Annotated in this window: 183 protein-coding genes, 3 tRNA genes, 2 pseudogenes, 1 CRISPR repeat array and 5 riboswitches (2 of these 194 cut by a window edge); of the genes and pseudogenes, 109 read left to right on the top strand and 79 right to left on the bottom strand. The window is 43.2% G+C overall.

Features of this window, described 5'->3' with window-relative positions; translation table 11 throughout:
* A protein-coding gene (locus PSM36_RS09265) for a class II fructose-bisphosphate aldolase (RefSeq protein WP_076930673.1) crosses the window boundary here: on the bottom strand, nt 1-58 show its start. It extends 935 nt beyond the left edge of the window; 58 of the gene's 993 nt are visible here — the first part of the coding sequence; the start codon lies at nt 56-58; its stop codon lies beyond the left edge, outside the window.
* A 456-nt stretch (nt 59-514) separates the two neighbouring features.
* Between PSM36_RS09265 and ald the strand changes: the two genes are divergently transcribed.
* From ald to gcvP, 8 genes are all read left to right on the top strand, one after another.
* Entirely contained in the window at nt 515-1,624 is a 1,110-nt protein-coding gene (gene ald, locus PSM36_RS09260) for an alanine dehydrogenase (protein ID WP_076930672.1), read from the top strand.
* Nucleotides 1,625-1,899: 275 nt separating this feature from the next.
* The gene (locus PSM36_RS09255; RefSeq protein WP_076930671.1) at nt 1,900-2,208 is read left to right on the top strand and encodes a DUF3467 domain-containing protein; all 309 of its coding nucleotides are present in this window, start codon (nt 1,900-1,902) and stop codon (nt 2,206-2,208) included.
* Between the two features lie 160 nt (nt 2,209-2,368).
* The gene (locus PSM36_RS09250; RefSeq protein ID WP_076930670.1) at nt 2,369-3,931 is read left to right on the top strand and encodes a cytochrome ubiquinol oxidase subunit I; all 1,563 of its coding nucleotides are present in this window, start codon (nt 2,369-2,371) and stop codon (nt 3,929-3,931) included.
* A 38-nt stretch (nt 3,932-3,969) separates the two neighbouring features.
* Nucleotides 3,970-5,124, top strand: coding sequence for a cytochrome d ubiquinol oxidase subunit II (gene cydB / locus PSM36_RS09245; RefSeq protein WP_076930669.1), 1,155 nt, complete (start codon nt 3,970-3,972; stop codon nt 5,122-5,124).
* A 148-nt stretch (nt 5,125-5,272) separates the two neighbouring features.
* Entirely contained in the window at nt 5,273-6,181 is a 909-nt protein-coding gene (locus PSM36_RS09240) for an RsiV family protein (RefSeq protein ID WP_083710996.1), read from the top strand.
* On the top strand, nt 6,163-6,801 hold the full coding sequence (gene rsmG, locus PSM36_RS09235) for a 16S rRNA (guanine(527)-N(7))-methyltransferase RsmG (protein WP_394333055.1): 639 nt from the start codon (nt 6,163-6,165) through the stop codon (nt 6,799-6,801). Before PSM36_RS09240 ends, rsmG begins: the two co-directional genes overlap by 19 nt.
* Before the next feature lie 125 nt (nt 6,802-6,926).
* Nucleotides 6,927-7,574, top strand: coding sequence for an MBL fold metallo-hydrolase (locus PSM36_RS09230; RefSeq protein ID WP_076932157.1), 648 nt, complete (start codon nt 6,927-6,929; stop codon nt 7,572-7,574).
* A 116-nt stretch (nt 7,575-7,690) separates the two neighbouring features.
* Nucleotides 7,691-10,540: an aminomethyl-transferring glycine dehydrogenase gene (gene gcvP, locus PSM36_RS09225; RefSeq protein WP_161947592.1), complete on the top strand. Its 2,850-nt coding sequence runs from the start codon at nt 7,691-7,693 to the stop codon at nt 10,538-10,540.
* A gap of 228 nt (nt 10,541-10,768) precedes the next feature.
* Here gcvP and PSM36_RS09220 read toward each other — a convergent pair whose 3' ends face one another.
* Nucleotides 10,769-13,684 carry a M16 family metallopeptidase gene (locus PSM36_RS09220; protein ID WP_076930665.1) on the bottom strand — a complete coding sequence of 972 codons (2,916 nt, stop codon included), beginning with the start codon at nt 13,682-13,684 and terminating at the stop codon, nt 10,769-10,771.
* A gap of 110 nt (nt 13,685-13,794) precedes the next feature.
* Nucleotides 13,795-14,397, bottom strand: coding sequence for a hypothetical protein (locus tag PSM36_RS09215; RefSeq protein WP_076930664.1), 603 nt, complete (start codon nt 14,395-14,397; stop codon nt 13,795-13,797).
* Between the two features lie 249 nt (nt 14,398-14,646).
* Here PSM36_RS09215 and PSM36_RS09210 point away from each other — a divergent pair, with 249 nt between their 5' ends.
* From PSM36_RS09210 to panB, 6 genes are all read left to right on the top strand, one after another.
* Complete coding sequence (locus tag PSM36_RS09210) at nt 14,647-15,492, top strand: DUF4382 domain-containing protein (RefSeq protein ID WP_076930663.1); 846 nt, start codon at nt 14,647-14,649, stop codon at nt 15,490-15,492.
* Nucleotides 15,493-15,703: 211 nt separating this feature from the next.
* Nucleotides 15,704-16,216: an SPOR domain-containing protein gene (locus tag PSM36_RS09205; RefSeq protein WP_076930662.1), complete on the top strand. Its 513-nt coding sequence runs from the start codon at nt 15,704-15,706 to the stop codon at nt 16,214-16,216.
* A 108-nt stretch (nt 16,217-16,324) separates the two neighbouring features.
* Nucleotides 16,325-17,083 (top strand): MBL fold metallo-hydrolase, encoded by a 759-nt coding sequence (locus PSM36_RS09200; protein WP_076930661.1) that lies wholly within the window; start codon nt 16,325-16,327, stop codon nt 17,081-17,083.
* Between the two features lie 239 nt (nt 17,084-17,322).
* On the top strand, nt 17,323-18,687 hold the full coding sequence (locus PSM36_RS09195) for a hypothetical protein (RefSeq protein WP_076930660.1): 1,365 nt from the start codon (nt 17,323-17,325) through the stop codon (nt 18,685-18,687).
* Nucleotides 18,688-18,717: 30 nt separating this feature from the next.
* Nucleotides 18,718-20,310 carry an OmpP1/FadL family transporter gene (locus PSM36_RS09190; RefSeq protein ID WP_076930659.1) on the top strand — a complete coding sequence of 531 codons (1,593 nt, stop codon included), beginning with the start codon at nt 18,718-18,720 and terminating at the stop codon, nt 20,308-20,310.
* A gap of 131 nt (nt 20,311-20,441) precedes the next feature.
* Nucleotides 20,442-21,278, top strand: coding sequence for a 3-methyl-2-oxobutanoate hydroxymethyltransferase (panB, locus tag PSM36_RS09185; protein WP_076930658.1), 837 nt, complete (start codon nt 20,442-20,444; stop codon nt 21,276-21,278).
* Nucleotides 21,279-21,361: 83 nt separating this feature from the next.
* On the opposite strand, the gene PSM36_RS09180 is transcribed toward panB, so the two are convergent.
* Entirely contained in the window at nt 21,362-21,817 is a 456-nt protein-coding gene (locus PSM36_RS09180; RefSeq protein WP_076930657.1) for a type I restriction enzyme HsdR N-terminal domain-containing protein, read from the bottom strand.
* A 139-nt stretch (nt 21,818-21,956) separates the two neighbouring features.
* Here PSM36_RS09180 and PSM36_RS09175 point away from each other — a divergent pair, with 139 nt between their 5' ends.
* Both PSM36_RS09175 and holA read left to right on the top strand, forming a co-directional pair.
* Nucleotides 21,957-22,733, top strand: a complete 777-nt coding sequence (locus PSM36_RS09175; protein WP_076930656.1) for an AMP nucleosidase — start codon at nt 21,957-21,959, stop codon at nt 22,731-22,733.
* Nucleotides 22,734-22,796: 63 nt separating this feature from the next.
* Nucleotides 22,797-23,819 (top strand): DNA polymerase III subunit delta, encoded by a 1,023-nt coding sequence (holA, locus tag PSM36_RS09170; RefSeq protein ID WP_076930655.1) that lies wholly within the window; start codon nt 22,797-22,799, stop codon nt 23,817-23,819.
* Here the strand turns inward: holA and PSM36_RS09165 are convergent.
* A complete protein-coding gene (locus tag PSM36_RS09165; RefSeq protein WP_076932156.1) occupies nt 23,816-24,307 on the bottom strand; it encodes a glutathione peroxidase in 492 nt (163 codons plus the stop codon). The two genes, holA and PSM36_RS09165, sit on opposite strands and share 4 nt — an antisense overlap.
* Before the next feature lie 964 nt (nt 24,308-25,271).
* Here PSM36_RS09165 and PSM36_RS09160 point away from each other — a divergent pair.
* From PSM36_RS09160 to ung, 7 genes are all read left to right on the top strand, one after another.
* Complete coding sequence (locus PSM36_RS09160; RefSeq protein WP_076930654.1) at nt 25,272-25,727, top strand: helix-turn-helix domain-containing protein; 456 nt, start codon at nt 25,272-25,274, stop codon at nt 25,725-25,727.
* Between the two features lie 243 nt (nt 25,728-25,970).
* Nucleotides 25,971-27,320 (top strand): APC family permease, encoded by a 1,350-nt coding sequence (locus tag PSM36_RS09155; RefSeq protein ID WP_076930653.1) that lies wholly within the window; start codon nt 25,971-25,973, stop codon nt 27,318-27,320.
* 43 nt (nt 27,321-27,363) lie between these two features.
* Nucleotides 27,364-27,897 carry an SAM-dependent methyltransferase gene (locus tag PSM36_RS09150; protein ID WP_076930652.1) on the top strand — a complete coding sequence of 178 codons (534 nt, stop codon included), beginning with the start codon at nt 27,364-27,366 and terminating at the stop codon, nt 27,895-27,897.
* Nucleotides 27,898-28,049: 152 nt separating this feature from the next.
* Nucleotides 28,050-28,829, top strand: coding sequence for a dihydroorotate dehydrogenase electron transfer subunit (locus tag PSM36_RS09145; RefSeq protein ID WP_394333054.1), 780 nt, complete (start codon nt 28,050-28,052; stop codon nt 28,827-28,829).
* Nucleotides 28,817-29,731 carry a dihydroorotate dehydrogenase gene (locus PSM36_RS09140; protein WP_076930650.1) on the top strand — a complete coding sequence of 305 codons (915 nt, stop codon included), beginning with the start codon at nt 28,817-28,819 and terminating at the stop codon, nt 29,729-29,731. The genes PSM36_RS09145 and PSM36_RS09140 overlap by 13 nt, the downstream gene beginning before the upstream one ends.
* Nucleotides 29,732-29,864: 133 nt before the next feature.
* Entirely contained in the window at nt 29,865-30,902 is a 1,038-nt protein-coding gene (gene asnA, locus PSM36_RS09135) for an aspartate--ammonia ligase (RefSeq protein WP_076930649.1), read from the top strand.
* An 81-nt stretch (nt 30,903-30,983) separates the two neighbouring features.
* The gene (gene ung, locus PSM36_RS09130) at nt 30,984-31,646 is read left to right on the top strand and encodes a uracil-DNA glycosylase (RefSeq protein WP_076930648.1); all 663 of its coding nucleotides are present in this window, start codon (nt 30,984-30,986) and stop codon (nt 31,644-31,646) included.
* 14 nt (nt 31,647-31,660) lie between these two features.
* Here ung and sufB read toward each other — a convergent pair whose 3' ends face one another.
* The gene (gene sufB, locus PSM36_RS09125) at nt 31,661-33,112 is read right to left on the bottom strand and encodes a Fe-S cluster assembly protein SufB (protein ID WP_076930647.1); all 1,452 of its coding nucleotides are present in this window, start codon (nt 33,110-33,112) and stop codon (nt 31,661-31,663) included.
* A gap of 277 nt (nt 33,113-33,389) precedes the next feature.
* On the opposite strand from sufB, the gene PSM36_RS09120 reads away from it, so the two are divergent.
* Nucleotides 33,390-33,959 (top strand): YceI family protein, encoded by a 570-nt coding sequence (locus PSM36_RS09120; RefSeq protein WP_076930646.1) that lies wholly within the window; start codon nt 33,390-33,392, stop codon nt 33,957-33,959.
* A gap of 68 nt (nt 33,960-34,027) precedes the next feature.
* Here PSM36_RS09120 and PSM36_RS09115 read toward each other — a convergent pair whose 3' ends face one another.
* The 3 genes from PSM36_RS09115 to pheS all read right to left on the bottom strand — a co-directional run bounded on the left by PSM36_RS09115 (nt 34,028) and on the right by pheS (nt 37,178).
* Nucleotides 34,028-34,885 (bottom strand): DUF3298 and DUF4163 domain-containing protein, encoded by an 858-nt coding sequence (locus PSM36_RS09115; RefSeq protein ID WP_154670996.1) that lies wholly within the window; start codon nt 34,883-34,885, stop codon nt 34,028-34,030.
* Nucleotides 34,886-34,940: 55 nt separating this feature from the next.
* The gene (locus tag PSM36_RS09110) at nt 34,941-36,020 is read right to left on the bottom strand and encodes a DUF4831 family protein (protein ID WP_076930644.1); all 1,080 of its coding nucleotides are present in this window, start codon (nt 36,018-36,020) and stop codon (nt 34,941-34,943) included.
* 138 nt (nt 36,021-36,158) lie between these two features.
* Nucleotides 36,159-37,178 carry a phenylalanine--tRNA ligase subunit alpha gene (gene pheS, locus PSM36_RS09105; RefSeq protein ID WP_076930643.1) on the bottom strand — a complete coding sequence of 340 codons (1,020 nt, stop codon included), beginning with the start codon at nt 37,176-37,178 and terminating at the stop codon, nt 36,159-36,161.
* 145 nt (nt 37,179-37,323) lie between these two features.
* Between pheS and tilS the strand changes: the two genes are divergently transcribed.
* The 14 genes from tilS (at nt 37,324) to PSM36_RS09040 (ending at nt 57,644) form a co-directional block, all read left to right on the top strand.
* Nucleotides 37,324-38,646 carry a tRNA lysidine(34) synthetase TilS gene (gene tilS / locus PSM36_RS09100; RefSeq protein ID WP_076930642.1) on the top strand — a complete coding sequence of 441 codons (1,323 nt, stop codon included), beginning with the start codon at nt 37,324-37,326 and terminating at the stop codon, nt 38,644-38,646.
* Between the two features lie 171 nt (nt 38,647-38,817).
* Nucleotides 38,818-38,955 carry a hypothetical protein gene (locus PSM36_RS17365; RefSeq protein ID WP_154670995.1) on the top strand — a complete coding sequence of 46 codons (138 nt, stop codon included), beginning with the start codon at nt 38,818-38,820 and terminating at the stop codon, nt 38,953-38,955.
* 118 nt (nt 38,956-39,073) lie between these two features.
* Entirely contained in the window at nt 39,074-40,345 is a 1,272-nt protein-coding gene (gene serS / locus PSM36_RS09095) for a serine--tRNA ligase (protein WP_076930641.1), read from the top strand.
* A 263-nt stretch (nt 40,346-40,608) separates the two neighbouring features.
* Nucleotides 40,609-40,866, top strand: a complete 258-nt coding sequence (locus PSM36_RS09090; protein ID WP_019540833.1) for a type B 50S ribosomal protein L31 — start codon at nt 40,609-40,611, stop codon at nt 40,864-40,866.
* A gap of 246 nt (nt 40,867-41,112) precedes the next feature.
* Nucleotides 41,113-42,420: an Lnb N-terminal periplasmic domain-containing protein gene (locus PSM36_RS09085; RefSeq protein WP_083710995.1), complete on the top strand. Its 1,308-nt coding sequence runs from the start codon at nt 41,113-41,115 to the stop codon at nt 42,418-42,420.
* A 24-nt stretch (nt 42,421-42,444) separates the two neighbouring features.
* The gene (locus tag PSM36_RS09080) at nt 42,445-44,031 is read left to right on the top strand and encodes an alkaline phosphatase family protein (protein ID WP_076930640.1); all 1,587 of its coding nucleotides are present in this window, start codon (nt 42,445-42,447) and stop codon (nt 44,029-44,031) included.
* A gap of 160 nt (nt 44,032-44,191) precedes the next feature.
* Nucleotides 44,192-47,491 carry a preprotein translocase subunit SecA gene (gene secA, locus PSM36_RS09075; protein ID WP_076930639.1) on the top strand — a complete coding sequence of 1,100 codons (3,300 nt, stop codon included), beginning with the start codon at nt 44,192-44,194 and terminating at the stop codon, nt 47,489-47,491.
* A gap of 216 nt (nt 47,492-47,707) precedes the next feature.
* Nucleotides 47,708-48,658, top strand: a complete 951-nt coding sequence (locus PSM36_RS09070) for an IS30 family transposase (RefSeq protein ID WP_076931995.1) — start codon at nt 47,708-47,710, stop codon at nt 48,656-48,658.
* Nucleotides 48,659-48,828: 170 nt separating this feature from the next.
* A complete protein-coding gene (gene gyrA, locus PSM36_RS09065; RefSeq protein WP_076930638.1) occupies nt 48,829-51,372 on the top strand; it encodes a DNA gyrase subunit A in 2,544 nt (847 codons plus the stop codon).
* A gap of 167 nt (nt 51,373-51,539) precedes the next feature.
* Complete coding sequence (locus PSM36_RS09060) at nt 51,540-52,814, top strand: tetratricopeptide repeat protein (protein ID WP_076930637.1); 1,275 nt, start codon at nt 51,540-51,542, stop codon at nt 52,812-52,814.
* A 458-nt stretch (nt 52,815-53,272) separates the two neighbouring features.
* Nucleotides 53,273-54,448, top strand: a complete 1,176-nt coding sequence (locus tag PSM36_RS09055; protein WP_076930636.1) for an AIR synthase related protein — start codon at nt 53,273-53,275, stop codon at nt 54,446-54,448.
* 9 nt (nt 54,449-54,457) lie between these two features.
* Nucleotides 54,458-55,546, top strand: a complete 1,089-nt coding sequence (gene prfA / locus PSM36_RS09050) for a peptide chain release factor 1 (protein WP_076930635.1) — start codon at nt 54,458-54,460, stop codon at nt 55,544-55,546.
* A gap of 26 nt (nt 55,547-55,572) precedes the next feature.
* Nucleotides 55,573-56,415 carry an orotidine-5'-phosphate decarboxylase gene (gene pyrF / locus PSM36_RS09045; RefSeq protein WP_076930634.1) on the top strand — a complete coding sequence of 281 codons (843 nt, stop codon included), beginning with the start codon at nt 55,573-55,575 and terminating at the stop codon, nt 56,413-56,415.
* A gap of 5 nt (nt 56,416-56,420) precedes the next feature.
* Nucleotides 56,421-57,644, top strand: coding sequence for an HD domain-containing protein (locus PSM36_RS09040; protein ID WP_076930633.1), 1,224 nt, complete (start codon nt 56,421-56,423; stop codon nt 57,642-57,644).
* Between the two features lie 34 nt (nt 57,645-57,678).
* Here the strand turns inward: PSM36_RS09040 and PSM36_RS09035 are convergent, their stop codons facing one another.
* Complete coding sequence (locus tag PSM36_RS09035; protein ID WP_154670994.1) at nt 57,679-58,149, bottom strand: YbaN family protein; 471 nt, start codon at nt 58,147-58,149, stop codon at nt 57,679-57,681.
* A gap of 64 nt (nt 58,150-58,213) precedes the next feature.
* Nucleotides 58,214-58,414, bottom strand: coding sequence for a hypothetical protein (locus PSM36_RS17360; RefSeq protein WP_154670993.1), 201 nt, complete (start codon nt 58,412-58,414; stop codon nt 58,214-58,216).
* A gap of 169 nt (nt 58,415-58,583) precedes the next feature.
* Here PSM36_RS17360 and PSM36_RS09025 point away from each other — a divergent pair, with 169 nt between their 5' ends.
* Entirely contained in the window at nt 58,584-59,093 is a 510-nt protein-coding gene (locus PSM36_RS09025; RefSeq protein ID WP_076930631.1) for a low molecular weight protein-tyrosine-phosphatase, read from the top strand.
* A gap of 87 nt (nt 59,094-59,180) precedes the next feature.
* On the opposite strand, the gene PSM36_RS09020 is transcribed toward PSM36_RS09025, so the two are convergent.
* From PSM36_RS09020 to PSM36_RS08965, 12 genes are all read right to left on the bottom strand, one after another.
* Entirely contained in the window at nt 59,181-59,588 is a 408-nt protein-coding gene (locus PSM36_RS09020; RefSeq protein ID WP_076930630.1) for a DUF4332 domain-containing protein, read from the bottom strand.
* Nucleotides 59,589-59,713: 125 nt separating this feature from the next.
* The gene (locus PSM36_RS09015; RefSeq protein ID WP_076930629.1) at nt 59,714-60,649 is read right to left on the bottom strand and encodes a ribose-phosphate pyrophosphokinase; all 936 of its coding nucleotides are present in this window, start codon (nt 60,647-60,649) and stop codon (nt 59,714-59,716) included.
* Nucleotides 60,650-60,757: 108 nt separating this feature from the next.
* Nucleotides 60,758-62,452, bottom strand: a complete 1,695-nt coding sequence (locus tag PSM36_RS09010; RefSeq protein WP_076930628.1) for an alpha-amylase family protein — start codon at nt 62,450-62,452, stop codon at nt 60,758-60,760.
* Nucleotides 62,449-63,360: a patatin-like phospholipase family protein gene (locus PSM36_RS09005; protein WP_076930627.1), complete on the bottom strand. Its 912-nt coding sequence runs from the start codon at nt 63,358-63,360 to the stop codon at nt 62,449-62,451. The genes PSM36_RS09010 and PSM36_RS09005 overlap by 4 nt, the downstream gene beginning before the upstream one ends.
* A 105-nt stretch (nt 63,361-63,465) precedes the next feature.
* Nucleotides 63,466-63,948, bottom strand: coding sequence for a 2-amino-4-hydroxy-6-hydroxymethyldihydropteridine diphosphokinase (gene folK, locus PSM36_RS09000; protein ID WP_076930626.1), 483 nt, complete (start codon nt 63,946-63,948; stop codon nt 63,466-63,468).
* Nucleotides 63,949-63,963: 15 nt separating this feature from the next.
* The gene (gene queA, locus PSM36_RS08995) at nt 63,964-65,016 is read right to left on the bottom strand and encodes a tRNA preQ1(34) S-adenosylmethionine ribosyltransferase-isomerase QueA (RefSeq protein WP_076930625.1); all 1,053 of its coding nucleotides are present in this window, start codon (nt 65,014-65,016) and stop codon (nt 63,964-63,966) included.
* Nucleotides 65,017-65,046: 30 nt separating this feature from the next.
* Complete coding sequence (gene truB / locus PSM36_RS08990) at nt 65,047-65,757, bottom strand: tRNA pseudouridine(55) synthase TruB (RefSeq protein ID WP_076930624.1); 711 nt, start codon at nt 65,755-65,757, stop codon at nt 65,047-65,049.
* A gap of 5 nt (nt 65,758-65,762) precedes the next feature.
* Nucleotides 65,763-66,647, bottom strand: a complete 885-nt coding sequence (locus PSM36_RS08985) for an undecaprenyl-diphosphate phosphatase (RefSeq protein WP_076930623.1) — start codon at nt 66,645-66,647, stop codon at nt 65,763-65,765.
* A 33-nt stretch (nt 66,648-66,680) separates the two neighbouring features.
* Nucleotides 66,681-66,929 carry a DUF3098 domain-containing protein gene (locus PSM36_RS08980; protein ID WP_076930622.1) on the bottom strand — a complete coding sequence of 83 codons (249 nt, stop codon included), beginning with the start codon at nt 66,927-66,929 and terminating at the stop codon, nt 66,681-66,683.
* 15 nt (nt 66,930-66,944) lie between these two features.
* Nucleotides 66,945-67,823: a cell division protein FtsX gene (locus PSM36_RS08975; RefSeq protein WP_076932153.1), complete on the bottom strand. Its 879-nt coding sequence runs from the start codon at nt 67,821-67,823 to the stop codon at nt 66,945-66,947.
* Between the two features lie 189 nt (nt 67,824-68,012).
* Nucleotides 68,013-68,990, bottom strand: a complete 978-nt coding sequence (locus PSM36_RS08970) for a TerC family protein (RefSeq protein ID WP_076930621.1) — start codon at nt 68,988-68,990, stop codon at nt 68,013-68,015.
* A 120-nt stretch (nt 68,991-69,110) separates the two neighbouring features.
* The gene (locus PSM36_RS08965) at nt 69,111-70,544 is read right to left on the bottom strand and encodes a CCA tRNA nucleotidyltransferase (protein WP_076930620.1); all 1,434 of its coding nucleotides are present in this window, start codon (nt 70,542-70,544) and stop codon (nt 69,111-69,113) included.
* A 255-nt stretch (nt 70,545-70,799) separates the two neighbouring features.
* On the opposite strand from PSM36_RS08965, the gene PSM36_RS08960 reads away from it, so the two are divergent.
* From PSM36_RS08960 to nrdG, 20 genes are all read left to right on the top strand, one after another.
* Nucleotides 70,800-71,621 carry a hypothetical protein gene (locus tag PSM36_RS08960; protein ID WP_076930619.1) on the top strand — a complete coding sequence of 274 codons (822 nt, stop codon included), beginning with the start codon at nt 70,800-70,802 and terminating at the stop codon, nt 71,619-71,621.
* A gap of 185 nt (nt 71,622-71,806) precedes the next feature.
* A riboswitch (cobalamin riboswitch) is annotated at nt 71,807-72,011 on the top strand.
* A gap of 205 nt (nt 72,012-72,216) precedes the next feature.
* On the top strand, nt 72,217-72,456 hold the full coding sequence (locus PSM36_RS08955) for a thioredoxin family protein (RefSeq protein WP_076930618.1): 240 nt from the start codon (nt 72,217-72,219) through the stop codon (nt 72,454-72,456).
* On the top strand, nt 72,453-72,842 hold the full coding sequence (nrdI, locus tag PSM36_RS08950; RefSeq protein ID WP_076930617.1) for a class Ib ribonucleoside-diphosphate reductase assembly flavoprotein NrdI: 390 nt from the start codon (nt 72,453-72,455) through the stop codon (nt 72,840-72,842). Before PSM36_RS08955 ends, nrdI begins: the two co-directional genes overlap by 4 nt.
* Before the next feature lie 178 nt (nt 72,843-73,020).
* Nucleotides 73,021-75,111: a class 1b ribonucleoside-diphosphate reductase subunit alpha gene (nrdE, locus tag PSM36_RS08945; protein WP_076930616.1), complete on the top strand. Its 2,091-nt coding sequence runs from the start codon at nt 73,021-73,023 to the stop codon at nt 75,109-75,111.
* A gap of 340 nt (nt 75,112-75,451) precedes the next feature.
* The gene (gene nrdF / locus PSM36_RS08940) at nt 75,452-76,447 is read left to right on the top strand and encodes a class 1b ribonucleoside-diphosphate reductase subunit beta (protein WP_076930615.1); all 996 of its coding nucleotides are present in this window, start codon (nt 75,452-75,454) and stop codon (nt 76,445-76,447) included.
* 339 nt (nt 76,448-76,786) lie between these two features.
* A complete protein-coding gene (accC, locus tag PSM36_RS08935; protein ID WP_076930614.1) occupies nt 76,787-78,295 on the top strand; it encodes an acetyl-CoA carboxylase biotin carboxylase subunit in 1,509 nt (502 codons plus the stop codon).
* Between the two features lie 90 nt (nt 78,296-78,385).
* The gene (locus PSM36_RS08930; RefSeq protein ID WP_019540608.1) at nt 78,386-78,889 is read left to right on the top strand and encodes an acetyl-CoA carboxylase biotin carboxyl carrier protein subunit; all 504 of its coding nucleotides are present in this window, start codon (nt 78,386-78,388) and stop codon (nt 78,887-78,889) included.
* A gap of 21 nt (nt 78,890-78,910) precedes the next feature.
* The gene (locus PSM36_RS08925; protein WP_076930613.1) at nt 78,911-80,443 is read left to right on the top strand and encodes an acyl-CoA carboxylase subunit beta; all 1,533 of its coding nucleotides are present in this window, start codon (nt 78,911-78,913) and stop codon (nt 80,441-80,443) included.
* On the top strand, nt 80,424-80,555 hold the full coding sequence (locus PSM36_RS17800) for a hypothetical protein (protein WP_262503446.1): 132 nt from the start codon (nt 80,424-80,426) through the stop codon (nt 80,553-80,555). Before PSM36_RS08925 ends, PSM36_RS17800 begins: the two co-directional genes overlap by 20 nt.
* Before the next feature lie 56 nt (nt 80,556-80,611).
* Nucleotides 80,612-80,826: riboswitch (cobalamin riboswitch) on the top strand.
* Between the two features lie 150 nt (nt 80,827-80,976).
* The gene (locus PSM36_RS08920; RefSeq protein WP_076930612.1) at nt 80,977-83,016 is read left to right on the top strand and encodes a TonB-dependent receptor; all 2,040 of its coding nucleotides are present in this window, start codon (nt 80,977-80,979) and stop codon (nt 83,014-83,016) included.
* A 13-nt stretch (nt 83,017-83,029) separates the two neighbouring features.
* Nucleotides 83,030-84,214 carry a YncE family protein gene (locus tag PSM36_RS08915; RefSeq protein ID WP_076930611.1) on the top strand — a complete coding sequence of 395 codons (1,185 nt, stop codon included), beginning with the start codon at nt 83,030-83,032 and terminating at the stop codon, nt 84,212-84,214.
* Nucleotides 84,215-84,282: 68 nt separating this feature from the next.
* Complete coding sequence (locus tag PSM36_RS08910; protein ID WP_076930610.1) at nt 84,283-85,968, top strand: PKD-like domain-containing protein; 1,686 nt, start codon at nt 84,283-84,285, stop codon at nt 85,966-85,968.
* Between the two features lie 19 nt (nt 85,969-85,987).
* The gene (locus tag PSM36_RS08905) at nt 85,988-86,911 is read left to right on the top strand and encodes a hypothetical protein (protein ID WP_076930609.1); all 924 of its coding nucleotides are present in this window, start codon (nt 85,988-85,990) and stop codon (nt 86,909-86,911) included.
* Between the two features lie 92 nt (nt 86,912-87,003).
* On the top strand, nt 87,004-87,828 hold the full coding sequence (locus tag PSM36_RS08900) for an IS4 family transposase (protein WP_449421179.1): 825 nt from the start codon (nt 87,004-87,006) through the stop codon (nt 87,826-87,828).
* 8 nt (nt 87,829-87,836) lie between these two features.
* On the top strand, nt 87,837-88,172 hold the full coding sequence (locus PSM36_RS17945) for a transposase (protein ID WP_449421178.1): 336 nt from the start codon (nt 87,837-87,839) through the stop codon (nt 88,170-88,172).
* 20 nt (nt 88,173-88,192) lie between these two features.
* Nucleotides 88,193-89,428, top strand: a complete 1,236-nt coding sequence (locus PSM36_RS08895; protein WP_076930608.1) for a hypothetical protein — start codon at nt 88,193-88,195, stop codon at nt 89,426-89,428.
* A gap of 14 nt (nt 89,429-89,442) precedes the next feature.
* Nucleotides 89,443-91,452: a DUF5018 domain-containing protein gene (locus PSM36_RS08890; protein ID WP_076930607.1), complete on the top strand. Its 2,010-nt coding sequence runs from the start codon at nt 89,443-89,445 to the stop codon at nt 91,450-91,452.
* 105 nt (nt 91,453-91,557) lie between these two features.
* Complete coding sequence (locus tag PSM36_RS17885) at nt 91,558-91,671, top strand: hypothetical protein (protein WP_394333031.1); 114 nt, start codon at nt 91,558-91,560, stop codon at nt 91,669-91,671.
* Nucleotides 91,672-92,177: 506 nt separating this feature from the next.
* A riboswitch (cobalamin riboswitch) is annotated at nt 92,178-92,391 on the top strand.
* Between the two features lie 160 nt (nt 92,392-92,551).
* Complete coding sequence (gene nrdD / locus PSM36_RS08885; protein ID WP_076930606.1) at nt 92,552-94,669, top strand: anaerobic ribonucleoside-triphosphate reductase; 2,118 nt, start codon at nt 92,552-92,554, stop codon at nt 94,667-94,669.
* A gap of 81 nt (nt 94,670-94,750) precedes the next feature.
* Nucleotides 94,751-95,233, top strand: a complete 483-nt coding sequence (gene nrdG, locus PSM36_RS08880; protein ID WP_076930605.1) for an anaerobic ribonucleoside-triphosphate reductase activating protein — start codon at nt 94,751-94,753, stop codon at nt 95,231-95,233.
* Nucleotides 95,234-95,261: 28 nt separating this feature from the next.
* Here the strand turns inward: nrdG and lepA are convergent, their stop codons facing one another.
* The 4 genes from lepA to purB form a co-directional block, all read right to left on the bottom strand.
* Complete coding sequence (gene lepA, locus PSM36_RS08875; RefSeq protein WP_076930604.1) at nt 95,262-97,049, bottom strand: translation elongation factor 4; 1,788 nt, start codon at nt 97,047-97,049, stop codon at nt 95,262-95,264.
* A 140-nt stretch (nt 97,050-97,189) separates the two neighbouring features.
* Nucleotides 97,190-98,587 (bottom strand): asparagine--tRNA ligase, encoded by a 1,398-nt coding sequence (gene asnS, locus PSM36_RS08870; protein ID WP_076930603.1) that lies wholly within the window; start codon nt 98,585-98,587, stop codon nt 97,190-97,192.
* A 194-nt stretch (nt 98,588-98,781) separates the two neighbouring features.
* Nucleotides 98,782-99,981, bottom strand: coding sequence for a pseudouridine synthase (locus PSM36_RS08865; protein ID WP_019540596.1), 1,200 nt, complete (start codon nt 99,979-99,981; stop codon nt 98,782-98,784).
* Between the two features lie 305 nt (nt 99,982-100,286).
* Nucleotides 100,287-101,624, bottom strand: coding sequence for an adenylosuccinate lyase (gene purB / locus PSM36_RS08860; RefSeq protein ID WP_076930602.1), 1,338 nt, complete (start codon nt 101,622-101,624; stop codon nt 100,287-100,289).
* A 476-nt stretch (nt 101,625-102,100) separates the two neighbouring features.
* On the opposite strand from purB, the gene PSM36_RS08855 reads away from it, so the two are divergent.
* The 5 genes and pseudogenes from PSM36_RS08855 (at nt 102,101) to PSM36_RS08830 (ending at nt 105,310) form a co-directional block, all read left to right on the top strand.
* Nucleotides 102,101-102,175, top strand: a tRNA-Val gene (locus tag PSM36_RS08855).
* Nucleotides 102,176-102,210: 35 nt separating this feature from the next.
* Nucleotides 102,211-102,459: a GIY-YIG nuclease family protein gene (locus tag PSM36_RS17880; RefSeq protein ID WP_076930601.1), complete on the top strand. Its 249-nt coding sequence runs from the start codon at nt 102,211-102,213 to the stop codon at nt 102,457-102,459.
* A 242-nt stretch (nt 102,460-102,701) separates the two neighbouring features.
* Nucleotides 102,702-103,355: a carbonic anhydrase gene (locus tag PSM36_RS08845; RefSeq protein WP_076932152.1), complete on the top strand. Its 654-nt coding sequence runs from the start codon at nt 102,702-102,704 to the stop codon at nt 103,353-103,355.
* Nucleotides 103,356-103,521: 166 nt separating this feature from the next.
* Nucleotides 103,522-104,861: pseudogene (locus PSM36_RS08840) on the top strand (DEAD/DEAH box helicase).
* Nucleotides 104,862-104,983: 122 nt separating this feature from the next.
* Nucleotides 104,984-105,310 carry a helix-turn-helix domain-containing protein gene (locus PSM36_RS08830; protein ID WP_083710994.1) on the top strand — a complete coding sequence of 109 codons (327 nt, stop codon included), beginning with the start codon at nt 104,984-104,986 and terminating at the stop codon, nt 105,308-105,310.
* Between the two features lie 150 nt (nt 105,311-105,460).
* Here PSM36_RS08830 and PSM36_RS08825 read toward each other — a convergent pair whose 3' ends face one another.
* Nucleotides 105,461-105,925, bottom strand: a complete 465-nt coding sequence (locus PSM36_RS08825) for a TspO/MBR family protein (RefSeq protein ID WP_076930598.1) — start codon at nt 105,923-105,925, stop codon at nt 105,461-105,463.
* 335 nt (nt 105,926-106,260) lie between these two features.
* Here PSM36_RS08825 and PSM36_RS08820 point away from each other — a divergent pair, with 335 nt between their 5' ends.
* A complete protein-coding gene (locus tag PSM36_RS08820) occupies nt 106,261-107,214 on the top strand; it encodes an IS1595-like element ISPba1 family transposase (protein WP_076932151.1) in 954 nt (317 codons plus the stop codon).
* Nucleotides 107,215-107,467: 253 nt separating this feature from the next.
* Here the strand turns inward: PSM36_RS08820 and PSM36_RS08815 are convergent, their stop codons facing one another.
* On the bottom strand, nt 107,468-108,298 hold the full coding sequence (locus PSM36_RS08815) for a transposase (RefSeq protein WP_232001396.1): 831 nt from the start codon (nt 108,296-108,298) through the stop codon (nt 107,468-107,470).
* Nucleotides 108,299-108,372: 74 nt separating this feature from the next.
* Here PSM36_RS08815 and PSM36_RS08810 point away from each other — a divergent pair, with 74 nt between their 5' ends.
* From PSM36_RS08810 to PSM36_RS17355, 4 genes are all read left to right on the top strand, one after another.
* On the top strand, nt 108,373-110,346 hold the full coding sequence (locus PSM36_RS08810) for a DUF2075 domain-containing protein (protein ID WP_076930597.1): 1,974 nt from the start codon (nt 108,373-108,375) through the stop codon (nt 110,344-110,346).
* Between the two features lie 57 nt (nt 110,347-110,403).
* Nucleotides 110,404-111,288, top strand: coding sequence for a protein adenylyltransferase Fic (gene fic / locus PSM36_RS08805; RefSeq protein WP_076930596.1), 885 nt, complete (start codon nt 110,404-110,406; stop codon nt 111,286-111,288).
* A 136-nt stretch (nt 111,289-111,424) separates the two neighbouring features.
* On the top strand, nt 111,425-111,544 hold the full coding sequence (locus PSM36_RS17875; protein WP_197684895.1) for an HpaII family restriction endonuclease: 120 nt from the start codon (nt 111,425-111,427) through the stop codon (nt 111,542-111,544).
* 98 nt (nt 111,545-111,642) lie between these two features.
* Entirely contained in the window at nt 111,643-112,068 is a 426-nt protein-coding gene (locus PSM36_RS17355) for a 3'-5' exonuclease family protein (protein WP_076930595.1), read from the top strand.
* Nucleotides 112,069-112,075: 7 nt separating this feature from the next.
* On the opposite strand, the gene PSM36_RS08790 is transcribed toward PSM36_RS17355, so the two are convergent.
* The gene (locus tag PSM36_RS08790) at nt 112,076-112,438 is read right to left on the bottom strand and encodes a winged helix-turn-helix transcriptional regulator (RefSeq protein WP_076930594.1); all 363 of its coding nucleotides are present in this window, start codon (nt 112,436-112,438) and stop codon (nt 112,076-112,078) included.
* A 228-nt stretch (nt 112,439-112,666) separates the two neighbouring features.
* On the opposite strand from PSM36_RS08790, the gene PSM36_RS08785 reads away from it, so the two are divergent.
* On the top strand, nt 112,667-113,218 hold the full coding sequence (locus PSM36_RS08785; protein ID WP_076930593.1) for a DNA-3-methyladenine glycosylase I: 552 nt from the start codon (nt 112,667-112,669) through the stop codon (nt 113,216-113,218).
* 39 nt (nt 113,219-113,257) lie between these two features.
* Here PSM36_RS08785 and PSM36_RS08780 read toward each other — a convergent pair whose 3' ends face one another.
* Together PSM36_RS08780 and PSM36_RS08775 are read right to left on the bottom strand one after the other, a co-directional pair.
* Nucleotides 113,258-114,121 (bottom strand): VOC family protein, encoded by an 864-nt coding sequence (locus PSM36_RS08780; RefSeq protein ID WP_083710992.1) that lies wholly within the window; start codon nt 114,119-114,121, stop codon nt 113,258-113,260.
* 68 nt (nt 114,122-114,189) lie between these two features.
* Nucleotides 114,190-114,822, bottom strand: a complete 633-nt coding sequence (locus PSM36_RS08775; RefSeq protein WP_076932150.1) for an NAD(P)H-dependent oxidoreductase — start codon at nt 114,820-114,822, stop codon at nt 114,190-114,192.
* A 145-nt stretch (nt 114,823-114,967) separates the two neighbouring features.
* On the opposite strand from PSM36_RS08775, the gene PSM36_RS08770 reads away from it, so the two are divergent.
* From PSM36_RS08770 to PSM36_RS08755, 4 genes are all read left to right on the top strand, one after another.
* Nucleotides 114,968-115,333, top strand: a complete 366-nt coding sequence (locus PSM36_RS08770) for a winged helix-turn-helix transcriptional regulator (protein ID WP_076930591.1) — start codon at nt 114,968-114,970, stop codon at nt 115,331-115,333.
* Nucleotides 115,334-115,590: 257 nt separating this feature from the next.
* The gene (locus PSM36_RS08765) at nt 115,591-115,779 is read left to right on the top strand and encodes a hypothetical protein (protein WP_139233414.1); all 189 of its coding nucleotides are present in this window, start codon (nt 115,591-115,593) and stop codon (nt 115,777-115,779) included.
* 36 nt (nt 115,780-115,815) lie between these two features.
* Entirely contained in the window at nt 115,816-116,157 is a 342-nt protein-coding gene (locus PSM36_RS08760) for an antibiotic biosynthesis monooxygenase family protein (protein ID WP_076930589.1), read from the top strand.
* A gap of 162 nt (nt 116,158-116,319) precedes the next feature.
* Nucleotides 116,320-117,366 carry a DUF2891 domain-containing protein gene (locus PSM36_RS08755; protein WP_076930588.1) on the top strand — a complete coding sequence of 349 codons (1,047 nt, stop codon included), beginning with the start codon at nt 116,320-116,322 and terminating at the stop codon, nt 117,364-117,366.
* A gap of 99 nt (nt 117,367-117,465) precedes the next feature.
* Here PSM36_RS08755 and PSM36_RS08750 read toward each other — a convergent pair whose 3' ends face one another.
* Nucleotides 117,466-118,893: an outer membrane beta-barrel family protein gene (locus tag PSM36_RS08750; RefSeq protein WP_232001560.1), complete on the bottom strand. Its 1,428-nt coding sequence runs from the start codon at nt 118,891-118,893 to the stop codon at nt 117,466-117,468.
* Nucleotides 118,894-118,914: 21 nt separating this feature from the next.
* Here PSM36_RS08750 and PSM36_RS08745 point away from each other — a divergent pair.
* Nucleotides 118,915-119,559: pseudogene (locus PSM36_RS08745) on the top strand (LytR/AlgR family response regulator transcription factor); the annotation flags it as partial.
* Nucleotides 119,560-119,647: 88 nt separating this feature from the next.
* On the opposite strand, the gene PSM36_RS08740 reads toward PSM36_RS08745, so the two are convergent.
* Nucleotides 119,648-120,091 carry a cold-shock protein gene (locus PSM36_RS08740; protein WP_019540702.1) on the bottom strand — a complete coding sequence of 148 codons (444 nt, stop codon included), beginning with the start codon at nt 120,089-120,091 and terminating at the stop codon, nt 119,648-119,650.
* A 49-nt stretch (nt 120,092-120,140) separates the two neighbouring features.
* Nucleotides 120,141-121,256, bottom strand: a complete 1,116-nt coding sequence (locus PSM36_RS08735) for a DEAD/DEAH box helicase (RefSeq protein WP_019540701.1) — start codon at nt 121,254-121,256, stop codon at nt 120,141-120,143.
* A 319-nt stretch (nt 121,257-121,575) separates the two neighbouring features.
* A riboswitch (TPP riboswitch) is annotated at nt 121,576-121,672 on the top strand.
* Between the two features lie 162 nt (nt 121,673-121,834).
* Between PSM36_RS08735 and thiM the strand changes: the two genes are divergently transcribed.
* The 7 genes from thiM to PSM36_RS08700 all read left to right on the top strand — a co-directional run bounded on the left by thiM (nt 121,835) and on the right by PSM36_RS08700 (nt 125,944).
* Nucleotides 121,835-122,629 (top strand): hydroxyethylthiazole kinase, encoded by a 795-nt coding sequence (thiM, locus tag PSM36_RS08730; RefSeq protein WP_076930587.1) that lies wholly within the window; start codon nt 121,835-121,837, stop codon nt 122,627-122,629.
* Nucleotides 122,626-123,339 (top strand): thiamine phosphate synthase, encoded by a 714-nt coding sequence (thiE, locus tag PSM36_RS08725; RefSeq protein ID WP_232001395.1) that lies wholly within the window; start codon nt 122,626-122,628, stop codon nt 123,337-123,339. Before thiM ends, thiE begins: the two co-directional genes overlap by 4 nt.
* Before the next feature lie 129 nt (nt 123,340-123,468).
* Entirely contained in the window at nt 123,469-124,122 is a 654-nt protein-coding gene (gene tenA / locus PSM36_RS08720) for a thiaminase II (RefSeq protein WP_076930586.1), read from the top strand.
* 18 nt (nt 124,123-124,140) lie between these two features.
* On the top strand, nt 124,141-124,953 hold the full coding sequence (gene thiD / locus PSM36_RS08715) for a bifunctional hydroxymethylpyrimidine kinase/phosphomethylpyrimidine kinase (protein ID WP_076930585.1): 813 nt from the start codon (nt 124,141-124,143) through the stop codon (nt 124,951-124,953).
* Between the two features lie 52 nt (nt 124,954-125,005).
* A tRNA-Val gene (locus PSM36_RS08710) sits at nt 125,006-125,080 on the top strand.
* Between the two features lie 356 nt (nt 125,081-125,436).
* Nucleotides 125,437-125,673: a DUF2683 family protein gene (locus PSM36_RS17350; protein WP_076930584.1), complete on the top strand. Its 237-nt coding sequence runs from the start codon at nt 125,437-125,439 to the stop codon at nt 125,671-125,673.
* Nucleotides 125,648-125,944 (top strand): type II toxin-antitoxin system RelE/ParE family toxin, encoded by a 297-nt coding sequence (locus PSM36_RS08700; RefSeq protein WP_076930583.1) that lies wholly within the window; start codon nt 125,648-125,650, stop codon nt 125,942-125,944. Before PSM36_RS17350 ends, PSM36_RS08700 begins: the two co-directional genes overlap by 26 nt.
* A 56-nt stretch (nt 125,945-126,000) precedes the next feature.
* Here PSM36_RS08700 and PSM36_RS08695 read toward each other — a convergent pair whose 3' ends face one another.
* On the bottom strand, nt 126,001-126,696 hold the full coding sequence (locus tag PSM36_RS08695) for a Crp/Fnr family transcriptional regulator (protein ID WP_019540695.1): 696 nt from the start codon (nt 126,694-126,696) through the stop codon (nt 126,001-126,003).
* 224 nt (nt 126,697-126,920) lie between these two features.
* On the opposite strand from PSM36_RS08695, the gene PSM36_RS08690 reads away from it, so the two are divergent.
* The 4 genes from PSM36_RS08690 (at nt 126,921) to PSM36_RS08675 (ending at nt 130,915) form a co-directional block, all read left to right on the top strand.
* Nucleotides 126,921-127,268 (top strand): YbbN family protein, encoded by a 348-nt coding sequence (locus PSM36_RS08690; RefSeq protein WP_173823129.1) that lies wholly within the window; start codon nt 126,921-126,923, stop codon nt 127,266-127,268.
* A 9-nt stretch (nt 127,269-127,277) separates the two neighbouring features.
* Entirely contained in the window at nt 127,278-128,237 is a 960-nt protein-coding gene (gene trxB, locus PSM36_RS08685) for a thioredoxin-disulfide reductase (protein ID WP_083710990.1), read from the top strand.
* Between the two features lies 1 nt (nt 128,238).
* A complete protein-coding gene (gene trxA, locus PSM36_RS08680; protein ID WP_197684894.1) occupies nt 128,239-128,658 on the top strand; it encodes a thioredoxin in 420 nt (139 codons plus the stop codon).
* Between the two features lie 139 nt (nt 128,659-128,797).
* Entirely contained in the window at nt 128,798-130,915 is a 2,118-nt protein-coding gene (locus PSM36_RS08675) for a prolyl oligopeptidase family serine peptidase (protein ID WP_076930581.1), read from the top strand.
* Between the two features lie 269 nt (nt 130,916-131,184).
* Here PSM36_RS08675 and PSM36_RS08670 read toward each other — a convergent pair whose 3' ends face one another.
* Both PSM36_RS08670 and PSM36_RS08665 read right to left on the bottom strand, forming a co-directional pair.
* Complete coding sequence (locus tag PSM36_RS08670; RefSeq protein WP_232001393.1) at nt 131,185-131,472, bottom strand: DUF5615 family PIN-like protein; 288 nt, start codon at nt 131,470-131,472, stop codon at nt 131,185-131,187.
* A gap of 31 nt (nt 131,473-131,503) precedes the next feature.
* Nucleotides 131,504-131,755: a DUF433 domain-containing protein gene (locus PSM36_RS08665; RefSeq protein WP_173823126.1), complete on the bottom strand. Its 252-nt coding sequence runs from the start codon at nt 131,753-131,755 to the stop codon at nt 131,504-131,506.
* Nucleotides 131,756-132,184: 429 nt separating this feature from the next.
* On the opposite strand from PSM36_RS08665, the gene ahpC reads away from it, so the two are divergent.
* The 3 genes from ahpC to PSM36_RS08650 all read left to right on the top strand — a co-directional run bounded on the left by ahpC (nt 132,185) and on the right by PSM36_RS08650 (nt 134,850).
* On the top strand, nt 132,185-132,751 hold the full coding sequence (gene ahpC / locus PSM36_RS08660) for an alkyl hydroperoxide reductase subunit C (protein ID WP_026327521.1): 567 nt from the start codon (nt 132,185-132,187) through the stop codon (nt 132,749-132,751).
* A gap of 74 nt (nt 132,752-132,825) precedes the next feature.
* Nucleotides 132,826-134,379, top strand: a complete 1,554-nt coding sequence (ahpF, locus tag PSM36_RS08655; protein WP_019540689.1) for an alkyl hydroperoxide reductase subunit F — start codon at nt 132,826-132,828, stop codon at nt 134,377-134,379.
* Nucleotides 134,380-134,613: 234 nt separating this feature from the next.
* Nucleotides 134,614-134,850 (top strand): hypothetical protein, encoded by a 237-nt coding sequence (locus tag PSM36_RS08650; protein ID WP_026327520.1) that lies wholly within the window; start codon nt 134,614-134,616, stop codon nt 134,848-134,850.
* Nucleotides 134,851-134,940: 90 nt separating this feature from the next.
* Nucleotides 134,941-142,248: direct repeats of the CRISPR family, unit length 29 nt; unit sequence ATTTCAATTCTACCTAGTACGATTAATGG.
* A 212-nt stretch (nt 142,249-142,460) separates the two neighbouring features.
* Here the strand turns inward: PSM36_RS08650 and cas2 are convergent.
* From cas2 to PSM36_RS17870, 9 genes are all read right to left on the bottom strand, one after another.
* Nucleotides 142,461-142,727 carry a CRISPR-associated endonuclease Cas2 gene (gene cas2 / locus PSM36_RS08645; RefSeq protein WP_076930579.1) on the bottom strand — a complete coding sequence of 89 codons (267 nt, stop codon included), beginning with the start codon at nt 142,725-142,727 and terminating at the stop codon, nt 142,461-142,463.
* Entirely contained in the window at nt 142,728-143,747 is a 1,020-nt protein-coding gene (gene cas1b / locus PSM36_RS08640; RefSeq protein ID WP_076930578.1) for a type I-B CRISPR-associated endonuclease Cas1b, read from the bottom strand.
* A complete protein-coding gene (gene cas4 / locus PSM36_RS08635; RefSeq protein ID WP_076930577.1) occupies nt 143,744-144,256 on the bottom strand; it encodes a CRISPR-associated protein Cas4 in 513 nt (170 codons plus the stop codon). The genes cas1b and cas4 overlap by 4 nt, the downstream gene beginning before the upstream one ends.
* Before the next feature lie 2 nt (nt 144,257-144,258).
* Nucleotides 144,259-146,979, bottom strand: coding sequence for a CRISPR-associated helicase/endonuclease Cas3 (locus tag PSM36_RS08630; protein ID WP_083710989.1), 2,721 nt, complete (start codon nt 146,977-146,979; stop codon nt 144,259-144,261).
* A 6-nt stretch (nt 146,980-146,985) separates the two neighbouring features.
* On the bottom strand, nt 146,986-147,768 hold the full coding sequence (gene cas5b, locus PSM36_RS08625; RefSeq protein ID WP_076930575.1) for a type I-B CRISPR-associated protein Cas5b: 783 nt from the start codon (nt 147,766-147,768) through the stop codon (nt 146,986-146,988).
* 1 nt (nt 147,769) lies between these two features.
* Nucleotides 147,770-148,711: a type I CRISPR-associated protein Cas7 gene (locus PSM36_RS08620; protein ID WP_076930574.1), complete on the bottom strand. Its 942-nt coding sequence runs from the start codon at nt 148,709-148,711 to the stop codon at nt 147,770-147,772.
* 19 nt (nt 148,712-148,730) lie between these two features.
* Nucleotides 148,731-150,722 (bottom strand): hypothetical protein, encoded by a 1,992-nt coding sequence (locus PSM36_RS08615; RefSeq protein WP_076930573.1) that lies wholly within the window; start codon nt 150,720-150,722, stop codon nt 148,731-148,733.
* Between the two features lie 90 nt (nt 150,723-150,812).
* Nucleotides 150,813-151,592, bottom strand: a complete 780-nt coding sequence (cas6, locus tag PSM36_RS08610; RefSeq protein WP_076930572.1) for a CRISPR-associated endoribonuclease Cas6 — start codon at nt 151,590-151,592, stop codon at nt 150,813-150,815.
* Nucleotides 151,593-151,807: 215 nt separating this feature from the next.
* Nucleotides 151,808-152,200, bottom strand: coding sequence for a DUF6266 family protein (locus tag PSM36_RS17870; RefSeq protein ID WP_394333053.1), 393 nt, complete (start codon nt 152,198-152,200; stop codon nt 151,808-151,810).
* 73 nt (nt 152,201-152,273) lie between these two features.
* On the opposite strand from PSM36_RS17870, the gene PSM36_RS08605 reads away from it, so the two are divergent.
* A complete protein-coding gene (locus PSM36_RS08605; protein ID WP_076930571.1) occupies nt 152,274-152,624 on the top strand; it encodes an ABC transporter permease in 351 nt (116 codons plus the stop codon).
* A 178-nt stretch (nt 152,625-152,802) separates the two neighbouring features.
* Nucleotides 152,803-153,276: a Dps family protein gene (locus PSM36_RS08600; RefSeq protein WP_019540677.1), complete on the top strand. Its 474-nt coding sequence runs from the start codon at nt 152,803-152,805 to the stop codon at nt 153,274-153,276.
* Nucleotides 153,277-153,467: 191 nt separating this feature from the next.
* On the opposite strand, the gene PSM36_RS08595 is transcribed toward PSM36_RS08600, so the two are convergent.
* The 3 genes from PSM36_RS08595 to PSM36_RS08585 all read right to left on the bottom strand — a co-directional run bounded on the left by PSM36_RS08595 (nt 153,468) and on the right by PSM36_RS08585 (nt 158,237).
* Nucleotides 153,468-154,178 (bottom strand): LytR/AlgR family response regulator transcription factor, encoded by a 711-nt coding sequence (locus tag PSM36_RS08595; RefSeq protein ID WP_076930570.1) that lies wholly within the window; start codon nt 154,176-154,178, stop codon nt 153,468-153,470.
* Nucleotides 154,150-155,220 (bottom strand): sensor histidine kinase, encoded by a 1,071-nt coding sequence (locus tag PSM36_RS08590; protein ID WP_232001391.1) that lies wholly within the window; start codon nt 155,218-155,220, stop codon nt 154,150-154,152. The genes PSM36_RS08595 and PSM36_RS08590 overlap by 29 nt, the downstream gene beginning before the upstream one ends.
* 167 nt (nt 155,221-155,387) lie before the next feature.
* A complete protein-coding gene (locus PSM36_RS08585) occupies nt 155,388-158,237 on the bottom strand; it encodes a TonB-dependent receptor (RefSeq protein WP_076930568.1) in 2,850 nt (949 codons plus the stop codon).
* Nucleotides 158,238-158,551: 314 nt separating this feature from the next.
* Between PSM36_RS08585 and PSM36_RS08575 the strand changes: the two genes are divergently transcribed.
* Nucleotides 158,552-159,736: a YeiH family protein gene (locus tag PSM36_RS08575; RefSeq protein ID WP_076930566.1), complete on the top strand. Its 1,185-nt coding sequence runs from the start codon at nt 158,552-158,554 to the stop codon at nt 159,734-159,736.
* Here the strand turns inward: PSM36_RS08575 and PSM36_RS08570 are convergent, their stop codons facing one another.
* The gene (locus PSM36_RS08570; RefSeq protein ID WP_076930565.1) at nt 159,737-160,225 is read right to left on the bottom strand and encodes a SixA phosphatase family protein; all 489 of its coding nucleotides are present in this window, start codon (nt 160,223-160,225) and stop codon (nt 159,737-159,739) included.
* A 157-nt stretch (nt 160,226-160,382) separates the two neighbouring features.
* Between PSM36_RS08570 and PSM36_RS08565 the strand changes: the two genes are divergently transcribed.
* Complete coding sequence (locus PSM36_RS08565; protein ID WP_076930564.1) at nt 160,383-161,210, top strand: DUF4230 domain-containing protein; 828 nt, start codon at nt 160,383-160,385, stop codon at nt 161,208-161,210.
* 3 nt (nt 161,211-161,213) lie between these two features.
* Here the strand turns inward: PSM36_RS08565 and tdh are convergent, their stop codons facing one another.
* The 9 genes from tdh to PSM36_RS08520 all read right to left on the bottom strand — a co-directional run bounded on the left by tdh (nt 161,214) and on the right by PSM36_RS08520 (nt 175,543).
* Nucleotides 161,214-162,239, bottom strand: a complete 1,026-nt coding sequence (gene tdh / locus PSM36_RS08560) for an L-threonine 3-dehydrogenase (protein WP_076930563.1) — start codon at nt 162,237-162,239, stop codon at nt 161,214-161,216.
* A 44-nt stretch (nt 162,240-162,283) separates the two neighbouring features.
* On the bottom strand, nt 162,284-163,474 hold the full coding sequence (gene kbl / locus PSM36_RS08555; RefSeq protein WP_076930562.1) for a glycine C-acetyltransferase: 1,191 nt from the start codon (nt 163,472-163,474) through the stop codon (nt 162,284-162,286).
* 27 nt (nt 163,475-163,501) lie between these two features.
* On the bottom strand, nt 163,502-165,013 hold the full coding sequence (gene rmuC / locus PSM36_RS08550; protein ID WP_076930561.1) for a DNA recombination protein RmuC: 1,512 nt from the start codon (nt 165,011-165,013) through the stop codon (nt 163,502-163,504).
* Nucleotides 165,014-165,172: 159 nt separating this feature from the next.
* The gene (locus PSM36_RS08545; protein WP_019540667.1) at nt 165,173-166,393 is read right to left on the bottom strand and encodes a bifunctional 3,4-dihydroxy-2-butanone-4-phosphate synthase/GTP cyclohydrolase II; all 1,221 of its coding nucleotides are present in this window, start codon (nt 166,391-166,393) and stop codon (nt 165,173-165,175) included.
* Between the two features lie 17 nt (nt 166,394-166,410).
* On the bottom strand, nt 166,411-168,369 hold the full coding sequence (locus tag PSM36_RS08540) for an LptF/LptG family permease (RefSeq protein ID WP_083710987.1): 1,959 nt from the start codon (nt 168,367-168,369) through the stop codon (nt 166,411-166,413).
* A gap of 486 nt (nt 168,370-168,855) precedes the next feature.
* Complete coding sequence (locus tag PSM36_RS08535) at nt 168,856-169,245, bottom strand: START-like domain-containing protein (RefSeq protein ID WP_019540665.1); 390 nt, start codon at nt 169,243-169,245, stop codon at nt 168,856-168,858.
* A 293-nt stretch (nt 169,246-169,538) separates the two neighbouring features.
* The gene (locus PSM36_RS08530; RefSeq protein ID WP_076930560.1) at nt 169,539-171,524 is read right to left on the bottom strand and encodes a glucosamine-6-phosphate deaminase; all 1,986 of its coding nucleotides are present in this window, start codon (nt 171,522-171,524) and stop codon (nt 169,539-169,541) included.
* 102 nt (nt 171,525-171,626) lie between these two features.
* Nucleotides 171,627-173,018 (bottom strand): MFS transporter, encoded by a 1,392-nt coding sequence (locus PSM36_RS08525; RefSeq protein WP_076932145.1) that lies wholly within the window; start codon nt 173,016-173,018, stop codon nt 171,627-171,629.
* Nucleotides 173,019-173,116: 98 nt separating this feature from the next.
* The gene (locus PSM36_RS08520) at nt 173,117-175,543 is read right to left on the bottom strand and encodes an endonuclease MutS2 (protein ID WP_076930559.1); all 2,427 of its coding nucleotides are present in this window, start codon (nt 175,541-175,543) and stop codon (nt 173,117-173,119) included.
* 382 nt (nt 175,544-175,925) lie between these two features.
* On the opposite strand from PSM36_RS08520, the gene PSM36_RS08515 reads away from it, so the two are divergent.
* From PSM36_RS08515 to PSM36_RS08505, 3 genes are all read left to right on the top strand, one after another.
* Nucleotides 175,926-175,999, top strand: a tRNA-Met gene (locus PSM36_RS08515).
* A 202-nt stretch (nt 176,000-176,201) separates the two neighbouring features.
* Nucleotides 176,202-176,813, top strand: a complete 612-nt coding sequence (locus tag PSM36_RS08510) for a hypothetical protein (protein WP_076930558.1) — start codon at nt 176,202-176,204, stop codon at nt 176,811-176,813.
* A 69-nt stretch (nt 176,814-176,882) separates the two neighbouring features.
* Nucleotides 176,883-178,301: a DUF5723 family protein gene (locus PSM36_RS08505; RefSeq protein ID WP_076930557.1), complete on the top strand. Its 1,419-nt coding sequence runs from the start codon at nt 176,883-176,885 to the stop codon at nt 178,299-178,301.
* Nucleotides 178,302-178,460: 159 nt separating this feature from the next.
* Here PSM36_RS08505 and PSM36_RS08500 read toward each other — a convergent pair whose 3' ends face one another.
* From PSM36_RS08500 to PSM36_RS08480, 5 genes are all read right to left on the bottom strand, one after another.
* The gene (locus tag PSM36_RS08500) at nt 178,461-181,721 is read right to left on the bottom strand and encodes a Tc toxin subunit A-related protein (RefSeq protein WP_076932144.1); all 3,261 of its coding nucleotides are present in this window, start codon (nt 181,719-181,721) and stop codon (nt 178,461-178,463) included.
* A 67-nt stretch (nt 181,722-181,788) separates the two neighbouring features.
* On the bottom strand, nt 181,789-188,061 hold the full coding sequence (locus PSM36_RS08495; protein ID WP_076930556.1) for a neuraminidase-like domain-containing protein: 6,273 nt from the start codon (nt 188,059-188,061) through the stop codon (nt 181,789-181,791).
* 40 nt (nt 188,062-188,101) lie between these two features.
* Nucleotides 188,102-189,325 (bottom strand): hypothetical protein, encoded by a 1,224-nt coding sequence (locus PSM36_RS08490; protein ID WP_076930555.1) that lies wholly within the window; start codon nt 189,323-189,325, stop codon nt 188,102-188,104.
* A gap of 16 nt (nt 189,326-189,341) precedes the next feature.
* Complete coding sequence (locus PSM36_RS08485) at nt 189,342-191,324, bottom strand: zinc dependent phospholipase C family protein (protein WP_083710986.1); 1,983 nt, start codon at nt 191,322-191,324, stop codon at nt 189,342-189,344.
* Nucleotides 191,325-191,379: 55 nt separating this feature from the next.
* Nucleotides 191,380-199,110, bottom strand: coding sequence for a SpvB/TcaC N-terminal domain-containing protein (locus tag PSM36_RS08480; RefSeq protein WP_076930553.1), 7,731 nt, complete (start codon nt 199,108-199,110; stop codon nt 191,380-191,382).
* 292 nt (nt 199,111-199,402) lie between these two features.
* Between PSM36_RS08480 and PSM36_RS08475 the strand changes: the two genes are divergently transcribed.
* From PSM36_RS08475 to PSM36_RS08420, 13 genes are all read left to right on the top strand, one after another.
* A complete protein-coding gene (locus PSM36_RS08475) occupies nt 199,403-200,704 on the top strand; it encodes a cobyrinate a,c-diamide synthase (protein ID WP_076930552.1) in 1,302 nt (433 codons plus the stop codon).
* A 159-nt stretch (nt 200,705-200,863) separates the two neighbouring features.
* Nucleotides 200,864-201,070, top strand: a riboswitch (cobalamin riboswitch).
* A gap of 94 nt (nt 201,071-201,164) precedes the next feature.
* Nucleotides 201,165-201,323 (top strand): hypothetical protein, encoded by a 159-nt coding sequence (locus tag PSM36_RS17340; protein WP_154670991.1) that lies wholly within the window; start codon nt 201,165-201,167, stop codon nt 201,321-201,323.
* Between the two features lie 12 nt (nt 201,324-201,335).
* Complete coding sequence (locus PSM36_RS08470) at nt 201,336-202,262, top strand: sirohydrochlorin cobaltochelatase (protein ID WP_076930551.1); 927 nt, start codon at nt 201,336-201,338, stop codon at nt 202,260-202,262.
* Nucleotides 202,263-202,296: 34 nt separating this feature from the next.
* Nucleotides 202,297-203,709 (top strand): precorrin-3B C(17)-methyltransferase, encoded by a 1,413-nt coding sequence (gene cobJ / locus PSM36_RS08465; protein WP_076930550.1) that lies wholly within the window; start codon nt 202,297-202,299, stop codon nt 203,707-203,709.
* 11 nt (nt 203,710-203,720) lie between these two features.
* Nucleotides 203,721-204,905 (top strand): precorrin-6y C5,15-methyltransferase (decarboxylating) subunit CbiE, encoded by a 1,185-nt coding sequence (gene cbiE / locus PSM36_RS08460; RefSeq protein WP_076930549.1) that lies wholly within the window; start codon nt 203,721-203,723, stop codon nt 204,903-204,905.
* Between the two features lie 51 nt (nt 204,906-204,956).
* The gene (gene cobM / locus PSM36_RS08455) at nt 204,957-206,816 is read left to right on the top strand and encodes a precorrin-4 C(11)-methyltransferase (RefSeq protein ID WP_076932143.1); all 1,860 of its coding nucleotides are present in this window, start codon (nt 204,957-204,959) and stop codon (nt 206,814-206,816) included.
* A 61-nt stretch (nt 206,817-206,877) separates the two neighbouring features.
* Nucleotides 206,878-207,597 carry a precorrin-2 C(20)-methyltransferase gene (gene cobI, locus PSM36_RS08450; protein WP_076930548.1) on the top strand — a complete coding sequence of 240 codons (720 nt, stop codon included), beginning with the start codon at nt 206,878-206,880 and terminating at the stop codon, nt 207,595-207,597.
* A 64-nt stretch (nt 207,598-207,661) separates the two neighbouring features.
* Complete coding sequence (locus PSM36_RS08445) at nt 207,662-208,804, top strand: ABC transporter substrate-binding protein (protein WP_076932142.1); 1,143 nt, start codon at nt 207,662-207,664, stop codon at nt 208,802-208,804.
* Between the two features lie 53 nt (nt 208,805-208,857).
* A complete protein-coding gene (locus PSM36_RS08440; protein ID WP_076930547.1) occupies nt 208,858-209,892 on the top strand; it encodes an iron ABC transporter permease in 1,035 nt (344 codons plus the stop codon).
* A gap of 104 nt (nt 209,893-209,996) precedes the next feature.
* On the top strand, nt 209,997-210,998 hold the full coding sequence (locus tag PSM36_RS08435) for an ABC transporter ATP-binding protein (protein WP_154670990.1): 1,002 nt from the start codon (nt 209,997-209,999) through the stop codon (nt 210,996-210,998).
* 12 nt (nt 210,999-211,010) lie between these two features.
* Nucleotides 211,011-212,861, top strand: coding sequence for a cobalt-precorrin-5B (C(1))-methyltransferase CbiD (gene cbiD, locus PSM36_RS08430; RefSeq protein WP_076930545.1), 1,851 nt, complete (start codon nt 211,011-211,013; stop codon nt 212,859-212,861).
* A 110-nt stretch (nt 212,862-212,971) separates the two neighbouring features.
* The gene (locus tag PSM36_RS08425; protein ID WP_076930544.1) at nt 212,972-213,736 is read left to right on the top strand and encodes a creatininase family protein; all 765 of its coding nucleotides are present in this window, start codon (nt 212,972-212,974) and stop codon (nt 213,734-213,736) included.
* A 136-nt stretch (nt 213,737-213,872) separates the two neighbouring features.
* Nucleotides 213,873-215,093, top strand: a complete 1,221-nt coding sequence (locus tag PSM36_RS08420) for a uracil-xanthine permease family protein (protein WP_076930543.1) — start codon at nt 213,873-213,875, stop codon at nt 215,091-215,093.
* 348 nt (nt 215,094-215,441) lie between these two features.
* Here PSM36_RS08420 and PSM36_RS08410 read toward each other — a convergent pair whose 3' ends face one another.
* The 14 genes from PSM36_RS08410 to PSM36_RS08345 form a co-directional block, all read right to left on the bottom strand.
* Complete coding sequence (locus PSM36_RS08410; RefSeq protein WP_076930541.1) at nt 215,442-216,434, bottom strand: acyltransferase family protein; 993 nt, start codon at nt 216,432-216,434, stop codon at nt 215,442-215,444.
* Nucleotides 216,435-216,460: 26 nt separating this feature from the next.
* A complete protein-coding gene (locus tag PSM36_RS08405) occupies nt 216,461-217,726 on the bottom strand; it encodes a glycosyltransferase family 4 protein (RefSeq protein WP_076930540.1) in 1,266 nt (421 codons plus the stop codon).
* Between the two features lie 93 nt (nt 217,727-217,819).
* The gene (locus PSM36_RS08400; protein WP_076930539.1) at nt 217,820-219,133 is read right to left on the bottom strand and encodes a UDP-glucose dehydrogenase family protein; all 1,314 of its coding nucleotides are present in this window, start codon (nt 219,131-219,133) and stop codon (nt 217,820-217,822) included.
* 59 nt (nt 219,134-219,192) lie between these two features.
* Nucleotides 219,193-220,341 carry a glycosyltransferase gene (locus PSM36_RS08395; RefSeq protein ID WP_076930538.1) on the bottom strand — a complete coding sequence of 383 codons (1,149 nt, stop codon included), beginning with the start codon at nt 220,339-220,341 and terminating at the stop codon, nt 219,193-219,195.
* A gap of 72 nt (nt 220,342-220,413) precedes the next feature.
* Entirely contained in the window at nt 220,414-220,887 is a 474-nt protein-coding gene (locus PSM36_RS08390; RefSeq protein WP_076930537.1) for a GNAT family N-acetyltransferase, read from the bottom strand.
* Between the two features lie 30 nt (nt 220,888-220,917).
* Nucleotides 220,918-222,183, bottom strand: a complete 1,266-nt coding sequence (locus PSM36_RS08385; RefSeq protein WP_154670989.1) for a DUF418 domain-containing protein — start codon at nt 222,181-222,183, stop codon at nt 220,918-220,920.
* 76 nt (nt 222,184-222,259) lie between these two features.
* Complete coding sequence (locus PSM36_RS08380; protein ID WP_076930536.1) at nt 222,260-223,345, bottom strand: GDP-L-fucose synthase family protein; 1,086 nt, start codon at nt 223,343-223,345, stop codon at nt 222,260-222,262.
* Nucleotides 223,338-224,423 carry a GDP-mannose 4,6-dehydratase gene (gene gmd, locus PSM36_RS08375; RefSeq protein ID WP_076930535.1) on the bottom strand — a complete coding sequence of 362 codons (1,086 nt, stop codon included), beginning with the start codon at nt 224,421-224,423 and terminating at the stop codon, nt 223,338-223,340. Before gmd ends, PSM36_RS08380 begins: the two co-directional genes overlap by 8 nt.
* Before the next feature lie 66 nt (nt 224,424-224,489).
* Nucleotides 224,490-225,878, bottom strand: coding sequence for an exopolysaccharide biosynthesis polyprenyl glycosylphosphotransferase (locus tag PSM36_RS08370; RefSeq protein WP_076930534.1), 1,389 nt, complete (start codon nt 225,876-225,878; stop codon nt 224,490-224,492).
* Nucleotides 225,879-225,957: 79 nt separating this feature from the next.
* A complete protein-coding gene (locus tag PSM36_RS08365; protein WP_076930533.1) occupies nt 225,958-226,728 on the bottom strand; it encodes a WecB/TagA/CpsF family glycosyltransferase in 771 nt (256 codons plus the stop codon).
* Nucleotides 226,729-226,786: 58 nt separating this feature from the next.
* Nucleotides 226,787-227,710 carry a hypothetical protein gene (locus PSM36_RS08360; RefSeq protein WP_076930532.1) on the bottom strand — a complete coding sequence of 308 codons (924 nt, stop codon included), beginning with the start codon at nt 227,708-227,710 and terminating at the stop codon, nt 226,787-226,789.
* A gap of 5 nt (nt 227,711-227,715) precedes the next feature.
* Nucleotides 227,716-228,828, bottom strand: coding sequence for a glycosyltransferase family 4 protein (locus PSM36_RS08355; protein ID WP_076930531.1), 1,113 nt, complete (start codon nt 228,826-228,828; stop codon nt 227,716-227,718).
* 72 nt (nt 228,829-228,900) lie between these two features.
* The gene (locus PSM36_RS08350; protein WP_076930530.1) at nt 228,901-229,764 is read right to left on the bottom strand and encodes a glycosyltransferase family 2 protein; all 864 of its coding nucleotides are present in this window, start codon (nt 229,762-229,764) and stop codon (nt 228,901-228,903) included.
* Nucleotides 229,712-230,686, bottom strand: partial view of a hypothetical protein gene (locus tag PSM36_RS08345; RefSeq protein ID WP_076930529.1) — the 3' portion only. 384 nt of this gene lie beyond the right edge of the window; 975 of the gene's 1,359 nt are visible here — the last part of the coding sequence; the start codon falls outside the window, past its right edge — the gene reads right to left on this strand; it ends in the stop codon at nt 229,712-229,714. Before PSM36_RS08345 ends, PSM36_RS08350 begins: the two co-directional genes overlap by 53 nt.

Genomic DNA, 230,686 nt, shown 5'->3' with positions numbered 1-230,686 from the left:
CTGCTTTCTTAAACAGCTCTCTTGAGTTTACAAGACCCAATTCTTTATAACTTACCATTGTTCTAATTATTTATTTTATTTATTATAGATTGAAAAATCTGAAATATTGTCACAAAAATACGATATAATCCGTAATGAAAGAAATTTTTATGCGAAAGAGTCATTAAAAATGATTATTCAACCGTGAAAAAAGACAAATCGATCCATTCATAAATCCGTTTGAATAGATTGTAGATTTATTTTTTCTTTTTATTTTTGCATATGAAACGAGCATGAAAATGATTTCACCAAAGATCATGATTAAAAGCGAGTTGCCTACAGTTAAGATTTTTAATGGAAGTCGGCGATTTCGCTTCGCTCAATTGTCATATGACACCATTGAAAATAAATAATTTTAGTCATATGAAACTATCATATTATAACAGATCACTCAGAATTAATACCGTTGCAATTATTTATCACCTGATTCTAATATTATTTTACAACAACTTATAATTTTTATAATTTTATTATTATGATCGTAGGAATACCCAAAGAAATTAAAGTCAAAGAAGGAAGAATAGCCATGACGCCTGATGGTGTTTTGGAACTTACCGGTCGAGGACACAAAGTTTACGTGCAGAAAGGCGCCGGCATCAAAAGTAACCTGTCGGATGAGAGCTATGTAAAAGCCGGAGCTGTCATCCTTGACCGTATTGAAGATGTGTATGGGATTGCGGATGTGATCGTGAAAGTGAAAGAACCGATAGAAAGCGAATATCATCTGATAAAAAGGGATCAGGTGGTATTTACCTATTTTCACTTTGCATCCGACAAAAAACTCACTGAAGCCATGATTTCGAGCGGAGCTGTCTGCATTGCCTATGAAACGGTAATGAATGACAAAGACGGGTCACTGCCGTTGCTTACACCCATGAGCGAGGTGGCCGGCCGTTTATCTGTCCAGGAGGGTGCCAAATATCTGGAAAAGCCGCAGGGTGGCAAGGGTATTTTGCTAGGGGGCGTACCTGGCGTGAAACCGGCCGAAGTAGTGATCATCGGTGGTGGAGTGGTCGGACATAATGCCGCCCTGATGGCTGCCGGATTGGGAGCAAATATAAAACTACTCGATATTAACCTGAACCGTCTTCGGTATTTGTCGGAAATCCTTCCTCCAAACGTAGATACCCTTTACTCCACAGAGATGTCGATTGCGGAGTCGATCAAAACCGCCGACTTGGTGATCGGTGCTACCTTATTGGTGGGTGCCAGGGCTCCGCACCTGGTAAAGCGGGAAATGCTCAAAGAAATGGAGCCAGGCACGGTAATGGTAGATGTTTCCGTAGATCAGGGCGGATGTTTCGAAACTACACATCCTACCACACATGCCGATCCAGTTTTTGATGTGGATGGCATCGTTCACTATTGTGTTGCCAATATGCCCGGAGCCGTTCCCATTACATCTACACGCGCACTTACCAATGCCACGCTGCCTTATGTGATAAAGCTTGTTGAGATGGGATGGGAAGGAGCTTGCAGGCAATATCAGGATTTACGCTACGGATTGAATATAATAAAAGGGGATGTGGTGTTTAAAAATGTGGCCGACTCGCTGGATTTGCCTTACACGCCATTGGAATTATAAGGAATACAGAATATCTTCTGTCCTGAAAATAGGAAATTATTCCGATAATTCCTCAATATGGTATTTAGCTAATCTGTAGTTGATGAATAGATCTACAAAAGGAAAGAATTTTCTCCTTTTCTTTTGTAGATTGGAGAAAATTAAGTTTCTTTGTTTAAACTATTTTAATAGTTCAAAGAAAAGCACTGTTTGTTTGATAATCAGGCATACACTGCATTTCTACGTATCCAAACGGTCATATTATGTGCCAGAGTTATTAAATTCACAGTCAAATAATGGAAAATTTCAATAAGAACAACGAAATACAGATTGAATTAAGTGATGAAATTGCACAGGGGATTTACTCCAATCTGGCAATTATATCGCATTCCTCGTCGGAATTTGTTGTTGATTTTGTCCGTATTGTCCCGGGTGTGCCTAAAGCGAAAGTCAAATCGAGAATCATACTCACGCCTGAACATGCGAAGAGGTTACTGATGGCATTGAAAGATAATATCGATAAATTTGAGCAGCAGAACGGGTCGATCAGGATTCAGGGCGATCCTGGTTTCTTGCCGCCCATAGGTGGGATAGGGCAGGCTTAGGTTCACATATTGCCTGGCGGTCTTGGTATATCCCACCGCATGAAAAAAGGAAATAGGGGAAATTTATTTAAAAATCACAAAAGGCGTTGTAAATAATGCGTGGTAAACGCTATGGAAAGACGCTGTCAATGGAATAATTAAGATTAAATATTCAAAATTTATGGATCTATTAAGTGTGTCTACAGTCAATTGGTCGAGAGCTCAATTCGCTCTTACTGCCGGCTATCACTGGATATTTGTCCCGCTCACTATTGGGTTGGCACTTATTATGGCCCTCATGGAAACCATGTATGTGAGGACGGGAGATGAAAAATGGAAACAAGTTACCAAGTTCTGGCAAAAAATCTTCGGTATCAACTTTGCGATTGGAGTGGCTACAGGTATTATCCTGGAGTTCCAGTTCGGTACCAACTGGTCGAATTACAGTTGGTTCGTGGGGGATATCTTTGGAGCTCCCCTTGCCATTGAAGGGATCGTTGCTTTCTTTATGGAAGCCACATTTATCTCTGTCATGTTCTTTGGATGGAACAGGGTAAGCAAGAAAATGCATCTTGCCTCCACTTGGTTAGTGTTTGCCGGGGCTACGTTGTCGGCATTCTGGATTCTGGTGGCCAATGCCTGGATGCAATATCCTGTCGGAATGGAGTTTAATCCCGAGACAGTACGGAATGAAATGGTTGATTTCTGGGCTGTAGTCCTTTCGCCGGTAGCATATAATAAATTCCTGCATGCCATCTTCTCCGGATGGGCAATCGGAGCCGGTTTTGTGGCAGGCGTCTCTGCGTGGTACCTGTTGAAAAAACGGCATATAGATTTTGCCCTGAAAAGTGCAAAGGTAGGAGGCATAGTAGGGGTGGTCGCTTTTGTGATGCTGGCAGTTACCGGTGACGGCTCCGCCTATGAAGTGTCACAGAAGCAGCCGATGAAGCTGGCCGCCATGGAGGGTCTTTATGAAGGGAAAGAGGGTGCCGGTTTGGTGGCAATAGGAATGTTGAATCCAGCCAAACAATCGTATGACGATGGAGTGGATTCTTATATTTTTAAGTTGGAGATACCTAAACTGTTATCGTTCCTTGGATACAGGAACCTGAACGCTTTCGTACCCGGGATCAAAGATATTGTAGATGGAGGCTATACCCTTCAGGACGGAACTACCGCCCTCTCTTTTGAAGAGAGAAAAGCCCGGGGAGAAAAAGCTATCCAGGCACTGGCCGATTATCAGACCGCCATAGCGGAAGGACGTGATGCCGATGCAGCCAATCATGAGATTATTCTCAGGGAGAATTATGCGCATTTCGGTTACGGTTACCTCGAAACAGGGAAAGATCTGGTACCCGATGTACCTCTTACATTCTATACTTTCCACTTGATGGTGGTCATAGGACTTTATTCTATCCTGTTCTTCGCGATCCTTCTCTATTTTATCTACAAGAAAGATTTGCGTGACACAAAATGGTTGCTATATGTGGCATTGTGGAGTATACCTCTGCCCTTTATCGCCGGCCAGGCAGGATGGATAGTGGCAGAAGTGGGCCGCCAGCCATGGACTATCCAGGATATTCTTCCGGTACAACTGGCTGCGTCCGCAGTATCCCCGGGCAATATTATTACTACCTTTATCATTTTTACGGTATTGTTTACGGGAATGTTAATCGCAGAAGCGGCTATTATGGTAAAACAGATCAAAAAAGGCCCGGATCCCCTTCCCGGGGAAGAGGCCTGATCCCGTTACATGGTTAAACAGACTAAAAGATAAAAACAATGATAACATACGACTTTCTACAAAAATACTGGTGGTTTGTAATGTCGCTTCTTGGCGGATTACTGGTGTTCCTGATGTTTGTGCAGGGAGGCCAGTCCATGTTGAACTCCCTTTCGAAGAAAGAGGATGAGAAGAAGCTTCTGATCAACGCACTCGGACGCAAATGGGAATATACCTTTACCACGCTGGTCACTTTCGGGGGTGCCTTTTTTGCATCGTTTCCACTCTTCTATTCGACCAGCTTCGGAGGTGCCTATTGGGCATGGATGATTCTACTTTTCTGCTTCGTATTGCAGGCTATATCCTATGAATACCAGTCCAAGCCGGGGAATATCTTTGGCCCGAAGACCTATCGCGCATTCCTGTTCCTGAATGGTGTGTTGGGCACATTTTTGTTAGGTGTGGTGGTCTCCTCTTTCTTCACCGGGTCAGAGTTTACCGTGGGTAAAGGCAATATTGCCGGGCTGGGTGCCTCAGGCTTTACCATCAGCCAGTGGCAGAACCCGCTTCACGGGCTTGAGCTGTTGGCAGATGTAAGAAATCTGAGTCTCGGGTTGGCGGTACTCTTCCTTGCCCGTACCATGGCAAGCCTCTTTTTTGTAAACCGGCTCGACCATGAAGTACTCGAAGCGAGATCGCGCAAATTTACTTTGTATAATGGGGTACCTTTTGTGGTTTTCTTCCTTGTCTTTTTGATCTGGACGCTGGTCGCTGAAGGTTATGCTGTCAATCCAGAAACAAAAGTGATATATATGGAGAAGATGAAATACCTTCATAATTTCATCGAGATGCCGATCGTATTGGTACTCTTTGTGCTGGGAGTATTGTCTGTCCTGTATGGTATTTTCAATACGGTTTTCAATAAAGGGTTTAAGAAAGGAGTCTGGTTCGCCGGTGCAGGTGCTATCGTGACTGTGACTATGCTTCTGCTGGTGGCCGGTTATAACAATACTGCCTATTATCCCTCATCGGTTGATCTGCAGAGTTCACTTACCCTGCAAAACTCTTCTTCGAGCTATTTTACGCTTTCGGCTATGGCGGTAGTTTCACTTCTCGTGCCGTTCGTGATTGCCTATATATTCTATGCCTGGAGGGCGTTGGAGAAAAAGAAACTGAGCCTGGATGACCTGGAATCCGACGGACATGCTTACTGATAGTGAAATTTTCGATAGATAATTTTCGTTGTATAGATGAGGGTACGGGATCGCACGTATCCTCATTTATTTTAAAAAGTGGGGATCTACGCGGAGGATTCCCGATAAAATATGTATTTTTGTACCGATAATTGTAAAGTCTTTCGTTATGGGGATACATCATAGAATGTCGGTTGTCTTGCTGTTCATGCTAACGCTGTCGTTTTTCATTTCCTGCAACCAGCAGAGTGGACGTAGTATGTTCAGGGCGGAGAATAACGTTGAGTTCGATACGGTCAGTCTGGTTGCCCGGCACCATCTCGACGGGGATACGGCAAATCCTTATTGTAATATAGAAGTGGATTTTATTTATCCTGTCAGCAGTGGTAAAATGAACCTGGATATGTTACAACAGTTCTTTATCAGGAATACTTTTGGTGCACCGTATGATACTTTGTCCCCTCCGGACGCTGTGCAGGCGTATATAAGAAATTATATAGAGAACTATACCGCCGATGCAGGGACATATCGGGAGAGCGCAGATGAAATCCGTGAACTGAACAGCCTTATCTCCGGCATCGATGTTTCCGACAGCGAACATTACACCGAAGATTTCTTCTATTCCTATTATGAGAGCATTTCTGATTCTATTGTCTACAATTATCATGAAGTTCTTTCATTTCAGGTGAAACAATCCAATAACAAGGGTGGGGCGGCTTCTTACGACTCCTACCGTAATTATGTTTTAAATCTGAATACAGGCAGGCAGGTTACCGAGAATGATATTTTCAACGCCGGCTATGATACGGCCCTTCAGCGGCTGATTATCACGTCTTTATTGGAACAGGCTAATGCCGGGAGCGTGGAGGAACTGGAGGATCTTGGTTTTTTCGGTGTAAGGGAGATTGTGCCTAACCAGAATTTCCTGCTGGACGACAAAGGAATCATTTATACATATAACAAGGGTGAATATTCGGCATATCAATTGGATGCTCCCCAGGTATTTATCCCGTATGAAATGATATTCCCCCTGTTGAGGGAAAACAGCGTTGCAGCTAAATTAGCCGATTTAAAGTGAAAAGTCTCGAAACCTATTTTCCGTCGCTTACTGAGAAGCAGAAACAGCAGTTTGAAGCACTGCCTGATCTTTATTCCGACTGGAATGCCAAAATCAATGTAATTTCCCGCAAGGATATCCATAATCTCTATCCGCATCACGTACTGCACTCGTTGGCTATTGCCCGGTATATCCGTTTTACCCCGGGATCTACCATTATGGATGTAGGCACGGGTGGAGGCTTTCCCGGTATTCCGTTGGCTATTTTCTTTCCCGAAGTGCAGTTTGTACTGCTTGACAGTATCGGAAAGAAAGTGAAGGTTGCGAAAGAGATATCCGAAACAATAGGATTGAAGAACGTAGAAACAGTGCATGCCCGGGTCGAAGAGGAAAAAAGGAAATACCATTTTATTGTGAGCAGGGCGGTAATGCCTCTGCCCGAACTGGTCAGGATTTCCCGTAAAAATATCTCACGGGAACAGATCAACGCTTTACCCAATGGAATTATTTGCCTGAAGGGGGGGGATCTTTCGGCTGAGTTGCATCCTTACCGGAAGGCCGCTGAGCTGGTATCTCTTTCAGATTACTTCTCCGAACCTTTTTTTCAGACAAAAAAGCTGGTCTATCTGCCGTTAAGTTAAGGGTAATTTCGGGCAACTTTATAGGTCTGTAATTTTCTGTTAATCCAAAAGAAAGCGTTATTTTTGTGCTAAATGAAATTATCACGGGAAGGGGCGCTGACTTTCCCAGCAAAGAACATATAAGCATGAATATAAAAACATTTGAATTTAATCCGTTGGGAGTGAATACTTATGTATTATCCGACGAGACCAGGGAGTGTGTGGTAATCGATCCGGCTCCTTTTTATTCTGAAGAAAAGGAACTCTTACTCAGTTACCTTAGAAGTAATAATCTTAAAGTGAGGCATATACTGAACACGCACCTGCATTTTGACCATATCTTTGGGGTTAATCTGCTCGCCTCTCAATTCGATGTTAGGGTGCAATGCCATCCCGACGATCTCTTCCTGTTGGAAGATATAGCCGGCCAAATGCAAGTTTTCGGGCTGCCCGGTAGCAATGCAGATTTTAAGCCGGAGATCGGTAATTATCTGAATGAAGGGGATATAGTTGCTTTCGGAAATCAATCGCTTAGGGTATTTCATACCCCGGGACATTCGCCCGGCAGTGTGGCATTCTATCATGAAACAGAGGGTTGTGTATTCGGTGGGGATTTGCTCTTTTATTCCGGTGTAGGGAGGACAGACCTACCGAGGGGAAGCTATGAGGATTTGGTAAACAGCATAGAAACCAAGATGTTTACTCTCCCCAACAATACAGTGGTTTATTCTGGACACGGCCCTGCCACTACCATTGGATTTGAGAAAAAGAATAATCCCTTCGTCGGGCAATAAATTATAGCCGGTTCGTACGATGGATTCCCGGTTGAGTTTGTATGTGGAGTTTTTCCACATCTCCCGAAGAGAAAAAAAGATTAATAATAAGTAATTTACCCATAGCGCGTGTTATGATAAAAATGGAACAATTTAAAAACCGACATATCGGTATTGCCGAGGCCGATAAACAGAAAATGCTCGAAGCAATCGATCTTTCTTCCATGGATGAGCTGATCGACCAGACAATTCCGTCAGATATCCGTTTGAAGGAGCCTCTTTCTTTGCCGAAAGCATTGTCGGAGCAGGAATATGCCGAAGAGATAGCCCATATTGCATCTCTGAATGATATCTATACTTCCTATATCGGAATGGGGTGGTATGATACCGTTACTCCCGCAGTGATCTACCGTAATGTCTTTGAAAATCCGGTATGGTACACTTCTTATACCCCTTATCAGGCTGAGATTTCACAGGGACGTCTGGAGGCATTGCTAAACTTCCAAACGGTGGTGAGCGAACTTACCGCACTGCCGCTGGCCAACAGTTCCCTGTTGGACGAGGCTACCGCCGCTGCTGAGGCGGCCACCATGATGTATGGTCTTCGTAGCCGTGAACAAGTGAAAAACGGAGTTGAAACGCTGTTTGTGGATGAGAATACCTTTCCCCAAACATTGGCAGTGCTTAAGACGAGAATGTATTATGCAGGAATAGAGGTTGTTGTCGGTGATTATAAAACTGTTACTTTCGATAAGCCATTCTTTGGAGCAATCATCCAATATCCCAATGGTAACGGGAATGTGGAGGATTATACCGACTTCACTGAAAGGGCGCATAAGGCTGAATGCAAAGTGGCTGTGGCTACCGATCTGATGGCATTGGCAATACTCACCCCTCCGGGTGAATGGGGGGCCGACATTGCTTTCGGAAGCAGCCAGCGTTTCGGTATCCCTATGTTTTACGGAGGACCGTCCGCCGCATTCTTCGCTACTCGTGATGAGTACAAACGCTCCATGCCGGGACGTATCATAGGCATTTCCAAAGATGCGTATGGCAGGGAAGCGCTTCGTATGGCACTGCAGACACGCGAGCAGCATATCAAGCGTGAAAAAGCCACCTCCAATATTTGTACGGCGCAGGCTTTGCTGGCTACCATGTCTTCATTCTATGCGGTCTATCATGGCCCGGAAGGACTCAGGAATATTGCCCGCCGTATACATTCCATCGCCACCCATGTGAGTGAGGAATTAAAGGGGATGGGGTATAAGCAATTAAACAACAGCTATTTCGATACGCTTAAGATCAGTTTGCCGGAAGGTATATCTATGCAGGATATCCGTGATAATACGGAGATGCGCCATATCAACCTGCGTTACTTCGAAAGCGGTGAAGTGGGAATCAGCATCGACGAGACCACTAATGTGTACCGGGTACATGAATTGTTGGCCGCATTCGCCATGACTGCAGGCAGTTCGAAAGAGTATTTGCTCGAAGAGTTGCCCGTAAAGAGCGGTTTGAAGGAATCTCAACTCAGGAAATCCGGTTTCCTTGCTCATCCCACTTTCAACAGCTATCATACTGAGACAGAGCTGATGCGTTATATCAAGCGGCTCGAACGGAAAGATATCTCACTGGCACATTCCATGATCTCGCTTGGCTCATGTACCATGAAACTGAATGCGGCTTCTGAATTGCTACCGTTGGGACTTGCGGGATTTCAGCGTATTCATCCGTTTGCACCCTTAGAACAGGTGTCAGGATATACGCAAATGATCACTGAACTGGAAGAGATGTTGGCGGAGATCACAGGATTTGCCGCAACCAGCCTCCAACCCAATTCGGGGGCAGCAGGTGAATACGCGGGGCTGATCACTATTGCCAGTTACCTTGAGAGTAACGGTGAAGGGCATCGCAAGGTGGTGCTTATCCCGGCATCGGCGCATGGAACCAATCCCGCCAGTGCAGTACAGGCCGGATTCAAGCCGGTAACGGTTGCCAGCGATGCCAACGGGAATGTCGATATGGGTGATCTGCGGGTCAAGGTAGAGCAGTACAGGGAGAACCTGGCAGCCTATATGATCACCTATCCGTCGACGCACGGCATCTTCGAGACAGAAATCAGGGAGATGTGCCGCCTGATACACGAAGCGGGCGGACAGGTCTATATGGACGGCGCCAATATGAATGCGCAGGTGGGGTTGACCAATCCCGGTACTATCGGCGCTGATGTATGCCATCTCAACCTGCACAAAACGTTCGCCATCCCTCATGGAGGAGGAGGTCCCGGCGTAGGGCCTATCTGCGTGGCCGAACATCTTGTACCTTTCCTGCCCGGACATCCGGTGACTATGTCGACCGACAAAAATACTGTTTCGGGAGCGGCTTACGGTAGTGCGGGTGTGACAGAAATCACCTATGCCTATATCCGTATGATGGGAGCTGAAGGACTGAAAGAAGCTACTGAAGCCGCTATCCTTAGCGCGAATTATGTGGCGGAGAAACTGAAGGACTCTTATGGTATTGTATATCGTGGTGCCAGAGGCAGAGTAGGACATGAACTTATCCTTGAGTGCCGTAGCCTGAAAGAGGTATCCGGCATTACCGAGACCGATATAGCCAAGCGTCTGATCGATTACGGTTATCATGCCCCTACGCTCTCTTTCCCCGTACATGGGACACTGATGATAGAACCGACTGAAAGTGAGAGCCTGGCCGAGTTGGACCGTTTCGTGTCTGTGATGAACCAGATCCACGAAGAGATCATAGAGGTGTCGCGTGGTGAGTATACAGCGGAAGACAATGTGTTGGTGAATGCACCACATCCGCAGTATGAGGTTACGGCGGACGACTGGGATCATGCATATCCGCGTAGTAAAGCAGCCTATCCGCTACCGTTCGTAGCCGAGAACAAGTTCTGGGTGAATGTTGCGCGTGTGGACAATGCCTATGGCGACAGGAACCTGGTCTCCTGCCTCTGTCAGCAATAATTTTTCACTCTTTGTAGGATATGATTATAAACCAAAGGGTATATGCCGGAGAGTTTCTTTCTGGATAACAATTTCGATATAAAAACCGGATTTGGGGTGAATTTACAATAAGGGAACAGGCTGTGGCTAAGATAAGAAAAAATTATGTAAAGATTATGTTGATTATTTTTTAGGGAATCAGGGGTTGCCCGTCAGGACAGCCCCTGATTTTACCATTAAGGCAAATTGTCAATACCCGAAAATATCCTCCTGCGAAAGCCGTATGATAGGCCCATAGGTCTCGAGTTGTTGCAGGTCGAGGTCTTCTTCGTTGCCCAGAATACAGTAAGAATAGGTTCTGTCCTTCACCCATTTTTCCTGGAATGCTTTCACATCGGAAAGTGTCATGTCCTGTGCCTGTTTAAACAGTTCTTTGCGCCTGTCGGTATTTAATCCGAGATCCTGCGCGTTGATATATGCCCAGAGTATATTTTCCTTAATAATACGATCGGTACGCAGGCGGGTGATGAGTCCGTCCTTTGCCAGATTAAAGGCATTTTCCGATTCGGGCATATCGTTTAGTATCTGGTGAAATGCTTTCAGAGCATCGTCCATCTTATCGTTCTGCGTAGCAATAAAAGCCCGTAAGATATAGGGGCGGTTCAGTTTCGAGGGAGGCATCAGGTAAGCATAAGCCGAATAGGCAAGGCCACGCGACTCCCGCATTTCCTGAAATACAATGGAGTTCATGTTGCCGCTGAAGTATTCATTGTACATCTCCCGGGTAGGTTCGATCGTCGGATCATATACAACCCCGTCATTGGCCACCATTGCCATATATATCTGTTTGGCGTCGTATTTGGCAAGGTATACCTTGTTCTCCTTTACCGGTTCCTGTTTGAAGCGGTTATCTTCCGGTACGGGGGTCAGGGTAGCGGGAACGCGGTGCAATCTATTGAGTGTGGTAAGGAATTGGTCATCGCTGTCCGGCCCGTAATAGAGGATACGATGCTCAAAATGATTGAGTTGCCTGATCCTTGCCACCAGCTCTTCGGGATCCATGGTATTGAGCTCTGTCTCAGAAAGGATATTTTTGTCGGGTGAATCCGCTCCCCAGATGGCATATTGCAATAATTTGTTGAAGTTCTGCCCCTGATTCAGTTTTGCGTCGTTACGCTTTTTCAGGATATCTTCAGTCAGGTTGGCATAGGCTTCGGGATTCACCTGTGCATCGGCAAGCAATTCTTCAAAGAGTTCCAGTGCCTTGTCCATGTTCTCTGCTAATCCGCTAAGCATAACATATACCCGCTCGCTGCCCGGATATACCCCGAAAGAACATGCCAGGTTGTAAAATGCCGTTTTGATCTCTTCCGGCGACTTGGTCGAGGTGCCGAGATATCTCATGTATTCGAACGCAGTACCGATAGCTTTATCGGTATTGTTACCCATATCGAAGACGTAGATCAGGCTGAAAAGGCCGTTGTTCACATTTTGTTTATACAGTACGGGGATATCCGATTTGGCTTTCAGTTTCTTCAGGTCTTTTTCAAAATCGAGAAATACCGGTTCGATAGGTTCCACCTCTGCCTGTTGTATCCCGAGTAGAAACTCACTGCGGGCATCGCGGTTCATCACGATAGGGGTGATCTGCGGCTTGGCGATCTTCAGCTCGTTGGGGTCCTTGCCTTCACGTTTGTAGATCACAGCGTAATTCTCTTTAAAATAGGCATTGGCAAAATTAACCACATCTTGTTTCGTGATCCGTGCGAGACGGTCTAAACGGTCGACCTGGTCTTTCCAGTCCAGCCCGTTGATGAAAGTATTCACGAACCAGTTGGCACGCCCCGCATTACTCTCTATTCGCCGCATCTGGCTTAACTTCAGGTTGTTGACCGATGCAGAAATAAGTTCTTCAGAAAATTCTCCTTTCTTCAGCTTATCAATCTGTCCGAGAAGCAAGTCGCGGGCTTCCTCCAGCGTCTGTCCCTGTTTGGGATTGGCACCCATGACAAATGCGCAGTAATCGCTCATGCTGTAAAGCCCGGCATAGGCTGAGAGCACTTTCTGTTGTTGGATCAGGTTCAGGTCGACAAGGCCGGCTTGTCCGTTGTTCATGATCAGGCTGATGATGTCGAGCAGGTCTTTCTCCTGGCTTGACGATCCGGGGAAGCGCCAACCCAACGAAATGTTGGCGGCTTCCAGGCCGAGGACTTCCACCGATACGGGCTTTGTGAGCTCTTCCTGTTCAGTAACCGGTAGAGGAGGCAGATTATCATTCGGTTCCATATTTCCAAAATGGGCATCGATGACTCTTATCATCCCATCAGGATCGAAATCACCGGCAAGGCAGATAGCCATGTTATTGGGTACATAGTAGGTTTTGTAATACTCCTTGATATTGGTAATGGAAGGATTTTTCAAGTGTTCCTGCGATCCCAGCACTGTTTGTGTGCCATAAGGGTGGTGGGGGAAGAGCGTTGCCAGCATTTTTTCATAGACTTTACGACCGTCTTGCGTAAGCGACATGTTTTTCTCTTCATACACGGTTTCGAGTTCGGTATGGAATCCCCGGATCACATTATTCTGGAAACGTTCCGCCTGTATCTTCGCCCAGTTCTCCACCTGGTTCGATGGAATGTCGTCTGTGTAGACCGTCATATCGAAACCGGTGTAGGCATTGGTTCCCGTGGCCCCGATAGCCGACATCAGTTTATCATACTCGTTGGGAATAGCCAGTTTTGATGCTTCGTATGAAACACTGTCTATTTGCTGGTAAATAGCCGTACGTGCATCTTCATCCGTGGTATTGCGATATACTTCGAAGAGGCGTTCGATTTCGTCGAGCAACGGCTTTTCTTTCTCATAATTCAATGTACCGAACTTGTCAGTTCCTTTAAACATCAGATGTTCAAAATAATGAGCCAGGCCAGTTGTTTCGGCAGGATCATTTTTACCACCTACACGGACAGCAATAAAGGTTTGTATGCGAGGTGTTTCTTTGTTCACACTCATATACACTTTCAGTCCGTTGTCCAGCGTATAAATACGCGTGTTGATCGGGTCATTGGAAACATTTTCGTAAGTGTAAGACGCATCCTGTGCCAGAAGGGCTGTAGCGAAAAGAATAGCTACCATTGATGCGAAGAATCTAGTTGATTTTTTCATGACATAATATTTTTATTATACTAAGTTAGGTCATCAAATGAAAGATCTCAGAGCCGGGATACTTGGATCCAAGCATCGGTTTTGGCCTACCGTTAAAACATTGTTCTTTTCTACATTGATCCCGGTAATTCTCCCTGTTCGAATATCAGGAGGGGGGAATTTACTACATCTTTCCGGAAAAGCCGGGTAGTAGCATCGTCCACTTTTGTGAGAAGCACTTTTACGCGATTTTCCATCACATCGGGATAGGCACCGGCAAAACGATTCATCAACGGATGGTCTTCAGGAATAGCACTATTCATCAGGAACGCATCTATGCTGTCCATCACCCGCATCATCTGACGGTAGGAATATTGCACAGTCTCCATCTTAAAGTTATCTGTACCGAGTATCTCTGCCAGACGTTTTTTGTATTCCTCGCTGTTACCGGTTACCGCAACCACAAAGATGCCGTTGCTATTGATAAAAGCCCCGCCGTAATATTCAGGATAAAGAGTGGGGTCGGCTTCTCTTTCCATCCAATCGTCGCCGAAGGAAGCCAACAGGCGGTCGAATAACTCTTCAGGAGATGGATGCGGTGGAGTATTTGAATCTTCGATTGCAGATTGAGAAACGCTTTTCTCTTCATTCTTTTTATTCTGTTGATTACATGATATACCAAAAAAGATTATCAGAAAGGAGATAAAAATGAGGAATGTGTTAGTTTTCGTCATAAAATTATTTATGTTTGTTTATACTAGAATTGAGAACTAAGGACTAAGAAGCTTGAACTTAAAAGTGAACAAGTCCAGGAATTTCACTTTCCCACTTTCCCACCTTCCCACCTTCCCATATTAAATATAACAGATATAAAAACAATTTGTTTTTAAGGAATTCATGAAAATTAATTGTTTTTTGTGACGTATGCGATGCGGATTTATGTAATTTTGCGGTTGATGTATCATTAAACAGACGTTAATAATATGTATTACAGGATTTTTCGATATATAGTTCTCATTGCAGTGCTCTTATTTCTGGGGCAGGCATGTGAAGATGAGGATCCCAGTGTCAATTCTTCCCGTCTACGTCTCAAGTTGACAGATGCAGCCTCGGTGGCCATGAAGGAGTTTTACGTAGACATCAGTGAGATATCGGTTTTTCTGGTAGATACCGCTATGCATGAGGGAGAGTGGTATACTCTTGAATTTTCCGGAAAAACATATGACGTTTTGACGTTAAGGAACGGAAAAATGATACAACTGGTAGACCAATATGTTCCTGCAGGTAAGGAATTACAACAGATTAAACTGAAGTTCGGTAACGACAATCGTATGGTAGTTATAACCGATTCCATTAAGACCATACCGCTGAGTATACACCCTGATTTAGAGGATGGGCTGGTGATCGATGCCGTCAGTATGGAAATGCGGCTCAACACGATTTCCAATATGGTCATCGACCTGAATGCCTCCCTTTCCGTCCTGACCACGGAAGAGGGCGACTATTGGCTCTATCCTGTGGCGAGGGCTTTTCCGGAGGTCTATGGAGGAAAATTAAAAGGTTATGTAGCACCTCTTGATGCCAATCCGTATGTGAAAGTCATACAGGATACAGATACCTTTTTTACTTTTCCCGAGAGAGAGAAACTTGGAGACCAGATGCTTATGTTCCAGTTTATAGGTTTGAAAGAGGGGGAATGGGAAGTACACTTTGTTCCCGATCCGCAGACCAATTTCAGGGATACGGTAATTATTGCTGCTATTGAGGAGGGAAAGCCTTTTGACATCAGCCCCAAACCAGTCCGGTTAAAGCGTATCGCTGAAGAGTGATTTAATTTATTTTCACATACACAAAGGTACAATCATAGTCATCTTTATTATCTTTGCTGCAAGATTCCGTTATAATACAAACGAATGGCGGATTCAATTACATGAGTCGTTTTCTATGCTCGGCAAAACAAGTAAATTTGTGCTGCTCCTGCTTAACGAAAGCGTTGAGAGTTGATCAAAAGTAAACAATTTAATAAACAAGTGAACAGGCATGAAAAAATTCCATTACGCGTTGGTTTTAGTAACCCTGCTGCTTATCGGGGTATCCTGCAAACCCAAGCAAAGTGCTTATAAACAGGTGTATGAAGCAGCCAAAGAGAGAGAAATGCAACAAACTGCATCTCAGCCCACCACAGTGGTGAAAGATGCCAGCCCCCTTCCTCCCGTAGAAGTTTCCGTAAGAAAAGAGAAGGTGGAAGCGGTTTACCCGACCGATGCTGCGGGATTGAGAAAATATAGTGTGGTAATTGCCTCACTGAGCGTGAAATTGAATGCCGAATCATTAAAAGGCCGGATGGAGAACGAAGGGCATTCAGTGATCCTGGCGCAGAATGAGCAAGGAATGTATCGCGTGATCGTTGCCAGCTACGATGATAGAGCACAAGCAGCAGCCAAACGAGATGAAATTTATCGTACATATTCTGCCAAAGGTGATACCGAATACTTGAGAAGAACCTACGGAGTACCTTTCAATGATCTTTGGATTCTGGAAAGAGAGTATTGATCTATATCTTATTTATATTCACTTCTGCTTGTATTGAATTAATATAATATACAAATCGAAAGCTGCCCATTTCTGAGAATGTGGCGGCTTTTTTCTTAAAATTGTGATATGAAAGTGATATTTCTGGGTACGGGTACTTCTACCGGTGTCCCGCAACTCGGATGCGGATGTGAAGTCTGCAAGTCGACAGACCCAAGGGACAGGAGACTCCGGACATCGGTGAGGATTGAGATCGATGGGAAAGTGCTTATGATCGATTGTTCACCCGATTTCAGGCAACAGGTATTGGCTTTTCCGTTCGAAAAAATAGATGGCATCCTCCTTACCCATGAGCATTATGACCATGTGGGAGGAATTGATGACTTGCGGCCCTTTTCTGTTTTCGGTCCGGTAGATCTCTATATGGAGGAGAGGTTGGAGAATGCCCTCAGGGAAAGATTACCCTACTGTTTCTCAGGATATAAATACAGTGGAGTCCCTAATCTTGCTGTCAGGAGGATCAGTGCAGACGAGGATTTTCAGATAGGAACGGTAACAGTAACCCCTATCCGGGTAATGCACTACAGGCTGCCTATCCTGGGATTCCGGATACGGAATTTTGCATATCTGACTGATGTAAAGACGATGGAGGAAACCGAACTGAAAAAATTGGAGGGTATAGATACACTGGTCATCAGCGCACTCAGGAAGACAGAACATATTTCACACCAAACATTGGACCAGGCATTGAAAATAATAGACATGGTGAAGCCTACAACATCTTATCTGACCCATATGAGCCATGAAATAGGCATGCATGCGGATTTGGAAAGGGAACTTCCGGATCACGTCTTACTGGCATATGACGGCCTGCAAATATCAGTGTGACCAAAACGGTGGTTTTGTTTTTTTAACCAAACCGGATGCAGCGTTTTGTAACCCTATACATCTTTATTGTGTGATAATTGTTATATTTGTGTGCCAGTGTGCTTAGGAAGTGTGTTTAGGACAGGGAGGGGTAGACAAACTTTAGTCGTTCTTTATTTAAACTTTTCCGAAGTTTCTGAGTCATAAATGATGACAGATAAAATTATTTACAAACAAATATAAAGAAAGAGGGAGAGACTATGAAGACTATAAAAAACTTACTTACGGTTTTGCTGGTCGCTGTACCGTTGTTCGGTTTCGCCCAGGAATGGGATGATATCTATGCCGATCCTACCCAAAAAGAACCGGTAAAGGTTCAGAAGAAAGCCGAAGAGCCACAAAAGAAAAAAGTGGTGATCGTGCAGGGTGACGCATCGAACATGGAGGTGACTGCTAACGGCAGGGACGTCGACGAATATAATCGTCGCGGTAGCAGCAACGATTTAGCCGATGACACTGTCAGTGAACAGGAACAAAATAATTATGAGGATTATACTTATACCGACCGGATCGTGCGGTTTCATGACCCTGAATCGAGCATCAAGATCACCGGTGCGGATGAGGTGATTGTGTATGTGGACGATGACCTGTATGAGAATTATAACAACCGCGGAGGAAACACCAATATATACTTTGGTATGGGATGGGGTTCTTACTATTATCCCTGGTATGACTCCTGGTATAATCCGTGGTACTACGGTTATGGCAGCTGGTATGGCTGGGGCAGCCCCTGGTACTACAGCAGGTGGTACTCTCCCTGGTATTATGGTTGGCATAGCCCCTGGTACTACAGCGGATGGTACTCTCCTTGGTATTATGGCGGTTGGTACGACCCCTGGTATTATGGCGGTTATTGGGGCGGTAGTGGCTACTATCACGGTTTTTATGACGGATATTACAGCAGCCTGACCCATAACCGGACCGGAAGGAATGCAGGTACTTACAGGAGAAGCGCTGTCACTACCAACAGAGGAACGTCCTCTATGGCAAACGTTTCGGGCAGAAGGGCAAGCAGTGGCACCACCCGTAGCGCCATATCCGGAAGAAGTTCAACCGCTTCCTCAAGAAGTGCTGTTTCCGGAAGAAGCAGTTCTTCGATAAGCAGCAGGAGTGCTTCTACTGCTCCAAGAACCAGGATCATTGATAATTCGGGTAGGGTATATGACTCCAGGAATGGAAATGTGATTAACCGTTCGTCATCTGCCAGCTCGAGATCAAGTGCGATCAACCGGTCTACACAATCTACATCTACCCGGTCGACAGGTACGTATAACAGTGGAAGAAGTTCAACAAGGACTTACGAAAGAGATGCGGCGACTCCATCAAGAAGTAGTTCTACTTATCAGAGAAGTACATCCACGCCATCGCGTTCTTACCAGAGTACCACTCCCAGCAGGAGTAATAATAGCTATTCAACCCCATCGAGAAGTAGTTCGACGAGCAGGAGTTCTTCAACCTATTCCGCTCCCAGCAGAAGCAGCTCTTCCTCCGGTTCTATTGGCGGAGGCAGCAGTGGGAGTAGCTCCGGTGGAAGTAGCGGACGCTCGAGCAGTGGTCGCAGATAACAGGGTCAAATAATTAAATGATAAATCATTATGAAGAAGATCACTTATATCCTTTTTTCATTTTTCATGTTAACGGTGCCTCTCTTTTCGCAGAGTGAGATTGATGCTTTGCGCTTTTCCCGGGAAGATCTCTATGGCACTGCCCGGGCTATGTCGATGGGGGGAGCCTTTGGCGCCTTGGGAGGAGACCTGACCGGTGTCTCCATTAACCCTGCCGGCATAGCGGTGTACCGCAGTTCTGAAGTGGCGGGGACAATGAATTGGATGAAAGAGGGATCAGTTGTGGGAGATATAAAATCCAATAAAACCAGTTTTAATCTGGATAATATTGGATTTGTAGGTTATTTCCCGTTGAGAAACGACGTGATGCCGCTGATCAATTTTGGATTCACTTATAACCGGTCGAAATCGTTCGATAAAAATGTGTTGGGAGTGGGAGATTCTCAGGGTACCTTGGTCGATTATATTTACAATGACTATCAGGCCAATTTGTCGAGCGGGAATATCAAGAGTCCGGACGATTTGGTGTGGATTAAAGATAAGTATGACCCCTTCTTATCGCAACCATGGTTGCCGGTATTGGGACGTAACGCCTTCCTTCTTCACCCCGATCAAAGCGGTACAAATCTTGTTCCGCTGGATACCAGAGGAGATATACCGGTCGGTCAAATCGAAACGTATGAACGAGGTTATATAGATAATTATGATTTCACAGTGGGAACCACTCTCAATAATGTGTTGAATCTCGGTGTCTCACTTTCTGTCAAGAATGTATACTACAGTCTTGTCTCCCATTATTTGGAAGATTTCTATGATGGAGATGTCCATAATGGCGGGTATACGTTAAACAACGAGATGACAGTCAAAGGGGCGGGCGTAGGTGCCAAAATCGGGGCAATCTACCGGCCGGTGAACTCTCTGCGGATCGGACTGGCATGGCATACACCTACCTGGTATGCACTGTCGGAGACATACGGGGCGGAAATGGAAGAAGATATCAAATACTATCTACCCTCCCATGTGGATTATGAGGAGGGAGGCTTCGGCTCGGCTGTTTTCCAGAATGATTACGATCTGAAAACACCCGGGAAAATAGTTGCCAGTGTGGCAACCGTACTGGGTAGTAGTTTTATTGCCAGTCTGGATTACGAATTGGTGGATTACAGTAAGATGAAGTTAAGGCTTCCTTCCAACTCTTTAGATGATCCAACATGGTACGATGGTCATAATGATATTATTTCCCAGGATCACAAACTGGCGTCGACAGTGAAAGTGGGAATGGAATACCGTTTCACACCCCAGTTCTCCGGACGGTTGGGATATGCATGGATGCAAAATCCCTATCATGCAGACCTGGTTGAATTTGGTAATGCCGTTGTGGCAGGTTCAAGCACCATACACCGTATAGAGGGCGACACCCATTACTATACCGGAGGATTAGGATACCGTTTCAATAGAAATTTCTATCTCGATATGGCGATTGTCTATAAAACCCAAAAAGATGATCTTTATCCTTTCCCCAATTTTTATTCAAGTAATGGAACGCTGGAAGTAGATGCAGCTCCCTTTTCCCTAAAGAACAATTCTGTCAGAGGATTACTCACTTTAGGGTATAGGTTTTAAAATAAAAAATCTGTCAAGAGGCCGGGACAATTCAGTTCCGGCTTTTTTGTGTTTGGAGGTATCTGTAAAAGCACTACCTTTGCCGTCGAAAAGATGGAACTATTTTCAAGTAAAACATTAAAACTGTAAAGATGTCAGAAGATAAAAAAGGGTATCTTACCATTACCAACCGGAAGAAAGTAACTACACACCGTTTACGCGAGATGAAGCAACAGGGTGAAAAGATATCGATGCTCACGGCCTATGACTATTCCATGGCGTCTGTAATCGATCAGGCAGGTATTGATGTGATACTGGTAGGAGACTCGGCTTCTAATGTGATGGCCGGAAACACCACCACCTTGCCGATGACGGTAGAGCAGATGATATATCACGGGAAGTCGGTGATGAATGCGGTAAAGCGGGCCATGGTAGTGGTAGATATGCCTTTCGGCAGTTATCAGGGAAATCCTTATGAAGCCGTTGGCAATGCAGTAAAAATCATGAAGGAAACCCAGGCCGATTGCCTGAAATTGGAAGGAGGAAAAGAGGTGGCCGAATCAATCAGAGCTATCCTGAACGCCGGCATCCCTGTGATGGGGCACCTGGGGTTGATGCCGCAATCAATCAACAAATACGGTACTTATGCTGTACGCGCCACAGAAGACGAGGAAGCAACCAAGTTGCTGGAAGATGCCCGTTTATTGCAGAAAATAGGATGCTGTTCCATCGTGTTGGAAAAAATTCCCGCGGAACTGGCAGGCAAAGTGACGGCAGAACTGGATATTCCGACAATAGGGATTGGTGCCGGGGCCCAGGTGGATGGGCAGGTGTTGGTTATGCATGATATGCTGGGGTTGAACAAAGGTTTTTCTCCCCGTTTCTTGCGTCGCTACGCCAATTTGTACGACGAGATTACAACAGCAGTCCGGCAATATATAAACGACGTCAAATCGTCCGATTTTCCCTCGGAGGAAGAAAGCTACTGATTCAATAGTTGTCCGCTTCGCGTTATTCCGCTTCGCTGTTATTCATTCCGCTCACATTTAATGGTTGAATAACAATCGAATAACTACTGAGTAATTTCCTGGTAAGTTGGAATTTCAGTAAGGTAATGATAGGACTGCTGTTCATAATCCATTTGACAGCAATGGTGCACCAAACCGTTGGAAACAATGATATAGTGCACCTTTAATACACTATTATACCGGGTAATCTGGTTGAATACCTCCTGGGTTATGGTTACGTCCGGTCTTTTATACTCTACGATCATCACCGGTTCAAGCTGACGGTTGTACACCACCGTATCGCATCTTTTAGAAAGCGAGTTGAGTTTGATCCCGGCCTCATTGGCTATTAGTGAGGCCGGAAACTGTTTTTCTGAAATAAGATAATGGACAAAATGCTGGCGTACCCATTCTTCAGGAGTCAGTGTTACATATTTTTTACGTAGGGGATCGAAGATTTCCAGCCTGTCACCCTTTTTACGGATTTTTGTGTCGAAAGATGGCAAATTTAAATCGTACATTGTATCTTTGTTTGCAGAAAAACGGTTTAGCCGCCACAAAATTACCTTTTTTATGTGATAAAGCAAGTGGGAAAGTGGAAAAGTGCCTAAGTGCCCGGGTGGCTAAGAGTAAAAGAATAGAACAGAGGGAAAAAAGAGTATGAAAACAAAACAGGAAATAGTAGAGAATTGGCTCCCCAGATATACGAAGAGGTCACTTGATGAATTTACCAAATTTGTCTTGTTGACTAACTTTCAAAAGTATGTCGAAATCTTTGCTGATCATTTCAACGCTCCTATAGTCGGTCTAGACGCCAATATGCCTAATGCCTCTGCCAACGGCATCACCATCATCAATTTTGGAATGGGAAGCGCCAATGCAGCTACCATCATGGATTTGCTGAGCGCTGTATCACCCTCGGCAGTGCTTTTCCTGGGAAAATGCGGTGCATTGAAATCGAGGAGTGAGTTGGGAGATTACATTCTACCCATTGCCGCTATCCGTGGCGAAGGTACGTCGAATGATTATTTCCCGCCCGAAGTACCCTCCCTGCCGGCATTCAGCCTCCTAAGGGCGGTTTCGTCCAATGTGCGCGACTTTAGCCGGGATTACTGGACAGGTACTGTATATACTACCAATCGCCGTGTGTGGGAATACGACGATGATTTTAAGAATTATCTGAGGCAGATCCGTGCCATGGCAGTAGATATGGAAACGGCCACGCTTTTCACCTGCGGCTTTGCCAATCGCATTCCTACGGGGGCATTGCTGCTTGTGTCCGACCAACCGTTGATCTCTACCGGTGTGAAGACTGAAAAAAGTGATCAGCATATTACAGAAAATTTTGTGGAAGAGCATGTGAAAATAGGTATCAAGTCGCTGTCATCCATTATGAACAGAGGTTCTACCATCAAACATTTGCGCTTCGACTGGTGATAAATAAATTGCAAGTTACTGATTGGCACATTGGCATATTAATCACATCATCACATCAATTAAATGGCTGCATCCACACAATCATCTTTTAACTCTGTCCGCAACGATATTCTGCAACGTCGGTTCAAACCCATATATCTCTTTATGGGCGATGAGTCCTATTTTATAGATGTATTGACCGATTTGCTCTCCGACACAGTGTTGACTGAAACGGAGAAAGATTTCAATATGCTCACTTTCTACGGAGTAGATGCTGATGTCAACCTTATTATCTCATCTGCTCGCCGTTTCCCTATGATGGCGGAATACCAGCTTATTATTGTGAAAGAGGCTCAGAATCTCGACAAGTTCGAGTTGCTCGACTTATATGCCAAGAATCCGATGCCTTCCACTATTCTGGTAATCAATTACAAACATGGCACGGTAGATAAACGGAAGGCTGTAGTCAAAAGCATACTTAAAACAGGAGAGGTATTTGAATCGAAGAAATTGTACGAAAACCAGATACCGGCATTTATTCAATCCTGGCTGAAAGAGAGAGGAATAGGTATAGATGAGAAATCGGCACAGATGCTGACCGATTATATAGGAAACGATATCAGCAAACTGATCCCTCAACTTCAAAAATTGGAGGTCTCACTTCCCGAAGGAGAACAGCGTATTACATCCGCATTGATAGAGAGAAATGTGGGTATCAGTAAGGATTACAATAATTTTGAGCTACAGAAAGCTGTCATTTCCAAAAATGTAGTGGCTGCTAACCGGATCGTAGATTACTTTGATAAGAATCCGAAAGAAAATCCGATGATGGCCACGATCGCCGTGCTGTTCAACTATTTCAGTAACCTTCTGGAATGCTTCTGGTTACCACGAAAGGATGAACAAAGCATTATGAATGCATTGAATATGAAATCAGCTTATTTCGTACGTGATTATATGACAGGCCTGCGTAATTATAACGCCCAGAAAGTGATGGAAATCATCTCAGACCTGCGTACATTCGATGCCCGGTCAAAGGGGGTAGACAATGTGTCGGCTTCCCAGGGAGATCTGTTGAAGGAGCTCGTTTATAGGATTATGCATTAATTCCCGGTGATCCAGTTTATTATCTTGTCGCTCATAGGGCTTTCCTTCGGCATCACAGCATCAACCAAATGTCCCTCTTCATCGACCATGAACTTCTGAAAGTTCCAGGTTACCTTTTGATCCATGACCCCGTTCTCTGATTTTTTTGTAAGCCATTGATACAATGGAGCCTGATTCTTACCCTTCACACTGATCTTTTCCATCATGGGAAAGGTCACTCCATAATTGGCTGTACAGAATTCCTTGATTTCAAGATTGCTACCCGGCTCCTGTCCAAGAAAATTGTTAGCCGGAAAACCAATAACGAAGAAATTCAGATGCCGGTATTTCTCATAAAGTTCCTGCAGTTGCTCGTATTGAGGAGTCAGCCCGCACTTCGAAGCTACATTCACCACCAGCACTTTTTTTCCCTTCAGGGAAGCCAAGCTGAAATCATTCCCGTCTATATCCTTCACGGTGAAATCGTGCAAAGTCTTTCTTGATTCCATATTCTGATTATTTGCTGCGCTTACTGCTTTTTGCCCGCTTGTTTGGTCTTGTCTTCCTTGACCGTTACATTGTATAGCGATAAAAATGAATATTAAGACAGCCCAAAGTTTTATAGTTGATAATTGCATATTCATTCTGTTTAAAAAAATCACATTCGACATTTTACCTTCGATATCGATTGAACAAGTTTTCTTCTCTCTTCTCCATCAAAATAATGTCCCATTATTAAACAGTGATGGTAAGCAAACGGTTCATTCCTTTAAATATTTTTTTCCAGTGTAAAATAAAGACATGAAAAAATCGATTTAAATATCTATAATTCAGATATATATCTATGATTAAACTCTCTGTGGGTAGAGTTGTACCCCTCTTTTAGTAATTCTGTACGAATCTATGCAATTCTCACTGAAAATAGCCTTTGCTATTTGGTTGATAATAATTTTTAACGAATAAATGTATATTGTAAATAGGTTTGTGTATTTTACAAAAGTAAACAAAAGATGTTGACACATTTGTTTATTAAATATATTGTTTACAATAGAATGGTCTTTACAATTCTATATTTTAAGGTTTAACAGTTTAGCATCAGACTATATTCCTATGCTATATATCTATATAAAAGATGATTATATTTAATTTGTAAATCTAAAGAATAGATGCGGTTTTAATGAACGGGATTTGATCCCCGATAATGTTAAAAAACAGAGATTCTTATGTAATTATATAGTTATATATGATTTTATTATGTATAAATAATGAATAAATAGTTTAGTATACTTTATGATTGTTTACAGAATTACATCCGAATGTGGGCATAATTGTAATCCGATTGATAAACATTTGTAATTTACATTTATATCTAAAAATAATTTTCATTTGTGAATAACTTATTATACATTTGTGTCGTTACTTTTGTAATAAAATTGATTACTATTGTTCTGATAATGCCTAAAAAATGATTGTATGAAGGATCGCATCAAACTAATCATGGAAAAAGAGAATCTGACGCCGGCAAAATTTGCGGATAAGCTACAGATCAACCGGGCTATTATTTCTCATATATTGAATGGAAGAAATAACCCCAGCCTGGATGTGGTTACAAAGATCCTGAGTGAAATGGACTACATCAATAGCGAATGGCTGATCAATGGTACCGGTAATATGTATAAAGAAGGATATGGTGGTAATTCAGTTTTTCCAGAGCCCGATTTATTCAATCAGGATGCAACGAATAGGGCCAGGGCGGTGGAAGCCATTGAAAAATCGAAAGAAAAGGGCTTTAAACAACCCGATTATAATGCTCAATTGACAGAAAACAAGATGATTATCCCCTCAAAAAATAATGACCGGAAAATCACGCAAATAATTATTTATTATGATGACAATACTTTTGAGATATTCGGCCCTCACCTGAAATAACTGTATAGTCCTTGGCGTCTTCACCTTGTCCTTTCGAAATAGCTTCATAAAAAAGTTAAACATTTAAAAAGGATACATTTCTTTGCTGTGAATATTCATATCTTTGATTTTTCGGTATTTGTATACTCGGCACATTGCTGTCGATGAAGAAGGACGAATGGTGATCCTGTCTTTGCTGCAGGATATATGAAACCAAGTCTTTCGTTTATGTAACCACCGGACAAACTTAAAACGTGTTGCCCGATGAAAGAAAAAGTTCGACATACAGACCTGGCCGCACCGGCACCGGCATTGCGACTGATTGATGCTATTGTCCTTATTGTAGGAATTGTGATTGGTGCAGGAATTTTCCGGACCCCATCGGTCGTTGCGGCCAACTCCCCCGACCAATTTTGGTTTGCTGCTACATGGGTACTCGGAGGCATTATTTCTCTGACCGGCGCCCTTTGTTATTCAGAATTAAGCTCTGCTTTCCCCAATGCAGGTGGTGATTACCATTTTCTGAAAACTGCCTTTGGAAAAAGATTCTCATTCTTATTTGCCTGGTCACGTGTTACGGTCACACAGACGGGATCTATTGCTATACTGGCCTATATTGCAGGAGATTATCTGGCGGAACTTCTTCCTTTGGGAACCTATTCTTCTGCTTTTTATGCCGGAGCCATTGTGATCTCGCTCACATTGGTAAATATATTGGGTATCCGTTTTGGTACGGGCCTTCAAAAGCTGTTCATGGCACTGCAGATTATCGGGATTTTAATTATTGTCCTGGCCGGATTTTTAGTGGAACCCTCCACAACGGTGCAAATGTCGTCGCGGGCTGTGGATATCCCATCCAATACATCGATAGGTCTGGCGCTTATCTTTGTACTATTGACGTTTGGCGGTTGGAATGAAGCGGCATACATTTCTGCGGAATTGAAGACCGGAAGTCGGAAAATGGCATTGGTGCTGGTTACCAGTATTCTGATTATCACACTGGTTTATCTGCTGATGAATCTGGCTTTCCTGAATGTGCTGGGATTAAGCGGGATGGCGGCATCGGAAGCCGTAGGCGTGGATATGATGCGGGCTACACTGGGTGAAAAGGGGGTAATCCTGATCGGCCTGTTGGTTTCAATTTTTGCTCTTACCTCACTGAATACGACTATTTTTACAGGAGCCAGGGCTAATTATGCGTTGGGAAAGGATTTTTCTCCATTGGCATTTCTGGGAAAATGGGATAAAGAAAAATCATCACCTGTCAATTCATTGATATTGCAGGGAGTGATTGCAGTGGTATTGATCGTTTTTGGCGCATTTACCCGTAACGGTTTTGAAGCCATGGTCGATTTTACAGCACCGGTCTTCTGGTTTTTCTTTCTATGTACCGGACTGAGCCTGTTCGTATTGAGGAAGAAACAACCGGATGTCCCGCGCCCTTTCAAAGTGCCACTATATCCGGTTATACCCTTTCTCTTTGTCGCTTTCTGTGCTTACATGCTCTACTCCAGTCTTTCCGTCACCGGAACGGGAGCACTGGTGGGAGTAGCCTTGCTATTGACGGGATGGGGAGTCTCTTTCTTCCGGAAACCTATGGATGATATTCGGTAGTTGTTCAGTAATATATATTCCAAATTTAAAAAAGTCAAAACCTATGAAATCAATGAATTATCTTGTTACATTGCTATTTTTGTGCGGAGCATTGCAGCTGAATGCACAGCAAATTGAATTGGATGTGCCCTATGTGCCTACACCACAGAATGTAGTAGAGGGTATGCTAGACCTTGCCAACGTAGGTAAGGGGGATGTTGTATATGATCTGGGATGTGGGGATGGACGCATTGTGATCACTGCAGCAAAAAAATATGGTGCCACAGGTATAGGAGTAGACCTTAATCCCGAAAGGATCAAAGAGGCCAATGAGAATGCCCGGGAGGCGGGAGTGGAAGACAAGGTTACCTTCCACGAAGGCAATCTTTTTGATTTCGATTTCAGTAAAGCCTCGGTATTGACACTCTATCTTTTGCCGGATGTCAATTTAAAGTTGATGCCAAAGATTTTGTCAGAAATGAAACCCGGCAGCCGTGTAGTTTCCCATGCTTTTGATATGGGTGACTGGAAACCGGATGGACAAATTTCGGTAGACGGTAAGTCCGTTTTTCTCTGGATAATTCCGGAAAAGGAATAACCGGTCTGTATGGATAACCATGATGCCCCCCAAAAGCCGTATAAAGACTATTGGGAGGGCATTTCATTTTATTCACCTTTATTTTTCTATCGCCAAATTTTAAATGTGCGTTGCCGGAATAGAAATTTAGATGTATTTTTGTACTTTAAACAATTTACATGCAAGTACTCGATTTCACTGTTCGCTCCAACGAAACCCTGAATGATCAGAACCATCTGATAAAGGTTGCACCTGCCGGCAACGAAGTATTGCCTGAGATGCAACCCGGACAGTTTGTGCAGATATTGGTCGATAATTCACCCCATGTCTTTCTAAGAAGGCCCATATCCATCAATTTTGTCGATAAGGAAAAGAACGAGATATGGCTTCTGATCCAGAAAGTAGGTGAAGGTACGGAGAAGATTTGCGCTATTCCTGAGGGAGGGACCATGAACCTGATCTACCCACTGGGAAACTCTTTTACCCTTCCTGAAAGGAAGGGTAAATATCTGCTCGTAGGCGGAGGAGTAGGAACCGCCCCGATGCTTTTCCTCGGTAAGGAGATGAAAGAGAGGGGAATAGACCCTGAATTTCTGCTGGGTGGGCGTTCGTCGAAAGATATCCTGCAACGGTCGGATTTTGAACGGTACGGAACGCTCCATTGCACCACCGAAGACGGTTCGCTGGGTGAGAAAGGGTACGTGACCCATCATTCCGTGCTGAAAGAAAAGAAATATGACTATATTTATACCTGCGGCCCGAAACCGATGATGGTGGCAGTAGCGAAATATGCCCATGATCATGGCATTGAATGCGAGGCTTCACTCGAAAACCTGATGGCATGCGGTTTTGGCGCCTGCCTCTGCTGTGTGGAGAAAACAGTCAGAGGAAATATTTGCGCCTGTACTGAAGGGCCCGTTTTTAATATCAATCAACTCACATGGCTGGATTAGAAGTACATATAGGAGATTTAAAACTGAAGAACCCTGTGATGACCGCTTCCGGTACATTCGGATACGGAACCGAATATGCCGATTTTATCGATTTGGGACGCCTGGGAGGCATCTTCGTGAAAGGAACCACGCTTGCCCCCCGGCAAGGCAATGATTACCCCAGGATGGCCGAAACACCCTCAGGGATGCTTAATGCGGTCGGTCTTCAGAATAAAGGAGTGGATTATTTTGTAGAACACCTCTATCCCGTCATAAAGGATTACGACACCCATATGATCGTGAATGTATCGGGATCTACCGTGGAGGATTATGTCGCCTGTGCGGAGAAACTGGCGGATCTTGACAAGATGCCGGCTATTGAGCTGAATATCTCCTGCCCCAATGTCAAAGAAGGCGGTATGGCGTTCGGTACTTCCTGCCAATCGGCAGCCCAGGTTACCAGAGAGGTGCGTAAAGTATTTCCAAAGACGCTGATAGTGAAATTATCTCCCAACGTGACCGATGTTACTGAAATTGCCCGCGGCGTGGAGGATGAAGGTGCGGATGCCGTATCGCTTGTCAATACCTTCCTGGGGATGGCTATTGATGTGGAGAGCAGAAGACCGAAACTCTCCACTATTACGGGAGGACTTTCAGGTCCCTGTATCAAGCCGATCGCCATACGTATGGTATGGGAAGTATTCCATGCAGTGAAAATCCCGATCATCGGGATGGGAGGGATCTGTAACTGGCAGGATGCCATAGAGTTCATTCTGGCCGGTGCCACGGCGGTACAGATAGGTACCTATAATTTTATCGATCCCGCCGCTTCGGTAAAGATTATAGATGGTATCCACGATTATCTTGAACGGCATCAGATTGCTTCCGTGAATGATTTGGTGGGGAAAATGATTGTCCAATAGATGTTTTGTGTGATAATTGCTTGTATTTTAGCCTGAAATCTATCATAATGATGTTTTTAAGCGGTTTTTATTTGACAAAATGAATAAATGTCATACCTTTGTGGGTTCAAAATCGAAATTCACATTAAAAAATATGTCAAAACTACAAATTCCTGCCGGTTATGCGCCGCTTCTGAACCTGAAGCAGACGGAACTGGGAATTAAGAGTATTAAAGATTTTTTTCAGGCCAATCTCTCATCTGAGCTGCGCCTTCGTCGTGTCACCGCACCTCTTTTCGTGGAGAGCGGGACCGGTATCAATGATGACCTGAACGGTGTAGAGCGGCCGGTACAGTTTCCGATCAAGGATATGGATGACCGGAGCGCGGAGATAGTCCATTCGCTGGCAAAATGGAAGCGGTTGACACTGGCCGATTACGAGATAGAGGAGGGTTTCGGTATATATACCGATATGAACGCCATCCGTGCTGATGAAGAGTTGGACAATCTTCATTCATTATATGTGGACCAATGGGATTGGGAACTGGTTATCGGAGAGAAAGACAGGACAATAGAGTTCCTGAAGCAGGTAGTCAGACGGATTTATGCCGCCATGCTCCGTACCGAATATCTTGTCTATGAGTTATTCCCCGCTATAAAACCGCAACTTCCCCCCGAGATATCTTTCATCCATTCCGAAGAGTTGTTGCAGAAATACCCGGATCTTGATTCCAAGCAGAGGGAAGACGCCGTTACCCGTGAATATGGTGCTGTGTTTGTGTTAGGTATCGGTGCACCATTGTCCAATGGTGAACCGCATGACGGGCGTGCTCCTGACTATGACGACTGGAGCACATCCAACAGTGAGGGTTATCTGGGGTTAAATGGTGATTTGCTGGTCTGGAACCCGGTATTGGAGAAATCAGTAGAGTTATCCTCTATGGGGATTCGTGTAGATCCTGCCGCGTTGAAACGTCAACTGGAATTGCGCGGTAAAGAGGACCGGTTATCGCTCTATTTCCATCAACGGTTGATGAAGGGGGAGTTGCCTCTGTCCATTGGTGGAGGGATTGGGCAATCGAGACTCTGTATGTATTATCTTCGTAAGGCGCATATCGGGGAGATACAGGCGAGTCTATGGCCGCGTGAGATGAAAGAGGAAGCCAGAAAACAGGGGGTTTTTCTTATCTGACGGCTTTCAGCCGCTACCCTTATTTTATTCATAATTCATAATTCTTTTACTACCTTAGAGGCTTCATTAGACATATAACCTATGGATGTAAAAATAGAGGAAAGCTGGAAGGAGCACCTTCAACAGGAGTTTGAGAAACCTTATTTCAGGACATTGACCGACTTTGTGCGGAAAGAGTATGCTGCTAGAACCGTATATCCGCCGGCAAAGCTGATTTTCAATGCATTTGACAGTTGTCCCTTCAACAAGGTGAAAGTGGTGATAGTAGGGCAGGATCCTTATCATGAACCGGGCCAGGCGCATGGACTGTGCTTTTCTGTGAATGACGGAGTACAGATTCCCCCTTCGTTGGTGAATATCTATAAGGAGATAGAGGATGATCTGGGAATACCTGCACCCCGGTCGGGAGATCTGACGAGATGGGCGAAGCAGGGCGTACTCCTGCTGAATGCTACCCTGACAGTACAGGCACATCGTGCCGGATCACACCAAGGAAAAGGTTGGGAAGAATTTACCGATGTTGCTATCAAGCGACTGGCCGAAGAGAGAAATCACCTGGTTTTTATCCTGTGGGGCGCTTATGCCCAGCGAAAAGGCGCCAGTATTGATGCGAACAGGCATCTTATCTTAAAATCACCACACCCGTCACCGTTATCCGCACATAGGGGATTCTTTGGTAATAAACACTTTAGCAAGGCTAACGGCTACCTGTCGGCTCACAATATGGAGCCGATCAGATGGTAGTTCGGCCATTATCGTTATCCTACGCTTCCTTCAAGGCTGATCTGGAGTAATTTTTGAGCTTCTACCGCAAATTCCATGGGGAGTTTGTTTACCACTTCCTTCACATATCCGTTTACGATCAGTCCGATGGCTTCCTCTTCACCCAATCCACGCTGGTTGCAGTAGAAGATCTGGTCTTCGCTGATTTTGGAGGTGGTCGCCTCATGCTCAAGCACGGCCGTAGGATTCTGGATATCGGTATAGGGAAAAGTGTGCGCCCCACAGTGGTCGGTCAGCAGCAGGCTATCACATTGAGAGTGGTTACGCGCATTCTCCGCCTTTTGGGTCACCTTCACCAGTCCACGGTAGCTGTTCTGGCTGCTGCCTGCGGATATCCCTTTGGAGACGATACGGCTACGGGTATTTTTACCTATGTGGATCATCTTTGTGCCGGTATCTGCCTGCTGATAGTTGTTGGTAACTGCCACCGAATAGAATTCACCCACAGAATAGTCACCTGCCAAAATACAGGAAGGATATTTCCAGGTGATGGCCGATCCGGTCTCTACCTGTGTCCAGGAGATCTTGGAATGCACTCCTTTACATATCCCCCGTTTGGTCACGAAATTATAGACACCACCTTTCCCGTTCTTATCTCCGGGATACCAGTTCTGTACGGTAGAGTATTTCACCTCTGCATGATCGAGAGCTACGATCTCCACGATAGCTGCGTGCAGTTGGTTCTCGTCGCGCATGGGAGCAGTACACCCTTCGAGATAGCTCACGTAAGAGTTGTTGTCGCCCACAATAAGTGTCCGTTCGAACTGGCCGGTATTGGCCGTGTTGATACGGAAGTAGGTAGAAAGCTCCATCGGACAGCGTACTCCTTCCGGGATATAGACGAATGAACCGTCGCTGAACACCGCCGAGTTCAACGCTGCATAATAGTTGTCTTTATAGGGAACGACCGTTCCCAGGTATTTCCTTACCAGGTCGGGATGATGTCTTACCGCTTCACTGAAGGAGCAGAAGATAATTCCTTTTTCGGCAAGCACCTCTTTGAAGGTGGTTTTGATAGAGACACTGTCCATCACCGCATCTACAGCAACCCCTGTGAGCTGTTTCTGTTCTTCAAGGGGGATTCCCAGACGCTCGAAAGTTTTTAATAATTCCGGATCGACCTCGTCCAGACTTTTTGGGTTTTTCTTCTTCGTAGGATCGGCATAATAGATGATATCCTGATAATCGATTTCAGGAATCTTCAGGTGTGGCCAGTCCGGCATTTCCATCGTCAACCAGTGACGATATGCTTTCAACCGGAATTCAAGCAACCACTCGGGTTCCCCCTTTTTCGCCGAAATCAACCGGATGACATCCTCGTTCAACCCCTTTTCTATGACTTCGGTCTCCACGTCAGTGGTAAAACCGAATTTATAATCCTGGGTAGTTAACTCATTTAATATCTGATCTTGATCTAATTCTTGCATAATTCTTCTATTTCACAGCCGTAGCCGTCGATTGACATGATTCTGGCAGGAGACAAAGCCTCCGGCACTTTGTAACAACTAATCCGTCGTTTTTGTTGTACAAAGATAGTGCTTTTTCACCAATTCCACAGGACAAGGAGCGGAAACGGTAAATTATCAATGTTAAAACCGGTGAGGGAGAAGTATCGGGTGGTGCAATTGAACAATCATTGCTTTTGGAGTGTTAATTCAACATAAATAGTGAGGCAATATGCCTATAAATTAATTATATGAATATATGAAGAGAATAACATTTTTATTAATCATTTTTGTTGCCGGTTTTGGTGTAATGGCACAGTCCAATTACAAGGTGGATCCGGCACACGCTTCGGTGAACTTTAAGGTAAAACATAGTGGTATCACGTTTGTACAGGGACGATTCGATAAGTTTGACGGTGCCATTATTGGGAGTCCCGGTCAGTTGGAATCGGCAAGGGTATTTTTCAATGTAAGTGTGGAAAGTATCAATACCGGTATACCGATGCGTGACGACCATTTGCGGAGTGCCGATTTTTTTGAGGTGACACAGTTCCCGACCATGTCGTTTGAAAGTACGGGTATCGAGAAAGTGGAAGATGGCAAGTACAAGTTGCATGGTAAATTGCAGATCAAGGACGTAACGAAAGATACTACCTTTGATGTGGTGTACGGCGGTACGGTGAAAGGACAGGACGGATCGGAGGTGATTGGTTTTACTGCCAAAAACAAGATTAACCGTTTGGATTACAATGTAGCCTTTGATCCTGATGGAGCAGGTATTGGTAAAGATGTGCATATTACCCTTTTCCTTGAGTTCAAGAACAACTAATCTTGTATCAATGAGATAATAAAATCAGCCGGTATGCAGCCGGCTGATTTTATTTTGTAATCTGGTCTCTATTTTTTCAGGAAATATCTTGAAATAATACTTTCCGGCAATAGGATATCGGAGAGTTCGGAATAGGGTACCGACACATCAATGACGCCCATGGCATAAGGGGCGATCTCATATTGATTATAGGAATAATGAATATTTTTCCCGTCAAGCCAGAAGTTATTGTTGGGAACGATATCCTCAATGGTAAAGAACCCTTTCATAAGAAGGGAATCGGCAACAGGAACATCATATTTTTTCATTAACTGTACCACAATTTTCTCCGTAAGCGGCTTGAAATATCCCGGTACGAACAAGTCCTCTTCAGTAAGGGTGACCAGGTCATTCAGGTCTACATTAGTATAGGTGATCCGGTAGGAACCATGCGCCCCGCCTTCATAGTCACTGTATTCAACGGCATAGCTCAACAGTGAATCATTTTGGAACAGTATCTTATTGCTGTTATTCATAATATACCAGTACCATGAAGGCATCTTTCCTTCAATACGTGCTTTGTCTTCATAATAATAGTTCGACAGTGATTGATACCGGTCGGTATACTCCTTAAGATATTGATCCACTGCTTCCTGTGGAGTAAGCGCATCATAATTGCTGTCGCCGAAGAATGTTCCCTGGAAAATTTGTTGCAAGCGCGCCAGACTTTCACTGTCCCGAAATTTCACGGGGTAAGTAAAAGAAATGTCTACATCAGCATAGGGAAGGGTAGTATCGTTCTCCTGCAAAAGCGGGATATGCCGTGCCACTACAATACTGTCAAAATCTATCCTGGATGATTTTGCACCTCCTCTTCTTCCGTTGCACGAAATCAGAATGATTCCTGTTAAGAGGATAAAGATTGAAAATTTAGTTTTGATTTGCATACTGTTATCGATTATCAGGTTGATCTTTGTTACATTGGCACATGGCACATTGGTTCTATTGAATAATCTGCTTGATGGCACCCAATTCCGGATAAAAATAAACTTTGATAGGTTGCTTGGTATTGTCGAACATTCTCCTTACAAGGACATCTTGCGTGCCGTATTGTACTACGTCCACCTCTTTGTTTGCCAGCGTCCTGTTTCTGAATTCAATGTTCAACATGGCTTTTCCCGGGACATTATACACAATCCCGTCGCTAAGTTTATTTTCCAATCGTTTCAAATCCCGCTCTGATAGTTGCATCTCTACTTTGGGAGTTTTATTCACCAGCGAGAGGTAGATAGCTTCCCCGGCAAGGTTATCGGCATCCACAGGACCCAACTTTTCTGAGAAACGGGCAACCACCCTGCGGTCGATATCCCTCTCATCGGGAACAACAGTGTAGCTATGGGTAAAGTATTCGGCCTGTTCGCTTCCGGTAAAGAGTTCCGTCAGTGCTTTCTCCTGTCGGTTGATCTCATCCATTACCACCTTATAGGCATTTCCGTCCGGGGGCATATTCTCTGCTTCGCCGGTCAATATGTCTGTCCTGCTGCTTCGCAGGCCAAATATCTGTCTGGCGACCAGTTCTGCCTGTCTTGCCGTAGAACCGGCCATAAGTGTCTCCTGGGACAAGTAGTTCCTCGGATTGACAGATGGCGGCAAGCCCTGGGGGATTTTTAGTTCTTCAACTGTTTCAGATTCCGGATTTGCATTGATGGTGACAATTACTCCATCTTCCCGGAGATGGACGAATGGCTCCAATGATTTGGGCCGGAATGCCACCATGAAAGAGTTATTCTTGTCGGGTATACCCCTGTTTACAATGGAGATATCTTCCAGTGTATATACAATTTTATCTTCGGTGATAGGTTTTTCTATTCCCAGGTAGCGTTGTGCATAAGGATAGAATTCTCCTTTCCGGTAAGTTGTCTTCTTCACTAACAAGGTTATCTCGAACGATGTCTTGGGTAATGAATAAACCACACCATAGTCGTTGGCCTTGATAGCGTTTACCCGTGTCGTCTTCTGTGCGGATACGCCGAAGGCGACGGCAAGGAAAAGCGTTGGGATCAGATATTTTACTCTTATCATAATTTAATTGTTGTTCAGTAGTTGTTCGATTGTTATTCGATTGTTCAACAACATGAACAAAGCGAATAAATAATCCCGCAAGGCGGGAAATAACGGCTAAGCCGAAGAACGCGAAGCGAATAACGCGTGTAGTACGGATCAGTGAGCTGATTGGAATTGCTCCAGGAAGCGGACGTCGTTCTCGGAAAACAGCCTCAGGTCCTTCACCTGGTACTTGAGATTGGTAATACGTTCAATCCCCATTCCCAATGCATAACCGGAATAGACTTTACTATCTATGCCGCAGTTCTCCAATACATTGGGGTCTACCATGCCACATCCCAGTATTTCCACCCATCCGGTATGCTTGCAGAACGGACACCCTTTCCCTCCACAGATATTGCAGGAGATATCCATCTCTGCACTAGGCTCGGTAAAGGGGAAATAGGAAGGACGCAGCCGAATTTTTGTCTGTTCGCCAAACATTTCCCTGGCAAAAAAGAGTAACGCCTGTTTCAGGTCGGCAAATGACACATCCTTGTCGATATAGAGAGCTTCTACCTGGTGGAAAAAGCAGTGGGCGCGGTAAGAGATCGCTTCGTTCCTGTACACACGTCCCGGGCAAATGATCCGGATTGGAGGATCTGTCTTTTCCATCACTCGGGTCTGTACAGAAGAGGTATGCGTGCGCAATACGATCTGAGGATCGCTTTGAACGAAGAACGTATCCTGCATGTCGCGCGCAGGATGGTCATCCGCAAAATTCAAAGATGAAAACACATGCCAGTCGTCCTCTACCTCCGGTCCTTCGGCAATGGAGAAGCCGAGTCGTTTGAAAATATCACAAATCTCTTCTTTGACAATTGAAAGCGGATGGCGTGTTCCCAAAGGGATGGGATAAGCTGTACGCGACAGATCTATATCGCCGTGGGCAGCACCATTGTTTTCAAACTGCTTCTTCAATAATTCAATTTTTTCGATTGCTTTCTGTTTCAGTCCATTCAACCGCATACCCACTTCACGCTTCTGTTCAGCAGGAACAGAACGAAAGCCATCCATCAGGGAAGATATACTGCCTTTTTTACTCAGGTATTTTATTCGTGCCATTTCTACCTCTTCCGGGGCGGAGACCGTCAATTGCTCTATTTCAGACAGGAGAGCCTCTATCTTTTCTATCATCGTCATTGAATCTTATAAACCTATATACAGTACAAAAATAGACATTTTATTACTATTTATTCCGGTTTTTAGTGAAAGATTTGTTTGGCACCACAGCAGGGTAAAGGTTAAATTAGTACTTTTGTCGAATAAAGCATTTTCGAAAATGATCGATAGGGTACGCCGATTTATTGAAAAAGAGAAACTATTCGCACCAGGGGCTACAGTCATAGTGGGGTTGAGCGGAGGGATGGATTCTATGGTGTTGCTCGACCTGCTCACATTGTCGGGATACCAATGTGTGGCTGCTCATTGCAATTTTCATTTGCGTGGTGAGGAATCAAACCGTGATGCCGCCTTTGTAAAGAAATGGTGCAAAGGCATCGATATTCCCTTTACATCTATCGACTTCGATACTACCCAATATGCTGCCGACAAAAAGATCTCTATTGAGATGGCGGCCCGCGAGTTACGTTATGACTGGTTTGAGATTGTCCGACGCCAGTATGTTGCAGAAGCGGTTGCCGTAGCCCACCACAAGGATGATTCGGTGGAAACGGTGTTGCTGAACCTGATCCGGGGAACCGGTATCAAGGGTTTGTCAGGAATCATGCCGAAGAACAGGCATGTAGTACGCCCTCTCCTGTGTGTGACGCGTGCCGAGATTGAGGAGTATATTGCTGAACGGGATATGCCTTATGTGTTCGACAGCACAAACGATAATGATATTTTTCTACGGAATTCGCTCCGGTTGAATATCATTCCTCAGTTGGAGAAATTGAACCCGTCGGTGAGAGAAGCCATTTGGCGCACTTCACGGAACCTCTTCGAGGCGGAAAAGGTTTATAGTGAATCTCTTCGTGATATAATAAAGGATTTGTTTCGAGATGATAAAATCGACATTGCGAAGCTCCGTCAAACGGCATCACCCAGGTCAGTCCTGTTTGAGATTCTCTCCCCACTCGGTTTTGGAGCATCAGTGATCGAGGATGTTTATCTTGGTATGGAAAGCACTTCGGGAAAGGTCTTCCATTCGAAGTCATATCGTCTGATCAAAGACCGTGGCGTTTTTATCCTTGATCCCGTAACAGGAAATGAACGGGATGGAGAACTTATCCAAATCCATTTGGAGACGGAAGAGGTAACCGGATCTCTTCATTTACTGATCCGGAAAGAGGAAATGCCCCTCTCCATAGAGAAAAACAGCCGGATCCTGTATGCCGATCTCAGTAAATTGAAATTTCCCCTTACCGTGAGGAGATGGAATAAGGGAGATTGGTTTATCCCTTTTGGCATGAAAGGCAGGAAAAAAGTGAGTGATTATTTCACCGACCGGAAATATAGTTTGAAGGAGAAAGAAAATGCATGGATACTCCTTTCCGGTGATGATATAGTATGGATTGTGGGCGAGCGGCCCGACGACCGTTACAAAATAACGGAAGAAAGTAGCGACGTTTTTGTCGTGGAAATGGTAAATAATGCAATATAGCAAAGAAAAAGTGAAAATTTTCAGGAATCGATGCAACCTTTTTCTTTTTTTTGCATCTATATATAGAGTGGAAAAGTGTTTGGGTAAAATTCCGTAATCCGCTATCCCCAATTTTTCACTATTAATTTTTCACTATTAATTTTTAGTTCAAATTTCTCAATTATATCAATTATGAAGAATAATACATTTAAAGACTTACTGGTAGTGGGAGTATTTGTTGGTTTTGCTTATTATGTATCCCGTTATTACCAACAAAAAAAACAGAAAGAGAGGGAATTACGCGAAAGCCTCCATTTCCAGTTATTTTAAACCTTTCTTTATGACGTCATTTTTTTGACGTTCTCTATTGACACCCCGAATTAAATTTTGTTCCGGCAACTTCACCATGCCGGAATTTTTGTAACTTTGCGGGTCAATTAACAGTTTTATGCTTACACTCAGAAGAATCAACGAAAACCCGGAAGAGATTATACGGCAGCTATCAAAGAAACATTTCGATGGCCGGGAAGTTATCAGTCAGATCATCGATCTGGATAATACAAGACGCAAGACGCAAACCCATCTCGATGCTATCCTTGGCGAGATCAACACTATTTCCAAGTCCATCGGTCAATTGATGAAAGAGGGAAACAAGGAAGAAGCGGCTATTGCACGTGAGAAGGTGCGAGTGCTGAAAGAGACCTCCGGAGAGTTGGGTGAAACACTGAAAGATGCAGAACAGAAGATAGAGTCCCTGCTGGTCACTATTCCCAACCTGCCGCACGATTCTGTACCGGAAGGACGGACTGCCGAAGATAATCCGGTGGAACGGAGCGGAGGAGAAATTCCGTCGCTCGGTGATAATGCCCTTCCGCATTGGGAGCTGGCTAAGAAGTATGACCTGATCGATTTCGAGTTGGGGGTAAAGATTACCGGTGCCGGCTTTCCTGTGTATAAAGGGAGAGGAGCACGGCTTCAACGCGCCCTGATCAACTTTTTCCTGGACAATGCACGTGATGCGGGATTCACTGAAGTGCAACCTCCTTATCTGGTCAACAGCGATTCCGGTTTCGGAACAGGACAGTTGCCCGACAAAGAAGGACAAATGTACCATGTGGGATTGGATGACCTTTATCTTATTCCTACGGCTGAGGTACCGGTAACCAATATTTATCGGGATGTGATCCTCGAAGAAAAGGAACTCCCTGTCAAAAATACCGCCTATTCAGCTTGTTTCCGCCGTGAAGCCGGTTCCTATGGGAAAGATGTACGAGGGTTGAACCGCTTGCACCAGTTCGACAAGGTGGAAATCGTCTGTATCGACAAGCCGGAAAATTCTTATGAACGCCTCGATGAAATGGTCAGTTATGTGCAGACGCTGGTCGAAAAGCTGGAACTCCCATGGCGTATCCTGCGCCTTTGTGGAGGAGATATCAGTTTTACTTCGGCGTTGACATTCGACTTCGAAGTCTATTCTACCGCTCAAAAACGTTGGCTGGAAGTGAGCTCGGTATCCAATTTCGAGAGTTACCAGGCTAACCGCTTGAAATGCCGTTACCGGAATGCCGACCGCAAGACAGAACTTTGTCATACCCTAAACGGTAGCGCTCTGGCCCTGCCGCGTATCATGGCTGCGTTACTGGAAAATAATCAGACAGCGGAGGGTATACGGATTCCGGCTCCATTGGTACCATACTGTGGTTTTGACCTGATAGATTAGAAAATCGGGAAACAATGCATAGCGCCGTCACCGTTTTATGGGATGAGTGGCAAATGATAGGCATAAGGGTAGGGGATAATGCCCGGATGGAGAAAAAAGAGTGTTATTTATTTTTTTATTTTAAATGATTGTCATATCTTTGCACACCGAAAATTGAGAATATTCAAACAGCAGGATCAAAGGGGTTTGTCCAAGGTCGTCATTAAAAAGCGTTACAAGCTGATGACCGGCAGCTTCTGCGACCGGAAAAAATAAAAATCAGTATGAAGAAAGAGATCCATCCCAACAATTACCGTCCGGTAGTTTTTAAAGATATGTCGAATGAAGAGATTTTCATTTCGCGATCTACTATTAATGCAAAAGAAACTATCGAAATCGACGGTGTTACCTATCCGTTGGTAAAACTTGAGATTACCAGTTCTTCACATCCATTCTATACCGGAAAACAAAAACTGGTAGATACGGCAGGACGGGTTGACAAGTTTATGAGCCGTTACGGAAACCGTAACAAGAATAAATAAATCCGGTATCCACAGGATTAATGATGTAACAAATAGCGGCGGTCTGACAGGGATCGCCGCTATTTGTTATTTGAGTTATGTATTGATTTTACACAAAAATGTGTACTTTTGTCTTATCTGACAGGACGTATATGTGAAACGTATATGTAAAAACCATAACAGAGGTATTGCTTGCACCCGTTTACGCCTGCAGTTTTATGTCGGGGAAAAAATACCCGGGCTTACAGATAAACAAGTAAAAAGCCAATGAAACGAATAATCGAATCATCTTTAGTAAGTACGGAGTTTCAGACTTTTATTCGGCAAAAGAAGACTTTGATGCTTCTTTTTATCATACTGTTATCACTCCCTGCGCCGGGTCAGGTGCAACTGAATGATAATGCGAAAATAAGCCTGTTGACCGCATCGCCGTGGTATGGAGCTGTATATGCTTTTTTCGGCCATACTGCCATCCGTGTGCAGGATGATTCTACCGGCGTGGATCAGGTTTTCAATTACGGCTATTTTGATTCCTCACAACCCCATTTTATCTATAATTTTATACGTGGAAAAACGGATTATATCCTGGGTGGCCTTCCCTTTGAGGCATTTCTCAACGAATACGGATACCGGGGACAGCAGGTGGTGGAGCAGGAATTGAACCTCTCGCCGGCTGAAAAACAACAGTTGTACCATGCGCTTATGGTTAACGTATTGCCTGAAAACAGGGAGTATAGATACAACTATTTCTATGATAATTGTTCCACCCGACCCCGTGATATGGTCGAAGAATATACGGAAGGAATCATCCAATACCCTCCGACCGGCTCAGACCAATCCTATCGAGACCTGGTGCATGAATGTGTGGATGGTTATCCGTGGGTAAAGTTCGGTATCGACCTGCTGATAGGAAGTCCGGCCGACAGTACTATCAATGTGAGGGATAAAATGTTTATTCCGGACTATCTGATGGATTCTTTCGAGGGGGCAACCATTCAAAGAGGCGATACATTGAACGTGCCATTGGTGAAAAACACCGAAATGCTCTTACCTGTTGACAAAGAGATAAATAAAAAAAGCGAAGGGGTTGTATTTACACCGATTTTAACGGCATTCGCATTGTTGTTGCTTACCATAATCGTCTCCCTGATCCAGCTTATCAAACTCAATAAGACCCAACTTGCCAGGATTTATGACACAGTATTGTTTGTGATTGCCGGATTGGCCGGGATAATACTCCTGGTGTTGATGTATTTCTCGGAGCACCCTGCCACCAATCCCAACTGGAATTTTGTCTGGCTGAATCCGTTCGCTCTGATTGCTGCTTCTTTCTTCTGGATGAAATCAGCAAATAAGGCAGTTTATTTCTATCATTTTATTAACTTTGCACTCTTAACGCTTTTCCTCTTATTATGGTGGTTGATACCACAGCAATTACCGTTGGCAACAATCCCATTTTCAATGAGTTTGTGGTTCAGGTCGGGGATAAACATTTATATATTGAGGAAAAGGCGGTTAAAAAACAAACAGTTCACCACAAGTAAACACCTGAAAGCAGGTTGGGGTGGATTGTAGATTGGTAAATGACAGAATACGGGCATGGTTAGAATACTATCTTCACTGGTTGCTTTTTTTTCAATCACAACGCTTTTTGCGCAAACACCTTCGGGTGAAATACCGAAACTGGTGGTGGGAATCACCATCGACCAGTTCAGGGGTGATTATCTGGAGATGTTCAGACACAAATTCGGGAGCAAGGGATTCAACAGGTTGTTGAATAACGGCCTTGTGTACAGTAATGTATATTACGATTTCCCCAATCTGAATAAGGCATCTTCCATTACGACCATCTTTACCGGCGCCAACCCTTCCTATCATGGAATTATGGCTGAGAACAGGTATTTGGTAGATTCGAACCGTGAAATATCCTCTTTCTTCGACGATAATTATCTGGGAAATTTCACTACTGAAAAACTTTCCCCTCTTCCTGTCAAGGTTTCTACCATTGCCGACGAACTGAAAATCGCTTCAGGAGGACAGTCGGATATCTTCGCTTTTGCTCCCGATGCCTCCCAGGCACTGGCATCCGGAGGACATGCCGCGAGTGGTGCCTTCTGGATTGAAGAAGAGAACGGGAAATGGGCCACTACCACCTTTTACAAGAACAGGCAACCGGTCATTGATCAACATAACCGTAGCGGACAATCGCTCACCTATACTATTAACAGTCTTACATGGCGCCCGGCCATTGACGTGAACCAGTATGACGCTTTTCCGTATACCCGGAACAGGTATAATTTCCAGCACTACCTTGGCCCCGATAAAAAAGACCATTTCCGTCTGTTCAAACAATCGCCTTATGTGAATAAGGAAGTGAACGATATGGCGGTCAGGTTGCTTGAATCGGGATCGTTGGGGAAACGGATGAATCCCGACTTCCTGGCGCTCACTTTCTATGCGGGGAATTATGAAAAAGCACTGGATAAAAATTATTCCGTAGAAATACAGGATACCTATTACCGGCTCGATCAGGAGTTGGGACGGCTGCTCGATGCTATCGACGCATCCGTAGGACTTAAGAATACGCTGATCTTTGTCGTTTCGACAGGATACTTCGATGAGCAGGAGACTCTTCCCGACGGGATGGTTACTTCGGGTGGTGATTTCTATCCCGAACGGAGCCAGGCGCTGCTCAATATGTATCTGATGGCACTTTACGGGAGGGAGCAGTGGATCAAGAAATATTATGACAGGCAATTCTTCTTCGACAGGAAATTGCTGGAAGACAAAAAGATCGATTTAAGGGAGTTTCAACAGAGGGCTGCCGAGTTTCTGGTGCAATCGGCCGGCATTCAGGATGTGATCACTTCCTACCAGATGCTGCATGGCGCCTATAACCAGGATGTACAGTATTACAGAAACGGATTTTATAAAGGACAATCAGGTGATTTGTTTCTTCGGTTGCAACCCGGTTGGCGGATAGTAGACCCTCAGTCCGATCAGAATGTAAGAGTGCGTAACAATGCTGTTGTGGCACCCGTGATTTTCTTCGGGAGTGACATAAAACCCCAGAGAATTGAGCGTACGATTGAAGCGACCGAAATCGCGCCAAGTGTAGCATACCGGTTGCGTATCCGGGCTCCCAACGCCGCCGAAGGAGAAATCCTTCAAGAATTATTTCGATAAGCAATGAGTAGAGATCAAGTTTACTTGAACTATGCCATTGCGAGAACAATATTTATTTAATAATATATACAAAGAGGTGGAAATGTGGTAAAGTAGTCAGGAGGTTACATACCCGCAACGCGCTTCAACCTCGTAATAATTGTAATAAAATATACCTACTATGGGATGGAATGATTTTATATCAAAAATAATCGGCAACAAGGCACAACGCGACCTGAACGAAATTAATCCGGTCGTGAAAAAGGTGAAAGAGGCCTATGCCGAAATAGAGAAACTCTCTAATGATGAATTGCGTAACAGGACGAAAGAGCTTGAAAAACGCATTCAGGAATATGTTGCGGCAGAGAAGGCACAAATAGCGGAACTCAAGGCCGGTATTGATGCCATCGATCTGGATAAGCGTGAAACGGTCTGGAACCAGGTGGACAAGCTGGAGAAAGATGTGATTGAGAAGTATGGGAAGGCGCTTGATGAGGTGCTGCCCGAAGCGTTCTCCATCATGAAAGATACAGCCCGCCGTTTCACACAGAATCAGGAGATTGTGGTTACAGCTACTGATTTCGACCGGAATCTGGCTGCGAACCATGACTTTGTCCGTATTGAAGGCGATAAGGCCATCTATCAAAACCGCTGGATCGCCGGGGGGAACGAGATCACCTGGGACATGATCCATTATGATGTGCAGCTCTTCGGTGGTGTGGTACTACACCGTGGAAAAATTGCCGAGATGGCTACGGGAGAAGGTAAAACGCTGGTGGCGACACTTCCGGTTTTCCTGAACGCACTTACCCACGAAGGGGTGCACGTGGTGACTGTGAATGATTATCTGGCAAAACGTGACTCTGAATGGATGGGTCCCATGTATATGTTCCACGGTTTATCGGTAGATTGTATCGACAAACATGAACCCAACTCCGACGCCCGTCGCAAGGCTTATGAATCGGATATTACTTTCGGTACCAATAATGAATTTGGTTTTGATTACCTGCGTGATAATATGGCGATTTCGCCGAAGGACCTCGTACAACGTAAGCATAATTACGCCATTGTGGATGAGGTAGACTCGGTATTGATCGATGATGCCCGTACCCCGTTGATTATCTCCGGTCCGGTACCTAAAGGCGACGACCAATTGTACGACCAGTTCCGTCCGAGGGTGGAAATGATTGTAAAAGCGCAACGTGAGCTGACTACCCACCTGCTGGCTGAGGCAAAAGTAAAAATGGCTTCGTCCGATCCTAAGGAACAGGAAGAAGGCGCACTGTTGCTTTTCCGTTCCTATAAGGGGATGCCGAAATATAAACCTCTCATCAAGTTCCTCAGTGAACAGGGGGTGAGGGCGGCCATGCTGAAAACCGAAGCATTCTATATGCAGGAGCAGATGCGCAATATGCATGTTGTAACCGATCCGCTTTACTTCGTAATTGATGAAAAGCAGCACAGTATTGAACTGACGGATAAAGGTATCGACCTCCTGACCGGTAAGTCGGACGACCCGCATTTCTTTATCCTGCCTGATATTGCTTCCGAACTGGCGGAACTGGAGCAGTCTCCGCTTTCCGATGAAGAGAAGGCAGTTAAAAAAGACGAGTTACTACAGAACTACGCCGTGAAGTCGGAACGTGTACATACCGTCAACCAGTTGCTGAAAGCTTATACCCTGTTCGAAAAAGATGATGAATATGTGGTGATCGACAACAAGGTGAAGATTGTAGATGAGCAGACCGGCCGTGTGATGGAGGGACGCCGCTACTCCGACGGTCTGCACCAGGCGATCGAAGCGAAAGAGCGGGTAAAAGTGGAAGCAGCTACCCAGACGTTTGCCACCATCACGTTGCAGAACTTTTTCAGGATGTACAGCAAGTTGGCCGGTATGACCGGTACGGCTGAAACTGAAGCGGGTGAATTCTGGGATATCTATAAACTTGACGTAGTGGTGATCCCTACCAATAAACCTATTATCCGGGATGACCAGAACGACCGTATTTACAAGACCAAAAGGGAAAAATATACGGCGGTGATCGAAGAGACGGAAAGTCTTATCGCCAAAGGACGTCCTGTCCTTGTCGGTACCACTTCCGTAGAAATCTCGGAGTTACTGAGCCGTATGCTTACTCTCCGTAAGATCAGGCACAACGTATTGAATGCCAAGCTGCATCAGCGTGAAGCCGAGATCGTAGCCAATGCCGGACAAAAGGGAATGGTGACCATAGCCACCAACATGGCCGGTCGTGGTACCGACATCAAGCTCACCCCGGAGGTGCGGGAAGCGGGCGGTCTCGCTATCATCGGTACGGAGCGGCATGAGTCACGCCGTGTGGACCGGCAGTTGAGAGGACGTGCCGGACGCCAGGGAGATCCCGGATCAAGTGTGTTCTTTGTCTCACTGGAAGACGACCTGATGCGTCTCTTTGCTACGGAGAGGATTGCCGGCCTGATGGACCGGATGGGATTCAAAGAAGGCGACGTCCTTGAACACAATATGTTGAGCAAGTCGGTGGAACGTGCCCAAAAGAAGGTGGAAGAGAACAACTTCGGTATCCGTAAGCGTTTGCTGGAATATGACGATGTTATGAACTCCCAGCGTGAAGTGATCTATCGCCGTCGCCGTCACGCCCTGATGGGTGAACGTATCGATAACGATGTAGCCAACATGATTTCGGAGACCGCAAGGAATATTGTGGAGATCAACGAAGATAACTACGAAGGGATGAAACTCGATCTGCTTCGTGTGATGGCGCTGGATATCCCCTTCAAAGAGGAGGATATGAAGAGGATGAAACTGGACGACCAACTGCAGGCAGTGACTGCCCAGGCCTTTGAGACCTTTAAGCGTAAAACGGAGCGGCTCGCCGAAGTCGCCCAACCGGTCATCAAGCAGGTCTATGAAAATCAGGGGGCGATGTACGAAAATATCCTGATCCCGATTACCGATGGGAAAAGGGTATATAACATCTCATGCAACCTGAAGGAGGCGTATGAGACCGGATCGAAAGCATTGGTAAAAGCTTTTGAGAAATCGATCCTGCTGCATACCATAGATGAGGATTGGAAAGAGCATCTCCGGGAAATGGATGAATTGCGCCATTCGGTGCAGAATGCGAGCTACGAACAAAAAGATCCTCTGTTGATCTATAAGCTGGAGTCGTTCAACCTCTTCAAGACAATGGTAAATGACATCAACTCCAAAGCGGTATCCATTCTGATGCGGGGTCAGATACCGGTGCAGGATCCGGGAAGCGTAAGGCGTGCCACCCCTGAGCAAAAGACCGATTATAGCAAGTATCGTACTCAGAAAGAGGAGTCGGATAGTATGCCGGCAGGAGCTGGCAGGAATGGCGACCCCCAACAGAGACAGCCTCAGAAACTGGAGCCGATCCGCGTGGAGAAAAAGGTAGGGAGAAATGACCTCTGTCCTTGTGGAAGTGGGAAGAAATACAAAAACTGCCACGGCGCGTAAGCGTTTAATAAAAACTAAAAACAGGGAGCCTAAGTTCAACTTAGAAGTGCAACATCCACGTGTTGTTTTTTGAAATGATTCTTCACAACAATCATGAAAAACACCGCGGGGGTTTGCCTAACGGCCGGGGGCGCGCAAGCCCCCGAAGAGAGTCGGACAGCAACATAAAAGAAAAAGGAGACCGAAGTCTCCCTAAAATTAACTATTATGTTGCTTATGAAAAAATACAAACAGTTAACTTCAGAACAAAGGTACGCGATTTATTTAGGTTTAGAAAACGGTGACACCCAGCGGACGATCGCGAGCTTGATAGGTGTCAGTCCTTCAGCGGTGTCCAGGGAGTTGCAGCGCAACAAGGACAAGCGCGGGGGCTACTCGTGGCGACTGGCCCACGAGATGGCGATGGAGAGAAGGGAACGCCTGCCCGGCAACCGGGCCACCCCGGAATGGATCAAACAAAAGGTGATCCGGCTCGTGCGCAAGGACTGGTCGCCCGGGCAAATCAGCGGACACCTGAGAAAGAAGGAGAATATCCGGGTCTCCCACGAGACCATCTACAAGTGGATCCGGGAGGACAAGAAGGCCGGGGGCGACCTTTACAAGCATTGCCGTCACAGGCTCAAGCACCGCAAGAGACCGGTGGGCTCCGTTAGAGGCATCCCCAACCGCAGGAGCATCCGGGAAAGGCCCGTGGAGGCCGACGGGAAGCGCTTCGGCGACTTCGAGATGGACACGATGATAGGGGCCGACCAGTCGGAGGCGATACTGACGGTGACGGAAAGGAAGACGAACCTCGTGATGATCGGGGAACTGCCCCGCGGAAGGGACTCGAAAGGGTTGGCCAAGGTGCTGTGCCGCATGTTGCTACCCTACAAGGACGTGATAAGGACGATCACCACGGACAACGGCTTGGAGTTCGCGGCGCACGAACGGATCACGGAGATGCTGGAAGCCCCGGTGTACTTCACCGACCCCTATTCGGCATGGCAAAAAGGATCGATCGAAAACGCGAACAAGCTCATCCGGCAATACATCCCCAAGGGGGCGTCCTTCAAGGACTATCCACCCGACAGATTGAAGCGGATACAGCACAGGCTGAATGAAAGACCGAGGAAAAAATTGGACTTTAACACACCCAAAGTTGAGTTTTACAAACAATTAATGTAAATTGCACTTGCTGCTTGACTCTGCCGAGTAATAAACTTCCTGTTTTTTTTGTTAAATCGGGAAAAAAGTTGTACCTTAGTCTGTCCAAATTTTGGAAAATTTAAAGTAATTACTAATCTGTAAATAAACTACATAGAAATATTAGTTAAAGAGAAAAATCACTTTGTAATATGATTGATCAGCAAGACAGAATCATCAAGATCAATATCGAAGATGAAATGAAGTCGTCGTACATCGATTATTCGATGTCGGTTATTGTTTCTCGGGCGCTGCCTGACGTACGTGACGGCTTTAAGCCGGTGCATCGCCGTATCCTTTATGGTATGTCGGATTTGAATAACACGGCCGATAAACCCCACAAAAAATCCGCGAGAATTGTCGGCGAGGTACTGGGTAAATACCATCCTCATGGCGACTCCTCAGTATACAATGCCATGGTACGCCTTGCACAGCATTGGAGCATGCGTTATACGCTGGTGGACGGACAGGGTAACATGGGTAGTGTCGATGGTGACAGTCCCGCAGCCATGAGGTATACCGAAGCCCGGTTGAACAGGCTGGCGGAGGAAATGCTCAGGGATATCGATAAAGAGACGGTCGATTTTCAGTTGAACTTCGATGACACCCTACTGGAACCGTCGGTGCTTCCCACCCGGATCCCCAATCTGCTTATCAACGGTTCATCGGGGATTGCCGTGGGAATGGCTACCAATATAGCCCCTCATAATCTTACCGAATGTATCAATGGCATTATCGCCTATATCGATGACAGGGATATCGATACCCAAGGGTTGATGCACTATATCAAAGCGCCCGATTTTCCTACCGGAGGCTATATTTATGGTTATAAAGGCGTGGAAGAGGCGTTCGAGACGGGGAGGGGACGTATTGTAATGCGCGGGAAAGCGGAGATTGAGACGGGTAAGACCCACGATAAGATCATCATCTCCGAAATTCCTTACCTGGTCAATAAAGCCGATCTCATCAAGCATATTGCCGATCTGGTATCAGATAAGAGGATCGACGGCATTTCCAATGTCAACGACGAGTCGGACAGGGATGGTATGCGTATTGTGGTGGATATCAAACGTGATGGCAATGCCAATGTCGTATTGAATAAACTGTATAAGCTGACGGCATTGCAATCATCATTCAGCGTCAACAGTATCGCGCTGGTGAAGGGGCGTCCGGAATTATTGTCGCTCAAACGGATGATTGAACTCTTCGTCGAACACCGCATCGATGTAGTGATCCGGCGGACAAAATTTGAATTGCGCAAAGCCGAAGAGCGTGCTCATATCCTGCAGGGGCTGATCATCGCTTCAGACAACATCGACGAAGTAATTGCCATTATCCGTAGTTCTTCGACTCCGCAGGAAGCTATCCAGCGACTGATGGATCGGTTCAACCTCAGCGAGATACAGTCGCGAGCCATTGTAGAAATGCGATTGAGGCAACTGACCGGCCTGGAGCAGGATAAATTACGCGCAGAGTTCGAAGAGATACAGAAACTGATCGCTTATCTTAATGAAATACTGGTCAATGAAGAACTTCGAATGAAAGTGATCAAAGATGAGTTGATTGAGATCCGTGAGAAATATGGTGATGGACGCCGCTCGGAAATCATCTTCGCTTCGGAAGAGATGAATCCTGAAGACTTCTATGCCAATGAAGATATGGTTATCACCATCTCTCATATGGGTTATATCAAACGTACTCCTCTGGCTGACTTCCATACACAGAACCGAGGTGGAGTAGGGGTCAGGGGGACCGATACCCGCGAAGAGGATTTCGTGGAATATATCTATCCCGCCACTACCCATAATTATATGCTTTTCTTCACCCAGAAAGGAAAATGTTACTGGCTGCGTGTTTTTGAGATACCGGAAGGAACCAAAAATTCGAAAGGAAGGGCTATACAGAATCTGTTGAATATTGATTCGGATGATGCTGTCAATGCATTTGTCCGGGTAGAGACATTACAGGATAAGGAGTATATCAATTCCCACAACCTGCTTTTCTGTACCCAGCAGGGGATAGTAAAGAAAACGCCGCTTGAAGCTTATTCAAGGCCAAGGCAGAATGGGGTGAACGCAATTACCATCCGTGAAGATGACAGGGTAATATCGGTACGTCTGACCGACGGTAACCAGCATGTGATCCTGGCAAACCGCAACGGACGCGCCATACGATTTGCCGAAAAGGATGTCCGGCCCATGGGCCGGACCGCTACCGGAGTAAGAGGTATGACATTGGATGACGACGGCCAGGATTGCATAATAGGCATGATCTGTATGAAGCCGGACTCGGAAGATACTATCCTGGTGGTATCGGAACAGGGATTCGGTAAAAGGACAAAACTGAATGACGAGGACGGCGAACCGGTATACCGGATTACCCGCAGGGGCGGAAAAGGTGTGAAAACACTCAATGTGACTGAGAAAACCGGTAAGTTGGTCGCTATCAAAAGTGTAACGGATGACAATGATTTAATGATAATTAACAAGTCTGGCGTTACAATACGTGTGAAAATTTCCGACCTTCGTATTATGGGGCGTGCCACACAAGGTGTCCGTCTCATCAATTTGGAAAAAAGGAACGATCAGATCGCTTCTGTTTGTAAAGTAAATTCCGATGAAGAAGAGATTGAAGAAATAGGAGATATGGAAAATATATCTGGAGAAACGGAAGAAACAAACACTGATATCGAATAATTGCTGTAATTAGGATTTGCGCATCAACTAATAAAATTCATTATTTCATTAAACTTTTTGATATATTTTAGTCAATACATATCAAGAAACAATTTTAAATGGAGATAATACGAAACCGAAAGGTTCCATATCACATAAATAGTTTAATCACAAAAAAATATGACAAAATGAAAAGAATCCTATTCTTAACTATGATTGCCATTCTCTCCACGGGAAGTATTCTCGCGCAGAAATCGGCTGTTAGAGATGCCAAAAGGGCATTAGGGCGAGACGATCTGAAAGAAGCACGCACACTAATTCAACAGGCATCTACCAATCCGGAGACTGCTGCCGATCCCGAAACATGGAAAGTGATGGGCGATATAGGCAATAAAACCTTCGACAATGAGAGAACAAAAACAATGTTGAATCAGGATGCCAATGAGAAGGTGATGTACGACGGGCTCATGGAGTCTTACAAACCTTATCTGAAAGCTGATTCGCTCGGTGAACTTCCTGATGAGAAAGGAAGGGTGAGGAACAGGGTGCGTAAAGATATCAGTAATATCCTGCGTGCTAACCATCCATTTTATATTAACGGAGGGGTTTATTACAACGAACAGAGCAATTATGCAAAGGCTGCTGATTTTTTTGAGGTCTATTGGGATATACCCACATTGCCGATGTTTGCCGATCAGAAGGATGCATTTGTACTGGACAGTACTTATCAGACTATCAAGTATTACGCCATCATCTCTGCTATCTCTGCTGATCAGAATGAAAGGGCAATTGCCATGCTGGAACGTGCCGCAAAAGAGCCCTTCATAGAAAACAGCGCTTATAAGGAGAGCGATATATATGAGTTGCTGGCAAGTCAACATGAAAGAGTAGGTGATTCGGCTAAATTTATAGAAACCCTCAATCTTGGTGCACAAAAATTCCCTGATAGCAAATATTTCGTTCCCAATCTGATCAATGTATTTATCCGTAGCGGACAATCTGATAAGGCTATGGAGTATCTTGATCAGGCTATTGCCAACGATCCGGCCAATTCGTGCGACCTCAACAGTGTGAAGGGAGCCCTCTTCGCTGAAAAGGGAGACTATGCAGCTGCCGAAGCCGAATATAAGAAAGCACTTGCACAGGATCCCAATTGCGAAAGAGCGTTGGAAAACCTTGCTAGAAATTATATTATCCAGGCACAGGAATTAAAAGAAGTAACCGCTACTATGTCCAGCAGACAACAGCAGGTAGAAAACGATAAAAAAACAGTTGAATTGTATCAGCAAGCACTTCCTTTACTGGAAAAAATGGAGCAAGTCATAAAAGCAAGAAATGCTTCTCAACAAGAAATAAATGGAGTGCTTATGTTGCTCAGAAATGCATATTACAATTTAAGTGTATTGGGTGTTGATAAATCAGCTGAGTTGAAAGTGGTTGAAGACCAACTGAACCTTGAATAAATTCAAGTAAGAGCCCAATAAGTAAAATAAGGAGGAAGACCAATGGTTTTCTTCCTTTTTCGTTTTTTATAATTTTCGCATTCATACATTTTGCAAGTAAGGTCGCACATCATTGTGATGATCAAAACTATTAATCTGAAAAGAGAGATGATTTGAATAAGCTTTGAATAAGCAGGAGAGTATTGCGAATTATAATTAAACATAATAGTAATTATAGGAAAAATATTGAATTATTTTATTGGCATATTAGCATATTGACACATTGGCACATTTTTATTACTTTTGTACTCATATATCCGGGCAAGATTAAAAAAATAAATTTATGTACACGACCTATCACTTAGAATCAGCAGAAGAAATAGACTGTGGAGGAAGTTCAGGATTATGAACTTAATTAGATAATTGGAAGATGCGATTGAGTATTATTTTCCGAAAAAATTACCCAATATATAAAATTCATGACAGACAATCAACGATATATCCAGCGAGGAGTTTCGGCATCAAAAGAAGATGTGCATAACGCTATCAAGACGATCGATAAAGGGGTTTTTCCAAAGGCATTTTGTAAGATTGTCCCGGATTATCTGGGGAATGATCCGGAGTACTGCAACATCATGCATGCCGACGGTGCCGGGACCAAATCGTCGTTAGCCTATATCTACTGGCGTGAAACCGGAGATATTTCCGTATGGAAAGGTATTGCACAGGATGCATTGATAATGAATATAGATGACCTTCTTTGCGTAGGTGCTACCGATAATATCCTGCTCTCTTCCACCATCGGCAGAAATAAAAATCTGATCCCGGGAGAAGTGGTCTCTGCTATCATTAACGGTACCAATGAGTTATGCGAAGAACTCTCGGAACTCGGGGTAAATATCTATCCTACAGGTGGTGAGACAGCCGATGTAGGTGATCTTGTACGTACCATTATTGTAGACAGTACGGTCACCTGCCGTATGAAACGTTCCGATGTCATTGACAATGCCCGTATTCAGGCCGGCGATGTGATCGTCGGACTTTCCTCATCGGGACAGGCAACCTACGAGAAAGAATACAACGGAGGCATGGGCAGTAACGGGCTTACTTCAGCACGTCACGACGTGTTTGCCAACTATCTGGCACAAAAATATCCTGAAAGTTACGATGCTTCCATCCCTTCCGACCTGGTCTATTCAGGCCGGATGAAATTGACAGATATGATTGATAATCTGGATATTGATGCCGGAAAACTGGTACTCTCCCCTACCCGTACTTATTCCCCCGTTATCTATCTGATAATTAAAGAGCTAAGACAAAATATCCATGGAATGGTACATTGCTCCGGAGGAGCGCAGACCAAGATACTCCATTTCTTGGATGAAGGCCTTAAAGTTTTGAAAAACAATCTATTCCCTATCCCCCCACTCTTTGACCTGATCCAAAAGCAATCCGGCACAGCATGGGATGAGATGTATAAGGTATTCAATATGGGCCACCGGATGGAGATTTATCTCTCTCCTGAACATGCACAACAGGTGATCGATATCTCCCGTTCGTTCAATGTCGACGCCCGGATTGTGGGGTATGTCGAAAAATCAGATGTCCGCGAACTGGTGATTGAAAGTGAATTCGGACAATTCCGTTATGTCTAAACAGTCTATATGTCACAAAACTCGTTACTCGATAAATTAGAGCATTTGGTTACCCGCTTCAAAGAGGTGGGGACATTGATTACCGATCCGGAAGTGATTTCGGACATGAAACGCTACGTAAAGCTGAATAAGGAATACAGCGACCTTCAAAAGATTGTGGAGGTACGTAATGAGTACAAGGCTGCATTAGAGAGCGTGTCCGAGGCAAAGAACATTCTCACCAACGAATCGGATGCTGATCTGAGGCAACTTGCCAATGAAGAGCTAGCTTTCAACAGTGAAAAGATCCCTCTGCTGGAAGAGAAAATTAAACTGTTGCTCATACCTGCCGATCCCGAAGATGCCAAAAATGTGGTGATGGAGATCCGTGGTGGTACCGGAGGCGACGAAGCGGCTATTTTCGCAGGGGATTTATACAAGATGTACACCAAATATTGTGAAAGCAAGGGATGGGCTGCTGAACTGGTCAGCTTTACCGAGGGTACATCCGGCGGTTATAAAGAAATCATTTTCACGGTGAGCGGCACCGATGTCTATGGTACGTTGAAATATGAATCGGGCGTACACCGGGTACAACGGGTACCACAGACGGAGACTCAGGGGCGTGTGCATACTTCGGCCGCTACCGTGGCTGTATTACCTGAAGCAGAGGAATTTGATGTGGATCTCAATCCGGCCGATATCGACTTCCATACCGCCCGTTCGAGTGGTGCGGGAGGACAAAATGTGAACAAGGTGGAGACCAAGGTGCAGCTCACCCACAGGCCGACGGGTATTGTGGTCATTTGCCAGCAGGCACGGTCACAGCTCAAAAACAGGGAGATCGCCATGCAGATGTTGCGTACGAAGCTCTATGATATAGAACTCTCCAAACGGCAGGGAGATATTGCTTCGCGACGGAAGACGATGGTATCCACCGGCGACCGTTCTGCCAAGATCCGGACCTACAATTATCCCCAGGGACGTATCACTGATCACCGTATCAACTACACTATTTACAACCTGTCGGCATTTATGGAGGGTGATATCCAAGGGGTGATCGACCAATTGATGGTGACTGAAAATGCGGAAAGGATGAAAGAGGCGGAGATTTCATGAAACAGAAAATGCTCATTTAAAATTATATGACCAAACAACAACTATTTGAACAGATACTTAAAAAGCAATCCTTCCTGTGTGTGGGATTGGATACGGATATAAAAATGATTCCGGAGCATCTGCTGGATACGGAAGATCCGATCTATGAGTTCAATAAAGCCATTATCGACGCTACAACGCCTTATTGTGTTGCCTATAAACCCAATCTTGCTTTTTATGAGAGTGAGGGTGTAAATGGGTGGATGGCGTTTGAAAAGACCGTTGCTTATATCCGCCAGCGCTATCCAGATCAATTCATCATTGCCGATGCCAAACGTGGAGATATCGGTAATACCAGCGAAATGTATGCCCGTACCTTTTTTGATGAAGTAAAAGTAAATGCCGTGACGGTAGCTCCCTATATGGGTAAGGACAGCGTGAAGCCCTTCCTTATTTATCCCGAACGGTGGGTTATCCTGCTTGCACTCACCAGTAACAAGGGAGCTCTTGATTTCCAGTTGACGGAAGACCGCAACGGTGAGCGTCTCTTCGAGAAAGTATTGCGCGTATCGCAGCAATGGGCCACCGCTGAACAGATGATGTACGTGGTTGGTGCTACCCAGGGTAAACTATTTGAAGATGTGCGTAAGATTGTACCGGAACATTTTTTGCTGGTACCCGGTGTAGGAGCGCAGGGAGGGTCGCTGGAAGAGGTGTGCCGCTATGGGATGAACAAAAGCTGCGGACTGCTGGTTAATTCTTCACGTGGAATTATTTATGCGGACAGCACTGAAGATTTTGCCTATACTGCCGGACAGGAAGCAAGAAAATTACAGCAGGAGATGAAGGAGATGCTGGAGAAATTCGGCGTAAGCCAAATCTTGAATTAAAAAAGATGGAAAAGAAAAGGAAGATAATCAATGATCCGGTCTTTGGATTCATCAATATCCCGAATGATTTTATTTACAAGATCATTCAGCACCCTTTTCTGCAAAGGCTTAACCGTATCCGTCAACTCGGCCTGGCACCGTTTGTCTATCCCGGTGCGCAACACACCCGTTTTCATCATTCCATAGGTGCCATGTTTCTGATGGATGAAGCACTCAAGACATTGAAAGAAAAAGGGCACGATATATCAAAAGAAGAAACCGATGCAGCATTGGTTGCCATTCTGTTGCATGATATCGGACATGGCCCTTTCTCGCATGTATTGGAGCATGCCTTGGTTACCAATGTGCATCATGAAACCATTTCCCTGTTGCTTATGGAACAGATGAACAGGGAATGGCAAGGCCGCCTGCAAATGGCAATCGACATTTTTACAGACACTTATTCCAAACGATTTCTCCATCGGCTGGTGAGCGGGCAACTGGATGTGGATCGGCTCGACTATCTGCGTCGCGACAGTTTTTTCACCGGTGTGGTGGAGGGTAACATTGGTTCGGCTCGTATCATCAAGATGCTCGATGTGAAAGAAGATAAGCTGGTTGTGGAGTCCAAGGGAATCTATTCCATCGAAAATTTTCTGATGTCGAGGCGGCTGATGTACTGGCAGGTCTACCTGCATAAAACTGCGGTTGCAGCGGAGAAGATGATGATCAACACGCTTCGGCGTGCGAAGGAGTTATCCATGATGGGTGAAAAACTGTTCGCCTCCCCTGCCCTCTCCTATTTTTTATCACAGGAGAGTACCAGAGCCGATTTTGAAAATAACGGGGAAGCGTTGCGTCATTTCGTCAATCTTGACGACAATGATATCTGGTCAGCACTGAAAGTATGGACTTCCCATTCCGACACGGTACTGTCGGTGTTGAGCGATGGCATGGTCAACCGGAAATTATTCAAGATAGATATCAGGGAAGAAAAGGTCGATGAAGAAAAAGTCGCCGCACGCATAGCAGCATATACCAAGAGATTCAACATCACTGCCCGGGAAGCCGCTTATTTCCTTTCATCCGATATACTGACAACAGACATGTACAATGAGGAAGACGACAGTATCGATATAGTCTATAAAAGCGGTGAGGTGAAAGATATTTCCAAAGCCTCGGATATGCTCAATATAGAACTGCTGTCGAAGAAAGTCCAAAAATACTATTTTACTTATCTAAGGGACTAACTTCCCTATCCTCTTCACTCTTCACTTTTAGTTTCTAGTTCTCTTTGGCGTTGGGCACAAAGAATATCACCACAATACATCCGATAAGGCCAAGGGCAAGGATCACCCATCTGAGTGTACCGGGACCCACGATTATAAATGAAGAGAACAGCACCATGATCGACATGAAAGCAAGTACTCCCACCTTTCCTCTGCGGGTAATTCCCTTCCGCCGTTGGTAGTTTTTGATCCGTGGCCCGAGTATTTTATTGTTCAACAACCAATTGTACAGTCTTGGTGAACTTTTGGCATACAGGAAAGCCGACAACAGTGCCAGGGGAGTTACCGGAAGGCCCGGCACGATAATGCCAAGAATGGCAAGTACAAGAGAGGCAGTGCCCCCAATCACATAAAGTATACGCACAGTTCTGTTTTTTTTGATCTCCAGTTTGACTTCCTTTTCGGATACGCTAATGGAGATGTCTTGTACAGATGGACGATTATGCAGGTTTGAATTTTGATCCATAAATTGAATTCTTTTTTAGCTTGACTGATAAATTTATTCTACCGTAACCGGATACGACAGCTCTTTAACCAGGGAAGAAGAAGGAATAGCTTTTACCTATCCCTACCCCAAAAATATAGAGGATTGTAACAACGGACTGTAATTCCTTGAACAATCTGTTTTTGATACTGCTAATTAGCTGTTTATCCATATAAATCTGCTGTGATGGTTTATTCCCGTTTTGCTGTCCTTTGTCCCGGGGTTGGGGAGCAAAAGTACAAATCATTGTTCTATTTACAAAGCTTATAACTACAAAAAATATAAGAAATTGAGATGTCGTAGTTATGTTGAATAGGTGTAGTTGAATAATCAGAAGTATAATTTTTGTACTTTTCTGAATTTCCATTATCTTTGCGGATATTGTTAAGGTTATAAAAAATCTGTTTTAAATATAAATGATGGCTTCTACAGAGGGAAAGAAAAAAGAGATCCGCTTGCTTTTTGTTTGTCTTGGGAATATCTGCCGTTCACCGGCTGCCGAAGGCATTATGGCAACTGTTGTGGAGAAGAACGGCCTTCAGGATCTGGTTGAGGTGGATTCGGCCGGTACTTCCGGATGGCATCAAGGGGAACTACCCGATGAACGTATGCGGCTGCATGGTGAAAGAAGAGGGTATAATTTTGATAGCCGTGCCCGGAAATTCAAAAAGTCCGATTTCAATGATTTCGACTATATCCTGGTAATGGACCGGCAAAATTATGCCAATGTGAAAGCGTTGGCAACCAGTCAGGAACAAATTGATAAAATCCATATGATGACCGAATTTTCCCGTCAGTATACCCATCATGATCATATTCCCGATCCTTATTACGGCGGTGCATCTGGATTTGAACTGGTACTCGACCTGCTCGAAGATGCTTGTGAAGGATTGCTGCAGGCCATTAAAAGAAAATACGGCTTTTAGACTCATTATGCAGGTGGATCCTGCACTATAAATAGTAATAAAAAACGGCCGATTTCTCAGCCGTTTCCCTTATCCTTATTTTCCGGATTAATATGTCATTCTTGTTTCCATCTTTCCGGCATCTTCAATCATTTTCGTGAGCTGGCCTAAAGAAGGCAGGCGACGTACCAGTTTTTTGGCTTCGTTTACTTCCTGCATTTTGGCATATAAGTTCTCAGCGTTGCGGTTCCGGAACTCTTTTACCGTATCCACACCGGCTGCTTCCAGCAGTTCTGAAAATTCTGACCCGATACCCGGTACGCGGAAAAGATCGGCGTGGTTAGTCCATTTCAGGATTAACTTTTCATCAATACCTGTCTCTTTTGCCATTGCGGCACGACCGGATTTACCGGCACATTTCTCGAGTAATCCTTCTGTAGAGGTAACACCGGCAGCTCTCAGCTTTTCTCCGTAAACAGGGCCAATACCTTCAATTTCTTCAATTTTGTAAGCCATACGAGTAATTAATTTTTTTTAGGGTTTAAATTAGGCGATTTCTGTCCAAATATAGGCACATCTATGAAACTGTGCGCTCACCATACACAAGTTTCAGGGAATGTGTGGAAAAAATCCCTAACTTTTTAGACTACATACAACGAACTGATGGATTCGTTGTTGCAAACCCTCATAATGGAATTGGCAAACATCTCGGCTACAGAAAGAATTTTTACTTTTTCCGATTTTTGGGAATAAGGAATGCTGTCGGTAAATATGATTTCCGTCAGTTTCGACTGGTCGACCCGCAACGAAGCGGGATCAGACATCACGGCATGACTGGCAATGGCCCTTACTGAGTTGGCCCCGTTCTCCATGATCAGGTCGGCTGCTTTGGTAATGGTACCGGCAGTATCTACAATATCATCGACAAGCAGCACATCCATCCCTTTTACATCTCCGATAATCTGCATGTCCGATATTTCATTTGCTTTCTTCCTCAGCTTATAGCAGATCACCATCGGGCATTCCAGGAACTTGGAATATGCGCTGGCACGTTTGGTACCACCCACATCAGGAGTAGCGATAACCATATTGCTCAGGTTAAGCTGTTTGATATATTCTATAAAAACACCCGACGCATAGAGGTGATCGACCGGTGTATTGAAAAAGCCCTGGATCTGATCGGCATGTAGGTCCATTGTGATCAGGCGGTTGATCCCGGCTGCTGCCAGCATATCGGCGATCAGTTTCGCACCGATACTCACGCGCGGTTTATCTTTCCGGTCTTGCCTTGCCCAACCGAAATAAGGAATTACAGCGACGATGGATTTGGCCGAAGCACGTTTAGCCGCATCAATCATTAACAACAGTTCCATCAGGTTTTCGGAACTGGGGAAAGTCGATTGGATAAGGAATACCTGCTTCCCGCGAATTGATTCTTCATAGGAAACAGCAAACTCCCCGTCGGCAAAATGTTCAATGATCATGTTACCCAATGGGCAACCCAGACTGTTACATACCTTTTCTGCAAAGTAGCGTGACTTAGTGCCCGAAAAGATTTTAAATGGTTTCTCCTGCATTATTGATAGTTTTCTGAAAAATAAATATTTGGATCTTGATATAATTTGATAGAATCAAACTGAAAGCCGCAACAAAAGTACAAAAAAGTGGACTCAATTCAACATATATCATGAAAAAGAAATCTTGTAAATCTCTCCCGAATATGGATCAAGTGAAATATGGGGCGGGGAGTCGGGTGAGAATGCCAACTCTTTGCCTTCTGCGTGGAGCAGGGGCTTTAGCGTTCCCTTTCCAGTAGTGGCAATTTCAAAAAATGTGAAGGCATGATGCGGGATATCCACAGTACACTCATGTATCCTGTTATCGAAATTGACCGCTACCAATAGGAGTTCTTTTTTATTACTCCGCAGGAATGCAAAGAGATTGGCGGAATCGAACTCCCTGTTCTCATAATTGGCCGGCATCAGGTCATAAAAAAGACCGTTCGCAAGTGCCGCCTCTTCATTGCATAGGATGATCAGGCGCCGGTAGAATTGCTGTAACTCCTTCTCTTCCCCGGTGAGCTGTGCATCGTCCCACCGGCCGTTGTTATTCCATCGCCGCAGGGTATCTACAGACCAATAATCGAAGATAGTGGTACGTCCGTCCTTCCCGCTAAATCCCTCTTCGTCCATTCCTCTCTCTCCCAATTCCTGACCGGCATAGACCATCACCGGATTTGAATTGACGCAACAGGAGACGATCATGGCAGCCTTACCTTTACTTCCCTCTTTCAGGAAATAATCAGATGCCAACCGTTGTTCATCATGATTCTCCATAAAATTGAGCATACGGTGCTGTATATCTCCCACACTGTTTAGTGCAAAAGTGATGTCGGACGAGGGCCTGTAACCGCAGGAGACATCACGTAACACATCATATAACCCCACTTTATCGTAAAGATAGTCGAAGACGTTATGGGCCAGAAAATCGCGGTATGCCGAAGGGTTATATATCTCTGCCAGGAATATGACCTCCGGGAATTTATCCTTTACCCGGGGGATTGCCCACCTCCAGAATGCTAACGGTACCATCTCGGCCATATCGCACCGGAAGCCGTCGATATTTTTCTCCGCCCAATAGAGGAGTATATCCCCCATCTTTATCCATGTATCGGGAATTGGATCGAAATGTGCCTGTTTCCCGTGTAGGTAGTCTACTCCATAATTGAGTTTCACCGTCTCATACCAGTCGAAATGAGTGGGCCTATGCGAAAAACAGTCGTTACCGGTGGCCTTTGCCGGGATCTCGTTGTATGCCGGACCGGACGATTTTTGAAGTGAGAGTTGTATTTCTAACGCTTGCCCGGGGATATAGTAGAAATTGTTTTGCGGTGAAAATGCCATCGAGGTATCATCGTCCTCCCCGAAGTCTTTTACCCCTTCCGGCTTGTTGATGGAGCGGTAGTTCCTGGCTACATGGTTGGGTACATTGTCGATGATCACTTTCAGTCCGGCAGCATGTGTCCGTCGGACCAATGCTTCGAATTCCGCCATTCTCTCCGGGATGCTTGCAGCCAGGTCGGGATCCACATCATAATAGTCCCTCACCGCATATGGCGACCCCGCCTTGCCTTTGATGATTTCCGGATATTCATGCGGGAGCCCGTATGCCGTGTAATCGGTGGTGGAGGCATGAGCCAATACGCCGATATACCAGATGTGGGTATAACCGTTTGCTTTTATTTTTTGTAAAACGGTATCGGAAATATCATCGAATTTTCCTGTCCCGTTCTCTTCAATGGTGCCATTGAATTTGTTGGTGGAAGAACTGTTGCCGAATAGTCTGGGCAACAACTGGTAAACAAACAGTTTCTGGTTCATTGGATATTGGGGTTTTCGCTAATATCTGTTTCCGGATGTAATATTCCATTGCGTCTCCTGATCCGTTGGAGCTGCTCGCGTACTTTTTTGGTCAGGGCATAGTGCCTGTGGCATTTTCTTACGATCTCCCACGATTTCTCTTCACTCATTTTCACCACAGCATAATGATATCCTGCTTCCATGATCTTTAGCTGGTTCTGCAGGTCGAACATGGAATATTTTTCTATCCCTTTGGTCTCGATGAGTATATCACAATAAGCTTTATCGATGAGGGTGTTGGAGTTTGACATCAGGTTGAATGTGCGTTCCAGCATTCTTCGGATATTGTTTTTTTCCGGAGCCGGCAGGATCAGGGAGACATTCACCCCGATTACGTATTTACATTTTTTACGGATGACCGAGACGGGGAAATTTTTCAGCAATCCCCCATCCACATAGGGTACATCATGGATCATTTGGGGCTGGAATACAATGGGGACGGAACAGGAGGCGACTACCGCATCCACCAGGTCATCGCCATTGGAGAAGACGACGGTGGCAGCCCTCTCCCAGTCGGTGGTCACCACATGGAAAGGTATCTGGAGTTCCTCAAACCTTTTTGCCCTGAGGTTTTTCTTTAAAAATTTGTGTAATCCGGTGCTTTTGAAAAAACCGGCTGTGGGTAAGGTGAACTCTACGAACTCACGGAACTCTTTTTTGTGGAAGAGTTCCACAATCTCATCGGGATGGTAGCCGTCGGCATAAAAAACGCCGGCAAGCGATCCGGCACTGGTTCCCGCAATCACATCGGGTTTCAGTCCGCATTTTTCCAATACTTTCAACGCGCCAAGATGGGCGAACCCTTTGGCGCCTCCCCCACTCAGGGCGTACCCTAAGAAATGATCATAACTTTTACTGAAGATAGCCATGATATCTGTCTCCTTTCAGATGTTTTGTTACACAAATATGGGACTTTTTTTCGAGTTTTCAATTGCACAAATCAACTATTCCATATCGATCACCCAAGCACTTTCTCACCTGGGCACTTTCTCCCGTAACTCCCGTATGGATTTTCCCAGTAGCGGGTGAACGAGATCCGGGGCAATTTCGTATAAAGGGTCAAGCACGAAAGAGCGGGTATGAAAATGCGGGTGAGGAATGGTCAGATCCGGTGTATCGATTACGCAGTCGCCGGCTAAGATAAGGTCGATATCTATAGTCCTGTCGGTATACTGCCCGTTTTTACTTTTCCGAGATCTACCTATCTCTTTTTCAATATCCTGAGTGATTTCGAAGAGCCTGTAAATATTTATATCGGTTGCCACTTCGCATGCACAATTGACAAATATATTCTCTGATTGAAAGCCGACGGGGGCTGTCAAATAAAAAGCGGATAGGGAAATTATGCTCCCTATCCGCTCTTCTATTCTATCCAAAGCCTCTTCTATATTTTTCTGCTTGTCACCAAGGTTGGATCCCAATGCCAGATAAACGGTATATTCATTCGTTCCGTTCATGTTGTTAACGCTGGATCAGTCTACAATCAGCATTGCATCCCCGTATGCCCCGAAAGTATATTTCTCTTTGATTGCCTCTTCATAGACATTCATCACCTTTTCATATCCTCCGAAGGCGCAAGCCATCATCAGTAATGTGGAATAAGGCAGGTGGAAATTGGTGATCAGGCTGTTGGTAAGAGTGAAGTCATAGGGAGGAAAAATGAACTTATTGGTCCATCCATTCCGTGGTTTCAGGTGACCGTCAGTGCTGACAGTCGTCTCTATCGCACGAAGTACGGATGTGCCGACTGCACAGATATTTTTCTCTGCGTCTTTCGCCCTGTTCACCTTTTCACACAATTCCTCGGTAATAATCATCTGTTCCGACTCCATCTTATGTTTGGTCAGGTCTTCCACATCAATCATGCGATAAGCACCCAATCCATTATGGAGCGTGAGAAAACCAAAATCGATATCCCTTATCTCCATCCTCTTCATCAGCTCGCGGCTGAAGTGCAGGCCGGCAGCAGGAGCAACCACCGCTCCTTCATGCTGGGCGAAAATATTCTGGTATCTTTCCACATCTTCGGGTTCAGCACTCCGCTCCAGATATTCAGGAATAGGTGTTTCGCCGATCGAGAACAACTGGTTTTTGAATTCGTCGTATGGGCCGTCATAGAGAAAGCGCAATGTACGGCCACGCGAGGTGGTGTTGTCGATCACCTCTGCAACCAGCTCTTCATTTTCACCGAAATACAATTTGTTTCCGATACGTATCTTCCGTGCCGGGTTGACAAGCACATCCCACAAATGCTGTTCGGGATTCAATTCCCTCAATAAAAAGACCTCTATCTTGGCGCCGGTCTTCTCTTTGTTTCCGAATAACCGTGCAGGAAAGACCTTGGTGTTGTTGAAAATAAAGAAATCCCCTTTATTAAAATAATCCAGCACCTCTTTGAAGGTTTTGTGCTCAAGTTGGTCCGATTTCTTGTGGACCACCAGTAACCGGGACTCATCACGATGTGCCGCAGGGTATTTCGCAATAAGCTCTTCCGGCAAATTGAATTTAAATTGAGAAAGCTTCATAAGTTAAAAAAATCCTGTATCAATTATATTTTATCTGTTTTCTTGTGTTGCTTGAGGAATATTTTCATTAAAAAAATGATCAATATCATCCATATTAAGACAGTTATCCACTGTTATGTCCCCTACCCTTGTACGCCGTAAGCCAGTAAGATGCGCACCACTATCCAGCGCTATCCCGATATCCCTGGCCAACGCTCTTATGTAGGTGCCCTTACTGCATACCACACGGATGGTGATATCCGGCATGTTATAAGAAATCAATTCGATATCATCTATAACCAATAATTTGGGTTTTAGTTCAATATCTTTATTTTTTCTGGCTAACTCATATGCCCTTTTTCCATCGACCTTGACTGCGGAAAAAACAGGTGGAACCTGTTCTATGGTACCGGTGAAACGGTGAAGTACATCCTCCACCATTTTTCTGGTGATATGGGTTGTCGGATATTCGGCATCGACTTCCGTTTCAAGATCGAACGAGGGGGTAGTGGCTCCGAGGCGGACATGTGCGATATATTCTTTTGTTTCAGCCTGTAAAGCCTCTATAAGTTTTGTTTTCCTGCCGGTGCAGAGGATCATTACCCCTGTGGCGAGCGGATCAAGCGTACCTGCATGTCCTACCTTCAGTTTCTTTATTCCCAGCCTGCGGCATATCTTGGCACGGACAACCCGGACCACCCGGAAGGAAGTCCAGTGTAACGGTTTATCGATATATAAAATTTCACCTTCGATAAAATCCATATTTTTTATACCATGGTCAGGCTTACCCCTGAGAAAACTAATATAAGCAATATGGTGCCTACGATGATGCGGTACACACCAAATGCCTTAAACCCGTAACGGGTGAGAAAATCGATAAAAAAGCGGATAGCCAGGATTGCCACTATGAATGCTACTACATTACCGATAACAAGCATTAAGATATTATCTTTCAGCATCGCGGTGCTGACGGGATCTTTCAGCAGTTGGTACAACTTATACCCTGCCGCTGCCGCCATAGTGGGAACCGCCAGAAAGAATGAGAACTCTGCAGCATTCCTGCGGCTGAGTTTAGTGGTCATCCCCCCGACGATGGTAGCCATGGAACGCGATACACCGGGAATCATGGCGATACACTGGAAAAAACCTATCGTAAGTGCCCTTTTCCATCCTATTGACTGCCCCTGCGACGGGTTGTTGAACCATTTATCCACAAATAGCATGAAAATACCGCCCAACACGAGCATCACAGCTACCACAGTGACATTTTCAAGTAACGCATCGATCTGGTCACCAAGAAGCAAACCGATGATCCCGGCGGGAACCACGGCGATAAACAGTTTCCAGTAAAAATCGAATTTGTAAATGAATCGGGTGAGGTAAGTCCATCCCTTTTTCGCGGCAGACATGCCGTGCACAGCTTCTTTATCAAAAACCACGATCGGGTTCAGCCGAAAAAAACGTTTCCAGTAGAGAACTACGACCGAAAGGATCGCGCCAAACTGAATGATCACCGTAAATGCTTTCACAAAATCAGTACTCTCCATTCCCAGTAATGCCTGGGTGATGATCATATGCCCGGTGGATGATACAGGAAGAAACTCTGTGAGCCCCTCTACGATGGCAATAATAATTGCTTCTAATATGCTCATTTATAATATATTTTGCAGTATCCGGCAATAATTTTATTTTCCGGATGTGCTGCTTTTTTCTTTCGAAGGATACAGAATGCCCACCACCATCAATACAAAACCGGAAAGGCAAACGACAGGTGCCAGTTTTATACGCCTGGCGCTGAAAATATCGGGTTCAAATCCGCCTTCGAGTGTGGTGGCCGGTCCGGTCATCAGCAGGAAACCTGCAATGATAAGAAGGATGGCGATGCCACAGATGATCAGGTTTGTTTTACTTAATGCAATACTTTTTTGAGACATATTGTGTGATAGTTTTTATACGTAATATAACTGGTCTGATTTCATTTTCACATATCTGTTGACGGCAAAAGTCGTAGCTATTGTGGAGATAATTACTCCCAACAAGATCACGATAGAGAATATGATAATCAATTCCATAGAACTGATAATAGGTTGTATTTCGGCATACTCCCTGGTGAAATAGGTGATGATGCCAAAAATGATGAGGTCTGCGATGATGCCCGCAATGATACCTGTGAAAATATTATTTATCACGAACGGCCTTCTGATGAAGCGGCCTGTCGCTCCCACCAATTTCATTGTGTTAATGAGAAACCGTTTTGAGTACACACTCAGACGAATGGTATTGCGGATGAGCGTGAAAGAGATCAATAACAGCACGGCGGCAAGGATCAATAAGACAGTCATCACTTTCGAGAGGTTGTCGTTGATCAGGTCGACCGCCTCCTGCTGGTAGAGCAGGTCCGTCACATTGCTGTTCTGCCGGATCACTTTATTGATGACCATGATACTGTCGCTGTTGGCATATTCCGAATGGAGAAAAATCTCAATACAATCCTGTGCAGGATTATATCCCAGCAGTTCTTCAGGATCTTCTCCCAGGTCCTTGATAAGTTGCTCTTTGGCCTCTTCCTTGCTGATAAACCGTGATGATTTAACAAACGGCTGTGCATCCAGATTATTCCTGATCTTCGATATCTCGGCGTCTGACACCTCCGAAGAGAGCATCACGTTAAAACTCATGTTTTCTTTTACAAATCGTGACAATCCATTCCCCATGAAAAGGATCAGTATGGTGATTCCCAGCAACACCAAAACCAGTGATATACTGATTGTGGATGTGATCTTAGCATTTAAGAATCGGGCTGTAGATACCTTTTTTTTGCCTGTCATACGAGTTACAGATAGTGAGTGTGAAAACACAGAAAAAGCACTTTTTCCAAATAAACTGCAAAGTAATAAAAATTATCGCAGAAAAAGTAATGAATGTGAAAGATTAAGGTCTTTTCACTATGTGGATTTTCTGGCGGCACTCGGCACAGTGCAGGTAAACTGGCCTCTGCATCCGCACCCAAATAAAATTTATTGCCGTGTCTTTTCTAATTGTTTGCTTCTGATGATGGAAGCTGCAACCGATACCACAATCAATGTCATTATGATCAGCAATGAAGCAGTGGTAGGAATATGAAAATCCACTCCCTGTGTGTGGGCGTAATGATTGAACATCATCTTGGCCCCTATGAAAAGAAGGATGGCACTCAGCGCATACTTCAAATAGTAGAAATAATCCATCACACCTCTTAGTGCAAAATAGAGCGAGCGAAGTCCGAGGATCGCAAAGATGTTGGATGTATAGACGATGAACATATCGGTGGAAACAGCCAATACGGCAGGAATAGAGTCAATTGCGAATACCAGGTCGGTCACCTCTATCACCACCAACGCCAGGAAAAAAGGTGTGGCCACCACCCTGTTGTCTACCTTCCTGAAGAATTTCGGTACCGAGAGGTCATTCGTCATGGGAATGATTTTACGGGTGAGTTTTACATACCAGCTATTGTTCAGGTCTTTTTCTTCTTCTTTCTCTTCCTCTCTTTTTTTATGGATAAAGTCCACTACCATTTTTATTCCGGTAATCACCAGGAAGCCTCCGAACACATACATGATCCATGCAAAACGTTCCAACAGCGCAATTCCCGCAAAAATAAAGATAGCCCTGAAGACCAAAGCACCCAGAATGCCCCAGAAGAGTACATCATGCTGATATTTGGGGGCAATCTTGAATGAAGTGAAAATGAGTATGAAGACAAAAAGATTGTCCACACTCAATGATTTTTCAATCAGATAGGCCGTGAAAAATTCGAGTGCCGGTTCTTTACCGAAGACAAAATAAATCCCCGCATTAAAAATAAGTGCGAGGGAAATCCAAAAAAAACTCAGCCACAAAGCTTTCTTCACGTTGACCACTTCACCTTTTTTGTGAAAGGCAAACATGTCGAGCAATAATAATACGATAATGAGGATGATGAATCCTATCCAAAACGCGGAATTTACTTCCATTTGTGAGAATGTATAAAATTGATATAACCTAAGAAATTTACCCCACTACAACATTTTACGGGTCAAAAAGTTCATTCTTCACTCTTCACTCTTCATTCTTCACTCTTCACTCTTCATTCTTCATTCTTCACTTAGCCTTAACCCCATTTCCGCAGCCTTTTTTAGCATAAACTGAAAAGCGGCCTCCCTCTCGTTAGGTATTTCCCCTTCCAATATCGCTTCCTTGATGGCTGATTTAAGGAGCCCTATCTCCCGGCATTGCGGGAGACCGAAGATCTCCATGATTTCATTTCCATCCACCGGAGGCTGGAAATTGCGTACCCGGTCTTTCTCCTCTATCTCTTCCAGTTTTCTTCGCACAACCTTGAAGTTGTTGAGAAACCGGCGTACCTTTTCCGGATTCTTCGATGTGATATCGGCCTCGCAAAGTGTCATCAGGTCGTCGATATCATCCCCGGCATCAAACAACAGGCGCCGTACCGCAGAGTCTGTCACCTCCTCTTCCACCAGTTGCATGGGACGCATATGGAGTGAAACCATTTTCTGCACATACTTCATCTTTTCATTCTGGGGCAGCTTCATTCTCCGGAAGATCTTAGGCACCATCTTTTCACCTATATAATTATGGTTATGGAATGTCCATCCGAGCCGTGGATCCCACCTTTTTGTGACAGGCTTGGCGATGTCGTGGAGAAGGGCTGACCAACGCAGCCAAAGGTTATCTGTCTGCCGTGCGATATTGTCCAATACAGTAAGGGTATGGTAAAAATTGTCCTTGTGCCCTACCCCGTCTTTGGTTTCGGCTCCCTTCAACGCTGTCAGCTCAGGGAAGATGATATCGAGGAGGCCGGCTTTTTCCAATAGGATGAATCCCACGGAGGGCTTGGGCGAGAGAATGATTTTGTTGAGTTCATCAATCACCCGCTCCATCGAGAGGATAGATATACGTTCTTTATTGCGGCCGATAGCATCAAATGTGTCGGGATAGATATCGAACCCGAGTTGGCTGGCAAACCGGATGGCACGCATCATCCGCAAGGGATCGTCGCTGAAAGTGATGTCCGGATCGAGAGGTGTGCGTATAACCAAATCTTCCAGGTCCTGAATCCCGTTAAAAGGATCCAGCAGTTCTCCGTATCGGTTCCCGTTCAGGCAGAAAGCCATGGCATTGATGGTGAAATCACGCCTCCGCTGGTCATCTTCCAAAGTGCCGTCTTCCACGATAGGTTTACGCGAATCCAGACGGTAAGATTCTTTCCTGGCACCCACGAACTCAATTTCGTACTCTTTGTACTTTATCTGTGCTGTACCAAAGTTTTTGAAAACGGAAATCCGGCTTTTCTTGCCCAGTTTTTCAGATACTGCTTTTGCCAACTCGATCCCCTGGCCGACAGCCACCACGTCGATATCTTTCGACGGGCGGTATAGAAAGAAATCACGTACATAACCACCGATCAGATAACATGCCACTCCCATTTCATCGGCTGTTTCTGAAATCAATTTGAAAATCTTTTTGTTTAGGTGCGCCTGTATCTCTTCCTGCAATATCTCCATAAATAATTTTTTATATGTCTGGTTTTTCGTAACTTGCCGCCTGTCCCTGCCATTAAAGCAAAGGGTTCCCTTTACGGACTGTGGAATAGTTGTCCTGCCGAAGTAATTACATTACAGCGTATTATCTGTTACGAATTGCAAAATTACAATAATTGTGCTTTATAACAGCTTTTGATGAGGAATATATTTGTAATTTTGCAGAGGTAAACAAGGCCGGGGGGCGATCTTCCGTGCTCATAAAATGCTATTATTGAGATGCGTTTTTCTTTTCAGACCACTGTACTGTTCCTTTCTGTACTTCTCCTTTTTTCCTGTTCGGGGAAAAACAGGGGGGCGAAAGAATATCTTTCCCAGGCGGGAAAAGCATATCAGGAAGGCAATTATCCGCTGGCCAAGTTGAAGATTGACAGCATTAAAATTCTTTTTCCTAAATCTTTTGATGAAATCAACGCCGGGTTCACGCTTATGCAGGAGATACGCATGGCGGAAAACAGGCGGAATATTGTCTATTGCGACTCGATGCTGAATGAGAAATATTCCGAACTCAAAGAGAAGCTCAACCTTTTCGATTATGTACGGGATGAGCGGTACCAGGAGTTTGGAGAGTATTACCCCAAAGCATACCCCTATCACTCTTCCCTGAGTCGAAATGGACTCCGTTCGGGTGTGAGGGAAAAAGGAATACTCTTTATCGAAAGTATCCTTTCAGGAAGCCACATCAAGCATAACAAAATCAAAATAACTACCGACGACGGTAATTTTGTAGAGACCCTCCCCGTCACTTCCGACGGATTGAATTACCGTTTTAATACCCTGGACAGAGCTTATGAGATTGTCCGTTATAGTGGGGGCAGTGAAAACGGAGTCGCCGGATTCATCTATACCTTCCGCGATCAACCACTCACCGTTCAATTTATTGGTAACCGTACCATCACAGTCAAAATGACCGACGCCGCTAAAAAAGGTGTCAGCGACTCGTTCGAACTCTCCTCCTTGCTGCTGGATATAGAACAGCTGAAACTGGAAAAAGAGAAAAGCGAAGCATTGATCAGATATCTGGAAAGCAGGCAACAATAACTCAGAAAACGATCCGCAATTTTTACAAAACAGAAGACTTGGAAAAATAAAATCGCCCTGTAATTTTAAAAATGGAAAACTTTACTCCAATTTTAAATTGAAAAATTTTCCATTTTGATAAACTTTATCGATATTCCATAGAAAAATATATTCCGTTTTAAGTATCTATTCCGTTTTTTTATTCGATATTTGTTGGACATTTTGGTGTTCCGATTACGAGTCCTCGTGACCGGAATGAAAAGGGAATCAGGTGCAAATCCTGAACAGAACCCGCTGCTGTAAACTCATTCAAGCGTTTCTGCAATTCTTTTTGCCACTTTTATTATATGTAAAGGGAAGGCCGCCGGAAACAGAGTAAGTCAGAAGACCTGCCAAAACAAGAAATAAATTTTCTTTCGGGTTTATAAAGGAAATGTGCAATAAAGCTAAACTGTTTTTTATTAAGTTGTAGAATAAGAAAACTTATCTACTATTCATGTGACTTAAAAAAATAGTTCAGAAGTAAAAAATTCAATCCGATGTTTGTTTATCCCATGCATGACAGGATGTGTTGTGCATATATGGGCTGTTTAATAACCTGTAAAATTGCATCAAAATGAGAAAGATCGTCAAATTTGAAAAAGAAGATTGCAATCCGTGCCTGATGGTGTCGAGATTCCTTGAAGATAAGAACATTGCTTTTGAAGCTGTCAACCCGTTTAACAGTCCGGAACTGGCAATGAAATATAAAATACGTTCTGTTCCCACTACTATCCTGGTTGATGGGAGCGAGGAATTAGTACGCATTGTGGGTTATGATCCGGAGAAGTTGAATACAATGGTAGCACAACTATGACAATCTATTACGATAGCAGAACGGGCAATGTGGAACGTTTTGTGCGTAAGGTATCAGCAAGAACCGGATGGCAATGCCTGAAAATATCTGAAGATTTGATCGTTTCAAGCCCCGGTCACCTTATTACCTATACTACTAAGATAGGTCAGGTACCCTACTCTACTGGGCGTTTCATGCAGGCGAACTCCCCGTTTATCTTAACCGTCTCGTCGAGCGGGAATATGAACTGGGGTGCGAACTTTGCCGTGGCAGCCGACAAGATTGCGACGAGATACGGGATACCGCTCTTGCTGAAATTCGAACTGTCGGGATTGGAACGGGATGTAAACGCCTATATAGAGAAAGTTAATGCCTATAAGGCACAACTACAGGCACTGGTTATGTAAGCAGTGTGCCTGTAATAAAAATAGAAATTATACAAACGGGCATAAGGATCAATATATTGATGTGATAATGGGATGATTTGAAGGTTCATGATTTTATAATTAATTGGGAATTAATAAATTATAATTTATAACTCATAATTTCAATCAGTCTTGATTCCTGGCTCTAAATTTTAATTAAATGAAAGTAAAAAACTGGATATTGCTCAACAACCAGGTAATGGTGAAAAAGGACGATGAGTTTCAGTTCGAGAAGGACAAAGAGGCGGTACGCTCCTATTTTCTCGAATATGTCAATAAAAACACCGTATTTTTCTATACGTTGAAAGAAAAGATAGATTACCTGATCGAAAACAACTATTACGAGAATTTGCTGGAATGGTATTCCTTCGACGAGATCAAAGAGGTGTACAGCCTGATGTACGAGAAGAAATTCCGTTTTCCGTCCTATATCAGTGCGTTCAAATTCTTCCAGAATTATGCCCTGCGGGATGATAGCGGGGAGAAATTTCTGGAACGGTATGAGGACCGGTTGGCATGTGCTGCGCTTTATCTCGGCCGTGGCGATATAAATAAGGCAATGGAGTATGCCGAATTGTTTATCAATCAGGAATACCAACCCGCCACCCCCACCTTCCTGAATGCCGGCAAAAAACGCTCGGGAGAGTTGGTGTCGTGCTTCCTCGACGAGATCGGCGACAGCCTGAACGGGATCGGTTACGGGATTAATTCTTCCATGAAACTTTCGTCCATCGGCGGTGGTGTTTCGCTTAATCTCTCCAAGCTGCGCGGACGTTCGGAAGCGATAAAAGGAGTGGAAGGCCGTGCCAGCGGCGTATTGCCGGTGATGAAGCTTTTAGAGGATGTGTTCTCCTATGCCAACCAATTAGGGCAACGGCCGGGCGCCGGGGCGGTTTACCTCAATGTATTCCACTCCGATATCGAGGAATTCCTCGATTGTAAAAAGATCAACGTGGATGAGAAAGTGCGTATCAAATCCCTCTCCATCGGCGTAGTGGTTCCCGACAAGTTCATGGAGCTTGCCAAAAAGGATGAGCCGTTCTATGTGTTCTATCCGCATACCGTGTTTCAGGCATACGGGCAGTACCTCGACGATATGGATATCAATGTAATGTATACCGAACTGGTCGATAACCCCAAAGTAAGGAAGAAAAGGCTCAATGCCCGCCTGATGCTGGTAAAGATCGCCCAGACACAGAAAGAGAGCGGTTATCCTTATCTCTTCTTCAAGGACAATGCCAACCGCGGGCATGCGTTGAAAGATATCGGTGAAGTGAAATTCTCCAACCTGTGCACAGAGATAATGCAATTGTCGGAAGTATCGGAGATCAACGATTATTACGAGGAGGATGTGATCCGCCGCGGTATTTCCTGTAACCTGGGTTCGCTGAACATCGTGACCGTGATGGATAACAAACGGATCAGGGAAGCGGTGAAGACCGCCATCAGCTCCCTGACGGTTGTTTCGGATATCTCGGATATCGCAATTGTCCCCTCCATCAAAAAAGCCAACGAAGAGCTGCACAGCGTGGGACTGGGAGCAATGAACCTGCACGGGTTGTTTGCCAAGAATTTTATTTCGTACGAAAGTACCGAGGCGCTCGACTTCTGCAACGTGTTTTTCATGATGATGAATTTCTATTCGCTGGAGCGTTCCATGGAGATCGCCCGCGAAAAAGGAATCGTCTTTAAGGATTTTGACAAGTCGGAATACGCCAAAGGGACATACTTCGATAAATATACCGGGCAGGATTATCTGCCTAAAACCGACAAGGTAAAGGAGTTATTCGAAGGGATCGGTATTCCCGGGATCGAAGAGTGGAAGAACCTGAAAGAACAGGTAATGCAACACGGGCTGTATCATGCCTACCGGCTGGCGATAGCGCCCAACCAGTCGACTTCCTATATCATGAGTTCCACCGCTTCGGTAATGCCCGCGGTGGATACGATAGAGGTGCGCGAATATGGCGACAGCACTTCGTTCTATCCGATGCCTTACCTCACCAACGACAATTATTTCTTTTACAAATCGGCATATGATATGGATCAGATGAAAGTGATAAGGCTGATCTCGGTGATCCAACGGCATGTGGATCAGGGTATATCGACCATACTGCATACCAAAAGCAGCCATACGACCCGCGACCTGGCGCGGTACTATATCTACGCCCATAAGGCGGGATTGAAATCATTGTATTATACCCGGACAAGGAAAACGACAGTCGAAGACTGTATCTCCTGCTCGGTGTAATTGATTTTTGCAAAGAGGTATGACTACAACTAAATCATCGACTGACGATATTTTGTGACCCATTACAGCTCGTGCTACGCTAAAAGAGTAGAACTCGCTTCGCTCAAACAGCTACTCTTTTAACGCTACTCACGAGCAATGGGTCCCCACAAAATATCTAAAAGGTCTCCGCTTTAGTCTCAGTCATATTCCAAAGACACACGCGAAAATAAAAACAACAATATTATAAAAAACAAACATGAACCAACGGCCAGCATTAGCAAAACCCTTTTGCTTCCTATTACAGGACTGAATAGTCTTGTGTCTTGGCTCTTGATTCTTGGCTCTAATATTAATCATAATGAAACAATTTAAAGCCGTCAACTGGAATACTCCCGAGAACGACTACGTAGAGATGTTCTGGGAACAAAACCTGAAACAGTTCTGGATCGATACCGAATATATCCCTTCAAAAGATATCGATTCCTGGAAATCGCTTTCGCCCGAACTGCGCGAAGCATATAAAAAAGCATTGGGGGGATTGACCCTGCTCGATACCCTGCAGAGCCATACCGGTATGCCTAAGGTGATCGACAATATCGAGGGGTTGCAAAACAAATCGGTACTTTCCTATATGTGTATGATGGAAGCCATCCATGCCAAATCCTATTCCACTATTTTTACGACAGTGGCTTCCACCACCGAAATCGATGCCATTTTTGAATGGGCATCTACCAATGAACAACTCCAGTTCAAAGCCAAAACGATCGATAGCTATTACCGCAAGCTCGACAAAGAGCATGTATCGAAAGAAGAGGTATATATGGCGTTGGTGGCTTCCGTTATGCTTGAGACATTCCTGTTCTACAGCGGCTTCTTCCTTCCCTTATGGCTGGCTGGTCAAGGGCAGATGGTCGCCAGTTGTGATATTATCAAGAAGATCATCGCCGACGAATCCATCCACGGTGTGTTTGTCGGGCTGTTGGCACAGGAGATATTCGATACTTTCAACGAAAAGAAAAAGGAAAAACTCAAAGCTGATCTACTCGCCCTGATGGACATCCTTTATGAAAACGAGATGAAGTATACCGATCATGTCTACAGCGATATCGGCCTCGGAGCCGAGGTAAAGGAATATATCCGGTATAACGGCAACAAGGCGTTGATGAACCTCGGCTTCGAGCCGCGCTACGAAATCAATGAGGTAAACCCGATCGTACTGAACGGGCTGAATGTGGAAACGACACAACACGATTTCTTTTCCAAAAAATCGACCAATTACGAAAAAACCCTCGAAATAGTGTATCTTCACGACGGTGATTTCGACATGAAAAAAGAATTGGAGATGGAGATTTGATAATTTTGCTGTTTTATTTTCAATTGGAATTGTGCTCATTGAGAACAAATATTACAAAAGATTTGTTTGAATTATACTCCTTTTGAAATGAGTGTAAGAATCAAGAGTCGGGAATTTGATTGATGTGATGATTTACTGATTAACGATCCCGACAAGTCGGGATAACTTGTCCCGATCCTTCGGGAACTTGTCCCGATTTATCGGGAAGTAGTGATGATTGGAAATTCAATTAGCTCATTAGTTTAGTCTTGTGTCTTGATTCTTGGCTCTTGTGTCTAAATTTTTTAATCATATGAAAGATTGAAATAGGTATATAAAGTGTAATTCCATTTTTTAACGATGATACAAAAAATTCTAATTGCAAATCGGGGCGAAATTGCTGTGCGTGTGATGCGCACATGTAAAGAGATGGGTATCCGTACGGTGGCCGTCTATTCCGAGGCCGACCGTACCTCAAGGCACGTCTCTTATGCCGACGAAGCGGTATGTATCGGTCTGGCCTCTTCGCAGGAGAGCTATCTGAATGCCGATAAAATCATCAAAGCCGCAAAACAGTTCAAAGCAGACGCTATTCATCCGGGATACGGATTTCTGAGTGAAAATGCCGATTTTGCACGTCGTTGCAAGGAAGAGGGTATTATTTTCATTGGCCCGTCGGCAGAAAGTATCGAAGCCATGGGTGATAAGATATCGGCTCGCCGGCAGATGATAAAAGCCAAGGTACCTGTGGTGCCCGGTACATCGGAAGACCTGAAGCCGAGGGACCTGTTCCGTGTCTGCCGTAGGATAGGACTTCCTGTCATTATTAAAGCAACGGCCGGAGGCGGCGGTAAAGGTATGCGTCTGGTCTATGAAGAAAAACAATTGTACGAGGCCTACGAAGCCGCAAAGTCAGAAGCAAGGGCCTCATTCGGGAACGACTCGGTATATATCGAAAAATATATCGAATCGCCTCACCATATCGAAATACAGTTCTTGGGTGATGCCCACGGGAATGTGATACATCTGTTCGACCGTGAATGCTCGGTACAGCGCCGTCACCAGAAGATCGTGGAGGAAAGCCCCTCCCCTTTTATCGATGACAAGACCCGTCAGGCCATGGGCGCCATCGCCGTCAAGGCAGCCAGGTCTATCGGCTATGTCGGGGCCGGTACAATAGAATTTCTGGTGGATGGCGATATGAACTTCTATTTCCTGGAGATGAATACCCGCCTCCAGGTGGAACATCCTATTACTGAAGAGGTACTGGGCGTTGACCTGGTAAAAGAACAGATACATATTGCCAACGGAAAAAAACTACGTTTACGCCAGAAGCATTTACATCAGCGTGGTCATGCCATTGAATGCCGTATATGCGCTGAAGATCCTGAAAATAACTTCGCACCGTCGCCCGGTATTATCCGGCATATTCAAACACCCGAAGGCATAGGTGTGCGGGTGGACAGTTTTATTTACGATGGATACGAAATCCCGGTCTATTACGACTCGATGCTCGGTAAACTGATTGTGTGGGCAACCAGCCGCATTTATGCGCTGGAGCGGATGCGCCGTGTGCTATACGAATATAAAATCACGGGGGTAAAGACCAATATCGATTACCTTCGCCGCATTATGGACACACGTGATTTCGTAAAAGGAAATTATACCACGCATTTTATCGAAGACAATAGCAAGAAGCTGCAGGAAAGTGGCGGCAATGACAACGAGATAGAAGACATGGCCATCATCGCTGCCTATATAGACCATATAGTGAACAGCAATGATGCACCTTCATCATCGCCTGCCGATAATCTTCCCATAAGTCGCTGGCGCGCATTCGGTAAACAAAAGGGAGTTTTGAGGATATGAGATTCAAAATTCAAGATTTAAGATTCAAGATTTTTTGTCTTGGTTCTGAAATGTTCCATATGCATTGATGTAAGCAAATAAAATAATCGTATGAAGGCAAAGATAGGCAACAGGACATGTGAGGTGGAACTGATATCCAAAGATGGAAACAGAGTCGAAATCTCAGTGGACGGGAAAATATATGATATCGATGTGGTAATGTCGGAGAGCGGATTCTGTTCCATTCTTCACGAAGGACGTTCCTACAACGCTGAATCGGTACGCCATTCGGAAGGGAAATATACCATCACCACCAATTTTCGTTATTTCGACATCGAACTGTCAAATCCGCAGAAAAAATATATCAGAGGACGTCAATCCACCCCGGAAGAAGCACAGGAAACCATTACCTCCCCTATGCCGGGCAAGATCATAAAAATAATGGTTTCCGAAGGTATGGAAGTAAAACAGGGTGATCCGCTTATTGTGGTGGAAGCCATGAAGATGCAGAGCACTTATACGGCGGCCCAGAATGCTATCGTGGACAAAATCCACGTAGAGGAAGGCGATTCCGTAGCCCGCGATCAGTTACTCATATCTTTTAAAACCAATTAAAAGCAATTAAAAATCACAGCAATGACACTACAGGAAATATATCAGTCTTTTGAAGAAAAAAACAAAGCTGCCGAAGCCGGCGGTGGAGAGAAAGCGATCGAAAAACAAAAGCAATCCGGTAAACAGACAGCCCGTGAACGGATCGATATGTTATTGGACGATAATACATTTGTTGAAATCGACAAATTCATACTTCACGAATGTAACCACTATGGCATGCAGAACAGCCGTATCCCCGGCGACGGCGTAGTGGCCGGTTACGGAAAGATAGACGGACGATTGGTGTATGTCTATGCTTATGATTTCACGGTGTACGGCGGTTCACTGAGCCGCACGAATGCCAATAAAATTGTAAAGGTACAGAAGCTGGCGATGAAAAACGGGGCGCCGATCATTGCCCTGAACGATTCGGGGGGTGCACGCATTCAGGAAGGCGTGATGGCACTCAGTGGCTTTTCAGATATTTTTTATCAGAATATCAAAGCTTCGGGAGTCGTACCCCAGATTTCCGCTATCCTCGGCCCTTGTGCCGGCGGCGCCTGCTACTCTCCGGCACTTACCGACTTCATCTTTATGGTGAAAGAGAAAAGCTATATGTTTGTCACCGGTCCTGATGTGGTGAAAACAGTCACACACGAAGAACTGACCAAGGAAGAGCTGGGCGGGGCAACTACTCACGCATCCAAAAGCGGGGTGGCTCATTTCGTAGGCGAGGACGAGGAAGAAACGCTTATGATGATCCGTGAACTGCTGAGTTTTCTCCCTTCCAACAATATGGAAGATCCTCCGGTAGTGCCTACACACGACAGCATCTATCGACAATCTCCCAAATTGCAGACGCTGATCCCTGATGATCCGAATATTCCATATGATATGAAAAAACTGATTGAAGAGGTGGTGGACGAACATTACTTCTTCGAGATCATGTCGCAATTCGCACAAAATATCGTGATAGGATTCGCCCGCATGGGGGGCCGCACAGTAGGGATTGTGGCTAATCAACCGGCTTATCTGGCCGGCGTACTGGATATCGACGCATCGGACAAAGCAGCACGGTTCATCCGTTTCTGCGATTGTTTCGACATCCCTATCATTACTTTCGAAGATGTGCCGGGTTTTCTTCCCGGACGCGACCAGGAGCATAACGGTATTATCCGTCACGGAGCCAAGGTGGTGTTTGCCTATGTGGAAGCGACCGTCCCGAAGATCACACTTATAACGCGTAAGGCGTACGGAGGCGCGTATGTTGTCATGGCGTCCAAAGAGTCGGGAGCAGACGTGAACTTAGCTTATCCGAATGCCGAGATTGCGGTAATGGGTGCAGCAGGTGCGGTGAATATCCTGTATCGTTCATCCGACGAGACGGAGCGGCAAAAAGCGCTGAGCGAATACAAAGAGCTGTTTGCCAATCCTTACCGGGCTGCGGAAAAAGGATATATCGATGAGATTATCCTGCCGAAAGATACCCGCTACAAGTTGATCCAGGCACTGGAAATGACGGCTAACAAAACGGAGACTAATCCGCCAAAAAAACATGGCAATATTCCGTTATAAGGTGGAAGAGATGACTGATCTGGCATTTCGCATCGACTCCATGTACTCCGACGGCATTTACCCCCGATGTCTGAGAGAAATGATAGAGGATTTTCACAAGTCAGGGATTTAACAACATTCTTGTACCATTTTCACAAATTTATTGAATAAATCCCAAAAGAATAACCTATCTTTGCCTTGAATTTTGGTGTTATTCATTTCACACGGCTTCGAAATGAATGATGAAAAGGGAATCAGGTGCAAATCCTGAACAGACCCGCTGCTGTAAGCTCCGCTTACGTGCTGGACAAAAACCTCAATTGCCACTGTCCCGATAAACCGGGATGGGAAGGCGTTCAGACACGGGAGTAAGTCAGAAGACCTGCCAGAAATATATAGAGTTTTAAGCTTTCGGAGATTAGAGCTTACTACATCAGGAGGAACCATTCCTTATATATCCGTTCTCGATCATTTTTATATTCCGGAAGGAGATACCCTCTTCATGTGTGCATTTCTCGCGCAAAGCTGTTTATTAGCGAATAATAACCGGCGAAATGAGATTTTTCATTATTGTCAGAACCGGCTTTATTGCCGCTGTTCTTCTTGTGGTCAATTCCGTTGCTGCGCAGGATACCGACTCCATCACCACCTATTCGTTGGAGGAACTCGTGGTGTCGGCGCGAAGGATTCAAATGGATGTGATCCCGGTGCAGACACTGTCGGGTCAGCTCCTGGAAAACCTGAGTGCCCATTCGGTAGCCGATGCCCTGCGCTATTTCTCCGGCGTGCAACTTAAAGACTACGGAGGGATCGGTGGGCTTAAGACAGTGAATGTGAGAAGCATGGGGAGCCAGCATGTGGGAGTGTTTTATGACGGTATAGAGATTGACAACCCACAAAACGGTGTGGTCGATTTAGGTAGATATTCCCTGGATAATATAGAGGCCGTGTCGCTCTATAACGGCCAGAAAAGCGCCATATTCCAACCGGCCAAAGATTATGCCTCCGCCAGTTCCATCTATATGAATGCGAAAATCCCGGCGTTCGAAGGCGAAAAAAAACGTAATATAAAATTCACATTTAAAACAGGATCTTTTGACCTGATCAACCCATCGGTATATTGGGAACAAAAGTTCTCAGACAGATTATCTTCTTCCCTAAGCCTCGATTATACCAACTCTTCGGGAAAATATAAGTTCAGGTATAAAGTGGATAATAAGCTGGACGACCGGGGCGGGTATGATACAACCGCTGTTCGGCAGAACGGGGATATCCAATTGTTCAGGCTGGAACAGGCGCTGTTCGGCAAAATAAAGGACGGGGAATGGAAAACACGTCTCTATTTTTATGCCTCGGAACGAGGTTATCCGGGAGCGATCGTCAAAGAAGAACCGGGACGCTTTAAACACGAAGATCGCCAAAAAGACCGGAATATCTTCCTGCAGACATCCATAAGGAAACGGATTACAGACTCCTACTCGATCAGACTATCCGGAAAGTATGCCTACGATTACCTCTATTATGAGTCCGATACCCTGATACAGAAACTGCGTAACACATATATGCTGCACGATTTTTATATCTCGTCGGCCAATCTGTTCGGGATTCTCCCCTTTTGGACGGCCAATATCTCTGCGGATTTTCAATGGAATAAAATGAATTCCGATATAAAGGAATTTATCTATCCGCAACGCTGGTCTGGCTGGATTGCGGCGGCAACGTCGTTCGACCTGCAAAGGCTGAAAATACAGGCAAGTATCCTGGGAACTTTTGTGCATGAAACGACCCGGGAAGATAAAAAGGATATCCAGCGTGACTGGCAAAAAGTGACACCTACCGTGATGGCTTCATGGCAGCCGTTTCATGAAGAGCAGCTTTTTCTGAGGGCTTTTTATAAGGATATATTCCGCATGCCTACATTTGCCGAGATGCATCTGGCCTACATGGGAAGTCTCTCGTCCTACCTGAAGCCTGAATTTACGAAGCAACACAATATAGGTATCCTGTATTCAAAAAATGTCACCCCTTCATTGTATATGCAGGGACAGGTGGATGCCTACTATAATGAAGTGACCGATAAGCTTCTGGCAGTCCCCGGCGGAGTGAATTTCCGGTGGACGATGATGAATGTGGGCTTTGTAAAGATAAAGGGCATAGATATGTCACTCTCGGCTACGAACCGGTTCAGTAAAGAACTGACCATCGATGCGCAACTAAACTACACCTGGCAGAAAGCACAGGATTACAGCCCTATCACCGTAGAGAGCGATACCATCACTTACAAGGGACAGATCGCTTACATCCCGACCCATAGCGGATCGGCAATTCTGAGTGCTGCTTACCGCTCATGGACTCTGTCATACAGTTTTATTTATACCGGCGAACGGTTTACCGGAAGTGCCAATATTGCCCGTAACCGGCTGCAACCGTGGTACACAAGCGATCTGGCATTGGGGCGTTCGTTCCGGTGGAATAAGTCAGACTTGAAAGCAACGGTGGAAGTGAATAACCTGTTTAACCAGGCTTATGATGTGGTATTGAATTACCCGATGCCGGGTACAAATTATAAATTTATTCTCAACATTACATTATAACTACTTTTTGCAGATGCAGATAGATTTACATAAAATTTTGTGGCCCCTTTTAATCATTGGCCTCATTCTTTTCGACTCATGCAGGGGTGAAGAAGAGGAACTTATCCCGCCCGTGGTCACCCCCGTTGCGCCGGGAGAGTCGGGTCCTGTAAAAGGATTTTTCCTGCTGAACGAGGCCAATATGGGAAGTAACAAAGCCTCCATTGATTATTTCGACAGTGAGTCGGGATACTATTATCAGAATATTTATCCTCTCATTAATCCGACCATAGCGCATGAGCTGGGCGATGTAGGCAATGATATCCAGATCTATGGCGACAAGTTGTATGCCGTGATCAATGTGTCGGGATATATCGAGGTGATGGACGTGAAAACCGGGAAACATGTGAATTCCCTGACGATACCTAACTGTCGTTATATCGTTTTTGACAAAGGATATGCCTATGTGAGTTCCTATAACGGCCCGGTAAAGATTGAACCGGATGCACCGCTCGGATGCGTGGTCAAAATAGACACCGTAACCATGAGAGAAGTCGGGCGTGTTACTGTGGGGTATCAACCCGAAGAGATGGTGATCCGGGATAATAAACTATATGTCGCCAATTCGGGAGGCTACCGTGTGCCGGACTACGACAATACCGTGTCGGTGATAGACCTGGATAATTTCCGGGAAGTGAAAAAGATAACGGTCGGTATCAATCTGCACCGGTTGGAACTCGATAGCGATCACAATATCTATGTAAGTTCCCGGGGAGATTACAAGTACACCTCTTCCAATACTTATATCATCGGAAAGAACGATATGGTGACCAAATCACTCAATCTGCCCTGTTCTGAAATGACAGCAATAGGAGACTCTATCTATATGTACAGTGTTGAATGGAGCCATATCACCCAGAGAAACACCATCACCTACGCAATTGTCAACACAAAAACACAGACAGTGGTATCCCGTAATTTCATTACGGACAGGACGGACAAACAGATTGTAACGCCCTATGGTATCGCCGTCCACCCGGAAAACAGGGATATTTACGTAACCGATGCAAAGGATTATGTCAGTCCGGGTGTATTGTATTGTTTTGATAAGTATGGTAAACGCAAATGGGCTGTGGTGACGGGAGAAATTCCTGCGCATATCGTATTTACGAGGTATCGGTTGCAGGGGATTTCATCGCTGGTAGCTGGAAACAATTAATCATACGACTTGCGGGACCTGAATGAATTATCATATTACAAAAACTTTAAATATAAATAGTAGGAATTATGATCAAAACAACAGGAATGAAGCTGTTACTCCTTACACTTCTATCGGTTTTTATCATCTCTTGTTCAGAAGATGATCCCGTGATAGATCTCGGCGCCCCGGTCATTAAAATTGAGGCGGAAAACGGGGAGTATAAAGTAAAGAAAGGGAAATCGGTTCTCTTGTCCGCCACGGTGGAGAACGCTGTGAAACCCATCTATTCATGGAAATTGGATGGTAAAATCATCTCAACCGAGCAGGAGTTCGAATTCGGGGGTGAATATGCGGGCGAATATTTCGTTAATTTCCGTGTCGATGCAGAGAACGGATATGCCGAACAACAGGTGAAAGTGAGCGTACTCGACAAACTCCCTCCGGAGATCGATATGCCGTCCATGTTCATTGCTTATGCAGGGAAAGATAACGAACTTACAGCCGAGGTGCTGTATGCCGACGAAGCACACTATGTATGGAAGTTGAACGGTATGGTTGTATCGGAAGAAAAGACGTATGTGTTTAACGAAGTCTCACTGGGTTCCCAGACGCTTTCATTAAAAGTGGAGACCGAAGACGGCTCCGACCTGAAAGTATTCACCATCACAAACCTGCCTGTTCCCGAACCGGAATTGTTTTTTGATGACGGGCATTACCGGACGGTGACCAACAAAGATGAATTACGTAAGATGGCAGTCCCTGTCGGAAAAAGCCTCGTACTGGCCCCTGTTATTTGCAATATAGAAGATCCGGGAACATTCCAGTGGACGGTGGATGGGGTGACCCAATCCGAAACTTCGGAGTTTTTTACCTTTACTCCCTCAACCGAAAGGGTTTATCTTATTACGGTTACCGAGCAAAGCACACAGGCAAAAGCTGAGGTTGAAGTAACCTGTACAAAACCCGAAGGTACCTACTTCCGGGAAAAAACTGAAACCAGCAAAGCCACTGCGGCCCTGGCCTTCGATTATGTCCCTGCCCCCGGACAGTTTATTAACTACCAGATAGGATCAACAAAAACCCGTGCTTTAAATGATCTGCAAAATGCATTGAACAGAGGTGGCGCTCCTTATATCGGTGCTTACGGCGGTTATTGGATCGTCGGATTCGACCATAGTGTCAGGAATGTGGAAGAGAAAGCCGACCTGTTTATTGGTGGAAATGCTTTTGCCGGATGGAGTGAACCCGGAATTGTATGGGTGATGCAGGATGTAAACGGGAACGGGTTACCCGACGACACATGGTATGAACTGAAAGGCAGCGAGACAGGAAAATCTGAAACCCGTCAACGTTACGCGCTTACTTATTATAAGCCCAACAAGAAAAAAGCAGATGTATTGTGGACAGACAATTTCGGCGGTTCCAATTCGGTAGATTATAACGGGTACCATACGCAGGACTATTATTTCCCGATGTTTATCGAGGAGGATTATTATACGGTGGTGGGAACCTGTCTTGCTTCAAGTATTGATTCTTCCACAGGCATAGTCTATGCCAGGGATTTTCCCTGGGGATATGTGGATAACTACAATACCGATCCCAACCGCCCAAGCGGACATTTCTGGATCGAAGATGCAATCCAGGTCGACGGATCACCGGCAAACCTGACACACATCGACTTTGTGAAAGTACATACAGGCATGGCGGCCAAAGGCAATGCGGTTGGAGAGATATCTACCGAACCGGGATGTCCTACTAACTTGAATTTCTAACAATCAAACGCATAAAGCAATGAATGTAATATATAGTTATAAAAATATCTTTTTCATGCTGATGGTGAGCCTGTTGGTTTTGTTGGCCTGTACTAACGAAGATGATCCGTTTGCAGGTACCGACAGCTATATCACGTCTTTCAGTTTACAACAAGGCGAGACGGTTTTTAATGCCGAAATTACTGAGCGGCTCATCACCGTAAAGGTACCGGAAGGTATATCGCTGAAAGGCGCCACGGCGACGGTGAAATTGAGTGAAAATGCTTCGATATACCCCGATCCCGCGGACATTACCCAATGGGACGAGGAAATACTGTTTGCCGTAACCGCTTTTGACGGTACAACGCAGCTAAGCTATAAATACAGCGTCATCCGGAGCCATATCGATGCGAACGAAACGGTAATACTGGCTACACAAGCCGACGTGGATGCTTTCGGGGCAAGCGATATTACTGCCATCGGAGGAAGCCTGATCATCGGCAGCACCACCGGTACCGACTCTATCAGGGATCTGGGCCCATTGGCAAAACTGAAGGAGATCACTTACTCGTTGACGATCCATCCCAGTTTTGCAGCGGCAGAATTGGCCGGTTTCGACGCTTTGGAAAAAGTAGGCGGCGATATTTATTCAACCGCAGCCAATATCGAAAAAGTGAGCTTCCCTAAATTACAGTCGGCCGGATCGGTATTCTTTAAAAATTCGAAGCTTGGAGAGGTAATATTTAGCCGGCTGGAGAATGTAACAAAGGCCATCACACTGCAATGCCCGTTGGGCGGTATCAGTTTTCCCCACCTGAAACAGGTGCAAAGTATTCATTTGGAAGACAGGGATGCGATGATTACTTCAGTAGCATTTCCATCGTTGGAGAAAGCCGAAAGCATAGTGGTTTATTTCCTTCCGTCGTTCATTAGTGGGCACTTAAATAAAAAAATAGTTCTTTGAAATCTTTTGTAGATCGCAGTTTTGAGAAATTTTAGTTGTGTGACGATTTGAAATGCGATGATTATATTTTACTTTGCCCAAAAGTAAAAATCATGAATCAAGGCAAATATATTTTCGCGCAGCTTACAGATTTTCTACCACGCAGGGTATTTGACAATATCGTATCCAGACACGATGGAAACAAGAAAGTCCGAAGTTTCACCTGCTGGAACCAGATGCTATGCATGATCTTTGGACAATTGACAGCCCGTGACAGTATGCGGGACTTGATGCTGAGCCTGGAAGCCCATCAATCCAAATATTACCATTTGGGACTGGGGGCAAGCGTAACCCGGACAAATCTGGGTAAAGCCAATCGTAACCGTAGCTATAAAATCTTTGAGGATTTTGCCTATGTGATGATGGACAAGGCCCGTCAAAGTCATTACAGGGAGGACTTCGAAGTCAAGGTGGACGGGAACGTCTATGCCTTTGACTCCTCCACCATCGACCTGTGCCTGAGTGTCTTCTGGTGGGCGGAGTTCCGCAAGCACAAGGGAGGCATCAAGTTGCATACATTGTATGACCTGAAGACTTCCATTCCGACTTTCGTGTTGATCACCAGCGCAAAGGTCAATGATATGAACGCGATGGATTATCTTCATTATGAATCCGGGAGCTTTTATATCTTCGACCGCGGATACGTGGACTTTGACAGGTTGTACCGGGTGAATGAATCCGAAGCCTGGTTTGTCACGCGGGCCAAGAAGAACTTCAAGTTCCGCAGGATGTATTCCCGGGAAGTTGACAAGTCGACGGGCGTGCAATGCGACCAGATCGGGAAACTGGAGGGATTCTACCAGCAAAAGGACTATCCCGGCAAACTGCGCAGAATCAAGTATCACGACGTGGAACTGGGCAGGACTTCGTTTTTATAACCAATAACATGGACTTGACGGCCGTCGAGATAGCGCTACTGTATAAAAAACGCTGGATGGTTGAGCTGTTCTTCAAATGGATAAAACAACACCTGAAAGTAAAAAACTTCTGGGGAACGACCATCAACGCCGTTAAAATCCAGTTATATTGTGCTATCATCGCTTACTGTCTGGTAGCCTTGATTGGTTACGAATTGAAAGTTGAGCGTCCAATCTACGAAATTCTGCAAATACTCAGTATCTCCCTACTGGACAAAACTCCTATAAGAGAGATACTTACGAATTGCGATTACAAAAATGTCAAAGAGCTCGATTATAAACAATTAAAAATCAACTGGATCTAAGTGTCCAGTAGTGTCCGTCGTTGACAAAGATATTACTCCCCGAATTGAAAGAAGTAGGCGATATTAAATTAAACTGGCTTACTGTGCTTGCCTTTATCGATGCTCCTAAACTGGAAGTATCGACAGGTACTATCACTCTTCCTGATGTTTCAAAGTTGTCGGAATTGAGCTTCCCCGAAATGCGTCAGGCAAATACGGTCGAGGTCAAAGGAGCCGAATTGGGGCTGCTTCATTTTCCCAAACTTGCAGCTATTACAAATCTTAGCATCCAGAACACTACGCTTTCCGGTATTTCAACAGGATTTGACAAACTGGAAAAGATAGAAGGTGAACTCCGGCTTATGGAAATGTCTGAAATGAGAACCCTTTCAATTCCTTCCTCAATCAGGCGAATTGAAAAGTTAACCATCTACAATCAGAATGTGGATCGCAATTTCGCTGAAATCAATATAAAAGGGATGAACCTTGGAGAACTGTCGATTGAACGGGATGCGGTAAACGGTATCAAAATTATTGGTGACGACGTGTTTCACGGAATAGTAAGTTTTGATACCCAAAACGGTAGAACGTATGACTGGGTATCTCCTGTTTTTGAGGGTTTCCATGAAATAGACTCCATATCATACGGCAACTATATATCCAATCTCAGAAATCTGGAGATGAAAGGTATACGAAAAATAAACAAAGGATTTCATATTCCTAATAACAATCTGATTGGGCTCAGCCTGCCCGATCTGGAAGAAGTAGGCGGTAACTTCGTTATCAATCACCTTTCTTCTGTATCGGTAGAGGATTCAGTGTTCATTATTCCAAAACTGAAATCGGTGGGCGGCGACTTCAGGATTACCACCGCCTCAAGAGATATAATTGCGCTGGAACTCCCTGCCTTAACCTATGTTGCAGGTAATTTAATAATAGGAACGGGGTATGCGTCAACGTCTCAGTGGGACCCTTACGGTCGCGACATGAAGAGTTTATCTTTCCCCATGTTAAAAACCATAGGCGGAAAAATAACACTTAAACCTTATCTGGATGGAGGTGATAACTATATAAATGAACGGTTTACGGATCTCGATGGATTTTCAGCGCTTGAATCGGTAAAAGGTGTCGAAATTGTGAGGCATCAGGGATTAATCTCGTATGAAGGATTCAGTAAAGCCATATCATCGTTTCCGGCAAGCGCCTGGAGTGTTGAAAACAATGGCTATAATCCTGCCTATCAGGATCTGTTGGATAACAAATGGGTGAAACCGTAAAATAGAATAATCGTATGAACAATATCAATATAAAAACAATCATCATATCGCTGTTTGCCGGTCTCTTTATGATTGCATGTGACGATGACAATAGCGCGTTCTCGGGTAATGATAATAATATAGTATCGTTCCAATTAAAACAGGGTGAGCAGACTTTCTATGCGGCCATCTCAGAAGGAAATCTGGTGGTAACCGTTCCCGCGAATTTATCGCTCGAAGGAGCAACAGCCACCGTCACCATCAGCGAACTGGCGACCATCTCTCCCGATCCGTCATCCATTACCGATTGGGACAATGAACAGACATTTACCGTTACATCCTACAACGGCAATACACAGACCTATGTCTATCGAGTCGAACACAATGCGGTTTCGAAAGATGGCGATGTGGTATTGCTTACACAAGCCGATGTCGATGCTTTTGCAGCACTCGGGCTCAGTGAATTGAACGGAAGCCTTACCATTGGTGCCGTTACAGGACAGGATTCCATCTACTCGCTGGAGGGACTGGAGAAACTTAAAAAAGTGAAATACGACCTTACAATTAATCCTACTTATGCCGGCGACGACCTCACCGGACTGGAAAATCTGGAGTTGATCGGATCGCTGCAAATAGACCAGAACAAGAAGCTGAAAACCGTGACGTTCCCCAGACTACAGGCCGTCATGCTGGGATTAATTATCAAACAGAGTAGAGTGGAAACAATACAGTTCCCCGAATTGCTTAAGGTGGATGATGAAATATCATTTATAAACCTGGATTCGCTTTTGGTAATGGAGTTCCCCAAACTGAAAAGTGTGGTGAATAATGTGACATTCCAAGCCGGTTGGAATACCAATAAGCTAAAAGTAATTGACTTTCCGGCATTGGAGAAAATCGGCGGAAAACTGGATATCACTAACTGGAAAGAAGTAACCGAAACTGTTTTCCCGAAACTGTCAGGTGTACGTGAATTGAATATAGCATCGCTTAGTAAACTGGTAAAGATTGAATTCCCTTCTCTTGAAAAGATTGAAACCAGGCTGAATCTTTCAGTGACGAACGACAATATCACTACCATTGATTTTTCCTCTTTAATTGCCATAGGAGGTGATTTCACTATGCCCGGTTTTCCGAAAATCACCGCTGCTGACTGGATAAAGTCGCTGGCTATGGTGGGTGGTAAGTTACAGATATCCAATAACGAAGCGACAAGCTTAAGTGATATTTTACCTGCGTTGGCAGATGTCGGGGAACTCACCCTGAATAACCTGCCGAACATATCGGAATTGGATTTAACTAAATTGAAAGCAGGAAAACTGATTTTTCAGGGAACATCGAATCCTGTAAAGCTCATAGCGGGTGAAACCTGTGAAACGGAGATTGCTCTCTGGTATCTGACAATCAAAAAACTCCCTGATCTTTCGGGTATAAAACACCTGAAAGGTTTACATATATCGGGATGCAATAACATTACAACTGTTGAATTGAATGAAATAGAAAGCGTACAAAACGATCTGATCTTCGAGTATGGTTCCAATTGCATGAGTTATAAAATGCCTGCATTAAAAGAGGTAGGTGCAAGATTTATGTTCAATAACCAGTTCGGAATAGAATTCAATTTTCCGTTATTGGAAAAAGTCGGGTCTTTTTCATACTATTCCCAGGGTCAACCAACTCCTGTCGATTTGTCATTTCCTTCGTTGACCCGATCCGAAACTTATTTTGTAATACAGACAAGTGGCAACAGCTCGATCGTGGCCAATATTTCGTTTCCTCAATTGGCTTATGTGGGTGATTATTTCCAGCTTACTGCTTTCTCCAATCCGGAAAATAATTATATCAAAGATCTGGATACATTTTCGGCGCTTACCTATATCGGAGGCAATGTGACAATACAAGCACAAAAAGCTCTGACATCCTTTGAAGGGCTCAAAAACGCTCTTGGAAAAGTATTAGAAGGGGAATCCACATGGACGGTCAGAAATAATGCTTACAATCCGACAATCGATGATCTCAAAGCAGGAAAATGGAAACAGATATAACTTCGCACCCATAGGCGGCATGGCGTTATTCGTGCGGCATATTACAGCAGACGCCATTTAGTCGCTTGCTACGCAGCGGGAATACCCTTCTTCAAAAACACTATATTGGGCGATCTGGTGTATTCAACAGCGCTTTTTGGGTTGTTTGAAGCCTCAGTTTCCCTGTTCCCCTCTTTACGCAAAGATGTCCGTCGCCCACCTGCGATGACAGGCTCATAAGGAATAAAGTTCGGGAACACACACTTCTCTACTTTTTTATTTATTATTTTGACAGGAAAGGCATTCCAGACAGATTGGTTTGCCTTTCTTTTTGCTTTGGTAAGGTACTTCCGTTTTTGTTCTTCCGTTTTTTCCTGTTTCCCGAGAAAACATAATTCCCTTATTGTAAAAGAAAAAGTTTAGGATAAAAACAATAATGGAGTCGTCGCCACTCAATTCGTTAGATGTAAAATATCTAATGAAAATAATAAAAAAGAAAACTTAATCTTCTGTTTTTCCTATATAAATTGCCGGATCAAAAATATAATATATTAATAAACAAATAAATAATTGGTAATAAAAATATTGTTGATAACTTTTTTGGGAAACTTTGCACTTTATCATTGAAGATAAATTACCTTTGTTGTGCATTTGGTTTTTTATTTGCACAACCTATTCGGGGATCAACTCTACGTCTTCACGGGGTCAACCTACTCCCGATGGACCAGGCAGGATGATACCTCCAATGGAATAGGATTACGAATGCTGCGAATAAAATGAAAAGGGAATGCCGTGAAAGTCGGCAACAGTTCCCGCTGCTGTAAGCTCTGCATAAAACCTTTGCGCAATACTCACATCCACTGGCTTGAACTCTTTCCTGTGAGAGGGTTGATGAAAGGCCGGGAAGGAAGCGCAAAAGGAGGAGTAAGTCAGAAGACCTGCCAGATGTGTACACTTTTTGATCTCTTTCGGGTAAAAAGAGAGTCGAAAACAGAGGTTTATACACCTTTTTTAACTGCTCTATCTGTATAAGCTTACCGCCGCAATGGCAAATGTTTTCCCGTATCGAAAAGTGTAATGGTATTGACATCTCTGTTCACACACTAAAAAATAAATTCGTATGGGAAACCAAACAATTCAGATCCTGAAACGGGACGGTAAACATGTCCCCTTCTCTATTAAAAAGATAGAAAATGCCGTTGCAAAAGCATTTCTCTCGGTAGGCGCATTCGCCACCGAAGATGATTTCATCGCTATCCTCTCGCGCCTTCACATCTCCGACGGGATGACCGTGGAAGAGATCCAGAACCAGGTGGAAACGGCGCTGATGGCAGAAAAATATTTTGCCGTCGCGAAATCCTATATGCTTTACCGCCAAAAGCATACCGAAACGCGTGAGATCCGGGACAACCTGAACTTCCTGATGAATTATTGCGATGCGCAAAATGCTGCCACGGGAAGTAAATTCGACTCCAATGCCAATGTGGAGAAGAAAAACATCGCCACGCTTATCGGCGAACTACCCAAAAAGAGCTTTATCGACCTGAATCGGAAGATGATCACCGACCGGCTGAAGGAGATGTACGGGAAGGAACTGGCGGATAAATATATCGGCATGCTGAACGAGCATTTCATCTATAAAAACGATGAAACCAGTCTGGCCAACTATTGCGCCAGCATCACCATGTATCCCTGGCTACTGAACGGTACCCTTGCCATCGGCGGGAACTCTACACCGCCGACCAACCTGAAATCGTTTTGCGGCGGATTCATCAATATGGTATTCATGGTGTCGAGCATGCTGAGCGGCGCCTGCGCTACACCTGAGTTTCTGATGTACCTGGACTATTTCATCCGCAAAGAGTATGGCGACGACTATTTTACACGCCACAGGGATGTGGTCGACCTCTCTAAACGACAACGCTCCCTCGACAAGGTGATCACCGACTGCTTCGAGCAAATCGTCTACTCCATCAACCAGCCCACCGGGGCACGTAATTTCCAGGCTGTCTTCTGGAATATCTCCTACTACGACAAATACTACTTCGAAAACCTGTTCGGCGAATTTCAGTTTCCCGACGGCTCCCGTCCGGTATGGGATTCACTCAGTTGGCTGCAGAAACGCTTTATGCGGTGGTTCAACAAAGAGCGGACCAAGACCGTACTCACCTTTCCGGTAGAAACCATGGCGTTGCTCTCGAAAGAGGATGATGTGATGGATACCGAATATGCCGATTTTACGGCTGAAATGTATGCCAAAGGGCACTCGTTCTTCACCTACATGAGCGACAATGCCGACTCGCTGTCGAGTTGCTGTCGCCTGCGCAATGAAATTCAGGACAACGGGTTCAGCTACACATTGGGAGCCGGAGGAGTCTCCACCGGTTCGAAAAGCGTGCTTACCATCAACCTGAACCGCTGCATCCAGTTCGCGAAACGTACCGGACAATCCTACACGGCATTTCTCGAAGAGGTGGTCGATTTAACCCACAAAGTACAGACCGCTTATAATGAAAACCTGAAAATGTTCCAGCAGAAAGGGATGCTGCCCCTGTTCGATGCGGGATTTATCAATATCAGCCGACAGTACCTGACCATCGGCGTGAACGGGTTGGTAGAAGCTGCCGAATCACTGGGCATCGAGATCAACCATAATCCCCGTTACGTGGCATTTGTACAGGAAATATTGGGGATCATCGAAAGGTACAATAAAAAATACCGGTCGAAAGAACTGATGTTCAACTGCGAAATGATCCCTGCCGAAAATGTGGGTGTAAAGCATGCCAAATGGGACAGGGAGGATGGATATTCAGTACCCCGTGATTGCTATAACAGCTATTTCTACCGGGTGGAAGACTCATCCCTGAATGTGATCGATAAGTTCCGCCTGCATGGACGCGATTATATCGAGCACCTGACAGGCGGATCTGCGCTCCATATGAACCTGGAAGAACATCTCTCAAAAGCGCAATACCGCCAGCTGCTGCGGGTAGCAGCCGCAGAAGGGTGCAATTACTTCACCTTTAATATTCCGAATACGGTATGTAACGATTGCGGAAAGATCGATAAACGCTATCTGAAACAGTGCCCCGTATGCGCTTCCAGGAATCTGGATTATCTTACACGTATCATCGGTTATATGAAACGGGTAAGTAACTTCTCTGTTCCGCGTCAGGCAGAAGCATCCAAAAGGTTTTACGGGAAGCTGGAATCGGAGAAAGAGACGGTGGGATATTAAATAAACGTGATGTATTAAAATAAATGCGATATATTAAAAGAAACGGATCAGGATAAGGTTCGCTGAAAATAAGCTGTTTGTATGTTGAAATATGTCGATTATGATATTGTCTTTCAGGAAATCCCCGATGAAGTAACGTTGGCGGTCAACCTGTCGAATTGCCCCTACCGTTGTAGGGGATGCCACAGTCCACACCTGCAACAGGATATAGGGAAAGAGTTGAATGAATCTGCGCTTGCCGGACTGCTGCAGTCATACGAAAAGGCAATTACCTGTATATGTTTTATGGGAGGCGATGCCGATACCGGTGAATTATACCGGTTGGCGGATTTCGTCCGGAAAAGCCGGGGAGGAAGGATCAAAACGGCGTGGTATTCGGGAAGCGACAGGCTGCCGGAGAATTCAAAGGATCATTTTGATTTCGTAAAGACCGGCCCTTATATCGAAACGCTCGGAGGGTTAAATAAGAGGACTACCAACCAGCGGCTGTACCGGATCGAGGATGACAATATGATAGATATTACTCACCGGATGCATTCAGCCGCTCATGGTACAGCACAATAGCACCTGCATGGAATAAACATGCAGGTACTTAATCCAGCTTCAGCACTGCCAGGAACGCTTTCTGCGGAACCTCCACATTGCCGACCTGTTTCATTCGTTTCTTCCCTTCTTTCTGCTTTTCGAGCAGCTTGCGTTTACGTGAGATATCACCACCGTAACATTTTGCGGTCACATCCTTCCGGACAGCCTTCACCGTTTCGCGGGCGACGATTTTCGCTCCGATAGCCGCCTGAATAGCGATATCAAACTGCTGGCGCGGGATCAGCTCTTTCAGTTTCTCGCACATGCGCCGACCGAAACTCTGTGCATTGTCTATATGGGTAAGCGTCGAGAGTGCATCCACCTGTTCGCCGTTTAGCAGGATATCCAGCTTTACCAGCTTCGACGGGCGGTAATCATGAATATGGTAATCGAAAGAGGCATATCCTTTCGATATACTTTTCAGCTTGTCGTAGAAGTCGATCACAATCTCACCCAGCGGCAGATCGTAAATGATCTCTACCCTATCCCCCGAAACATACTCCTGTTTGATCAGGATGCCCCTCTTACCGAGGCAAAGGGTCATGATAGGGCCGATATAGGCGGTGTTGGTGATGACCGAAGCACGGATAAAAGGCTCCTCGATGCTTTCGATAAGCGTGACATCAGGCAGACCGCCGGGATTATGCACCTCTTTCATATTTCCCTTCTTGTCGTACACCTTGTAGGAAACGTTGGGTACCGTGGTAATTACATCCATATTGAATTCCCGTTCCAACCGCTCCTGGACGATTTCCATATGGAGCAATCCGAGAAAGCCGCACCGGAAGCCGAAGCCTAACGCCACGGACGATTCGGGCTGGAAAGTGAGCGACGCATCGTTGAGTTGCAGCTTTTCGAGGGATGAACGAAGGTTCTCAAAATCCTCGCTGTCAATGGGGTATACGCCGGCAAAAACCATCGGCTTCACCTCTTCAAACCCTTCGATGGCCTTGGAGGCAGGACGTTTCATATGGGTGATGGTATCTCCTACCTTCACCTCTTTTGAGGTTTTGATGCCGGAGATAATATAACCCACATCGCCACAGCCTACCTCTTCTTTCGGCACCATATTCAAGCGCAGGATACCCACCTCGTCGGCATCGTACTCTTTGCCGGTATTGATGAATTTCACCATATCGCCTTTCCGCAGGCTGCCATTCACAATCTTATAGTAAGCAATGATACCACGGAAGGGGTTAAACACCGAGTCGAAGATCAGTGCCTGCAATGGTGCATCCGGATCCCCCTGGGGGGCGGGCACCCGCTCAATGATGGCATGGAGTATCTCTTCGATGCCGATGCCTGTCTTTCCGCTTGCACGGATGATATCTGTACGGGGAACACCCAGCAGTTGCACGATCTGGTCTTCCACTTCATCAGGCATGGCGCTGTCGAGGTCGATCTTGTTAAGGATAGGGATGATCTCCAGATCATGCTCGATAGCCATATAGACGTTTGAGATGGTCTGTGCCTGGATACCCTGGGCAGCATCGACCACCAGCAGTGCGCCTTCGCAGGCGGCAATGGAACGCGACACCTCGTATGAGAAATCCACGTGCCCCGGCGTGTCGATCAGGTTGAAGGTATATTTCTCACCCTCATATTCATAATCCATCTGTATCGCGTGGCTTTTGATCGTGATGCCCCGTTCCCTTTCCAGGTCCATGCTGTCGAGCACCTGCGCCTGCAGGTCCTTTCCTTCTACGGTCTTGGTGAACTCCAGCAGACGGTCGGCCAGCGTACTCTTGCCGTGGTCTATATGTGCAATGATACAAAAATTGCGTATATTCTTCATTTAGCTTTTTTCTTGCTCTAATTCTCCCGTTTCCCGGGATTACTCTTCTTCCAAAACTTCCCGGTCACCCCATCTCCGAGTCCCCAGTCTCCCACTCTCCCCGGCCTCCCGGTCCCCTAATCACAAAGTCTCCCAGTCTTTTAAAAGTCAGCATTATTAGGAGTTCTCGGGAAAGGAATCACGTCACGGATATTAGCCATACCGGTAATGAACAGCATCAACCGTTCAAAGCCGAGGCCGAAACCTGAATGGGGTGCGGTGCCGAACTTACGGGTTTCGAGGTACCACCAGATCGGTTCGGTATGCATTCCGGTCTCCTCTACCCTGTTCATCAGCTTATCATAATCCGCTTCACGCTCCGATCCGCCGATGATCTCGCCGATCTTGGGGAAAAGTACGTCCATCGCGCGGACGGTCTTGCCATCGTCATTCTGCTTCATATAGAACGATTTGATCTCCCTCGGATAGTCGGTCAGGATAACCGGACGTTTGAAATGTTTTTCTACCAGGTAGCGTTCGTGCTCCGACTGCAGGTCGGTACCCCAGTGTACGGGGAACTCGAATTTTTGTCCCGACTCTTCCAGTATCTTTACTCCCTCAGTATAGGTCAGACGGACAAAATCATTCTCTACCACAAAATTCAGGCGGTCTGTCAGTTCTTCGTCGTACATCTTAGCCAGGAATTCGATATCCTCCCTGCAATGCTCTAAAGCGTAACGAATGAGATATTTCAGGAAATCTTCCGCCAGATCCATATTGTCGTGGATATCATAAAATGCCATTTCCGGTTCGATCATCCAGAACTCCGCCAGGTGACGGGGCGTATTGGAATTTTCTGCACGGAATGTAGGTCCGAAAGTATAGATGGCACCCAATGCCATAGCACCCAACTCTCCTTCAAGTTGTCCGGAGACGGTGAGGTTGGTCTGGCGTCCGAAGAAATCCTGTGAGAAATCCACCTTGCCTTCTTTGTTACGCGGCGGATTTTCTATATCGAGCGTGGATACTTCGAACATGGAGCCGGCACCTTCTGCGTCGGACGCGGTGATGATAGGCGTATGAAAATAATAAAATCCTCTGTCGTTGAAATATTTGTGAATAGCATACGACATATGATGCCGCATCCTGAAGATAGCACCGAAAGTATTGGTACGCGGCCGCAGATGGGCTATTTCGCGAAGGAACTCCAGTGAGTGCCCTTTTTTCTGTAACGGATAGGTGGCAGGATCAGCAGATCCGTAGACTTCGATCTCCGTTGCCCGTATCTCTACCGACTGGCCTTTGCCCTGCGACTCCACCAGTTCGCCGTTCACGCTGATGCAGGCTCCCGTGGTGACAGGACGAAGTAACTCTTCGCCAAAATTAGCTATATCAATAACAATTTGTATGTTATTGATAGTCGATCCGTCGTTCAAAGCGACAAATCCGACATTTTTGTTTCCTCTGCGGGTACGCACCCATCCTTTTACATTGACTTCCTCACCGAAATTTGTAAGTCGTAATGCTTCTGAAATTTTTGTTCGTTTTAGTTGTTTCATACACTATATACTTCAATATCGCAAGCAACTCACATTAATCACCCACTCTTGCATGAATGATTATGCTACTCTTCGATTAAATTACCCTATAAATATCCAGTCTGTTCCTGCACGAAACCGCACAGGAACAGGATTATCATTCAATTACATTAGTCGTTTTGAGACGAGATGACTCTCTATGGGAGTGTTGTTCATTAATCGAACGCACCCATCCGAAGCATGTTGACCTCTTGTTCTGTGAGGTAACGCCATTTTCCGCGTGAAAGTTTTTTCTTGGTCAGTCCCGCGAAATAGACCCTGTCGAGTTTCATCACCCTGTAGCCCAATTTCTCGAAGATACGGCGGATGATCCGGTTCCTGCCGGAGTGGATCTCAATACCCACCTGGGTAAGGTCTTCTTCCGTCACATAGCTGATCGCATCAGCATGGATCTCACCGTCTTCCAGTTCAATACCGTCGGCGATCATCTGCATATGCTCCATTGCTACCGGCTTGTCAAGCCATACCTGATAGATTTTCCGTTTTTCGTACTTCGGATGTGTTAATTTCGATGCCAGGTCGCCATCGTTGGTCAGCAGCAATACCCCTGTGGTAGCCCTGTCCAGTCGTCCCACCGGATATATCCTCTCGGAAGCGGCGCTTTTTACCAGTTCCATCACCGTCTTGCGGTTCTCTGGATCATCGGTCGTAGTCACAAATCCTTTCGGCTTGTTCAGCAGTACATACACCTTGCTTTCAAGTTGTACCGGCTGGTTGTGGAACATCACCTGATCGGCACGGGTGATCTTGGTACCCAGTTCCGTTACCACCTCTCCGTTTACTTTTACCACACCGGCCTGGATGAACTCATCAGCCTCACGACGGGAGCATACTCCGGCATTGGCCAGATATTTGTTCAGACGGATAGGAGCATTGGGATCCGCATTTTCTTTGTACTTGATCTGCTTGAACGGCTTTTTCTTTTTCAGCTTTTTCACCGGCTTGGCAGGCTTATTGGGTCTGCCCGGCCCGGTTGATGGTTGGTTGCCCCAGCCCCGGTTGTTATAACCGCCGCCACCGGTAACCCGCTGTGGCGACTGCGGACGTTCACCTACCCGGGGACGCCGTTTTCTCATGCCGCCTTCGCTGTTCCCACCATAGCTTTCCTGGCGGGAATCCCTGTAGTTCGGGTTGTAAGACGGTCTTTCCTGATGGTACGATCTATCCTGATTGTAGGAAGACCTCTCCGAATTGTACGACTGTCTGTCCTGATTATAGGACGGTCTATCCGAATAATAACCATCATGCTGTGTTCTCCGCTCATTGCCGTAATTTCTGTTCGAGGAAGCGTGTCTCTCATTGTTCGCGCTGTGATAACTCCGCCTTGGGCGCGATTCGTCATTGTTTGTTGTCATTGTTGCATTTACTTTTTGATTACTTAATGAAACCTCACGGTTTTTTCTTTTTTAAATCGCATTTTTTCAAATTTCTACCGCCCGGCTAACATGACCGGAACCGGATTTCTTTCAATTATTATTTACTGTTCAATTAAAATTAGTCATTCCTATCTTTATTGTACTGTTTCAAGTACTTTGGACTATTTCTTGTGTTTGGCAGATCAAATAAACTGTCTCTGCCCTTATTCAACGAAATAGTTCTCGTTATGGCAGGAGGTAAGTTTGTTTGTTCTTTGCTTGGTTTACTTCACGAAAATGTCTTCTTAAAATCCTGTATAATTTTGGGGTGTGATTTCTTTCAATTCTTTTTTCACCTGTTCATTTACATCCAAATTGTCAATAAATTCCGAAATACTCTCCCGGGTGATACGCGCATTGGTTCGTGTCAAAGCTTTCAGTGCTTCATAGGGTTTCGGATATCCTTCGCGTCTTAAAATGGTCTGGATTCCTTCGGCAACCACTGCCCAGTTATTTTCCAGATCCCTCTCTATTGCCTCTCTGTTTAATAACAATTTATGAAGCCCTTTTGTTGCACTTTTTAACGCAATTAATCCATGTGCCATAGGTACGCCGATATTCCTGATTACCGTGGAATCGGTAAGGTCGCGCTGCAACCGTGAGACGGGCAGTTTTGCCGCAAGGTGTTCCAATAATGCGTTGGCAATACCCAGGTTACCCTCGGCATTCTCGAAGTCGATCGGGTTCACCTTGTGGGGCATGGCCGACGAACCGACTTCACCTTCCTTGATCTTCTGCTTGAAATACTCCATCGATATATATTGCCATATATCCCTTGTGAAGTCGATCAGTATGGTATGGATGCGTTTCATCGCGTCGAATGATGCGGCAAAAGCGTCGTAATTGGATATCTGCGTGGTGTACTCTTCGCGGTGCAGACCCAGTTTCTCCTGCAGGAAACGGTTACCGAACAGTTTCCAGTCGATATGGGGATAAGCCACCCGGTGCGCGTTGAAATTTCCGGTTGCCCCACCGAATTTGGCTTTGGCCGGAATCTTTTTCAGCACTTCAATCTGACCGGTCAACCTATAACTAAAAACCTTCATCTCTTTTCCCAGGCGTGTGGGTGATGCCGGTTGCCCGTGTGTACGTGCCAGCATGGGGATGTCCTTCCACTCATCTGCCAGTGTATCGATCCGGGAAACCAGTTTTTCCAATTCGGGGATATAGACCTTGTGCAGTGCATCCCGCCACATCATCGGCGTAGCGGTATTATTAATATCCTGCGATGTCAATCCGAAATGAATGAATTCCTTATGATCTGACAGCTGAAGCGCATCGAATTTCTCTTTCAGGAAATATTCCACCGCCTTCACGTCATGATTGGTGATTTTTTCGATCTCTTTGATCTGCCGGGCGTCCTCTTCACTGAAATTTCGGTACAAATCCCTTAATTGTCTGAAGATGGCTTCATCCTTCAACGGAAGGATTCCCTCTTCACAGAGAGAGATAAAGTAATCGATCTCCACCTGAACGCGGTACCGGATGAGTGCGTACTCGGAAAAGAACGCATCCAGATCTGCGGTCTTATCCCTGTATCGTCCGTCGACGGGTGAAATAGCTGTCAGTTGATCTAAATTCATTGTAACTTGTATTCGTATTTCCTAACGAAAACGTTTATTGCGGATTAATATAATCGCTACCCCTATTTTGATGGTACAAAAATAGGGATAATAATAGACCCGTGAAAATTTTCATAAAAAATATTTGTAAAAAGTTTTGCAGAAAAATAAAATCGACGTATCTTTGCATCGCTTTTCAGGAAAGCAACTACTAAAGATCTTTCAAATTATACAAATTTAGGCCAACTCGCTTAAATACTCCAAGAGATTGAATCGGATTGAAGAGGGTTACTAAAAAGGTCTTTAAACTTCCGGGCGTTTAGCTCAGCTGGTTCAGAGCACTCCGCTACATCGGAGGGGTCGGTACCAACGAAAAGGTCTTTAAATTTTTATTCTAAATATTCCGGGCGTTTAGCTCAGCTGGTTCAGAGCACTCCGCTACATCGGAGGGGTCGGTACCAACGAAAAGGTCTTTAAATTTTTATTCTAAATATTCCGGGCGTTTAGCTCAGCTGGTTCAGAGCATCTGCCTTACAAGCAGAGGGTCGGCGGTTCGAATCCGTCAACGCCCACAAAGGTTGTCGATAAGTTGGCAACCTTTTTTGTTATGTACAAGTTTTATATCTTATACTCCGAAAAATTAGACAGGTACTACATTGGTTCAACCGGAGATGAAATCAGTGAGCGATTAAGAAGGCACAACTCAAACCACAGAGGCTTTACCGGTCGGACAAATGACTGGATCATAATATATACAGAAAGCTTTGAAACAAAAGTGTTAGCTGGACAACGGGAAAGAGAAGTAAAAAAATGGAAAAGCCGTAAATTAGTCGAGAAACTCATCAACAACGCTTAGTCCCTGTCTCTCCTTGAAAAATTTTGAATATATTCTGAAATATCTAAAAATCAATATTTCTTTGAAATAGCTTTGTAGTGATTTCGTGATCTGAAGATTTAACCCTCTATTACTATATAGCCTGCAACAAATAATACCGTTATTTTGTTAAGTAGTGCGAAAAGGAAACAAAGAAACAGGCCTGCATGGAATGTTTTCGATAAGTGAACCCACAAAACGCATATTATTTAAAATTCATGGATATGTCTGATCAGGAAAAGTATGATCAAATATTCGAATCCAATAGAAAATGGATCGAAAAGAATAAGGTAGATAATCCCGAATTATTCGAACTACTGGCAGCAGAGCAACATCCTGATTTTCTGTATATCGGCTGTTCAGACAGCAGGGTGCATCCGAATCAGGTGATGGGGTTAAAGCCGGGTGAGGTTTTTATCCACCGTAATATCGCGAATATGGTGAATTCCATTGATCTGAGCGCTCTTTCAGTGATTAACTATGGGGTTGAATATCTTAAAGTGAGATACATCATCATTTGCGGTCACTATGGATGCGGAGGTATTCAGGCGGCTATGCAGAATCTGGACTATGGCATCCTTAATCCCTGGTTGCGCAGCATACGGGATGTCTACCGTCTCCATCAGAAAGAGCTCAATGCTATTGAAGATATGGAAGCCAGGTACCGCCGTTTTGTTGAAATCAATACCTATGAGCAATGCCGAAATGTATTAAAAATGGCAGAAGTACAAAAGTCATATTACAAGAACGGATACCCCAAAGTGGCCGGATGGGTATTCGACATCGAAGATGCCCGCCTTCATGACCTTCATTTTGATTTTGAAGGGGAGCTTGCGAAAATCAAAGAGATATATGATATTACCGGCAAAGTGGAATGATTACTTTCATTTTAACTATCCGGATTTTCCGGATAGTTCAGCAGGAAGATTCAAGAGAAGTTTCTCGTGAACTATCCTAAACCCATCGAATTCGAGAGGTTTAAAAACAGCCAAACCTTAAAAACACAATAAATAACGGCTAAGAATAAAAAATTATCTTTGTGCTATGAATGCAGAAGATCAAAACAAAAACATACTATCCAATCTGGGGATCGACAGCCTGAATGAGATGCAGATAGCAGCTCAGCACGCGATAATTAAAGAACAAAATGTACTGTTATTGTCCCCTACCGGTTCGGGAAAAACCCTTGCTTTTCTCCTTCCCATTCTTCAATTATTGGATGAGGACATAACAAAAGTACAATGCTTAATCGTTGTACCGTCGAGAGACTGGCCCTTCAGACAGAGCAGGTATGGAAAAAGATGGGAACAAAATTCAAGGTAAATGTCTGCTATGGCGGACACTCTATCGATACCGAACTGAAAAACCTGGGCAGTCCTCCGGCTTTGCTTATCGGGACACCCGGACGGTTGACCGACCATCTGGAAAGAAAATCTTTTGATACCGGTTCCATTAAAACCCTGGTGCTGGATGAATTCGATAAATCTTTACAGTTAGGTTTCCTGGATGAAATGAATACAATCATCAGCCGACTGCCCGGCTTACAAAAAAGAGTCCTGCTTTCAGCCACATCCGATATAGAAATTCCGGCCTTTGTAAGGATGGAATCACCTATAACGCTTGATTATACGGAAGAAGAGAAAAACGAGGCTCTTTCGGTCAAACTGGTTTTATCTCCGGAAAAAGACAAGATCGACACATTGTTCCATCTTCTCTGCTCCCTCGATCCCGGGCCGGCGCTTATCTTCTGTAATCACAGGGAAGTCACGGAACGTATCAGCGGTTTACTGAATAAGAAAGGAATACAAACCGGATATTACCACGGCGGCATGGATCAGGACGACAGGGAGAGAATCCTCGTCCGGTTCAGGAACGGAAGTTTACATTATCTGGTGACAACCGATCTGGCTGCCAGGGGCCTGGATATCCCCGAGATGAATCATGTAATACACTATCATCTTCCGGCCACAGAAAGTGAATTTATCCATCGTAACGGGCGTACGGCCCGGATGCATGCTTCGGGAACCGCTTATATCATACAGTTCAGAGAGGATAAAATGCCGGAATATATTTCCGGTAATATGGATGTCTTGCCGGTTACACCAGGAAAACCATTGCCCGATCCCCCCGGATACCGGACAATTTATGTCAGCGGCGGCAGGAAGAACAAGTTGAATAAAAGCGATATTGTCGGTTTCTTTTTACAAAAAGGGAAACTCGACAAATCCGACCTGGGGCTGGTTGAAGTGAAAGATTTTATCTCTTTTGCCGCCGTTCGCGCGTCTGCCGTGAAAACGCTGCTGGCAAATATCCGGGATGAAAAAATGAAGGGCAAAAAGTACAAGATAGAAGTAGCCAGGGATGTTATTAAAAGAGTTGAATAGCGAAAACCCACTCCGTGCATCGCTAAAAACAGATAAAATCAAACCCCTATTTCGTGAACTATTCATTGGATTAACCCGTAAAACGCCAAAAAGTGAAATCGAAAAAGCAATTAAAATTAAAAATGAATATTATGCAGACAAAGAAACATACCAATAACCACCAAATTGTTGATTACGATGCGGTACTTGATGCCAAATTCGGGAAAGTCGGCACGCAGGAACGCGAGGCTTTTCGTCGCGAAGCATACGCCTATTACATGGGGCAAATAATATACAACGCACGTAAAAGTGAAAAAGTGACCCAGGCGGAACTGGCAAGCCGTATAGGAGTGAACAAATCCTATATCTCAAAAATTGAGAATGGGGATATAGAACCTGGCTCAGGAACGTTTTACCGGATCATCGATGCGCTTGGGTTACGCTTTGAAATAACAAAAAAGATATGCTAAAACATTTCTATTTCCGTCAGGGCCTTTCGTATCTTGTTCAAGGGGTTTATATCCGGGAGTTATCGTCCGCATTTTAATTATAGCGAATTCGCCATAATTAAAAGTTTATAGCGTACGAACCACCCTTGCAATGTAAGTCGGTTCCCTCCCTTAATTATATACCAGGATATACGCGTTGAGGTAAGTCGCAAAGAACAACCACAGGGCGTATGGGATAAACAGCAAGGCGCTTGCCTTTTGTGTCGGATAGGTTTTCAGGATGTAGTACAATACGGCCAGGTCGAGCAGCACGATATTGATAAGCCCCAGTAACGGGTTTTGCAGATAAAAGAAAGAGAGGCTCCATAAGAAATTCAGAAACAACTGTATGCCGAACAATAATAAGAAGAAATTCTTTTTTTTATCTTTTGAATTCAAAATAAGGCCGATGGAAATCCCCATACATACATAGATGATGCCCCAGGCAATCGGAAAGACAGCATTGGGAGGCGTCAAAGCGGGTTTATTCAGATAGGGATACCACGATTCAATGGCATCCGATTGAAAGTAACTGGCTGTGAAACCAACCATAAAACAAACCACCACCGGCAGCAATAAATTCAGTAATCTTTTCATAAGGAAGAGTTATAAATTTTTTTAGTTATGTAACACTACCTGGCCTTATAACAAACCAAAACCAATTAAAGTTATCCACAAGTGATTAAAATTGTATTATTATTTCCGGACAGAAATTTATCCCTATCCGATTTATTTTTTCCGTACTTGTATGAACCCGGCATATCCCCTAATTTTGCACCAAAAGACTAAGAAACTGTTTAAATTTAATGATTATCCGCAGTTCTTCCTAAAGAATTTAGCGGGAAAAAGTTATAAATAAGTTTCAAAAAATGTTTGCACAATTCATTGATATTCATTATATTTACATCAATAACAATAAAATAATTCGAGCTATGAATATCCTGGATTTTGCCATAAATTACCCCGATGAGGAGTCCTGTCGGAAAAAATTCAAAGAACTAAGAGACCAAATGGGTATAACTTGTCGTCATTGTAATTGTAAAGAACATTACTGGCTTCAAAACAAACAAGCCTACGAATGCAAGCGTTGCCATGCCCGCCAAACCTTGCGTTCAGGCACTGTCATGCAACACTCCAACCTGCCTTACCGTTACTGGTTCGTCGCCATGCACCTGCTCACAGCCACCAAAGGTTCCTTCTCTACGGCTGAACTGCAACGCCAATTAGGACACAAGCGCTATCAGCCGATATGGGAAATGGTCAATAAGCTGCGTGACGTGATGGGCAAGCGTGATGATGAGTACACTCTTGAAGGTGCCATCGAGCTGGACGATGCCTTCTTTTCCACGGAAATATCCCTTGAAGACAGGGATAAACCGTTGAAACGCGGCCGCGGCAGTCAGAAAAAAACCAAAGTATTGGTAATGGCTGAAAGCAAAACAGTTGAAAGCCCAAAAGCAGGCAAAAAACCAAAGAAGGTCAGATACCTGAAAATGAAAGTAATCAACGATTTGAAGTCCGATACAATCACAAAGAATGTCAAAGAACACATCGAGAACACGGCGGATTTAACCACCGATGATTCGACTTCCTATACACAATTAAAAGAACATGTCCATTCGCATACGGCATCTGTCATCCCACCCAAGGAGCTCCCCAGTGTCCTGCCCTGGGTCCATACGGCAATAAGTAATGCCAAGCGACAATTATTGGGCGTATATTACAAAATGAAACCCGAATACTTACAATATTATCTAAATCAGTTCTGTTACAAGTTCAACAGGCGTTATTTCGGTGAGAAGCAGTTTGACAGGCTTCTGGTAGCTGCCCTCACTTACACGCCCGATTTCAAATCAAGAATTTATAATAGGAACTATTGCGGATAATCATTTTAAATTTTACCGAAATATTTTTATAATTGTACAGTCTATTTTTCTTTGCTACCATTTTGGTCTCTTTTGCGTATCTTTTTCTCTTTTTCCTTTTGATTTAGCCCGCTAAATCCGCAAGAAAAAAATAAAAAATCTATCCCAAAATAGATTCAAAATAGCATAGCAATAAAATTTAAACAGTTTCTAAAGTATCGTGCAAGGATTTAATCCTCCCACTAATTAGTCTCTCCTTAATAAATCACTTTTATCAGGTCGCAAGTTGTAATCTCTGCTTGAAAAATATTCTGAGAACAAAATCCAAAAACTCTCTTACGAGTTTTTCCATCATTTTCTTCAAGTTCCAAGCCGTTGCAGCCATAAAAGCATTGATTTGTATGCCTTTTTCGCCCCACAAGTAGTTTTGTTCCATACGAAAGTCTTTTTTCAGATGTCCGATAATGGGTTCGATGGCTGCTCTGGCTCTACATTTGTTGCGTTTGCACCGTTTTTGATAAACCGTATCCGATGCTTTGGGTTTGTCGGGGGTAATGATGGTTACTCCCTTAATCTGCTTTCTGCCTTTCCCGCCACGATCGTATGCCAGCTCTTGGGGTAGTTTCAGCTTGTTCTGCTGCATTTGTTCCAATAAAGGATCGATGGTGTCTCCGTCATAAGGCGTATCCAAAAAAGCTTTTATCGCCGTGATAACTTTTCGACCTCTTTTTCCCGTAGTTATCAGTCCGACCTTATTGCCGAACTCATATTGTTTGTGCGTTTTGCCCTTGGAGATACAGCGTGTAAAAGGCTTGTGAAGGCTGTAAATCTTGTCTTTGTCATCTTTCTGTTGATTGATAACACGCTTGTAAAGCGACAGCTCTTTCCGGTAAAGCGCTTTTTGCTCATCGCTCATTTTGCGTTCAAGTTCTCGCAACAGGGCCCCTGCTATGGTTTTCAACCGTCGCTTTGCTTTTCCGGCTTTTTTTGCCCGCTTGGGATGCTTGCCGTTGTAAGTGTCGCGAACCAACTGCTTGCTCTCCCGTGTATAACGCTGACGCTGCTTAATATCACAAATAGGGAAGGTTACAATTTGGATATACAATCATTATCGAGTATCTTTATGAGTTTTTATTAAAACGCTATTTGTAAAATTGATAAACTTAGTCATCTGTTTTAATGAATTATTACTATCGAAATACAATAAGTAATTTTCTACAAAAAAGCACTGACGAAATCATTGGTTCAATTAATCGTGCCAGTGAATTTGATGTGATATTTTTTCAAAACAAATCATGGGAACTGCAAATACCCATTCTAAAAAATGCTTTACAGGATTTTCAAGGAGAAATCTTTTTTGAGTTCTCCATTCCTCGGATGGGTAAAAGAGTCGATACGCTTATCATCATTAAAAATATAGTTTTCGTAGTAGAATTTAAAGTTGGAGAAAGCCATTTTTTAAACTCCAACATTGAGCAGGTTTGGGATTATGCTTTGGACCTAAAAAACTTTCACAAAACAAGTCACAATGTTGTTTTAGTCCCTGTTTTGATTGCGACTGAGTCCAAGACATCTTTTACGGAGATTGTCCTTACTTCACACAATGACAATCTTACATTGCCTGTAAAAGTTAACAGCAAAGGACTGAAAGAAGTCATTCAAAATGCCTTATGCTTCTTTTCTGACGAACCGGAAATAAATATACCCAAATATGTGGATGGAGGATATATGCCAACACCGACAATCATCGAAGCTGCTGTATCTCTCTACACAAGCCATAGTGTTGAAAATATTACCCGAAGTGATGCAAGTGCAAAGAATCTTACACTGACTACAGACAAAATATCTGAGATAATTGATATTGCCCGAAATGAGCATAAAAAAATCATTTGCTTTGTTACGGGTGTTCCCGGAGCAGGGAAGACGCTTGTTGGGCTAAATGTTGCCACTTCTCATCTCGACAATGAAAACGGAAATGCAAGCGTTTATTTGTCTGGGAATAAACCATTGGTGGATATATTGCAAGAAGCATTAGCAAGAGACAAAGTACAGAGAGAACGAGAAAAAGGTAACAAAATAACGAAAATAAGTGCCAAGCAGGCGGTCAAGACATTTATTCAAATTATACATCACTACAGGGACGAATATCTGAAAAATCAAGAAGCTCCATATGACCATGTCGCAATTTTTGATGAAGCACAACGGGCATGGAATAAAGAACAGACGATCAAATTTATGAAGCAGAAAAAAGGCATTCCCGATTTTGATTATTCAGAACCGGAGTTTCTGATTTCATGCTTAAACAGACATAAAGACTGGGCTGTCATTATTTGTTTAGTGGGAGGTGGACAAGAAATTAATACCGGAGAAGCTGGTATCTCCGAGTGGCTCCACGCGATAGATAAAACTTTTTCCGATTGGAGTGTCTATATTTCACCTAATCTCACTGATTCGGAATATGCAGCTATGGAGACAATTCAAATTTTGGAGAATAAAGGTAAGGTTCATTTTAGTGAAGACTTACACTTATCTGTCTCAATGCGTTCCTTCCGAGCTGAAAAATTATCTTCGTTTGTCAAAAATATTTTGGATATCGAAATAGAGAAGGCCAAAGAAGATTTTTTACAAATTGCTGAAAAATACCCAATCGTATTAACCCGTGATATTCTGAAAGCAAAACAGTGGCTCAAAGAAAAAGCAAGAGGGAGCGAGCGCTACGGTATTGTTGTTTCTTCACAGGCATTACGGTTAAAGCCATTTGCTATTGATGTAAAAACACCGATGAATCATGTCCATTGGTTCTTAGATGGCAAAGACGATGTTCGTTCTTCCTTTTATTTGGAAGATGTTGCCACTGAATTTCACATACAAGGTCTGGAATTAGACTGGAGCTGCGTTGTCTGGGATGGCGATATGCGGTATTCTCCAAGTGGATGGAAAACTTTCTCTTTCAAAGGCAATAGATGGCAGAACATACATAATATTGAGCGTAAGAAATATTTGCTAAACGCCTATCGGGTTTTACTTACTCGTGCAAGGCAAGGAATGGTGATTGTTATTCCTGAAGGGAATGAGGAAGATCATACCCGTAAAAAAGAGTATTACGATGGCACATATAATTATTTGAAAGAAATCGGATTACAAACAATATAAATATTGTCTTGATCCCGTATTCGAGGTAGTGTTTGAAAAGAAAAAATAGACATAGCAATGAGCGATAAGACAAAAATATCCATCCGTTTTTTCGATGACCGTGAAGTTCGTGCTATTTGGGACGAAGAAAACAACAAATGGTGGTTTTCCGTCTTGGATATTGTTGCTGTTCTTACAAGCCAAGACGACTATACCAAAACACGAAATTATTGGAAATACCTCAAAGCCAAACTGAGAAAAGAAGGAAATGAACTGGGTAGCGTCACTACCCAGTTGAAATTAAAAGCACCTGATGGGAAAAGGAGACTTTCAAACGTCCTTGATTATGATGGCGTTATTTCTCTTGCCAAGCATTTTCCCAATAATAAAGCCATCAAATTTCTCGACTGGTTCACATACAACGACAACAGTATTGATGGACAAAGCAAGAAGAAGGCGTATTCCCTCTTCGAAAGCAATCTTATCGAAGACGAGGAAGTCGGAACGACAAAAAGTCTACAGAAAATTCATGCCTATATTTTCGGGGGGTTATATGATTTTGCCGGTCAAATCAGACAAAAGAACATTTCGAAAGGGGGCTTCCAGTTTGCAGTAGCACAGTTTTTAGGTACCACATTGAAACAAATTGAACAGATGCCGGAAGACAGTTTCGAGGAGATAGTCGATAAATATGTGGAAATGAATATTGCTCATCCATTCATGGAAGGTAACGGTCGAAGTACCAGAATCTGGCTGGATCTGATCTTGAAGAAAAGACTGAAACGATGTGTCGATTGGAGCAAGATCGGTAAAGACGATTATATGAATGCAATGATACAAAGTTCCTCCAACAGTGTTAGACTAAAGACTTTACTAAAAGATGCACTCACAGATGAAATCAACAGCCGGGAAATATTCATGAAAGGGATTGACTATTCCTATTATTATGAAGAAAACGAGTAAAAGAATATGAAATCATGATAGACTGCTTCATTAAGCAATCTTCCTTCTCCATTTCTAACTGTATGGAATCCCATACGGTTAAAATCCCGATTGTTGACTTGTTCATATATACAATAAAAATGAATTTGAAGACTATTTGCTGAACAACACTAAATTTGAAACTGCCAGTACCTCAAGACATGATTTTGGAGTAATTTATAAGGATGGAGGTGAACAGTATCTCAAACTGAATCTCCAAATTCGGTTTATAAAATAATTATTTGATCATGGGAATTCTTAGAAAGGTAATTATAACCGAAAAAATTATCCAATGTCTGCGAAATCGGACTTTCGTTTGTTGAAAACGGAGAAATAGTGGATACGTATTCCTCTCTTATCAGGCCCAAAGACAATTTATATGATAATTTTAATATCCGGATACATGGGATCACACCGGAAGATACTGAGAACTCCCCTGAATTTGATTCTATCTGGAAAGATAACCTGAATGCAATTTGTGATTATTTCAATATCCCACTTAAACATCACCGGGCAGAACATGATGCACGAGCCTGCGCTGAAATATGTTTAAAATGCTTCGGGGAAGGACAAATAGATGATTTTGGACAGCTTGCCGATAAATATAGAATGAGACCGGGTATAATGAATTGTATCGAAAAAAGTTATACCGGACCGTATTCCATAAGGAAAGACAGGGAGAAATCAGATGCAAGAGAGATCCGTGGGGATAAGACGAAAATTAATCCTGATAGCTTATTCTATGAATGTATTGTTAGTTAAATCGCTTTTAATCCAGCGGCAGTTGACCTAATCGTTTCAGGATGAGATGCCGTAAACGTTCCTGATGTTCATCACCCCACTGACCCAATACCGAAATAACAGGAATCAGTGTTTCTCCAAATTCAGTCAGACTGTACTCGACCTTTGGTGGAACTACCGGATAAATAGTTTTGGTAATCAATTCGTGTGCTTCCAGTTCTTTCAACTGGATGTTCAGAACTCTCCGGGAAGCATCGGGTATTTTACGTTGTAATTCACTCGGGCGCTTATATCCTTTATGGATAAACCACAATAAACGGATCTTCCATTTGCCGTAGAGGACTTCACCAATCAGGTCAAGACCGCAATTCAAACTTAACGTTTCTTTCATACATAAGTGCAAATGTAGTTTCAGGAGATTTTGATGGAAGCCCGGTTGCCCTGGATTATCATCTGATGATAACGGATAACAAGATTACCCGTTTGGAAATCATGCTCAGCAATGCGTAATAAATGAAAAGGAATAAGACATTATTTTATATATTTGTAATCCTATTATTTACAACGATAGGGATATACAAGGCAATCATAGTAGAAGAAAGTAAATAAACCGAAAATAATGTCCTACTGTTTTTATATAGACGCCCTGGAACCGGAAGGGCGAAAAGCGCTGCACAAGAATTACCACGATAATCATTATGGTTTTCCAATTCACGATGACAATGAATTGTTCGGACGGTTAATCATGGAAATCAACCAGGCAGGCTTGAGTTGGGAAACGATTTTAAAAAAAGAAAAATCGTTCAGAGAAGCGTATGATAATTTTGATATTACAAAAGTGGCTTCTTATACGGAAACTGACAGAGAGAGACTACTGAACGATCCGGGTATTATTCGTAACCGTTTGAAAATTAACGCAGCCATAGAAAATGCGAAAACGATTTGTTCGTTACAAAGAGAATATGGTTCATTCAACAAATGGTTGGAAACCAATCATCCCAGGACAAAAGAAGAATGGACAAAGCTGTTTAAAAAGACATTCCGCTTTACAGGCGGGGAAATCGTCAACGAGTTTTTGATGAGCATTGGTTATCTACCCGGTGCACATAGAGAAGATTGCCCTGTATATAAAGAAATTTTGAAATTAAACCCTGTGTGGACTAAAGTCTGATGGAAAATATAAACTTTCAGAACCATTGATCAAATTCAATCAGTCCCCAGTTGTCAGAATTATTCTGGTACCCGATGGATCAAATACAATATAGCCTTTATCAGTTTTCTCGAACTTTGATACATTTGCCAATGCCGATTTCAGGCCTTCTTCCGAAACATATTTAATGGTGAAATGTCTCATTCTTGCCGTACCGTCCGGCGGCTGTGGTGCATTCAGACCTTGCCAGGTATTGATCGCCATTCTGTGTTTGAAAACACCACCCGCGCTCAAATCGGCAAATTTTATTTGAGGGGAAAAAGAATGTTCTTCAAAGCCAATTTGCTTATAGAAATCATTTGCTTTTTCAAGATTACCCACATATAAGTGAATATGCCCGATAACGGTATCTGCGGGTAGCGGTTTTTGTATGCCGTCATGGGGGACGATTTGCATCAAGGTTCCAACGTCAAGCGGTGCCGCCGACAATCTCTCTGTCCCGTCTCTGTCAAGGGAAAGGAATCTTCCGTTTTTTACAATATATTCAGAGAAACGTTCGGGGGTTTCAAACGTTATTTCTACCGTAATTCCATCCGGATCATTAAGATAGATTGCTTTCGAAATGGTATGGTCTGTCGGTGAAATGGGGTATCGTTTGGAAATAAGGCGGGCGAGAACACGGGCGAACTCTGCCTCGGATTGCAGATGAATTGCAAAGTGGTAAAGTCCGCTATATCCATGCTTCCCGGATAGTTTTGCCGTTGGGTGCAATACGACCAATGTTTCGGTATCCGTCCCCATTTCCAGATACCCGTTTTCTTTCCGCAACCGTAACCCGATAATATCCCTGTAAAACCAAAGTGATTTTCCCCTGTGGGTCACTTCCAAATGGACAGCCCCGAATTTCATTCTATCTTTTACCATAACCACAAGTAAATATGAATAGTTTTGATGATGAATCCGGAGCTGCCATAAATTTTTTGTTGTATGAATTAATCAATTACTGTGATAAATTCTTCTTTGGGTGTGCGCACTTTTTTGAGGTTTACAAGCCAATCGTGTTGGCCATCCCTGTAGCCTATGGGCAGGATAACGACACTCTTTAGACCCAATGCGTCAAGGCCGAGGATTTCATCTAATTTAGCAGAGTCGAAGCCTTCCATAGGGGTGGCATCGACCTGTTGCTCTGCCGCTGCGGCAATCGCTAATCCGAATGATATATAGGCTTGTTTGGCTGTATGGTTTTTATGCCATTCTTCACCCAGGGATTGATAATTTGCCCAAAGCGACTGGGCATATTCACCCATCGCATTATCCGGCAACCCGCGTTCCCTTGATGTCTTTTCCATTACATTCCCGATCTTTTCGGCTGAATAGCTGTCCCAGGCAGCCCATACGATCAGATGGGAACAGTCTGTTATCTGGCTTTGGTTGAAAGCCGCTTCTTTTATTTTTTCGAGTACCTTCCTGTCGCTGATGACAAAAACCCTGTAAGGTTGTAATCCGGAGGAGGATGGTGCAAGTCTTGCTGCTTCGAGAATGTAATCCAGTTTTTCCTGCTGAACGGCCTGTCCGTTCATTTTCTTTGTGGCGTAGCGCCAGTTCAAATTGTTTATTAATGACATATTTTTTAATTTGATATTACTGTAATTTTTATTGATAAAATCACTTTGATGATGCAAATTTAGCTATATTTGCTATATAATATGTAACTACTATACTTATGTATATCGGTATACTTTAGTATAGTATTAACAAAATCAGATATATATGAGTCCTTCGATTGAACTGAATAAAGCAAAGCAATGTGCCGGCAGTTATGTACTGGCAATCAATGATACGATGAATGTTGTCAGCGGCAAATGGAAGTTACCCATCATCGGGGCATTGTTTTTCGGCAAGAAACGCTTCAAGGAGCTGGAGAGGAACATCCCGAAGATCACTCCGCGGATGTTGTCCAAAGAGTTAAGGGATCTGGAGATGAACGGAATTGTGACAAGAACGGTATATGATAGTGTCCCTGTTACCGTTGAATATGAATTGACAAGATCAGGCCAGTCCCTGACCAAAGTATTGGACGTAATGGTGGAATGGGGATTGGAACACCGGGAAAATATAGTGGGAAAGGCAGTATAGACTACCCTATCCCTGCTATGGCATCGGTTATTCTTCCGATATGGATGAAGGAGTTAAGGAGAGTAAGTAGCCCTGTTATCCCCAAAACAGATTAATTTACGGGTGAAAAATCATTATTTTAGGGTATTGCACAATTAATCGCAAAGGAGTAATTTTATTTTTTAATTGAGAGCTCCCCAGGGAGATGGATGTTTAAGTCAGAACAAATAAAAATTACAGTGATGGTCAGTTATTTAAATTCAGCATGCGATAATTGTATGAAACATGCTGAACATGAGAAAAGGCTATATTGTGTAAATGTAGCGGAACGGGAAGTTTTTGACATTTTTAGGATTTTAGGTGTCCCTATGAATGAACAGGATATTCTGGTCCGGACAATCAATAAGGAAAACACCTGCTGGTATAATTTAAAAATGTTACTGGATACGCTTGTCCGCAATAAATAGTATAGTAATTAATAAACGTTTTAAAAATTCACAGTTATGTATGTAATGTCACGTAATATGAAGGTGGCGAAGAATCTCACGCACGCAGTCATTGAGGATTTATCGCTCCCTTCCAGGTCTAGTAAAGCAGAAGGTTTTATTCGCCGCGATATATTGGTCAACAGAGAGGCGGACGATTTTGATATAATAAAAGTGCTTATTTACTGGAAAGACAAGGAATCCCAGGAGAAATGGCATGCCAGCAAAGAGCACTCCCAGTCGCATATCGACAAGTATAAGCTAAGGAAAGAAATGGGGAAAGAACCCATAAACCGTAAAGACCTGAATATGACTTTTGAAGAATTTGAGTTGATCTCAACATTCGCCGCTGAACAGTAATAAAACAGCTTGTAAGCATCCGTATTGTTGAAACGGAAAGTCACATCAAAACCTCTGAATCTTTCAACTTCTTTTTCTGGCAATGATATGCAGATGAGAGTTGAAAGATTTTTTCATGATGTATAATATACCTTATTCCCAATAACTTCTTAAATTTGTACAATGAAAAAGTATTTCATTATTTTCTTATTATTTTGCGGATATGTGAATGCCCAAACGCTGGATCTGCAACAAGCAGAAAAGATATTCAGGCTGCCTGTCCATTGTATAGAGGTTGAATATCCCAATAAGCTGGGACAGGTATTAGGCAGTACGGATGAACTGAAAAATCCGAAAGAGTTGCGTCCTGTATTCTATGGCTGTTTCGACTGGCATTCAGCGGTACACGGCTATTGGTCCATTGTAAAATTATTGAAGGATTATCCTCAACTGGATAACTCAGGAGAAGTAAGGGCCATTCTGAACAGGAATATAACACCGGAAAATGTATTTGTAGAATCGGCTTTTTTTGAGGATTATAACAACCGGAACTTTGAGCGTACCTATGGATGGGCATGGTTGTTTCAACTACAAAGTGAATTATACTCTTGGGATGATCCCGATGCGCAACGATGGAATCAAACGCTGAAACCTTTGGCAGACATACTCGTGGGTAAATATAAAGAATATTTGCCGAAGCTCTACTACCCTATCCGCACCGGACAACATGACAATACAGCTTTCGGGCTGTCTTTATCTGTTGATTATGCCCGATGCACAGGCGATAAGGAGTTTGAACAACTGATAACAGAGCATGCAATAAGATTGTATGGGAATGACGTAGACTGTAATCTCTCGTATGAGCCCGGCGGTAATGACTTTCTTTCCCCTTGCCTTGAAGAAGCCTTGCTGATGAGCAAAGTATTGGATACAAAAGAATACCGTATATGGCTCAAGAATTTCCTGCCGGAGATATTTAATCCCGGTTTCTCGCTGGAACCCGGTGAAGTCTCGGACCGTACGGATGGCCATCTGGTTCACCTCGACGGGTTAAATTTCAGTAGAGCGACATGTTTATATATTATCGAGAAAAAACTGCCTGAACTGGAATATCTGAGAACGATAGCGGACCATCACCTCAGCTATTCACTGGATAATATAACTGATGATGATTATATGGGCAGCCATTGGCTGGGCTCTTTTGCTCTTTATGCCTTAATGAATAAATAAAACCCGGGCTGGTACAGGATCGTTTTCTTGTCAACGATGGCAGCAAAATATATCAATTTAATTATGTAGAGACATAATAAAAAGTCAATGCGGATAACTTCAGAATTCTTCGTCGTCCATCATTGGCTGCTGGCGATCATTGTTCCGGTCGCCGTTCATATTGCCGAAAGAATAAGTAAGGGTCAGACCGATGGTTCTTCCCGATACCCTGAACATATTCTCCTGGTGGAATCCGGCGCCGGAAGTGACCGTAACCCTTCTCCGGGTCTCAAAAATATCCCGTCCGTTGAGTGTCAGATGCAATGCCCGGTTGAGGAATGATTTCCGGAAACCGATGTCGACCGACCCGTTCGGCTTCGTGTATCCCTGCGAGATGATCTGCCTGGAATTATAATTTCCCGTAACCTGCATGGTGATGTCGTATGGCAGGGCGGCATTGGCTACGATACGCCCGTTCCAGGAGAAATCGTCGTCTGCCTCGCCCGTTACCGGCTCCTGTGCTCCGGCAGGAAGATAGCTGAAACCGGAGATGCTATTGTAATAGAGATTAAGGGTGGAAGTGAGATCCAGAAAACCGAACAGGCTGTTCTTGACAATGAACTCCACGCCCGCAGATTGTGTTTTTGCCACATTCGCGTGCGTACTCATCATGATGTTGTCGGCGTTCAGATAGTTGATCCGCTGGATCACATCGGCCGTATTCCGGTAATACAACGAAGTGGATAACATGTGATTATCCCAGCTTTTGATATAATTCAGTTCCAGTGCATTGGAATATTGCGGTGTCAGGTATGGGTTCCCGTACGTGATATTGGTCGAATCCATTACGTTCATGAAAGGGTTTAATTGCCCTCTGCGGGGGCGGGAAACCCTTCGGGTGTAATTCAACTGGAGTTCGTTATTTCCGGGTAATGTGTAGGATATGAAAGCGCTGGGATAAAGACTCAAGTAATCATCTTCATAAGGAGCTACATTGTCTTCCGTTTCCCCGTAGGCCAGGGATTTGGTATCCATACGCGTATATTCACCCCTTAATCCCGTCTGGAACCCGAATTGATTGATTCGTTTCGAGTAGGTGGCGTACAAAGCATGCACATCCTGATTATACCGGAAAAAATTGTAAAGGTCCTCATCGAACACGGCGGATTCTTCAGTGGGTCCCGAAACAGTTTCCACCGGGCTTTCCGTCCGCGACAGATCTCCCTTGTAACCGGCTTCGACCTTGTTCTGCTGTCCAAACTCGGTGACATAATCGAGTTGTATCTCCCATGACCTCGATTTATTATCCTGATGCTGAAACTGGTAGGAACTGCTCTCGCTTCCATCGGCAAATTCGGACTGCTGGGTAAACAGGGATTCTTCCTCACGATCCATTGCATGGTGAGAAACGGTCAGGTCCAGATTGCTCTTCTCACTGAAATCCCTTCTGTAATTGAATTCCACATTTCCCATCTTCATGTTGTTTTCGTTCTCCGAGAGCCGGAAGCTCCGGACAAATGAACCCGGGACGTTGCTACTGTAATCCATGCGGTCGTCTTCCTTTTCAAAATCGAGCAATCCGAACGATGGCTGGGAAAAAACCATGCGCCGGACCTGATTTTCATGGATATCCATTTGTCTGACGGCTCCGCGTTCAATATTTTTTCGGCTATTACGGTAGAAATCCCTATTATATTTATTACGGCTTATGATGAATATGCAATCGAGGCGTTCAGGGTAAACAGTATCGATTACATCCTTAAACCCATTGATCCAGTATATTTAAAACGGGCGCTGGATAAATATCATAAACTGGGGCGTACGGAAATTCACCGGTATTTGTCCAAGATGCCGGAACTGAGCCTTGTACAAGGTTATCCCGAAAGGCTCCTGATCCCCATAAACGACAAATTGTTGCCTGTGTCCCTTGCCCAGGTATCCTGTTTCTATACCTCGTCCGATGACACAAGGGTGTTTATGCGTAACGGTGAGAACTATCCGTACAGGAAAACGCTCGACAGCATTATGTCGACATTAAACCCGAAAGAATTCTTCCGGGCGAATAAACAATTTATCGTAGCAAAGAAAAGCGTGAAAGATATCACCATCTGGTTTGATAACCGGTTGCTATTGACGCTTGATACGGCAATCCCCGAAAGGATCTATGTGAGTAAGAACCGGGCATCCGAATTCCGGCAATGGATTGTGGAGTAATGCGGTTTACAATGTAGACCTCTTCTGACGGATGGCATTTATATCTTTGAATAGCCACTGTAAGTCATCTCGTCCGGTTGGCTATCCTTTAATCCGTAATGACAATATTCACGGCATTCATCCCTTTTTTGCCGCGTTCCAACTCGAAGGTAACCTTATCTCCTTCATCGATAGAAGCCGGTGCGCTACTGATATGGAAGAAGTATTTATCCATATTGGCCGCATTCTTGATAAAGCCGTATCCTTTGTCGGGATTGAAATATTCCACCCGTCCCTTGAGTTCGGGCTCCACGACATCTTCCTTCTTTGGAGTGGATACCACGATATTGTCGATATCAATTTCCTGCTTTCTTACCGGATCCGGTGGAGTGTCGGTGATCACCCCGTTTTCATCCACATATGCGATCATATCATCCAATGAGCCGGAACCTGCATTGGCTTTGCGCTCTTCTTTACGTTTTTGTTTTTCCAAACGTTTTTCCTGTTTTTTCTTTTCTATGTCTCTTTTGTTATACGAAACTGATTTAGCCATATTTATACCTGAAATATCTTTATTTATTTTTTGTTTATTGAATTGTTGTTTAGCTTGCTACCACAAGGGTTTTTCCCGTCAATTTCTGGATATCTTTTAACATATCCCTCTCTTCATCGGCACAGAACGTCAACGCAGTACCTGTATTCCCTGCCCTGCCCGTGCGGCCGATGCGATGCACATAGGTCTCGGCCACATCCGGAAGATCGTAGTTGATGACCAGTTCCAGATTGTTGATATCTATTCCCCTGGCTGCAATATCGGTCGCGATAAGGGTTTGTATTTTGTGCGATTTAAAATCAGACAGCGCCTTTTGTCTGGCATTCTGCGATTTATTCCCGTGGATGGCTGCACTGTTTATTCCGGACTTGCTAAGTATCCTTGCGATCTTATCCGCTCCATGTTTGGTGCGGGAAAATATCAGTACCGATTTCTTTCTATCCTTTTTCAGCAGGTCTATCAGCAGATTTTTCTTCTCCGGTTTTTCTACAAAATAGATATATTGCTCTATGGTGTCCACTACCGACGATACCGGCGCCACCTCTACCCTGACCGGCTTGTGCAGGATAGAGCGTGAGAGATCAGCTATAGAAGACGGCATGGTAGCCGAAAAGAAGAGGGTTTGCTTCACCCTGGGGAGTTGTGGTAACAACCGCTTGATATCGTGGATAAATCCCATATCCAGCATCCGGTCAGCTTCATCCAGCACAAAATGGCGGATAGACTGGAGACTGATGATCTTCTGGTTCATTAAATCGAGCAGACGTCCCGGAGTAGCTACCAATATATCTATCCCCTGTTTCAATGCATTTACCTGTGCATTCTGCTTTACTCCACCATAAATCACACAGTGGCGAAGCCCCGTATAGCGGATATAATCGCTCAGGCATTCGTTGATCTGGATAGCCAGTTCCCGCGTAGGTGTTAAAATCAACGCTCTGATCTCTCTTTTTCGACCCTGAGATTTATTCAAATAGAGTTGTTGTATGATGGGAAGTACAAAAGCTGCGGTCTTTCCTGTGCCGGTTTGTGCCAGTCCTAAGATATCACGGTTGTCAAGTGCCGGGGCAATAGCCTGTTGTTGTATTGGTGTGGGAATTGTATGTCCTTTTTCGTTCAGAGCCCTCAATACCGGCTCTACAATAGATAATTCTTTAAATGTCATGTTTTAATATTAAACAAGATGTGTCACGTTAAATTGTATGGGCACATTCTTGCAACTGATTGATAACTTAAACAAATAAGTTGATTTTGATGTCGATTTCGGCGATGGGAAGACCCGCAAAAAACAGCGGAGCAAAACATTGATGAAGAAAGATCCAATATGAACTTAATTGCTAATGGGTACAAAGATACGAAAATAAATCGGTTTATTAAGTATTATTCAATTCGTTTTGAAATTATATACAGCTTTGGTGCCTCAATAATAAATGTTTTTTATTGACAAAACCCGGATTATTCATCATTTATATATATCTTTGTGATATCTCTGTTAGGGGTGCTTTTTATAAAGAGCTGAGATCAAACCCTTGAACCTGATATGTTGTAATTGACATCGTAGGGAAACGGAAATTTAAAAAGATTACGTTTACATAGTATTCAATGTATTCAATCATTGCCGTTTCACCAATATGGAACGGCTTTTTTTATTGCTGAAAAATGGATAAAAGTTTTGTTGATTAAGGGACAAAGCCTCTGACAATATAATGTTTAAAATCATATTCTATCTAAATTCTAATAAAAATGATACGTATTGAAAATTTGGTTCGGGACCTGAACCTTGTAAGAGAAAGGTCCCCACTCATACATAACATAACCAATTATGTGGCGATGAATAATTCGGCAAATGCGTTGCTGGCAGTAGGCGCATCGCCGGTAATGGCGCATTCGCTGGATGAAGTTGCCGAAATGGCCGGTATAGCTTCTTCGTTGGTTATCAATATCGGCACCCTTGAGGCCGAATGGGTAAAAGCCATGTTGATAGCAGGCAAGACGGCATTGGATAGACATATCCCGGTTGTCTTCGATCCTGTGGGCGCCGGAGCCACATCATACCGGTCGAGGGTATGTATGCAAATAATAGAAGAGTGCAGGCCTTCGGTCATCCGGGGCAATGCTTCGGAAATAATCGCCTTATCCAATGCCAACGCGCGGACCAAAGGTGTTGACAGTACAAACAGTTCTGAAGCTGCATTAAATCCGGCTAAAGCTTTGGCTAACGAAACCGGTGCAATCGTGGTTGTCAGCGGGGAAACGGATTATATAACCGATGGAATCGCCGTTGAGACCGTAAAGAACGGGAACCCGATGATGGCAAGAGTGACAGGTATGGGATGCACCGCATCCGCTATCGTAGGAACTTTTACCGCTATCAACCCGAACTTCCTTGAAGCGGCCACCCACGCCATGTTTATTATGGGTATCGCAGGAGAAATTGCGACCAGAACCTCGAAAGGAAACGGCAGTCTTCAAATAAACTTTCTGGATACACTTTTCAATATCGACGAAGATGCCATAAGGCAAAATATTCGACTATGAAGAATTTCGACTTAAGTCTGTATTTGGTTACCGACCGTTTATTGTCCCTGGGCAGGCCGTTGGAATATGTAGTGGAAGAGGCTGTAAAAGGAGGGGTTACCATGGTGCAGTTGCGCGAAAAGGACTGTTCTTCAAAAGAATTTTACCGGCAGGCGATTACAATCAAAGCGTGTCTGAAGCCTTACAATATTCCGTTGATTATCAATGACAGGTTAGATATAGCGCTTGCCTGCGAAGCCGAAGGACTGCATATCGGCCAATACGATCTTCCCTATGAAGTTGCGCGGAAAATATTAGGGAAGAACAAAATAATCGGCCTGTCCGTTGAAAATGTACAGGATGTGCTTGAGGCCAATAAGCTGGATATAGATTATATCGGGATATCTCCTGTTTTCAGTACTCCGACCAAGACAGATACTGCTAAAGAGTTAGGCCTGACAGGCGTTCGTGAGATTTCTCTCTTGTCGAAACATCCCAGTGTCGGTATCGGTGGAATCAACAACAGCAATGCCCGGGATATAATACAAGCCGGCGCAGACGGTATTGCCGTTGTTTCGGCCATTATGTCGGCGGCAGATCCCCGGTTGGCGGCATCACAGCTGTCGGATATCGTCCATCAATCAAAATTAAAAGTGAATTTTCTTAGGAACGAGGGCAGAGGCAAGCTTGATTGCACTATGCCGAGTGACGACAGAAAATCAACGGAGTGAGAAGTGAAAAGTGAAGAATTAAGAGTGTTTGAAATGAATGAGACAGGTTCTTTCGCCTTAGTTTTTTATTTCAAAACACGGGTCCTGAAATTATTGAATCTATAGTATTTCCATACACAAAAAAATCGTATGAAGTGGAGCGAAGAAGCATGGCAATCGACAAAGCCTGTTTATGAGAAAATATTGGCACTTCCGTTTATCAAAAGGCTGATCAATGGAACCTTACCCAAGGAAACGTTTCTGTTTTACATCCGGCAGGATGCTATTTATCTGTCGGATTATGGGAAAGTATTGACCGGGATTGCGTCAAAATTAAATGATCCCGGGCATATCGAAGCTTTCATCCATTTTGCCGGTGGTACTCTGGCGGTCGAAAAAGTATTGCATCAATCCTTTATGCAGGAGCTAAAGAGCAACGGAGCGATAGAACCATCGCCAAGCTGTCTGTTATACATTTCCTTTCTTCAGAAACAACTGGCCAATGCACCCATAGAAGTGGCGTTGGCTACGGTATTGCCTTGTTTTTGGGTTTATAAGGAAGTGGGAGATTATATATTGGAGCATCAAACGAAAGATAATAATCCATACCAAAAGTGGATCGATACCTATGGCGGTGAAGAGTTTGCAAGGTCCGTCATATCAGCTATCGCCATTTGCGATGAAATTGCGGAACAATGTACCGAAGACCGCAAAAAAGCTATGACCGAGTCTTTTATTATAAGTACCAAACTTGAATGGCTTTTCTGGGACAGCGCTTACAGACAGGAACAATGGCCGGTTTAATTTTAAAAGAAAAAACAAATGAAAAAACAGTATAGAAGAGCCTTATCCATTGCAGGCAGCGATCCGAGTGGAGGCGCGGGAATCCAGGCTGACTTAAAAACATTCTCCGCCTGCGGATGCTACGGTGCGACGGTGATTGTGGCCGTGGTAGATGAAAATACGGTAGGTGTAACCGGTGTACACCCTGTCCCTGTACCATTTGTTGTAGGGCAAATCCGTTCCGTGCTGGATGATATCGGAGCGGATGCAATTAAAATAGGGATGCTCCATTCGTCCGAGCTCATCCGGTCGGTAAAAGGCACATTGTCTGAATATGCCATCAGGGATATTGTGCTGGATCCGGTGATGGTGGCCACATCCGGTGACAAGTTACTGCAGGACGAAGCCATCAGTACATTGAAAGAAGAGTTGATACCGCATGTGCGCGTCATAACGCCCAATATTCCCGAAGCGGAGATATTACTGGGGAAAGAGATCCGGTCTCAAAAGGATTTACCGTTAGTTGTAAAGGATCTTTCTTTTGGCCGTTCCGTATCGGTCTTATTAAAAGCCGGACATCTGGCAGAAGATGAGTTGATAGATGTGTTTTATAATGCCGAAACCGATGAATTGACAGCACTAAGTTCCCAACGTATTACAACTAAAAACACCCATGGAACAGGTTGTACATTATCTTCGGCCATTGCCGCTTTTCTGGCGCACGGGTTGCCGCTCAACGATGCTGTAAGGAAAGCGAAAGAGTATATAGATCGCGCTATTTTAGTCGGCGCTGAATATGAAATCGGCAAAGGACACGGACCTGTTCATCATTTTTTTGATTTCTGGAGATAGAAAAAAAGAAATTATGATGAACATATCATATTTTTCAGTACTTTTGCGGCTCGAACTGTTAGCTCAGCTGGTTTAGAGCGCTGCCTTGACAGGGCAGAGGTCGCTGGTTCGAATCCTGCACAGTTCACTCAAAGTCTCAGCGCAAGTTGAGGCTTATTTTTTTACAATCAACTGATTTTCAGAATTCCATATTTTTGGGTTTTTCATTCTCACCCACTTCCAAAAATTGTGGTTAACAGGGATCGAATCCTATATAGGCATTGTCCCTATCTTTTAATCACCTGATATTAAAAGGATAACACATATACTCCATTTCATTATTGGCCGATAAAAGGTTCAAGTACCAGTGGTTAACCTTTTAGGATTCGAACCCGAATTTGACAGAGGTCATTCTATTATTATTTTTTATCTGATAAAAAAGCATGGGTATTTGATAAAAAGAAAAAATCGTATATCTTTACGAGAAATAAAAAAGAGATCAGTATGGAAACAATAATCATCACACCTGGAAACGAAAGGCAAAGCAACTTGGTAAAGTCTATCCTGAAAGAAATGCGTATTCGCTTTACGAGCCATACCGACGAAAATGAGATAGAAGTTTCAGCTGCAGAAATGGAGGCAATAGATAGAGGATTGGAAGACGTGAAAAACGGAAATGTTATGTCCCATAGTGAAGCGAAAAAAATATTTCACAATGCTATCTATAAAGTGGAGCAATAGAGCCGTAAAAGAAAAATCGGATATTTTGCGTTATTGGGTTAAACGTAATGGGACTGAAACGTATTCAGAAAAAATTGAAGCTGAAACGGACAAAGCGATAAACCTAATAGTAGAAAACAGGCTTATCGGTGAAAAAGTGAAGAACAGGGATAATGTAAGACGCCTCACTGTTATGCATGATTATGCTATCTATTACACCGTGATAAAGAATAACTTATATATACTTTCTTTTTGGGATAATAGACAAGATCCTGAACGCCTAGAATTATAACCAAACAATTATCTGCTCTGGGCATTGAAATAGAATAATCAAAAATATAAATTTTATTAACCTCTTTTACTTATTTCAGCCAGTGCTTCGTAGTTGATAATCAAAATATCTTTTTCATTCAACTGTATTAATCCGTCCTTCTCAAAATTTTTCAACAGTTTCACTGCGCTTTCGACAGAAGTGCCGGCAAAGTTGGCAATATCCTTTCGCGAGAGAAGCAGGAATATCTCAGGGTAGTCCTTCTTGAATCCGTCGATATATAGCAAGGCTTTAGCCATACGGCCGTTTATCTGGTTATAAATCACGGTGTGCAGTGTTTCCAGCAAATCGGCATTCTGTTCGCAGTATCTTTTGATGATATTGAATCCGAACATTCCGTTTTGTTTAACCACGCCGGCTATCGCATCCTTTTCCACGAGGAATGCCCTGCAATCGGTCAGGGCTACCGATGAATAGTTGAATGTATTCCGGAGGAAAACAGAGGATAGTCCCACGAATTCCCCGGGACGGATAATTCTTAAATTAAAACTTTTGTTCCCCTCACCCTCCATATATTGTTTTACCATACCGTCAATCACAAAAAGCACGTAAGAGGCAAAAGCACCTTGCTTGGTCAGGTTATCGCCTTTCCGGAACAGTACCTGCGTTTTGCTTTTCTGTACCAGTTCAACCTCTTCAGGCGTCAACATCTGAAAACAGGGAGCCTGTATGTCACATACGAAATTGTTGTCGTTTTCTAATATCGTCTTCATTACGGTAAAATCGGTTTATCGCTAAAATGTCAGAGATCTGATTATCAGTCGAGTTTTTCTCATTCAATAAAAAGTATCCGGATGCAAAGTTAATCTTTCTCAATAAAAAAGCTATCCGATCTCAATGCGGATATTGTCCTGTAAGAGCGTAAATTCCTTTATTTATCGCATTGGCCGCTGTAATTTTGCATCGTCAAGTATAAACAATTAATATTATCAGAATTATGTTGTACACAAATTTGCATCACATTGAGACAGCGGAAGATCATGCTGACATCATCAACGGGAACGAAAACGTAATGGTTATATGCGGACGCATGGGGCCTATGTGTATCCCGGTATATGGAATCGCCGAAGAACTCGAAGAAGAATACCCGCACATAAAATTCTGTGACATGGAATTTGACAACCCCGAAGCGTATGTAATCCGCAACCTGCCCGAAGTAAGGGGATTTATGGGAATTCCTTTTACAATCTATTACAAGAATGGCAAAGTGGTAAAAGCCACTTCCAGCATTCAGACCAGAGAGCAGGTTACCGCAATATTGGATGAGAAGTTCGGTAAAAACTAACTGATTGAGATGATGAACGCAACCAATCATTATGATGCGATCGTAATAGGGGCAGGTCCCGCCGGGCTTACGGCGGGCATTTACCTGTCGCGCGCGAAACTCAGGACGCTTATCGTGAATGAGGGCACGGTGGGAGGACAAATGGTGCTTACCCATGAAATTGCCAATTATCCCGGAGTGGAAAGCATCAGCGGCTATCAACTTGCCAACATGATGAAAAAACAGGCAAAGTCCTTCGGATGCGATATCCGGTCTAATGTCGCAATCTCCGGTTTAGAACTGGCGGGGGAAACCAAAGGCCTGACACTTTCCGACGGAAGCATCTACACATCCGACAGCGTCATCCTTGCTACGGGTGGACGTTCGCGGACATTAGGCGTGCCGGGTGAAGATACATTCAAAGGCCGGGGAATATCCTATTGCGCCACTTGCGACGGTGATTTCTTTACAGATAAAGAAATTATTGTGCTGGGCGGCGGTAATTCAGCGCTTGAGGAGGCAGTATCACTCACCAAATATGCCTCCAAGGTCCATATCGTCCACCAGTTCGATCATTTCCAGGCTTTCGAACATGCTGTGGAAGAAGCCCGCAACAATCCGAAAATAGATTTTACCATGGAGTCGTCTATTACAGCATTCTTTGGAAACGATAAGCTGGAGAGCGTGGATATAAAGAACCTCAGGAGGGGCGAAACGAGCCGTTTCAGCATCGATGGTGTGTTTATCTTTATCGGCTATATCCCCAATACGGAGTTCCTGAAAGGCAAGGTGAAACTGAACCAATGGGGAGAGATACAGGTAAATCCCGACATGTCTACCAACATCGAAGGCGTATATGCCGCGGGAGACTGCATCGCCAAGCGTTTCCGCCAGGTCGCCACGGCCGTGGGAGACGGAACGGTGGCAGCACTCAGCGCGTCCGCCTATTTGCACAATTTGAAAACGAAGAAACAACTAATTCCGGCATGATATGCAAACAGTTTTAATTATTATCGGGTTACTCGCGCCGGCTTTTATTATTTATATGTACAGACTCCAGGCTAAAATAAGAAAGACTCCCATGGTCGGCGACCATCAAAAGATTATCACCCTGACGGATAAAAACTTTCAGCACCAGACAAAAGGCAAAGTAATGCTGGTCGATTTCTGGGCGGCATGGTGCACTCCCTGCCGGATGATGGCCCCCGTGTTGAACGAAGTGGCCGATGAACTGACGGAGAACCTCCATGTCGGGAAGGTAGATATCGAGCAATACCAGTCGCTTGCCCGGAAATACAATGTGCGGAGTATTCCCACAATGATCCTGTTCAAAAACGGCGTCGAGATAAACCGTTTCGTAGGGATCAAAAACAGGGATTTCCTGCTCAAACAAATTCGTAGTGTGCAATAGCATTTATAGCGAACAAGATTTTAGGGATTTAATCTTTTTTCTATTCAAAATTCAGGAATTTTTGAAGAACATTTTAACAATTATTTTTGACTTTGATTATAAAAAACTACTTTTGTGAATAATTAAATAATCATTTCATATGAAAAAAGTTCTTATCCTTATGTGTATTGTATCTGCTTTGGTTTCGTGTAAGCAAGAAAACAAACAAGTAGTAGAGGTTACTTATCCTGAAACCAGGAAAGTGGATACGGTGGATACCTATTTCGATACGGAAATTAAAGACCCGTATCGTTGGCTGGAAGATGACCGTTCAGACGAAACGGCAGCCTGGGTTAAAGCGCAAAACGAAGTGACATTTGGTTATCTGGAAAAAATTCCTTTCCGAAATCAAATTAAAAACAAACTGGAAGATTTGTGGAACTACGAGAAAATCGGCGCTCCGTTTACCGAAGGAGATTACACTTTTTATCTCAAAAACGACGGATTACAGAATCAGTACGTTTTGTACAAAAGGGATAAAGACGGAAATGAAGAGATCTTCCTTGATCCGAATAATTTCTCAGAGGACGGAACTACTTCGTTGGCAGGGCTGGAATTTTCCAAAGACAGCAAAACGGTGGCTTATGCTATTTCGGAAGGGGGAAGTGACTGGAGAAAAGTCATCATTATGGATGTAACTTCCAAAGCAATTCTGGGAGATACACTTATTGATATTAAATTCAGCGGACTTTCGTGGAAAGGAAACGAGGGATTCTATTATTCGAGTTATGATAAGCCGACAGGAAGTGAACTCTCCGCAATGACAGACCAGCACAAATTGTATTACCATAAATTGGGAACGTCGCAATCGGAAGACAAAATAGTTTTCGGACTTGACCAAAAAAGACGTTATATCGGGGGTTATGTAACGGAAGATGATAAATATCTGATTATTACTGCGGCTAATTCCACTTACGGAAATGAATTGTATATTAAAGATTTGACAAATCCAAACAGTAAGATTGTTACTCTTGTAAATAATTTCGATAACGATCATTATGTTATTGAAAATGACGGGGACAAATTGTTTATCGTAACCGATAAAGATGCACCTAACCGCAAAATCGTGATAGCTGATGCCAAAAACCCTTCTGCTCCCTGGGTCGATTTTGTTCCTGAAACGGAGAATGTACTTTCTCCTTCCACCGGTTCGGGGTATTTCTTTGCCCACTATATGAAAGATGCGATTTCGCAGGTAAAGCAATATGATTACCATGGGAATTTAGTTCGTGAGGTTGAGCTTCCGGGAGTGGGATCAGTAGGAGGATTCGGAGGTAAAAAAGAAGATACGACACTTTATTTCACGTTTACGAATTATATTACGGCAGGAACGATATACTCGTACGAACCGAAAGAAGGAAAAACAGAAGTGTACGAAAAATCAAAAGCGAAATTCAATTCCGATGATTACGAGTCAAAACAGGTGTTTTATACTTCGAAGGACGGAACAAAAATTCCTATGATTATTTCGCACAAAAAAGGAATTAAACTCAACGGAAAAAATCCGACCATTCTTTATGGTTACGGAGGATTTAACGTGAGTCTTACTCCGGGCTTTTCAATTGCCAATGCGGTTTGGATGGAAAACGGGGGAATTTATGCCGTGCCGAATCTGAGAGGAGGAGGAGAATATGGTAAACAATGGCACGTAGCAGGAACTCAAACGCAAAAGCAAAATGTATTTGATGATTTCATTGCTGCAGGAGAATTTCTGATTGAGAATGGTTATACTTCACCGGATTATCTGGCGATCAGAGGAGGTTCTAACGGGGGACTTTTGGTCGGCGCTTGTATGACACAACGTCCTGATTTGTTCAAAGTAGCGCTTCCTGCAGTTGGAGTTTTGGATATGCTGCGTTACCATACCTTTACTGCAGGAGCCGGTTGGGCTTATGATTACGGAACAGCCGACCAAAGCAAGGAAATGTTTGAGTATTTATTGGCATATTCTCCTGTGCATAACGTAAAACCGGGAGTGGAATATCCTGCCACACTTATTACCACAGCCGACCACGATGACAGGGTTGTACCCGCACACAGCTTTAAGTTTGCAGCCGGGCTACAGGAAAACCAAAACGGAACAAATCCCGTGCTTATCCGGGTTGATGTGAATGCGGGACACGGAGCAGGAAAACCACTATCCAAGACTATAGAAGAAAATGCGGATATTCAGGCATTCACTTTGTTTAATATGGGAGTACGACCATTAGGGAGCTAATATTCTTTGTAACAAATCCAAACAAATCCCAGGCTTTTCATCTGGGATTTGTTTATTATAAAGTTTGATTCAAAATCAATCTTCATAGAAAAATATCAGTTACGCTTTCATTAGAAAGCAGTACTTTTGCCTTAATTCCTATTTTAATAAGAAATGAATAGACTTTTCAGATATCCTAAAACCTTTGTAGAATATGTAAATAAATTGCTTTAGGTTACTCTTTTCCTCTTCATTTCGAGACAGTCTCGTCTTTATTTATGCCGGAAAGCTTATACCAGTTCCAAAACACCATATTCCGGCGAATCTATGAACAAAGTTATCTGAGATTTCATATTTATTAGAAGTTGTTCAATATGTTTTCGGCTTTGGTTGCCTACACGTAATAAAATTACTTTTGGCGGGAAGCCTTTTATGCCGGCAAGATGTAAAAAATCTTCATCATTTGTTACAATAATCATTTCCTGCTGTTTGGCATATTCCCAAATTTCCGTGTCTTTTGCGGGAACCGACAATCCTATATCATCTACGTGACAACAGTCATCAAAATATTGTTTCAATATACTGACTGAGCGCCATGACAAATTTGCATCAAGCAATAGCCGGATCTACATTGGTTGTAGGAATTATTTTAATAAAAGATTCTCTATCGGCAGCAAAATGTAATGCAGCCCGAATATGACTATCTTCCAAAATAGGATAATCATCCAGTATTTCTTTGTTGGACATACCGGAGGCAAGCCATAGGAGAATATCCGTAACAGCGATACGAGTCCCTTTGATACACGGTTTACCAAAACGTATTTCCGGATCAATTGAAATATAAGAAGCCATATTATCCATAATCATTCAAGTAATTAATAATGATGTACCAACACAAAATTAATAATTATATTTGATAATAGTATAATTCCCAATGGATATTCACCTGTTTTCTATTGAGTATCAAAATAATTACCTACTTCTGTAGAAGTAAAATAACAATTACTACAGAATTTATCTGACGGACAGAAGATTGACAAAAACAGGTGAAATGTCTTATCCCAAGCCAAAAACTTAAGTCAATGCCATATAAATACTATCGATTAAAGAAACTTTTCAATAAATAAAATCTTTACTTATCTTTGTAACACTAATAAGGAAGAACCGGTTCTGAGGGCTTCAATAAGCGATAATAAATGTATTCTTTCAAGGTAGGTTCTTCCGGGAATATTTACAAAACATCAAATGTTACACAATACTGAAACATTCAATTATAAAACAGAAAAAATTATGAGTTCAATTATCAATTCACAACTGACAGAGTTTAAAGTAGAAGCCTACCACGAAGGCGAGTTCAAAACAGTAACCCACAACGATGTATTGGGCAAATGGGCTATTTTCTTCTTTTATCCCGCGGATTTCACATTCGTATGCCCCACAGAATTGGTGGATGTAGCTGAAAAGTACGAAGAGCTGCAGAGAATAGGCGTAGAAGTTTACTCGGTAAGTACAGACAAACACTTCACTCACAAAGCATGGCACGATGCTTCTGAAAGCATTCGTAAAATTAAATATCCGATGCTGGCTGATCCGACCGGGCTCCTCACCCGTGCATTCGGCGTGATGGTAGAAGAAGAAGGAGTTGCCTACAGGGGTACATTTGTAATAGATCCTTCCGGAAAGATCAAGATCGCCGAAATTCACGACAACGGTATTGGTCGTAATGCTGAAGAACTGGTACGCAAAGTAAAAGCTGCCCAGTTTGTGGCGACCCACGACGGCGAAGTTTGTCCCGCGAAATGGGAAGAAGGCCAGGAAACTTTGAAACCCAGCATCGACCTGGTAGGAAAAATTTAATATACAATCACTACTGACGGGTAACCTGTGGTGAATTGTTTACTACGGGTTACCCGTCTTTTTATTAACACATTATGCTAGATACATCTTTAATAGAACAACTACGGGGTATCTTCTCGGAACTCAGTAATGATTACACATTCGATGTTTCGGTCAGAGAAAACCATCCAAACCGTGGACAACTGCTCGAACTACTCAACGACGTGGTATCGGTTTCGGATCGTCTGTCATTGCAGGAAAATCCGGGTGAAGGTCTCGCATTCGATATATTGAAAAACGGTGAGAAAACGGGAATCAGATTCCGTGCAGTACCGACCGGCCATGAGTTTACCTCACTGCTGCTGGCTGTCCTGAATGCGGATGGTAAAGGTAAGAACCTGCCCGATGAATTCGTAACGAAGAGATTGAAATCGTTAAAGGGAGATATCCGTCTGACAACTTATATGTCGCTGACCTGTACCAATTGTCCGGACGTGGTTCAGACTCTGAACGCCATGGCGGTGATCAACCCGCGTATTACGCATGAAGCGGTGGATGGCGCTATCTATAAGGAGGAAGCAGATGCTCTGGATCTGCAAGGAGTGCCGGCAGTTTTTGCCGATGGCGAACTTTTACACGTCGGCCGGGGAAATTTCGGCGAATTGCTGGCTAAATTGGAAGCGCATTATGGTACGGAGACATCCGAAGTTGAAGAACAGACCATCCGCGAATATGACGTGATTGTGGTAGGCGGAGGGCCTGCCGGTGTTGCAGCGGCTGTCTACAGTGCCCGTAAAGGGTTGAATGTGGCTGTTGTCGCCGAACGTGTAGGGGGCCAGGTCAATGAGACGGGAGGGATAGAGAATCTGATCTCGGTTCCCAGGACAACCGGCAGCAAATTGGCAGATGATCTTAAAAACCATATGAGCGAATATCCTATCGATATTTTCGAACATCGTTCAGTCGAGAATGTAACAGTGGAAAATAAACAGAAGATCGTCTTGACCCAGGGTGGTGAGATATTTACCGCACCTGCGTTGATCATTGCTACAGGAGCCAGCTGGCGCAAGCTGAACGTGCCCGGTGAAACCGAGTTCATCGGAAGAGGGGTGGCTTTTTGTCCGCATTGCGACGGTCCGTTCTATAAAGGCAAGCGTGTGGCAGTAATAGGCGGAGGTAACTCCGGTATAGAGGCGGCTATCGACCTGGCAGGGATATGTTCTCACGTCACCGTTTTTGAGTTCCTGGAAGAACTGAAGGCGGACAAGGTATTACAGGAGAAGGTGAAAAGCCTGCCGAATGTAGAGATCTTCCTCCACTCGCAAACGACCGAAGTGATCAACAACGGAGAAAAAGTCACCGGGTTGAAGGTGAAAGACCGCAAGACGGAAGAAGAACGGGTTATCGACCTAGACGGGGTATTTGTACAGATCGGTCTGGCGCCCAACAGCGCAGCGTTTAAAGATGTGGTAAAGACCAACCGTTTCGGAGAGATAGAGATCGACGAACGCGCACGTACGGACGTCCCCGGGATTTATGCTGCCGGCGACGTAACGACGGTTCCCTACAAGCAGATCATCATTTCTATGGGAGAAGGCGCGAAGGCAGCTCTGACGGCATTCGACGACAGGATCCGCGGGGTGATTTGATCATTCTGGGTATCCGTAAAGAGATATACGGCGATGAAAGTTTCCGGCCAATGAAATGCCCTTCTTCATGCAGGTGACTTGTTCGCCAATCAGCCTATTCATCCGCTCATTTTGCGGCATGGCAGCATCGTCATTAACAATTATCAACAATACTGCTACTGTAGAATAAGAGTTATATATCGTATATTTGCGCTGACAAATTCATTTATAATCATTCTAAAATTGTTAGGACATATGAAAAAATTGATTCTATCGACAGCGATGCTTTTTGTACTCTCTTTCACCGCCGGGGTAATGGCGCAGGACGCTAAGCCGGCGAAACAGGCAGACAAAGCAAAAACCGAATGCTGCAAAGAAAATAAAGATAAAAAAGAGAAGAAAGAAGGCTGCTGCAAAGAGGGCAAAGATGCCCAAAAAGGCTGTTGCGGTGACAAAAAAACGGCCGGTAAAAGTAAAGCCGATAAGAAATAGCCGTTCTGAAACTTATGGAAAAGAGGCTGTCTCAGCGAAGTAAACTTCGTTTTGGGACAGCTTTTTTTTGCACATCTTCAATCCATATCCCTTTCAATTCTACCTAGTACGATTAATGGAAAAAGCACCGGCGAACACCTGTATAGTAATTCGCATTTCAATTCTACCTAGTACGATTAATGGCAAAGTATGTTTAATTTAATAGCACAATTAACATCAATTTCAATTCTACCTAGTACGATTAATGGCGTTAGAGTGTTTTTAAGCATCGTTAGCTTGTCAAATTTCAATTCTACCTAGTACGATTAATGGCAAACGAAAGCAAAAAAAGCTGATACTGTTAATGTAAAATTTCAATTCTACCTAGTACGATTAATGGTTCGGCTGCCTGTGCCACCGTGTATAATTTTTTCAATTTCAATTCTACCTAGTACGATTAATGGCAGACGGGTCGATACATATAGGTTCTCATGTGGATTTCAATTCTACCTAGTACGATTAATGGATTCATCGTTGGCTTGTTCCCCGCCCTCAAACTAAATTTCAATTCTACCTAGTACGATTAATGGAGAAGCGATCAAATTCACAAAGTGAGAGGTTCCTTCATTTCAATTCTACCTAGTACGATTAATGGCGAAACCGTAGTAAGGTTTCTTATTTATTTCTACATTTCAATTCTACCTAGTACGATTAATGGAGTGACCAGCAGCAGCAGAGAAGAGAAAAACACGATTTCAATTCTACCTAGTACGATTAATGGAAACGCAGACTTATTAACCAGATTAGTAAAATCCGTATTTCAATTCTACCTAGTACGATTAATGGTCGTAGAACTTCTTAACTCGATTGTTCTTGTTTGATATTTCAATTCTACCTAGTACGATTAATGGGCAGCCGAGCGAGCGTAAATAAATCATCGTCATTTATTTCAATTCTACCTAGTACGATTAATGGTATAAAGGTATGGCGGAAATAAAGCATCCTGTTCTATTTCAATTCTACCTAGTACGATTAATGGAAGGGCGTACAAGTCGGAAGATTTTGCCGGATTGATATTTCAATTCTACCTAGTACGATTAATGGTAATACTTGGTACTGGACTTCCCTTAGGCTTCTCTATTTCAATTCTACCTAGTACGATTAATGGCTTCGGTTTGGGTATAGGCGGGGTCAGCCGTGATGGATTTCAATTCTACCTAGTACGATTAATGGTCAAACAGAGAGGTATATAATTTCGTCGTTTGCTGAATTTCAATTCTACCTAGTACGATTAATGGGCGACTTCGAGAAAGTATTCCTTGCCATTTTAAAGGATTTCAATTCTACCTAGTACGATTAATGGATTATGATTTTAGAGAAAGAATTAGAAACAAAAATATTTCAATTCTACCTAGTACGATTAATGGACCGTTACATGTCGGGCAGGTGTGAGCAACCTAAAAAATTTCAATTCTACCTAGTACGATTAATGGCAAGCCCTTTTTGTGTAACCAGAACTTTCATCACCATTTCAATTCTACCTAGTACGATTAATGGATTCCGGGCTTACTTCTATCACGGCGGTATCTTCGCATTTCAATTCTACCTAGTACGATTAATGGTTACCCTGAATCGATAAGGGATGCGAGAATATAATGAAATTTCAATTCTACCTAGTACGATTAATGGATAAAGAGGGCGACGATTACACGGGGTCTCTCTGGAATTTCAATTCTACCTAGTACGATTAATGGTTGAAATTCAGAAATAATACAGAAGGCTCGTTTTAATTTCAATTCTACCTAGTACGATTAATGGGGTTTGTTGTGCCCGAACGATTGGAGGATAAAACTAATTTCAATTCTACCTAGTACGATTAATGGTTTCAGTTTCTTTTCGCACCGCTCATTAGAGCAGCGATTTCAATTCTACCTAGTACGATTAATGGTCTCCAGCCACTCCCTCGCCTCTTTACTATTTTCTAATTTCAATTCTACCTAGTACGATTAATGGATTCTTGGTCTGAAACAGTAACCGTTTTTTTCTTATTTCAATTCTACCTAGTACGATTAATGGCTGAAGGTTCCCTGGATCGTAACATAGCGCCTTCATAATTTCAATTCTACCTAGTACGATTAATGGACTTCAATACACCGGATAACGAGCGGTTTTATCTAATTTCAATTCTACCTAGTACGATTAATGGGATGATTCCAGAAAGAAAATGTTCCTTTTGCTTTGCGTATTTCAATTCTACCTAGTACGATTAATGGATCGGCGCCCAATCATCCTCGTTTCCGTCCCACTTTTATTTCAATTCTATCTAGTACGATTAATGGTCTCTCTATATGATACAGATATGACATTTAAGAGCTAATTTCAATTCTACCTAGTACGATTAATGGTAAATGTTTTTTGAGTTGCGATCGTGTTTTTCGCAAATTTCAATTCTACCTAGTACGATTAATGGGCGTCAACTGCTTGTATATTTCTGTCTTTTTTAAATTTCAATTCTACCTAGTACGATTAATGGGTTTTGCGGAAATTCGACGTTGAGTTTATTCCCGAATTTCAATTCTACCTAGTACGATTAATGGCTTCAAGAAAATAGAATCCGCGCTCTACCTCAAAGACAGATTTCAATTCTACCTAGTACGATTAATGGTAATTCTTTTGTTTTCATAATTCTATTTTTTAAGATTTCAATTCTACCTAGTACGATTAATGGAACTCAAAGAGAACATCGAATTGATAACCGACGAATATTTCAATTCTACCTAGTACGATTAATGGTTTATGCCTTACTTTGTCGAAAAGAATAAAAAAGAATTTCAATTCTACCTAGTACGATTAATGGACAGATGCTAATTTTTAAAAACTATGATTATGGAATTTCAATTCTACCTAGTACGATTAATGGTTTTGAAGCCCTCTAAGACCAGTTTCTACTCCTTATTTCAATTCTACCTAGTACGATTAATGGCGGATTCAATCTTTGCAAACTCCTTCTCCACGAGATTTCAATTCTACCTAGTACGATTAATGGGAAAGAAACAGGATTAAGTTTTACAACGGTTCTTCATTTCAATTCTACCTAGTACGATTAATGGCAATAACACCGTCATTTTCTGACGGTTTTAATTTGCATTTCAATTCTACCTAGTACGATTAATGGATTTTTCCGTCTTTATACTTCCACCTCATTCTCCTATTTCAATTCTACCTAGTACGATTAATGGTCGCTCAAATCGGAAAATTGAACTTTCCTCCCCAGGATTTCAATTCTACCTAGTACGATTAATGGATTATCAATAGGAAAGCATGGAAGACGAGTTGGTAAAATTTCAATTCTACCTAGTACGATTAATGGTAGAAGTTAGCTTCGGTTAAGAGCGGGTAATCCGATTTCAATTCTACCTAGTACGATTAATGGTTCTTTTGAACAAAATCTACCTTTATGAGTCTTGTATTTCAATTCTACCTAGTACGATTAATGGCAAAAAATCAATCGGCAAACTTGGCCTATAATCTATTTCAATTCTACCTAGTACGATTAATGGTGCTGTAAAAGCGATAAACAATAATGCAATGTAAAATTTCAATTCTACCTAGTACGATTAATGGTCTTTGCGCTTCAAAGTTAAGAGACATTAAACCGGATTTCAATTCTACCTAGTACGATTAATGGCTCTCCAGCCACTCCCTCGCAGCTTGGGTATTTTCAAATTTCAATTCTACCTAGTACGATTAATGGAATCAGGCGAATTGGCAAAACAGGAAGAACTTAAATTTCAATTCTACCTAGTACGATTAATGGAACCCAACAAGTCAAGGTCTGCGACAATTGAACTGATTTCAATTCTACCTAGTACGATTAATGGTCAGCTCGGTGTATTTCTCCCTGAACTGAGCATTGGATTTCAATTCTACCTAGTACGATTAATGGGGGTGAAACACCTTCTATCCCTTCAAAGATTTGAATTTCAATTCTACCTAGTACGATTAATGGGTGCGGATCCTGACACCCCAAAACAGGAGGAAATATATTTCAATTCTACCTAGTACGATTAATGGAATTAAAATTCAGAAATAATACAGAAGGCTCTTTTTAATTTCAATTCTACCTAGTACGATTAATGGGTAATGGTGATATGAGTAGTATCGGAGTAACTACATTTCAATTCTACCTAGTACGATTAATGGATAAATTTGGATATTGTCAGAAGAACCCATATTTTATTTCAATTCTACCTAGTACGATTAATGGCCCGATAAGACCGCAGACGAGAACAAGATGGAAGCCGATTTCAATTCTACCTAGTACGATTAATGGTCAAATTTTAAAATATTAATAAATTTGTGCACCGAAGATTTCAATTCTACCTAGTACGATTAATGGCTTGTTACCCGAATATCATATTCCACATTCTGAAATTTCAATTCTACCTAGTACGATTAATGGCTTACAAGCTGTCGCCGCACTTTGTCGAGACGGAATTTCAATTCTACCTAGTACGATTAATGGTATTCGAAGGCACTTTGGAAGAGTGCCAAAAGTTTAATTTCAATTCTACCTAGTACGATTAATGGGGAAATGGATAAAGTTTTACCACACAACATAAACAGATTTCAATTCTACCTAGTACGATTAATGGCTTCGATAGCGTTTTGGAAGGCAGACATAAGACTATATTTCAATTCTACCTAGTACGATTAATGGATTTTCGGGGAGGATTGACCTTCTCTGAATGCTATATATTTCAATTCTACCTAGTACGATTAATGGTCAGCCCTACGCAGCACGGTTAAGCGAAAAAATAATTTCAATTCTACCTAGTACGATTAATGGCCTCTTAAAGTCAACGGTGGGGTTTTTAAACTCTTATTTCAATTCTACCTAGTACGATTAATGGTTTTGTATGGCGATATGGTCAAAGGCGCAATCGTAAGATTTCAATTCTACCTAGTACGATTAATGGTTAACACGGCACATGGTCTTGTTGCGCTATACGAATTTCAATTCTACCTAGTACGATTAATGGGTTCACCCCTCGTGAACCAATCCATGTATCTTTTATTTCAATTCTACCTAGTACGATTAATGGCCATTTTGGAGAAGCCAATTTCTTCCCTCATCACCATTTCAATTCTACCTAGTACGATTAATGGACGACACAGACATCACGCTGGAGCTACTCGAACGACATTTCAATTCTACCTAGTACGATTAATGGGGTCATAATGGGCTTTCCACCGCTTGTGCATTTTGTATTTCAATTCTACCTAGTACGATTAATGGCTTTGCCCGTCCTGAATTTACCCTCGCTATCTTCTATTTCAATTCTACCTAGTACGATTAATGGCAAATGAAACACCCATATCAAAATGAGTTCCTTGATTTCAATTCTACCTAGTACGATTAATGGTAACAGGATTGACAATATTAAAAAATAAGACAAGAATTTCAATTCTACCTAGTACGATTAATGGACAGCCACCCCGATTATAATGTTTTGTTGTTTTATTATTTCAATTCTACCTAGTACGATTAATGGCGTTTCGCCAATCCAATAGCCTCTCGGATTCTCGAATTTCAATTCTACCTAGTACGATTAATGGTTCGTGTAGTTATTGTCACTAACGACGACAATATTATTTCAATTCTACCTAGTACGATTAATGGTCCCATATTTTAGTTGCGATTTGCAAGGCGGCAGAAAATTTCAATTCTACCTAGTACGATTAATGGCTTTAATGGAGCCTCTGTGTTGTAGTTTATCTCATGTTTATTTCAATTCTACCTAGTACGATTAATGGGGTTTCTGCTCGAAGTTTATCAAGATTCCAGAAGATTTCAATTCTACCTAGTACGATTAATGGTTATGCCGAAAACAGCACGATCCCTTGGGACTACCACATTTCAATTCTACCTAGTACGATTAATGGTATACGTCGGTGCTGAATACACTCTCGCGAACTCATATTTCAATTCTACCTAGTACGATTAATGGTCTTCAGACCGAAGGCGATCAACGACAGCTCGGAATTTCAATTCTACCTAGTACGATTAATGGAACTCTGATGTTCCCCTTCGCAATGAGTATTCCATATTTCAATTCTACCTAGTACGATTAATGGAATTACGGACAATAATCTCAAGACGGAGGTCCGAATTTCAATTCTACCTAGTACGATTAATGGAATGTTCTCGCCCCATTGGGAACCGGTATCCTATAAATTTCAATTCTACCTAGTACGATTAATGGCCGGCAGCTCCTCGCGAACTTCTTTCTTCTTCCTTCATTTCAATTCTACCTAGTACGATTAATGGAAGGTTGCTTTATGCTTTGTGGATGGTGAATTTACTTATTTCAATTCTACCTAGTACGATTAATGGCCGGGATTATAGTAGACCGGGTACACGTCACTATATTTCAATTCTACCTAGTACGATTAATGGCAATTAAAAAAAAGTTAACAACCCTCTTTAACTCCTATTTCAATTCTACCTAGTACGATTAATGGGAAAATCTATTTTCGGCTGACTGCGTAAGACATCTATTTCAATTCTACCTAGTACGATTAATGGAAGGAAGCTCTTCAGCATCCGGCCGACATCTACGATTTCAATTCTACCTAGTACGATTAATGGTATTTCTGCACCTAAGCTTTTAAGATATTCGTATATTTCAATTCTACCTAGTACGATTAATGGTTATTTAACCATCAATAGTATTGTATATTCGAAAATTTCAATTCTACCTAGTACGATTAATGGTTGCTGCTGTTCGATAAGTTTGTCCTTTCCCTCGAATTTCAATTCTACCTAGTACGATTAATGGTTTTTATCAGCGTTGCTTCGTAATTTGCTTCAATATTTCAATTCTACCTAGTACGATTAATGGGGGAGTTCTGGTATAAAAAAGCACTTGAAATATTAATTTCAATTCTACCTAGTACGATTAATGGAATGGCGTTCATGGAAACATCGAAGATGTGGCAGTATTTCAATTCTACCTAGTACGATTAATGGACCCACTCGAAGGTTTGTTGCCCGTGTATATCGTTATTTCAATTCTACCTAGTACGATTAATGGAAATGAGAAATCGGGGAGCAGGGAAGACGACCAATATTTCAATTCTACCTAGTACGATTAATGGTTGTTGCTAACGTGGCGTTTACGAATGTTTAGAAATTTCAATTCTACCTAGTACGATTAATGGCTCCAGTCGTGACAACCAACGTCTGCATCTCGGGATTTCAATTCTACCTAGTACGATTAATGGCATCGACGAGATTAACTGTCAATGAAGTACCTTTTGCCAATTTCAATTCTACCTAGTACGATTAATGGCTTCATCGATTTGTGGTTCTCATTCACCGTCTTGAATTTCAATTCTACCTAGTACGATTAATGGCCGTTAAAAACGGCAAAAAATAAAGCTGTATATCAGCATTTAAACAGAAAAATATCATCGAATTCTTGTTGAAAAAGTTGTCGATAGCCAAAGATACAAAAATCCCGGGGTATCGACAACTTAGTTTATGTCCTTATTTTCAATATGTCAAAGAACTCATTCGGTTAAATTTGCTATTCAGCAATTAGATAAACAGTCCCATCGACAATGAGCTATAAAAAATTATCGGTACTACTTCTTTCTTTACCAATAATTTGCTTCTCAAGAAATTTATCTGAACGACTGGAAAAAATAATCAAACTATCATCCTCTTCTTTTTTCATTATCTTTTCCGCACCCAAGATTAATTCTTTTAGTCTAACTTCTGTTATATCCCCTTCAAATACGGAATTCTGAATCCAACTTAAATACTTCCGGCAAAGTTTAAGCATCTTCCCTACCCTCTTTTCGCCAATATCATACACCAGAATCACATACATCTACCACCACATTTTAAAGGGTTTATACTCTTCTATACTAAGCAGGTGCTTACTGAGTTTGTAACATTCGAGTTTCATCAGATGTCGATAACTGACTTTCCGTTTCAAGGAACGATGCTGGATAGTTTCCGTCAGTCTTTCTTCAAACGCTTTTACGAAGATTTTCTTTCCGGAAGGATTGAGCAAGCACCGGTTCAATTTATGATCGAAGTGCTTTTCCTGCAATTCCCTTTTATTGAGCAGTTTAAAAATCACCCTATCCACCAGGATTGGTTTGAAGATTTCCGTGATATCCAACGAGAGAGAATATCGCCTTTCTCCCGGAGTATGAAGATAGCTGATGGTGGGATTGAGCTGCGTTTGGTGTATCGCCCTCAGGCATTGGCTATAACACATCATATTCCCGAAGGAGATAAGCGCATTCACCTCATTGCGGGGAGGCTGCTTACTCCTACCCTCCATGCTGAAATCGTTGATGATCAGATCGAAGCCGTCATAATAAGTTTGCCGGATATTACCCTCAATCCCCATCAACTCGTCAACCGCTGTTGAATGAACTATCTGGGAGCTATATTCATCTATCTTCTCGATCACGCCGTCCAGGTCTTTTCCACGTATATTGTAATACCGCAGATTTTTGATCATGTTGAAGGCGGCTCCCTCAATAAATTTACGGGCAATCTCAATTCTTTTTTTCTTATTCTGATAAGCCGACGTTTGGGCGAGCAACATCTTTCCTGACAACAAATTATCACGAGGCATAAATGAACCGGTATAGTTCTCATAATAATCAAAGAAGTGAAGAGCGATATCTTTCTGTCCCAGGAAATTGAAAAGAGAGCTTTTAGCCTGTAAGGAACCGAACACATAAAACTCGGCGATATCCTCCACCGGAAGATAACGAGGTTGTCCAGGATGGAACATCTCCCCATTGCCATCCTCTTCGTAAGGAGTAAATTTCAATGTGTTATCCTTGCGTTCCAACAAGCCCGGATTAAAAAGATAGTATGTTTTCTTCATGATTCCGTTTCACTTACATAACAAAACTCATAATAACTACAATTCTTACAGATCCTTCCATTAATTACCGGAGGACAATCATCCGACCTGATAATCCCCAGAATATCCTGCTTCATAGCCTTGATTTTCTGCCGGTCATCGTCTGTAATGACCACTTTCGCTGTATGCCTGAGCGTTGGATACTCCAACAGTCCGGTAACGCCCTCAATACCATTTTGCTCCAACACATACATATAATATTTCACCTGCCATTCATGTGCTCGCTCCACTTTGTCCGAACGCTTGATCTCATGGATAATCTTATTCCGGGCATCGTAAAAATCGATCTTACATCCGTCAACCTCCAGTTCTTCGTATCGTTCCGACCTTTGTGGATATGTATTTTCGTGAATCAACCTGCCATCATAGACTAAATCGGATGTATGTTCAAAACGAATTCCGTTGGCGTGTAACCAAAGCTCTCGCTTACAGACATTATATAAATTTATTAATGTAGCGTTTATGTGCATAGTTATATAAAATTCGAATTCGAAAGTTTATCCGTATTAATTCCACTCTCAAAAGAATATATCTCTCTAAATGATTCCAAATACAAAAAACCGTATTTCTCTTCTCCATATGTTTTTAGCAATTCATAATCCGATCCATTAGGAAAAATGGAGAATGTGAACATGGATAGGATGGATTGAAATTTTTTCATCAAAATTTTGCTTTTTACAAAATCTTCATTTTGCCCATTTATCATTTCTGAATATCTTTGCCAAACTTCTGATCCGTTTAAAACATCCGTGTAAGAAATTTCCAATTCATTTAGTGTATCAATATTTTTATCCCCCACCAACAGAATATCAATTTCCAATGGTACAAAAACTGACACATTCTGTTGTATAATAATTTTCAACGATTTATCCACTTCTTCAAAATTTAATGTAGCCATAGATATGAACAAATCATCTATATTTTCTATAAATTCAGAGTGATTTTTCTCCTTAATTTTTTGAATTACGATACGATATAGCCTATCGAAATCTTTTTGCTCCAATATTTCATAGTATTCATCTTTAATATTTTTCATCAAGGAATAACGATCATCTCCACCATACAATGTTTTTTCCGTATTACAATCAAATATATACAACTTACAAGCAGGCTTATTCACATTACGGTTGATACGACCGGCTAATTGTTCCTCGCTATCAACAATGGATTTGTCTTTAAAGCCCAAATCCATATCAATATCCACGCCAGCCTCCACAACCTGAGTGGTAACAAGTAAAATTTTCTTTTTTCGTGTTTCTCCCAATTTCAGCTTATTGATAATCTGTCTCCTTCTTGGTTCTAATATGGTTCCGGACAATAAAAGGATTTCATCAAAAAAGTTAATCTTTTCATTTGTGGCCTTTGAGATTGAATAATAATCACTGGCTGTTTTTTTGAATATAAATTCTATAATAGTGAAAACGCTATCAGGATATTTACCATTTGTCTCTGCATAGTCCCTTGATTTCTCAAAAACAACAATATTCAGATTTTCAAGATAATTGGAAATATTATTTTTATCAGGTTTATCCCATTCTAACAACGAATAATCAAACTGTACTCGGTTACAAAAATTCGGATTTTGAAAATATTTGTTTTTGTCCGCTATAAGATACACAAAATCGCTTGCCAGCTCTTTTCTATCAATTATATCTCCGATTTTAGGTAAAGTCGCGGACATAATGATAAACCTCATATTGAAATATCGGGCATAATTGACTATAAAATAGACTATTTTATCCCATATTTTAGGTGAATAAGATTGAATTTCATCAATAATAACCACCGAGTTAGTAAATCTATGCAAAAGATAATTCGTTTCTTTTGCATTAGTTTTTAGTACATCGAAAAACCGTATATGAGAAAGCAGTGTTACCGGATAGTTCATGAATAAAGCATCCAGATAGTTTTTATAGTCTGAATCTTCATTAATATCTCTTTCTCTTGTTCGTTTTTGTATAGGCGCTTTTGAATGAATCTCAGCAATTTCACTTTCCATCAACCCGAGTGTATCAACAAGAGACAGATAGGTTTGTGTTATCAGTGTGGTAAAAGGAAAAACATAAAATATTTTCTGAATTGACTGATCTGTTTTCAGTAATTCCGCCAATGCCAACATTGAAACATTTGTTTTACCGCCACCCGTTGGAGCCTCAATGTAAAAGAGCCTTTTACCTGTATTCTTTCTTACATTGCCCACTACCTCCATCGCGATGCAACGTCTTAAAGCGTTCAAATTATCATTGCTTTGTGTTATATAGTTATCTGGATTTACGGGTTCATTATTACCTATTGCATCATAAACTTCTTTATTATATGATTTTAATATCTTCGCATTTGCGATAATATTCTTTTGAATATCTTCTGTCAACAAGCCAAAATCGGTCACCATTTCCACCCAATCATTCATATAATGAGCCGTTGCTAAATAATCAGAGGCTGTCAACAAAGAGTAATTAAGTTTAATGAGCGCATAAAGAGGAAAAGCATTTTCCGTGGTACAAATATTTCTATTAAAACGATCAAAAAGAAAATTGAAATTGGCATTTGCTAAAAAGAAATTATGGTATTTTTCTATATCGGAATCATTTAAATGATGTTTAAATAGCGTCAAGAAGGGTTTCAAAGCAAATAGATCTTCATTATCCCAATTTGTTTCATTCTGTGCTTTATCTATCCTTGCACTATGATGTTTGAAGATCGGATAACTTAAATACAATGCAACATTGGTCAAAAAAATTTGTTCCTCTTCAGTAAGTTCTTCCATAGCAAGAAAATCCTGAAAGAATAGAGCCAAAAACAGATACACACTTATCACAGAATGCTGATTTTCGAAAGAATGCTTTACCCTCAATATATCAACATGATTTTTCATCCGGTTAAATTGAAAGCCATGATTCAATTTTCCTAAATCATGAAAAGCAATTGCTTGCCAAAATAATTTTTTAATTGCTTCGGCAAGCAATGCTTTATTTACCATACCATGAGGAATAGCATCAGCTATCAGTCTTTCGATTATCCCTTCCAAATTGTTTATTACCTCCATTCTTCGAGCATAAAGCATAACCAATGCTGAATGTTCCGAAAGCAATTCTGGTTTTCTACCCACTTGATTTTCATTGGGTAAATGAGCAAAATAACAGCTACAATTTGGAATTAAATCTTCAAAGAACCGACAGTCATATTGGGGCATATCTGTTTAAAATAATTGAACTATATTATCATCATTGATTTGGTAAAATTCCCCCATTTCGCTCATGTTCATTTCAGCTTTGAATGAAGCGTTCGAATACACAAAATCAGCGTAAGAGTATTGGTAAAGTTTCTCATCAAAACCGATCGGAAGTTTTTCAAAATAAAGAAACGACACTTCTTTTGATTCAGAAGAAAACATTGACATTGAACGAGCTATATATCCGCTAACGGCATCCGTCTTTGCAAAAAGAGATAGAATTTTATAGTTATGGCTAAAATCAAATTTTTGCACTGAATAATCTCCTTTTGCGTTAGTCCACCAAGCCGAAAAATCATTCTTACCCATATATGGTAGAAACTCGGCATTGTACGATAAAATATTATCGTACAAATCTCTTTCATCCTTATAATCAATATTTAAAAGCACATAACAACGGTACTCCGGTTTTAATAGTATTTGTTCGGAAACAATCAAGTTTCCCCCTTCTTCGTTACTCGCAAATCCCGTACTATTGTTATAACTTACAATCTCTTTGGTGTAATTCCCTTTATCACTTTCAAGTGGCTGAATACCAACTTTCAAATGCTTGAGTCTTTCATAATATTCAGGAAATACACCATTCTTTTCGTATCCTTTCATACCTGCAATTGCACCGAGTATTCCGAGCAATGCAGGCTTATGGATCATATTGTAAGTCAAATAAATACCATCGTTTATGTCAGGTTTTTTAAGAAAACCCATTTCCGCTTTCAAATCAAACGATATTAATCTTTGATTTGTATCCATCTTATAAATCGATTTCAGTTACACCTGTTGGCAAATTCTTCACGCTGCATGTTTGTCTGTTGTAATAAACTTCTATCGTTTCGATTTCATTTTTGAATCGCTCCAGTTCTATATTCAATCCTTCAAAATCATAAACACATTTTCCATCTGATTTTGTATCTTCCAATTTTATTAAGGTTACAAAATTGGGCAAAACTATTTTCGAATTTTCTTTCAGTTGCACCCAAACGAGCATTTCGTTTTCGCAACCTGCCTTTGAAGCAGAGTCATACCAAGTAACACCTCGACGCATCGCTTCTTTGAGTTTGGCAATATCTTCAGAAGAAACCGTTTGGGCGTTTTCAGCCAAAGCCGCCACATCTTTAAGATTTAACGGATTTACGGAAAAATGATGCAAGTAATGCCCTTCTTCCAATTTTGCCTGACGTCCGATTGTCGTCATTCCTTTTTCGGCATCGGGATCATCAGCTTTATTACTGAAAGGAGAAGTTATTTGTTCAGTAAAGATATTGTTTTCTTTCCAAACATTTATTCCATGATTAATTTGAACTGTTCCATGAATGGAGATATTTGTTTCGGCTGCAAAAGTTGCTCCAAACAGTCTAATATCCAAACAACTTAAAAGATTTTTAGCGACAGATGTTTTTACTATTTTGTCTTTTTCTTTACCTGTTCCTTTTGGATAGTCTCCGAAATATTTTTTATAAGTTTCGTCTAGGGAAATAGGATTAAGATTTGCATTTAATGACTTGAAGTAGAAAATTTTCTCTGTGTTAAACACATCTCTCAAATAATTCTTTACAGTATATTTATACGCTTTATCCGTTGCGTATACTACTCCATTGGGTAAAGTGCGCGGTTGTCCTGAAAAGTCGGCATTATAATTTGAGTTGATTGCCTTTACTACTGCGCAGCCGAAAACTCTGTTTTTAAATTCTGACATAATTTAAATCTCCTATTTTTTAATTGTTATTTTCATTTTCTGTTTTCTCTGTTTTTTCATATACAACACACGGACAGAAGCAACCAGCTAAAAAATATTTCAGCAGAGGTTTCATTTCTATATTGCTTTCATCAGTTAACACTTGTGAAGCAAGCCGTTCAAATTTCCCTTTATATACACCAATATCGTGTTTATAAATAGCTATTGTCTGAGCAATAGCATCCTGCAACTGATTGGATTTGTTCTTTTGCAGGTACGGCTCAAGCATTGCGTAAGTTTTGTTACTTGAGGCACTTCGGTCAATAAGGTAAGAGACAATCTGTCCAGCTCCAAAAGCAAAATCTTCGGGCGTTTCCAAATTAGTTTCTCCTTTTGCGACACTACTCATTTTAGATATAAGCTCTGTTACTTTTGATGCCATATCATTTCCTATTAAGTTATTATTGTTAAATAAATTATATATACTAAACCAGATATTTATTTTTTCTCTGACAGGGTAAAACATAGAATGTCTCTCGTTTTTGTATTCATCCATATTAATATCAGAAAGGATTGCTGAGTAAACCATATCATCAAACATTCCACAAGTTATGCTCTGACGCCTTGACTTGTAAATGAAATCATATATGCTTTCCCTATATTTATAAAAGGAAGATAATGTTTCTTTTGTAACCGTCCATCCTTTGAATGATTTTTGACTTTCAATCTTATCACCGAAATAGTTGCCCATTAAAAAGCCGTGGGCTTTCCCTGTATTGTTGTTGTATTTAACAAACAAATCATTAAGTTCACTTTCGACCTCAAAAAGATTTGAAATTGTTTTTGAAGAGGGTTTTCCTGATAATTCTGTATAATTATTAATTATCTCATTAAGATAAAAGTGGAATGAAGGAACGAAATCTAAATCATTGATAATTAATCCGTCTTTGGAATTTGTATAGTTAAACAGATAGTAATCGGGGAAATATTTTTCATTCGTTTTTTGAAACAGTTTTATCAAAAGTTGTCTATATGTAATAGGCTCTTTTTCATCATTAAAAATCTTAACAATTTCCTTGTTTAATTCTCGTTTGTCAACAATTATTGGCAGCGGATTGGGGAGTACTTTTCTCTTTATCAGTTTTTCAAATTTATTCAACACAAGAGCATCTTCTCTCGACAATCTTTGATTTATACCCTTAATCAAACTGCTCGTTTTGTGTTGTAGAAAAGGTTTTTTATTTGCAAAAGTATTTTTAAATCCTACAACACCCAATTCATTGACTGTTAATTTTTCATCATTAAAAATCTCATTCCGAAAATACTTAAAATAATATTCTCTTTGTACCTCATAAGATACTGACTTTAAGTATATTCTCAAATAATCTTTATCAATAAGAACCTGATATTCATCTGTCTTTTGAATTTCTTCTATTATTTTATCAAACTGTGAATAAAAAGCCTCTATTACTGCATCAAACTTAAATGTTTGCTTTTGAAGGATATCAGAAAGATTTTGTTGTTTCTTTTTTTGAGTATTATCTCCAAAAAACATAAGTTTTGCGTTCTTTTTGTAATCATTAAGTCTGGACTTTATGATCTCTATTCTTTTTAAACGAATCAACGCTTCGTTTTCTTTCTTCTGCTCGGCTGTTGGCTTCTCTCCTTTTCCCCATTTTCTTATACCCAAATTTCTTTTGTCTTCGTCATTAAAATTGAAATTAAATGCCACAGCGAAAGGCGAACAAGAGTGAATCTTTTTCTTTTTATCAAATTTTCCAACTTTATCCATAGTAATATAGTCGGATACTTCAATAAACTTCATGCAGTCATCCCATAATTTAATTTCTATATTCTTACCATCATAGTAATCAAAATCTATTCCCTTCTGAAGCGGGTGATTAATCCATTGACCTTTTTCATCAATTTCAATGAAAACATGCAACCCCTTACTCGGCTGAACTTTCCATTGCATAATATCAGGTATATCTTCAATAAGATTCTCCGTAAAATTTATTATTTCTCGTATCATATTATTTATTCTATTAGATTTTGTTATTCGAATTACGCCTATTTCGTTTTTAGGCTGATTGGAAACTTTTCCACATTAATATTTGGAATCTCACCTATTTGTAGCGTCCTCACTCATCCCGAACCCCTGACTATTCTTACTACCCAGGCCGGTTTCATACATTATCTTCACCAATTCCAAGGGAGCTGTCAATTCGAACCGGCACATAAAACCACGGATTTTGCTCTCCTGGGGCGTACCTTCTTTGATGGCAATCAAACTCGATCTCGGTTTTGTAAGCGCTCTGAGGTAGAATGGGAAACGCTCCTCCGGAAAATCATGACCGTAAAAGGCCCTGTACTTATTCAATAAATTAAGCCTCACGATGTCGGTGGCATCAGGATGATCTGGAGATATGTATTTCTCCGAGCCATCGTCTTCCTGTCGTACGATACAGGCCGGGGACAACGTTTCGAATACCATAGTTTCCGTAAATACCGGCGAAGGAAGCATTTCCACACTCTGCACCCGGAAACGGATGTTTGCGCGACGGTCGCCCAACTCGAAAGATTGCTCCCTAAATAATCCCTGTACAAACTCCTGGGTACTGCGATCCGGTAAAAAAGAGATATACCACTCCACCGTATTGGAGAGTATTTTCAAATACGGACCTTCAATGGAATATCGTGGCATGAACAATCTAGAAAAGGTAAATAATTTGAAACGCCTCTGATCGTCTTGAAATCCATTTTCGTGCAACCATGACGAAAATTCACTTCCGGAATTGGATAGAATCCTGTATATCAAAGACGATGCGGCATATTGGTAATTCAAAGGTATCCGGTCGCCTTTTGTGTTTCTATCGATAATTAAAATCAATTTAAAGCGCATTTATACGTATTGATTGTAAGCCTCTATATATTGTCGTAAAAATAGTCTTTATTTAATCAATCCTTGGAAAGATTTCGTTATTTTACGTTAACACGCCCGTTACATGTGCAACTAATAATAAAACACAAATCAGCCCGAAATCAGGTGCAAAAAACCATTCAAGCGTATATTGAAACCCGAATCAGTCAGATTTAGCCCTAAGAGCTGCACTCAGCCTATTCCGGTTGAATGTAAACACTATTGGAAATGTCCTGCAGGTCGTGCGAAGTGAAGTAGATCCAGAAATGGGTCGTGGCCGGATGCCACATTTCGTCAAGCGTCACAACTGCCTTGCCTACGGCACGGATATATTCCGGAGATGTTTTGACTTCTGCGGGGTGAACGGGATCGAAACAAACAATATTTATTCTATCATTAGCGCTTCCCGGGAGGAAAGGATATACAAGTTGTGCGTTCCAACTGAAAGTGGCCGTGTGGGAAAGAGGATCAAGATGAAGATGGATATCTGTGGGTAATTGAAGCCTACCCGCGGAAATCTGAATTTTGCCGTAATTGACGTGTAAATCGGGATAAGTGCCTTCTACCGCTTCGCGACAAGCTTTTCCTATTAACGCCCTGTATACGTTTTCATTGCCCGGATGTCCTCGTTTAATGATTTTATGCAGGGGGGAAAGCCCCGTGATGATACGGGCTCTGGCCGTCAGGCAACTTCTTCGCAGTGCTGTTCGCCGGGATCGTATTCATCATCTCCAACTACTCCGAAACGATGCAGCAGGCCAGCTTCCTGGTGATGTTCTTCATATCCTGGTCTTCATCCTGCTGAGCGGCCTGTTCACGCCGGTATCGAGTATGCCCGCATGGGCACAGGCGATTGCCGCCGTCAATCCGTTCACCTACCTCACCGCCAGCCCGCGTATGCTCTATCTCAACGGCAGCACCCTGGCCGACATATCGGGGCAGTTGCTGAAGATCACCCTTTTCGCAATTATCCTGAACGGATGGGCGATCGCCAGTTACAGGAAGAGGGGGTAGCGGGAAAGTGAAAAATGAAAAGGGAAAAGGGAAAAGGGAAGAGGGAAAGTGAAAAACAAAGGGGGATGCGGAATAGATATTATTTATTCCAGATAATGCTGAAAAAGGTTGTCGACCATGATAATATTTAGTAAATTTGCATCAGACATATTTACAAAGACTATAAAAAGAAACGAATATGAAGACATTAGATTATTTAGGATTAGATCCGAAGAGTACAGAAAAGACAGTGGATGGCTTACAGAAATTACTGGCCAGCCTGCAGGTTTACTACACCAACCTTCGTGGATACCACTGGAACGTGAAAGGCGTTGAATTTTTCGGTGCACACGAAAAATACGAAGAGTATTACGATGACACGGCTGAAAAGGTGGATGAAGTAGCAGAACGCATCCTGATGTTGAGCGGCGTGCCGGCTCATAACTTCAGTGAATACCTGAAAGTATCGGTCATCAAAGAAACCGGTGTGGTATCCAACTCAAAGGAGATCGTAAAAGAGATCCTCGACTCACTAAAAGTGTTGATCGCTTTGGAACGCGAAGTATTGGAAACTGCTTCGGAAGGAAATGACGAAGGTACCGTGGCGTTGATGAGCGACTATATCTCGGAACAGGAAAAAACTGTCTGGATGCTCACTGCATATCTTTCATAGGGAACCATTGAATATCTCATAATGCTGAAAACAAGGGATTTGAATATTGACATGTAAAGTGTCGATAGGATATCCGGATCAGCGTTAAGGATCAAAATAAAAGAGAGCGAATCACTTGTTGGTTTGCTCTCTTTTTATGCCATTCAGCCATTTTTATTGCTCTGTCGGATACCCGATTGCTCTATAAAATTCTACTGCCCTATTATCGACATAAATTGTTTGCGGTAGGTGTCCCCCATCGGGATATGTTTTTCTCCGATGATAATACGCCTTTTATTGATACTTGAAATCTTGTTCTTGTGGATGATATAAGAGCGGTGGACACGCATAAAGCGATCTGACGGAAGGTCTTCTTCCAACGCTTTAAGGCTTATCAGTGACAAGATAGGCTTTGGCTGGCTTTCTGTATATATTTTCACATAATCCTTCAATCCTTCGATATAGAGGATATCGTCAAACAGCACATGCAGGAGTTTGTAATCTGATTTCACAAAGATACCCGAATTCTCCTGTACCGCTTCGGTAGCCGGCTTCTTATCGGTCATTTCGAACCAGTTCAGTGCCTTTTTGGCAGCAGTAAGGAAATCAGCAAAAGAAAAGGGCTTCAGAAGATAATCGAGCGCACTTACCTTATATCCTTCCAGGGCGTACTCACTAAAAGCGGTAGTAAAAATGATCCTGGTATGGCCGCCGATAATGCGGGCAAACTCCATCCCATTCACTTCAGGCATCTGGATGTCGAGAAAAAGCAGATCGACCTTCTCTTCGGCAAGATGCTTCATGGCCGACAACGCATTGCTGTATTTGCCCGTCAGTTTCAGGAAAGAGGTTTTCTGTACATACGACTCCAGAAGCGATAGCGCCAATGGTTCATCATCCACGATCCAACAATTGAGTATCATTCGACTGTTTTTTTGTATCGATCAAAAGCATGGTTGTATAAACATCGTCTTCAATAGAGGTCTTCCATTGATAATTGTCGGGATAAAGCAGCTCCAGTTTTTTCTTCACCAGTTCGAGGCCGATGCCGCTTCCGCTCTTATCGGATTCCGATTTCGGGAAGTAACTATTCCGGGAGACAAACTCCACTTTTCCGTCGGGATGCTCCCTGAGCGAGATATCGATAAACGAAGGCTTTTCCCCGCTGATACCATGCTTGAACGCATTTTCAATCAAAGATATAAAAATTAACGGAGAAATAAACGTATTTCCGGATTCGGAATAAGAAAGATTGGTAGTCAGTTTCACATTGTCGGGCAGACGTATCCGCATCAACTCTATGTAATTGCGCATAAATGTAGCCTCCTGCCTAAGAGGTACAAACGTCTGGTTATTTTCGTAGAGCAGGTGGCGCAACATCTTGCTCAGGTCCATCACCGCCTGTTGCGCCCTGGGGGGATCGAACTCTATCAGCGCATAGATATTGTTCAGCGTGTTCAGCAGGAAATGGGGATTGATCTGGTTTTTGAGGTTTTGCAGTTCCGCATCCGACTTTGCTTTCTCCAATTCTTTCCGCTCGTTGTCCACTTCAAACCAACGAACGGTCATCTTCAACGCTACACTCAATCCGGCCATCAAAAACAACCACGTGGAATTTCTTACCAGAAACAGGAGCTGCATATTGCTACTCCAGCCTCTACCCCCACCCCGTTTCATGCGCCTCCGCGGCCTCAGTTCCGGTATAAGGGTTTCAATCAGATCCCGTCCGTAATGCATCAGGAACGCTACTGCTAGAATAAGCAGCAGGTTGTAGAGGATGAACCGTTTGGTCTTCCCTTTATACAAGAGCTTATCGATCAGCAGGAAATAGTTGAGGTAAAATACCAGCATGAATCCCAGTAACTCAGGGAGCGACCGCATGAAGGACTGCCAGTAAAATATACGTTCGGAATCCATAAAAAAGTAGGGGAGAATGAAAATCACCCCCCACAGTAATATGTGCATAAGCACATTGTTCCATGCTCCTCTTTGTTTTGACTTTAACAGTTCATCCATTATCCTGCAATTAATAGCCGTTCAGTTTCATTAGACTTACCTTAGTCGTTTTCAATTCTCAGCAGAAGCAAAATTATCCTTTGCTCATTTAATTCAACGAAAAAGTTCAAATCCTATTAAATAGGACCACCCGGTCCGCCGGGACCCGGACCTCTTCCTGGACCTCCAAAACCTCTTCTCTGAGGCATCATATCTTCTTGTGTGACACCGCCTTTAAATATATTGAACCTATACACGAAATGCACCATGAAATAACTTGTAAGCGTATTAGTGGTCGTGTCTTGTATATAGTTGGATGTCACACTTCTGTTGATATTACTGCGTTGTTGCAGGATATCATATATTTTAAAACGGATGGTGCCGTTCTTTTGTTTAAACAACGTCTTCTGTAAAGAAGCGTTCCACAGCCATTCGTTTTGCTCAAAACCGTCGGTATAACCTGAGTTGGTGGAGTAATTGATATCGCTTTCCAATGTCAGATCCCACGGCAGATAAATCGCAGTGGTAGCGCTTCCGCCATAGTTCAGATATTGCTGGTCGATCTGTCCTTCGAGACTGTTGGTAACATTGTTGAAATTGACATTACCGCGGATAGAGAAGTCGAACTGGTCAGAACGGTAGTTCAACCCAAGTGCTTCCATCAATGATATCTGCCTGTTCGTATTCTTATCTTCAGCGGTAAACTCTTTTGGTGCATCCTCTCCGGAAATCGATTTAGAGTATCCGTATCCCTGGTTATATCTTGCGAATGACATCGAGAAAATGGAGAACTTGATATTTTTCAACGGCACATTGAAGATCACGCGTGCATCGGTATTCCAGTTTCCCGATACGTTACGGTAAGTGGCTTCCTTACGCCCTGTGGTCACATCGGTGATAGTTGCCGACACGATATCATTCGTCATGTATGCTCCATTCAGGTAAGCCGACAAGGAGCTGGCCTTTTCCGGATTCGAACGTTGGTAACGTACATTGAACCGGTGTTGGAAGGAAGGCTTGAGATCGGGATTACCATAGCGGATATTCAGCGGGTCGGAAACATCAATCACAGGTGAGAGCTGTGTTACCGATGGTTGCTCGGTGCGTCCCCAGTACCGCAGACGGAGATTGTGCGTACGGCTCCAGCGATAATTGAGCTGTGCCATGGGAGCAAAATTGAGTACATCCTGTTTGGTGTCGTGTATCATGTCTGTTCCGATAAATGTTTTACTGCGGGAACTGGACGGTTCCATTGAGACACCGAACATATAGTCGTAATTCTCTCTTACCGACCTGAAATTCAGCTCAATCTCCTGATTCACGAAATTATTTTCAAGCCGTTTGCTGTAGGTTGAATCGAGTACGGTATATTCTCCAAACTCATCCTGGGTGCGCGTATCCTTATCTGATTCCGATACATTCTGACTGTATTCATATGCCAGCTGCAGGAAGTTATTTCTGCCTATCGGTTCCACATAAGAGAGGTAAACCCGCCAGGAGGTGTTGTCGCTTGTGTTCGTGAAGCGCTGGTCGATAAGATCATCGGGGCGGGTTCCGTTATAAAAGGTGCCTGAGACGCTGGTACCGGTATTTTCTGATTCGCCTCTATTGGCACGTAACTGGGCGCTCAATATCCGTCCCTCTTTTCCCAACTGACGGCTTATATCCAGATTTCCTCCATAATCTTTTCCATTCCCTTCTGAAAAATATTCGGAATTACCATAATTGATGGTATCACCCGACAGTTCATTCCGGGTATGGAAATCCCCTGTTTCGTCGCGATTGTTGTTATAGAACGCCACATTCGGCCGGAAAATAATGGTGGTGGCATCATCAGGATTCCATTCCATCCTGAGGTCCATATTAAAATTCCGACTCCTGTTGTTTGACCGGTTGCTTTCATTTTCCAGGGTGTTTCCTGCACTGAGGATATTTTGGGTGAACACATCCGACTGTACATCGGTATCAGTAGATCCGTATCGCACATTGCCTCCGATCTTGAATCTGGAAGAGAGTTGGGTACTGAAGTTACCCCCCATATTCAATGAGGTGGATATACCGTCTCTTGCCCCGAACATCCGGCCTCTGCCTCCCCGGCCGCCCATACTACCGAACATAGCTCCTGCCAGATCGGAGAATCCGGCATTATTGGTATTGTTGATACCGCCGAGAAAGGTATACTGATTTTTATCCTTCATGTAATTAACCATACCATTGGCTTCATAGCGGTCTTTGCTTCCATATCCTGCGAAAGCATTCCCAAAGAGCCCTTCCTTCATGCCGGGACGCACCAGCAGGTTGATCACATTCTCTTCTTCACCGTCGTCGAACCCGGTCATCTGTGCCATCTCTGTTTTTCTCTCAAGCACCTGCAGCTTCTCCACCATCTTAGCCGGGAGATTTTTAGAAGCTACTTTTGGGTCGTTGCTGAAGAATTCCTCTCCATCGACCAGTATCTTGGTGATCTCCTTTCCATTTACAGTAATCTTTCCTTCACTACTGATCTCCACACCGGGCATTTTCTTCAGCAGGTCTTCCACCACTGCGCTCTCCGTTACTTTATAAGAGTCGGCATTATATTCCAGCGTATCTCCCCGTACTGCAATTTCCGGTGCTTTGGCAGTGACCACAGTCTCCGACAGTAAGATATTGTCGTTTTCCATCGCTATATTACCCAATTTCACATTCGGATTGGATGAGGTCACCTCCACATTCCGAAATATGTCGTTATAGCCGATGTAAGAAATATGTAGAATATAAGATCCGTTTTTTACCGGTATTGTAAACAGCCCCTTATCATCGGAAGCTTTCCCGGTAACAAAACTGCTGTCTGCCTGCTGGAGTACACGTATATTGGCCATCGGCACCGGCTCTTCCGTTTCTTTCTCTATCAACTTTCCCGATATGGAACTGTTTGTCTGTGCCTGCAGCATACATGAGAAAGCAGGGAATAAAACAGCCATCACCAAAAAACAAATCTTTTTCATATGATAAAAATATTCTTTTCTAACATTCACTTAACCGATTCATCCGGAAAGAAGAATTATATCAACCTCCATTTTTTAAATTCAAATTGTATATTTGAATTCGCAACAAAAATAGCATAGTCGTCAGGTTTCCACAAAAGAAATAGATGAACTCTCCTATTTTATCGACCAACAGTGGCTTTGAGGCGATCAAGCCTGTAAATCGGAAGGAAAGAAAATGACTGTTTGTCTTTATTATTTGTAAATTATTTATAATTTTGTCTGCAAATCCATAGTTATATAAGAAATTTATAACGAAAACGCTCCATTTGATCATGCTAAAAACATTAAAAAGTGAAGATTGGGTCTCCACACTCATTGGTGGGGTTATCCTTGTACTGGTAATCCTTTTACCGTCGGTAATGAAGAATTATGTGCAGATGTCACTGGTGATAGCCGTATTGGCTTATCTGGGTTATCTCTTTATGGGAAATAAGGATAAGGGAGGATTTATACTCTCGTTTGTGGTTGTCTACGCACTTGCCTGGTTGGCAGAATATATTGCCGGTCTCAGTCCGATTAAGACGATCGGCCTGGAGTCGGTCTTTTTTGCCGTACTCATTGGGTTGCTCATACGCAATACGGTTGGTTTACCGAAATGGCTGGCCCCGGCAGTCAAGAGTGAATACTATATCAAGGCAGGGTTAGTAATCCTGGGTAGTTCCATCCTTTTCAACGAGATTATGCGGGCCGGTGCATTGGGGATGATACAAGGGATTATTGTGGTGTTCTCTGTATGGTATTTCAGCTTTTGGATATCCACCAGGGCATTCAGGATAGATAAGGAGATGTCGATGTTGTTATCGAGTTCGGTATCTATCTGTGGGGTTTCGGCAGCCATCGCCACGAGTGGTGCGATTAAAGGTGATCCCAAGAAGCTTTCATTTGTGATATCACTGGTACTTATTGTAGCTATTCCCATGATGTATCTCCTGCCCTATCTGGCAAAATGGATGGGATTGAGCGAGGAGGTTGCCGGTGCCTGGCTGGGGGGTACCATCGATACGACAGCCGCTGTGGTTGCTTCCGGAAAATTTATCGGAGAGACGGCCGAACAATACAGTGTGATCATCAAATCGGCGCAGAACGTGTTATTGGGTGTTGCTGCATTCGCCATCTCCATCTATTGGTCGTACAAGGGTACCAACAGCGAGATCCGCCCCTCAGGCAGTGTGCTTTGGGAGCGGTTCCCGAAATTTGTTCTCGGTTTCCTGATTGCTTCGCTGATATTCAGTTTTGCCTTTGATGCAGAAACCGGCAAAGAACTGTCGCGCGTGGCAAACAGAGGTGCGCGCGGACTACTTTTCTCTTTGGCTTTCGTATGTATTGGATTAGAGACCGATTTCCGTTATATCTTCAGGAAAGAAAATGCCAGATATATCTGGTCGTTCCTCACGGCGCAAGGTTTTAATATCATACTGACCCTGCTGGTTGCCTGGCTACTGTTCAGTAATTACTGATCATAATTCTTTCGCCAGTTTCAGCCAGTGAAAAGCTGCTCTCTCGGTCGAGATATCTGCCCAGGAGTCGATATGAAATTCGAAGCATATCGCCGATGCGGTAGGGAGATTATCGAGGCGTACACCCAGGTCATTGATCAGTTCCGTCACTCCGGGATTGTGCCCCACGTAGAGGCAACGATTCACCTCGTCAGGCAATTTTGAAATTACATTCAGTATCCAACGGGAAGGAGCGAAATAGAGATTCTGGTCGGTTCTGATCTCTTCCTGCGGATAACCAAGGCTTTGTGCGGCCAGTATGGCAGTATCATGTGCCCGTCTTGCGGATGAAGAGAGGATCAGGTCGGGTACTCCCCATTTTTTTAAAATAAATCCTCCCATGTCGGAGGCGTTTTTATTACCACGATCGGTAAGGACCCGATCGTAATCATCTTTGGCCATTGTATCCTGTTCGGCTTTGCCATGACGTAAGATAACAAGTTGCTTCATATAGTTTTGGCTTATAGGTAGCGCTGTAACATTTTTTTCAAGGCACAAAAGTAATTATAATTTTTGACATAATATATTTTTGTGTATTCCGACTTGATAATTCATATTTATCAAATCTTTATTCCTATTTTTGTGTTCTATCAAAAATATTCTGCTTATGACGAAAAAGATCGTAAAGAGAATCGGCATAATCACTGCGGCTATTCTTTTTTTATTGATTGCCGGATTTCTTTACCGGACATTCTTCAGGCCCACTTATGCGGGGAACGGGAATATATCGGGTATTCTGGTCTTCGGGTTGCTTACAGGAATTGTCATTGCCTGGCTCCTGTTTCAGCTATGGAATATACGGAAAACCCAATCGGGTACCGTCACCGCCTCTCATACGGTTGTCGAGGGCATAAAACGGGTTTTCAAGATCGTAGTGGCCGAAGGACAACTCAACGAGATATATAATTATGAAAACACAAAAAAACTGCTGAAGTTCATTCCTTCCACAAAAAAAGCATTGGTTATTGTGCGTGCACAAGTGCTGATCGGTTATGATATAAATAAATGCGTGTGGGAGATCGATGAAGAACACAAAGAGATCCGGCTGCAGGATTTTCCCAAACCGGAAATCCTTTCTGTTGACTGTGATTTCAACTATTATTATTTTGAGGATGATCTGTTCAATGTGATCGGGAGAAAAGACCTGCAACAGATTCAGACCCTGGCGAAAGAACAGGTGAGAAAAGCCGCATTGCAAAGCGGATTGATGAAGATTGCAGCCGATCAGATGAAGTTGTTGCTTGAGGAGGTGACGGCAGCCAACCAATGGGCTATAAAGAATATCGGACTGATTGATGATTACAAGGTACTTCCTGAGCCGGAAGAAGAAAAAAAAGAGAGCTCCGAAAAGGAACTCCCTTTATTAAAGCAGTTAAACCTGTTTGATAAGGCGTTTGATAAGTTCGATAAAGCTGTCAGGTTTTTTAAATCCTGATTATTATTCCCAGTTCAGAATCACTTTACCACACTGGCCTTCCTCCATCACATCAAATCCCTTCTGGAAATCATCGATACTGAAACGGTGAGTGATGATGGGGCTCAGATCCAATCCCGAGATGATCATCTGTTCCATCTGGTACCATGTCTCCCACATTTCACGGCCGTAGATCCCTTTCAGGGTAAGCGCCTTGAAGATGATCTCGTTCCAATCCACCATCGTATTATTGGGCAAAATACCCAGCAGTGATATCTTGGAACCGTTGTACATATTGGCTATCATCTCCCGGAATCCGGCAGGTGAACCGGACATTTCCAGTCCCACATCGAAACCGCGCATTCCCAGTTTCTCTACTGCCTGTGCTATTGTTTCTCCTTTTGAGACATTTACCGTAAGCGTAGCTCCCATTTTCCTGGCTATATCCAACCTGTATTCGCTCAGGTCGCTCACCACGATATAGCGGGCGCCGGCAAAACGGCAGATTGCAGTAGCCATGCTGCCTATCAGTCCCGCACCGGTGATCAGCACATCTTCGGCGATCAATGGAAAAGAGAGAGCGGTATGAGTAGCATTGCCGAACGGATCCATGATAGAGGCAATCTCATCAGGTATCCGGGGATCGAGCTTCACCACGTTGGCGGCCGGCAGGGAGAGGTATTCGGCAAAAGCGCCGTCACGGTTTACCCCCACCCCGATGGTATTCTCACAGACATGCAGTTTACCACGGCGGCAGTTACGGCAGTGTCCACAGGCAATATGCCCTTCGCCGGTAACACGGTCGCCCACCTTCAGGTTTTGTACGCCGCTGCCTATATCCACGATCTCACCGACATACTCGTGCCCGATGGTCATAGGCGTTTTAATAGTTTTCTGTGACCAGTCGTCCCATTTATAAATGTGGAGGTCGGTACCACATATGGATGTCTTTTTAATCTTGATAAGTACATCGTTCACACCGATCGACGGAACGGGTACTTCTTCCATCCAAATACCTTTTTCAGGACGTAATTTTACCAATGCTTTCATAATAGAATAAATTACAAATTACTAATTAACAATTACTAATTATTTTATTCAATAACTTTGAGTTTTTTTCCTACTTTGATAAACGCAGCAATTGCCTTGTCGAGATGTGCACGTTCATGGCCGGCAGAGAGTTGTACACGGATGCGCGCCTCGCCTTTCGGCACGACGGGATAGTAGAATCCGGTCACATAGATACCTTCGTCGAGCAACTCTGCCGCAAAATCCTGTGACAGTTTCGCATCGTAGAGCATGACGGCACAGATAGCCGACTGAGTGGGTTTGATATCGAAATTGGCTTCCTTCATCTTAGCCACAAAGTAATCTACATTCTCGTGCAGCTTATCCTGCAGGTGATTGGATTCCTGCAACATATTGAATGCTTCTACGCCTGATGCCGCCACCATAGGGGGGATGGAGTTGGAAAAGAGGTAGGGTCGTGACCGTTGGCGCAGCATATCGATGATCTCCCTGCGGCCGGTAGTAAATCCGCCGATGGCACCTCCAAAGGCTTTGCCTAATGTGCCGGTGATTATATCCACATTGCCTATCACATTGTATAATTCGGTCACACCTTTTCCGGTTTGGCCTACCACACCGGCCGAGTGGCTTTCATCCACCATTACCAGTGCATCGTATTTCTCTGCCAGTTCCATAATCTTGTCGAGTGGCGCCACGTTGCCATCCATTGAAAAAACACCGTCAGTAACAATAATGCGGAAACGTTGTGCCTGTGCCTCTTTCAGCTTTTCTTCCAGATCAGCCATATCGGCGTTGGCATAACGGTAGCGTTGCGCTTTACAAAGGCGCACCCCGTCGATAATGGATGCATGGTTCAACGCATCGGAGATGATAGCATCCTCATTGGTAAAAAGCGGCTCGAACAGACCACCGTTGGCATCAAAACAGGCGGCATAAAGAATCGTATCTTCGGTTTTGAAGAAGCGGCTGATGGTCGCCTCCAGTTCTTTATGATAATCCTGGGTACCACAGATGAAACGTACGGACGACATGCCGTAGCCCCTTTCATCGAGAGCCCGCTTTGCCGCATCGATCAGCCTTGGATGATCGGACAGTCCCAGATAGTTATTGGCACAGAAGTTGAGTACTTGCTGTCCCGTTTGTACTTTTATTTCAGCCTTTTGCGGCGAAATAATGATCCGTTCCTTTTTGTAAAGGCCTGCCTCTTCAATCGACTTCAATTCGTCTTGCAGGTGTTGTTGCATTTTTCCGTACATATCTTTTTCTTTTTTAATTGAGTCAGATTACTCCTCATCGGTAACTTCGTCGAGCAATGACTGGGGTAGTGATTTCTTAGTTTTCACCCCCAGTTCACGCAGCTTCTCGGCCTGCCCGACCAGGTTCCCCCTACCCGACTTTAACTGCCCATAAGCGTTATCATAGCTTTGTTTAGCCCTGTTCAGATGTTTTTCTATGTCAGTAAGTGATTCCACAAAATTGACAAATTTATCATACAATGCCGCACCGCGCTCGGCAATGTCCATCGCATTCCGATTCTGGTATTCCCGTTTCCACAGATCCACTATCAACTTTAAAGCAGCGATAAGGTTGGTCGGGCTGATGAATAGTATTTTTCTCTCGTACGCATACTGCCACAAGTTTTCATCATATTGTAATGCCAGGCTATATGCCGGTTCATTGGGGATAAACAGCATCACGAAATCGAGGGTATCGGCATAATCCTGATAATTTTTCCGGCTCAGTTCGTCGATATGCTTACGTACGGAGCGAAGATGTTCGCCGATATATCTTTTCTGCTCTACCGGATCGTCTGCACCTACATAATTGGCATACGCGGTAAGTGATACTTTCGAGTCGATGATCACTTTCCGGTTGTCGGGATAGGCGATGATTACATCGGGCTTCATTCGTGAGCCGCTTTCTCCGGTGAAAGCGTTACCGTCGGTATCTCTCAGCGATTCCTGCACAAAATATTCCCGACCTTTCACCAATCCCGAACGTTCAAGAATATTCTCCAGAATCATCTCACCCCAGTCGCCCTGTGTCTTTGAGCTCCCTTTCAAAGCTCTGGTCAGGTTATTGGCTTCGGTACTGAGCCGGTCGTTCAATTCACGCAGGTTCTTCACCTCCTGTCCAAGTGAGAAACGTTCTTTTGACTCGTTGATATAGACCTCTTCCACTTTTTTGCGGAACGACTCGATATTCTCTCCGAACGGCTTCAGAATAGCATCCAGATTATCCCTGTTGAGATGGGTAAATTTCTCGGATTTCTCGTCTAAGATTTTCGAGGCAATATTCTCGAACTCCAGATTGAACTGTTTCCGTAATTCGACTATTTCTACCTTCTGGTTTTCCAGTTTTTCGAGTAACGATTTGTTTTCTGCCGTGAACTGAGCCAGCGACTTGTTTATTTCATTCCATTCTTCGTTTTTTGTTTTCAGTTCGTGCCTGATCTGTTCTACCTCTTCCTGGTAATTTCGGATAGTCTCCTGTGCAGCATTCAGATTGGCCGACAGCGTGGCACTACCACGTTCCGCCTCCAGTAGTTCTCTCTGTAACCGGCCAATTGTTTCCTCCTGTTCCTTTATGTCACTTTTTAATGATGCCTCATCTTCCTCCATGCCGGTTATTTTCTCTTTCGACAAGGCTAATTCGGTATTTAAAATGTTGTATCTGTCGGTCAGCGCATCAAATTCACTTTTTGAAACCGATTTCGACCTGTTCAGTAATGAGGCGATAATCCATCCCAGGACTCCCCCTACCAAAAAACCGATTAGAAGGTACAAAATGTTCATAAGATCATTTATTTAGAGCAAAGAACTCATAATTGATTAACAGATTTAACGATTTACTGATTAGTTGATTTGAAGAATAAAGAAGATCGATCAAATTCGAATATCCCAATCACCTTTCCATTTAACCACTTGATCACATTCATTGGCACATCAACACATCTATTTTATGCTCCTCAACACATGCCCCATTCTCTTTTTCTTGGTTTCCATATAAAAATGGTTGTATTGGTTGGGGGAGATTTCGAGCGGCACATTCTCCACTACTTCCAGTCCGTAGGATTCAAGACCGACACGTTTGGTGGGGTTATTGGTCATCAGGCGCATCTTTCTCACTTCCAGACTGCGTAGGATCTGCGCGCCTACGCCATAATCCCGTTCATCTGCCTGGTAACCGAGGTGAAGGTTGGCATCCACGGTATCGAGCCCCTGCTCCTGAAGCTTGTAGGCAGCTGCCTTTGCCATCAGTCCGATTCCGCGCCCTTCCTGATTCAGATAGACAAGCACTCCTTTTCCTTCCTTTTCGATGAGTTGCAGCGCCTTGTGGAGCTGTTCCCCGCATTCGCAACGCATTGACCCGAAAATATCTCCCGTCATACAGGAGGAGTGGACACGTACCAGCACCGGTTCATCGTCGTGCCATTCCCCTTTGATCAGAGCTACATGCTCCTGACCGGTAGCTTTCTGCAGAAACGGTATCATCGTGAATTCACCATATTCCGTAGGGAGTTGCACAGCTTCACCTCTTTCAATCAACGATTCCGTCCGGAGTCTGTATTTTATCAGATCGGCCACTGAGACGATCTTCAGATTGAATTTCCGGGACATTTCCATCAATTCGGGGAGACGGGCCATGGAGCCGTCTTCATTCTTGATCTCGGCCAGGGCGCCGGCCGGGTAGAGTCCTGCCAGACGGGCAAAGTCGATCGTTGCCTCGGTATGTCCTGCGCGACGCAGTACCCCTTTGGTTTGCGCACGAAGGGGAAAGATATGTCCCGGACGGCCAAAATCTTCCGGTGCCGTCTCTTTACGGGTCAGTGCCAGGATGGTTTGTGCCCTGTCATAAGCCGAGATACCGGTAGTGCATCCGTGTGTAAGCAGATCGATAGAGACAGTAAAGGGAGTGGAATGTATCGATGTATTGTGTGAAACCATCATCGGCAGGTCCAATTCTTCGGCCCGTTCTTTGGTGATGGGGGCACAGATGAGTCCCCGCGCATGAGTTTCCAGAAAATTGATCTTTTCGGGAGTGATATGTTCTGCCGCAATAATAAGATCGCCCTCATTTTCACGATCTTCATCATCGACTACTATGATAAAGTTACCTTTCCGAATCTCTTCGATGGCTTCTTCAATAGTATGTAATTGAATTTCTTCTTGCATTTGTATATGGATTGTTTTTATACTAAAGCTATAGTTTCAGGCTCATGAATGCCGTGTAAAATATTTACCATCTCTCCGTTCAACCTTTGAATATTCCTCAGGTCTTTCCTGATTGTCCACTCAAGGGGAATAGAGAGGAGTCTGAGAATAATTCCTACAGGGAAAAGGTACATACAGATTTTAGCCGGTATTGAACCGGTATTGAAAATCCTCACTATATTGAATATTACAGGAAACTCTTCCGCCTTTGCCAATACTTCCAGTTTACGGGAATTGGACAGGCTGTTGAGTATTATCTCCAATGAACTTCTGAGAGAACGTAATTCCTTGTTATAATTGGTGTCAGTCCAGTAGTCTTTATATGAGAGACGACCATATCTGTCCAGAAACCGGTCGATCCTCTGTGACAAATCAGACAGTGATTGTGATATTTTTTCATAATCCGGTTTTTCAATGATCACACTTTTTACCGGATATTTTCTCTTATCACGAATGAAAAAGAGTCTTTTGAAAAGGTTGACGTAGGTATCGGCATTCATGATTACCGAATCATTCACCGCCTTGTAAGTCAGGAAAATCCCTATAGGCAGCAAAACGAACGAACTGAACCACATACCGAACCAGTGTGCCCACACACCGTCGCGGGTCATTTTATAACCCACATTTTCGACGATATAGTAGATGATGAACAGAATAACCGATATCACGATGGGTGTGCCCAATCCTCCTTTTCTCACAATGGAACCCAACGGAGCTCCGATAAAAAAGAATATCAGACAGGTGAAAGGGATGGTAAATTTGCGGTGCCATTCCACCCAGTGCCGGTTAATGGTACGCTGCGTGGTAGTTTTATTGAGCGACCTGAAGAGAAACTCATTGCTGTTATTATCCGCTTTCATATAGGCACTTTGCAAAATAGCGGATTGCTCGTTCAGTGCTTTTGTCAGCACCAGGGTATCGGGACGGGGCACGTCTACGGGGGCAAGTCGTGCGGCAGCGATCAGGGAGTCTTTCTTCCCCGCAGGGTATCCATTCCTGAAAGAGAGATAGGAATGGTTCTTCATCGTTTTCCTGTCCACCCGGTTCACACTATCCAAGATCAGGGACATGGAATCGATGGAGGCGCCCAGTTCCGCTAAGTTCTTGGATACATAATTGCTGGTGGCACTGCCTTCAATCACCTCTTCCCCCATACGGTTGAAGTTGGCATCGTAAGCGATCATCATCGTCTTTGTATCGAAACTTTCCCGTGCATAGGGAACGAAGTCCTCGTTATATCGCGAAGAGGAACCATTGCCCTGTTGAAAGTTCTGAAACTGTTGCCCACTGTACATGGTGAAGATAAGCATCTTCTTATCGTCTGTCGTACTCATCTCAGCCGAATCGCAGATAATCACGGCCATATTATTGAAGCCGCTTGCAATGTCGTAGATCAATACATTATGCAGCATCCCTGTTTTCTGGTCCTTCTTTCCCACATAAAGATTATAGCCGGGAATATCTTTGTAGAAAACTTCTTCAGGTATATCTAATTCGGGTGAGGCCTGCCGGATGGAGATGAGCAGCGAATAAAATTTAGTTTGTATTTTCGGAAGAGCATTATTCTGATAAAAAAAAACTCCGACCGCAATACCCACAATCAGGATGGTAAGCGGCTTCATAGCCGTCAGCAACGGGACGCCGGCCGCTTTTACAGCCAGCAACTCCAGACTCTCACCCATGTTCCCGAACATCATCAGGGAAGCCAGTAGGATCGCCAATGGCAACGCTATATAGACAAGCGTGAGAGCTGCATAGACAAACATTTCACCGAGCACACTTATCTCCAGCCCTTTGCCAACCATATCCTCCACATATTTCCACAGGAATTGCATCAATACCAAAAAGAGGCATATGGCAAAAGTCATCAGAAGAAGCGGAATATATGTTGTAAGAATGTAGCCGTACAGCCGCTTTATGTGGAAAAATCTTCTCATTAAAAAATGGACAAAAAAGAATATTTTCGTTCAGCTAAATGTGCAAAGGCAAACCTGATTGAATGTTTTCAATAGAACTTGAAAACATCTAAGTATACTTGAACTTTGCCATAGCGGGAAAATATCTAATGTAATTGAACTTTTAATTTTATGACAAAGATAGTGAAAGCTAAGAGAAATTATGAGAGTTTACTCTCAAAAGATTTCCGAGGCGCATCCTATCTTATCCAAAGATAATAAAATCAAACGAATTGTGGTTTCTTAAATAGAACGTTTTCGTTAAGCTAAATGAGCAAAGTTAAACTTGTTTGAACTTTGCCATAGCGAGAAAACGACTAATGTAATTGAACGTTTTCGTTAAGCAATACGAGCATAATCCGAGTAAACTCGTCTTCTGCCGTTGCGAGAATTGAAAATCGAGGAGCGAAGGCGACTCAAAACGGCTAAATTTTTATTGAAAGATAAAGATATCACGGTATGAGAAAGTCAGATTCCGAGCCTTCTTTTCATTTCATCGACCTGAAATTCCCATAGCGCTATGGCATCACCTTTCTCATCCGGCTCGGCAAAATCAGTTATTTCAAGAGTCATAGCACCCGACAGGTCAAGTTTACGTAGTAAAAATTCGAAATAAAGTTCTTCATTTTCCTCATCAAGCCACCTGTATCGGATGCTTGATTGTGGTTTTTTGTGAATAATCCGGGCTTCATTATCCGTTTTTCCCCACATGAATTTGTAGATGGTCTCTGATTCATCCATCGTCACCTCATCTGCAAACCATTCCGAAAGGCCGTCAATCTGACTGATCATTCGCCACAAACTACTCTGGGTGGCATTTCCCATCAGGAATTCGATATGAAATTTCTCTTTCGACATCTATCAATTCAAAACAGGCTCACAATATACAATTTTTTTAGGGATTTATAGCCAAAACCATCTGTTAATTTTATATTGAATTGAGCGATATTGAAGATAAACCCCAAAAATAGCTTAAAGTGAAACAGAATCTGGCCGATTGAACGATCCCTAAAAAGCTAAACCAAGTTAATGAAACTATGCAGATGAATCTTTCACCTTGCTCCTTTAAAAACAAATCCCGGTGCCCGGAAACAGCGATCACCTGTCTCGGACACCGGGAGTTCTTTATTAGATTGAAAGTCTGTCGAAAGTTATTGTACGGGAATATACTCGACAAATGCTTCTATGGCTTCGTAGGAGGCCAGTCCCAACTTCCAGTACATATCAGCCGTAGCTCTGTTCCGCTCTTCCGAACGTTGCCAGAACAATCTCTCATCATCTCCCAGGAAGGGCGCACTCTCCATTTGCGACTGATGTCTGAGGATAGCGTTTCTCTTCTGTCGAAGTTCTTCAGGAGAGAGTGGTACTGCCATTTCTATATGGTCTATCTCCCACTCCATCCATGCACCACGATACATCCAGACCCGACAATCTTTATACCAGTCGTCATCTTTCATCAGGTCGACTGCAGCCAGGATTGCATCGAGGCATACCTTGTGCGTTCCGTGCGGATCGGCCAGGTCGCCCGCCACATAGATCTGGTGCGGTTTGATGGTCTCAATAAAATCTTTTACGATATTGACATCTCTTTCCGATATGGGATTTTTCTTTATTTTACCGGTTTCGTAGAAGGGCAGATCGAGGAAATGCACATTCTCTTCCGGAAGGCCTACATATCTGTCGGCCGAACGGGCCTCTTCACGGCGGATTCTGCCTTTAATGAAAAGGATATCAGGGGTATCGATGTCATCTTTCGATTTTTCATGTAAAAGGTAATGACGAATACTTTCATATTTTTCCAGCAATCCCGTGTTTTCGGGATTGAATTTCTTGCGCATGCTGTTCAGCACGGAGATATAGCGGATCACCTCTTCGTCGCCCACGGCAATATTTCCGGAGGTCTGGTAAGCCACATGCACCTCATGTCCCTGATTGACAAGCCTCTGGAATGTACCTCCCATAGAGATCACATCGTCGTCGGGATGCGGACTGAAGATAATCACCCTTTTGGGATAGGGCTTTGCCCTTTCGGGACGATAAGTATCATCGGCGTCGGGTTTTCCTCCCGGCCAGCCGGTAATAGTATGCTGCAGGTCATTGAATATTTTGATATTCACGTTGTATGCCGATCCGTAGAGTGTAATCAGTTCACTCAATCCGTTATCGCTGTAATCTTTATTTGTCAGTTTAAGGATAGGTTTGTTTACCACCCCGCAAAGCCAGACAATAGCCCGGCGGATCAATTTGCTGGTCCATTCGCAATTGGTCACTAACCAGGGGCGGCTGATACGTGTCAATTCGGAAGCGGCTGCCAGGTCTACAAAGACTTTGGATTCAGGGTGTGTCTGCAACAGAGACCCGGGTACCAGGTCGGTTACCGCTCCTTCTACGATATCCTTGATACTCTGTGCCTTTTGCTCACTCCAGGCTACCAGCGAAATCTTTTTTGCATCCATCATATCGGACATTCCCATAGTGATAGCGCTTACCGGTACTTTGTCGAGCGACCCGAAGTTGCGGGCAATGTCTTTTCTGGAGTCACCGTCGAGCATCACCAGGCGGGTTTCCGAATGAAGGCTGCTACCAGGCATGTTGAATCCTACATTCCCTTTACTGCCTAATCCCAACAGCAAATAATCGAGTCCACCCATTTTCTTCAGGCTTTGCTCAAACGCCTCGCAATTTTCGGCGATCAGATCTTTCTCAACGGTGGCATTCGGAGAAAAAATATTCTCTGGTGCAATATCTACCTGGTCGAGGAAGATCTCCTTCAGCATCTGCAGGTTGCTATAGGTAAAATCGAGCACCGGATAAAATTCATACGTGTTAAAAGCGATCACATTACTGAAACTGACACCTTCCTCCTTATGGTATCTTACCAACTCCTCATAAACCGGCAGAGGGGAATTTCCTCCGCTGATCCCTAACACAAAAGGTTTACCCTCTTGCTGTTTTGCTTTCATCTCGGTGACGATATCCTTCGCTATTTTTTTTGCCGCTCTTCCCGATTCTTCAAAGATGGCTACCGGCAGTTTCTCGAAACGCGACAGATTATATTCCTCGAAATCGTTTTCCGGCCTGTAATACTTTTTGGGAACCCTTTCAAAAGTAATGTGTGAACTCAGATCTAATCTCATATCTCTTTACGATTTTAAAAAAAGATAATTATATACTTATTTATGTTATAACACCCGGCAAGGGGGCAAGTTTTCTGTTTCTGGATATCATTTCCTGTTTTTTCAAATTCCGGTACCCGACTGCTCTCTTTTCATATCCAACTTACGCGTAATTTGCCCGTAAAGGATAAGCGCGACGGCTGAGATGGCACCGATCCCCACAAAAACATACCAGATATAGTGGGCGTTTTGCGTAGCTGCAGCGTAAGCCACTGCATCGAGGACGCCGGCTTCATTGGTGAACAGCCGTGGATCGGGACAGTATTTGTCCAGCAGGAATCCCGACAACCCGAAAGCCAGCAAGAAGGAGAAGAATGAATGCAGGTGGCTGAATCCCAGATAAAGTCCCTCCTCTCCTTTCGGTGCCTGAAGGGAAAAATACTCCAGGTAACGGGGTGAAATAAAACATTCTGCCAACGCCTGCATGGCGATCCCCACAATCATCATGAATGCTACGGGATGCATGCCCAGAATATTGGCTACTCCCACTTGCGTACCAAAGGACATCACCAATGCGGATAGCGGAATAATAAACATTCCTATCATCATAGAGGTGATGGCGCTCCGTTTTTTCATAATTGAGGTGACGAAATTCACACAGACAAATACTATCAGTGGATTCACGTTGGCATACCATCCGGGGGATGCTCCCTCTCCGATCAACCGGATCACATATTTAGGCATGGTGGCATACATCTGGCTCTGTATAACCCAGAAACCACTCACAATCAATATCAGTAACATCAAACGGCCGTTCAGCATCACTTTTCCCAACGACCGGCCCAGCTCTGCAAAACTTTTCCCTTTTCCTTCGGTCTTTGCCGATTTATAGAAGAAATAAACGGCAATCAGGGCAAGGAGTGTCATGGCTGCCGAAAAGTAATTCAGGTAAACCAATCCCTGGTCGCCCATGCTCCTTCTCAGCGGATCGACTACCGTCTTTCCGGTGAAGGCTCCGATGTTCACCATCATATAAAATATGGAATAACCACGAGCCCGGTTTTCCGGTGTGGTTTCGCGCGCTACCGTACCGGATATCACCGATTTGATGAATGACCCTCCAATAACGACCAGTATCAGCGGAGCAATGATAGACCATCTCAGATAACTCTCATTCAACCCTGTGTAAGTGGTAGTCATCTCATAGCTCACCAAGCCTGCACTTTCAAGCATCGTAGGCAGGATTCCCAGCCCGGCATACCCTACTGTCAGCAGTGCAAAAGCCAGAATGATGGCCGAACGGAACCCGATCTTATCAGAAATGGCACCGGCAAACACTGGCAGCAAATAAAGCATGGCCGAAAACAAACCGGCGATGACTCCCGCTTCAATATCGGAAAAGCCCCATACATTAGACAAATAAAGTGTAATGACAATAAAAACGGCATAATATGCCAGACGCTCGAGAAGTTCTACAAAATTGGCAACCCAGAAGGGCTTGGAGAATTTAACCATCAGAGATTGTTTAATTGTTAAAAAAATCAGAATAAATTTAATATCGTCGACAAAGATAAAAAAAAATTTGAATATTGAAGGGACTGTCAAGCTTGTTTTTACTCAAGATCGACTACCGTAATACCGGTACCTCCGAACTGCACGTGTTCATCCTGAAAACGTGCTACCCCATGTACACTGCCCAGATATTCCCTGATAACCTGCCTCAGCGCTCCTGTACCTGTGCCGTGAAGAATTCGTACCCGGGACACTCCCAACTGAATGGCATCATCCACGAAGTACATCACTGCCTGCAGCGCTTCGTCGCCACGCATACCCCGCACATCGATATCCTGCTTGAAATTGAGTTTTCGTTCATGCAACAAGTCGCGTGTATTGGAGGCTTTCTTCTCTTTTTTTATCTGATTGGCACTTACCCTCTCTAATTTACTGAGATCGACTGTGGATTTGATCATCCCGAAAGCCACGACCGCTTTCTTTCCGGAGATCTCCATAATCTCACCCGGTGAGCTTTGGCCTATCAACCGTACCGTGTCACCGGCCGCAAGAGGTTGGGCTGCTTTCAAACCGTTATCATTACCTGCCGTCTGCTTCTGTTTCTGCTTTTTTCGCTTTTTTATTTCCGGCATGTCGACCGGTTCTATTTTCTCTTTGAATTCCCGGAGCGATTGCCGTATCTGTTTGGTTTTTTCCTTATCAGCTCCTGCCTCCCGGATCTCACGGATTGTATTTTCAATACGGGCGTTGCTTTCGGCCAACAACCGTTCCGCCTGCTCACGAGCCTGCGCCAGTATTTCCTTTTTCTGCTTGTTGATCGTTTCCAGATCAGCCTCATATTTAGAAGTGATCTCCTCCAACCGTTTCCGTTCGCGGCGTATCTCGTCCCGTTTCCGTTCCCAGTATCGCTTGTCGCGTGATATATCCTGCAGGTATTTATCCATATCGATATAATCTTTCCCCACGATCTCCGATGCATGGGCTATTACATCTTCCGGAATACCTGTCTTGCGGGCGATCTCCACGGCAAATGAACTTCCCGGATTACCAATAGCGAGACGAAAGAGCGGCTGCATCTCATGTCGGTCATAAAGCATGGCACCGTTCACTACCCCTTTATTCTCGTTGGCGAAATGTTTCAGGTTCTGATAATGGGTGGTGATCACGCCGAACGACTGCCGACGGTTGAACCTGTCCAATAGCGCTTCGGCAATGGCTGCCCCTATCCGGGGTTCGGTACCGCTCCCGAACTCATCGATCAATAACAGCGATTTACCATTACAATGCTTCTCAAAGAATTTCATATTCAGCAGGTGAGAGCTGTAGGTCGACAGATCGTTCTCAATGGATTGTTCGTCACCGATATCAATAAAGATATCATTGAACACCCCTACCCTGGAATTCTCTTTCAACGGGATCAATAATCCGCATTGCACCATATATTGTAACAGCCCCACCGTTTTCAGGCAAACAGATTTACCACCGGCATTGGGACCGGAGATCACCAGGAGCCTGTTATCACCTTCCAGGATAATATCGAGCGGGACGATCTTCCGGTTCTGCTTCTTTAGAGACAGGTAAAGCAATGGATGCACTGCTTCCACCCAATCGATTTGCGGAGTGTTGTCGATAGAAGGCTTGATACCTCCTATCAGCGTTGCGAAAGCTGCTTTTGCCTGGATAAAATCGATTTTTGCCAGAAATTCGTATGATTCCAGCAGATCGGGCAGAAAAGGCCGCAGGTAATTAGTGAAGTCTGTCAGTATTTTGATGATCTCCCGCCGTTCATCGGCCTCCAACTCACGGATCCGGTTGTTGGCTTCCACTACTTCCGACGGTTCGATAAAGACCGTTTTACCCGAAGCCGACTCATCGTGCACTATACCTTTGATCTTTCGCTTGTGGGAAGGGTTCACCGGAATCACCAACCGTCCGTCGCGCATACTCGGCGACACATCCTTATCCACATACCCTTCGGCCTGAGCTCTTCGCAGGATGGCATTCAGGCTTTTAGAGATACCGTTCATGGTAGAGGTTAATTCGCGCCGGATTTCCGACAGGCGGGGCGACGCATGGTCTTTTACCTGCCCGAAACCATCCAATATAGAATCTATCCTCCTGGTAATTTCCGGAAAGGTCAGGACCTCACCTGCCAATGCAAGCAAATATGGATATTTGGGTGTTTTCTCTTCATCACACCGCAGAAATGCCACAATCCCGTTGATGGTCTGTAATGAGCGCCGCAATTCAAACAAGGCATTCTGGTCGATCCATGCCCCTTCCACCCGGATGCGCCTCAGCACAGGACGCATATCATAAAAATGGTCGGCAGGAAATGAATCCTCCTCCTCCCTGATACGGACAAACTCTTCAGTCTGGAAAAGAAGAGGCTCTATTTCATCGTAAGAAGCAGAGAAATGCATCTCTTCCACCTTTTCTTTTCCAAGAGGACTCAGGCACCGTTCCAAAAGGAGTTGGCGTACTTTCTGAAATTCTATTTTCTGTTCGAAATTATCGGGATAGATCATTATCTGTCAATTTAAATAGAACCAAGAGCCAAGAACCAAGAGCCAAGACGTTTCAATTGTCAAATATTGATCATAGTCTTATGGTTGACGAACTTTCTCTGATTCTGAAAGTGCGGGTTCTAAAGGTTTCCATATACCAAACACTAGATTTGTATAAAATACCTTTGAGGCTGCAAAATTACAATTTTAAACCGACTTTTACCACTCTATATGAATGTAACCCGCTATATTATTTTGATAATAAGTGACTCCTCCTTCCACGGGATCACTTTTGCTGTTTTTTTAATTTCCTTGTATGTTTTTCGGTTTTGTTGTTGCAGGATTCAAAAAGTTGTACTACTTTTGCACCTCGAATTCCGGAGGGAAATTCTTATTTTTTGTTGGCGAGATAGCTCAGTTGGTTAGAGCGCATGATTCATAATCATGAGGTCGGGGGATCATGCCCCCCTCTCGCTACAAATTGAATATTAAACAGTTACAGCATAAAACCTGTAGCTGTTTTTTTATGGATAAACAATGGGGTAAACAAATGATATAAATAACCTACCTATCCAATAGGTTTGATACCTCAACAATCTGTTTTTTTTGCGAAGAAAGTGCGTCATACGAAGAAATTGCATATATTTATCGCAGATATTGAAACTTCACAGCACAAAATATGAATTTAAAATCAGTTTTTTTTCAACTCGGTATCGGGCTATGCCTGATATTTCAATCGTGCATCGACCACGATTATGATTTTGACGCTATAAACAAAACGGCCCATTTCAACATTCCGGCTGTGCCTCTCGGCCAATTAGATACTATCTTCCTGAATACTTCGGGCTACACGATTGATATTCCCGAAGAACTGAGACTGGAAATTACCGCTACTCAATATATGTTGGAAACGGTTGTGGAGGGGATTTTTAACGATGAGGTTATCGAACGCTTTTTTTATGATGGGGCAGACGACGTGGTATTGAATTCGGACTTAGAACTTTATTTGGGAAATAAGGATCCGTTTTTGATGAATATCGGGTTCAGTATTCTGGATGCAAATGGGAAAGTCATTGAGGAGATTAAAATTCCGAACATATATGTCGAGCGCACATCGAGACAAAAAGCAGCAATCGTTTTCGGAAAAGAATATATGAAATACATGAAACCGGCACGGTCATTGTGTATCTCAATAGTTATCGACACCCTTCCTTCTTCCCTGGGTAAAGACAGCTACCTTCTGCTCGACAAGCTTGTACTCAATACCGGCGGTATGTCCATTACTTTATAAACAATCCTCTTTTCATATATAGCGCATATCGCTCATTTATCTTTTTGAAAATCAAAAAAAATAATAAAAATGAAACGTTTCCCGATCCCTATTCTTATTATTTTTATCGCATTTTATTTTGTTTCCGGCACGGCAAAGGGCCAGAGTAAAACTGAATATTTTATGCAATCGTCATTCGAACGAGGTTCCTTGAACCCGGCATTACGACCCAATCAGGGATATATGGTTTTACCGGTATTGCCGAGCTTTTACGGCGAGGTGAAAACAAATACACTCAACCTCGACCATCTTACAAGGAAAGCCGGAGAAGAACGGGTAACTTTTCTCCACCAATCAGTAGATGCCGATGATTTTTTAAACAGGATGAAAAATAACAATTATGTCATCGGCGCGTTTTCTTACAAGCTGTTCGGGCTGGGCTTTTACAGGAACGACGATTTCTGGAGCATCGATCTGGATATCAAGACACACGTGGATGCCACTATTCCAAAATCGGTTTTCGAACTCGTAAAAAAAGGATTTGGCCGTCAGGAACAGACAAAATATGAAATAGAAAATATCCGTGCCACGGGTAACGGCAAGCTGGAGTTGGGAGTGGGCTATTCACGCCCGTTGACAAACGATAACCTGATAGTCGGCGGACGTATCAAAGGATTAATAGGGATAGCCGATTTTGATTTAAATGCTTCCCGGTTAACCGTCGATGCAGGAACAGAATACTGGGAAGCCCAGTCGTCCGTGCTGCTGAAAGCATCCATGCCGGGAATAAAGGTGAAGCACGACGAAGAGGGTAAATTCGACGGATTCGAGCTGTCGGAAGGGAAAAGAACAAGTGCGACCGGATGGGGCGCCGGATTCGATATCGGGGCGCAGTACGACCTGTCGGAAACATTTCCCGGATTGAACGGGTTAACAATTTCCGCAGCCCTGACGGATATCGGTTTTATAAGATTTGGAAGGAAAAACGCCGTATTGCTGGAGTCTCCCGAAACAACGGTGCGTATCAATCCCAGCGATTATACACTGCATACCGATGGGTCGTCGTCGTTAAACGACGTTTTTGAAGATGTCGTGGAAGATCTTCAATCCGCGGTGGACCTGCAGGAAACAGAGCCGGTTAAACGAACCGTCCCGTTGCGATCTTCCCTGAATATCGGGACGGAATACAGGTTGAATGAAAGACTGTCATTCGGAGTCCTGTTCTCGAACTATTTCGGAACATATTTCAATTCTCCGGAACTTACGGTTTCAGCAAATTTCGTCCATGCCGGTTGGCTGGGACTGACCGGAAGCTATTCCGTGATGCATGGCGCTTTCAACACCCTGGGATTTGCCGCCCACCTTGCTCCCCCAAAGGGAATACGTTTTTTCCTTGCAAGCGATTATATATTCCCACACGTGAATTCCCATTTTTTCCCGACCAAAAGCAAGGCCCTTAACGTACAAGTGGGATTTAGCATACCCATGGGGGAAAAGTTACACCGTTAATTTATCACGATTACTACCTAATTTAAGATTCGTAAGTGGTATAGTTGCAGCTAAAACCTTTACTAACGCTCATCGAGCACTATGGGTCCCAAAAAATATCTAAAGGTCTCCGTTTTAGTTGCATACATTATAAATTTATATGCGAAATTTACTACCTACTCATAAATCTGCATTATAACTCAGCAACATGTAAACAGTTTTGTTCTCAGTTCGCATTTTGTTCAGGAAATTAAACGGAACTGCATTTGTACTATCTATTGTCAGACTCCATCCACTGTCGACATCACCCACTAAATCCACATTTTCTGCTGCAACGGTCAGCTTTTTCTTCTTTAAATCCATACTGCAGAACGTAGCAGTTATCTGATCATCCAACCCTAATGTTTTAGTCCAGTAAGGAAAGTGATTTTTATTGATACTCAGGACTAGTTTTCTTTCAGTATTATTGGTGGCTGTTCTAAACAGATTCCATTCTCCTGCAAATTCGCTGTTGATGCTGAATAACTGAAGCAACCCTTTTTCCGGATCAGATAAAATCTCCTCTTTAATCCAGGTTGTCGCATCCTTTGCCAGATGACTGGCTTCCCGGCATGTATAGCGGAAATGCAACACAACATCGGCGATGGATTCAAAATCAAATTGAGGAATATCGTTGGGTAGTTCGATTTTCCATCTGCTGATTGCCCCGGCACCTTCAAACGGCAAATAACGCTCATCGCGTAAATTGGTTTCGAATAAACCGCTGTCGTTTTGTGCCGAGCTGGTAACAATGGATTGAATGGCGCCGTTATAATCCCGGAAACGATTGTCTTCCGAACCTGACCGCTGGTAGTCGTCTCCTTTCAATGATGAAATCCTGATACTGCTCTGCAATAATGTCAATTTTGCATGGACGGTAGTATAAGGGCCGGTAATACAGGGGATGGAAACAGCCACCGTCTTGATGCGCCGCATAAACTGTCCGGGACTGTCCAAATCATATATCCATTCGGGAATTGCAATTTCACAGGTGCCGGTAGCTTTTAATTTCAGCAGGGCCATAGGATCCAAACGTTGTATGGATATGTGTTTTGTAATTTCATACTCCCTTTTGTTGTTTTCGTGATAAGCCATTTCCAACCGTTTCAGATCCAGATACAACGATTCACCCGACAACAAGCCTTTTCTTGCACTGTCCCAATAGCCGAATTGAATGAAATCGGTGTCAGTGAATTCAGGACGCATCAATTCATACTTCATTGTCTGTTCGCTTTTCTTTGCGATATCGTAAGCAAATTGGTAACAAGAGAAATAAATCCTTGAAATTTCTCCTTGCATCCAACTATACAACTCCTCATTGGTAAATTTATCCTGCAGAAAGGCGTTCATCTCTTCCGACTGTTCAATTTGTCTGATATGATTTTCATATTCCTTTTTGGTAATCTGTTCACGGATCAGGGATGAAATAATTTGTCTGCCATATTGCACAAGTTCCGCAGTGGCACTGTTTGCCTGAAACACGTAATCCTCTGCCCTGCGGTAATAACCTGCCATTTTGGAAGCTCTTTCAGCGCTGGTAAGAAATGCGGTCGCAATTTTTTGTGCAATTTCTGAACCTCCGTCAGCTGCCGCTTTTAACTGTTTCCCGCCAAACTCAGCTGCCCCTCCGACACCTAATGGCGTTCCGTGCACGTCAAACTGAGGTATAAGGCCTACAATCGGTGAAATTAACTTCAATGCAGAAGAAAGAGCACTGAAGGTATCGTAGCTGGGCAGGAAAATATTCAACTCTGCATTCTCATTTTTATTCAATGGTAATGTTTTGCCCAATTCACCGCCCAAAATTCCGGTAACCATATTTCCTGCAAATTCCATTAAGCCGCCGACAGATGTTTCTTTCCTGTAATCCTCCTGGCTTAGTTCTCCTGCATATTCCCCAATGAACTGCGCATATACTTCGTCAAAGTTTTCCTCATTCAGCTCCTGCCTTGCAAGATCAATGGTTTTTAATTTATCGATATCCGAATCACTGCTTCCCAATATTCTCTTGTAATGCCGGTATCTTTCAAAAGCAACGGCCCTGCTTTTCAGCAACGACTCAGTGGCGGCTTCTGATTCTTTCCATTGCAGGAATTTTATATCCTGCACCAGTTTTGAAATGTTTAATTCATGTTGCTGCCGCATCAGGGCAATATGTTCCGCATCCTTTTTCTCAAGCGCGGAAAGCAAAGCATTTCCCAACGATTTCACTTCAGCACATATTTCCATCGCTTTTTGCAGCAGTAGCGGTCCGCGTACAGCAGATATGGACTGATTGATATTGTTGACAATGCTCCCTATATCAATACCGGCAGCGACAGCCTTCACCAGCATGCCGGGATCAATGGGCGGATCGAATAACGGCAATTGGCGGACAACACCTTCAATATTCATGCAATGCCTGATCTTGAACAGACGGTCGGCCACAGTGTCCCAATACGCAAGTAATTGATCATTTTGCGGAATGCAAAAGTATAAGGACCGGCCAATACCAAACAGTGCAGAAGTTCCTCCCTCAGTTGCCTTAGTGGTGGAAGTGGGATTTGTGTTAAACGGAAAATCGTTTTCTATTTCTATCAATGCATTGCCAAACGCATCAATACCGGTATCTTTCAATTGTTTATAAGTTTTTGGAATCCTTTTTCCGCGAGGCGGAATTTTTTGTGGTTTCGAACCTAAAACGGCGGCTGCAAGCACATATACCTGCGTAGCTTCATTGAGTGTTTCAATGGTATCCTGCCTGAACAGGTTGTCGCCCCAGGCAATAAGGTTATCCAGATATTTCATCACCACATTCAGCTGATAGGCAAGGTAGCGGGTACGGGCAATAACATGCGGCTGAAAGGGCTTGTCCCGCCAGGCCTGGATGCTTTTCTCCATACGCTGCTTCAATTCATTGTCTTCGTTTTTCGCAAGCTCTGTCAGCATTTTCTGGATAAACTCAGCCTTTGTTTCTTCCCTGAAACGGAGGAATTTCCAAAACCGTTGCGGTGCATCGACACTGCTGTCGGTACATGTCGGATCAAAAATAAAATGAAACCACTTTTGTGCCTCCGCAAAACGCTGATTTTTGCTAAGATGGACAGCAACCGTAAGGGGAGCATGAAAGAAAAGCTCCCAGTTATAAACGGCATACGGTCCGTCATCGGTGACATCAATATTCTCTTTCGGAAATGGCGACATGGCATAAGCTCCCGGAATATACCAGTCAGTCAACGTTCGTTCGAGGCTCTTATGATATTTTGCATCCAATAATGCCGGTAAACCGTCCCTGTTAAGCGTTTCAATCAGTTCATCGGTATAAGGGTGATAATGCGGGGAAAGTGTATAGTGCACTTTTCGTGCATTATTATAATATAACCATAATAATCCTTTGTCAACCATCAGATTATTATTTAGCATTAGTTCTGACTGATAATGAAAATTATTATTTGCTATCATGACATTCAACTTTTAAATGCTTATAAAACTATTTGTTTATCAATTTATTCACAGGTCCTCTTGTGTTAATCACCTTACCCTCGAAGAGATAAGGCTCGTTTGTTACAAGAATCTTATTGTAGTTAGTATTGAAATCTACCTGCCCTATTACCTGATTCCATGGATCGGAAGGATTCACTATTTCGTCAAACCTGATCACATCTTCCATTACCGGAGGCCAGCCGGGTATTGGTTTGTCCACCAATTCAGGAATATTTACCTCTAAAAGTGGCAATTCAACCCATGGGAAGTAACTATCAATTTCGGGGAGTCTCCTGTATACTTTCTCATCCGGCTGTACAAAAAAAGTACTGTGTTCATCCGCATAAGAAAATGGCGCTTCAAACTGATTTTCTGTCGGATGCCGCAAGGGAGTAATTGAAAGGCCGGACTTCAAAACATCCTTTTTGGAAAAAATGTTTTCGGTCACGTAATTGGTTGTGGCGCCGGCGGGTTGTTTCACTTTTGTCTTAAACATACTGGATGGAATAAGCATCTGCGTAAAATAATTCTGTGTATCCAGCGTCATATATGATTCAAGGAATGTGATGTATTCATTCTCTACCAGTTGGTTAATATTTACCAAAGTATTTAGTTTCTCTATATAAGGAGGAGCATTCTTTGATGTATATATTACCCTGTGCATACTCCCTGTACCATAATATATCAGATAGAAATCCAGGCGTTCCCTGAACCTACCGGCCGGATTTTCAACCCTGTCTTTTCTTCCGTAGAGCGATAGTGTGCGGCTGTCGAATGATTGGATATTTGGTATTACAACCGGTCGTTTGATCTCGGTCGATTTCGGAGATGTCCACTTACCTTTAAAGTATTCCCCCCAACACATATTGATCTCCACATTTATCCTTTTTTGGTCTGTCCATGGCTTTTCGGAGATTGCTTTTGGAGAAGAACCGGTGTTCCGTTCAACAGGTTTTTCAAGGATATTCAACCAGAAGAGGAGCAGCCTCTTTTTCCACACAACCGGGAAAATATGATCGCCTTCTATATTGAGGTTTATCTTTTCCCAGGGTGTCCAATAGCCATACTCATAACGGCGATAATAGTATTGTCTTGTGTTGCCGTTGGTGCGTCCTATCACGTGTAGAACATCATCGAACTGATTCCCTTTTTCATTCTCATCCAGATACATGCCGACGATTTCCAGTTTGGCAATATCATCCAATTTTTTCAGATAATTCAGGAATGCGAGCTCTGCTGACTCGTCGGTAACTTCTGCCTGCAGTAATTCTCCTTCCAGCTCTTTAAATAAGGGAGATTTATTGTCCCTCAATTCGGGTTCAAGCCAATTCTCCGGATAGAGGAATACTTTTCTGTTTGCTTCCCACAAACGGTAGCGCTTCATCCATGCCCATTGCTCAGCCCGTATGGAATCGGGAGACACATCGGGTTCAAGATTCATCATGCAACGTTGAATAAATAATTGCAAGGTTGAAAGCGCCATCCTTATCCGGGAAGTTTTCATACAGGCATCCATCTCCACATCAATCAGAAAATATTCGTACAGTTTATCGGGAGTAACAATTTCAGGCGATGGTTTTTTGTATTGTAAGACATAACTCACCAAAGCATCCCTCAATAAATTCCTAACAGGATCACTGACAGTCTGCATGATTTCCAACCAGACTGCTTCAGTCACTTTTTGCTTTATTGTTGCTTTTATGCCGGCTACCAAATCATAAGACGGATTGTTTGTAATCCATAAAAGCACATCTGAAGCAGGATAATAGATGTTGCTCAACAAAGCCATGGCATCAACCACTTTTTTCAGCAGACTCAATTTTGAAAGATCGCTGCGGATCAATCCAAAGTGTTGCAGTACCCCTGTAAGATCTGCCTCATTCCACAAATTGAAATATTCGAGTAACAATTTATTCTGGCTGTTCTTTACATCAGGATTTTGTAATACCTGTAGCCATATATTGTCTTCAGGTTCATTTTCATCTTTCATCTGTTTGAAATTGACAAGCAGATTTATTTTTCCCCATAAGGTTTTTAGATCTGCGTTGTTGATGCTGCCGTCCGTGTCTAATTCATTCAGGAAATTCTTTGTTTCTTCATTTGCCGAAGCAAAATAAATCAATTCGGCAGGAGTAAGACCAAAGAGTTTTTGCAGTTGGGAGGCCTTGGATAACCGGATAAGCGATTCCCTGGCAAAATCAACATTTTCTTTTGCATATACTGCCATGGCCGGTATGGCAGACTTCTCCATAGCCTTGGTACGCCATAATAAATTCACAGTTTCAGCCGCGGGCAACGACGTAATTGTCATTGTAGCTTTGTGCAATATCCCTGTTTTCAATGACAGAGGCAATACGTTTTTTATCTCCCTTGATTCACCGACAGTAATATTGGTGATTACCGGCTGTTCATTTATCGTGAGTGAAATGACTGTATCCTGCGCAGCAGAGACGTAAAAGAGATATTCATCCATTGCGGGCACATCTATATAAAAACTGTAAGTGGTGTTTTGATTGAATACCGGAATATTTTCCAACTGTAAAAAATCATTTATCACTGATTCGGAGGCATCAGATGCCGACTGAATAGTTTCTTTTTGGGCAGTCAGTACATTCACTGTATCCGCATCAGATTTCAGGACAGTTATCAAAGCCTGCTTTAAACCATTGTTTTTCAGTTTCGACTTCAACTCCGGCAAAATCAGATCTGTCAGTTTCTTTGTTTGTAACGCAGGTGTAGATTCGGCGACAACCTGATCGTAAATATTTTTCAGTTCCGGATAATTTACAGCAAAGTCGGCCAGTGCTGCATTGCTGATTACGAATAACAAATCAACAGCAGCCTTGAAATCTGAGATAAAAGCATCCAGGTCTGGTTGTGTGCCAATAATTTCCATATCGGCCAATCCAAGTGAGTCTGCGGTATTCTCCAGTAAAGTTTTGGCTGTGTTGGATAAAACCCCGGTGTATGTAAGGTTCTTTTTAAATGGATCAAATCCTATCCGGGTGTCGGCATCAGTTATTTTTTTCGGTAACACTTCTTCACTTGTCACGAAAGATTCGCTATAGGTGTTTGTCCCCAGAAGCAATCCAAAGAAATAGTCAGTGATGCTTGCATCATACACCAAAGACATTTTACTCCTTGCAAAATTGAAATCTGCATTATCAGGAGCAATGCTGTACTCCTTTTCCACACTGTTCAGCGTTTCACGCAAAATTTTCACATTCTTAAGTTCTGTTTCCTCTGAGACTGTAAGTTTACCGGTCAAATCCACATGATGCAAAATATAGGAAAGGTCTGCCACTTTCAAGGAATTGGCTTTTAATTGCTGTGCAATAAGAATAAATTTCATGAGTGATGGTTCATCGGTTTCCATATCATCGGCAAGGGGATCTATTCCGGTTATCGCACTTAATTCTGTCAATTCGGGCACACTCAGTTTTGTGATTTTTGCACACTGCTGGATACGTAGTTCCCGCAGGTTGGCACTGTTCAGAATGAGCAACAGCTCTTCGAATTTTTTTTCAGAATAGGAAAGATGATCTGCGATTTTTTTAAAATTCGCAATCCTGTTGAACAATGTTACAAAAACCGGATCAATATTGTCAATAAGAATTTGTCCTGAAGGGACCGGACTCAAAGTGGATATAACACTGTCCAAAGTCCTGATACTCCATCCTGTTTTATGCAGCAGTCTTATAAACCGGTGAAACTTATGATACGAAAATTCAGTCAACTGATTACCAGCATTCTCCGGAAGTACGTATCTCAATTCTACTTTAGCAAAATCACACTCTACGGAACCGCTTACTGTATCAGTAAGAGTAATCAGCCCCATAATCAGATCCTTATTCTTGTTAAGCCATTGTTTTATATCACCTTCATAATCATCCGGCGATATTTCAGGCGGGATCATTGCATCCAATGATGCACCGGACAATGTGCCGTTATAAAATTCATTCAGGTCGGTAAAATTGATCTGTAATTTTTGAAACAATGGAACGATTGTTAATCCCGGATTTATAAAATTGGTTTTTAACAAGGTCGCCAGGTCATCATAACTGATACCGGTTCTGTGACAGAAGGCTTTTCCATTGGCAATGGCTGCGTTTAATTGAGCAATTGTGTTACCCTCAGGTTCACCGAAATATTCCGGTAATTTTTTAAAGTTAATATCCGTAATGGTTTTATATTCATCTTCACTAAAGCTAAGCGCCTCCTTCCTTGAAGACAATGGTGCTGAAAAAACTGACAACATCTCCTCCAGGCTTGTATCCCAGATTTTATATATTCTCCGCAGGGTTTCAAGCGGTTGATGAAAAGGAAGATTATAAGGAAATACTTTCGATTTCAGCTCATCATACACAGTTTTTTCCACAAACTGGGGTTCGGCAAGCAATTCCGATTGGGTTATATCTTCTGTTATATCATGTCCTGTCAAATCCTTCAGATCGCCATGAAGAATATAATGTTCCAATATTTCGTTCACCAGATCAATATAGGGAAGAGACATATTGGTGTTCTCACAAGAAAGCTGGATATGTTGTATATCGGGTCTTCGTTTCAACAATTCATCAATAGGATTTTCTTTTTCATGCGGGATTTTTTCCAGATCGATAAAATGGAGCAGTTCAACCAAATAAGCTGCAGGGCTGAGCACTGAATTGCAATGATCGCAGGCACAATAATCCATATTGCCCAGTAGTTCTTCAAGAGTGGGATAAGCAATGGTTTCGTTTTGTACTTTCTCTGACTTGCCGGTAATGGAATAAACGTTGGGCATGGTACGAGCCGTAATATAGCCGGCAGCAATACTAATGGAAGCATTGTTTATTTCGACAGCTTTGTTATACGTCATTTCGGCTTCCACTGTATTGGGGAAATTTCCACCATAGGCTTGTAAGAATTCATTTTTTGTATAACCGGCTATCTGGTATGCCGAATATAGCCCTGACTTATTCAAAGCGACCATTGATTCATCCGAAGGACTCATCTGGTACATTCTTTCCATGATTTTAGCAGAAGCTTTTGCCGGAGTAGTTAACTGATCGAATCCGTCCCAATTTTTCACAGGTTGGCTTCCAATAAGATTTTTGGTCTGATTGCTGCTGAAAAACTGATAGAGTTCATCTGTGGGTGCATTGGCCCCGAGGTCAATTTCTTTTCTTTTTATCATTTCACCTGCTACTGCCGTAGGATATCCGATTTTCACCTGAAAAGCAAGATGCCGGGCATATTCATCCGCTGTAATTCCCTGGGGCAAGTCATTTCCAATCAAATTTTTCCATTCGTCGACTTTGTATAATCCGCTGGTTGCCAGCTCAACATCTGTTTTGATATTGAATTTGTCGTATACCCTCCTGATAAGCGGCACGTTCTGTCCTGTGAGATAACCCAGTTTGCCGTCTAATTGTAAAGCTGCAATAGTATTGGCATCAAATCCTTGTTCAGAAAGGGAATTCCATAATTTTCCAGGGTCATTGCCTGCTTCTTTTTGTATTTGAGCAAAAATAGTTTTTTGTTGGGTGTCCAGTTTTCTTATATCCAACATTTCGTTCATTGAAGAAACGGATGATGGCAGTTTGTTATTAAGAATCTGATTAATTGATAATGTCTCCAATGTTCCAATAGTTTCCCGGATATTACCGGTTGACGGGATTATATTTTTTTCAATGGCATTTTTTATCGCAGCTTCCGCATCTTTGGAAGAAACGGATTTAATAGCCTCTTCAGTTCCCGGTACACCTGCCCGTAATAGGGCATATATATGGGAGGAATCAATTTTTAAACTATCACTCAATTTAGCTGAACTGACAAGCATTGCCGTTATTCTTGCATCCCACCCTGTTTTGTTTGACAAATACGAAATATTCCGGTTTTTATCATCTTCTTTTAATTCAGTTAAATTCAATTGACCCAAATGGGGTTTGATTTCATTTAAAGCCAAACCGAATTCTGTTTCTTTTTTAATTTCATCGTTAGATACAATGATGTTCAGGGTCTCATCACTTGATGCATTGAATTGAATGGCAGATCTCCCGATCTCTTTCCGTGCGTTTTTTTCGTAAACCCGCACCTCGATATCCGGATTATTGTTCCTATCGTCAACTTTGTAAGAGATAGCATACTCCCCGTTTTTACCTGAAATTGTTTTGCCCGCGGAAGCGCCATTCACGATAGTGAGAATAAATACTTCCGCAGTATAACCTGAAAGAGGCACTCCCCTATTATCGGTTATTGTTCCCCTTACGATATGCGAATTATCATTACCCGGTTTCATATTTTTGTTTTTTAATTTTCAGTTTATTGATATACCATTATTAACCATGTACCAGTAGTGTGATACCACCAAAGATTTCTCCATTCATATTGTTGATGGCAACAACATCATACCCGGCCAATTCTCCTTTTTGCAATCCTATGTTGGGAATGTCCATCGATAGCAATGTCATACGTCTTTCGAGATTCATCTGACGGTATTCGTCAATCTCTTTTTTGAAATCTGATGCTCTTCTTTCACCTGATTGAATGATTTTATGAATTCTCTTCATCTCATCCTCAATCCTATTTTGGTCTTTCAGATTATACTTGCCTTCCTGGTTGAACTCAAAACGAAAAGCCGCGTCTTTGTATTCAATTTTCCCCGGTTGATTTATTTTCAGATCAATTCCTCTTTTGATTTCTCCTAACCGGTTGCTCAAATTTGTCAAACGTTTGGGTAGCTTCACGTCAGTTACATTCGCAACTGTTTCCTTTGCAAAATTCAATCTGAACTCAGCCCTTTCCCTTGGTTTATCGATAATTCTGAAATCAGCAGCCACAGGATGACGTATTGCTAAAACTGCCTCTTTGTTCAATGGGACAAATTGTACTGTTAATTGTGCCTGAGGCATGTGTAAAATATTCAGGTTCATCTGTGTTGCCTGGGCTGCAATATTCAGGTTTTTCTGTCCGATACGCCTGTCCTGGACAGGATTGAGCAGTGTATCATGAAGAGGTATATCCAGCGGGGAAAAAGAAAATACTCTTGCAAACAGACATTTATGGCCTGCATCAGACGGTTCCACCAAATAGCGGATATTTACTTCAGATGAGCTGTAGCAATTTACCCAGGTGGAAGCAATTCCCAGTTTTTTCCCAAAACGAGTATCGAAGCCCAGACTTGGTGTAACTAAGTAAAATTCGACTTTGGCAGAAGGTACGTTTACATCACCCCTGTTATGCACCAGGCATTTGATGTTGTAAAGTGTGCCGGCATTCAATTCCGTTGTATAAGAGTTCAATGAAGAGACAGGTGAAACCATTACATCGGGCGATCTCCAGTATGCCACATTCGCACCCGGCCTGTAACCGTTATCGCCGTCATAGGAGCGTATGTAGAGATAGGAACTATCTTTAAAATCCTCGGGCATACGTCTTTTTTTAACCGGAGAAGCTTCGATTGTCTTATACCATGTTTCCCTGAATTTGACACTCTTTTCTCTGCGTTGGCCCTGAAGCTTTTTGATGATCTCATTGGCCTTATGTATATTTTCTAAACTCATGGCTATGAATGTTTTATTATTTTATAAATCGTAAATCCACATTGATATTATCATCCGAAGGATCTCCGCCGGGTACATTTACCTTTAATTTTTCGGGAAAATCAGGAGCATCAGTAGAACTCGTTTGCTTTTGAGTCCAGCATAGATATGAATACCCCCTGTCCCCGTCCAGATTAAAGTCGATCAAATCTTTTTTATCGGCAAACCATTCAAATGTTTTTTCAATTAAATCCATTGCATTCCCCAAACCGGCTTTTTCCATCAGCAAATTTTTCAATCTGGTGCCGTCGTCATTATGTATAGGATTCACATCGGGGGTCAATCCTTGCAGGCGGTCAAGAATATCTTTTGGCTGAAAAGGTATTCTACCAAATGCGTAATGCAACGATGATTCCGTCAGGTAGCTGTTGAGTGTTCCCATTACGGCGCCTTTCTCATTTTGAGTGACAGGATAAATTAAGTGGCGTTCCATATTGAACAAGGTATCCTCAAAAGTAGAAGGAACAAATTTCAGCAAAGGCAGATGAGGCACAAACGGCAAGGCATTGACACCGCTGGGGTCAATGTTTGACGGATTGGCGAACTGGGTAAGTCTGGGATCATTCAAATGTTCTTTCATCGGGAAAGCCAATCCATTTAATGCCACACCAAGCCTGAAATTTTGGTAGGCATTGTAAACCTGTTCGTAAATCAGACAAGCGGCAGCACGTATGGTTGACGTTCCCAAGGTAGTAATGGCGCCGGCAATCCCATCTGCGATTGCAGCCGCTGCCATTACCGCTGCAATCACCAATGCGGCCAGGATGATGAAAATACTCAGGATGCCAAAACTTCCGGCATTGTCAATGGCATCTTCAAGAAAATCACCGGCATCGCCAAGATTATCCACTGTCTTTTCCCAGACTTCCCTTATCTCCTTTGAGAATGAATAGGGTACCGGTTCGGGAATGGTGCCTGTGTCGGTAGAGCTCCTAAGCCATTTATAATAAATACGGTAGGCATTATCTACATCACTTGCCGTTATTTCAGGGCCATACTCCGGTTCGGGATCAGCATCTTCCTGATATACTTTATTGATAGCTTCAGCGATCATTTCAGCCAGATCATCAGGCAATACGGTAAATGGATCCGGTTTGTCGTTCTCGGTATCAATGGTCCCATCAAAATTAAAATTATAAAAAGCGTGCAGTTTTGAGCGGTTCCAATCAGTTCCCGTTGCATTCAGCAGATTGAAAACATCCTGATAGTTCTCGCCGGTTTTGTGGCGTTGGGCGTGCGAACGGTAAGGTCCTCCCGAAATCAGGTTCACGTAGGGATGCCCTACGACATCAGCGCAATAATGAGTAAGATAACCCAAGGCATATAAGATCTTGGGATCGGAGAAATCTCCGGCCGTAGCATCCAACAGCGCTTTTGCGAATTTACCTGTTTTACGGTAATGCAGTGCATCGAACCACCACCATTTATCACTTTGCAAAAATGGTGGCCTGCTTTTATTGGGTACTCCGTCACGATAAGGATGATCAAACACTTCAAACAGGTTGAAATCAGAGATGAATTTCTGGACCATCGCCATTAATGTGGCAGAGAATCCGTCCAGCAACTGGTTGATATCGTTAAACGTTTGTTGAAGCTCACTCAGCAAAGCCGAATCTTCAATTATTTCGTCCACTGCCTCGCTAAATGCTTCCAAAGCGTCTAATACCGGTTGGGGAACTACGGCAAGCAATTTTTGTTTGAAGTCTTCGATAAAATCCACGACTTCAAAATAAAATTCGGCCATATCGCCAATTGGTCCGGGCATATCTTTTGTGTTGAAAAAAAGATAATCTGGCCCCTGGCAGCCAAAAAAGAGGTAAGGCAGGTTCTTGTCGTCTGCCAATAAATTCTGCAACGCAGTGTACTGGGCCGGTGTCATTTTTGACCCCAGGCCTTCGTTCAGAGAGATCAATGCTTTTAATCTGTCTGCTATCATGTGATGTAATGCTGGTCCTGGCATAATTTTAATTTTTTAATCCGTTATTTAATCATTGATTTGTTATTATTATCAGTTATTAGCGCCCATGTCTCATTGCCCCGCTACCAATATGTGGTACAGCATCATGAATACGAGCAGGAATGAGTTGAAGTTCTCCTCCGGAAACATGATGCCAGCGATATCCGGGTATTGTTGGCCTTCCGGCTCTAATTGCACGTAATTGCGCAGGTGTAAAAGTTACTCCCACACTTTCACCCCGTGCCAGAGCCTCTCTGAGCTGTCTGGTTGCAGCCCTCATTTCGCCTCTATAACTTCCTCTTGGAACTCTTGCGCTCGTTACGGCAAATGGGCTAAAATCGGGAAGTCCTCTTTCATCAAATCCCACACTTCGTCCTCCACCCACATCAACGGGAGCTCTTCTTACTGATCGATGGGTTGATGGCGGAACTGTAGTGGAAGTAACGTTTTCCCTGCCATAACGCTCTTCAAGCTGTTGCCTCATTCGTTGTGAAGAATAAGGCCTGGTATCTCTTGGTGTACCTGGGGTACCTGTCCCTGTAGGAACAGCAGGCCTTACCGGTGCGGCAGGTGTAGCAGGTCTTGCGGGTCTGACTTCGGCAGGAACCGGTCTGGAGGGGGTGGATGGCCTGACACTTCTCATGTCGCTCCTACCACGGGCAGTTCCGGCAGCAGCCGAAGCTAATCCGTCAACTGCCGCACCCACATAGGAACCTCTATCTCCGCCTACAGCATAGCCAATAGCACCAAATATACCTCCTCTGATATTTTCCCCGACTTGCAACTGATAGCCAAAATCCGCTCTTCGTCTTTGGCCTTCAACAATATATCTGGGACCACAATAGCCCATACCTCTGGAATCCGCCACGCAAATCTGTTCATTATCGCGTCGCTCTATTTCAGCAGCAGTAGGCATAGGAGGAACAAAAGTCGGATCGTACATATTACCAGATCTCAAAATATTCCTCAAGATATTGATATCTGCTTGCCGTTGTTCGTATGTGGGATTCGCATAGCATGGACCGGGGGTACCTCCCCCTGCAACAATTAATTGTTGCACCACTTGTGGTGAAAATGTCTGTAATTGAGATTCTGTTACAATTACTCTTTGGGATTGTTTTCCGTCTAAATCAAAGTTATTTATCGGATTATTTTTCACATACCCGTATACATTCACTCCATCCCCAATCCCGATCGGATCACTACTTAACCATCTTCCCAGCCACGGCAGATAATACCTTGCACTATGGTACTCCAGACCGGTTTCTTCATCGCGTTCCATACCGGTGTAGCGGTAGCGCTTGGCAGCAGATTTTATGGTCGCATTTTTAGCCTGATATGCCGTAGTACCATAAGGATGGTACTCTTCATAGCTGATAACCTGTGCTTTATCATCCAACTCCAAGGCGGCAGAACCTAAGAGATTGTGTAGCTGATACCGAATCAAGTGCTTTTCCGTTCCATCATCCACATCATTTCGGGTTTCAATCATGACAAAGCGGTGATCCTCATCCATCAGTCCCAGACTGACCCTTTCCAATCCCGCATGTGTACCTGTATACTTTTTATAGTGTTCGTAACCCTCTATATAAATGCGTTCCTCTTTTTTGGCAGGCATATTTCCCGGTGCGGCCTGGTTTTCAATAATCTTACGGATACGCTGGCCGCCGCCATCGTATTGATAGTAGGTCATTACAGGAATATTATCATCTGTGCAATGTTGCCTGGTAGTGCGTACCACTTCTTCTTTAAAATTCCATTCAATTTGTTCAAGATGGGGCAGTTCCTCCATATATCCATGCTTTGCATGATGGCGATATTGCGTATAATCGGCAGGATTGGCGTTGTCTCCTATATGAGTGCTTTTGAGCCGGTTATTGGTAGATTCGTATTCATATCTTCTTGTCCAGTTACCACCTCCGGCGAGGTGCCTCATCTGCATGATATTCCCTACTTCATCGTATTGATAACTCTCTACATAGTTCCGTATTGCCATCGGGCCACCCGGGTTCATGCTGTGCATAAAGGGATTGTCGTTCCAGTTGTCGCAATTGCCGAAATGCAAAGCGCCATTATTTTCCCTGCCGGTGGCTTCAGTTAACCGGTATAGAGCATCATAAGTATACGTGGAAACTCCGGTTATTTTTTGATTATTAAAAAATAATACCGGAATGTTTTTATCCTCCACATGCGTAATGTTCCCGACAGGATCATAAGTATAATACCAATCCTGAAGAGGATCACCATTGTGTCGTTTGCTTTCCAGACGTTTGAGGCGGAAAGTCTCTTTGTCGTAATAGAATTTTGTGATTACATTATTGCCATAGATGATTTTATTCCGTTGCCCCTTTTCATTATAATCAATGTCTTTGATATAGACAGATGGGATTGCATAAGTGGGATGCAGCACACTTTCTCCATTCAGCAAACCGGTTTCATTGTAAGAAGGGGTAATGATGCTGCCATCGGGAGCCGTTTGTCGGGTAATTCTTCCCAAAGCATCGGTTTGTGTGATGAATTTGAATTCTTCGGGTTCCAGTTCATTCCCCAAATTAGCATCAATCCAGTTGGCTATCTCTTTGTATTTTCTGAATAATTTACGCGTCGTAGCCAAAGGCTGCCCTTTAAAGTTGAAGTCAGGAGTATCAACCAATCCTCCGGTATCATAGTGTTCAATAACCTGACCTAAAATATTTCTGGCTTGCAGGGCAGCTTCGTTGCTTCGGTTTGTTGACAAAAGACTTTCTCCATATACTATCCTGTCGAAAGTGTTATCAAGCGGGGTAGATCCATCACCCCCTATTACCTTGCTATATGTGGGACGTTGCGCTACATCATAAAAATATTGAAACTCGTGGTTTCTTTCATCCCAGGTCCGAAGCGGATTGCCCAGAATATTTGTGAGTAGCCACCTCTGTCCGGCATCCATACTGTTTTGATATACTAAGTTGCCGAGCATATCATACTTGTATTGCATGACAATATTTCCCCGGGCATCAGTAACGGAGCGCAGGTTACCTTCCGTGTCCAGATAAACCCGGGTGAGGTAAAATTCATCAGCGTCTGTAGCTGTATTTTTATTGTGCTCAACAGAGAGGACCGGCCTGCCCAGGGTGTCGAAATGCAGTATACCGGGTGTGTTTGCATGTTTGGCGGCTTTGTCGGCAGCCATTTTTTCCCGGCCAGGATCTTTTCCTTCCATTATGAGTGCAGCATCGATGAGGCGGTTTGTACGGTTGTTGTACCAGGATGATTCCAGCATTGTATCGTTGGCATCATACATAATTTGTTTCCAGGAATCAAATTCCACTTTGGAGAAAGTACCATCGGGTATTTCGGTCTTCATCAGCCTGCCTGGCGCATCGTAGTACATTACCGGTGTTACACCTGTCTCTACCAGTTCCTTATAGTCTTCGTATCCCCAGTCTACTGAAAAATAGGGTTCATATTGTTTGACAGCATTGTCCTTGTTGTTTTTGATGGTTCTTCCATCACCTATCCAACGCAGTTGTTTGGGATTGAGGGAAGCGGTATCTATTTCAGATACTGAAATTGAATCGTCAGGATTTACAGTAACCTGCTTCGCTTTTCCGGGAGCCGCCTGTACTTTTTTCATGATCACTTCGCCCATGCCGTTGGAATATTCGAAAGCTATCTGAACGGGTGAATCAGGAAGCTGCCGAAAATGTTGCTCCCGTATAATAGCTGCCACTACAGCAGGTTTGCCGTGATTAACATACGATTCAAAATCATATACAAATCTCGAAGAAGCATGATTTAATAAATTCTTTCCTGAACCGGTGAGTTGTGTGGAGTCGGGAGATTGAAAAAAATTAAGAACGGCTGCTGATTCAGCAGCCTCTGTAATTTCAGAGAAGCCTGAGAGGTCATCTGCTTCATTGCCTTTTCCCATCACTGCCACCGCCTTAACCAAACCCAATTCATCCACAACCGCCTCAGATAAATTGCCGTTGATATCTTTCATCCTTCGGGAAGAAAGCGTACGGAAGTTAAATGCATCAACCCTGGCTTTATTACCCAATACATCTTCGGTTTCTTCTATAAAAAGGAAATAGGAACCATAGTACTTTACTTTGGTTACAGCTCCGTATGGATCTGTATAAGAGACCGGACAATAGAAACGATCCTGCGCATCCGTCTGACTTTCTGATGATGCTTTAAATTGAATTGTACCGGATCGGATCCACCAATTATCATCTCCTTCACTATGTGTAAATCTACCTTCAGCAAGAATTCCCGCATCCACCTTTGTGCCAAAAATATCTGTTATCAACTCAGGAGTGTAGGCCAATTGATAGCTTTCATAAGGAAGTGCCAAAGATTCCAGATGATGCAACGGCAAAGTTCCGGTCAAGTTATCTCGATAATAAATAGTGCGGACATGTTCAATCAATCTTTTTTGTGCTTTTCCCGGGGCTAACGGTTTGTTGAACTCATGATAAAAAGCAGTGTCTGAATTTACATCCGAAAGAATATCTGCAAAGTCTGCCGGGCTATAGTAGACTCCCGATTTTACTACGCCTTTCAATTCATACGTTTTGACTTCGGATGACATCCTCAAACGATGTGTGTTTTCACCCGGAACATCATTGGTAAATTGGTTATGGCTATATAGGATAACCGTTTTACTTTGCTCCTGCTGTGTTTCGAACGGAAGCGAAGTATCGGGGTTTAGCCGGGGATACACTACCGATGCAGCTTCCAATATATTGCCGTATTCGTCTAATCGGATATTCAGGTCATGCTCGATCCTCGGATCTTCGGGATTACGTTCATAGCTATAGGTAATGGCTTCGCTTTCCTTTACAACAAAAACGGCATGTTTGTTTTTGCCTCGTGGCTGCAATAGCTCTATCACACAATTATGGGTAGCAGCCGAAAATGGGATCAACTCTTTTTTACGTGCTTCAATCGTATTTCCAAATTTAACGGCATCTTTAGCAAAGGTTTCAACACGCAAGGCCATGCCTTTACATGCACGCAAGGCTTCCCGCCACTCATCCGCAGTCAGTTGATCAATTAATGACACATCCATTCCTTCGGGCACCGTAAGATGCGCATCGGGCAAGCCAATCTCAGGATGGGTTACAATTCCGAATTCCTTTTTATACGCATTGTACCAGTAGTCTTTTTCATATTGATAGAGGATTTTGTCATTTCTCAAAAATGCTCCGGTATGATACCAGTTTTTAACAACGACAGGTTCCTGATGCAATGCTTGTTCGGTAATATTGGTCGCATCTTGTTTTACCCAGTGTGCAAAGGTTTCGGCATCCGTTTGCTCTACCATGCCGAATCCGCGGAATTCCCGTTCGGCATGGTCATAATACCCATGATGGTATTTGTAAGAACTTTCAAGGCGGTAACCCGAAATTTTATCCTCGATAATGGTTTTCGAAATACAGTGCACCGGAAAATGCAGTTTGGTTACCCAGGGTTTTCCGTCAAGCTTATCATCCATATAAAATTTTGTGGAGGGTGTATATTCCAATGATACTTCTTTGCCTAAATTATTCTTATAAGAAATCATGATATGCGGTTTCTTACTGTTCATCAGATCGATGTATTTTAACGGAGTATTCGCATCTTTTGATAACGGACTTGACCAGACAATGCATGCAACTCCATTGCCTAACAAATCGGTCACAGTTATTGTGGATTGCGGATGAATTTCCGGAAAAGGATTGATTTCAAACGGAGTAATACCAAACCGGTTTCCACTTAAATTCTTCCAACAGGTGAATTTGCTTTTTCCTAGGTAAATAATATCCGAAGTGCCGGATCCGTCAATATCTGCCAGTCTTACATAGTCAGGATTGAAGGCATCAGGATGATCAAAAAAAGGAGCCTGGTCCATTGTTACTTTGGCTCCGAATTTTCCATATCCTACATTGGGCCAGTAGCAGACTTCACCATTCCGGATCCTCAGAATATCGGTCATTCCATCACCCGACATATCGGCGAGGTAAATGGTTTGTTTAGCGTCAGCAAAAACAATATGCGGATCTTCTTCTTCATCAAAAGGTTTGGATGTTTTCCGTGCAGTGGTAAAGCCATCTCTGCCTTCAGATGCATACCATGTAAAAACAGCATCTTCTGAAATTACTATTTCGGGTTTACCATCACCATTCAGGTCGAGCATCCGGGTATTGGGATCACCAAAATCAATATTGGGTAACCCTTTAAACGAACGTAATCCTTGCCATTCATTGTCATCGTCCAGTTCAAAATAGCCTCGCGGTTCGTCCTCAAAACTGACCAACTGCCTACCTCCATCCGCATCCAGATCGTTTAATTGGAACTGACCGGCCAATCCCATGAAAGATGGTTTGGGAGAAACTAATTTCGCCTGTTCGAACATGAGTTTTGCCCCATCATCGTTGTTTTGGATACCAAGATTATGCTTGTAATACCAACCGTTTGCCTGTTCTGAAAGAATACCGGAAAGTCCCTCATTGTATAAATCTACAAATTGATAAGGGGCTTGCTCTATACCTGCCGGGGCATGTACCAACGCTTCCTGTGAAACGGTTTTTATTTCACTGTTCCATTCATGCTTCCGGTATTCAAACTCCATAGGTGGGAGTTTTTTATAGGAATAGGAACCATCCGGTTTTTTTATATATCCGTATGAGGTAACCGATTTCAGAAAGGTAAAATCCAGTTCTGAGGAAGTATCGTATTCAAAATTTAATGACCGGACGAGTCCATCGTATTCATCAGGTCCTTTGAAATGATGAAACAATAAGACCCTTTTGCAAAGCCGGGTTGTACGGATCTCAAATCCGGCTTTGTAATCAGAAAAAGCATCCGGCCTGAAATCCCATGGATTGAATTGATCTATGGGTTGCGCAGTATAATCGGTTGTTCCGTAATCAAACAGTGTTTCAAATAAATAATCTGTCTCATCAGGAAAGGCATCTCCAAATTGCCTGTAAGGTGTTTTATTGCCATACAATACCTTATCTATATACAGATTGGTATAGGAAATGGTACCATCTTTCAGCCGGTTACGATTGTGTAACAATGATTCATCAAAACCAATTTCATCTTCTTTTTTATAGAGATAATGCGTACAATTTCCTTTATCGTCAAACTCAAATTCAGGTAGCCATTCATATATTTTTAAAGAATCAGCCGGGTCAGACAAAATGGAATTGTCCGTCCATCCGAAAAGAGTGGTTCTGTTTTCCCGGGTGATTACGCGCCATCTGATCCTGCCATTTGATTTTTCCGTCCACCGTTCTATACGGGCAAACAGACCTTCTATACGTGGTCTGTAGTTTCTGATAGTGAACAATCCATCTGTCGAATTTCTTTCGTTCAGGATGTATTCGTTATCAGCATCCACAGTAAAAGTTCCATCAGGATTCTTTTTAAATTCCGGCACCAGGTCCTCTGCCTCTGAAAACAAGAATGTATCCGAATCTATGGAGTCAAGATACTGAGGCAATTCTTTATCTGTTTTACGCTTGATTGAGCCTACACTCAAGTTCCAACCCAAACCAAAAATACTATTGCCCGACCCTGAGTTATAAAATAAATCTAAAGTAGGAGAATCACCCCTCGCCGGAGAGAATGGAAGTGGAATGGAAAATGAAGCAGTTCCATTTACAGCATTCACAGAAAATTTTTCATCAATTCCTTTTATGGCACCACCACCTTTGGGTAATGAAATGGATGGTACTTCTATCGCATTGGATTCGGTTTTTCCTCCATCTGTTTTGAGAAATTGAGAGCTGGATTTATTTGATGATTGCGCATTCATTTTTTATTGTCTTTAGCGATTGAGGACGCTGGCAAACATAATTGGATGCGGGGTTAAAATGGTAGGATTATACATGCGAAAATTTGTACAAATCGTGCATTAACAATAAAATGTATTTGTACTATTTGCGCATAATTCAATCATAAGTATCTGATATTTAATACATAAAAAATACAATTTTTTTATCCGGAAATTATCCGGAATGACTGTGAAATGAATAGTATCCGGATATTCGTCGGTTTACAGTGATTTAACAGGTAAAATTTTATTCAAAAACCTTACCTTTGCAACCATGGCAAGATATCAGTTCTTAATAGGCGCATCATCATCGGGAAGCGGAAAGACCACGCTGACCATCGGGTTGTTGCGGGCATTCAAAAACCGGGGGTTACAGGTACAACCGTTTAAGTGTGGTCCCGACTATATCGACACGAAATTCCACGAACTGGCGGCGGGTAAACCCTCTATCAACCTGGATCTTTTCCTTTCCTCACAAGAACATGTAAAGCAATTGTACTCGACCTATACGTCCGGCTGTGATATTGCCCTGACCGAAGGGGTTATGGGCCTTTTCGACGGATTTGACAAGTGGCAGGGCAGCGGTGCACATATTGCAGAGGTGCTCGATATCCCTATTATATTGGTGCTGACTCCCAAATCGATGGCTTACTCCGTTGCACCCATCCTGTACGGCTTCAAGAACTTTCACAAAAACATATCCATTGCAGGTGTTATTTTTAATATGGTCAATTCCGACAGTCATTACCGGTTCTTACAGGATGCCTGTAACGACGTGGGTATACCCGCATTGGGACGTCTGCCGAAAAACAACGATCTGGAGATTCCGTCGCGTCATCTCGGATTGAGTATCGACAGCAACCTGCTTTTGGATGAGTTTGCAGAGAAAGCGGGCAATTTTATGGAGCAGCATCTCCCTATTGATGAGATACTGGAGATGACCCGGAAAAGCTTAACTTCGCCTGTTCTCTCAAAGGAAAACGCGGTATCACACCGCAAAGTGTTAAAATCCGCTGTCGCCACTGACGAAGCTTTTGCTTTTTACTACCATGAAAATATCGAGTATCTGAAAAAGAGAGGAACGGTCACTTTTTTCAGTCCGATGCACGATCAGGAACTACCTGATGCCGATTTTATATACCTTCCGGGTGGATATCCGGAATTATATCCCGACAAATTAAGTGAGAACACATCTATGCTGGAGAGCATCCGCCGTTATGTAGAGCAGGGAGGACGACTGCTGGCTGAGTGCGGAGGGATGATGTACCTTTCATCCTGCATTGCCGATAAAACCGGAAAAGAGTATCCCATGGTTAATATTTTTAAACAAAAAGCCAGTATGGAAGCAATGAAACTCACACTGGGGTACCGGCAATTCACATCGAATGGTATCTGTGTGAAGGGACATGAATTTCATTACTCGTCCGTTTCCGGAAATGAAGAAAGTTTCATCACTCAATACAATGCCAAAGGTATTCCGGTTGATACGAAACTATTACGCTATAAGAATGCAATTGCCGGATATACACATATATACTGGGCAGAAATGGATGATTTGATGAGGCTCTTCCATTAGAATAAAACTATGATTTATTCAAGTTTCATAAGTTGCATACACTTCAAAGTTATATGTGAAACTTAAGTCATTTATCAAATATTTGCAATTAAAAATCAACCTTATAGATAAAAACTATATCCCATCATTTTTATTATTCTTATTATACAAAAAGAGCTATCTTTGCATCCGATTTTTGGTGTTCCGATCACGAGGTCTCGCGATCGGAATGAAAAGGGAATCAGGTGAAAGTCCTGAACAGACCCGCTGCTGTAAGCTCCGCCTACGTGCTGAACAAATAACCCAATGCCACTGTCCCGATCAGGGATGGGAAGGCGTTCAGACACGGGAGTAAGTCAGAAGACCTGCCAGAAACGCAAGAACAACACAAGTGAAAGTGTCCCGGGTTTTTGGATACAGAACCGGATGAATGAATTCTTCCTATCGCAAGAATAATTCACCAATTTATTATTTATCATAAATGAAGTATGTAAAGCGTACGTCAGTTATGCTGCTTGTATTGGGTATGCTGGCTTCGAATGCTGTTGTGGCACAGGATAGCGCCTATGGTGTGAATTATGCAATCCTCTCTCCGGGACGAACGGTATATATGAGTCTTGCAATCAACTTTTCAAAATAAATCAATGATAATATGAAAACGATTTTCACTTCTTTCTTTATGCTACTGACTACGTTCGGTTTATTAGCCCATGGCGGCGGGAATTATGAACATTCCGATTTCTTCGGCTCAATGCAGATCGGTGACAAAGCTGCTATTCTGATGGTGCATTTCGGTACCACACACGACGATACACGCGCATTGACAATTGATGTACTAAACGACCGCGTAAAACAACAGTTCCCGGATCTGGAAGTCCGTGAAGCCTATACTTCCCGGATTGTGATAAAGCGTTTGGGTGACAGAAGCATCATAAAGGCAGACCCACTTGAAGTGCTTCAACAACTCAAATCGGAGGGATATACCCATATCCTCATCCAGTCTTCCACCATTATCGACGGGAAAGAGATGGAATCTCTTGAGAGAAATGCGGCTGAAGTAAAAGATCAATTTAAGGAGGTGCGTGTCGGAAACCCACTGCTTTACGATCCGGATGATTATGAAGCAGTCATTGCGGCAATCACCAAAGGAGCAGATAAAAATCTCGCTTACGTTCTGGTAGGACACGGCACATACGATTCAACCACGGCGCAATATGCGATGCTCGACTATATGCTGAAGGCAAAAGGACATCAGAACTTCTTCGTGGGAACAATCGAAGGATATCCCGAATATGACGATATGCTGGCTCAATTGCAACAGTCAGGATTGAAAAAGGTCGTTTTAGTGCCGTTTATGTTTGTCGCAGGTGAACATGCCAAAAACGACATTGAGGGCGACTGGAAAGAAGAGCTCGAAAAGGCGGGTTATACCGTCGAAGTAAAGATGCAGGGGCTCGGGGAGAATGTTGAGATACAGGATATTTTTATTAACCATCTTAAATTCAAAACCCGCCACCGCAAACTGGACATCATGGAAAAGAAAGCGAAGTACCGTCAAACGGGAGAAAAAGAGGACTAAAAAAAGTAATTTGACAATCATTATAAGTAAAATCATGTCGAAAGGAAAGATCTTTGTTGCCGGTATAGGTCCCGGAGGCAAAGAAGATATTACACCTGCAGTACTTGATGCGATAGCCGTGTCGGATGTCATTGTGGGATATAAATACTATTTCCGGTTTGTTGAGAATATCATCAAACCTGGAACGCCCTGTATAGATACGGGCATGAAAAAAGAACGCGAACGGGCTTTACAGGCTTTTGAATATGCGGAGCAGGACAAGACGGTTTGTGTAATCAGTTCCGGCGATGCAGGGATCTACGGCATGGCGCCACTTGTTCATGAGATGAAAACCGAGCGCAACAGCGATGTGGAAGTGGAAGTCCTGCCCGGCATCAGTGCATTTCAGAAAGCAGCCGCCTTGTTGGGGTGTCCGGTAGGGCATGATTTCTGTGTGATCTCGCTTTCCGACCTGATGACGCCCTGGGACAAGATAGAAAAACGGATAGAAGCGGCTGCAACAGCCGATTTCGTTACGGCGGTTTACAACCCTAAAAGCAAGGGGCGGTATTGGCAATTGTACCGTCTGCAGGAGATATTTTTACAGTACTGTTCACCCGAAACGCCGGTCGGTTATGTCCGCCAGGCGGGACGTGATGAACAGGAGATCAAAGTCACCACGCTGGAGAAATTTGATCCCGAAGAGGTGGATATGTTCACTGTGGTAATCATCGGCAACTCACAATCCTACTTTTCTGCAGACAACACGTTTATCACTCCTCGGGGTTACTATCGTGAAGATATCGACAACGGCGCCAGGAATATAGGACAGGATATTATGATCCGCAGTTTCCGGACAATCGACGGTGAATTAAAAGACCGCGATATTGCGTTGGATAAGAAATGGGCGTTGCTGCATGCGATCCATACCACTGCCGATTTCGACATGGAGAATATTCTCTATACCGATGAGAGCGCCGTGGAAAAACTGCATAAACAATGCAGGAACGGGCAGATCAAGTATATAATCTCCGATGTAACCATGGTTGTTTCCGGAATTCGTAAAGGAGCCTTAGAGCGACTCGGGATAGAAGCCAAATGTTACCTGTACGACCCACGCGTGGCAGCACTGGCGGAAGAGAAGGGAGTCACCCGTACGCAAGCCGGAATCCGGCTGGCTGTAGCGGAACATCCCGATGCATTGTTCGTCTTCGGTAATGCACCGACTGCGCTTATCGAATTATGCGAATTGATCCGCAAAGACAAAGCCCAACCCGCAGGTATTATTGCCGCACCGGTCGGCTTTGTCAATGTACGCGAGTCGAAACATATGACCAAGCCGTTCAGGCATATCCCCAAACTGATCGTGGAGGGGCGTAAAGGTGGAAGCAATCTCGCTGCTACGCTTGTAAATTCCATTCTCACGCTCGATGATGCAGCGCAGCTCAAGCCGGGAAAAGACATGTAAGACGTATGTAAATGAACTTCTTTATTATAGGCATAGATGACAACAGGGAACAGTACTTTACACCCGAAGTGCAGCAGGTAATACAATCACATACTCTCTTTTCGGGTGGGACACGACATTATGAGATTGTCAAGCCCTATTTGCCTTTGGAGCATAGTTGGATACCCATTACGGTACCTCTCTCCGATGTGTTCGAACAATACCGCTCTCACGAGTCGGTGGTGGTCTTCGCATCGGGTGATCCTTTATTCTATGGCTTTGCCAACACGGTGTTGCGTGAGATACCGGAAGCAGAAGTAAAGGTTTTCCCGTTCTTCAACTCTTTGCAATTGTTGGCACACCGACTGCTGATGCCTTATCATAATATGCACGTTGTGTCACTTACAGGACGTTCATGGAACAAATTCGATGAGGCGCTGATACGGGGTTACGAAAAGATCGGGGTATTGACTGATAATAAGGAACACACACCGTCTGCCATCGCTGCACGAATGCTGGAATATGGGTATGACAATTATACGATGTCAGTAGGTGAACTGCTTGGAAACGGAGAAAAGGAAAAAGTGTCGGATTGGAGATTGGAAGAAGTAGTTGGTAAAACATTCGCATTTCCCAATAATCTCATTTTGCGTCGTATCAATATACGTCCACGGCCGTTTGGTATTCCGGAATCTGATTTTCACCTGCTTGACGGAAGAGCCAGGATGATTACCAAAATGCCTATCCGGCTACTATCGCTCAGTATGCTCGATTTGCATGATCGCCACGTTTTCTGGGACATCGGTTTCTGTACCGGTTCGGTATCGGTAGAAGCGAAACTGCAATTTCCACACCTGCGTATCATAGCATTTGAACAACGTCCCGAAGGAGAACAGTTGATACATGATAACGCAAGAAAATTCGGCACCCCGGGTATCGAGACGGTCATCGGCGATTTCGCACAAATCGATATTACCCCCTACCCCAGTCCCGACGCAGTTTTCATTGGCGGACACGGAGGGAAGATGGATGAAATCATAGAAAAGACCAGCGATCTGTTGGCAGATGACGGTGTGATTGTTTTCAACTCCGTATCGGAAGAGAGCCGCCAGTTATTTCTGAAGGCTATTGACAGATACAACTTGCAATTGAGGCAAACGATCCGTATCCAAACGGATGACTTCAACCCGATTGATGTGATGAAAGCAACCAAATAGATGAAAGCACTAATATTCAAAACCATAAGACTCCTGAAACATAATGGAAAGATGAATAACTCCAGCATACAATCAGAAACAGACAAACCTGAACAGGCAACACTTGCCGTTATACTGGTTTCCGAAACCGCTATCGAGATCGCCCGCCTGATCCGGCGGGAGTTCCCCGAAACGGTTATCTACACAAAGTCCCCTATAGAAGGGTGCGTACAGATATCATCCTTTTCAAAAGGAGTAAAACAACTGTTCCCGACCGTCGATGTACTGGTCTTTATCGGGGCAATGGGCATTTGTGTGCGTAGCATTGCACCCTGTATAAAGAATAAACATACCGATCCGGCAGTCATCAATATCGACAGTAGCGGAAAATACGTTATTTCCGTTTTATCAGGGCATGTAGGCGGCGCCAATACCTTTAGCGAACGTTTGGCGCGCATTATAGGCGGAGAAGAGATCATCACCACGCAAAGCGACAACACCGGATTGTGGGCGTTGGATACGTTGGACCAGCGTTTCGGATGGATAACACGTACGACTGCCGGCAACTTCAACCATCCGCTCACCACTTTCGTCAACAGGAAACCGACAGCATTGCTGCTCGATATAAAAGATGCCGGTAGCGATTATTTAGAGCGCAACAAACCTGAGCATACTGATATTTTCTATTCCATTGAAAATATTGGCTGGGAAAAATATGAATTATTGATCGCCGTCACCCCATTCTTATATCCCGATTCTCCTGTTCCCGTGATTTATTTTCACCCGAGAGTATTGCAGCTGGGGATCGGTTGCCGCAAGTTATGCAGTCCTGCCGGGATAGGTGAATATATTGATCGTTTTCTGTCGGAGAAACATGTGGCGAAAGAGGCGATTGCAGGTATTTCCTCTATCGAACTAAAGAAGGATGAACCACTACTGCAGGACCTTTCTCGACGTTATAATGCCCCTTTGCATATCTACACCGCATCGGAGTTAGAGGGTATCGATATACCCAATCCATCAGACAAAGTGGTGAGTGTAACATCCGTGCCGAGCGTATCAGAAGCATCGGCATTGAAGGCTTCGGAAATGGGGCTGTTGATCCTGGAGAAACAGAAAGGTGTATTAAGCGAAGGCAATGACTTTACGTTTTCACTGGCCATTAACCGGAGCGTATTGCGCCATGGGCATATTGAAATTGTGGGAGCCGGGCCGGGGGATCCCGAATTGATTTCGTTGAAAGGGAAATATTTCCTGGAAGATGCTGACCTGATCCTCTATGCCGGAAGCCTTGTTCCCGTGGAACTCACGCACTATGCAAAGAAAGGAGCGACAGTTCGCAGTTCGGCTCCGATGAGCCTCGAAGAGCAATTCGCTATAATGAAAGAATTTTACGATCAGGGTAAACTTATTGTGCGTTTGCATACGGGTGATCCCTGCATTTACGGCGCTATTCAGGAACAGATGGCCTTGTTTGATGCACACGGCATGTCGTATCACATCACTCCCGGTATTTCATCGTTCCAGGCAGCAGCAGCGGCGTTGCAATCGCAATTCACCATTCCCGAGAAAGTACAAACCATTATCCTTACACGCGGAGAAGGGCGCACACCCATGCCCGAAAAGGAGAAGTTGCACCTGCTTGCCCGTTCGCAAAGTACGATGTGTATTTTTCTGAGCGCTGCCATAGCCGAAGATGTACAACGAGAGTTACTGGAACATTATCCTCCTACCACCCCTGTAGCAGCCTGTTACAAACTCACCTGGAAAGATGAGCGAATCTATCGCGGAGAATTAAAAGACCTGGCAAAGATTATCCGTGATAACGACCTCACGTTAACGACAATGATTGTGGTAGGTGAAGCTATCGATAACCGCCACGGACTTTCACGGTTATACGCCGATGACTTTAAGCATCTGTTCAGGAGTTAGTGGGAAGGTGTGGAGAAGGTTTTGAATAGTCTTTTAAGAATGTAGAAACTGTTTTATTTAGATGCCTGAAAAAGTAGAAAAATATTTGCCTGTTTGTGTTTCTTTGGGCCCCGGTGATCCGGAATTGGTTACGTTGAAAGCACTAAGGACATTGCAGAAAGTCGAAATAATTTATTGTCCGGCCACGCAATCGGACGGGAAGACCCTGTCACGGGCAAAAGATATACTGGATGAGATCGGTATCGATACACAAAAAATAAGGATCTTTTTAGTGCCGATGAGCAAAGACCGGACGCTTGCGGAGAAAGTATACAGTGACATTGCCTCTGAAATTGCCGAATGTTATCAAACAGGACGGTCAGTGGCATTTGTGGCAGAAGGCGATTCAGGCTTCTACTCTTCCGTTCATTATATTTCCGACAAACTGGAAGAGATGGATATTGCCGTACAGCATATTGCCGGCGTTCCCGCCTTCATTGCATGCGGTGCATTGGCAGGTATTCATGTAGTAAAGCAGGATGAACGGTTGTCGGTTTTTCCTTCCGGCACATCGGCTGAAGAGATCATGATGGAAGTGGAAGCCGGAAAGTCTGTCGTATTGATGAAACTTTCACAACAGAAAGATACCATAAAAAAAGCCGTGGAGATCCTTTCCGAAGCACAATTTCATTATTTTGAAAACGTGGGAATTGCCCAAAAAGAGTTTTATACAAACAATCGGAATGAAATCATACAACGTTTATTTCCTTATTTTTCCCTACTTATTGTGAAGAAAGATTGATAGGGAGACCGGGGAGATTGAGAAAGATTGAGGAAGATTGAGGAAGATTGAAAACAATAATAATATGAAACAAATAACTTCTATCCTAATTGGTTGTCTTTTAATCCTTACCGGATGTAAAGGCAATGCACAGAAAGAAAACAACAGCTCAAAAAGTATAGATACTTCCGGTGCTGCCGACATACATATCAAATATGCCAGGGGTTTTTCCGTAAAAGATTTCGGGTCATACCGCCTTGTCGATGTGCGGGATCCGTTGGATGAAAGCATTTTGACCTATCATTATGCATTGGTGCCCCGGGGTACCAAACCCGAAGGGATTCCCGATCATTACACTGTTATTGAAACGCCTGTGGAACGTGTGATATGTATGACGGCACTGCAAATGTCGAACTTCATTAAGTTGGAACAGACTGATAAAATTGTCGGGATCAATAGCACGCGTTTCCTGTTTAATGAGAAGATCAAACAGCAACTCAAAGAGAACAAGGCAAGCCGTATCGGCATCGAGGGAAACTTCGATAACGAGGTAATTCTTGCCATCAATCCGGATATTATTCTTGTATCGCCATTCAAAAAAGGGGGATATGATGCCATCAGGAACCTGGGCTTCCCGTTGGTCACCTTTCTCGGATACAAAGAAAGTTCCCCATTGGGACAGGCGGAATGGATAAAATTTACGGCCATGCTTTTGGGCATCGAAGAGCAGGCAAACCGTCAATTCGATAAAATCGAAAAGCGTTATGACGAACTCAAGAGTTTGGTGGCCACGGCATCATCCCGTCCTAAAGTATTGAGTGGCGAAATGCATGGCGGAAACTGGTATGTGGTGGGAGGAAAAAGCTATCTGGCGCACCTTTTCGAAGATGCAGGGGCCGATTATTTCATGCAGAATGACAATGAGTCAGGTGGATTTTATGTCGATTTCGAGAGCGTCTACTCACAGGGCGCCAATGCCGACTTCTGGCGGATCGTGAACAGTTTTGACGGAGAGTTCACTTATCGGGCTCTGCAACAAACCGACCCTCGTTATGCCGATTTCAAAGCTTTTAAAGAGAAGCAGATAATCTATTGCAGCCTGCGCAATAAGCCGTTCTACGAAAATACCCCTGTAGAGCCTGAAGTGGTATTGGCCGACCTTATCAAGGCATTTCATCCAGAATTGCTGCCGGATCATACGCCAGTCTATTATGAAGTATTGAAATAGGAATGATTATAACTCAAGTTTCGTATGTATGCAATTAAAACGGAGACATTCAGATGAACCGTAATACGTTTTTTTTCACCCTTATTTTCATTAGTATCATTGTTTTGGTGATGCTCAACCTGGCGTTGGGCACCATTTCTATCCCGCTTGCCGATATATGGAATATTCTGTTGGGGAAAAATGATGAGTCGCAGATCATCTGGCAGAATATTGTCTGGAAATCGCGCTTCCCACAGACTATTACGGCATTGGTGGCCGGTATAGGATTATCGATCAGTGGTTTACAGATGCAGACGGTTTTTCGCAATCCGTTGGCAGGTCCGTCGGAACTGGGTATCAGTTCCGGAGCAAGTCTGGGGGTAGCTACCATTATATTACTTTCCGGGAGTATCAGCGGCAGGGCGCTGAGCCGTATGGGACTTATGGGAGAAGTAGCCATTACAATAAGCGCTATCATTGGTGCCATGGCTGTGATGGCTATTATACTTGCCATTTCGCAACGCGTACGGGGCAACGTGGTTTTGTTGATTATGGGGGTGATGATCGGTTATATTGCCACAGCAATCATCGGCGTACTGAAATTTTTCAGTAACGATGAAGATGTACGGGCTTATGTGATCTGGGGATTGGGTAGTTTCTCTAAAGTTTCGGGGAATCAGGTACACACATTTGTCATTGTAATGGCAGTATTGATCCCCTTATCTTTCCTGCTCATTAAAACGCTCAACCTGATGCTGCTGGGTGATAATTACGCCCGCAACCTCGGACTGAACGTCAAACGTGCACGATTTACAGTAATCGCCTGTTCCTGTGTACTTACGGCGGTAGTTACAGCCTATTGCGGCCCTATCGTATTTCTCGGGCTGGCTGTTCCGCACCTTTGTCGTACGCTTTTCAACACCTCCAACCATATTGTACTTGTTCCCGCCGTCACGCTTACCGGAGCCGCATTGGCACTCTTCTGCAATCTGGTGGCGCGCATGCCGGGCTTTGAAGGGGCGTTACCCATCAACTCGGTTACAGCACTGATTGGAGCACCCATTGTTATTTCAGTCTTGTTTGGAAAACGAAAAAATGAGGTAAATTGATTTGATGATTTACTGATCCCGATAAATCGGGATCAGTAGTGATGATGTGATGATTCAACTGTTCAACAATTCAACGATTAAACAGTTAAACGATTCGATATAAAATAATGACTAAAAGTATTGAACTCCGCGATCTTGCTATTGGCTACAAAAACCGTCAACCGGTAAAAGTAGTGGCTCAACACATCGATGCCAGTATTTTTAGTAGCGAGTTGACCTGCCTGCTGGGAGCCAATGGTATAGGAAAGTCTACCTTATTACGTACTCTTTCGGCATTCCAACCCAAACTGTCAGGAGATGTCTTTATCCACGGACAGGAAATCGGAGCCTATTCCGAAAAAGCACTTGCGAGGCTTATAAGCGTAGTGTTGACTGAAAGGCTCGACATTAAAAATATGAGCGTACATGAGCTTGTCGCACTCGGCAGAAGCCCTTATACCGGTTTTTGGGGCAAACTTACTCCGGAAGATCATAAGGAAATAGATAAAGCGATTTCACTTGTAAAGATAACACATCTCACCCACCGGATGGTACATACGCTCAGTGACGGCGAACGTCAAAAAGCGATGATTGCCAAAGCGCTGGCACAGAACACTCCGGTTATTTTCCTGGACGAACCCACGGCCTTCCTCGATTTCCCCAGCAAAGTGGAGATGATGCAGTTGTTGCACCGTCTTTCACGGGAAACGCAGAAAACCATTTTCCTTTCCACACACGATCTCGAACTGGCACTGCAAATTGCCGATAAGATATGGTTGATGGACGACCGCGCCCGGATCCATGTCGGTACGCCCGAAGACCTTTCGCTTAACGGCGATTTGAGTAACTTCTTTGCCCGCAAAGGTATCCTTTTTGACAAGGATACAGGATTGTTCAGGGTGGAAAATGATTTCGACCGGCAAATACGCCTCGTCGGACACGGACAACGCTATTCCATGATCCGTAAGGCATTGCTGCGTAACCGTATTCTTGCGGAACGCAATGCCCCGTCGTACGACACTATCGAAATAGTGGAGAACCGAATCCTCCTCTCAATCGAAAATCAGCCTCAGATATGGGTTGACACTATCGAGGAACTATTGGAGAAGATGAAGAACTACTATTAATTCAAGGAGTCAATGGTAAACGCAGATATTAAACAACCGACGCAAGCCACTATTCTCATCATCGGTGGCACGACCGAAGGAAGGATTGCAGTGAAGATATGCGACGAAGCGGGTAAGTCCTATTTTTATTCTACCAAAAACGCCTCTCAACAAATAGATTGTGTATATGGCAAGCGTATTTCGGGCGGATTGGATGAAGTGTCGATGCCCGGTTTCTGCCTTCGACACAACATCCGCCTTATCGTGGATGCAGCCCATCCGTTTGCCGAAAATGTGCATAAGAACATTGGGATAACGGCGCAAAAGTTACAAATCCCTGTGATCCGATTCGAACGGAATTTTCCACCCTCCAATCCGCAATTGCACTGGTTCGACGACTATCATTCGGCTATCCGTTTTCTGGAAGAAAAGAATATCCATAATCTGCTTGCTCTTACGGGAGTGAATACCATTCTCAAACTGAAACCCTATTGGCTAAATCACAGATGTATATTCCGTATTATGAAGCGGAATGAGTCATTGGCGGTTGTCGAAAAAAACGGATTCCCGCACGAAGATATCCTGTTCTATGAGGATGAACGTGACGAGACTGCACTTTTCCAGCGCCTATCCCCCGGAGCAATCATTACAAAAGAGAGTGGTGAATCGGGTGGCTTTACCGGGAAAATAGACACAGCACTGGCACTCGGTATTCCTGTGCTCGTTATTCGTCGCCCCCCACTACCCTACTTCGCTCATGCAACGATCTATGGCAAGCATGGTTTGCGCAAACAGATTGAAACATTGTCACCCGGTTTTTTCGATCTGAAAACAGGATATACCTCGGGAAGTTGTGCCACGGCTGCTGTCAAAGCAGCACTCACCGCATTGTTATCGGGTATTCCGGTAGAAGATATTACCATTTCACTGCCAAATGACGAACCGGTTACCATCGATATTGTCCGTACAGTTTTTGAGCCGAATGGCAGCGTGACCTGTACTGTATTGAAAGATGCGGGTGATGACCCGGATATAACCAACAGAGCGGAAATATGCGCCAATATCGCTATTAATTCCACACACAGCGGAATACGTTTTTTACAAGGTATAGGCGTAGGAAAAGTAACCCTACCGGGATTGGGACTGGAAATTGGCGGTCCGGCCATCAACGCCACACCCCGTAAAATGATAGAGCGTGAAACGCAGGAAACACTCGAAAAGTTGTCGGACGATCTCCATACCGGCATTGATATTACCATTTCAGTTCCCCACGGTGAAGAGATCGCCAAAAGGACCTTTAATCCGAAATTGGGAATTGTGGGCGGCATATCCATCATCGGGACATCGGGAATCGTAAAACCCTATTCCAATGAGGCATTTATCCACTCCATTCGTCGTGAAGCGCAAGTTGCCAAAGCGTTGGGGGTGAAATATCTTATTATTAATTCGGGAGCAAAAAGTGAAAGATACCTGAAATCTCTGTATCCCGATGCTTTGCCACAGGCATTCGTACAGTATGGTAATTTTATCGGTGAAACATTACAGATAGCGGCAGAAGAAAATTTTGAAGAAGTGACACTCGGCATTATGATCGGCAAGGCTGTAAAACTCGCGGAAGGACTGCTGGATACCCACAGTAAAAGATCTGTGATGAACAGGCGTTTTATTCAATCCGTAGCGAGGGAAGCCAGCTGTACAGGAATCACTATTGAGAAAATCGCAGGAATAACGCTTGCCCGTGAACTGTGGCAGATTATTCCGGTATCGGAGAGAGTATTCTTTCAAGCTTTACTCCATCATTGCCGGAAAGTTTGTGAACCCCTGTTACCCAGTGCCAAATTAACGATATTGCTGATGGATGAAGAGGGATGCGTTTGGAAATAATGCGATTTTCATCTACTTTTGCTTTTATTCATTTATTCAAGTTTCATCAGTTGCATATATTTCGACGGATAAACATACGGAAGTCCAATCATTTATAAAAACAACAAAAGATGATCAGACCTTATATTTTAGCGGAATCGAACTGGAAATCGGTCAAGGATGCCGGTTTTGACCTGGCGGTATTGCCGTGGGGCGCTACCGAGGCACACAACTACCATTTACCTTACGCCACGGACAATATTCTGGCGGAAAACATCGCAGCCGAAGCAGCCCGGATTGCATGGGAAAAAGGCGGAAGACCGGTCGTACTGCCCAATATACCTTTCGGAGTGAATACCGGACAGTTGGATATCCGGCTCGATATGAATATTTATCCGAGCACACAGTTGATCATCCTGAATGACATTGTGGAAAATCTCAACCGGCATGGTATTAAAAAGTTGGTTATTCTCAATAGTCACGGAGGTAATGATTTCAGGATTATGGCACGTGAACTGGGGGCGAAATATCCGGAGATGTTTATCTGCGTATGCAATTGGTTTCAATGGAAAGGGAGAGACGATTTCTTTGAACACAAAGGTGACCATGCCGATGAGATGGAGACCAGCCTGTTGCTGCATCTCAGGCCGGAATTAGTACTCCCATTGGACGAGGCAGGCGAAGGAAAAGAGAAAAAACATAAGATCGAAGCCTTAAGACAAGGTTGGTTCTGGGCAGAACGACGTTGGTCGCAAGTGACGGAAGATACCGGTATTGGCGATCCTAAAGCGTCGACTGCAGACAAAGGGAAACGATTTTTTGAAACAATTACCGAGAAAGTTGCTGCCGTATTATTGGAGTTGGCCCAAAATGATATCAATAACATGTACGAATGAATATCTGAAAATTATTGGTCGAAGGTTTGTCATTCAATTATAAAACAGTTTATGAGCAATATTGAAGTCTAATTTTTTTAAATATTTGCTAAAACCTTTTATCTTTGCACGCAAAAATTAATTTTCACCCAATTCAATGGAGAACAACAAGCAACTCAGCCCCACCTATAAGACCATAGTGGGGGTTCAATTCCTTTTTGTGGCGTTTGGTGCCACGGTACTGGTTCCGTTATTAGTAGGACTTGATCCTTCCACAGCACTGTTTACCGCAGGCGTAGGGACTCTTATCTTTCATTTGGTTACGAAAGGGATGGTCCCTATTTTTTTGGGCAGTAGTTTTGCTTTTATCGCCCCCATTATAAAGGCTACAGAGTTGTATGGCCTGGCCGGAACGCTCTCAGGCTTGGTGGCTGTCGGCCTTGTCTATTTCCTGATGAGCGCGTTGGTTAAATGGCAGGGAGTAAGAGTGATCGAACGTCTTTTCCCGCCGGTAGTTATTGGACCGGTGATCATGCTGATTGGCCTTTCTTTGGCTGGTGTGGGGGTAGATATGGCGAAGGAGGACTGGTTGCTGGCTATTATCGCCTTAGTGACAGCCATCGTAGTAAGCATGTTTGCCAAAGGTTTATTGCAACTGATCCCTATCTTCAGCGGAATTATCGTCGGTTATATTGCTGCCATGCTGCTGGGAAGGGTTGATTTTTCAGGTATTGCTACAGCACCATGGATCGGGTTGCCCCAGTTTGTCAAACCGGAATTCTCCTGGGGAGCCATCCTCTTTATGATCCCGGTAGCCATTGCGCCGGTGATTGAACATGTGGGTGATATGTATGCTGTAAGCCAGGTCGCCGGAAAAAATTTCGTAAAAAAACCGGGGTTGCATCGCTCCATGTTTGGTGATGGTATCGCCTGTTGTGTATCAGGATTTATTGGGGGACCTCCCGTAACCACCTACTCAGAAGTGACCGGAGCCATGATCCTTACCAAAGTGACCGATCCGGCAGTGATCCGTATCGCAGCGGTTACCGGGATTGTTTTCTCACTGGTGGCTAAAGTAAGCGCATTTTTAAAATCAATACCGGGTTCCGTACTCGGCGGTATTATGCTGTTACTCTTCGGCATGATTGCAGCCACGGGTGTGAATAACATGATCCGGAATAAAACCGACATGAGCAACACCCGTAACCTGATCATCGTATCGCTCACCCTGACTACAGGTATCGGAGGCGCTGTGTTACAGGTAGGAAATATCAGCATGACAGGGATCGGCCTGTCAGCACTAATAGGAGTGATTCTAAACCTGATCCTGCCAAGGACGAAAGAGAAAAACGAAAATAAAGAAGAGATTGGTAGTTAATTGCCGACCGGTCTCTTATAATTGACACTGAATGATCATATCTTCACCCATTTTTTCAAAACAAAATCTCCAGTTTATTTTACATCGATTCCACAAATGGATGGTGGAATAGGTGGTACCAATCTAAAAATTTATGTCCCTGCTGAGTCTGTTAATACTTACAAACAAGCTCCAGGCTGGAGTTCTTATAGTGACAAGATATTTTCGGAAGAATAGACACCTACGAATTAGAGCTATTGGGTCTCCGGAACAGATATACGAAGTATTTTTGGCTCCCATAAAGGCTATATTATTAATGAGGTTTTACAACAATCGCCATGGAGTTCGGAATGATATACTTTAAATGGATTAAAATAAAGATAAAGTGTTTATTCTCTTTCTCACATATTTATTGTATACGTATATTATTGGAATAATGGCTATTATACAGGTAATTGAAATTAAAATAGAATAAGTCAAATTTGTTCTTATTATATTGACTTCTATACCTGATAACTTACTAAACCCGCCAATTAGAAACCGATATATTGGCTCGTGTACACTCATAATGATCAACGAATTAACACCAATATATTCAAGAGTTCTATTCTTATTAATCAGTTTTGACAATACAGCCCAGAACAGAATACCACATAATGCTATTGGAATAAAATAAATGGGAGACGTCTCAATATCACCTCTGTATCCATTTTGAACAGCCATAATTTGAACGTACATACACCCAACTAATAGTAAGAGTTTAAAAACCAATGCAAGATTCGTAAAGCTACTTTCCTGTTCTTTTGAGATAAACCCTATTCCATAAAAAACTAAACCAAAAAAGGCTGTATGCAATCCAAAAGGGAAAACATTAAGATTATATAGTTGTACTAAAGTGCCTATTGTGAAAGATATGATTAAGACTGATAATATTCCTATTTTGTTTTTAATCTTTGAGATATAATAAAATATCAATTCTGTTGCAAACAAACAAGGTAAAAACCACAATGGCCCATTAAAATATAAGTGATTTCCCTCTAAAGTTCCGTAAAATAGTCCAATAAATTGGTGAAAAATACTATATTCACCACCTCTAAATCTTCTTTCTATAACCACCCAATATAAAAAAGTCACTAGAAAAAACAGCACATAAGGTATATAAATAGACTTAAATTTTGATTTGAAGAATCCTTTAAAGTCAGGATATTTATCAGGATTATAAAGAAAACCCGATATCAAAAAAAACAATGGCATGTGAAAATTCCAGATAAAGACACGTAACTCAGGTATTCGTGTTACGTGTCCAAGCACTACGAAAAAAATACCAATTCCTTTTAGAATGTCTATATAATTCTTCCTCATTATATTATTCAAAATCTCGTTATAAATTATCTTTTGCCTTTCTCGACTGGGACAAAATCAGACAATACCTTATGGTATAAATCTACCACTTTTTTTGCTTTCTCGTCCCATGAGAGCTGTTCCTGAAGTAACTTACAATTCAGCGATAATTCTCCCAGCAATGGCCGGTTCTCATAAAACATATTTAAATGTTCAGCAAAATCAATAATCGATCTTTTAGGATTTGTAAGCGGAATTTTACGACCGACTTTTTCATTGACTGTAGCTCCAAAGCCACAGGTATCGAAGCACAATATAGGAAGTCGATTACTTAGAGCCTCCAATACAACGTTAGGGTTATCTTCATTTACGCTTGTAAAGAAAAAAAGTTGTGCTTCACGCATTGCTTGATGCACCTCTGCGAGGGGTCTGTTACCATGCCACACTATTTGGTCAGAAATTTTCAAATCAGCTGCGAGCTGTTTTGCTTCTTTTTCCTGCGCTTCGTTCCCCTGACCATACACATCTAAAATAATTTGTTTATTGTTTGTAGCTGCCAATGCCTTTAAAGCCAATGGTAATTGTTTACGAAAATCGAATTTTCCTACCCACATCACATGAAAGTCGTCGTTATAGAATCTTTCCATTGGCACATCGCTCTTTACAAATAATCCTGTTTCGGAAAGCAGCACAGACTCTCTTTTCTTGTATTTTTTTATTGCTTCGTATGAAACAGGGATTGAACTCATTAGCAAACTTGCTCTTTTAAACGCCTGATTGACTCGATAATCATACTTTAACTGTAATAGATTTATACTGTTTTTGAGACGATTAAAAAGTTGCAATTTTAAATCTGCACCCTGAAGATAAGCTGCCGGAAATTGTTTCAGGCCTCCGATGGGTCCCCAAACAAAAGGAATGTCCTCTATTTCCCACAGATTACCCGGTTCTCTGTAACCAATCATATTGAGTTGGTGTAGGATATCTATTTTCTGATCGGCAATAATCAGTTTTGCAATTTCCAATGTTTTCTTCTGCCATTTTTTATAATGGGTATAGAATCTCCAATCACCCTGATTCCAAGCCATCTTTCTGACTCTCTCCGAAACCGGATTATAATAAAAATGCATATTATCCCTTTGTGGCAAAGTGACAAGAGCAGCTTCTATTTCATCCCGAAATTCACCTTCTGTTATGATATGCACGCTGCAATGTTTCGCTAAATGTGCACACATATTCCATCCTGTGCCGGGTTCACTACCTCTCATTGGAGAACAAGCATAAGCATTGATGAGGATATTTAATTTTTTCATTTCTTTATTGTTTGATAAGTTTTCGTTTAATATTGAATCAATAATCCGTACGGCGATGTTTTCGGAAAGGAAAAATAGTTCCAAAGCCTCTTGTTATCCTATCCCACTATATGTAAAACCGTGAGATGCCAATTCTTCTTTATTATAGATATTACGTCCGTCAACCACTAAGTAATCATCCATACTTTTTTTCAATCTATTCCAATCTGGCAGACGAAATTCTTTCCACTCAGTAGGAATAATGAGGGCGTGAGCCCCCTGTACTGCATCATAAATATCGGTAGCATAATAAATTCCATTATTCAGGTATTTACGAGCCTCGTTCATCGCGGCAGGGTCATAAGCTCTTACCGTTACACTGGCCTTCAGCAGGCTGTCTATAAGTGTGAGTGAAGGCGCTTCACGCATGTCGTCGGTTTCAGGTTTAAATGACAATCCCCATACAGCAACGGTTTTATTCTTTATATCCTCATTAAAATATTGACTGAATTTCCGGAAAAGAATATTTTTCTGGTTATTATTGACTACCTCTACTGCTTTTAAAAGTTTCATTTCGTAGCCAAAAGCTTCTCCTACCTTTATAAATGCCCGGACATCTTTCGGAAAGCAGCTACCACCATATCCGCATCCGGGATAGAGGAAACTACGGCCGATACGGGTATCACTTCCTATTCCACGACGTACCATATTGACATCTGCCCCTACCAATTCACAAAGATTGGCTACATCATTCATAAAACTGATACGGGTAGCAAGCATGGCATTCGCAGCATATTTCGTCATTTCGGATGATAAAATATCCATGAAAATCACCCTGAAATTATTTATTACAAACGGACGGTAAAGACGTGTCATCAATTCTTCTGCCCTCTCGGATTCTACACCTACTACCACGCGGTCGGGACTCATAAAATCGTTAACTGCAGCACCTTCTTTCAGAAATTCGGGATTGGATGCTACATCAAACTTCAAATTCTGCATTCCACGGCTATCGAGACGGTTTCTCACCAACTCCTTTATACGAAATGAAGTGCCTACCGGAACAGTACTTTTGGTAACAATCAGCAGTGGTTTTGTCATGTTGTCGGCGATATTCTCGGCCACAGTCATCACATAAGATAGATCGGCTGTTCCTTTTTCATCAGAGGGAGTACCGACGGCGATAAAAACTATTTCCATATCGTTTATTACCGAGGCCAGATCCGTGGTAAAATGTAAACGATTAGCTTCAGTATTACGAATAACAATGTTTTTTAATCCTGGCTCGTAGATAGGAATAATTCCCTGTTTCAAATCCTCTATTTTTTTTGAGTCAATGTCCACACAAGTTACATCTACTCCCATCTCTGCAAAACACGCTCCGGAAACAAGTCCCACATACCCCGTACCAATAATAGCTATTTTCATATGATTACTTCACTTTTTATTTAATAATATTAAACAATGGTATATTTTTAATATATTTTTTACAACTCAGGCTTTTCTCCTGCAAATACTCTTTCGAATACAGTCAGCTGATAATAAGGGTTATAATACTTATCGATTATTTCGTGCGATCTTTCTCTTAATAGGTTCCTATCCATATTATTTATCCATTTCTCAATTTTAACTCTGAGATCATTCACGTCGTTTTCCTTAAAGAAGAAACCATTATATCCATCTTCTATGGCTTCGGCTTCAGGCATTTGATTCACCATATTATCGTGTGTACCCACAGGTGTGCCAAAACTCAGAGAATGAATCCCCGTTAATCCTACATTTCCGGGAGATACACACAGGTCGGACATGGATAGAAATTTACCTATCACCTCTTCATCGTAGCATGCACCTGTAAAGTACAGCCATTTTTCCTCCAGCCCTATTTTTCCCATCTCCTCCAGTATCTCTCTTTCGGGACCGTCTCCCATTACTACAAGATTAGCCTTAGGTTCCTTATTATTTATCTGATTGATAGCTTTCAACAGCATATCCAATTTTTTCACTTTGGTCAACCTTCCAATAAAAATGACAACAGGCAAAGATGGATTCCTAAAAAAAGGAAATACCTCATTCTTTTCCAACCCTTTAAGTTTCTGATTCAACAATTTATGGGCATCGTAGTCCAGCGAATTGAAAACGACATATAAATTATCCGGTTTAAATCCATGTTGTATATGGAATTTTTTCGATCGTCTTTCGTAAAGTAGAATCTTGTGTCCAAGTCGAAAAAAAATCTTTTTCAACCTCAACTTGAATCCTTTCTCACGTCCATACAATCCATGTGCCCAGAAAAAGACTTTGATCCCACGAAGCCGACATATCGCAGCAGATATCCAGGTAGATGGTCGAGACATTTCCGACGTGAAAATGGCGTAATCAAATTTAGGGCCACAGCATTCGCGTATAACTTTTGTCTGCCAAAGTAGCGTTTCCTTTTTCCACCAATAATTTTTCACTTTATGCAGTCGATGTTTGTTCAATAAAAATCCTTCCTTTTCAAAATCGATTGCTTCAACCCCATTCTCACTATCTCCAAAGAAAAAATGCATATCCCAATCGGGATTGTTGATCAAAATATTCCATATCGGTCTCCTATAATGAGGTGCTATATCTGCGAAAAACTTTATCGTTATCATAAAATATTTTTAATAATTTCTTTTTATTTTAATGATTATCAATCAATTATTCAGATTGTCATTTATATTTCTTTATAAAAAGCGTCGCATGGTTATCAAATCACCATTCGATTTGTCCTCTTCTACTTCAAACCCGAATCTTTTACCTATCTTATAAGAAAAATGATTTGATTTAATAAATTTAATGTATAGAGACTGTAAATTTATTGATATGGCATAATCGATCAGATATTGAAACATTTCCATGCCAATTGCCTTTCCCCAATACTTCTTTTCTCCAATATAGGCCCATGCCTCACCATCTGAATTAGTGATATGCTTAATACCTAATACCCCAATCGGTTCTTCATCACGCCAGACAGAACGAATATAATAATCCTCTCTATCCTTGAGACCCTCAAACCATTTTTCCTTCGATTCACGGTCTGATTCGGGGGTCAGAGTAAGTGCCCTGATTTCCGGATCACTCAACCATTCCAAAGACTTTTCAAAAGTCCTACGATCAAATTCTCTGATATCCACATCAATAATTCTCCTGTATTCCATAATATATTTATTTTTTATAGCAAATATGAATTAACGCTGTTGCTCTCTTTTAAATGGCTGCCATTTCAGATAGGTTCCTGAACGCCAAAGCCATTCAAGGGGACCATATATAAACCTTTTGATCCAGTACCGGCTGATGATAACCTGCAATGTATATATTACCAGTCCCAAGACGAAAAGCACTGTTGCTCCCATATTACCGAATACCGATCCAAAGCCCCATGCCGAAAAAAGAATTGCACCTGTTATATTTTGCATTTCATAATTGGTTAGTCCCATACGGCCATATGGAGTAAGCAAATTCAAATATTTCCTGATACCGGCTACTTGGTAAAGAGTTATAAATCCCATAGCCAATGTTCCTGACAGGGTGACAGTGCTGATTGTACTCAGAGCCAAGATTAGAAGTGTATTAATCGGAATTTTGCCCCCCTCAACTCCTGACCTTAACAAATTGGATGGCACATCCGGCATTAACTTGATTGTCATTAAAATGACAAAACTACCCAGCAGAAAGAAAAAAAACAGCCGGACATTTTTTTTCTTTCTGGTATGTACATGCTCAAAAAAATGAAGCCGTCCTACAATAAATCCCATGATAAATAATGCCAGGATCATATATCCTGTATTACTATACATAAATTGAAATTTCAGTTTATCCAGTGTTTTAACAGTCAGGTTTTCCTTAGCAGATTGAAAGAATGTACTACTTTCGGGAGAGTTGTTCCCGGCCGGTCGTTCTGCTATATCTCCGGGAACTGTCACTGAAGGCTGTTCAATGATTACATTATCAAATCGTATATTGTCAAAACCGACTATAAACCAATTTGGAACACCTGTTAACAGCAAACATACCAAAACCATCAGGATCCAATTTTTCAACGGAAACAGGAATACCAGCACCACGCCAAAAACTGCGTAAATTGTAAGGATATCAACGTAAGCAAAACCAGTGCCGACCAAACCAATTAAAAAGAGTAATAACATCCGCCATAAAAAACGTTTACGAAAATCAATACCTTTCTTCGATGCCCTATCCATTTGAATATAAAAACTGAGGCCAAAGAGGAAAGAGAAGATACTTATAAATTTACCCCGGATCATCGTATTGGTGAACCATTGAACGATACCGTCCCACCTAGTGGGAAAAGCGGTATCCGACACATTGCCGGTGGTATAACCGAAATGATCCAGCATATGCATAAGAATTACTCCTAATAACGCAAAACCTCTTAAAGCGTCTATAACCGTCATTCTTTGCGAAGGAGCCGGGATAATTTTATTTTCTTTTATCATACATATAAATTTATTGTTGTTTTAAGCTGTTCTCTCATTGTACGTTTCACGCGATGTTAATAGGATTACAGTGATTCTATGCATTTTCCTCCTGATCTGAAAGATACCAGTGGTACATCCGTCGGATTCCCACTTCGAGTTCCACCTTGTATTTCCAACCCAATGATTCCAGTTTGGAAACATCTGTCAATTTTCTCATTGTTCCATCGGGCTTAGAAGGATTGAACTTAATTTTTCCGGTATACCCCACAATATCGGCAGTCAGAAAAGCCAATTCTTTTATACTGACCTCTTTACCGGTTCCTATATTGATATGGCAATTACGGATATCTTCCTTATTTCCTCTCAAGTCGCTGAAGTTCACATTCTCCATGATAAAGACACAAGCATCAGCCAGATCTTCACTCCACAGGAACTCTCTCATAGGTTTACCCGTACCCCATAGCTCCAGATGGTTTGAAAATATCCCGATCTTATTGAGCGTAAAGACAAAATCGTCCATAGTGCTTTGTCCGTCAATCCCATCGAGGGATCTTCGCCTGAGGTCTTTTTGTATGCCGCTCCAGTTATTCTCTTTCATACATTTGGCCAGATGCATTTTTCGTATTAATGCCGGAAGCACATGGCTTTTTTCCAGATCGAAATTATCATTAGGACCATACAAGTTGGTAGGCATTACGGCTATATAATTAGTGCCATACTGAATATTGAAGCTTTCACACATTTTAAGCCCGGCAATTTTGGCAATTGCATAAGGTTCATTGGTATATTCAAGCGGTGAAGTAAGCAGGTCTTCCTCTCGGATAGGTTGTGGAGCCTCTTTCGGATAGATGCAACTGCTTCCCAGGAATAACAACTTCTGCACTCTGTGCCGGTAGCTTTCCCCTATCACATTGTTCTGTATCTGAAGGTTACGATAGATAAAATCGGCACGAAAGGTATTATTCGCGACAATTCCTCCCACATAAGCCGCTGCCAGGATCACATAATCCGGTTTCTCTTCGTCGAAAAATCTTTTGACAGTAACACCATCCATTAAATCTAACTCGCTGTGAGAGCGGCCGACAAGGTTGGTGTACCCTTTCGATAACAGATTTTTCCAGATAGCAGATCCTACCAAACCATTGTGTCCGGCAATGTATATTTTGCTATTTTCATTCATTGTCGATTGCCTCTTTTATTTTTAGTTTTTTTACAAATTTCATATCGTGCCTGACCATTAATCTGACCAGTTCTTCGAAAGAGGTTTTACGGGGATTCCACCCCAGTAATGTCCTGGCCTTAGTAGGATCACCCAGAAGCTGTTCTACTTCAGCAGGACGGAAATATTTGGGATCTACCTCTACCAATATCCTACCTGTGGCAGTATCTATTCCTTTTTCATCTATACCTTCACCTTCCCAACGGAGTTTGATACCGGCTTCGGCAAAGGCGTGAGTACAAAATTCGCGTACTGTGTGCATCTCTCCGGTAGCAATTACAAAATCTTCGGGTTTATCGTGCTGGAGCATCAGCCACATACATTCTACATAGTCTTTGGCATAACCCCAATCTCTTAATGCATTCAAGTTACCGAGATAGAGTTTGTCCTGTTCTCCCAGCGCAATACGGGCCACGGCAATCGTTATTTTTCTGGTGACAAAGGTCTCTCCCCTGCGCTCACTCTCGTGGTTAAAGAGGATACCATTCACGGCAAACATATTATATGATTCCCTGTAATTTTTTGTGATCCAGTAACCATATAGTTTTGCCACTCCATACGGGCTACGGGGATAAAAAGGTGTCGTCTCTTTCTGAGGTACCTCTTGGACTAATCCGTAGAGTTCCGATGTGGAAGCCTGATATATTTTTGTTTTTTGCTCCAGCCCAAGAATACGAACTGCTTCCAAAAGACGGAGCGTACCCACGGCATCCGTCTCTGCCGTATATTCAGGCACATCGAAACTTACTTTTACGTGGCTTTGTGCTGCCAGATTGTAAATTTCATCCGGTTTTGTCGTTTGGATGATACGGATCAATGAACTGGAATCAGTCATATCTGCATAATGCAGATTGACAAGCCTGTCACGCCGCATATCCCTTACCCATTCATCAAAATATAGATGTTCTATACGAGCTGTATTGAAAGATGAAGAGCGGCGTATTATCCCATGTACTTCATACCCTTTTTCAATTAATAATTCTGCCAGAAAGGATCCGTCCTGTCCTGTAATACCTGTTATCAGCGCTACTTTTGTCATATTATTTCCTATTTAATTTTTAAATTATTAATTCTTACTTTTTAGTTTTCAACTTTCATCCTATATCTATCCGGCATTTTCGTAAGCTTTATTACCAAACAGCGTCATAAAAATTATTTTTATATCCCAAATAAAATTCCATTTCTCCAGATACTCCATATCATACTCCACCCTTTTTTCCATTTTCCAGAGTTCGTCCGTCAGTCCTCTGAATCCGTTTACCTGTGCCCAACCGGTGATACCGGGTTTAACGAAATGGCGTACCTTGTAATGGCGGATCAGTTCGGAATATTGTTCGGTATGTTTCAACATGTGTGGACGGGGACCTACTACCGACATGTTTCCGAGAAATACGTTAATGAATTGCGGTAATTCGTCGATATTGGTTTTTCTCATAAAGTGACCTATTGACGTGATGCGAGAATCATTCACTTGTGCCTGTTTGCTATCGGATTCACTATTCACGGTCATCGTCCTGAATTTATAACACCAAAAAGTTTTATTGTTGATACCTGTTCTTTGTTGTTTGAAAAACACCGGCCCTTTTGAATTTAATTTTATCAATAGGCCCATAATAGGAAATAACCAACTGAATATAAATAGAATCACAGCAGCTGAAAACAGAATATCAAAAATACGTTTCTCTGTACGTAATGTCAAACTGTCTAATGGGATCTCTTGTGGATTGAACATTTCAAAATAACGAGCCGATTCTTTTGTTCTGCCCATGCGATTATTGTTACTCCAATATCCTTTTGTAAGTACATACCTTACCCGCATCCCCGTCTCATTACATTTGGAGAGTAACACTCTGGTGTTTTCTTTCGTGAAATAGGATGGATCAGTTACAAAAAGCATATTCAATTTGTATCTTTCGGACAGAGAGGGCAAATCGTCCAAATTACCCAACGTAGCAAAATCTGACTGTAGTCCTTTACTTGAAAGATACCCTGCCAGTTTAAACCCCAAAGAGGGATTATCATTGAGCAACTTACCCAACACCAAATCCGAGTTCCCTACCCCAAGGATAGCTACCCTATGGTGTGCATACCCGTTTTTATACCTGTACAGCTGCACTTTGTAGATAAGATAAAAAACAACGACCTTGAATACAAAGAAAAATCCCGTATATTCAACCAGAAATCCCTTGTGGTATCCTGTGGGGAGAAAAATCTCGGCTAACAGGAAGAGAATGGCAAGAAGGATGAGAAACCGTATGCTGAAAGCTTTCACTCTTTCAGTATAACTATCCGTAAAAAAGTAATTTCTGTTCGAGTAGATAATGTAGGCCAACAATTCAGAAATATTGGCATGCAGGATATAAAGGTTTCTTCCCGGAAGATCAATATAATTATACATCGGGCTATTGTAAAATACCATATAAACCGATATATTTAAAAGTAATAAATCGAAGAGAAGATAGAGGAATCTTACCCCTGAATGATCTGTCTTCATAAGCTGTGATTATAAAAAAAATACAATTACATTAAAAAAAAGGACTCTTTGAGTCAACGAATAGAAAGAATAATTCCCTCTATGATTTAGTGCCGTTTCGTTTTACAATTTGCGATTGTAAAGCAGTAAACGGTGGATTTTTAGCAGGATTTTTAAATTTTTCCTTCAGAATTTGAGACACAAACAAAGTATTTCCCACCAGATATCTCCTCCACATACGGCGGGGTTCACGAACCAACCGGTAAAACCACTCCATTCCGGCGTTTACCATCCAGGCCGGTGCACGTTGTACGGTACCTGCATAAAAGTCGAATACGGCTCCAATGCAACAGATATGGCCGGCATTCAATCGATCGAAATGGTCAAATGCCCATTTCTCCTGTTTGGGTGCAGTCATCCCCACAAAGAGTACATCCGGTTCAACTTGATTCACCGCGTCAATCATGACCCGGTTTTCTTCTTCCGTGAACTCCGGTTTATACGGGGGAGAGTAGCTATATACCTCCAGACCGGGAAACTCCTTCTCTGCTCTTTTCTTGATGAGGTTCAAGGTAGCTTTCGAGCTGCCAAGGAAAAAACATTTGCCCCCTGCCGTATGCACCCTTTGCATTTCATAACGGAATATGTCGTCACCGGCTATCTTTCTTATTTTTTTACCTTGTAGCAACCGAGTGGCCAGCACCACACTGATGCCGTCAGGCAATAATATATCGCTGGCCTGAAGCGCCTCACGGAAAACGGGGTCTTTTTTAACCGTATTATACGAATGGGCATTCAACGTGGTGATCAACTTTTTGGAAGAAGTTATTTCCTGTAAAGGACCATTGAATAGTTCAAATTGCTGTAACATAATTCTGTGATTTTTAAAAACATTCAAACATACTGTAAACGACACTTATAACTACCGGTTAAGGAGTCCAGGAAAAAGTGTATCTCAATGATGTGAGACAATTATGAAGTTCTTTAAAGCGAATCAGACCGATATTCGGTTCTCCTTCGAAACTGGAAGTACCCAGATCTATGTAATCGAACCCCATATCTTTGTAATGGTAGAAACAATGTTTATACATAAGATTCATAATGCCTAAATTTCTTTTTTCCATATCATCGCCCATAAAGATTCCCTGAACGATCTTTTCATGTCCACGATAAAAAACGCCGGCTCCTAAGACGTTGCCGTCACTGTCCTTCACACAGAAGAAGTCTACAGGCACAATACGATTCATTTCCAGTAGGTCATCCAATGACATATATATTTTACGTCCTTGCTCCTCACGGTTCCGGAGAATCACCTTATACCCTTCTTCCATCGAATCCCTATCGGTCACCATCGACCAGGAGAGACCATGCTTTACTGCCTTGCGGCAATTTTGTTCCACCACATACTTGGCCCATTTACCATCAAAATTCTTTAAGTCTGCCCAATTACAGATATCTGGTGTGACCATAGTAAATCCAATCTTGATAAATGCATTGACCAGCTTTGCATTCATATTGGTCTGGTAAAGGTTGGGAGGTAATGTAACAGATACCTCTTCCAATCCTTCTTTTCTGACATACTCTTTCAGATCTATAAGAAAATTGGATATCGTATAATAAAACTGATGTTCGTGCGAATAATGAAATCCACCGAAAGGAGCAGAAAAAGGTGATTTAAGGACACCATCCTTTATACCCGCGATCAATCCCATGGATGAATCATCCTCTTTTATTAACCTAACCACTCTGTCACATTTGTTCTCTACCATACCGATAAACGTTTCCGATATAAACATATGCGGATCAGAAGTAAAACGTCTTCTGTACTCTTCTTGTGATACTGCTACAAGCATTTCTTCTATTTATTAATAACTTCCTGTAATATATCTAGTAATTTTTGCTCAAAAATAGGGAGCGTAAAATTTCCCTCATATTTCGTTCTGCCATTTTCTCCCATTTGCTTACGCAATACAGGATCAAACATCAGGCGTTCAATCCTGTCTGCCAAAGTGCCTGCATCATCATAGGAAGATAGCAGAAAACCTGTACGTCCCTCATCTATCATATCCGGTATTCCCCCTTCGTAAACAGTAATCACCGGCAGGTTATGTTGCATGGCTTCCAGAATCACCAGAGGAAAGTAGTCAGATCGTGAAGGCAACACAAAAATATCAGCCTGTTCAAAAGCCATCTCTTTCAACCGCCCATGTCGTGTTCCGAGATATTTCACCTGATCTTTCAAACCATTCTCCTGTATAACCTCGTTGAATCGCTTTTCACTGATATCGCCTTCTCCCCCAACGAAATCACACTGAAATGAATAGCCTTTATTCTTCAGGATCGAACATGCTTCCACCAATACGAACACGCCTTTATCCTCTACAAGATTCGAGAAAAAAAGAATATTGAACGCCCTGTTTTCGGGTAAGGCTATTAAAGCGGCACTGGGTTCATAATCCTTAATACCGTTTGGGCAATAATAAACATGATCCTCCGACACATATGATTCTATATCGTGGTATAGATGTTCGGAAAGCAGGATTACAGATGTATTTTTGAAAATAAACCGGTAAAGCAGATGATTGAGTTTCTTTCCGCTTACCTCTTTTATTCCTTTAGTATGGATATGATAGACAATTTTTACCCGAAAAATACGTAATAGAATTGTCAGGAATACATCTTTGTGAAAACAGGAGCCGGTAGTTGTCAATGCATAATAACAGAGAACGGGCCTACGATGAACCAGTTTGCCCAATAACTGAAACCATATTTTCACAAACCGGATAGTTTTTACAAGTCCTGCTTTTCCATGCACATGTACCTTACGAGACAAGATAAGATTGATGTATCTTCCCCTGAATGCAGCATTGATCAATGTGCTCTCTTTTATTTGCTTTCCTATGATGGAGTAGCCATACACCGGTGGTGGAATATGGAGCAGATAAAGTATGTCATTCTGTACAGGGTTCATAATATTTCTTTATATAGCCGAAAATAAAATTCAATCATTTTGATATATATCATTCACAAGCACTCTTGGATATTATTTTTTGAAATGATCCCAAATAAAAGGAAAAAACACCTTCATCCACATCAAGAAGAATGAGTAAGGCAGATACAGTGGAAAATGCTTCCTGATATAATACATATACTCATTATAAGCAAGTCCTTTGGGGCTTTTCATCCAGGCAATCCGCTGTTTCAATGGGACAGTACCGTCTTTCCATTTTTTTCCGTGATCATAATTACATACACCACAAACATTGGGAGCCAGCCATACCGGTATTTGCTTTTTAACCGCTTGCAGGGAATAGTCATAGTCAGCAATCCCATGGGTATACTTTTCTGAGAATATACCGATTTTATCCACCACATCTCCACTGATCCATAACACATTCGCATTGGTGAATTCACACCTTTGGGGTTGACTTGCCGGCTCTAGTTTCTGTGCAGTCATTATAAAATGGTTTTTTTTAATAACCGACGCTCCGTAACTTACCATACCGCTATCATCCATTGTAGCACCGGAATAGATTCCCTTCTTTCCTGTCTGTGCAAGCGAATAGGCCTCGGTTTCCAACAGGTGGACAAAAAAATCAGGATATAATACCACATCGTCATTGATGAGTAAATAAGCATCATACGACTTTTCGCCCATAGCAGTTTTCCATGCCAGGCGCATTCCTCCTGCCCAGAAAAGGTTCCCATCACCTTTCAGCACCTTCACCTGAGGGAAGAGCCCTTTTACAGCCTCTCCGGTTCCATCGGAAGAACCATCATCCGTCAGAAACATGTGGAGTTCATATTCCGTCGGGATTGTTGCCTTAAAGAAGGAGGAAAGACAGTCGATCGTCTTAGTTTTCCGGTTGTGGCACGTTAGCAAGACTGCTATATTCTGTTTCTGCATATTTGTTCTTTTTAAATAGATATTGTTGAAGGCGTACATACCGGACATCAAAGATGCCACGCGCCCAAATCGTCACATCTCTCACAGACATACTCCTGAATGATTCTGAAAAACAAAGTCCTATCATCACCATCAGCATAAAATAGTTAAGCGTAAAGCTATTCACATCTTCTATCCACGAATAGAGCCAGCGGAATGCTACATAGATTCCCAGCATCTTTGCATAAATATTCCGGGATCGGTTGACAGCCAGATACGACGCCCTGAAAAAGATAAATGAGTAAAGAATTACCCCTACGATACCTGTCCAGGTAAACACATTGGCGAGTCCGATTTCGTTGGTAAGCCGTTCGTATCTCCCGGTCAATTCCGCTTCACGTATTCCAAACGTGTAAGAGTCATTTCCCCGTGCAGGAGTACGTCCCAACAGCCAGTAGTTATTAAGGATCGCAGATTCCAGTACCTCCTCATAGAGAAAGGTTCTGGTATCTGCCATCAAATCTTCATCAACACGGTTTCCTTGTGCATCAACACCTTTACCTGTATACTCACCTTTGATATAATCTTCCGTATTAAAGACATTGAATATACCGGAAACACCCAAGCCAAAAAGTGTGAGAGGAATCACAAATAATGCAATACGTATCCATTCCATCATCTTCACAGAAATACTTTTTCTGAAATAATAAAGTAACAGGACAAAGAATGGAATACCGAATTTTATCACATTACTCCGGGCTCCCAAATCAACCAGGATAGTAAATACTGTAATAACCAACAAAATCATTTTCTGTCGCTTGGTAAGTATCGGTAAAAACAGGATCAGGAAACTGACCGGGATCAGGTAAAATCCATAAGCATCTGTCCTGACGATCACTGCGAACACCACAAATAATGGCAAGACATATTTCATGAAAAATGA

The organism is Proteiniphilum saccharofermentans, assembly GCF_900095135.1.
GTDB classification, from domain to species: Bacteria; Bacteroidota; Bacteroidia; order Bacteroidales; family Dysgonomonadaceae; genus Proteiniphilum; species Proteiniphilum saccharofermentans.
This window is presented reverse-complemented; position numbering and strand designations above follow the sequence as displayed.

Coding starts and splice junctions, on each gene's coding strand:
- ald (WP_076930672.1), top strand. CDS start 515: ATGATCGTAGGAATACCCAAAGAAATTAAAGTCAAAGAAGGAAGAATA.
- PSM36_RS09255 (WP_076930671.1), top strand. CDS start 1,900: ATGGAAAATTTCAATAAGAACAACGAAATACAGATTGAATTAAGTGAT.
- PSM36_RS09250 (WP_076930670.1), top strand. CDS start 2,369: ATGGATCTATTAAGTGTGTCTACAGTCAATTGGTCGAGAGCTCAATTC.
- cydB (WP_076930669.1), top strand. CDS start 3,970: ATGATAACATACGACTTTCTACAAAAATACTGGTGGTTTGTAATGTCG.
- PSM36_RS09240 (WP_083710996.1), top strand. CDS start 5,273: ATGGGGATACATCATAGAATGTCGGTTGTCTTGCTGTTCATGCTAACG.
- PSM36_RS09230 (WP_076932157.1), top strand. CDS start 6,927: ATGAATATAAAAACATTTGAATTTAATCCGTTGGGAGTGAATACTTAT.
- PSM36_RS09220 (WP_076930665.1), bottom strand. CDS start 13,684: ATGAAAAAATCAACTAGATTCTTCGCATCAATGGTAGCTATTCTTTTC.
- PSM36_RS09215 (WP_076930664.1), bottom strand. CDS start 14,397: ATGACGAAAACTAACACATTCCTCATTTTTATCTCCTTTCTGATAATC.
- PSM36_RS09210 (WP_076930663.1), top strand. CDS start 14,647: ATGTATTACAGGATTTTTCGATATATAGTTCTCATTGCAGTGCTCTTA.
- PSM36_RS09205 (WP_076930662.1), top strand. CDS start 15,704: ATGAAAAAATTCCATTACGCGTTGGTTTTAGTAACCCTGCTGCTTATC.
- PSM36_RS09200 (WP_076930661.1), top strand. CDS start 16,325: ATGAAAGTGATATTTCTGGGTACGGGTACTTCTACCGGTGTCCCGCAA.
- PSM36_RS09195 (WP_076930660.1), top strand. CDS start 17,323: ATGAAGACTATAAAAAACTTACTTACGGTTTTGCTGGTCGCTGTACCG.
- PSM36_RS09190 (WP_076930659.1), top strand. CDS start 18,718: ATGAAGAAGATCACTTATATCCTTTTTTCATTTTTCATGTTAACGGTG.
- panB (WP_076930658.1), top strand. CDS start 20,442: ATGTCAGAAGATAAAAAAGGGTATCTTACCATTACCAACCGGAAGAAA.
- PSM36_RS09180 (WP_076930657.1), bottom strand. CDS start 21,817: ATGTACGATTTAAATTTGCCATCTTTCGACACAAAAATCCGTAAAAAG.
- PSM36_RS09175 (WP_076930656.1), top strand. CDS start 21,957: ATGAAAACAAAACAGGAAATAGTAGAGAATTGGCTCCCCAGATATACG.
- holA (WP_076930655.1), top strand. CDS start 22,797: ATGGCTGCATCCACACAATCATCTTTTAACTCTGTCCGCAACGATATT.
- PSM36_RS09165 (WP_076932156.1), bottom strand. CDS start 24,307: ATGGAATCAAGAAAGACTTTGCACGATTTCACCGTGAAGGATATAGAC.
- PSM36_RS09160 (WP_076930654.1), top strand. CDS start 25,272: ATGAAGGATCGCATCAAACTAATCATGGAAAAAGAGAATCTGACGCCG.
- PSM36_RS09155 (WP_076930653.1), top strand. CDS start 25,971: ATGAAAGAAAAAGTTCGACATACAGACCTGGCCGCACCGGCACCGGCA.
- PSM36_RS09150 (WP_076930652.1), top strand. CDS start 27,364: ATGAAATCAATGAATTATCTTGTTACATTGCTATTTTTGTGCGGAGCA.
- PSM36_RS09140 (WP_076930650.1), top strand. CDS start 28,817: ATGGCTGGATTAGAAGTACATATAGGAGATTTAAAACTGAAGAACCCT.
- asnA (WP_076930649.1), top strand. CDS start 29,865: ATGTCAAAACTACAAATTCCTGCCGGTTATGCGCCGCTTCTGAACCTG.
- ung (WP_076930648.1), top strand. CDS start 30,984: ATGGATGTAAAAATAGAGGAAAGCTGGAAGGAGCACCTTCAACAGGAG.
- sufB (WP_076930647.1), bottom strand. CDS start 33,112: ATGCAAGAATTAGATCAAGATCAGATATTAAATGAGTTAACTACCCAG.
- PSM36_RS09120 (WP_076930646.1), top strand. CDS start 33,390: ATGAAGAGAATAACATTTTTATTAATCATTTTTGTTGCCGGTTTTGGT.
- PSM36_RS09115 (WP_154670996.1), bottom strand. CDS start 34,885: ATGCAAATCAAAACTAAATTTTCAATCTTTATCCTCTTAACAGGAATC.
- PSM36_RS09110 (WP_076930644.1), bottom strand. CDS start 36,020: ATGATAAGAGTAAAATATCTGATCCCAACGCTTTTCCTTGCCGTCGCC.
- pheS (WP_076930643.1), bottom strand. CDS start 37,178: ATGATAGAAAAGATAGAGGCTCTCCTGTCTGAAATAGAGCAATTGACG.
- tilS (WP_076930642.1), top strand. CDS start 37,324: ATGATCGATAGGGTACGCCGATTTATTGAAAAAGAGAAACTATTCGCA.
- PSM36_RS17365 (WP_154670995.1), top strand. CDS start 38,818: ATGAAGAATAATACATTTAAAGACTTACTGGTAGTGGGAGTATTTGTT.
- serS (WP_076930641.1), top strand. CDS start 39,074: ATGCTTACACTCAGAAGAATCAACGAAAACCCGGAAGAGATTATACGG.
- PSM36_RS09090 (WP_019540833.1), top strand. CDS start 40,609: ATGAAGAAAGAGATCCATCCCAACAATTACCGTCCGGTAGTTTTTAAA.
- PSM36_RS09085 (WP_083710995.1), top strand. CDS start 41,113: ATGAAACGAATAATCGAATCATCTTTAGTAAGTACGGAGTTTCAGACT.
- PSM36_RS09080 (WP_076930640.1), top strand. CDS start 42,445: ATGGTTAGAATACTATCTTCACTGGTTGCTTTTTTTTCAATCACAACG.
- secA (WP_076930639.1), top strand. CDS start 44,192: ATGGGATGGAATGATTTTATATCAAAAATAATCGGCAACAAGGCACAA.
- PSM36_RS09070 (WP_076931995.1), top strand. CDS start 47,708: ATGAAAAAATACAAACAGTTAACTTCAGAACAAAGGTACGCGATTTAT.
- gyrA (WP_076930638.1), top strand. CDS start 48,829: ATGATTGATCAGCAAGACAGAATCATCAAGATCAATATCGAAGATGAA.
- PSM36_RS09060 (WP_076930637.1), top strand. CDS start 51,540: ATGAAAAGAATCCTATTCTTAACTATGATTGCCATTCTCTCCACGGGA.
- PSM36_RS09055 (WP_076930636.1), top strand. CDS start 53,273: ATGACAGACAATCAACGATATATCCAGCGAGGAGTTTCGGCATCAAAA.
- prfA (WP_076930635.1), top strand. CDS start 54,458: ATGTCACAAAACTCGTTACTCGATAAATTAGAGCATTTGGTTACCCGC.
- pyrF (WP_076930634.1), top strand. CDS start 55,573: ATGACCAAACAACAACTATTTGAACAGATACTTAAAAAGCAATCCTTC.
- PSM36_RS09040 (WP_076930633.1), top strand. CDS start 56,421: ATGGAAAAGAAAAGGAAGATAATCAATGATCCGGTCTTTGGATTCATC.
- PSM36_RS09035 (WP_154670994.1), bottom strand. CDS start 58,149: ATGGATCAAAATTCAAACCTGCATAATCGTCCATCTGTACAAGACATC.
- PSM36_RS17360 (WP_154670993.1), bottom strand. CDS start 58,414: ATGATTTGTACTTTTGCTCCCCAACCCCGGGACAAAGGACAGCAAAAC.
- PSM36_RS09025 (WP_076930631.1), top strand. CDS start 58,584: ATGATGGCTTCTACAGAGGGAAAGAAAAAAGAGATCCGCTTGCTTTTT.
- PSM36_RS09020 (WP_076930630.1), bottom strand. CDS start 59,588: ATGGCTTACAAAATTGAAGAAATTGAAGGTATTGGCCCTGTTTACGGA.
- PSM36_RS09015 (WP_076930629.1), bottom strand. CDS start 60,649: ATGCAGGAGAAACCATTTAAAATCTTTTCGGGCACTAAGTCACGCTAC.
- PSM36_RS09010 (WP_076930628.1), bottom strand. CDS start 62,452: ATGAACCAGAAACTGTTTGTTTACCAGTTGTTGCCCAGACTATTCGGC.
- PSM36_RS09005 (WP_076930627.1), bottom strand. CDS start 63,360: ATGGCTATCTTCAGTAAAAGTTATGATCATTTCTTAGGGTACGCCCTG.
- folK (WP_076930626.1), bottom strand. CDS start 63,948: ATGAACGGAACGAATGAATATACCGTTTATCTGGCATTGGGATCCAAC.
- queA (WP_076930625.1), bottom strand. CDS start 65,016: ATGAAGCTTTCTCAATTTAAATTCAATTTGCCGGAAGAGCTTATTGCG.
- truB (WP_076930624.1), bottom strand. CDS start 65,757: ATGGATTTTATCGAAGGTGAAATTTTATATATCGATAAACCGTTACAC.
- PSM36_RS08985 (WP_076930623.1), bottom strand. CDS start 66,647: ATGAGCATATTAGAAGCAATTATTATTGCCATCGTAGAGGGGCTCACA.
- PSM36_RS08980 (WP_076930622.1), bottom strand. CDS start 66,929: ATGTCTCAAAAAAGTATTGCATTAAGTAAAACAAACCTGATCATCTGT.
- PSM36_RS08975 (WP_076932153.1), bottom strand. CDS start 67,823: ATGACAGGCAAAAAAAAGGTATCTACAGCCCGATTCTTAAATGCTAAG.
- PSM36_RS08970 (WP_076930621.1), bottom strand. CDS start 68,990: ATGGAAGTAAATTCCGCGTTTTGGATAGGATTCATCATCCTCATTATC.
- PSM36_RS08965 (WP_076930620.1), bottom strand. CDS start 70,544: ATGGAGATATTGCAGGAAGAGATACAGGCGCACCTAAACAAAAAGATT.
- PSM36_RS08960 (WP_076930619.1), top strand. CDS start 70,800: ATGCGTTTTTCTTTTCAGACCACTGTACTGTTCCTTTCTGTACTTCTC.
- PSM36_RS08955 (WP_076930618.1), top strand. CDS start 72,217: ATGAGAAAGATCGTCAAATTTGAAAAAGAAGATTGCAATCCGTGCCTG.
- nrdI (WP_076930617.1), top strand. CDS start 72,453: ATGACAATCTATTACGATAGCAGAACGGGCAATGTGGAACGTTTTGTG.
- nrdE (WP_076930616.1), top strand. CDS start 73,021: ATGAAAGTAAAAAACTGGATATTGCTCAACAACCAGGTAATGGTGAAA.
- nrdF (WP_076930615.1), top strand. CDS start 75,452: ATGAAACAATTTAAAGCCGTCAACTGGAATACTCCCGAGAACGACTAC.
- accC (WP_076930614.1), top strand. CDS start 76,787: ATGATACAAAAAATTCTAATTGCAAATCGGGGCGAAATTGCTGTGCGT.
- PSM36_RS08930 (WP_019540608.1), top strand. CDS start 78,386: ATGAAGGCAAAGATAGGCAACAGGACATGTGAGGTGGAACTGATATCC.
- PSM36_RS08925 (WP_076930613.1), top strand. CDS start 78,911: ATGACACTACAGGAAATATATCAGTCTTTTGAAGAAAAAAACAAAGCT.
- PSM36_RS17800 (WP_262503446.1), top strand. CDS start 80,424: ATGGCAATATTCCGTTATAAGGTGGAAGAGATGACTGATCTGGCATTT.
- PSM36_RS08920 (WP_076930612.1), top strand. CDS start 80,977: ATGAGATTTTTCATTATTGTCAGAACCGGCTTTATTGCCGCTGTTCTT.
- PSM36_RS08915 (WP_076930611.1), top strand. CDS start 83,030: ATGCAGATAGATTTACATAAAATTTTGTGGCCCCTTTTAATCATTGGC.
- PSM36_RS08910 (WP_076930610.1), top strand. CDS start 84,283: ATGATCAAAACAACAGGAATGAAGCTGTTACTCCTTACACTTCTATCG.
- PSM36_RS08905 (WP_076930609.1), top strand. CDS start 85,988: ATGAATGTAATATATAGTTATAAAAATATCTTTTTCATGCTGATGGTG.
- PSM36_RS08900 (WP_449421179.1), top strand. CDS start 87,004: ATGAATCAAGGCAAATATATTTTCGCGCAGCTTACAGATTTTCTACCA.
- PSM36_RS17945 (WP_449421178.1), top strand. CDS start 87,837: ATGGACTTGACGGCCGTCGAGATAGCGCTACTGTATAAAAAACGCTGG.
- PSM36_RS08890 (WP_076930607.1), top strand. CDS start 89,443: ATGAACAATATCAATATAAAAACAATCATCATATCGCTGTTTGCCGGT.
- nrdD (WP_076930606.1), top strand. CDS start 92,552: ATGGGAAACCAAACAATTCAGATCCTGAAACGGGACGGTAAACATGTC.
- nrdG (WP_076930605.1), top strand. CDS start 94,751: ATGTTGAAATATGTCGATTATGATATTGTCTTTCAGGAAATCCCCGAT.
- lepA (WP_076930604.1), bottom strand. CDS start 97,049: ATGAAGAATATACGCAATTTTTGTATCATTGCACATATAGACCACGGC.
- asnS (WP_076930603.1), bottom strand. CDS start 98,587: ATGAAACAACTAAAACGAACAAAAATTTCAGAAGCATTACGACTTACA.
- PSM36_RS08865 (WP_019540596.1), bottom strand. CDS start 99,981: ATGACAACAAACAATGACGAATCGCGCCCAAGGCGGAGTTATCACAGC.
- purB (WP_076930602.1), bottom strand. CDS start 101,624: ATGAATTTAGATCAACTGACAGCTATTTCACCCGTCGACGGACGATAC.
- PSM36_RS17880 (WP_076930601.1), top strand. CDS start 102,211: ATGTACAAGTTTTATATCTTATACTCCGAAAAATTAGACAGGTACTAC.
- PSM36_RS08845 (WP_076932152.1), top strand. CDS start 102,702: ATGTCTGATCAGGAAAAGTATGATCAAATATTCGAATCCAATAGAAAA.
- PSM36_RS08830 (WP_083710994.1), top strand. CDS start 104,984: ATGAATATTATGCAGACAAAGAAACATACCAATAACCACCAAATTGTT.
- PSM36_RS08825 (WP_076930598.1), bottom strand. CDS start 105,925: ATGAAAAGATTACTGAATTTATTGCTGCCGGTGGTGGTTTGTTTTATG.
- PSM36_RS08820 (WP_076932151.1), top strand. CDS start 106,261: ATGAATATCCTGGATTTTGCCATAAATTACCCCGATGAGGAGTCCTGT.
- PSM36_RS08810 (WP_076930597.1), top strand. CDS start 108,373: ATGAATTATTACTATCGAAATACAATAAGTAATTTTCTACAAAAAAGC.
- fic (WP_076930596.1), top strand. CDS start 110,404: ATGAGCGATAAGACAAAAATATCCATCCGTTTTTTCGATGACCGTGAA.
- PSM36_RS08790 (WP_076930594.1), bottom strand. CDS start 112,438: ATGAAAGAAACGTTAAGTTTGAATTGCGGTCTTGACCTGATTGGTGAA.
- PSM36_RS08785 (WP_076930593.1), top strand. CDS start 112,667: ATGTCCTACTGTTTTTATATAGACGCCCTGGAACCGGAAGGGCGAAAA.
- PSM36_RS08780 (WP_083710992.1), bottom strand. CDS start 114,121: ATGGTAAAAGATAGAATGAAATTCGGGGCTGTCCATTTGGAAGTGACC.
- PSM36_RS08775 (WP_076932150.1), bottom strand. CDS start 114,822: ATGTCATTAATAAACAATTTGAACTGGCGCTACGCCACAAAGAAAATG.
- PSM36_RS08770 (WP_076930591.1), top strand. CDS start 114,968: ATGAGTCCTTCGATTGAACTGAATAAAGCAAAGCAATGTGCCGGCAGT.
- PSM36_RS08765 (WP_139233414.1), top strand. CDS start 115,591: ATGAAACATGCTGAACATGAGAAAAGGCTATATTGTGTAAATGTAGCG.
- PSM36_RS08760 (WP_076930589.1), top strand. CDS start 115,816: ATGTATGTAATGTCACGTAATATGAAGGTGGCGAAGAATCTCACGCAC.
- PSM36_RS08755 (WP_076930588.1), top strand. CDS start 116,320: ATGAAAAAGTATTTCATTATTTTCTTATTATTTTGCGGATATGTGAAT.
- PSM36_RS08750 (WP_232001560.1), bottom strand. CDS start 118,893: ATGGATTACAGTAGCAACGTCCCGGGTTCATTTGTCCGGAGCTTCCGG.
- PSM36_RS08740 (WP_019540702.1), bottom strand. CDS start 120,091: ATGGCTAAATCAGTTTCGTATAACAAAAGAGACATAGAAAAGAAAAAA.
- PSM36_RS08735 (WP_019540701.1), bottom strand. CDS start 121,256: ATGACATTTAAAGAATTATCTATTGTAGAGCCGGTATTGAGGGCTCTG.
- thiM (WP_076930587.1), top strand. CDS start 121,835: ATGATACGTATTGAAAATTTGGTTCGGGACCTGAACCTTGTAAGAGAA.
- thiE (WP_232001395.1), top strand. CDS start 122,626: ATGAAGAATTTCGACTTAAGTCTGTATTTGGTTACCGACCGTTTATTG.
- tenA (WP_076930586.1), top strand. CDS start 123,469: ATGAAGTGGAGCGAAGAAGCATGGCAATCGACAAAGCCTGTTTATGAG.
- thiD (WP_076930585.1), top strand. CDS start 124,141: ATGAAAAAACAGTATAGAAGAGCCTTATCCATTGCAGGCAGCGATCCG.
- PSM36_RS17350 (WP_076930584.1), top strand. CDS start 125,437: ATGGAAACAATAATCATCACACCTGGAAACGAAAGGCAAAGCAACTTG.
- PSM36_RS08700 (WP_076930583.1), top strand. CDS start 125,648: ATGCTATCTATAAAGTGGAGCAATAGAGCCGTAAAAGAAAAATCGGAT.
- PSM36_RS08695 (WP_019540695.1), bottom strand. CDS start 126,696: ATGAAGACGATATTAGAAAACGACAACAATTTCGTATGTGACATACAG.
- PSM36_RS08690 (WP_173823129.1), top strand. CDS start 126,921: ATGTTGTACACAAATTTGCATCACATTGAGACAGCGGAAGATCATGCT.
- trxB (WP_083710990.1), top strand. CDS start 127,278: ATGATGAACGCAACCAATCATTATGATGCGATCGTAATAGGGGCAGGT.
- trxA (WP_197684894.1), top strand. CDS start 128,239: ATGCAAACAGTTTTAATTATTATCGGGTTACTCGCGCCGGCTTTTATT.
- PSM36_RS08675 (WP_076930581.1), top strand. CDS start 128,798: ATGAAAAAAGTTCTTATCCTTATGTGTATTGTATCTGCTTTGGTTTCG.
- PSM36_RS08665 (WP_173823126.1), bottom strand. CDS start 131,755: ATGGATAATATGGCTTCTTATATTTCAATTGATCCGGAAATACGTTTT.
- ahpC (WP_026327521.1), top strand. CDS start 132,185: ATGAGTTCAATTATCAATTCACAACTGACAGAGTTTAAAGTAGAAGCC.
- ahpF (WP_019540689.1), top strand. CDS start 132,826: ATGCTAGATACATCTTTAATAGAACAACTACGGGGTATCTTCTCGGAA.
- PSM36_RS08650 (WP_026327520.1), top strand. CDS start 134,614: ATGAAAAAATTGATTCTATCGACAGCGATGCTTTTTGTACTCTCTTTC.
- cas2 (WP_076930579.1), bottom strand. CDS start 142,727: ATGTATGTGATTCTGGTGTATGATATTGGCGAAAAGAGGGTAGGGAAG.
- cas1b (WP_076930578.1), bottom strand. CDS start 143,747: ATGAAGAAAACATACTATCTTTTTAATCCGGGCTTGTTGGAACGCAAG.
- cas4 (WP_076930577.1), bottom strand. CDS start 144,256: ATGCACATAAACGCTACATTAATAAATTTATATAATGTCTGTAAGCGA.
- PSM36_RS08630 (WP_083710989.1), bottom strand. CDS start 146,979: ATGCCCCAATATGACTGTCGGTTCTTTGAAGATTTAATTCCAAATTGT.
- cas5b (WP_076930575.1), bottom strand. CDS start 147,768: ATGGATACAAATCAAAGATTAATATCGTTTGATTTGAAAGCGGAAATG.
- PSM36_RS08620 (WP_076930574.1), bottom strand. CDS start 148,711: ATGTCAGAATTTAAAAACAGAGTTTTCGGCTGCGCAGTAGTAAAGGCA.
- PSM36_RS08615 (WP_076930573.1), bottom strand. CDS start 150,722: ATGATACGAGAAATAATAAATTTTACGGAGAATCTTATTGAAGATATA.
- cas6 (WP_076930572.1), bottom strand. CDS start 151,592: ATGCGCTTTAAATTGATTTTAATTATCGATAGAAACACAAAAGGCGAC.
- PSM36_RS08605 (WP_076930571.1), top strand. CDS start 152,274: ATGATACGGGCTCTGGCCGTCAGGCAACTTCTTCGCAGTGCTGTTCGC.
- PSM36_RS08600 (WP_019540677.1), top strand. CDS start 152,803: ATGAAGACATTAGATTATTTAGGATTAGATCCGAAGAGTACAGAAAAG.
- PSM36_RS08595 (WP_076930570.1), bottom strand. CDS start 154,178: ATGATACTCAATTGTTGGATCGTGGATGATGAACCATTGGCGCTATCG.
- PSM36_RS08590 (WP_232001391.1), bottom strand. CDS start 155,220: ATGCACATATTACTGTGGGGGGTGATTTTCATTCTCCCCTACTTTTTT.
- PSM36_RS08585 (WP_076930568.1), bottom strand. CDS start 158,237: ATGAAAAAGATTTGTTTTTTGGTGATGGCTGTTTTATTCCCTGCTTTC.
- PSM36_RS08575 (WP_076930566.1), top strand. CDS start 158,552: ATGCTAAAAACATTAAAAAGTGAAGATTGGGTCTCCACACTCATTGGT.
- PSM36_RS08570 (WP_076930565.1), bottom strand. CDS start 160,225: ATGAAGCAACTTGTTATCTTACGTCATGGCAAAGCCGAACAGGATACA.
- PSM36_RS08565 (WP_076930564.1), top strand. CDS start 160,383: ATGACGAAAAAGATCGTAAAGAGAATCGGCATAATCACTGCGGCTATT.
- tdh (WP_076930563.1), bottom strand. CDS start 162,239: ATGAAAGCATTGGTAAAATTACGTCCTGAAAAAGGTATTTGGATGGAA.
- kbl (WP_076930562.1), bottom strand. CDS start 163,474: ATGTACGGAAAAATGCAACAACACCTGCAAGACGAATTGAAGTCGATT.
- rmuC (WP_076930561.1), bottom strand. CDS start 165,013: ATGAACATTTTGTACCTTCTAATCGGTTTTTTGGTAGGGGGAGTCCTG.
- PSM36_RS08545 (WP_019540667.1), bottom strand. CDS start 166,393: ATGCAAGAAGAAATTCAATTACATACTATTGAAGAAGCCATCGAAGAG.
- PSM36_RS08540 (WP_083710987.1), bottom strand. CDS start 168,369: ATGAGAAGATTTTTCCACATAAAGCGGCTGTACGGCTACATTCTTACA.
- PSM36_RS08535 (WP_019540665.1), bottom strand. CDS start 169,245: ATGTCGAAAGAGAAATTTCATATCGAATTCCTGATGGGAAATGCCACC.
- PSM36_RS08530 (WP_076930560.1), bottom strand. CDS start 171,524: ATGAGATTAGATCTGAGTTCACACATTACTTTTGAAAGGGTTCCCAAA.
- PSM36_RS08525 (WP_076932145.1), bottom strand. CDS start 173,018: ATGGTTAAATTCTCCAAGCCCTTCTGGGTTGCCAATTTTGTAGAACTT.
- PSM36_RS08520 (WP_076930559.1), bottom strand. CDS start 175,543: ATGATCTATCCCGATAATTTCGAACAGAAAATAGAATTTCAGAAAGTA.
- PSM36_RS08510 (WP_076930558.1), top strand. CDS start 176,202: ATGAATTTAAAATCAGTTTTTTTTCAACTCGGTATCGGGCTATGCCTG.
- PSM36_RS08505 (WP_076930557.1), top strand. CDS start 176,883: ATGAAACGTTTCCCGATCCCTATTCTTATTATTTTTATCGCATTTTAT.
- PSM36_RS08500 (WP_076932144.1), bottom strand. CDS start 181,721: ATGCTAAATAATAATCTGATGGTTGACAAAGGATTATTATGGTTATAT.
- PSM36_RS08495 (WP_076930556.1), bottom strand. CDS start 188,061: ATGAAACCGGGTAATGATAATTCGCATATCGTAAGGGGAACAATAACC.
- PSM36_RS08490 (WP_076930555.1), bottom strand. CDS start 189,325: ATGAGTTTAGAAAATATACATAAGGCCAATGAGATCATCAAAAAGCTT.
- PSM36_RS08485 (WP_083710986.1), bottom strand. CDS start 191,324: ATGCCAGGACCAGCATTACATCACATGATAGCAGACAGATTAAAAGCA.
- PSM36_RS08480 (WP_076930553.1), bottom strand. CDS start 199,110: ATGAATGCGCAATCATCAAATAAATCCAGCTCTCAATTTCTCAAAACA.
- PSM36_RS08475 (WP_076930552.1), top strand. CDS start 199,403: ATGGCAAGATATCAGTTCTTAATAGGCGCATCATCATCGGGAAGCGGA.
- PSM36_RS17340 (WP_154670991.1), top strand. CDS start 201,165: ATGAAGTATGTAAAGCGTACGTCAGTTATGCTGCTTGTATTGGGTATG.
- PSM36_RS08470 (WP_076930551.1), top strand. CDS start 201,336: ATGAAAACGATTTTCACTTCTTTCTTTATGCTACTGACTACGTTCGGT.
- cobJ (WP_076930550.1), top strand. CDS start 202,297: ATGTCGAAAGGAAAGATCTTTGTTGCCGGTATAGGTCCCGGAGGCAAA.
- cbiE (WP_076930549.1), top strand. CDS start 203,721: ATGAACTTCTTTATTATAGGCATAGATGACAACAGGGAACAGTACTTT.
- cobM (WP_076932143.1), top strand. CDS start 204,957: ATGAATAACTCCAGCATACAATCAGAAACAGACAAACCTGAACAGGCA.
- cobI (WP_076930548.1), top strand. CDS start 206,878: ATGCCTGAAAAAGTAGAAAAATATTTGCCTGTTTGTGTTTCTTTGGGC.
- PSM36_RS08445 (WP_076932142.1), top strand. CDS start 207,662: ATGAAACAAATAACTTCTATCCTAATTGGTTGTCTTTTAATCCTTACC.
- PSM36_RS08440 (WP_076930547.1), top strand. CDS start 208,858: ATGAACCGTAATACGTTTTTTTTCACCCTTATTTTCATTAGTATCATT.
- cbiD (WP_076930545.1), top strand. CDS start 211,011: ATGGTAAACGCAGATATTAAACAACCGACGCAAGCCACTATTCTCATC.
- PSM36_RS08425 (WP_076930544.1), top strand. CDS start 212,972: ATGATCAGACCTTATATTTTAGCGGAATCGAACTGGAAATCGGTCAAG.
- PSM36_RS08420 (WP_076930543.1), top strand. CDS start 213,873: ATGGAGAACAACAAGCAACTCAGCCCCACCTATAAGACCATAGTGGGG.
- PSM36_RS08410 (WP_076930541.1), bottom strand. CDS start 216,434: ATGAGGAAGAATTATATAGACATTCTAAAAGGAATTGGTATTTTTTTC.
- PSM36_RS08405 (WP_076930540.1), bottom strand. CDS start 217,726: ATGAAAAAATTAAATATCCTCATCAATGCTTATGCTTGTTCTCCAATG.
- PSM36_RS08400 (WP_076930539.1), bottom strand. CDS start 219,133: ATGAAAATAGCTATTATTGGTACGGGGTATGTGGGACTTGTTTCCGGA.
- PSM36_RS08395 (WP_076930538.1), bottom strand. CDS start 220,341: ATGATAACGATAAAGTTTTTCGCAGATATAGCACCTCATTATAGGAGA.
- PSM36_RS08390 (WP_076930537.1), bottom strand. CDS start 220,887: ATGGAATACAGGAGAATTATTGATGTGGATATCAGAGAATTTGATCGT.
- PSM36_RS08385 (WP_154670989.1), bottom strand. CDS start 222,183: ATGATAAAAGAAAATAAAATTATCCCGGCTCCTTCGCAAAGAATGACG.
- PSM36_RS08380 (WP_076930536.1), bottom strand. CDS start 223,345: ATGAATGAAAATAGCAAAATATACATTGCCGGACACAATGGTTTGGTA.
- gmd (WP_076930535.1), bottom strand. CDS start 224,423: ATGACAAAAGTAGCGCTGATAACAGGTATTACAGGACAGGACGGATCC.
- PSM36_RS08370 (WP_076930534.1), bottom strand. CDS start 225,878: ATGAAGACAGATCATTCAGGGGTAAGATTCCTCTATCTTCTCTTCGAT.
- PSM36_RS08365 (WP_076930533.1), bottom strand. CDS start 226,728: ATGTTACAGCAATTTGAACTATTCAATGGTCCTTTACAGGAAATAACT.
- PSM36_RS08360 (WP_076930532.1), bottom strand. CDS start 227,710: ATGCTTGTAGCAGTATCACAAGAAGAGTACAGAAGACGTTTTACTTCT.
- PSM36_RS08355 (WP_076930531.1), bottom strand. CDS start 228,828: ATGAACCCTGTACAGAATGACATACTTTATCTGCTCCATATTCCACCA.
- PSM36_RS08350 (WP_076930530.1), bottom strand. CDS start 229,764: ATGCAGAAACAGAATATAGCAGTCTTGCTAACGTGCCACAACCGGAAA.